Raw genomic sequence first — 207,180 nt, 5'->3', positions numbered from 1 at the left:
TCGGGTGTCGGTGGCGGGGTTCGCGATGCCGACGTCTTCGGTGTCGGCGGTGGGGGTCGCGGTGCTGATGTCTCCGGTGTCGGCGGCGGGGTTCGCGGTGCTCACGTCTCGGGTGTCGGTGGCGGGGTTCGCGATGCCGACGTCTTCGGTGTCGGCGGTGGGGGTCGCGGTGCTGATGTCTCCGGTGTCGGCGGCGGGGTTCGCAATGCTGACGCCTCCGGCATCGGCGGCAGAGGCCGTGGGCTCGATGTGTCTGGTATCGGCGGTGGGGGTCGCGGTGCTGACGTGTCCGGTGTCGGCGGCGGTCGCGGTGCCGATGTCGCCGGGATCGGTGGTAGGGGTTGCGGCGCCGATGTCTCCGCGGGCGGTGGTGGGGGTCGCAGTGCCGAGGTGGGCGCGGGTGGTGGGGCTCGGGGTGTTGGTGAGTTCGCGCTTGGTGGGGGTTGGGGTGTCGACCGGTGTGCGTACGGCGTGGGAAGGGGTGCCGTGCGGGTCGCTCATCGGGTCGAGCTTAGTGAGCGCAGGTGGGCTAGTCGGGCTGTCAGGGTGGCGGTGGCGGCGAGTGCGCAGGTCAGCAGGGCTATGGACAAGGGTGCGGGGAAGTAGGTGAGCTGGGCCCAGGTGACTGTTCTGCCGTTCATCAACACTGAGAGTGCCTGTGGATAACTTGCGAACAGCAGAATCGGGACCAGGGCGGGTACGCAGCGCAGCGCGGTCCACCACCATCGACTCGACGCGCGGCGTCCTGCCCAGCCGCGCGATCGGAGGACTCCGGTGATGCCGAGGCCGAGCGCGCCCAGCGTGATCACCGCGAGCACCCCTTCGGTCCACTGCCTGCCTCCGCCGGGCATCTCGGGGTTCTCGCCCCGGCCCAGCGCCACCAGTCCGGCGAGGATCTCGTAGGTGTCGTCGTAGAGCGCGGCGCTGTTGGCGAGCACGGCGAAGCCGTAGCCGGTGGCGGGGTCGAGGGCAGCCGCCGAGGTGTAGGTGAACAGGTTCCCCGAGTGGGTCACCAGCGGTGTGCTGGTCGTTTCCTCCAGACCCCAGCCCATGCCGTAGTCGCGCACCGGCGACGGCGTGTGCATGAGTGCCAGGCTCTCCCGGCTCACCAGTTGCGGACCGTCGCCGCTCTGGGTGATCAGCCAGCGACCCAGGTCGGCGGCGGTGGTGATCACCCCGCCGCTACCGCTCTCGTCGAGGAACCCGGCCAGTTCGTCCCGGGCGATCCACCGCCCGAACAGTGAGTTGAATCCATCGGCCGGAGAGACGATCTCGTCGCCGAGCACGCTCTCGGCCATGCCGAGCGGTTCGAAGATCCGCTCCCGCAGGTACTCACCGTACTCACGACCACTCACCACCTCGACCAGTCGCGCGGCGAGGTTGTAGTTGACATTGCTGTAGGCGTACCGGGTTCCGGGTTCGGCGGCCAGCCGCGCCGTGCGCAACGTCGCCGTGTACTGCTCCAGCGAGTTCGTCGACTCGGTCGCCGGAATGTCGACGGTCGAGTCGGCCAGGCCGGAGGTTTGATTCAACAAGTGCCGCACCGTGATCCGATCCGACCGCGAATCCTCGGTGCGAAATTCGGGCAGTTGTTCCACGACCGGCCGATCGAGGTCGATCATCCCGTCCTCGACCCCGATCATCACCGCCATCGCCGTGAACGCCTTGGTCAGCGAGGCGATCCGCATCGGCGTCCGCTCCGTCACCGCCGCCCCGGCCGAATCGTGCCCGTACCCCGCCGCGTGCACCACCTCACCCCGGTGGGTGATCACCGCCGACACCCCGGGCAATCCGGTGAACTCCACCGCCCGCCCGAGGAAGTCGTCGAAAACCGAGGCGGACAACGCCTCTGGCATCGGCGCGGCCTGCCCCGTCACGGCTGTTCCGAGCCCGACACCGACCCCGATCATCCCCGCCACCACCATCGCTCTGATTCGCATGAGCCCAAGCTATGGTCGCCGCGCCTCCACCGAATCCGCCGATCGCATGCCTCAACCCCTACGAAAGTCGATCCCGAATCACCCACCCCGTGTTGGACGTTCGATCACCAGGCAATGGCGCAAATATCGGCCGAGAGGCCATCGCCACCAGTGCCTGGTGATCGTCGGTCCAGTTCGATGTCGTCCGTCAGGAGACGACGGGGAGGTAGACCTGGCTGCCGTGGTCGGCGAATTCGGCGGACTTCTCGGCCATGCCCGCTTCGATGGCGGCCACGTCGGTGAGGCCTTGCTTCTCGGCGTATTCGCGGACGTCGGCGGAGATGCGCATGGAGCAGAACTTGGGGCCGCACATGGAGCAGAAGTGGGCGGTCTTGGCGGGTTCGGCGGGCAGGGTCTCGTCGTGGTATTCGCGGGCGGTGTCGGGGTCCAAGGACAGGGCGAACTGGTCGTGCCAGCGGAATTCGAAACGGGCCTTGGACAATTCGTTGTCACGGTCCTGGGCGCGCGGGTGGCCCTTGGCGAGGTCGGCGGCGTGGGCGGCGATCTTGTAGGTGATCACGCCGACCTTGACGTCATCGCGGTTGGGCAGGCCGAGGTGTTCCTTGGGGGTGACGTAACAGAGCATCGCGGTCCCGGCCTGCGCGATGATCGCGGCGCCGATGGCGGAGGTGATGTGGTCGTAGGCGGGCGCGATATCGGTGGCCAGCGGGCCGAGGGTGTAGAACGGCGCCTCCTCGCACAGTTCCTCCTCGAGCCGCACGTTCTCGACGATCTTGTGCATCGGTACGTGACCCGGGCCCTCGATCATCACCTGCACGCCATAGGATTTCGCGATCTTGGTGAGTTCTCCGAGGGTGCGCAGTTCGGCGAACTGAGCGGCGTCGTTGGCATCGGCGATCGAGCCGGGACGCAGGCCGTCACCGAGGGAGAAAGTGACGTCGTAGCGCGCCAGGATCTCGCACAGTTCTCGGAAGTGCGTGTACAGGAACGATTCCTGGTGATGAGCCAGACACCACGCGGCCATGATGGACCCGCCGCGCGAGACGATGCCGGTGACGCGCTTGGCCGTGAGCGGGATGTAGCGCAGCAGCACGCCGGCGTGCACGGTCATGTAGTCGACGCCCTGTTCGCACTGCTCGATCACGGTGTCGCGGTACATCTCCCAGGTGAGCTTGGTGGGATCGCCGTTCACCTTTTCGAGGGCCTGGTAGATCGGCACGGTGCCGATCGGGACGGGCGAGTTGCGCAGGATCCATTCGCGGGTCTCGTGGATGTTCTTGCCGGTCGACAGGTCCATGATGGTGTCGGCACCCCAGCGCGAGGCCCACACCATTTTCTCGACCTCCTCGGCGATCGAGGACGACACCGCCGAGTTGCCGATGTTGGCGTTGATCTTCACCAGGAACTTCTTGCCGATGATGGTCGGCTCGAGTTCCGGGTGCTTGTGGTTGGCCGGAATCACCGCGCGACCGGCGGCGACCTCTTCGCGCACCAGTTCCGCCGAGACTCCCTCGCGGGTGGCGATGAAGCGCATCTCATCGGTGACGATGCCCTGGCGAGCCCAGTGCAGCTGGGTGCGCGGGCCGTCGAGTTCGGGCTTGGTCCACCCGTCGCGCAGCTTCGGCAGACCGGCTTCGAGATCGATCACCGCGTTGTCATCGGTGTACGGGCCGGAGGTGTCGAAGACGTCGAAATGATCGCCATTGGTGAGATTGATCCGGCGCACGGGTATCCGCAGGCCGTCGACCTCTTCGTAGTGCTTGACGCTGCCCTGGATCGGCCCGGTGGTCACGGTGTCGACCGGCGTACCGGTCCCGTTCGACGACATGGCTGTGCCCATGGTTTCTTCCTCCCTACGCCGGCATTACCCGGTCAGGTTCATACGGTCGACGGCCCTGAACGCCCGAAAATGGGCTAGCCGTCCTCTCAGCCCGCTGGTGCGAGCCCCCGTTGGCGTGTGAAATTGTCCAGCCCGACCCTACCCGCCCGCCCGGACAGCGCCGGGCGGGCGGACGGTTACACCGACGCCTTGTCCAGCCGCGGCGTCTCGGCGGGCGCGGGCACGGGATCATCGGACTCGTGCAGGCCGAACCGGTTGTGCAGCGCGACAAGCGGTTTGGGCGCCCACCAGTTCCAGCGGCCCATCATGCGCATCAGCGCGGGTGCGAGCAGCCCGCGGATCACCGTCGCGTCGCTGATCACCGCCAGCGCGCAGCCGAGACCGAACAGCTTCATCATCGACACACCGGAGGTGGCGACCCCGAGGAACACCACGCTCATCAGCAGCGCGGCGGCGGTGAAGATGCGTCCGGTGCGGGCCACACCCATCGCGACCGCCTCGGTATTGCCCTCGGTGGTCTTGGGCCCGGCCAGCCATTCCTCGCGGATGCGCGAGAGCAGGAACACCTCGTAGTCCATGGAGGCGCCGAAGGCCAGGGCGAACATGAGAATGGGCATGGCGAGGTTGAGCGTGCCGGTGGCGGTGAAGCCGAGCAGGCCCGCCAGGTTGCCCTCCTGGAAGATCCACACCATCGCGCCGAAGGTCGCCGCCAGCGACAACATGTTGAGCGCCAGCGCCTTCACCGGCAGCACCACACTGCCGGTGAACAGGAACAGCAGGATCAGCGTGGCGATCGCGATCAGCGCACCGGCCAGCGGCAGCTTGCCGGTGATCGCGGTGACCGAGTCCTGGTTCAGCGCGGCCGGGCCGGTGACCAGCACATCCGAGGGAGCGGGCACGGCGCGCAGCGCTTCGAGCTGGGCGCGGCCCGCGTCGGAGTACGGATCGAGCCGGGTGCCGACGGAGAGATAGGCACCGGCCTGCGGGTCCGACATCTCGGGAACCCCGGCGGCCACCCGCAACCCACCGCTGTACACGGCCTCGCTGCTGAGTACGGCGGGTACCTCCGGCACCGTGGACAACTCGCGGGCGTAGGCGTCCAATTCGGCTGGTGTGCCGTCGAATTCGGGCAGCACGATGGTCGCGCTCGAGGCCAGGTCGGCGTCGAACTCGGTGCGCAGGATGTCGCCGACCGAGCGGCTGGCCACGTCGGTGGGCAGCGAGCGGTCGTCGGGGTAGCCGAACTGCACGCCGAGGAACGGCGAGCCGAGCAGCAGCAGGAACGCGGTGGTGGCCAGGGCGATCGACATCGGCCGCTTCATCACCGCGGTCACCAGCCGGTACCAGAACGTCTGCTGCGGCTGCTTCTCGAGCCGGGGCGGGCGCCGGAACAGCTTGCGCAGCGGGGCGCGCAGGTCGAGGGCGTTGATCCGGTCGCCGACCAGGATGAGTAGTGCGGGCAGCACGATCACCGCCGCGGCGGTGGCGGCCGCGACCACGGCGATGCCCGCGTAGGCGAAGGATTTGAAGAAGTACTGCGGGAACACCAGCAGCGCCGACAGCGACAGCGCCACCACCAGCGCCGAGTAGACCACCGTGCGGCCCGCGGTCTGGATCGAGCGGATCACCGCCGCGGTCGGGGTGGAACCACCCGCGAGTTCCTCCCGGTACCGGCTGACGATGAACAGGCTGTAGTCGATCGCCAGCGCGAGCCCGAGCGCGGTGGTCATGTTCAGCGCGAAGATCGACACATCGGTCACCGCGGTGAGTACCCGCAGAATGCCCAGCGCCGCCGCGATGGCGAACAGGCCGATCGCCACCGGCAGCGCGGCCGCCACGACGCTGCCGAACACCAGGGCGAGCAGCAGGGCGGTGATCGGGATGGCGATGGCCTCGGCCAGGATCAGATCCTTGCTGATCTGGGTGTTGATGTCGGAGAAGGCGGCGGCGAGACCACCGGCCTCGATCGTGACCGGACCGTCCTCGACCCGCAGTTCCTCGCTCAGCTTGCCCGCCCGGTCCGGCAGCTCGGCGTCATCGCCCTCGATGCTGGCCAGGATCAGCGCCCGCTGCCCGTCCTTGCTGCGCAGCGCCTGCTTCAGGTCCGCACGCGCGGTCCAATACGACTGCACCCCGCTGATCCAGGGATGATCGCTGAGCTCGGCCTCCACGGCCTCGGCGGCGGCGCGCGCGGCGGGGGAGTCGGGGCCGCCCTCGGCGGTGACCGCGAGGACGTAGTTCGGCTCGCTGCCGGGGAAGTGCTCGCTCAGATACAGACTGGCCTGGACCGACTCGAGATCGTCGGTGACGAACCCGCCCGACTTCATGTGCGAATGCACGGTGGCGCCGATCGCCCCGCACAGCACCATCAGCAACAGCGCGACCGCGACCACCAGGCGTGGGCGGCCCACGGCGGCGCGGGCGATTCTCGTCAACATCGTCGCGGACTCTCTCCTCGATGAAACCTCGGAGGTCACCGTAGCCCGTGGGCGAGGTGGGTGGACACCGCCTGTGGGTGGAGGCGGTGACCGGAGAATCTCCGCCTGCCGGTGGATTCGGTCGGCTGACTGTGTGCTGGATCACCATTTCGCGCTGATCCTGCCGGAAATTCTGGAAAGTGTCCGCGAAGTGGGGACGGGTGTGGTGGGTGAGATCAGCGGGCGGGCAGGATCGTCCCGCCGACCTCGCCGAGGCCGATGCGCCGGCCCGCCGTGCCGGGCGCCGTCGCGGTGATCGTGACCCGGTCGCCGTCGGCGAGGAAGGTCCGTGTCTCGGTGCCGACGGTGACGGGTTCCGTTCCACCCCAGGTCAATTCGATGAAGGACCCCCGTTGATCGGGATCGGGGCCCGAGATGGTGCCCGAGGCGTAGAGGTCGCCGGGGCGCACCGAGGCCCCGTTGGCGGTGAGATGGGCCAGCATCTGGGCCGGGGACCAGTACATCCGCCCGTACGGCGGATGCGCCACGACCTCGTCGTTCCAGCGCACGGTCAGGTCGATGTCGAGGCCGTGGTCGTCGGAGCCGCGCAGGTAGGGCAGTGGTTTCGGGGTCTGTGTCGGCAAGGGGACGCGGGCGTTGGCGAGCGCGTCCAGCGGAGTGATCCAGGCCGCGAGCGAGGTGGTGAACGACTTGCCGAGGAACGGGCCGAGCGGCTGGTACTCCCAGGCCTGGATGTCGCGGGCCGACCAGTCGTTGACCAGGCCGACGCCGAAGACGTGCTCGGAGAACTCGTCGACGGTGACCGGCACGCCCAGCGTCGAACCCTGGCCGACGACGAAGCCGAGTTCGGCCTCGATGTCGAGCCGTTGCGACGGACCGAAATCCGGTGCGTCGGAACCGGTTCGACGCTGGCCGTTCGGCCGGATCACCGGAGTGCCCGAGACGACGACGGTCCCTGCCCGGCCGTGATAGCCGACCGGCAGGTGCCGCCAATTCGGTAGCAGTGGTTCACTGTCGGGCCGGAACAGCCTGCCGAGGTTGGTCGCGTGGTCAACGCTGGCGTAGAAGTCGACGTAGTCGCCGATCCGCACCGGGAGCTTCATCCGCACGGTGGACAGGGGGAACTGCGCGTCGACCGGCAGTGCGGTCCCGGCGAGCTCGCGCACCTGGTCACGGACCTCGCGCCACCGGGTCGGACCCGCCGCGAGAAGAGCGTTGAGGTCTGCGCGAAGGAATATCGGATCATCCAGCAGTGCCGCGAGATCCAATACCGTGTCACTCAGCCGAACGCCGACCCGGGGCTCGCCCGCCGGTGGTGCGAAAACCCCGTACGGCAGGTTCTCGGGTCCGAACAGCGAGTCATCCGGCACCTCGACACAGATCAGTCCGGTGCGCGCCCCGCCCGTCATCGTCCGCACCCTGCGCTGCACCTGCGCCCGGCGTCGCGGCTGTTCATCCGAGCCCCGGCCCGCGACCCGACCATGTCCACGCGTACGCCGGATCCTCGCAGGCCAGCGCCCCCTCGCCCAGCTGCAACGGCCGGAAAGTATCCACCATCACCGCCAATTCGTCGAAGAACTCCGCACCGATACTGCGTTCGTAGGCGCCCGGTTGCGGACCGTGCGCGTAGCCGCCCGGATGCACCGAGACCGATCCCTGCGTGATCCCGGAACCCTTGCGCGCCTCGTAGTTTCCGCCGCAATAGAACATGATCTCGTCGGAATCCACATTGGAGTGGTAGTACGGCACCGGAATCGACTGCGGGTGATAGTCGACCTTGCGCGGAACGAAATTGCAGATCACGAAATTGGTGGCCTCGAACGCCTGATGCACCGGCGGCGGCTGATGCACGCGCCCGGTGATCGGTTCGAAATCGGCGATGTTGAACGTGAACGGATACAGGCAGCCATCCCAGCCGACGACATCGAAAGGGTGTGTCGCATAGGTCATCCTGGTGCCGATCACCTCGGTGCCCGCCCGGTGTTTGACCAGCACCTCCACATCTGAACCCTCGGCGATCAACGGTTCGGCCGGACCGTGCAGATCACGCTCGCAGTAGGGCGAATTCTCCAGTAGCTGACCGAATTTCGACAGATACCGCTTCGGCGGGGTGATGTGGCTCGACGCCTCGATGACGTAGGCCCGCACCGGTTCGTCCCCGGTGGGCAGCCAGCGATGGGTGGTCGCCCTCGGCATGAGCACCTGGTCGCCCTGACGCACCGGAAGCGCACCGAACACGCTCTCCGCCACGGCCGCACCGGATTCCACGTAGACCAGCTCGTCGCCGATCGCGTTGCGGTACAGCGGGGACGCGGCCTCGGCGACCACATACGAGATCCGCACATCGGCATTGGCCAGCAGCAGCCTGCGTCCGGTCACCGGGTCGGTGGCCGCCGGGGTGTCGCCGGGGAACAGCGCGGGCAGGCGCAGATGACGGTGGCGCAGTGGATGATTCGGAGTGGTCGACTGGTCGGGCAGCTCCCAGACCGTCGCGTCGACGATCGCCGGTGGCAGGGCGCGGTGATAGAGCAGCGAGGAGTCCCCGGAGAACCCCTCCTCGCCCATCAGCTCTTCGTAATAGAGGCCGCCGCGCTCGTCCCGATGCTGCGTATGCCGCTTCGGCGGCACCGCTCCCACCGTTCGATAGAAAGCCACGAACACACCTCCCGCTTCGTCGCAGGCCGGACAGGTCCTGCTCCCACGGTACCGCTCGGAGCAGGTCAGTCGGTGAATTCGGCGATCACGGGGGCGTGGTCGCTGGCGCCCTTGCCCTTGCGCTCCTCCCGGTCGACACCGGCATCGGTGACCTGGTCGGCGAGGGCGGGGGAGGCCAGGATGTAGTCGATGCGCATGCCCTCCTTGCGGGGGAAACGCAGCTGGGTGTAGTCCCAGTAGGTGTAGACGCCGGGGCCGGGGGCGAACGGGCGGATCACATCGCGGAAGCCGGTGTCGAGCATGGCCTGGAAGGCGGCGCGTTCGGGCGCGGAGGTGTGAGTCTTGCCCGCGAAGAACTCCGGCGACCAGACGTCGTCGTCGGTCGGGGCGATGTTCCAGTCGCCGACCAGCGCGATCTTGGCGTCGGGGTCGTCGGCGAGCCAGCCGGTCGCGTTGTCGCGCAGGGCCGAGAGCCAGTCGAGCTTGTAGGCGTAGTGCGGGTCGTCCAAGGCGCGCCCGTTGGGCACGTACAGGCTCCACACCCGCACGCCCCCGCAGGTCGCGCCGATGGCGCGGGCCTCGACCACCGGCGAATCGATCAGCGAGTCACCGGCGTTCTTGTCGAAACCGGGCTGACCGGCGAAGGCGGTCTCCACATCGGTGAGCCCCACCCGCGACACGATCGCGACACCGTTCCACTGGTTGAGCCCCACGTGCGCGACCTCGTAGCCCGCGGCGTCGAAGCGCTCGAACGGGAACTGGTCGTCGCGGCACTTGGTCTCCTGTAGCGCCAGCACGTCGATGTCGTGGCGGTCGAGGAAATCGATCGCCCGATCGACGCGGGACCGGATCGAGTTGATGTTCCAGGTGGCGAGACGCACGGTGTCCTTTCGAGGCCGCTCAACCCTGCGGGGCGGCGTAGCGGTAGGTGTGGTGGTCGACGAAGCCCAGGTCTCGGTAGAGGGCGAGGGCGGTGGCGTTGCCGACCTCCACCTGCACATAGGCGTGGGTCGCGCCCTGTTCGGCGCCCCAGCGGATGAGTTCGGCGCACACCAGCGCACCGAGGCCGTTGCGGCGGTGCGCCGCGGCGACCGCGACGCAGGTGAGGCCGACCCAGCGCCGGCCGTCGGGGGCGGTGGTCACCGCGCCGCGGCCGATCGCCAGTGGTTCGGGCAGGCCGAGCGAGGCGAAACCGAGCGTGCCGCCGAGTGTCGAGGTGAGGACGCCCAGGTCGGGTTTGCGCACCGCCGGGTCGACCGGGATCTCGCCGCGATAGCGGTGGGCGGTGAGCCATCCGGCGTCGGGCTGCGGCGCGACGCGCACCATCGACGGGCCCTGTGGCAGGACGAAATTCGCGATGTCGAGGCCGAGAACGACGGTCTCGCTCCAGGTGTTCCAGCCCGGCGGGACCGGGGCCAGCCGGTCGGGCAGTTGCAGCAGCAGCGGCAGGCCCTGATCGGTGTACCAGTCGGCGATCCGGCGCATCGATTCGATCGAGAGCACCGCGGGCACGCCCGATTCGCCCAGCGGCACCGCCGAATTCGCGCGCCCGGTGTAGCCGTTGCCCGCCCGGACCAGCCAACCGTCGATCCACAGGTGTGCCGTGCCGGGCCAGCCGAAGGCCGCCGCCGTTTCCAGCGACCGGATCTCCTTGGTCCGAATCGGCCTCGGGCCCAACGCTTTCAGCGCCACCACCCGATCCGCCGCGACTTCGACCAGCTCGCCCTCGGCGGTACGCACCGATGGCGGAGTCAGCGACACCAGCTCACCGATCACATCGGTGAGCGGCTGCGGATAACCCTCCGGCAGCTGATACCGCATCACCACGCGGCGGCCGAGTGGTATTTCAGTCGTCATGGCCGAAGGGGTCGGGGACGGTGCCGGGGATCCAGCTCAGACCCGGTGTGCCCCAGCCGTTGCGCTTGATCGCCTTCTTCGCGGCGCGGGCATTGCGCCCGATCAGCACGTCGACATAGAGGAAGCCGTCGAGGTGGCCCACCTCGTGCTGCAGCATCCTGGCGAAGAAGCCGGTGCCCTCGATGTCGACCGGTTCGCCGTGCTCGTCGGTCCCGGTGACCCTGGCCCAGTCCGCGCGCCCGGTCGGGAACTGCTCGCCCGGCACGGACAGGCAGCCCTCCTCGTCGTCATCGGGATCGGGCATGGTCTCGGGGATCGCCGAGGTCTCCAGAACCGGGTTGACCACGGTGCCCTTGCGCCGGATCGGATTGCCCGCGGCGTCGAAATCGGGGCAGTCGTAGACGAACAGCCGCTTGCCGACGCCGACCTGGTTGGCCGCCAGGCCGACACCCTTGGACTCGGCGAGGGTGTCGTACATGTCCGCGATCAGCTCGGCCAGCTCCGCGGGCGACTCCGTCACCGTGGCAGTGCGGTTGTGGAGGACGGGGTCACCGACGATCACGATCGGGAGAATTGCCATGACGGCCATTATCGCCGTATCCGCCATCGGCCGAGCGCCGACCCCTGTGGCCTGCGACACGCTACTGGCCCACAGTCAACACGCCGGGACATCGGTCGGACGATCCGCCCGCCGCATGGTTGAATGATCCGCGACGTGCAAGCGTCATTTTTCATCTCGTGATACTCGGCGAGGGAGCAAGATGGACGGCGCAGCGGCTCGGCACATCTCCGCGATCCAAGACGGTTCACCAGCGGGCGAGCAGGCCTCGGTCATCGACGAGACGACCGGCCTGAGTCGGCGTGAGCTCGACATCCTGGACTTCGAACGCAAATGGTGGAAATACGCGGGCGCCAAGGAAGACGCCATCCGCGAACTGTTCGCCATGTCGGCCACCCGCTACTACCAGGTGCTCAACGCGGTCGTCGACAAGGACGAAGCGCTCGCGGCCGACCCCATGCTGGTCAAGCGGCTGCGCAGGCTGCGGGCGAGCAGGCAGAAAGCGCGCGCCGCGCGCCGACTCGGTTTCCAGGTCTGACATGACAGTCACCGAACCGTCGATGCGACTAGGGTTGCGCGGGTGAGCAACCCGAATCCCACCCCCGGCGGCCCCCCGCTGCGCGCGCTGGCGATGGTGTTGATCGCCCTGGCCATCGTTTTCGCCGGGCTGGGTGCGATGTCGTTGTCGAACTCCGACGCCGATGCCTCGGACGCGGCCGAGCAGACCGAGACCACCACCAGCGCGGTCGCGCAGGCACCGGTCACCACGACCGCCGCGCCGACGACCACCGAGGTCGCCGAGCCCACGACCACCACCGTCGAGCCGACCACGACCACCCCGACCACCACACCCCAGACCGGCGCCGTCGATCAGGCGGTTCCGGTGCGCGTGCTGAACAACAGCCTGGTCGTCGGCCTGGCCGCCCGCACCGCGAGCGAACTGGGCGCGGCGGGCTGGAGCAATGTCAGCACCGGCAACTACAGCGGCGCGAACCTGACCACCACCACCGTGTTCTACGGCACCGGCGCGGGCGACCGGGCCGCGGCCACCGAGATCGCCCAGCAGGTCGGCGGGACGGTCGCGCCCAAGTCCGGTGACACCTCGCCGGGCGTCGTGGTGGTACTGACCGGTAGCTGAGTCGCGGTACTCGGTGCCGAGACCGTCGACCTCGCTGTGGCATCATCGTCACCGGTACAGCCCTGTCCACGAAGGAGAGTTCCCCGATGGCCACGTCGACCACTCGTCGTCCGTCCTGGCGCACTGTGACCCCGGTGCTCGCAGTCGCCGCGTTCGGGCTCGTCGCCTGCAGCAACAGCCAGGAATCGAGTGATGTCGCGGGGACCACGCCGCCGGTGTGGACCAGCTCGCCCGCGCCCGCGGGCCACGAGGGCGGCCACGGCTCGACCCCCGGCGGTCGCGAGGGCGACGATCACGGCGCCTCCGCGGACGGCCTGAAGGTCGAACTGAAAGACGGCTCGGGCGCCGATGTCGGCACCGCGACCATCGTCTCCGGCGGCAACCACCTGGTCGTCACCGTCGAGGCGCAGGGCCTGACCCCCGGCTTCCACGGTCTGCACTTCCACCAGAACGGCACCTGTGAGGGCGATTTCGCCTCCGCCGGTGGCCACCTGCAGGTCGGCCCCGCCGACGCGCATCCCTCGAGCGGTGACCTCACCTCGCTGCAGGTCATCGAAGACGGCACCGCCAAGCTGGTCACCTGGACTGACAAGGTCACCCTCGAGCAGATCGCGGGCAAGGCGCTGATCGTGCACTCCGGCGCCGACAACTTCGGCAACATCCCGCCGCGCTACACCCACGAGGGTGGCACCGGTCCGGACGCGGCCACCCTGTCCACCGGCGACGCCGGTTCGCGGGTGGCCTGCGGCGTGGTCGGTTAGCGAGACGCGCATGGCCGGGGCAGCACAGTCGGTACCTTTTCGCGGTTCGCCCCGGCCGACCATCGGCATCGAATGGGAGATCGCGCTCGTCGACAAGGTGACGCGCGATCTGTCCAACACCGCCTCGGCGGTGTTCGACGCGGTCGGTGACCGGCGGGCCCACGACGGCACCCCGCAGGTCTCCAAGGAGCTGCTGCGCAACACCGTCGAACTGGTGACCGGTGTGCACGACACGGTCGCCGGGGCGGTGGACGATCTGCGCGGCACCATGGACGCGGTGCGTCGCGCGGCCGATCCGCTCGGTGTCGACCTGTTCTGCGCGGGCACCCATCCGTTCGCACCGTGGTCGGCCCAACAGCTCACCCGCTCACCGCATTACGACGAGCTGATCGAGCGCACCCAGTGGTGGGGCCGCCAGATGCTGATCTGGGGCGTGCACGTGCACGTGGGAGTCTCGCACCGGGACAAGGTCTTTCCGATCCTGAACTCGCTGCTGCTGTCGTATCCGCATCTGCTCGCGCTGTCGGCGTCCTCGCCGATGTGGTCCGGCGACGACACCGGCTACGCCAGCAATCGCGCGCTGATGTTCCAGCAGCTGCCCACCGCCGGGCTGCCGTTCCAGTTCGAGAACTGGCGCCAGTTCGAGGGTTTCGTGCACGACCAGCTCAAAACCGGTGTGTTCGAACAACTCGGCGGCATGCACTGGGACATCCGGCCCGCGCCCAAGTGGGGCACCATCGAGATCCGGGTCTGCGACGGGCTGTCCAGCCGCGCCGAACTGGCCTCGGTGGCCGCGCTGATCCACTGTCTCGTGGTGGATCTGGAGCAGCGGCTCGACAACGGCGAGGACCTGCCGACGCTGCCGCCCTGGCACGTGCAGGAGAACAAATGGCGGGCCGCGCGCTACGGGCTCGACGCCATCGTGATCGTCGACGACGCCTCCAATGAGCGATTGGTCACAGACGATCTGATGGATCTGCTCACCCGATTGGAGCCGACGGCACGGCGACTCGGCTGCGCCGACGAATTGGCCGCGGTCGCCGAGATTCCCCGCCACGGTGCCTCCTACCAGCGGCAACGCCGAGTGGCCGCGCATTCGCAGGGTGATCTTGTCGCGGTCGTCGATTCCCTGGTGCGCGAGCTGGATCAGTAGCGTTCAGCCGCTCGGTGAGGTGCTGTTCACCGGCCGTTTACGATGTCTGGATGCTTGTCGAACACCCGCGCGGCGTTGCGGAGGGTGCCACCCGCCTGAATCGCCTCAGCCGCTTGCGCGAGCCACGCGTTCTCGCGGTCATCGCGGTGTCCGCGGTGCTCGCCCTGCTGATCGGATTACAGGTCGCGGCGTGGATCAGTGGGTTCGACGGACCGTTGGCCAGCCTGGCCCGGGACTACGTCGGGACGCCGAAATCGATGTCGGTGCCGTGGGCGGGGCTGGTGCTCGCGCTGGTCGGCGTCTCGGCGCGACGGCGGGTGATCGCGGCGGGCGCGGCGATCGGGATCGACGCGGTGTGGGCGGCGCTGCGGCTGCTCGACGGTCAGCCGTTCGCCGTCGGCAACGGGCCGACCATCGTGCTGACCGCGCTGGTGTTGATCGCGGTGCTGCGCTGGCGGGGCAGGGAACGCACCGACGCGCTGCGCGCGGCGGCGCTGGGCGCGCTGCTGGTGTTGGCCACCAAGGTCGGTGACGTGTGGTTGCACGTCACCTCGGCGGTGCATCCGACCGTGCTCGACGAGTATCTGCTGCTGGCCGATCACGCGCTGGGCGACCCGGCGTGGGTCATGGGCCGGGTGCTCGACGTGCTCGGGCCCGAGGTGTACGCGGTGCTGCACTGGGTCTACATCGAATTGCCGGTGGCGGCGATCGTCGTCGCGGTGTGGCAGTTGCGCCGGGTGGTGCCGACCGGGATCTGGCCCAGTCACTATCTGGTGCGCACCTTCCTGGTGCTCGGTCTGGTCGGGCCGCTGTTCTATGTGCTGTTCCCGGTGGTCGGGCCGATGTTCGCGTTCGGCCCCGACGGGCACGGCTTCCAGGTGGGCGATTTCTGGCCCACCGCGCTGCCGCCGCTCGATCACAGCCCGGCCGCGCTGTCCTTCGACGAGGTCACCCCGCGCAACTGCATGCCCTCGATGCACACCGCCTGGGCCCTGTCGCTGTTCCTGCACACCCGCCGCGACATCGACGGCTCCCGCGCCCCCGCCTGGCTGCGCTGGGGCGGCGCGTTCTGGCTGATCGCCACCGTGGCCGCCACTCTGGGCTTCGGCTACCACTACGGCGTCGACCTGGTGGCGGGCGCCATCCTCTGCCTGACCGTCGAATCCGCCCTGCGCTCACCCGAACGCGGCTGGGGCGCCTTCCGAATCCGCCTCGTCGCCTTCGGCACGGTCACCTTCGCCGGCCTCCTACTGTCCTACCGCTACCTGGCCGTCCCGATGGCCGAATACCCGATCACCGCGGGCGCCATCGTCCTCGGCCTGTTGGCGGCAGTCTCCATCGCCTTCCACACCACCTGGTTCGCCACCGCCCCGATCCCCACGGCCAAAACCGGCGTAACCCCTGAACCCGCTACCACGGCCTGACAACCACCGGCGCGCCGCGGCTGATCACCTCAGCGGCTGAGCCGCGTCAGTGAGGTTGCGAAGTCGGCTCGGCAGCAGCCCGGTCACCTAGACTTGGCACGACAGTTGCGAAGGAGGGTTCATTGAGCACCGCGATTCCGCAGTGGATGTATCCGCCGCGCGACAGCGGCTGGGAAGCCGATGACCTCGATTCGCTGCCCCCCGAAGCCCCCCGCCACACCGAGTTGCTCGATGGAGCGTTGATCTTCAACATGTCCCCGCAGCGGAGTTGGCACGATCGGGTGATCCGCAGGCTGACCGCCGCGTTGGAGTTGGTTGTCCCCGCCGAGCGGACTGTCGAGGCGCAGATGACCATCAAGTTGAACAACCGCAGCAGGCCGGAGCCGGACATCATCGCCGCGCGCGTCCCTTATTCTCCGGACCGGACACGCTTCCTGCCCGACGAAGTCGAGCTGGTGGTCGAGGTCGTGTCGGCGGAGTCCGAGGATCGGGATCGCCGCTACAAGCCGCGCCTCTACGCCGAGGCGGGTCTACGACACTTGTGGCGCATCGAGGACGAAGCCGGCTTGCCAGTGGTGCACACCTACGAACTCGATGACACGACGGGCTTCTACGTCGCGACGGGTGTACATCGCGGCCGCCTGACCGTGACGGTTCCGGTCGAACTCGACATCGCCCTGAGCGACCTCACCCGCTGAGAAACAAATCAGAACAGGCCGTCTCGGTGGCGTTGTTCGCGGTAGGCCGTGCGGCCGATGAGGTGGGCGATGACGGGGGCGGTGATTATCGTGAACAGGCCGGTGAGGACCAGCATCCAGACGTTGACGTCGTGGCGCAGGTCGATGCCGGTGCCCGCGAGGATCAGGACGATGCCGACGACCTGGGGTTTGGTGGCCGCGTGCATGCGGGTGAGGGTGTCGGGGAAGCGCACGATGCCGATGGCGGCGGTGAACGCCAGGGCGGCGCCGCTGATGATCAGGATGCCCGAGAGCCATTCCCACGCGCTCATCGGTCGTCCCTCACTCGGAAGCGTGACACCGCGGCGGAGCCGAGGAAGCCGACCAGCGCGAGCGCGACGATCGCGGGGATGACCGTGGTGTCGTTGCTGTAGGCGGCCCAGACCGCGAGTCCGGCGGCGGCGATGGCCATCAGCGAGTCGATGCCGACGACCCGGTCCAGGGTGCTCGGTCCGGCCAGCACCCGGTAGCTGGTGATCACCGCCGCGCTGATGAGCAGGGTGCCTGCGATGATGGCGACGACAGTCATGGGCGCACCTCCGTTTCGGGATCGCTGCGACGCCGTTCGCCCGGTCGTTCGAAGGCGTTGATCATCAGATGTTCCAGGCGGCGGGTGGTGCGGTAGAACTTCACCACCGCCTCCTCGCTGCCGACATCGAGCACGTGGACGTACACCACGCACCGGGCCCGATCCAGCTCGAGCACCATGGTGCCGGGGATCAGATTGAGCAGGTCGGTACACATCACCAGCACCAGATCGGACTGGATGCTCAGGTGCACCCGCAGCACGCCCGAGACCGGCGGCGGACCGGGCCGGATACCCAGCCAGGCCACCTGCAGGCTCGATTCGAGCGCGTAATAGGTACTGACGACGATCAGTTCTAGGAACGACAGCGGATGGAACCGTCCGGCAACGGGAACGTTGGGCAGCGGCAGCGCCAGGACCACGACCAGCGCGACGGCCAGGCCACCGAGCAGGTTGGCCCAGCTCGGATCGCCCCACAGCGCGATCCAGACGACGGTCAGCCAGATGATGACCGCGATCCGCAGGATGGTGTCGCGGTTGACGAGCAGGCGCAGGGTGTTCATCGCGGCTCCGGGGTGCCGAAGACGGCCTCGATGTAGACCGACGGATCGTGCAGGTCGGTGGCGGCGCGTTCGGCGAAGCCGAGGATCGGCCCGGCCAGCACGGTGAGTGACAGGCCCGCGGCGACGAGTCCGGTGGTCGCGAGCACCATCACCACCGGCATCTTGCCGGGATCGGTGCGGTCGTCGTAGTGCACGTCGGTCGAATCCTCCACCAGCGTCGGCGGTTTGGCCGCGGTGAGATGACCCTCGGGCGCCTCGGCACGCGGCCGCCAGAACGCCTTGCTCCACACTCGCGCCACCGCGTACAGGGTGAGCAGGCTGGTGATCACCGAACCGGCCACCAGCACCCAGGCCAGCACGCTGCCGTCCTCGGCACCGGCCTCGAGCAGCGCGACCTTGCCGATGAAGCCCGAGAACGGCGGGATGCCACCGAGATTCAACGCGGGCACGAGGAACAGCACACCGAGCAGCGGACTGGCCGCGGCCAGCCCGCCGATTCGTCGCAGTGACACCGACCCGGCTTGTCGCTCGATCAGGCCGACGGCGAGGAACAAGCCGGTCTGCACCAGGATGTGGTGGGCCACGTAGTACACCGCGCCGGTGAGTCCGGCCGTGCTGCCGAGCCCGATGCCGAAGATCATGTAGCCGATGTGGCTGATCAGGGTGAACGAGAGCAGTCGGCGGATGTCGGTCTGCGCGATCGCGCCGAGGATGCCGACGATCATCGTCGCCAGGCCGCAGATCAGCAGGATGTTGTCGAAGGCGCCGTCGGGGAACCACAGCGAGTGCGTGCGGATGATCGCGTACACACCGACCTTGGTCAGCAAGCCGGCGAAGACCGCGGTCACCGGCGCGGGCGCGGTCGGGTAGGAGTCGGGCAGCCAGCTCGACAGCGGGAAGACCGCCGCCTTGATCCCGAACGCCACCAGCAGCACCGCGTAGCAGGCGGTGCGCACCCCGCTCGGCGCGGCTTCCAGCCGCACGGCCAGCTGGGCGAGGTTGAGCGTGCCGGTCGCGCCGTAGGTGATGCCGATACCGATCAGGAAGATCAGCGACGACACCATCGAGACCATCACGTACGCGATGCCGGCGCGGATGCGTTCCTCGGTGGCGCCGACGGTGAGCAGCACGAAGGAGGCGGCGAGCAGGATCTCGAAGCTGACGAACAGGTTGAACAGGTCGCCGGTCAGGAAGGCCAGCGAGACACCGGTGGTCAGCACCAGGTAGGTGGGTCGATAGATCGAGGTCGGCTGGTGTTCGTCGCCGTCGGAGATGTTCTGGCCGGCACCGTAGATCGAGACCAGCAGCAGGACGAACGCCGAGATGACCAGCATGCTGGCCGAGAGCCGGTCGACGACCAGGGTGATCCCGATCGGGGTGTCCCAGCCGCCGACCTGGACGGCGGTGGTGCCGTCGCGGTCGACCAGGTAGAGCAGCAGCGCGCTGATCACCAGCACCGTGCTGAGCGCGGTCAGCGAGATCATCGCCTGCAGGCGCGGGCGACGGCCGAAGACCAGGGTGAGAGCGGCACCGAGAAGTGGAACGAGAACGGGCAGAGCGACGATGGCGGGCAGCAGGTCCGAGGACAGGGTCACTGTTCGGGGTCCTCCTGCTCGCGCCGGGTCGCGATGTGGGCGTCCTCGGGGTCGTTGATCACGTCTTCGGTGGTGGTCAGCATGTAGGCGCGGTAGGCCAGCGTGAGGACGAATGCCGCCAGGCCCATGGTGATGACGATCGCGGTGAGGATCATCGCCTGGGCCAGCGGATCGGCGTTGCCCTCGTGCGCGGTGTCGGTGGTACCGAGGATCGGCGGCTTACCGTCCGGCCCGCCCATGGTGAGGATCAGCAGGTTCACCGCGTTGCCGAGCAGGATCATGCCGAGCAACATCTTCGAGACGACGCGCTCGAGCAGCAGGTAGACCCCGCACGCGATGAGCGCGCCGATCACGATCAACAAAACCAAGTTCGCGCTCATGCCAGTTCCTTGTCCAGCCGGGCGCCGAGGCTGCGCAGTACGTCGAGGACGAGCCCGACGACGACCAGGTACACGCCGAGGTCGAAGAACAGCGCGGTGACCAGCTTGATGTCACCGAGCACCGGCAGCGTCACCTCGATGATCGCCGAGGACAGCGGCGGTGCGCCCAGCAGCAGCGAGGCGGTCGCGGTGCCCGCCGCGAGGGCGAGTCCGGCGCCGAGGAGGTGCCCGGCGTCGACCGGTAGTGCCTCGCCCAGTTCGTAGCGGCCACCGGCCAGGTAGCGCAGGGTCAGTGCCAGTCCGGCGACCAGGCCGCCCGCGAAGCCACCACCGGGCGCGTTGTGGCCGGAGAAGAAGAAGTACACCGACAGCACCATGATGGTCGGGAAGATCAACCGGGTGGTGATCTGCAGGACCATCGAACGGTCGCGCCGGTCGACCAGCCGGGCCGCGGGCAGCCAGCTGACCTTGTCCGGATCGTAGAGCGGCGACTCGGCGGCACGCGGCGCGGCGCCGAAGCGGCGGCTGCGGAACACCAGCGAGGCGACACCGGTCGCGGCCACGGTCAGCACCGAGATCTCGCCGAGGGTGTCCCAGGCGCGGATGTCGACGAGCAGCACGTTGACGGCGTTCTTACCGCCACCGAGCTCATAGGCGGCGCCGGGGATGGCGTGCCAGATCGGTTCGGCGCGCCGCGCGGTGGCGGCGAACGCCGCGAGCACCGGCACGGTGATGCCGACCGCGACGGCCAGCATCGCCCGGCGCACCTTGAACGCGGTGGCCTGGCCGTCGGCGATCTCGGCGGGGAACGCGCGCAACACGAGCACGAACACCACCAGCATCAGCGTCTCGACCAGGAACTGCGTCAGCGCCAGGTCGGGTGCGCCGTGCAGCGCGAAGATCACACCGCAGCCGTACCCGGTGACACCGACGACGAGCACGCTGGCCAAGCGGTTGCGCAGCACGGTCGCCGCGAGCGCCATCGCGATCATGATCGCGCCGATGCCCGCCTGCAGCGGCGAATCCCACAGCCGCAGCTCGATGCCGTCGCGGGTGCCGACGGCGAGCAGCACCGTCGGCAACACGATCAGCGTGCCGAGGATGACCGCCTGGCTGGCGGGCAGCGAACCGGACTGGGTGCTGCCGGTGATGCGCAGCGAGATCCGGTCCATCGCCCGCAGGGCCGCGTCGTAGTTGCGGTCGGCGTTGCCCAGGCGCGGATGTTCGGGTTCACCGATCCGGCCGCGGATCACGAACAGGGCGAAACCACCGGCGATGATGAACACCGTCAGCACCAGCGGCCCGTTGACGCCGTGCCACAGCGCGAGATGCTCGTCGAGCACGCCGGGCAGCGTCTTGGCGTAGGGGCTGAGCCACCGGTCGAGCAGCGGTGCGCCGAGTCCGGCGGCCAGGCTGGCCACCGCGAGCACGGCGGGCGGGCCGAGCAGCAGCGGGCCGGGCGCGTGCCAGCTCATGGTGGTCTCGGAATCGGTCTTGTCGGCGAAGGCGCCCCAGACGAAGCGGGCGCTGTAGGCGACGGTGAACGCCGAGCCGATCGCGGCCCCGGCGACCAGCGCCACCCGGGCCGGGGTGGCCAGGTTCTCGGCCGTCCACAGCGCGCCGAGCGCGGTCTCCTTGCCGATGAAGCCGAGCAGCGGCGGCAGCCCGGCCATGCTGAGCGCGGCGAGCGCCGCGATGCCGAACAGCACCGGTTCGCGTCGGCCCAGACCGGAGAGTCTGCGCAGGTCTCGGGTGCCCGCGCCGTGGTCGATGATGCCGACCACCATGAACAGGCAGGCCTTGAACAGGCTGTGCGCCACCAGCAGGGTGATGCCGGCCAGCGCCGCGTACGGCGTGCCGACGGCCATCATCGTGATCAGCAGGCCGAGCTGGCTGACGGTGCCGAAGGCCAGCACCAGTTTCAGGTCGGGCACCTGCATCGCGCGCCAGCCGGCCAGCAGCAGGGTGATGATGCCCAGCGGCAGCAGCACCACCTGCCAGATCGGTGTCTGCGCGAACGCGGGCGCGAGCCGGGCCACCAGGTAGATGCCCGCTTTCACCATCGCGGCGGCGTGCAGGTAGGCGCTGACCGGGGTGGGCGCGGCCATCGCGCCGGGCAGCCAGAAGTGCAGTGGCACGATCGCGGATTTGCTGATGGCGCCGATCAGGACCAGCACGATGCCGACCGAGACGGCGGTACCGCCGGGCACCGCGTCGGCCGCGAGGATGTCCGAGAGCAGGAAGCTCTGGTATTTCAGGCCGAGGATGATGATGCCGACCAGCATCGCCAGCCCGCCGGCACCGGTCACCAGCAGCGCCTGGATCGCCGCCCTGCGGCTGCTGGCGCGCTCGGCGTAGTGTCCGACGAGAAGGAACGACAGAACGGTGGTGATTTCCCAGAAGACGAACAGCAGCAACATGTTGTCGCTGATGACCAGGCCGAACATGGCGCCGGCGAAACCGGTGAGCTCGGCGGCGAACAGCCCGAGCTTGGCCTCGTCACGGTCGAAGTACCTACCGCAGTAGGCGAGTACGAGCGCGCCGACGCCGAGTACCAGCACCGACATCACGGCGGCAAGGGAATCGAAACGCAGGTCGAGGTTCATCGAGATCTGCGGTGCCCACTGGATGTGGGCGTTTACGGTCTGACCCCAGTGGGCAATCACCCAGCCGAGGCTGCCCAGTGGTACCAGGGCGAGCAGATAGAAAGCATTGCGGCCCAGCGCTCGTACACACAGCGGGGCCGCTAGTGCGGCCAGCGCGTGGCCGAGCAGTACGGAGAGCAACTCCTCCTCCGTCGGGGTAGGTGGCGGTCGAGTAGCGCGCTTTGATCTTACGGGCGCGTAAGGGGTGCTCTGTGCCCCCCCGGGTGTTGGGTGTGCCATGTCACGTCGGGCGTCACGATGACGACACCACCGTAGCGGATGCGGTCGGCCGGATTCGGTACAGCAGTGCCAATCCGGCCGCGGCGCCGATCGTGATGGCCAGTGCGGCACGGCCCGGCGTGGCCTCCGCTGCGGTCATTCCGCCAACCGGCCAGTTGCGCAACCGGGTCGGAATCGCCCACAGGATCGAGGGCAGATACAGCGCGCCGAGCCCGAGAACCGCGCTGGGCAGATAGCTGACCCGGATCGAAGCGAAGGTGTATCCGGCGACGCCGGCGAGCAGCCCGACCCCGATGGTCCAGACGAACGACCAGGAGATCTGCGTGGCGCCGATGGCGAACAGGCAGATCGCGGCGATGCCGAGCAGCGCGAGCCACGGTGTGGGCCATCGCACACCGGTCAGCATGCCCGCCGTCGCGAGTGTGAGGACGACCACGACGCTCCACCCGAGGTTCGGTGCGTCGCCGAGAGAGTCGGCCGCCGCGGCCAGGCTGACCGCGAGCAGCACCCCGGCGCCGTCGCGGCCGGGCAGCAGCAGGGCGGCCACGAACGCCGCGACCACCGAGACGACCACGGCGATCCCGACCTGCCAGCCCGAGGCCCGCCGACCGTCGAATTCGTGCGAGAGCCATTCGGTGGCCAGCAGCGCCGACAGCGCGAGCACCGTCGCGGCCACGATCGGGGTGATCGGCAGGTCGGCGGCGAGGCGGGTCTGGGCGGGCAGCATGACGCCGTGCCGGTGTCGCAGCGTGCTCGCCACCAGCAGGACGACGAACACGACGATCATCCCCGCCGGGGTGTGCATCGTGGTCTCGGTCATCGCCGAGTCCGTGGTGAACACCGCGACGACCTCGCCGTACACGAACACCACCACCGTGCCGAGCGCGAAACCGAGCGCCCCGAGCGCGGGCCAGCGCATTCGCAGCGCGCAGATGCCGAGCGCGCCGTAGACCACACCGCCGCTGAGCGAGTCGATGTAGTTCTGGGTGGTGAGCACATCGGCCGAGGTCATCGCTCCGGCGATGAAATAGTTGACGGCCAGCACCACCGCACCGCAGGTGGCGGTCAGCCAGACCAGGCCGGGCCGGTTGACCGGCCGCACCAGCACCGCGACGACGACGGCGACGATCAACCCGAGCGCGGCGGCGCGCGGAACACTGTTGACCAGACTGGTGACCCGATACGGCGAACCGACCGCGGACGCGGCGCTGAACGTGAACGGCAGGAACAGTGCCATCCCCGCGACCGCGGCCCCGGTGAAGGCCGTGACCGCGTCCAGGCCATCCCCGATCTTGGGCACGGCTCGACGATACCGGCGAAAACCCCGCCCACCTGGGAGGTAGGCGGCGCGTTCAGGCCCGGTTCTCGGCGTAGCGGCGCAGCGACTCGACCTGATCGGGGTCGAGCGATGGCCGCACGGCGCCACGGGCGACGGCGACGTCCTCGGCGGTGACATCGGCGGCGGCCATGTCGCGGCGCAGGGCCGAGAGCGCGGCCTCGCGCAGCAGCGCGGCGCAGTCGGCGGCGGAGTAGCCGTCGAGGTCATCGGCCAGCGCGGCCAGGTCGACGTCCTCGGCCAGCGGCACCGAGCGACCCGCGGTACGCAGGATCTCCAGCCGGGCCGGACCGTCCGGCGGCGGCACGAACACCAGCCGGTCGAGCCTGCCCGGCCGCAGCAGCGCCGGGTCGATCAGCTCGGGCCGGTTGGTCGCGCCGACCACCACCACATCGCGCAGCGGTTCGACGCCGTCGAGTTCGGTGAGCAGGGCCGCGACCACGCGGTCCGACACCCCGGAGTCGCTGCTCTGGCCGCGCCGCGGCGCCAGCGCGTCGACCTCGTCGAGGAAGATCAGCGAGGGTGCCGAGTCGCGGGCGCGCTGGAACAGCTCGCGCACCGCCCGCTCCGAGGAGCCGACCCACTTGTCCATCAGCTCGGCGCCTTTGACCGCGTGCACGCTCAGCTGACCGGTACCGGCCAGCGCGCGCACCAGGAACGTCTTGCCGCACCCCGGCGGGCCGTAGAGCAGTACGCCGCGGGGCGGGTCGATGCCGAGGCGGGCGAACGAGTCGGGGTGGCGCAGCGGCCACAGCACCGCCTCGGTGAGTGCCTGCTTGGTCTCGACCATGTCGCCGACGTCGTCGAGGTCGAGCGAACCGATCGCCAATTCCTCTGTCCCCGACCGTGACAGCGGCCGGATGACCTCGAGCGCGCCGACCAGGTCGGCCTGGACGAGCTCGGGTTCGGTCTGCTCACGACTGGCGCGCCCGGCCGCGCGCACGGCCGCCTCCCGGCACAGCGCGGCCAGGTCGGCGACGACGAAACCCGGTGTGCGCGCGGCGATCGCGTCGAAGTCGAGGTCGCCCGCGGGCACCCTGCGCAGCAGCTGTTCGAGCAGTGCGCGCCGGATCACCGCGGTCGGCAGCGGCAGCGCCAGTTCGCGATCGCACAGGTCGGGGGCCCGCAGCCGCGAATCCACCTGTCCCGGATGGGCGGTGGTGGCCAGCAGTGCCACGCACGGCGCCCGCATCGCGGCCCGCAGTTGATCGAGGACGAGGGTGGCGACCGGCTCGGCCTCGGCGGGCAGCAGGGCGTCGATGTCGGTGATCAGCAGGATGCCGCCCTGCCCGGCGGCGATGTCGGCGACGGCCTCGGCGACCGCGCGCAGCCGGGTGCCGCTCTCGGTGGCGCCGACGCTCGGCCCGTCCAGTTCGACGACGCGGCGCGGGGCCGCGACCGCCCTGGCCAGCGTCGCCTTGCCGACCCCGGCCGGTCCGGTGACCAGCACACCGAGATGGGCGGGGGCGCCGAGGGTTTTCAGCAGCTCCGGTTCGTCGAGGGCCAGGCTCAGCCACTCGGCCAGCTTCGCCGCCTGCGCCTGTACCCCGGCCAGATCCTCGATCTGCACCGGCGCGCTGCCGACGCTCACCGACACGGGGTTGGTGTCGAGGTCGGTCAGGTCCTGACCGTTGCCACGTTCGACCGCGTGCTGGACCGCCGCGGCGCCACTGCCCCAGCCGACGGCCGAATTGGGTTGCACGCTCACCGGTCCCGGCATCGGTTCGATCGCGGTGACGGTGAGCAGTTCGGTGGTCCAGGCGATGCCGAAGGCGCGCGAGAGCGCCTGGGTCGCCGCCGCGGAGCTGATGTCGGGACCGAGGTCGCGGGGCAGCAGCGAGACCGTGTCACCGACGGTGACCACCTTGCCCAGCAGTGCCTGGCGCAGCGTGGCCGCGGGAATGCTGGCGGTCGCGTGCGCTGAGCCGCTCAGCGAGATCTGCTTGGCGCCGTAGACCGTCACTGGGGCGACGGTCACCGCCGCGTTCTCCCGCAGTCCCGCGTTCGACAGGGTCACATCGTCGAGCAGGGCGACGCCGGGCGGACTGTCGGCGGGGGCCTTGGCCACCACGGCGGCGGTCCGGCGCGCGCCGATCAGGGCGATGCCGTCCCATTCGCGCAGGCCGAGCGCGGTCAGGGTCTCGGGGTGCAGCCGCACGACCCCGCGTCGTGCGTCGGCTGCCGACGGGTTGAGCCGGGCGGTGAGCGAAAGTTCTGCCACTGTGCCATTCTGCCGTGTCCGCGCGGATCCGACCGGACTCGGTAGGCTGCACCGAACGCGCCGGAGCTGCCGGCGCCGCGATCCACCGGGGAAAACAGCAGATGAACCGAATCTCCCTCGTCGTCCTGGCCACCGGGACGCTCACCCTGGCGCTGGCCGGATGCGGTTCCGGCGACGAGTCCGCCGAAGCGAGCGGGCTGCGCAAGGGCACACCGGCCTCGACCACGAGCGCACCCGCCTCGACGACCACCACGCCGCCGACCACCGCGGCCGCCGTCGGCTCAGCGCTCACCTGCACCGAGTTCCGGGCACTGGATTCCGACGGCGAGAAGCGGGCGATCGAACAGATCCTGGCCGACAATCCGGGCAGTCAGTTCGAGGGCAGCCCGAATGTGGCGCTCGGTACCGCCAAGCTGGTGTGCCTCGCGCCGGGCAACGCGGACAAGACCGTCGCCGAGGCGATCGGGATCGGCGCGTAGGTCAGTGGATGAGTGACTGCCAGTCGGCGGGCACCCGGTCGGCCGGGCCCGGCACGGCCTGATCGGTCGGGTGACTGGTCGGCGGCGCGAGTTCGGGTCCGCCGCTGTACATCTCGCTGGTGGCGAAGTTCCAGAACCACTCCTCGCCCGGTTCGTAGCTCTGCGTGAACGGGTGTCCGGTGCTGCCGAAATGCTTGGTCGCGTGCTGACTGGGGGAGCTGTCGCAGCACCCGATGTGCCCGCATTCGGCGCAGCGCCGCAGGTGTACCCACCAGCCGCCGCTCGCGTCGCACTCCACACATCCGGGGCCGCTGGGCGGCACGCCCGGTTCGATCCCCGCGATCTCCTCTGCCATCACTGACCTCCTGTGTCGGGTGTGCTGTCAGTGTCCACCGTCGGTTCCAACGGCAGGCGGACGATGAAACGTGTGTCGCCGGGTTCGGATTCGACCCGGATGTCGCCGTCGTGCTTGTTGACCACGATGCGGAACGAGATGTCGAGGCCGAGGCCGGTGCCGTCGCCCACCGGTTTGGTGGTGAAGAACGGTTCGAAGATCCGGCTCCTGACCTCGGGGGCGATGCCGGGGCCGGTGTCGCCGATCTCGACGACGGCGCAGTCGCTTTCCCGGTAGGTGCGCACGGTCAGCGTGCCCTCACCGCCCATCGCGTAGACGGCGTTGTCGATCAGATTGGTCCACACCTGGTTGAGTTCGGCGGCGAAGCAGGGGACCGGCGGCAGGGTCCGGTCGTAGTCCTTGACAAGGCGCACGCCGTCACCGAGCTTGCGGTTGAGCATCACCAGCGTCGAGTCGAGCAGTTCGTGCAGGTCGACCACCTGGTACGGGGCTCGGTCCATCTGCGAATACTGTTTGGCCGCACCGACCAGCGTGGAGATCCGCGTGGTCGAATCGGCGACCTCGTTCATCAGCAGCTCGGTCTCGATGGTGTAGTTCAGCCAGCGGATCGCGCCCTCGAAGACCTGGGCCTGGCAGGCTTCCAGCGTCGCGTGCACGCCTTCGAGCCAGTCGAGGTCCAGTCCGGCCTGCACGAAGGTCGGGGCCAGGTTCCAGCCGTCGGCGATGCCGTGATCGTCGAACCAGTCGGCGAGCGTGTCCTCGCGATCGGCGGCTTCGAGCGGGGTGAGCTCGGGTGCCTTGGCGACCTGCTCGGCGGCCTGTTCCTGCAGTTCGACCAGCTTCACCAGCACTTCCGGGGAGAACTTGCCCGCGGCCATCATCTTGAGTTTGTGCCGCATCCCCGCGACGCGTTCGCGCAGACCCGAAATGGCGCGCACCGCGGCGGCGGCCGGATTGTTGAGCTCGTGGGTGAGCCCGGCCGACAGCGAGCCGAGCGCGAGCAGCCGTTCCCGTTCGGCGATCCGCTGACTCGACCGCTGCCCACCGTAGAAGGCGCCCTCGAGCAGGTGCACGGCCATCGGGAACCACTCCTTGACCATGCGCCCGAAATCGGCGGCGGCGAGCACAAGGAATCGGGAGCGCCGCTGGACATACATCGAGCCGGGATACTCCTGGCTCACCTTGTCGCCCAGGTAGGCCATCCAGGCGCCCGCGTACACCCCGCGCTGATCGGTGCGGTTGATCTCGATCTCGGTGCCGCCGGACAGCTTCGTCAGCCGCACCTCGCCGTCGATCAGCACGTAGAAGCACGAGGCCGGGTCGCCTTCGCGGTACACCAGACCCGGCTCGATGAACTCGATGTGCCCCGCCGCGCACAGTTCGGCCAGCTGGGCGTCGTCGAGCTTCTCGAACAGGAACAGCGTGCGCAGTTCGTTCGGATCGCAGATCAGCGCGCTGTCGGTCATCGTCGCCTCCTAAGCTGAATCCATGGGCATGATCGGGCGGCCTGCGTGGTCACGCTCCGCTACCGCCTCCGGCCGCTGACCGCTCATGCCAGGTACCGGTGGACGAGCATCACGGCCATCGCGCCCTCGCCGACGGCCGAGGCGACCCGCTTGGCGGACTCGGCGTGCACGTCACCGGCGACGAACACCCCGGGCACGCTGGTCTCGAGGTGATGCGGCGGCCGGGGCAGCTCCCAGCCCGGCGGCCGGGCGCCGTCGACCATCAGGTCGGGTCCGGCCACCACGTAGCCCGCCGCGTCGCGGGTGACGACGCCGTCGAGCCAGCCGGTCTGCGGCGCCGCGCCGATGAACAGGAACAACCGCTGCGCCTCGACCTTGTCCTCGGTGCCGGTGCGGTTGTCGCGCAGGACGATTCGCTCGAGGTGATCGTCGCCGTCGACGCCGGCCACCTCCGTCTCGGTGTGCACGACGATGTTCGGGATCTGCGCGATCTGCTGGATCAGATAGTGCGACATGGACTTCTCCAGCGAATCCCCACGCACCACCAGATGCACGCGACGGGCATTGCGGGACAGGAACACCGCGGCCTGCCCGGCCGAGTTGGCGCCGCCGACGATGTAGACCTCCTGATCGGAGCATTCGGCCGCCTCGGTCATCGCCGAGCCGTAATACACACCGCGCCCGGTGAATTCGTCGACGCCCGGCGCATTGTGCCTGCGATAGTCGACCCCGGTCGCGATGAGCACCGTGTGCGCGCACAGCCGCCCGCCGTCGGCGAAGCGCACCGTGCGCGCCGACCCGTTGACCTCGAGCCCGACCACATCGCGGGTCGTGATGATCTCCGCGCCGAATTTCGTGGCCTGCCGCCGCGCCCGGTCGGCCAGCTGCGAACCCGAGAGCCCGTCGGGGAAACCGAGATAGTTCTCGATCCGCGAACTCTGCCCGGCCTGCCCGCCGGTCGCGGTGCGCTCCACCAGCACCGTGCGCAGGCCCTCGGACGCGCCGTACACCGCGGCACCGAGCCCGGCGGGTCCGCCACCGACCACGATCAGGTCATAGAAGTCGCCGCTCGGCTGCACGGTGAGGCCCACGTTCTCGGCCAGTTCGCTGTCGGAGGGCTGGATCAGCGCGGCGCCCTCGGCGGTGATCACCACCGGACAGGAGTGCGGATCGGCGCCGGCGGCTTCGAGCAGCCGGGTGCCCTCGGGTTCGTCGACCGGGTACCAGCGATACGGCAGCTGATTGCGGGCCAGGAATTCGCGCACCTGCGAGGAGCGCGGTGACCACCGGTCGCCGACGACCTTGGTCTCGTACACCGGCCGGTGTTCGGCGCTGCGCCAGGCATCGAGCAACCCGTCGAGCACCGGATACAGCTTCTCCTCCGGCGGATCCCACGGCTTGAGCAGGTAGTGGTCCAGATCGATGACATTGATCGCCTCGATCGCGGCATTGGTGTCGGCGTAGGCGGTCAGCAGCACGCGCCGCGCGTAGGGGTGCAGGTCCATCGCCTGCTCGAGGAATTCGATGCCGTCCATCCCCGGCATCCGGTAGTCGGCGATCAGCACCGCGACCGGCTGCCCGCGCAACTTCAGCTCCCGCAGTGCCTCCAGTGCCTGCTGGCCCGAATCGGCGCGCAGGATCCGGTAGTCGGCACCATAGCGGCGGCGCAGATCGCGCACCACCGCCCGGGAGACACCGGGATCGTCGTCAACGCTCAGAATGGCCGGTTTGGTTACCGCGGGAGTGCTCACGGAATCGAGTATCCCCCTGTTTTTGGCGGCTGGCGCCGCGGGGTTTTCGGCCCTGGAGGCCTCACACCCGAAGGGCGATACTGCGCCTTCGGCGTTCCGTCTCGCCCTTCGGGTGCGAGGCGGCCGAAAACCGTGGTGGTCGGGTCGGCGCGGGCGATCAGAGTTGGTGGTGCAGGACCAGATCGAGCTCGGTGGGGGTGAGCAGGCGTTCGAGGCGTTCGTCGCGTTTGAGTCTGGTGGTGCGCGGGATGAACGCGCTGCGCGGGAAGCTCTCGTCCGGCTCGATGGTGGGCAGCAGCGGGACCTCGTTGATGTGCCTGCGTGGCAGGAATGAGCGCAGTTTCACGGCCGATCACCTCGGGTTGACGACTGGTGGCTGAGCGTCTTCGGTCAGCAACGATAGCGAAGAGTTTGCCAGCAGCTAGCAGATGGTGCAAGCGGGACAAGGTGGACACGGCGAGCCCACCGTGGGTGGCCTGCTCCGTCGCAGGCCACCCCGGTCGAACGGGAGTTGCTGAGCTACTGCCAGGCAGGCAGGGTGACGACCTGCGCGGCATAGGACAGCCCGGCCCCGAAGGCGATCAGCAGCGCGGCGTCGCCCGGCTTGGACTCGCCCTTGCGCAGCAGCGCCTCCATGGCCAGCGGGACCGAGGCCGCCGAGGTGTTACCGGTCTCCTCGATGTCATTGGCCAGCGCGCAGTCCGCGGGCAGTTTCAGCACCCGGCTCATGATCTCGATGATCCGGCCGTTGGCCTGGTGCGGGATCATCGCGTTCAGGTCGTCGGTGGTGAGCCCGGCCCGGTCGATCGCCTCGCGGCAGACCTTCTCCAGCGAGTGCGCCGCCCAGCGGAACACCGCGGTGCCCTCCATCGTGAGGTAGGGCCGGACCGCGTCGGTGCCCTTCTCCTCGATCTCGGTGAAGAACTCCATCCAGTCCTTGGTCTGGCGGATGGCGTGGTGCTGGGTGCCGTCCGAACCCCACACCGTCGGGCCGATACCCTGCTCCTCGGCCGGGCCGACGATCACCGCGCCCGCGCCGTCACCGAACAGGAACGCCGTCGACCGGTCGGTGAAATCCAGTGTGTCGGTGAGTTTCTCGACCCCGATCACCAGCGCGTGGTGCGAGGTACCCGCCCGGACCAGGTCCGAGGCCATCGCCAGCGCGTGACAGAACCCGGCGCAACCCGCCGAGATGTCGAAGGCGGCGGCGCCGGTCATGTCGAGATCGGTGGCGATGCGCGGCCCGATCGCCGGGGTGAGCAGTAGGTGGGTCGAGGTCGCGACGATCACGCAGTCGACCTGGTCGGCGGCCACGCCCGCCGCGGTCATCGCGTCACGCGCCGCGGCCACGCTCATCGTCTGGACGGTTTCCTCGGCGCCGGCGAAGCGCCGGGTCTTGATGCCGGATCGGGTGCGTATCCACTCGTCGCTCGAGTCGATCGGGCCCGCGATCCCGTCGTTGGTGACCACCCGGGCCGGGCGGTAGACGCCCAATCCGAGGATCGCGGTGTGCTCCACCCCAGTCGTCTGGGCGATTCGAGCAGCCATGGTGCGTCTCCTATGTACCTGTCAACCTGCGGTCGCCCGCTGGGTGTACCTGAAGCGTCGAAATCTGTCCCTCATCGCCCATGGCTCCCGTGTGGACAACATGTGAACGGGCAGACATGAGGCTTCCTCATATTAGCGCCTGTCGCCGGGAAAATCGTGGCTATTGTCACAACCGGTCCTGGGTATACCTTGGTAGCAAGGCGATTGCTCGCCCCACCCATTCGAGGGATCGAGGACACCATGCTCGGACTCGGGATCATCAGTTGGATCATCATCGGCGGACTCGCCGGCTGGATTGCCAGCAAGTTCATGAAGACCGACGCGCAGCAGGGCATCCTGCTAAATATCGTCGTCGGCGTCGTCGGTGGTTTGCTCGGCGGTTTCCTGCTCAGTCTTTTCGGTGTGGATGTCGAAGGAGCGGGCTGGATATTCAGCTTCTTCACCTGTCTGGCGGGCGCCTGCGTGCTGCTGTTCTTGGTGAAGCTGTTCACCGGGCGCAGAGCCTCGCACTGAGCACCGGTGGAAGCGGCGGGGTTCCCGTAAGGTGTGATCGCTCGAGTTGTCGTCACACGAAAGAGGGAGCCAGTGGCACGCCGCCCCACCCCGCCCGGCACGCCCGAGACCACCGGCGTCGGCCATGTCGTCGACCTGGTGCGGGCCGCTGTACCTCCGCTACACCCCGCCGGCCTGCCGTTCGTCGCGGTGCCGTTGGCGGTGGCGGTCGTCGGTGGCCGAAACAAGTGGGTGCGCCGGGCCGGTCTGGCCGCGGCCGCCGCCTGCGCCACCTTCTTCCGGCACCCGCACCGGGTACCGCCGAACCGGCCCGGCATCGTCGTCGCGCCCGCCGACGGTGAGGTGGCCCTGGTCGACACCGCGGTGCCGCCCGCCGAACTCGGGCTCGGCGAGCAGCCGCTGCCGCGCGTCAGCATCTTCCTGACCGTGCTCGATGTGCACGTCCAGCGCGTGCCCGTGGCCGGAACCGTGCGCGAGGTGCTGCACCAGCCCGGCAAGTTCCTCTCCGCGGATCTGCCCGAGGCCAGCGATGCCAACGAGCGCGCCAGCATGGTCATCGACACCGCCGACGGCAAGCAGGTCGTCGTGGTGCAGATCGCGGGGCTGCTGGCCCGGCGCATCATCTGCGATGCCCGCGTCGGCGATCAGCTCACCATCGGTGACACCTACGGCCTGATCCGGTTCGGCTCGCGCGTGGACACCTACTTCCCGGCGGGCACCGAATTGCTGGTCGCCCCCGGCCAGCGCACGATCGGGGCCGAAACCGTGCTGGCTGTGCTGGGATGATCGACCAGGCGCACCCCGCCTCGCGCCGCAAGCGCCCCCGCTCGGTGCGACTGCTGCCGAGCGTCGTCACCATCCTGGCGCTGTGCGCCGGGCTGTCGGCGGTCAAGTTCGGCCTCGACGGTGAACTCGGCATCGCGCTGGCCATGGTCGGTGCCGCCGCCGTGCTCGACACCCTCGACGGCCGCCTGGCCAGAATGCTCGACGCCACCAGCAAGATGGGCGCCGAACTGGATTCGCTGTCGGACGCCATCTCCTTCGGCGTCGCGCCCGCGCTGATCATCTACGTGACCCTGCTCGACGGCAACAGCGCGGGCTGGATCGTGGCGCTGCTGTTCGCGGTGAGCCTGGTGCTGCGCCTGGCCCGCTTCAACACCCTGCTCGACGACGACTCCCGCCCGAACTGGGCGCGCGAGTACTTCGTCGGTGTGCCCGCGCCCGCCGGGGCGCTGATCGCCCTGGTGCCGATCGCGCTCAAGGTGCAGTTCGGTGACGGCTGGTGGGACGGCTTCACCTTCGTCGCCGCCTGGACCATCTTCGCCGCGCTGCTGTGCGTGAGCACCATCCCGACCCTGGCCATGAAGTCGGTCTCGGTGGCCCCGCAGGCGGCCGCCGGACTGCTGGTGCTGGTCGCGCTGGCTGCCGCCCTGCTGGTCACCTACCCGATCGTGCTGCTGCTGATCCTGGTCGGCCTGTACCTGGCGCACATCCCGTTCGCCTGGCGTTCGGCGCGCTGGGTCGCGGCCCGGCCGGAGACCTGGCAGGACAAGCCCGCCGAGCGGCGCGCGCAGCGGCGCGCGCAGAGCCGGATGCCGCAGATCCGCCGCCCGGCGATTCGCGGGTCGGCGCGGTTGCGGTTACGGCGTCCGCGCGAAGAGTAAATCGCGATCGGTGGGTGAAGCCGCTGTGGTTACGCTGGGTGCGGCGGCCTAGGCGAAGGGGTTGTGATGGAGTCCGGTGAGGTCGGGGAGTTCTTGCAGCATCGGCCGCGGCTGTTCGCGCTGGCGTATCGGATGTTCGGTGCGGCGGGGGAGGCCGAGGATGCCGTGCAGGAGGTGTACCTGCGGTGGGATGCCGCCGACCGGGCCGGGATCGACAATCCGGAAGCGTGGCTCACCACCGTCACGGTGAATCTGTGCCGCACCTGGCTCGTCTCCGCGCGGGCCCGCCGGGAGACCTACGTTGGCCCCTGGTTGCCCGAACCCGTGCCGACCGGCGGTGGCGCGCTCGGCCCGCTCGAGACGGTCGAAGCGCGCGAATCGGTGTCGCTGGCGCTGCTCGCCGCGTTGGAGCGGCTCAATCCGGTCGAACGCGCGGTGTTCGTGCTGCGCGAGGCCTTCGGGTACCCGCATGCCGAGATCGCGGCGATGCTCGATGTCAGCGAGGCCAACTCCCAGCAGATCCTGCACCGCGCGAGCGAGCGGGTGCGCGCGGGTAAGCGGCGGTTCGCGGTGCCGGCCGAGCAGGCGCGCACGCTGATCGAACAGTTCCTGGCGGCCGCGGCGACCGGCGATGTCGCCGGGCTGCGCACACTGCTCGCCGACGACGTGGTCTCCATGGCCGACGGTGGTGGCAAGGTCACCGCGGCCCGGCGCCCGGTCACCGGTGCCGAGCAGGTCGCGCGCTACCTCGTCGGCCTGGCCAAGTTCCTCACCCCGGCGAGCACCTTCGGCTTCGAGGAGATCAACGGCGAGCAGGCCCTGATCGTGCGCGAGGACGGCGAGGTGCCGAGCTCGGTGCTGTTCGTCGAGGTCGACGCCGAGGGCAAGGTGGCCGTCGTGCGCATCGTGGTGAACCCGGACAAGCTCGGGTTGGTGGTGGCCGCGCGGGTGTGAGACGCATCACCCCGCGCGGATGTCAGGAACCGCGGGCCCGTCCGGTCTGGTCTGTGTCGGCCTTTCGAGAGGAGCCACACCATGACCGAGCAGCATCGGATCGTCGTCCTCGGCGCGGGCTACGCGGGTCTCGCCGCGGCCCGCCGCCTGGCGAAGAAATCCCGCGACACCGCGATCACCGTGGTGGACACGCGCGCGGAGTTCGTCGAACGGGTGCGCTTGCACCAGGAGGTCGCCGGGCAGTCGATCAAGCACTGGGACCTGCGTGAACTGCTGGAGCGCAAGGGAATCGAGTTCGTCCAGGCCAGGGTGGTCGAGCTGGACCCGGTCGACAAGCGGGTGCGGTTGGCAGACGGCGGGCCGCTCGCCGAAAGCGCCACCCAGCCCGCGGTCGGCGGCTCGCGCAGCGACCACAGCCACGCGCACGACCGGGACCGCGCGCACGACCGCGATCAGCCGGTTCGCGATCTCCGTTACGACACTCTGGTCTACGCGCTCGGCAGTGCGGCTGACCGCTCCGGAGTGCCCGGCGTAGCCGAGTACGCTCGCCCGCTGGCTACGCCCGAGGAGGTCCGTGCGGTGCCGGCCGGGCCTGTGGTCGTGGTGGGTGCGGGTGCGACGGGGATCGAGCTGGCCGCGGAACTGGCCGAGGCGCAACAGGATTCGCCGGTCACGTTGATCAGCGCGAACGAGCCGGGCGCCTGGCTGTCCGAGCGGGCGGTCGACGGCATCCGTGGCACGCTGACCCGCCTCGGCGTGGACATCCGGGCCGACGCCAAGGTCGTCGAGGTGCTCCCCGATGGCGTCCGCCTCGCCGACGGCACCACCATCCCCGCCGTGACCACCGTGTGGACCGCCGGTTTCACCGTCCCCGACCTCGCCCGCCGCGCCGGTCTCGCGGTCGACGAGCGCGGCCGCATCCGCACCGACGAGACCCTTCGCTCGCTCTCCCACCCCGACATCTACGCCGCGGGCGACGCCGCGGTGATCGCGGGCCCCGGCGACCGCGAACTCCGAATGGCCTGCGCCACCGCCATTCCCACCGGCGGCTACGTCGCCACCGCGATCATCGCCCGAGCCCGCGGCCGCGAACCGGAACCGATGAAATTCCGCTACTACCTGCAATGCATCAGCCTCGGCCGCCGCGACGCCGTCATCCAATTCCTCCACCCCGACGACACCCCGGGAACCCGCGTCCTGACCGGCCGCACGGGAGCCTTGGTGAAGGAACTCATCGTGCGCGGCGCGGGCATCTCGGTCGGCATGCGCTGACGCGGCTCAGGGCCGGCGTCGCCGTATCAACGCGATGAGTGGGGGCGTCCATGGTGCGACGGCGAGTAAGCCGAGGCAGACGAGCCAGGGTAGGCGCCACCACCAGCGCAGGTCGGGCTCGATTGCCGCGGGGGTTCCGGTCAGGAGGTGGGCGGTCGAGGACCACACGACGAAAGCGTCGCCGATCGGCAGTGCTCCGAACGCGTAGCGCTTGGAGCCGGGCAGGTTGATCGGCAGGCCCAGCAGTTCGCCTTCGGCGCCGATCGCGGTGGCCAGCGCAGCGTCGCCGTTGACGCGTGCCGCGCCCAGACCGACCACGGTGGCGGACAGGCTGATTCCGGCGACGAGCGGTCCGGAGTCGACATCGCCCCGGCCGTCGACACCGTGCGGGTACTCGCGCACCGCGGGACCGAATCCGCCCGGGTGCGCGATGAACAGCTCGCGAAAGCGGGCGTACTGCGCGGCGGCGAACGACGGGTCGATCTCGGGAAGGAAGCGGTGGATCATCGTTTGCGAGGTCGCCCGCGCGCCGGTGTGCGGTGACCCGTCCAGCGGTGAAACCTGGTGGGGGATCAGGCCGGTCGCCGGATCCAGCCGCTCCTTGACCTGCACCACCCAGCTGTCGATGACCTGCGTGAACCGATCATCGAACAGGTGGTCGTGCAACCGCAGCGAGGCGATGGCCACCGTCGAGTCGACCGGCCACGCCTGACCTGGATACGCCTGCAGGAACGGACTTTCCGCCGTCGCGAACGCCTGCGCGATCTCTGCGCTGCGATCGGAAAACCGCTGTACCCCTGCGGAATCCGTCGCATCGAGCGAGAGGATCGCGCCGCGCAACCAGTTCGTCCACCCGGCCCAGAACACTCCATACGCGGGCTGGAGCTCGGCGCTGAACACCGCCCTGCCCTCCTCGGATTCCATTCTGTCCAGCGCCCAACGGGATTCGCGAAGTGCCTCGTCGCGCAACTGTGGATCGATGTGCGCGGCCTGGACCCAGGCGATCCCGTAGAGCGCGTTCAGGAACAGATGCCCCTCCGGAAACTGGCTTTGCGCAGTGGTATCGGCACCGTCGTCGAGCGCGCCACGTACGAAGGCCAGCTGTCGTTCGGTGGCGCCGGGCTGGGAATCGATCCCGGGCTGTGGCCACAGGAATCCGGCCGCCGCGAGCACGCACGCCAGCGTCACGACGATTCCGACGGCGCGCAGCGCCCATCGGCCCCCACGATGAAATCTCCCCATGGGGACACTGTGCCACCAAGAAATCGTCAACCAACGGTTGACGCGGACGAATCGTCAACCTACAGTTGACGCATGAGCCTCCCCAATGTCCGCCTCGACGATCTGATCGACGGCATCAAGAAAGCCCGCCCCGACAATGTCCTCGACCAACTCTCCGACGCCGTGGTCGTCGCCGGTCGCCTCGACGAGGTGGCCGACCACCTGATCGGCCACTTCGTCGACCAGGCTCGCCGCGCCGGCGCGTCCTGGACCGACATCGGCTCCAGCATGGGCGTCAGCAAGCAGGCCGCGCAGAAGCGCTTCGTCCCCAAGCAGCCGGGCGACGCGGCCGCCGCGATGGACCCGCAGGCCGGCTTCGCGCGCTTCACCGACCGCGCCCGGTCGGTGGTCGTCGCCGCGCAGGAGTCCGCCCGCTCGCTGGGCAATCCCGAGATCGCCCCCGCCCACCTGATCCTCGGTCTGCTGAGCGAGCCGGAGGGGCTGGCGGTGCAGGAGATCATCGGCCGCGGTGTCACCGTCGACGCGGTGCGCGAGGCCGCGAACGCCGCCATCCCGCCCGCCGGGGGCGAGCTGCCCGCGCTGATCCCCTTCGACGGCGAGGCCAAGAAGGCGCTCGAACTCACCTTCCGCGAGGCGGTTCGCCTCGGCCACAACTACATCGGCACCGAACACATCCTGTTGGCGCTGCTCGAACAGGAGAACGGCACCGGCATCCTCAGTGGGCTCGGTCTGACGAAGGAGGCCGTCGAGGCCGACATCGTCGAACTGCTCTCGGCGTTCCTGGCCGGGCAGCAGGCGGAGGGCGAAGCCTGAACCGGGTGGCGCCCGGTTCCGATCCCGGCCGGGCGCTACCTTGCACTCTCACCCGTCGAGTGCTAAAAATGGCTTTGGCACTCGTCACTGTTGAGTGCCAGGTCGGGACGGTGAGATCGGGTTCCATCGACACCCTCGGTCGTCCGTCGCGGGCACCGCACCTGGCCAGCGTACTTTGGGGCGATCCAACCTGTGGTCGTCTCGTGTGTCAGCCATAGACATGTGGAGGATCTCAACGCAATGGCCAAGACAATTGCGTACGACGAAGAGGCCCGTCGCGGCCTCGAGCGGGGTCTGAACGCCCTCGCCGACGCTGTCAAGGTGACGCTGGGCCCGAAGGGTCGCAACGTCGTGCTCGAGAAGAAGTGGGGCGCCCCCACGATCACCAACGATGGTGTGTCCATCGCCAAGGAGATCGACCTCGAGGACCCGTACGAGAAGATCGGCGCCGAGCTGGTCAAGGAAGTCGCCAAGAAGACGGATGACGTCGCCGGCGACGGTACGACCACCGCCACCGTGCTGGCCCAGGCGCTCGTTCGTGAAGGTCTGCGCAACGTCGCGGCCGGCGCGAACCCGCTCGGCCTGAAGCGCGGCATCGAGAAGGCCGTCGAGGCCGTCACCGCCAAGCTGCTCGACACTGCCAAGGAGATCGACACCAAGGAGCAGATCGCTGCTACCGCTGGTATCTCCGCGGGCGACCCGGCCATCGGCCAGCTCATCGCCGAGGCGATGGACAAGGTCGGCAAGGAAGGTGTCATCACCGTCGAGGAGAGCAACACCTTCGGGCTCCAGCTGGAGCTGACCGAGGGCATGCGCTTCGACAAGGGCTACATCTCCGGTTACTTCGTGACCGACCCCGAGCGTCAGGAAGCGGTCCTCGAGGATCCGTACATCCTGCTGGTGTCGTCGAAGATCTCGACCGTCAAGGACCTGCTGCCGCTGCTGGAGAAGGTCATCCAGGCCGGCAAGCCGCTGCTGATCATCGCCGAGGACGTCGAGGGCGAGGCCCTGTCGACCCTGGTCGTGAACAAGATCCGTGGCACCTTCAAGTCCGTCGCCGTCAAGGCGCCCGGCTTCGGTGACCGTCGCAAGGCCCAGCTGGCCGACATCGCCATCCTCACCGGTGGCGAGGTCATCAGCGAAGAGGTCGGCCTCTCCCTGGAGACCGCCGGTATCGAGCTGCTCGGCACCGCGCGCAAGGTCGTCATCACCAAGGACGAGACCACCATCGTCGAGGGCGCCGGCGACGCGGAGGCCATCAAGGGCCGCGTGGCGCAGATCCGCACCGAGATCGAGAACTCGGACTCGGATTACGACCGTGAGAAGCTGCAGGAGCGCCTGGCCAAGCTGGCCGGTGGCGTTGCGGTGATCAAGGCCGGTGCCGCGACCGAGGTCGAACTCAAGGAGCGCAAGCACCGCATCGAAGATGCCGTGCGCAACGCCAAGGCTGCCGTCGAAGAGGGCATCGTCGCCGGTGGCGGCGTGGCCCTGCTGCAGGCCGCCCCCGCGCTGGACGGCTTCGAGGGCCTGTCGGCCGACGAGGCGACCGGTGTCAACATCGTGCGCGTCGCGCTGTCGGCTCCGCTGAAGCAGATCGCCTTCAACGCCGGCCTCGAGCCCGGCGTGGTGGCCGAGAAGGTCTCCAACCTCCCCGAGGGCGAGGGCCTCAACGCCGATTCCGGCGTGTACGAGAACCTGCTGGCCGCCGGCGTTGCCGACCCGGTCAAGGTCACCCGTTCGGCCCTGCAGAACGCGGCCTCCATCGCGGCCCTGTTCCTCACCACCGAGGCCGTCGTCGCCGACAAGCCGGAGAAGGCCGCCCCCGCGGGCGACCCGACCGGTGGCATGGGCGGCATGGACTTCTGATCCCCCGGATCAGCTAGTTCCCGCAAGTCACGAAAGCCGACCTACCCCGGTAGGTCGGCTTTCGGCATTCCGCCGAACAACACGAACAACTGAACTAGTTTCGAACTAGGTGTAGCGTGGTGGTATGGCCACACGCACCTTCCCGTTCTCGACCCTGATCAACAAGCAGACGAGTGTCTTTCCCGCTCTCGCCGACGCCGAGGTCATCCTCGAGCGCCGGGATGCCGAGAACCTGGTGCTGATGCGGTCGGAGCGGTTCGACGCGATGGTCAAGGGTCTCGGCCTCGCCGCGCGCTCGCTCGCGATCATCGCGAAGGCCAATCGCCCGCTCGCCGAAGAAGTATTCGCCGAGGAACTCCCGTGGCTGACATGGCTTCCGGCGGAGGCCCGCCCCGAATGCATTCGTGAGCTCCTCGAACACCTCCTCGCAGGAGCCGAAACCGGTCTCCTACTACCCTTTTCCCGGGCATTGAAGGAGTGGCAGTCGACCGCGGAGATCTACTCCGACCCGGAGTTGGCTCGCCGCCTGCGCGGACCGTTCGACACCGAGGACTCGACAGTGTTGCCACGCCCCGGCGGTGCGGATGCCTGAGTCGCTGCGGCGAGGTGATGAGGTCCGCCGCCCGACCGGGTGGGTCGTTCGTGCCGTCGACCTGCGTGCAGCCAAAGGGTGGACGCAGCTGGTGAGCCAGGCGCAGGCCAACGCCGACCGCGCCTGGATCGCGATAACCACCGACCCGCGCTGTCGTGACGACCCAGCACGTCAGCATCCACTGAAATACGACTTGAGCCGAGTGAAGGTCGACGGATCCGATTGCGAGCAATGGCAGTTCGAGGTCACCGGCGGCGGTCGACTCTGGTACGCGATCGATGACGAGAACCGCACGTTGTGGATCACCCACGCCGGCACCGGTCACCCGAAACAGACCGACCGCCGAAGGTAGGGCGGAGGTCGCTAGCCCACTGGGGTGAGGCGGAGGCGTTCGGCGAGTTCGTTGAAGATGTAGAAGTTGGGGATGGTGCTCACGGGGGTGAGGGAGCGCCAGGTGCCTGCGGTTTTGATGCGGATGTGGCCGCTGCGGGCGTCGATGAGGTGGATGTTGTCCCAGGGGAAGGATTCGGCGCGGAAGGTGAGGGCGTCGAGGGAGAGGGACAGTTCGCCGAAGGTGACGGTGTCGCCGTTGTCGATGGCGGCGACGGCGGCGGGGAGCTGGGTCGCGGTGACGGCGGATTGGATGGCGCGGGCCCATTCGCGGGCGCGGGCGAAACCCTCTTCGTCGATGGTGGCCTCGACGCCGCCGGGGCCGCTCAGCTGCAGCAGGTAGGTGACCGCGACGGTGTCGTGGAAGGGAATGGTCTCCTGGCGCACTTCGGTGCTGTCCCAGCGGAATCCGGCGACCCGCTGACCGGAGCGATACACGGTGACACCGTGATCGAACAGGTCGATTCGCGCGGCCCGGTTCTGCCGGTTGATCATGCCGCGCCGGAACGCGAGCAGGACCGGCAGCGCGGCGATGGCGAGCAGCGAGACGCCGCCCTGCCAGGCGCCGACGGCGGTGCAGATCACGCCGATCACGGCGATACTGCCCGCGACGATGCCGCAGCCGCGCACGAAGGTGTCGTCGGCCGGGGTGGCGAGGAAGGTGTCACGGTGCGCGCCGAGGTGCTGATACTCCGCCATGAGGTGTATCAGTTGGGTCAGTGGCACGGTGTGCCGGGCTTCGGTCGCGTCCTCCGGCCTGTTCGGAGTGATCACTCGTCCCTCCATGAGGCGTCTTTCATTCGCGGCGAAGCGTATGCGAACCGGGGGGATATCGCCACTGCAATGCCGGGATTCGAGCGGGGAGATCCGGGCAACGACCGGCCGGAACGCCCTCCGTGCCCCGGCGCGACCGGCGACCGTCCTCGGCGAGCGCCACCTCCGGCACCCCTGCGCGGCATCGGCCCATGTCATCGCTCCCGGATAGGCTGGATCGCGTGCTGTTCGTGGATGAAGGTGTGCGCGAGGGCCCGGCGATCGTGTTCGTGCACGGTATCGCGGGCTCGCCCGACTGGTTCGCCGCTGTCGCCGAGCGGCTGTCCGGTGACTTCCGGGTGATCCGGGTGGACGTCCGCGACCAGCGCGACGATTTCGGCGTGTCGGCCAGGACCGCCCCGGTCGCGGAGCTGCTCGACGAACTCGCCGTGTCCGAGGTGACCGTGGTCGGCCATTCCTTCGGCGCCGAGATCGCGCTGGAGCTGGCCACGAGTTCGGACCGCGTGGCCCGCGCGGTGGTGGTCGGCCAGGGTCCGGACTACCGGCAGGCCCGGATTCCCGCGGCGGCGAAGTGGGTGGTGCGCCCGTCATCGGTGCGCCTGGCCCAGCGGTGGGCGCCGGCGCCGGTGGTCCGGTTGTGCCTGCGGAGTTCGTTCGCGCCGGGTTTCCGCTACGAATCCTCGCCCGGCCTCGCGGATTCGGTGGTGCGTGACTTTCGCGGCACGGTCCCGGCCGCCCTCGCCTACACCGCGGGCGCGCGGGCCGACGACCTCGCGGCCCATCCGCTCGACGCCCGCGTGGCCGAACTCGACCTTCCGGTACTTGTCGTGCACGGCCGCCGCGACCACCTCTACGATCACGTCTCGACGCTGGCCAGATACGCCGCGGCGGGCGCGCGCACGCACTTGGTCGAGCATGCGGGGCACGCGCCCCAGGTCGAGCAGCCCGATGAATTCGTCACCGTGCTGCGGGAGTTCCTGCGCGACTGAAGAAGCCCGCCGGAAGGATCCGGCGGGCTCGCGGGCGAAGTGTCCTAGCGTTCGGCGGCGGCCTTCACCCTGGCCAGCGTTTCCCGCATGCCCGAGACCAGGTTCGCCTCGAACTGCTGCTCACCACCGAGCGCGACATTGATCATGCCGCGCACCGGCGCGGGCACGCCCTTGGGCGCGACCACGCGGGATTCGGTGACGCGGGTGCCGGTGGCGGTGGGCTCGAGTTCGTAGCTCCACACGGTGCGGTTCTCGTTCATCTGGAACGCGAACACCTGGTTCGGCTCGAAGCGCACGATGCGCGAGGTGGTCGGCCAGATCTTCCAGCCGTCCTTGTTGATGTTGAGGGTGAACGTCCCGGTCCGGACGCCGCCGAGTGCGATCATCTTCCGCGTGGTCGGACTGAACTCGGAGATCCGCCCCAGATCGGTGAGCACCGACCACACCTGCGCCGGCGACGCGGCGATTTCGATACTGGCTTCGAGATTTTTCGGCAACGTTGCCTCCGGGAATGTGTGACGGTCGGTCACGCACAGCATATGCACTGGTGAGCGGGCCTTCCTCCGCCCCTGGTCGGATTTTTTCACCATGGTCGCAATTCTGGTCAAAATTATTGCGCCCGAATAGGTTTCGATGGACGGTCACGAGTTCCAGCATCGAGCCCCGGCTTGCTGGGCGGCAACCCTCCATTGGCGGCGGGGTGCTCCGGGTGACGACCGGATGGCGGGGACGATCCCGCCATAAGCGTCCTTTTCTGGAGGGTCTATCCATGTCTGTAGTCCAACTCGACGCCACCCGTGCCCCGGAAACGATCGCGACGACCTTCGTCGTGGTCGCCGACCGGTTCCTCGGGATTTCCAAGGATGATCGGGTGCATACCGTGTCGGGCCTGGTCGCGCTGCTACGCAGCGGACGGTTCCACGCGGCCGATGCGGAACTGGCCGTCCATCTGGGGCAGGGCATCACCCGCCACGATCTCGACTACCTCGAGCACGTGGCGGCCATTCACGCACCGCAGGCGCGGTTGCGGGTGGTCGGCGAGATCGCCGAACCGGCCCGCAGGCACCACGTGCACAAATATCAGGACTCCAATGTCCTGCTGGCGGGCCTGGTCAGGGAGGACGAGAACCTCTTCCGCGCCGACCTGCGCCTCGACGGCGACAACGAACTGCTGCTCGACCACCAGACCGGTGAGCACGTGCAGGGCATCGTGGTGATCGAGGCCGTGCGTCAGCTGTTCCTCGCCGCGTTCGAACTCGAGTACGGCGTCCGCAGGCCGCAGGAGCACTTCTACATCGTCTGGAACAACGTGGACCTGAAATTCGGTTCCTTCCTGTTCCCGCTGCCCGCGACCCTGCACGCCCAGCTCACGCCGGTCTCGGTGGACGATCCGGGCAAGTTGCAGTTCCTGATCGAGACCGAGGTCCGCCAGTTCGGCAAGCCGGTCGCGAGCTCGCGCATCGAGTTCGCCGCACTGCCCAACGAGCGGATCTCCCAGATCGAGCGGGCCAAGGCGGCCAAGGCGGTCGACGCGTACCTGGCGGCCTCGGCATGAGCGGAGCTGCGTTCTTCGATGTGGACGAGACCGTGATCACGGTCAAGTCCATGTTCACCTTCCTGCGCTTCTGGCTCGCCGAGAACGGTGACGACGGCAGCGAGTACGCGCGCATCACCGACGATCTCAAGGCGCGGGCGAGTGCGGGTGGCCCGCGCGAAGAGATCAACCGCGAGTACTACCGGGCCTATCGCGGCGTCGAGTACGCCGCGCTCGAGGCGGCCGGGCAGCGCTGGTTCGCCGAGTTCGTCGCCGAGGGGGCCGCGTTCTACGCCGAGGCCGTGCGGGCCTTGCGCGAGCACAAGGCCGCGGGGGTGCGCACGGTCCTGCTGTCGGGATCGTTCGCCCCGGCGATCGCGCCGGTCGCCGCGGCGGTCGGTGCCGACCACGTCATCGCCACCGAACCGCTGCTCGACGAGCACGGCGTGCTCACCGGTGAGGTGCGCAGGCCGATGATCGGCGCGGCCAAGGGCGAGGCGGTGGTGGCGTACCTGCGCGAGCACGGGATCAGCGCGAACGACACCTGGGGCTACGGCGACCACGGCACCGACCTGCCGTTCCTGTGGTTGGTCGCCCGGCCCGCCTATCGCGGCGAGGACCCGAAGCTGGTCGCGGCCGCGCGCAGCGGCACCTGGCGCCACCTCGGTGATCGGCTCGGCGATGCGCAGGGCAACGAGTTCTCCGATGACCGAAAGGTGGCGTCGGTATGGTGAAGCGTCGCTACGAGCTGACCCCGACCACCCAGGGTCCGCTGTATCCGCCGAGCGAGATCGTGGACGCGGCAGGGGATTTCATCGTCGTCGGGTTCCTGAACGAGGAAGCTCCCGATGGTTCGGTGACCCGGCGGTGGGGTAGTGCGATCGTCGCGGCCGACACCCCGCTGCCGCCGTTCGGCGAGAACCTGCCCTACCGGGTGGTCCGCGAACTGCCGGCGGAACTGTCTCCCGAAGACCGCGACCTCGTACTGCACACGCTGCCGCTTCCCTTGCCCGCCAACAACTATCCGATGGTCTTCGCGCCGGATCAGCTCCCCGGCGCGGCCGCCGTCACCCGCCCGAGCTATCCCTTCCACGAGGTCCCCATCCCGGACCTTCGCCCCGAGGACGGCCGCAAACTCACCGAACCGGTCACCCTCGGCAAGTGGCTGGAAGCCCGTGGCACGGCGGAGGTTTCGCTCAGCGACGACGAACGAGCAGCCCACTTCGTCTTCGAGTTCACCGGCCTGATCCCCGACTCCCTCTATACGATCATGTCCCTGCGGCAAGGCGACCTGAACCCCGAATCGCCCACCCGCCCAGGACCTCTCGGCGTCCCCAACGTCTTCATCACCGCCCCCGACGGCACCGCCACCTACCGGGCCACCCTCCCCAACCCCTTCCCCGACCCCGCCACCCCCGGCGCCAACCGCGTCATCAGCGTCGTCGTCCTCTGGCAGAGCTACCAGCAGAACTACGGCGGCGCCATCGGCCACTTCGGCCTCGGCGGCGACATCCACGCCCAACTCAAACTCCCCACCCCCACCTTCGAGGAGTTCACCACCCACCCCTGAGCCCAATGACGACCGAACCCCCGGCGCACCCAGGCGCCGGGGGTTCAAGGTCTGCTCAGTGAGATACCTAGAATGTCCTTCGGTCCGAATGGTCACCGATCTGCCGAGAACCTGACCGGCTGGTTGAAACTGGGCCGCCACGATATCGAGGCGGCCCAGCTCATCAGGTGCTGTGAACCCTCGTGGAGGCGAAGGCCAGGGCGGCCCCCGCGAATCCGAGGGTGGCGATGGCGAGGGCTACGGCGGTGAAACCGTTGTCGGCCACCAGGTTGGCCAACTGAGGGCCCGCGCTGGCGCCGAGGAAGAGGGCGAAGGTGTAGAGGGCGGTGGCGGTGGCGCGGGCTTGGCCTGCTTGGGCGGCGATGGCTTGGACGGCGGCCGGGGCGGCTACCGCTATCGCGGCGACGAAGACGAAAAGCCAGGTGGCGACCCAGATTCCGCCGAGGGGGATGGCGGTGACGGCGGCGGCGAGGCCGGCTGTCGACAGGGCGGTGATCAGGCGGAGTTCGGGGTTGATCGTGGACAGACGGGTGGCCAGGAGGGGGATGGCGATCATGGCGGGGATGGCGCTGGCGCGCAGGGCGAGCAGGGCGGTGCTACTGGTGCCGACGCCGTCGGGCGGCGCGAGCTGTACGCCGGTGTAGATCCCGACGAAGGACCCGAGCACGGCAAGGCAGCTGACGTAGAGCAGGGCCAGGCGTGGGGCGCGCAGCAGCGCGGCGAACGCGGTGAAGACCGCGCCCACCGAGCCGGTCGTGCCCGCGCGCTGTCCTGGTTCGAGTACCACGTGCAGCAGCAGTGCCGAGAGCGCGAAGCCCGCCGCGCCCGCCACGAACACCGCCTGCCAGCCGAACGCGTCGTCGACGAGCTGGGCCAGCACCTGCGCGAGCACGCCCGCGCCGAGGAACGAGCTGGTCAGGCAGGTGAGTGCGAAGACCCGCCGCTGCGGGGCGATGCGTTCGGCGAGATAGGCGAACGCGGCGGGCGCGAAGAACGAAGCCGTCAGGCCCTGGATCACCCGTGCGGCCAGGCCGGTGCCCAGGCTCGGCGCCGCGATCACCACAAGGGTGGACAAGGCCGTCGCCGCCAGGCCGCCCACGATCACCGGGCGGCGGCCCCACTGGTCCGACAGCGGGCCGGTCACCAGAAACCCGACGCCGTAGGCGAGCCCGAAGGCAGTGGTCGTCCAGGTCGCCGCGGCGCGGGAGGTGTCCCACACCTGGGCCAGGTCGCCGAGCACCGGCAGCACCACGTACAGCTGGCCGACGACGAGAATCCCTACGGCACAGATCGTCGCGACTGTTCTCCCCGTCGGCGCCCACCCCCGCACCGCCGCTTCAGTAGTCGGCGGCGAGCTCACGGGCCCGCTCCTGCGCCGCCGCGAACCCGACCTGCGGATCCTCGGTGAGCACGGTGGGCGCGAACCGGATCTCGGCGACGTCCTTCACGCCGACGAAGCGCAGCCAGTCCTGCACGAACGGGGTGGCGAAGTCGTTGCCGAACTGGATCGGCACGCCCGGCTGGTGCACGCCACTGGTGTAGACGGTGACCGCGCGCTTGCCCTCGAGCAGCCCGGAGTAGCCGACCTCGGGATCGAAGCCGAAGGCCCAGCCCGGCTGGGTGACGATGTCGACGTACTGCTTGAGGATGTAGGGCACGCCGTGGTTCCAGATCGGGATGTTGAACACGTAGAGGTCGGCGGCGGCGAAGCGGTCGAAGACGGTGCGTGCCTGCTCCCAGGCGGCCACCTGTTCTGGCGTCTGCTCCGAGCCGGTGAACACCGCCAGCTTGGCGGCCGCGGCGTCGGTGCCGAACTCGGGCAGCCCGGCTTCGAACAGATCGAGGGTGTCGACTTGCAGCCCGGAATCCTTCGCGGCGAGGGTTTCGATGAAAGTCTGTGCGATAGCGCGTGATTGGCTGAATTCGCCACGGGCGGACGCGTTGATGTGCAGCACGGTGGTCATAGCACTAGAGGTACCGACCTGGGCCGACGGCGACAATGATTTGTCGCAGGCTGCGCTGATCCCGCCCCGGGACCCGAACTTTTGTCTCGAGCTGATCTGAAGCTGGGCGCGTGTCCATTGCCGCAGCTAGCTCCGTATCCGCCTGTCCGGGAACCACATCGGGTACCCACTCGACCGGCCGGACATGCGTGCGAGTGCTGCTACATTTCGACCACGGTCACGAGTATCAGCACGTTCGAGCCCCGGCTCGCTGATCGGCAACCCTCGCTTGGCGGTGGGGTGCCCCGGGTGACGACCAGGCGATATCGATCAGATAGCGCAAGCGCTTGGATTCTCGCATTTGTCGTGCGCTGATTCATCATCTCTAAGGAAGAGCAATGAGCAAGTTTTCGGTCGGTTCGCGCCGCCGTTTCAAGATCATCGCCGGAGCCCTCGCGGCCGTGACCGTGGCGGCCGCGGTGGTCGGTTGCAGCGATGACAGCACCGAAGCGGGCGAGGGCACCGTGTACTTCGGCGTCTCCGGTCCGCGCACCGGCCCGTCGGCCGAGTACGGCAGGCTGTGGCAGCAGGGCTTCGACCTGGCGCTGGAGGAGATCAACGCGGCGGGCGGCATCGACGGCCGCAAGGTCGAGCTCAAGTGGGAGGACTCGCAGTCCGATCCCAAGCAGACCGTGCCGATCGCCACCAAGTTCGTCGACGACAAGTCCATCATCGCCGAGCTGGGCGATTTCTCCTCGCCCGCCTCGATCGCGGCCTCGCCGATCTACAACCGCGGCAAGCTCGTGCAGTACGGCTTCACCAACTCCGCGGTGGACTTCACCAAGGGCGGCGACTACTCGTGGAGCCCGTCGATCACCCTCGACGTGTTCCAGGAGCGCAATGCCGAGTGGGTGTCGAAGAAGGCCAAGAAGGTCTCGGTGGTCTACCTCGAAACCGACTGGGGTAAGCAGGCTTTCGGGTTCTTCGAGCGGTTCGCCAAGGAGAAGGGCGTCGAGATCGCCTACTCCTCGCCGATCCTGCCCGACTCCACCGACGTCAAGCCGATCCTGATCAAGGGCCGGGAGGCGAACCCGGACGCCTTCGTGCACCTGGGCTACGGTCCCGACGGCGCGCTGGTGGTCAAGCAGCTGCGTGACGTGGGCTTCGACGGCCAGTTCTTCGGCGGCCAGAACACCCCGCAGTTCATCGAGCTGGCAGGCAAGGCGGCCGAGGGCGACATCGTCAACGGCATCTTCAGCCCCGCCGATCCCGATCCGAAGACCCAGGAGTTCGTCACCAAGTTCCGGGCCAAGTTCAACACCGACCCGGGCGACTTCAACGTCTACGCCTACGACGCGCTCAACGTGCTGGTGCAGGCGGCCAAGAAGGGCGGCGCCACCCGCGAGGGCATCCTCGAGGGCTTGAAGACCGAAACCCAGTTCACCGGAATCGGTCTCGGCACCTTCGCTTTCGACCAGGAGACGCGTCGCCCGCAGGGTGTGGCTCCGCGTGAGCTGGTGCTGCAGGAAGGCAAGTTCGTGCCGACCGGCAATCGCTGATGTTCGACACCCTGATCGCCGGTGTGGTCCACGGCAACGCGTACGCGCTGCTCGCCGTGGGCATCACCCTCATCTTCGGCGTCACCAACGTCATCAATTTCGCGCACGGCGCGGTGTTCGCCCTCGGCTCCATCCTGGGCTGGTGGTTCATCGCCGAGCAGGGCTTCCCGTTCTGGCTGACCGTCATCCTGGTGGTCGCGATCACCGCGATCGTCGGCATCCTGATCGACCTGCTCGCGGTGCATCCGCTGCGCAAGGCACCGGCCATCGCGGCGCTGCTGGCCACGGTGGCGGCCGGTTTGATCATCGAGAACCTGACCCAGATCGTCTTCGGACCGGACACCCGTCCGTTCCCACAGGTATTGCCCACCAACAACTTCCAGCTCGGCGGCGTCCGTTTCGGCACCTCCGATCTGGTGATGTTCGCGATCACCATCGTGGTCATGCTCGGGCTGGCCGGGTTCCTCCGGTTCAGCCGCTACGGCCTGGCCATCCGCGCCACCGCGCAGGACCCGGATGCCGCCGCGCAGATGGGGATCGGGGTCTCGCGGATCAAGCTGCTCGCCTTCGCCATCGCCTCCGGGCTCGGTGGGCTCGCGGGCATCTTCGTCGGCATCTACAACTCGAACATCTCCCCGCACAGCGGCATGCTCGCCGGGCTCACCGGGTTCGTCGCGGCCACCATCGGCGGCCTCGGGTCGATCCCGGGCGCGGTGATCGGCGGCTTCGCCCTCGGCATCGTGGAGGCCTTCGGCATCTACACCTTCGGCGACGGCTACCGCGATCTGATCACCTTCGGCGTGCTGGTGGCGTTCCTGATCCTGCGGCCCGGCGGCCTGCTGGCCAAGGTGCCCGCGATCAGCGCCGAACCGCTCACCGGCACCTTCCTCGGCCTCGGGCGGCAACTCAGGGTCCGCTGGTGGCACGCGGTGCTGCTGTTCGCGGTGGCCGCGATCGTGGTGCCGCTGGTGGCCAACAACTACGCCATCGTGGTCGGCACCCAGATCCTGGCGTACGCGATCGTCGCGGTCTCGATGACGCTGGTGGCCGGGTCGGCCGGGCAGCTGGTGATCGGGCAGGCCGGGCCGATCGCGATCGGCGCCTACACCTCGGCCATCCTCACGGTGAACCACGACTGGCCGTTCCTGGCCGCCGCGCTCGCCGGTGGGGTGCTGGCGGCGGTGCTCTCCTCGATCCTGGCCGCGCCGCTGTGGAATCTCAACGGGCACTACGTCGCCATCGCGACCCTGGGCATCGGCATCGTGATCGTCGCGGTGATCCGCAACTGGGAATCGCTCACCCGCGGTTCCTACGGCATCTTCGGTATCCCGGTGCCGAGCATCCTCGGCCACGAGTTCACCGAGAACACCGAGGTGTATCTGCTGGATCTGCTGTTCCTGGCGATCACCCTCGCGGTGGTGGTCGGCATCCAGCGCTCGCGGCTCGGCACGGCGCTGCGCGCGGTCGGCGCCGACGAGGTGGCCGCGCGGTCCTCCGGCATCCCGGTGCGCGACTACAAGGCGCTGGCCTTCGCGATCAGCGCGCTGTTCTCCGGGATCGCGGGCGCGCTGCTGGCGCACCAGTACAGCTACATCGACCCGACGGTGTTCAACCTGCCCATGTCCCTGCTGATCATCACCATCCTCGTGCTCGGCGGCACCGGTTCGCCCTATGGCGCGGTGCTGGGCGCGGTGGTGCTGATCGGCGTTCCCGAGGCGCTGCGGCTGGCGCCGGAGGCCCGCATCCTGCTCTACGGCGTGGTGCTGCTGCTGATCATCCGGTTCCGTCCGCAAGGTGTGCTGGTGAGGAGTGAACGTGTCCGAGTCCCCGCGTGACCCCGTCCTTTCGGTGACCGGGCTGCGCAAGTCCTTCGGCGGTGTGCAGGCGGTCAACGGTGTCGAATTGCAGGTCGCGCCAGGTGAATTCGTGTCGATCATCGGACCCAACGGCTCCGGCAAGACGACCACCGTCAATCTCGTCTCGGGCGTGCTGCGCCCCGACGAGGGGCGGGTGGAGGTCGACGGTGTGCGGCTGCGGCCCGGCTCGCAGGAGGCGGCCGCGGGGGCGGGCATCGCCCGGACGTTCCAGAACGGCCGGGTGTTCGGCAGTCTGACGGTGCGCGAGAACATCGAGATCGGCCTGCACACCACGGTCACCGCCGCCCGGCCGCTGCAATCGCTGGCGCGCTTCCCGCTCCTGCGCTGGATACCGCTGCTGGCCGAGACCGCGCTGGCACTGGTGCCGACACCGGCGGTGCGGGCCGAGCGGCGCGCGACCGATGCCCTGGTCGACGCCCAGCTGGCCCGCTTCGCCGAGCGCCTCGCCCCACGCGCGGAGAACAATGCCTACACGCTGTCCTATGCCAATCGCCGCCGCACCGAGATCGCCAGGGCGCTGGCGTTGCAGCCACGGGTGCTGCTGCTCGACGAACCCGCGGCGGGCATGAACCAGACCGAGACCGCCGAGGTCGGCAGGCAGCTCGCCGAGCTGAAAGCGGCCGGGCAGACCATCGTGCTGGTCGAGCACAAACTGGATCTGGTCAACGCGCTGTCGGACCGGGTGCTCGTGCTCGACGAGGGCCGCGTCATCGCCGAGGGCACGCCCCAGCAGATCCAGAACGACGAGCGGGTCATCGAGGCCTATCTCGGGCGCCGCCGCCTGCGCGCGTCCGCCGCCGAGACCGCGACAGAGAAGGTGACCGCCGGTGCCGATTGACGAGAATGCCACGCCCATCCTGGAATTCGACGAGGTCACGGTGCACTACGGCCCCTCGCGTGCGCTCGACAAGGTGTCGCTGAGCGTGCGGCCCGGTGAGATCGTCTCGCTGCTCGGCGGCAATGCCTCGGGCAAGTCGACGACGATGAAGACCGCGCTCGGCCTGCTACGCCCGTCCTCTGGCGCGGTGCGCATCGACGGCGTCGATGTGAGCGCGAGTTCACCCGCCAAGCGGATCGAGGCCGGATTGGCCTCGGTGCCCGAGGCGCGGCGGGTGTTCCCGGCGATGACGGTGGAGGAGAACCTGCACGTCGGCGGGTACATCCGCAAGGAACGCCGCCGAGTGCTCCAGGCCAGGGCGGAGGAGCTCTACGAGCATTTCCCGCGGCTGAAGGAACGCCGAACTCAGCAGGCGGGCACTCTCTCCGGTGGCGAGCAGCAGATGCTGGCCTTCGCCAGAGCCCTGATGAGCAAGCCACGGCTGATCTGCATGGACGAGCCGACGATGGGCCTGTCACCGCTGTTCGTCGACCGCGTCCTCGACGAGATCGCCCGCCTCAATGCCGAACTGGGCCTGGCGATCCTGATCGTCGAACAGCAGGCCGAGCTGGCGCTCTCGATCGCGCACACCGGAAATGTGCTGCGCGGCGGCGAGATCGTATTGCACGGCACCGCCACCGAACTGCTCGACAACCCCGCCATTCGGGACGCCTACCTGGGCAAGGCGGCGGCATGAGTGGCCAGTCTTCGCCACCGCGGGGAGGGCACACGCCGATCACGGCCGCCCTCGACAACGAACTCTTCGCCACCGAGGTCGCGCCGCGACCGGGTTGGCCGGTCAGTGAAAGGAGTTCGGCATGAGCGCCGGATCCGATGTCATCGATGGTGTGCTCGGCAGCGAGACCGCGGCCCGGGTCGCCGCCGTACGCGCGAGCAGGCCCGTGGTGGTCGAGCAGACCCAGGCCGTGCACGACGCGCTGTTCGACGGACCCGCGGGCACCGCCTTCGGCCGCGAGCGTCTCGCCGCCATCGCCGCCCACGTCGCCACTCTCGCCGAGGCCGAGGGCTTGGCGGACCACTACGCCGCGCAAGCGGGAACCGCTGGTGCCGAGCTGGATTCGGCCGACGCGAAGCTGGCCGCCGCCCTCCTGCACGCCACCCGCCTCACCACCGCCCCCGCCACCAGCACTCGGGCCCACATCGAGGTCCTGCTGGCCGCCGGACTGACCGAGACCGACATCGTCACCGTGTCGCAGCTGGTTGGCTTCGTGAACTACCAGGTCCGGCTGCTGGCCGGTCTCGCCCTGATCGGAGAGCAGCGATGACCGAAGTGCGTGACGTCGAGATCAGCGCGCGTCCAACGGGTTTCACTCAGGAGCAGCTCGACTGGGTGCCGTGGGTGGAGCCGATCGCCCTGGCCGAGGCCGACGACGAGCAGCGCCCACTGCTGGAAGGTCAGCGTGGCGAGAGTCCGTACTTCCGGCTGCTGGCCCGCAACGCGCGGGTCCTCGCGCACCGCAGCGCCAACGACAAGGACATCTTCTACAGCCGTGCGGGTCTCACGCGCGCCGAGCGTGAGCTCGCCGCGACGGTGACTTCCCGATACAACGGTTGCGAGTACTGCGCGTCGGTACACTCGCGGTTCACCACTCAGCTGTCCAAGCGCGCCGAGGATGTCCAGCGGCTGCTGGACGAGGGCGTGACGGTGCGGATCGACCAACGGTGGGACGCCATCATCGATTTCACCGCCGCACTGGCCGCGCACCCGCCACGGCCCGCGCACGCGGAACTGCGACGGCTGCGTGAACTCGGCTTCGACGACGCCGACATTCACGATCTGGTGCTGTCGACGGCCTCGTTCTCGTGGGCCAACCGGCTCATGCTGAGCCTGGGCGAGCCGGAAAAGTTCTAGGGAATTCCTTTAAAACACTCCCTGTTCACATTGGCCTCGGTATCGTCCGAGACGGCAAATGGCCGGTGACAACGACGTCACAGAGCAGCAAAACTTGGAGTGGCACATGCTTTACAACATCACCGACAACGACAGCGACGGCAACATTCTCGCCCTGCTGCTGAGCTTGCTCACCAGCTCGCTGAGCACCGGTTCGGTGCAGGGCTCGGGCAACTGAGCAGACTGTAGCCAACTTTCGGCTAACGCGCGGTAAGCCGGAAGGGCGGCCGTTGGGCCCGATCCATGACGAGGGGATCGGGCCCTTCGGTATTGTCAGCGACAATGTCACAGGATGCGAATACGGGACGAATGTATGCCGGGCAGCCCGTAGAGGACCGGCAACGCCAGCGGCGTGCGCGTTTTCTGGAGTCAGGCCTGACGGTCTTCGCGCGCGACGGGTACGCCAACAGCTCGGTCGGCGCCATCTGTAAGGACGCCGGGCTTTCCTCTCGGCAGTTCTACGAGGAGTTCACCGGCCGCGAATCGCTGCTGCTGGAGCTGTACGAGCAGATCGACCGGCAGTCGCGCGAGGCGGTGACCGTCGCGCTCGAGGCCGATCCCGACGCCACCGTGCTCGAACAGATCAACACCGCCGTGCGCGCCTATGTCGAGGCGATCGGCTCCGATCCCCGCAAGGCGCGCGTCGCGCTGGTCGAGGTGGTCGGTGCCGGACCCAAGGTCGAGAAGTTCCGCCTCGAGCTGCGCCGCGTGTGGGGCTCGCTACTGGCCAGCGCCGCCGAGGACGCGGCCATGCAGGGTGAGATCCCCTCCGGTGACTACGAGTTGCGGGTGCTGGCGATCATCGGTGCGGTGAACTACGTCGTCGACGGCTGGAGCGGCACCGACCCCCGGCCCCCGCTCGACGATGTGATCCAGGTGCTGAGCCGGGTGATCCTGGGTGCGGTAGGGGCCTGATGGCCCGGGTCGAGATCGTCGAGATCCAGGTCCCCGACGGCAGTACCCTCCCGGTCCGCCTGCTCCCGGCCCGCGGCCCGCATCGTCATCCGGTGACCCCCGACGCCCCGCGTCCGGTGGTCGTGATCGTGCCCGGCCTCGCCGTGCCGGGCGAGTTCTACGAATACTTCGGCGGCCAACTGGCCGCCCGCGGCTTCGACGTCGCCATCGGTGAGCTGCGCGGCAACGGTGACAGCTCGCACCGCCCCGACGCCGACAGCACCTACGGCTACCACGAACTGGCCTCGGTCGACTTCCCGGCGATGTTGCAGGTGGTGCGCGACCGCTTCCCCGGCTCCACGCCGTACCTGCTCGGCCACAGCATGGGCGGCCAGCTCGCCACCATGTACGCGGCGCGGGTACGCGGCAGGCTCGGCGGGCTGATCCTGATCGCCTCCGGCACGCCCTACTTCCGCGGCTACCGCGGCGTCTTCGGGCCCGGCATGCTGGTCGGCACCGCGGCCGTCGCGGTCGCCGCGAACCTGGCCGGGTTCTGGCCGGGGGACCGGCTGGGCAAGCGGGCCTTCGGCCGCCAGTCCAAGGTGCTCATGTCGGACTGGGCACGGCTGGCGCGCACCGGCCGCTTCGTGCCCGTGGGCGCCGACATCGACTACGACGAGCGGATGTCGCGGCTGAAGTTCCCCGTCCTGTCGATCACCGTCGCCGACGACGACCTCGCGCCGCAGACCTCCGCCGACCATCTGCTGAGCAAACTTCCGGCCGCGCAGCTCACCCGGTGGTTCCAGCCGGAGCCGCTGGGACACAACGGCTGGATCACCAACCCGGACACCACCGTCGATCAGGTGGAGAAGTGGCTGCGCGACCGGTGAGCGCGGCTCAGGCCGAGCGGCGGCCCTCCATCAGCATCTGGATGAAGAACTCGTAGCCCAGCGCGCCGAGGTAGGCGGCCTGCTTGTTGTCGGCGGCGCCGCCGTGCCCGCCCTCGATGTTCTCGTAGTACCAGACGGTGCGGTCCTGGGATTCCAGCAGCGCGGCCATCTTTCGCGCGTGGCCGGGATGCACCCGGTCGTCGCGGGTGGAGGTGGCCAGCAGGATCGGCGGGTACTGCTTGTCGGGGTCGGTGTTCTGGTACGGCGAGTACTCGCTCAGGTAGGCCCATTCCTCCGGCTTGTCCGGGTCGCCGTACTCCGCGATCCAGGACGCGCCTGCCAGCAGCAGGTGGTAGCGCTTCATGTCCAGCAGCGGCACCTGGCACAGGATCGCGCCGAACAGCTCCGGGTAGCGGGTGAGCATCACGCCCATCAGCAGACCGCCGTTGCTGCCGCCGACCGCGCCGAGCCGATCGGGCGTGGTGATGCCGCGCGCCACCAGATCGCGGGCGATCGCGGCGAAGTCCTCGAAGGCGCGGTGGCGGTGCTCTTTCAGCGCGGCGGTGTGCCACTCGGGCCCGTACTCGCCGCCGCCGCGGATGTTGGTCATCACGTAGGTGCCGCCGCGCGCCAGCCACGCCGTGCCCGCGCCGCCGAGATAGCCCGGCGTGCGCGAGATCTCGAAGCCGCCGTAGCCGCTCATGATCGTCGGCGTCGGGGTGCCGCGCCGGTCGCGATGACGAATCACGAAGTAGGGCACCGAGGTTCCGTCATCGGAGGTGGCGAAGAACTGCTCGGTCTCGATGCCGTCGGCGTCGAAGTAGGCCGGTGCCTGCTTCAGGAGCACCGGGGTCTCGCCGACGGCGGTGCTCAGCAGCGTGGTCGGGGTGGTGAAACCCGTGGTGGTGAGCATGAATTCGTCGCCGCCCTCGAGCGGGTCGGAGTTCCCGACCGAGGTGGTCGACATGGCGGGGGAGTCGGGAAGCTCGGCCCTGGCCCAGCCGTCCGGTCCCGGGGTGAGCACATGGAGCCGGGTCTGCACGTCCTGCAGGGTGGTGAGGATCAGATGGTTCTCGGTCCAGCTGTAGGTGTGCAGCGAGGTGTGCGGGTCGGGGGCGAACAGCACCTCGAATTCCCGGCCACCGGCGAGGAATTCGGGCAGATCGGTGACGAGCAGCGTGCCGGGCTCGTAGGTCGTGCCGCCGGTTTCCCACGCGGTCTTGAGGCGGACCGTGAGCCAGTCGCGGTACCAGCCCACGTCGGCGTCGGTCGGGGTCTCCAGCAGGCGCCAGGAGCCGTCCTCGTCGAGCAGGTAGACCTCTTCGTTGAAGAAGTCGGTCGACCTGGCCAGGAAGTGGCGCTCGAAGCCGGGGTGACGGTCGTAGCCCGCGCTGATCGACACATCGCCCGCTTCGCCCTCGTACACGGTTTCGGCCGCGGCCAATTCGGTGCCGCGCGCCCAGCGCTTGGCGATGCGCGGGTAGCCGGAGTCGGTGAGCGAGCCCGGCCCGAAATCGGTACCGACGTAGACGGTGTCGGCATCGATCCAGCCGATCCGCGACTTCGCCTCCGGCAGGAAGAACCCGCCGTCCTCGGGGGCGATGAACTGCCTTGTCGTCAGGTCGAATTCGCGTTCGACGGTGGCGTCCGCACCGCCGCGCGAGAGATGGATGATCGCGCGTTCCTGGGCGGGACGCAGCACCGCCGCACCCGACCACACCCAGTTCTCGTCGTCGGCCTCGGCCAGGGCGTCGACATCGATCAGCACATCCCAGTCGGGCTCGTCGGTGGCATAGGACTCGAACGTGGTCCGGCGCCACAGCCCCCGCTTGTGCTCGGCGTCGCGCCAGAAGTTGTACAGCCACGGTCCGCGCCGCCCGGGGAAGGCGATCTTGGTGTCGTCGTCGAGCATCGCGAGCACCTCGTGCTCGATGTCGGCGAACCGGTCGGTCGACGCGAACCGCTGCGCCACCACCTCGTTGCGGGCGCGCGCCCAGTCCAGCGCGCCCTCGTCGGTCACGTCCTCGAGCCAGAGATAGGAATCGGTCACATTCTGCTCAACGCCGGTCATCCCCACATTGTTGCCGATGCGGTCGATCGCTTCAGCGGGCGCGGGTGGATCGGTGTTCGGCGGTGGATGCCAGCTACCGATTCACGGCGCCTGATTCGCTATAACCTGAGCTAGAGCCGATTCTGTACGAGTTGCCGGATTGTTGCGTGTTCGCTACGTCACATCCCGGGGGCTGTGTTCTCCTGATCGGGTGACCTCGCTACAGGCAGCGGTACGCACCGGGTCCCCGACCCGCAACCTCGTCCTGGCCACGTGGGTGTCGGCCATCAACTTCTGGGCGTGGAACCTGATCGGCCCGCTCTCGCCGTACTACGCCGACGACATGGCGCTGAGCAGCACGGCCGCCTCGATCATGGTCGCCATGCCGATCCTGGTCGGCTCGCTGGGCCGGATCGTCTCCGGCGCGCTCACCGACCGGTTCGGCGGCCGGACGATGTTCATCGGCGTCTCGCTGGCCTCGATCGTGCCGGTGGTCGCGGTCGGCATCGCGGGCAGCATCGAGTCGTATCCGCTGATGCTGGTCTTCGCGTTCCTGCTCGGCATTCCCGGCACCGTCTTCGCCGTCGGCATCCCGTTCGCGAACTCCTGGTACGAGCCGTCCCGGCGCGGGTTCGCGACCGGGGTGTTCGGCGCGGGCATGGTCGGCACCGCGGTCTCGGCCTTCTTCACCCCGCGCTTCGTCGACTGGTTCGGGTTGCTGCCCACCCACCTGATCGTCGCGGCGGCGCTCGCGGTGACCGCGGTGCTGTGCATCCTGTTCATGCGCAACTCCCCGGAGTTCACCCCCAACACCGATCCGGTGCTGCCCAAGCTGCGCGCGGCGATGAAACTCGGCGTCACCTGGGAGATGTCGTTCCTCTACGCCGTGGTCTTCGGCGGGTTCGTGGCGTTCAGCTCCTACCTGCCCACCTACATCAAGAACGTCTACGGCTTCTCCGCGGTCGACGCGGGCACCCGCACCGCCGCCTTCGCGCTCGCCGCGGTGATCGCCCGGCCGATCGGCGGTGCGCTCTCGGACCGGATCGCGCCGAAGTACGTCGTGGTCGCCTCGCTGGCGGGGACGGCGGTGATGGCGGTCGTCGCCTCGTTCAAGCCGCCGGCCGATGTCGGCTCGGCCATCACGTTCATCACGATGGCGCTGTTCCTCGGGGTCGGCACCGGTGGCGTGTTCGCCTGGGTGGCACGGCGCGCGCCCAGTTCCAATGTCGGCAGCGTCACCGGAATCGTCTCGGCCGCAGGCGGTCTCGGCGGCTATTTCCCGCCGCTGATCATGGGCGTCACCTACGACGAGCCGCACCACAGCTACACCGTCGGGCTGCTGTTGCTGGCCGCCACCGCGCTCGCCGCGCTCGTCTACACGGTCACCAAGCTGCACGCCAGGGAGTAGCCCGGCCGCCGATGTCCTCGGTCCGATTCGTTCGAAGGAGACGCTCGTGGCACGCGAAGATCACATCGGCGGACCGGTCGAGGACCTGCTGGTGCGCAGCGGCCGGTTCTTCACTCCCGGCAGCGAATCCGGCGACCGGCGCACCGTCACCCGCGACGGCGGCCGCGAGGGCGACATCTTCTACCGCAACCGCTGGAGCCACGACAAGGTGGTGCGCTCCACGCACGGGGTGAACTGCACGGGCTCGTGCTCGTGGAAGGTCTACGTCAAGGACGACATCATCACCTGGGAGACCCAGGACGTCGACTACCCCTCCGCGGGCCCCGACCGGCCCGACTACGAGCCGCGCGGCTGCCCCCGCGGCGCCGCCTTCTCCTGGTACACCTACTCGCCCACCCGCGTCCGCTACCCGTACGCGCGCGGCGTGCTGGTCGAGCTCTATCGCGAGGCCAAGGCCAGGCTGGGCGATCCGGTGCTCGCCTGGGCCGACCTCCAGGCCGACGCCGAGCGTCGCCGCACCTACCAGAGAGCCAGGGGCATGGGTGGTCTGGTGCGGGTGAGCTGGGACGAGGCGGTCGAGATGATCGCCGCCGCGCACGTGCACACCATCAACGAATACGGCCCCGATCGGATCGCGGGATTCTCGCCGATCCCGGCCATGTCGATGGTGTCGTTCGCGGCCGGTTCGCGGTTCGTCGAACTGCTCGGCGGCGTGATGACCTCCTTCTACGACTGGTACGCCGACCTGCCGGTGGCCTCCCCGCAGGTCTTCGGCGACCAGACCGACGTGCCCGAGTCCGGCGACTGGTGGGATGCCTCCTACCTGCTCATGTGGGGTTCCAACGTCCCGGTGACGCGGACACCGGACGCGCACTGGATGGCCGAGGTGCGCTATCGCGGCACCAAGGTCGTCACCGTCAGCCCCGACTACGCCGACAACACCAAGTTCGCCGACGAGTGGATGCCGTGCGCGGCGGGCACCGACGGCGCGATGGCGATGGCCATGGGGCACGTCATCCTCACCGAGTACTTCGTGCGCAGGCGCGAGCCGTTCTTCGTCGACTACGTCCGCCGGTTCACCGATCTGCCGTTCCTGATCAGCCTGGAGGAACGCGACGGGCGCCTGGTCCCCGGCAAGAACCTCACCGCCGCCGACCTCGGCGAGACTTCCGAGAACGCTGCGTTCAAACCGGTCCTGCTCGACAGCGTCACCGGTGCGCCCGCGGCACCGCACGGCTCGCTGGGGTTCCGGTTCGGCGAGGAGGGCGTGGGCAAGTGGAACCTCGACCTCGGTGATCTCCAGCCCGCGCTGACCGTGGCCGACGGGGAGAGTGCGGTGGTGACCCTGCCGCGGTTCGACACCGTGGACGGTCACGGCGAGACGATCGAGCGCGGCGTGCCGGTGCGCGTCGTCGCCGGTCGCCGGGTGTGCACCGTCTTCGACCTCATGCTGGCCCAGTACGGCGTCGCGCGAGCGGATCTGCCCGGCCACTGGCCCACCGGCTACGACGACCCCGACTCGCCCTACACCCCGGCCTGGCAGGAACCGATCACCGGAGTGTCCGGCGAGCAGGTCATCCGGATCGCCAAGGAGTTCGCCGACAACGCCATCGATTCCGGCGGACGCTCCATGATCATCATGGGCGCGGGCATCTGCCAGTGGTTCCACGGCGACGCCACCTACCGCGCGATCCTGGCGATGCTGCTGCTCACCGGCTCGATGGGCCGCAACGGCGGCGGCTGGGCGCACTACGTGGGCCAGGAGAAGTGCAGGCCGGTGACGGGCTGGTCGACCGTGGCGATGGGCACCGACTGGTCGCGGCCGCCGCGGCTGATGGCAGGCACCTCCTACTGGTACGCCCACACCGATCAGTGGCGCTACGACGGCTACCGCGCCGATGTGCTGGCCGCCCCGACCGGGCGCGGCCTGTTCCGCGACAAGCACACGATGGACGTGCTGAGCTCGGCCGTGGCGATGGGCTGGACGCCGTACTTCCCCCAGTTCGACCGGTCGTCGCTGGATCTCGCCGAACAGGCGAAGGCCGCCGGGCTCGATCCGGTCGCCTACACCGTCGACCAATTGCACAGCGGCGCACTGCGCTTCGCGGTGCAGGACCCCGACAACCCGAAGAACTGGCCGCGCGTGCTCAGCGTCTGGCGGTCGAATCTGCTCGGCTCCTCGTCCAAGGGCAACGAGTACTTCCTGAAGCATCTGCTCGGCACCGGTTCGAACGTGCGCAACGACCTGGCCGCGCCGGAACAGCGCCCGGTCGACGTGGTCTCGCCCGACGAGGTGCCCGAGGGCAAGCTCGACCTGCTGATGTCGATCGACTTCCGGATGACCTCGACCACCCTGTTCTCCGACATCGTGCTGCCCGCGGCCACCTGGTACGAGAAGGCCGACCTGTCCAGCACGGACATGCACCCCTTCATGAACGCCTTCACCCCGGCCATCGACCCGCCGTGGGAGACCAGGTCCGACTTCGACGCCTTCGCCGCCATCACTCGCGCGTTCTCGGCGATGGCCAGGGTGCACCTGGGGACTCGGACCGATGTCGTGCTCGGCACGCTGCAACACGACACCCCCGGCGCGATGGCCTATCCCCACGGCACTCAGTCGAATTGGCAGACAACGGGTGTGGCGCCGGTGCCCGGTAAGACGATGGGACCGCTGGTCGTCGTCGAACGCGACTACACCGCGATCGCCGAGAAATGGGCGGCGCTGGGTCCGCTGGTGGAACAGAAGGGGATGACCACCAAGGGCGTCACGGTGTTCCCCGATCAGGAGGTCGTCGAACTCGGGCACCTGCACGGGGTGATGGATTCCGGTGTGGCGGTGGGTCGTCCGGCGATGGAGACCGCGGAGAAGGCCGCCGAGACCATCCTCATGCTGTCGGGCACCTCCAACGGCAGGCTCGCGGTGGCCGGCTTCGAGGAACTGGACCGGCGCACGGGCCGCTACATGACCAAACTGGCCGAGGGCAGCGAGGAACGGCGAATCACGTTCGCGGAGACGCAGTCCCGCCCGGTGCCGGTGATCACCAGCCCCGAGTGGTCGGGCAGCGAGACCGGCGGCCGCCGCTACGCGCCGTTCACCCAGAACATCGAATACCTCAAACCGTTCCACACCCTCACCGGGCGCATGCACTTCTACGTCGACCACGACTGGCTCGAGGAACTGGGCGAGGCGCTGCCGATCTACCGTCCACCGCTGGACATGGGCAGGCTCTACGGCGAACCGGCCATCGGCGAGCGCACCGGGGTCGGGCTGACCCTGCGCTACCTGACCCCGCATTCGAAGTGGTCCATCCACTCCGAATACCAGGACAACCTGCTGATGCTGTCGCTCTCGCGCGGCGGCCCGACCATGTGGATGAGCCCGGCCGATGCCGAGAAGATCGGCGTGCGCGACAACGAGTGGGTCGAGGCGGTGAATCGCAACGGCGTGCTGGTGTGCCGGTCGGTGGTGTCACAGCGGATGCCGCAGGGCGTGGTCTACGTCTATCACGCGCAGGAACGCACCATCGATGTCCCGCTGAGCGAAACCACCGGAACCCGTGGCGGCATCCACAATTCGATCACCCAGCTGCTCATCAAACCCACCCATCTGGCGGGCGGGTACGCCCAGACCTCCTTCGCGTTCAACTATCTCGGCCCGACCGGAAACCAGCGCGACGAAGTGACCGTGGTCCGTCGCCGCAGCCAGGAGGTGACGTACTGATGAAAGTCATGGCGCAGTTGGCGATGGTGATGAACCTGGACAAGTGCATCGGCTGCCACACCTGTTCGGTGACCTGCAAACAGGCATGGACCAATCGAGCCGGCACCGAATACGTCTGGTTCAACAATGTGGAAACCCGTCCGGGACAGGGTTATCCGCGCCGCTACGAGGATCAGGAGAAATGGCGCGGCGGCTGGACGCTGAAACGCGGCCGGTTACGGCTGCGCGGTGGTGACCGTTTCGCCAAGATGGCCAACATCTTCGCCAATCCGAAGATGCCGTCGATGGACGACTACTACGAGCCGTGGACCTACGACTACGAGAACCTGATCAACGCGCCACTGAGCGACCAGATCCCGGTCGCCGCACCGCGATCGCTGCTCACCGGCGAGCGGATGAAGATCAACTGGTCGGCCAACTGGGACGACGATCTGGCAGGGTCGCCGGAGATCGTGCCAGGCGATCCGGTGCTGGCGCAGGTCAGCGAGAAGGTCAAGGGCGAGCTCGAGCAGACGTTCATGTTCTATCTGCCGCGCATCTGCGAGCACTGCCTGAATCCGGCCTGCGTCGCCTCGTGTCCGTCGGGGGCGATGTACAAGCGCACCGAGGACGGCATCGTGCTCGTCGACCAGGACAAGTGCCGCGGCTGGCGGATGTGCATCTCGGGCTGCCCGTACAAGAAGGTGTACTTCAATCACAAGACCGGCAAGGCCGAGAAGTGCACGTTCTGCTATCCGCGGGTGGAGGTGGGTCTGCCGACGGTGTGCGCGGAGACCTGCGTGGGCCGATTGCGCTATATCGGGCTGATCTTCTACGACGTGGACCGGGTGCTCGACGCGGCATCGGTCCCCGACGATCGCGATCTGTATCCGGCGCAGGTCGACGTGCTGCTCGATCCCGCCGACCCCGAAGTCGTCGCGGGCGCACGGGCCTCGGGGATCCCCGACAGCTGGATCGAGGCGGCCCAGCGTTCCCCGATTCACGCGCTGATCAAGGACTTCCGGGTCGCACTGCCCCTGCATCCGGAATACCGGACCATGCCGATGGTCTGGTACATCCCGCCGCTCTCGCCGGTCGTCGACGCGGTCAGCCGCGATGGTCACGACGGCGAGGACGTCGGCAATCTCTTCGGCGCGCTGGAATCACTGCGTATTCCGTTGGAATATCTGGCCGGGTTGTTCACCGCGGGCGATACCGAGGCGGTCGCGGTGGTCCTGCGCAAGCTCGCTGCCATGCGCTCCTACATGCGCGACATCAACCTCGGGCGCGAACCACAGGCGCACATCCCCGCCGCCGTCGGGATGACCGAGGAACAGATCTACCGGATGTATCGCCTGCTCGCGCTCGCGAAAATGGAAGACCGGTACGTGATTCCGTCGGCCTATGCCGATCAGGGCCATCAGTTGGAGGAATCGGTGGCCGACTGCGCGCTCGATTTCGATGGCGGACCGGGGATGTACGAGCAGGTCTCCGGGCCGTTCGGCGAGACCAGCGGCAAGCCGGTACCGGTCGCGGTGGAGACCTTCCACGCACTCAAACAGCGTCAGACCAGCGAAACGGTCGGCGCCTCGCGGGTCAATCTGCTCAATTGGGACGGCAAGGGCGCGCCGGAGGGCATGTTCCCGGGGAGCAGACGATGAAGTTCACCCGCACCGCCCGCCGCACCGCCGAGCACCGGGTGGTGTGGCAGGCGGCGTCACTGTTGCTGGCCTATCCCGACGCCGGACTGAACGCGCGGCTCGACCTCGTCGACGAACTGTGCGCGCACCTGCCGCCCGAGCAGGCCGCCCCACTGCTCGACACCGCCGCCGCGCTGCGCGGCCTGTCCGAACGTGTTGCCGCACAACAGTATGTGGACACTTTCGACCTGCGCAGGCGGGCGACGCTGCTGCTCACCTACTGGAGCGACGGCGACACCCGCAATCGCGGACTGGCCATGCTGGCGTTCACCGAGGCCTACCGCGCGGCCGGAGTGGGCCCACCCGTCGGCGAGGTTCCCGATCATCTGCCTGTCGTCCTGGAGTTCGCCGCCACCGTCGACCCGGTGTCGGGCGCGGCCCTGCTCGCCGCGCACCGGCGTGCCATCCACGCGATCGGCCTCGCCCTCCTCGACGAGCAATCCCGGTATGCCCCGGTACTTTCCGCGATCGGTGCGACCCTGCCGCCCGCGACCGAACAGGATCTCGGCTGGGCGCGTCGGTTGGTCGAAGCGGGTCCGCCCACCGAATCGGTCGGGCTCGCGCTGTTCACCCTGACCGTGCCGCCGCGTCGGGAACCCGCTGTCGCGAAAGGACCTCGCCTGACATGACCAGCCCGATCTTCTGGGACATCATCCCGTACGTGAGCCTGGCGATCCTGATCGTCGGCACCTGGTGGCGCTACCGCTACGACAAGTTCGGCTGGACCACCCGCTCCTCGCAGCTCTACGAGAGCAGGCTGCTGCGGATCGGCAGTCCGCTGTTCCACTACGGCATGCTGGTGGTGATCTTCGGCCACATCATCGGTCTGGTCATCCCGCAGTCCTGGACCGATGCCATCGGCATGAGCCAGCACGTCTATCACATCCAGGCCATCGTCCTGGGCAGCATCGCGGGCATCGCCACCCTCACCGGTATCGCGCTGCTGATCTATCGCCGCCGCCGCAACGGCCCGGTGTTCACCGCGACCACCCGCAACGACAAGATCATGTACCTGGTGCTGGTCGCGGCCCTGGTGACCGGCCTGGCGACCACGCTGATCGGGTCCGGCGCGGTCGGTCCCGAGCACAACTACCGGGAGACGGTCTCGCCGTGGTTCCGTTCGATCTGGATCCTGCAGCCGCGCGGTGACCTGATGGCGCAGGCGCCGCTGTCGTTCCACATCCACGTGCTGATCGCGCTCACCCTGTTCGCGCTCTGGCCGTTCACCCGCCTGGTGCACGCCTTCAGCGCGCCGCTGAGCTACTTCTACCGGCCCTACATCGTCTACCGGTCGCGTTCGGCCGCCAAGCCCGACGAACTGGTCGGTTCGCGGCCGAAGCGGCCCGGGTGGTGAGTCACCAGTGGTGGGCCACATCGATCACCACGCGTCCACCGGCGCCGGGGCCGTCGAGGGTCATGACCCGGAACGGGAGCCGGGCGCGGACACCGAGGCCGAGGCCGGACTGACCCTCGAACGAACCGGCCCAGGCGGCCTGCCGGAAGGTCTGGTACCCGGAGGTGTTGACCAGCTCGGTGCGGTTGGCGGGGTTGTAGGTGCTGTTTCCGTCCTCGTCGTAGGACGGCGCCTGGACCATCACGCGCAGGAAAGCGCCGCCGCGCAAGGGAACCGGGTCGCCGGAACCGTCCTGGGTGACCCGGTCGACGTAGGCCACCCAGTAGCCGCGGGCCGGGCCGGTCAGGTCGATGACGAGCCGGTCGAAGCAGTCGTGGCGGCCCGCGCGGACATTGCCGACAGTCGCCGGGGCGTAGCCCGAAGAGCTCTTGTCGAGCGAGCCCCAGGTGAGACCGCAGTAGGACGGGGTGGCCGCGGCGGGCAGGGCCGTCAGGCCAAGACAGGTCGCCAGGGAGGCCAGGAACACGAGGAAGCGACGCATGTCGCACCGCCTTTGGAGCAGGGGGTCGAAAGTTACTGATTAATCGGACCCATCGAACGGCTCGTTAGCGGCGCGGTGATGTCGGGAGTGTTGCGATCCGTAGGATCGCTGGTCAGGAAACGATAACGGAGGTGATCGGTGCCGCCCAGGCTCTGGGAACAGCATTGCTGTCTGCCACTGCGGCATACGGCGCGGATCGCCGAACTCGCCAGGTATCCGCTCGGGTCGTACCTGTCGGTGAATGTCGGTTATTCGGCCCAGCGCACCGCGGATTCGCTGGCCCTGCTGCACCAGTTCCGGGACGAGGCGGCGGCCGATCCACGGTTCCGGTTGGTGGCGACCCTCGCCGATGTCGGCCGCGATGATGTCATCGCCCTGGCTTTCGATCTGGAGGATTCCGCCCCGCTCGGCGGCGATCTCGACAATGTCGAAGTGTTCCACCGGCTCGGCGTCCGCTCGCTCCTGCCCACCTACAACCACGCGAACGCGGCGGGCTGCGGTTGCCTCGACGCGCACGACACCGGCCTCACCGGCTACGGAAAAGACCTGGTGCGCAAGCTCAACGAGGTCGGGGTCTTCGCCGACGGATCGCACTGCTCGCGGCGCACCGGACTCGACATCGCCACCCACACCGGCGTCCCGATGATCTACAGCCACTCCAATTTCACTGCCCTGTGGGAGCATCCGCGCAACATCACCGACGACCAGGCCCGTGCCTGCGCCGCGACCGGCGGCGTCATCGGCATCAACGGCGTGGGAATCTTCCTGGGCCACAACGACCCCGGTGACCACGCGGGTCGCCTCGCCGCCATGGCCGACCACATCCGCTACGGCGTCGACCTCGTCGGCATCGACCACATCGGCATCGGCTCCGACTACTCCTTCGACGGCGAGGAATTCAACGACGAGATCCGCGACAACCCCGCCGCCTTCTCCGACTCCTACACCAAATGGGGCCCACTCCAATGGGTCCCACCCGAGGAACTCCTCGGCACCCCCGGCCTCGACGACCTCCTCGCCACCCGGGGCTTCACCCCCACCGAACGCGCCGCCCTCTTCCACGGCAACTTCACCCGCGTCGCCGCCCAGGTCTGGCACACCCCGGAGCCGGCCGATTGATCACCAGGCTCTGGTGCGAGCATCGGCCGAGAGCCGAACGTCACCAGAGCCTGATGATCTTGATGCTCAGGTGAGGCGGACGAGCATCTTGCCGGTGTTGGCGCCGGTGAGGACGCCGAGGAAGGCGGCGGGGGCCTGGTCGAGGCCGGTGTAGACGGTTTCGGCGGTGTGCAGGGTGCCGTCGGCGAGCCAGGCGGCGGCCTTGGCGATGTAGTCGCCGAAGAGGGGGAAGTAGCTGGTCACGAGCATGCCGCGCAGGGTGGCTTCCTTGGTCGCGGCCAGGTAGAGGTCCGGTGTCTGCTGGGCGGTGGCGCCGTTGTAGCCGCTGATCGCGCCGACGAGGGCGATGCGGCCGTGCTGGTTCAGCGCCTCGATGGCGACTTTCAGGTGTTCGCCGCCGACGCTGTCGAGGTAGACGTCGACGCCGTCGGGGGCGGCGTTCGCGAGCTGACCGGCGAGATCGCCCGCGCGGTAGTCGATCGCCGCGTCGAAACCGAACTCGTCGAGCAGCTTGCGCGTCTTGGCCGGTCCGCCCGCCGAGCCGATCACCCGCTTCGCGCCGAGCGCCTTGGCGAGCCGGCCCGCGACGCTGCCCACCGCACCCGCGGCGGCCGAGACGAACACCGTGTCACCGGGGCGGACCGGGGCGACCTCGGTGAGCGCGGCGTAGGCGGTGAGGCCGGTGGTGCCGAGCACGCCGAGGAAGTGCTGTGGGGCAGCCAGTTCCGGATCGATCGGGGTGGCGGTGGCAGCGTCGACGACCGCGTGTTCGCGCCAGCCCGCGAAGTGCGAGACGGTCGTGCCCACCGCGATGTCGGCCGACCGGGAGTCGATCACCTCGCCGACCGCCGAACCATCCAGTGCCGCACCGAGTTCGAACGGCGGGATGTAGGACTGCTTGTCGTCCATCCGGCCGCGCATGTACGGGTCGACCGACATCCAGGTGTTGCGCACCAGGATCTGTCCGTCGGCGAGCTCCGGCAGCTCCCGCTCGACGAGGGCGAAATCGGTGGCGACCGGTGCGCCGTTCGGCCGCGCGGCCAGGTGGATCTCCCGGGTGCGGGTGGGGATGGTGGTGTGCGCCATGATCGAGCCTTCTTTCGAGGTCAGCCGGTGTTTCCCGCCGGTGCCGACAACGCTATGGCGGGCGCGCGCACCCGCCCAGGTCCGCACACGCCACCGCCCGGTCCGTTCACGACAGACCGGGCGGCGGCGGTTCGGGCTACTCGGCGACGGGCAGCGGTTGAGCGGCGCGCTTTCGTGCCACGAACTTCTCGTACAGGAAGAAGTACCCCTTCACGTACTGCCCGACGAGGATCGCGTTGACGATCGTGCCCTCCCGGATGAAGTGCGGCGCACCGAGGAACAGCAGGCCGATGGCCGCCGACAAGGCCAGCAGCGTGCAATCGAACACCGTCTTGATGTTGCCCCACTTCCGGCCGGTCATCTGCTGGATGGTGTTCACGAACAGGTCGATCGGCATCAGGATCAGGTTCGCGCGGATCATCATGAACAGGCCGAGGGCCAGCAGCGCGTCCGCGAAGACCAGCAACACGAAGTTGGCCGCGTACGGCTCGAGGTGGATCCACTCGGTGAGCCAGAGGTTGACATCGAGCAGCACGGCCAGGACCAGCGCCGGGATCATCGAGAGAAAGTAGCTGGCCTTGAAGGCTTTCGGCCGGATCAGGAAGGTCAGCGCCAGCATGATGACTTCGAGGATGAGGTTGTAGTTGCCCTGGCTCAGCGGCGTGAACACCAGCGTCATCGTGCGGGTGAGGCTGCTCTGCGGGGAGATGCCGATCGCGGCCCTGATGGCGAGGCTGAGTCCGAGGGTGAGAATGTAGATTCCGGCGACGTAGACGATCCAGCGGCGCACCTTGTTTCCGTTGTCGACGATGGCCGCTTCTTTGTCGTGCTGCATGGCGATGGTCCCTTGCTCTGGTGGCCGCGGCTATTTCATGAAGCCGAAGCGATCGAGCGAGATGAACAGCGTCAGTAGCTTGTTGACGACCGGTTCGCCTTCGTTGTGGTTGCCCAGCTTCGCCAGGGCGTCGTCGATCGAGCGGGTCGCTTCGACGAGTTCGGCGAGGTCCATGTCGGCCATCACTCCGTAGAAGTTCAGCGGCAGAACGGCTTTCACCTCGGCGGCTTCGGTCACGACACAGCCGCCGACCAGGCCGTCCAGGTGCTGGAGATTGTCGCGCATCTCGGTGCTGTCATTGCCGACGACCACGAAATAGGCGGACGGGGCGGGCCAGAAGGTCGAGACGGCGCCGCGGTCGATCGCGACGCCCTTGAACAGTGCGTTGACGATGTGCCGCTGCCCATCGGCGTAGCGCTGCACGACCGAGATCCGGTTGAGCCGCACGCCTTCGTATTCGGGGATCACCGAGCCGTCGCGCCACGGCACCCAGACCTCCTGGGCGAACTTGAGATGCCCGCGCCCGTAGACGTCGAACAGCAGCACCTTCGCCTGCGTGCCGTCCGCAGAGATCTCGAGCGGGGTGAGATCGAGCTGCTCGGACCGCAGGTCGGCGAGGCCGGGCCGGGGCTCCTTGGCCAGAACCGAGTAGTCGATGCCGACCGGCTCGAGCAGGCGACGGTCCTTGGCGACGAGCTTGCCGCCCTTGAAGACATAGCGGGGATTGATCTTGGCGAGGCTGTCGGTCAGCACGATGTCGGCGAATCGGCCCGGGCTCAGCGAGCCGAGATCGCGGTCCTTGTGGAAGGACCGCGCGGCGTACAGCGTGCCCATCTTGATCGCCTGGATCGGCGGCATGCCCATCTCGACGGCCAGCGAGATCACCCAGTCGATATGGCCCTGCCGCAGGACCCGGTCCACCGAGATGTTGTCGGCGCACAGCTGGAAATTCTCGGCCGGCCAGCGACGTTTCACGATGGCGCGCAACATCGTTCGAATCACCTCGGGACTGCCGACCCCGAATTTGATCTGGGTGTTCAGGCCGTAGCGAATGCTCTTCTCGATGTCGTCCTCGTTCCAGACATCGTGGTTGTTGTCGACGCCGATCGCGGGCATGTAGTTGAGCAGCGTGTCCGACAGCGAGGTGACGCCCCAGTGACAGTTCACGAATCCCGCGTTCGCGCGCCCGAGCGCGGACTTGCGGAAATCGTCGGCATTGCCGGTCATATACGACAGGTGGGCCAGTTCGCCGAGGCCGATCACCGGGTCCATTTCCAGCATCGCCTCGGTGATTTCGGGAGCGGACTTCTTTCCGGGCGCGAAGGCGTAGAGCCGGTAGGGGAGCTTCTCGTGCTCGGCGAACAGTGCCCGCGCGGCCTCGACGGCTTCGGCTCCGGCCGCGCTGGCGAAATCGAGCGTTTCCCCGAACACGGTGGTCGTTCCGCTCGGCACGATCGCCTCACCGAAGGCCGCCGGATGGGCGAGCTGGGATTCGAAGTGCAGATGCACGTCGATCAGGCCCGGAATGGCGTAAAGACCGTTGCCGTCGAAGGATTCGCGAAATCGCACGATCGATTCGTCGGGGTTCAGCGCGATGATGCGTTCGCCGTGGACCAGCAGCGAGCCCGGGTAAACGGTTTCGCTGTGCACATCGAGGATGTGCAGATTGCGCAGCAGCAGGTCGGCTTCCCGCTCGCCTTCCAGGATGCCGAAGATGGTCCGTACGTGGTCGTCCTGAGCGGCGACCTCGGTGCGGGTGGCGGTCGTCGAATTCTGCTGGGTCATGGCGGTCCTCACGTCGATATTCACTGCCTGTATTGATTGGACGCGACGAGCACCGTTGCCCACAAGCATTCGTTTTCGCACGAGGTGTACTAACATTTCGCACAGTTTCGGTGAGGAGGTGCGTGGTGCTCCATTCGCGATTGCTGCAGTACATCGACGAGGTGGCGCGGCTGGGGTCCATTCGCGCGGCCGGTGCCCGGCTGCACGTCGCCCCCTCGGCGATCAACCGCCAGATCCTGCTGCTCGAGGCCGAACTCGACCAGCCACTGTTCGAGCGCCTGCCCCGCGGCATGCGCCTCACCCCGGCGGGCGAGGCGCTGGTGGCCCACATCAGGCAGACGCTGCAGCAGTACCGCGAGACGGTGGCCGACATCCGCGATCTGCGCGCCCTCGGCAGCGGCGAGGTGGTGATCGCCACGATGACCGGCCTGGCCAGCGGCGTCGTCGCCACCGCGGCGGCGACGTTCCACGCGCGTCATCCGCAGGTCAGGATCTCGATCCGCACCATGTCGACCCTCGACATCGTGCAGGCGGTCGAGAACAGCGAGGCCGACCTCGGCCTCGGCTTCAACATCCCGACCTCGACGCAGCTCGAGACCTGCTGGCGGATCAACACCCGGCTCGGCGTGGTGGTCGGCCCGCATCATCCGCTCGCCGCCATGGACACCGTTCCGCTCGCTCAGTGCACCCCGTTTCCGCTGATCTTCGCCGACCGCTCCATGGTCATCCACGGCATCGTCGCCGAGGCGTTCGCGAAGGCCGCGCTCGACATCCACCCCGCGTTCCACACCAATTCGATCGAGACCATGAAACGGCTCGCGACCTCCGGCGAGGCCATCGCGTTTCTCAGCGAGTTCGACATCGCCGAGGAACTGCGCGACGGCCGCCTGGCCTACCGGCCGGTGCGCGACGCCTTCAGCGACAACGTCATCTCCCTCGTGCGCCGGGAAAAACACGGCCACGGCCTGGCTGGCATCCTGCTCGCCGAGGAGATCGTGGGCGCGCTGCGGTCTGGCGAGCGCGACTAGCCGGAGCGGGCGGCGCCGGGCGAGGCGCCGGTCCAGCGGTGGAACGCTTTTCGGAGGGCACGGTCGTCGGTGAAGGCGAGGCGACCGGCGATCGTCGAGGTGCTGTGGCCCTGGTCGAGCAGGGCTTTCGCGCGTTCGTAGCGGATCAGGTCGAGCTCGGCGCGCCAGGAGGTGCCGTGCTCGGCGAGGTGACGTTGCAGTGAACGTTCGCTCATGGCAAGGGCTTTCGCCACTCGGGACAGGGTGGGTTCGCCCGCGTCGAGGGCGGTGGCCAGGGCGGCGCGGAAAGGGGCGAGGGGGTCGGCGACGGGGCGGGCCGAGGACAGGACCAGGTCGGCGTGGCTGCGCAGGAGGTCGGCGAGCATCGGGTCGGCGCGGGGGAGCGGGGCGTTCGCGTCGTCGGGGTGGAAGGTGATCGAGTCGGCGGCGGCGTCGAATTCGATGTTGCCGGTGCCGAAGGCGGTGATCAGGGCGGAGCGGTCGGCCGGTGCGCGATGGCCGAAGGTGATCCGGGCCGGGACGATCCGCCGGGCGGTGGCCTCGCGGGCCCGCCGGCCACCACCGCCGCACCGGCGCCGGCGCCCGGCCGCGCGTTGGCGATCAACTCCCACAGCCGCACCAGCGAACTCATCGGGATCCGGTTGAGTTCGTCGCGCAGGAGTGCGTCGTCGGTGCCGGGTGTCCGCGCGATCTGCGCCTCGTCCGCGCCCGCGCGCCGGGCGGCGTCGACCAGCAGTCGAACCAGATGCGTCGAGACCGTCCCGTCGAGCCGGCTGGTGCCCCCGCCTGCCACGCCGCTCACCATCTCGACAGTAGGCCAGGCGCATCTCACCTATGTGGGGGACGGGTGGGTGAAGTGTTCGAAACAGAGTTAGGCTCGGTGACGTGACTTCCCACTACGATGTCGTCGTTCTCGGCGCTGGTCCCGGCGGATATGTCGCCGCGATCCGTGCCGCTCAACTCGGCCTGCGAACAGCGATTGTCGAGCAGAAATACTGGGGTGGCGTGTGCCTGAACGTGGGCTGCATCCCGTCCAAGGCACTGCTGCGCAACGCCGAGCTGGCCCACATTTTCCACAAGGAAGCCAAGACCTTCGGCATCTCCGGTGAGGTCAGCTTCGACTTCGGTGCCGCTTTCGACCGCAGCCGCAAGGTCGCGGACGGGCGCGTCAAGGGCGTGCACTTCCTGATGAAGAAGAACAAGATCGACGAGTTCGACGGTCTCGGCACCTTCACCGGCCCGAACTCCCTCGACGTGGCCCTGACCAAGGGCGGCGTGGAGACCATCACGTTCGACAACGCCATCATCGCCACCGGCACCACCACCAAGCTGCTACCGGGCACCCAGCTCTCCGACAATGTGGTGACCTACGAGGAGCAGATCCTCACTCGTGAGCTGCCCGGTTCGATCCTGATCGTGGGTGCGGGCGCGATCGGCATGGAGTTCGCCTACGTCCTCAAGAACTACGGTGTGGACGTGCGGATCGTGGAGTTCCTCGACCGGGCCCTGCCCAACGAGGACATCGACGTGTCCAAGGAGATCACCAAGCAGTACAAGAAGCTCGGCATCACCATCACCACCGGTGCGGCCGTGCAGTCGATCGAGGACGACGGCTCCAAGGTCACCGTCCAGATCAAGGACAACGCCTCCGGCGCGATCGAGACCGTCACCGTGGACAAGGTGCTGCAGGCCGTCGGCTTCGCGCCCCGCGTCGAGGGCTACGGCCTCGAGGCCACCGGTGTCGCGCTGACCAACCGTGGCGCGATCGAGATCGACGAGTACATGCGCACCACCGTGCCGCACATCTACGCGATCGGTGACGTCACCGCCAAGCTGCAGCTGGCCCACGTGGCCGAGGCGCAGGGCGTGGTCGCGGCCGAGACCATCGCGGGCGCGGAGACCCTGACCCTGGGTGATTACCGGATGATGCCGCGCGCGACGTTCTGTCAGCCGCAGGTCGCCAGCTTCGGCCTCACCGAGGAGCAGGCTCGCGACGAGGGCTACGACGTGAAGGTCGCGACCTTCCCGTTCACCGCCAACGGCAAGGCGCACGGTCTGGCCGATCCGACCGGTTTCGTGAAGCTGATCGCGGACAAGACCCATGGTGAGCTCATCGGCGGGCACCTGATCGGGCCCGATGTCTCCGAACTGCTGCCGGAGTTGACGCTGGCGCAGAAGTGGGATCTGACGGTGAACGAGCTGGCACGGAATGTGCATACGCACCCGACGTTGAGCGAGGCGCTGCAGGAGGCCATTCATGGTCTCGCGGGGCACATGATCAACTTCTGAATTGGGTTTGACGGGCCGGGTCATCGTTCGCGATGGCCCGGTTTGTTGTTGGTTGGGACTTGGGGTTTTGGTGACACGGGAAGGTGTACGGGCTGTGTTTGTTGGAGCGCTGGCGCGCTCGAGTCGCGGCCCTGAGGGGCCACCGGTCAGGCACCGCGGCTTGCTCCTTCGTCGCCTACGCCGCGGCGCCTGACCGGCGGCCCGGCCGCGACCGGCCGCTTCGCGGCCGCCGCTCCTCGGGGTCGCGGGTGCGGGGCTGGGAGTGCAGTCATGGCGGTCTCCGCACGGTTTGAGGTGTGGCTGGGAGTATGGGAGGTGGGATTTCTTCTATTTCTTTTCGGTCAAATTGCCGGGAAGTGATTTGGCGAATCGCGTTCCATGGCAGATGATCGACGGACCTCCAGGTTGTTTGTTCCACGCTCGTGTTCGAACTGTTCTTGTTTCATGAGATGGTCCCCTCGCCCGGGGTTGGCCCGTGGTGGTGGGCACGGTTGAGAGGCAACTACTCGATGGTGCGTAACAGCGTTCTCGGTTGGACGGCACGATGTGCGGCGGTGCTGGCGGTGGCCGGTTTCGCCACGGTGGTACCGGCGGCGGCCGAACCGCTCTTCCCTGGCGGGCCCGATGTTCCCGGTGTTCCCTCCATCATCGCGACGCCGTCACCGTGCCCGGTGGTCGAGGCCAAGGCCTGCATGCGGCTGTCGACGAACGAGGCGTGGCTGGTCGACAACGGGCGGGTGGTGTTCGGCCCGACGCCGATCTCGCACGGGAAGGGCGGATTCGAGACGCCGCCCGCGGTGACCCGGATTTCCTTCAAGCGGGAATTCCACTGGAGCACCATGCACAACGCGCCGATGCGCTGGGCCACCTTCTTCAACGGGGACATGGCATTCCATGTGGGCCCGATCCAGGCACAGTCGCACGGTTGCGTGCGGATGACCGAGGAAGGCGCGCACCGGTTCTTCGACTACCTGAACCCGGGCGACATCACCCAGGTCATCGTCTGAGTTAGCGCGTACTCGCGGCGCACCCCCGGTTCGGGTATACAGCTGGGGTGCGTCGCAAGTGGTTGATCGGTGGAGTCGTCGGCATCGTCGTCGTGCTGGCGGTGGTCGCCGGTCTGTACGTGTTGATGAACTCCCGCACCTATCAGCTGGCCGGTCGACTGGTGGACCGGGTCGAGACCGACGAGAAGCTGATCGCGCTGACCTTCGACGACGGCCCGAGCGAGCGCACCCCCGAGATCCTGCGCACGCTCGCCGAGCTCGACGTGCCCGCGACCTTCTACCTCAACGGCAAGGACCTGGCCGAGCACCCCGAACACGGCGCCGCCATCGCGGCCGCGGGCCACGAGCTCGGCAACCACACCTACTCCCATCGCCGGATGGTGCTCGTCTCCGGCGACACCGTGCGCGGCGAGATCGAACGCACCGACGACGAGATCCGCCGCACCGGCTACCAGGGCGAGATCACCTTCCGCCCGCCCTACGGCAAGAAACTCTGGGGCCTGCCCAAATACCTCGCCGACCACGACCGCACCACGGTCACCTGGGACGTCGAACCCGACTCCCGCGGCGGCGAGACCCGCGAGCAGATCGTCGCCGACACCCTCGCCCAGACCCGCCCCGGCTCGATCATCCTGCTCCACGTCATGTTCCGCCAGCCCTCGGCCGACGCCGTCCCCGACATCGTGCAGGGCCTGCGCGAACAGGGCTACACCTTCACCACGGTCTCGGACCTGCTGCGGCGCGGGCAAGGCTGAGTCCGCTCGCCCGGGTCCTAGCCGGTGCCGGAAGGCTCCGGGTGGCGAGCGCCCATTCTCGGCTTGTAGGCAAGCTGGGCCTGCTGGATGGCGTCGAGGTTGGTCTCCAGGACCTCGATCAGCGAATCCAGGCGGTCGGCCACCTGCGCGCCCAGGTCGGTCAGGGTGTACTCCACGCGCGGCGGGATCGCCTCGAGTACTTCGCGGTGGACCATGCCGTCGCGTTCGAGGGCCTGCAGGGTCTGCGAGAGCATGCGTTCGCTCACGCCGTCGACGCGGCGGCGTAGCGCGCTGAAGCGGTAGGGGCCCTCGCGCAAGGCCACCAGGGCGAGGACGCCCCAGCGGCTGGCGACATTCTGCAGGACCGGGCGGGACGCGCAGTTGCGGGCGAAGACGTCGGCTTCCAGCGTCGGATCGTCCTCGGTCGACGGGGGACGCGGCGTGCTCATGGTCACGATCGTACCGGGCTTGACCAGAGCGACTGCTGAATGCATAGTGCTTACTAATAGTTAGTACATGTCGAACAGTATGGAGGAATTCATGACGATCGCGGTGACCGGAGCGAGCGGACAACTGGGCAGGCTCGTCGTCGAGGCCCTGCTGAGCGAGGGGCAGCGGCCCGTCGCCATCGTGCGTGACCCGGCCAAGGTCGCCGACCTGGCCGAGCGCGGTGTCGAGGTCCGGCAGGCGTCCTACGACGACCCGGCTGCCCTCGACACGGCGCTGGCCGGGGTCGAGCGGCTGCTGCTGATCTCCGGGAGCGAGTTCGGGCAGCGGGTTGCCCAGCACACCAACGTCATTCGTGCCGCGGAACGGGCGGGCGTACGCCTGCTCGCCTACACGAGCATCGCCAACGCCTCCGAGAACTCGATGATCCTCGCCCAGGAGCATCGGGCCACCGAGGACGTGCTCGCCACCGCCACGGTGCCCACCGTGCTGCTGCGCAACGGCTGGTACTGGGAGAACTTCGCCGCCGGGCTCGCGCACGCCGCGCAGACCGGCGTCCTCGTCGGTGCCTCCGGCGACGGCCGGATCTCCGGCGCGACCCGCGCCGACTACGCCACCGCGGCCGCCAAGGTGCTCACCACCGACGGGCACGAGGGTCGCGTCTACGAACTCGGCGGCGACGACGCGCTCACCGGCGCCGATCTCGCCGCGCTGGTCACCCGGGTCGCGGACCGTCCGGTGCGCTACGAGAACCTCGCCGAAGCCGACTACGCGGCGGTGCTGCGCGGCGCCGGGCTCCCCGACGCCTTCGCCGCCACCCTGGCCGATGCCGACACCGGGATGGCGGCGGGCCTGCTCGAGGTGCGCAGCGGCGACCTGCGCAAGCTGCTCGACGCGGCCCCGACCCCGCCGCTCGACGCGGTGCGCGCGCTGCTGAGCTGAGGGTGCTCGGCAGGACCGAACGCGAGCTCGGGCACGGCACACGCTGCTCGAGCCGAGGGTGGGCCTGGCGGCAGCGGTGTGGCAGAGTGCGAAGGGTGGCTTCTGATACTCCCCGTCGCACGCACATCTGGTTGAGCGCACCGCTGTTCTTCATGGGTGTCCTGCATTTCGTCGCGCCCAAGCCGTTCGACGGCATCGTGCCACCGAAGCTGCCCGGCAACGCGCGGACCTACACCTACGCGTCCGGCGTCGCCGAGCTCGGCGTGGCGATGGCACTGGCCGTGCCGCGCACCCGCCGGCTCGGCGGCTGGCTGGCCGCGGCCCTGTTCGTCGGCGTCTTCCCCGCCAATGTGCAGATGGCCGTCGACGTGGTCGGCAACCCGAAGGCCTCGCCTGTCTTCAAGGCCGGGGTGCTGGCCCGCCTGCCGTTGCAGATCCCGATGATCGTCGCGGCGCTGCGGGTCGCGCGCCGCTGATCACACCCACTGCACGAGCTGGATGACGATCCCGTTGGGGTCGGTCATCTGGAAGTAGCGCTCGCCCCACTCCTCGGTCTCGATGGGCGTCTCGATCGGGACGCCCTCGGCGCGCAGGCGCTCGTACTCGCCGTCGATGTCGTCGACGACGAACGCCACCAGCAGGCCCTCACCCGCGCTGCCCGCGATCCGGGCCGGTTTGAACGTGGCGAGACCGGTGCGCAGGTAGACGACGTTCACTCCCGCGTCGGGCCGGGTCAGTGAGACGAATCCGTCGGCGGCCATCTGCTCGGTGAAGCCGAGGTGGTCGATGAGGAACCGCGCCGAGGCCCGCGGGTCGGCGACATTGAGCGAGATGACGGAAGCGGTGATCTGCATGGGCTCTCCTCGACGGCGATGAACTCTGTACTTTGTACGCCTTTACTGTGGGGAGAGTTCCGCCCGGCCGCTCTATGAACTGGATCACACCCTAGAAGGCGTCGCGCTCGATCCGCAGCGTCGTGATGGTCGAGGCCAGGCCCTCGTACTGGTTGATCAGCAGCACGATCTCGATCAGCAGCCGCTCGTCGTAGTGCGCGGCCAGCTCGGCCCAGGCCGGGTCCTCGATGTTCCGTGTGGTCACCAGCTGGTCGACGGCGGTGAGCAGGGCCCGCTGCCGCGGTGTCCATCCCTCGGCCTCCGGACCGGCGCCGACGCGATCGATCTCGACGGCGGTCAGTCCCGCCTTGCGGCCGAGGCGGCGATGATGGTCGGTCTCGTAGTCGCAGTCGCGCAGGTGGGCCACGCGCAGGATGACCAGCTCGGCCTCGGCGCGGGGCAGCCGGCCGCCGGGCATGAGCTTGCCGGAGAAGTGCAGCCAGCCACGGAACAGTCCACGGGTGCGGCCCAGTGTGCTGAACAGATGCGCGTCCTCGGTGCCGGCGGCTCGGGAAAGCGCCTGCCAGACAACCCAGTTGATCGGTCCGAGTTCGGCGAACCGTCCCGGCGAAACGCGTGGTAGGGGCGCTGAATCCATGTCGTGTCCACCTGTCGTCTAGACGTCGCCCGGCCGAGCAGAAAGCGTACCCGGCGGTAGGTGGATCGCGTGGCGAGTGCGGGAGTACTCCTGTTTTTCTTTGCTTTCCAGTGGTTTTCGGAACAGTTGCGCGTCATTATCGGTGGGTACCGCAGCGCGCGGCGGCGGTGCGAGGTCGCAGCATGGTAGGGGATACATCGGAATGCTGGTTCGGATCAGGCCGGGTGCGGAGCTCACCGGCGCCGAGCGGGAGTTCGTCGAATGCCTGCGCGCCTTTTCGAGTACGGGGCTCGCGCTGGTCGATTGCCGGGTGGGTGATCGTCGGCTCGGGGCGGTGGTGATCACGCCACGGGGGATCACCGTGATCGAGGTGAAGGGCTTCCGGCGACGGCAGAGCGGATTGCTCGCACTCTCGGCCGGGGGCGAGTGGACGATCAGTGACAGCCCGCTCGACCTGGACGTGGAGACCCCCAACGGACTCACCGACCGGGTCGAGCACGGGGTGCACGCGGTGCGGGTGGCGCTGGAACACGCGCTACAGGACAGCAGGCACGTCTGCGGCGGGGTGGTGCTCATCCCGTATCGGGGCGTGGTCGTCCGGCCCGCGCGCACGGCGCTGCGGCCCGGTCTCGACGTGCTGGTCGCCAATACCGTCGACGCCCACGAGTTGCAGATCTACCTGGAGGGCTTCTCCGCGGGACCACGCGACTGGACCATCGACCGGGTGCGCAACACCTGCACCGCGCTCGGCCTGGCCGAGCTGGCGCCGAGCCGGGCCGAACTCGCCGAGGACGGCTTCGCCGAGAACCGCCCACCACCCACCCCGCTCCCGCAGCAGGCGCGCAAACCGGTCGAACCGACGCCGCCGCCGGTCGCGGCGGGTTCGCGCGGCAAGCTCGCCTCGGTGGTCGTGCTCGCCGTCGCGCTGATCGGTGTGCTGGTGGTCTTCGTCGTGATCGGCGCGGCCCTCGTCCGCGATTCCTCGCGACCGCGACCGATGTCGGAAACCACCGAAACCACCACCCGGGTGCCGACCCCGGTCAGTCAGGTCCAGTGCTGGCCGTTCCAGCCCGACTGCTGACCAGTCAATCCCGTACGGCGCGACCGAGTTTGGTGAACGCGATCGCCTGCTCCGCGCGGACCCGCACGTGGGCGCGGGAGGAATTGATGTGCGCGGTGAGGGTGCGCAGCGCGCGTTCGTCGTCACCGGCGAGCACCTGCTCGGCGATGACGATGTGATCGGCGGTCATCGCCGCCACCCGCTCGGCATTGGGCACGTCCAAGGTGCGGACCGGGCGGACCCGCTCGTAGACCGCGGTCAGCGCCTCGGCGAGCGCGGAATTGCCCGCTGCCCTGAGTAATTCGGTGTGGAATCGCTCGTCGGCGGCGACCAGGTCGGGACCGGGTTCGGGTGGATCGTCGCGGAACTCGCGCCAGCGGGCGAGCTCGGCGCGCACGGCGGGCAGATCGTGCGCGGACGCGCCGCGCGGATACGCCGGACCGGTGACGGCGATGCGCTGGAAACCACGGGACTCCAACACGATTCGCAGTTCGTACAGTTCGTCGAGTTCGTCGAGCCGCGGTCGGTAGAGGTAGAGGCCGTCGGCGTGGCGCTGGACGAGTCCGTCGGCCTGCAGCCGGGCCAGCGCCTCGCGCACCGGAGTGCGCGAGACGCCGTACCGCTGGGCCAGCCGTTCGGCCCGCAACCGTTCGGTCGGCTGGAGCGTTCCGGTGGCGAGGTCGTGGCGAAGCTCGGCATAGACTCGCTCGGCCAGTGACACCCGCCCCCTGTGTGCCATTGCGCGTGCCTGCGTTCAGATGGCCATCGCCGCGCGGACCGCGGATTCCGCGCCGGCACCGCCCGCGCCGCTCGAACCCAGATGCCCCGAATGCAGGACGTAGTACTGCTGGGCGGCCTGCAGCGCGAAGCCGATGTGCTGCTCGACCAGCAGCACGCTCAGCCCGCCGCGCTGGGTCAATTCGATGATGGTGCGCTCGATCTCGGCGACCACCGAGGGCTGGATGCCTTCGGTGGGCTCGTCGAGGATGAGCAGCTTGGGCTCGGTGATCAGCGCTCGCGCGATGGCGAGCTGCTGACGCTGACCGCCCGAGAGCAGACCGGCCTTGCGGGGCAGCAGCTCACGCAGCGCGGGGAACAGGTCGAGCGACTCGTCGATCAGCGCTTTGCCGCGCTTGCGCCCGTCCGCCACCACCTGCAGGTTCTCGGCGGTGCTCAGCTGGGGGAAGCTCTGCTGGCCCTGCGGCACATAGGCGATGCCGCGCTTGACCCGTTGCGAGGGCGAGAGTTTGGTGATCTTCTCGCCGTCGAAGGTGATGGTGCCCGACTTCGTGCCGAGCAGGCCCACCGCGGTGCGCAGCAGGGTGGTCTTGCCCGCGCCGTTGTGGCCCATGATGGCGACCACGCTGTCGTCGGGGACGGTGAGGCTGACACCGTGGATGACTTCGGTGCGACCGTAACCGGAATGGATCTCGTGTAGTTCAAGCATCCGCCGACTCCTTGTCGATCGTTGGCACGTCGTCCTCGCTCAGCGCCGCGGTGCCGAGGTAGACCTCCTGCACCTTCGGGTCGGCCTGCACCTGTTCGACACTGCCCTCGCTGAGCACCTTGCCGCCCGCCAGCACGGTGACCGAGGTGGCGAAGGAGCGCATGAAGTCCATGTCGTGCTCGACGACGATGACCACGCGGTCACCGCCGATGCGGCGCAACAGGTTTCCGGTCTCCTCGCGCTCCTCGGCGCTCATGCCGGCGACGGGCTCGTCGAGCAGCAGCACCGAGGCGTTCTGCACCAGCAGCATGCCGATCTCGAGCCACTGCTTCTGCCCGTGCGCGAGCACACCGGCGGGCTTGTCGCGCAGTGCGGTGAGACCTGTTGTCTCCAAAGCCTCTTCGATGCTGGGCAGCACCGACTTGCGGGTGCGCAGCAGCGACAGTGCCGAGCGGCCGGCGCCCGCCGCGATGTCGAGGTTCTGCAGCACGGTGAGCTGTTCGAACACGCTCGCCGTCTGGAAGGTGCGCCCGATGCCGAGGCGGGCGATCTGGTGCACCTTCTTGCCGAGCAGTTCGACGCCGGCCTTCTGCGCCGAGCCGGTGGCCGGGACCAGGCCGGTGATGGCGTCGATCAGGGTGGTCTTGCCCGCGCCGTTGGGGCCGATGAGGAATCGCAGGTCGCCCTGTAGCACGGTCAGGTCGACATCGGTGACCGCCTTGAAACCGTCGAAACTCACCGAGAGACCACGGATTTCGAGGTAGTCGCTGTCCATTCCGGCATTGCCACCGGCTTTGGGTTCGTGGGTCGCGGTCATCGTGCTTCCACCTTCTCCTCGGTGCCGACGGTATCCTCCGCCGGTGGCGTGGGCGGGGGTGTGGTGCTCGCGCGCCTGCTGTCGAGCCAGCCGCGCAGCAGCGGCCACAGCCCGGCGAGCCCGGCGGGGATGAAGCCGACCACCACGATGAACAAGATGCCCTGCATGTAGGTCCAGCCCGAGGGGAACGACTCCGACAGCGAGGTCTGCGCCCAGGCCACACCGATGGCGCCGAGGACCGGTCCGAGCAGCGTGGTGCGGCCACCGATCGCGACGCCGATCAGGAACGCGATCGACGGGATGACGCCGATGTCGGCGGGGGAGATGATGCCGACGATCGGGGTGAACAGCGCACCGGCGATACCGGCCAGGAAGGCCGCGACCACGTAGGCCACGATCTTGATGTTGGCCGGGTCGTAGCCGAGGAAGCGCACCCGCTCCTCCGCGTCACGCACCGCGACGAGCAGTTCGCCGTAGCGGCTGCGGTTGAGCTGGCGGATCGCCGCGACCACCACGAGCAGCGTGCCCGCGGCGATGAAGAACAGCATCTGCCGGTTGGCCGGATCGGAGAGCCGGAAGCCGAAGAAGGAGCGGAAGTCCGACAGCCCGGTGAAGCCGCCGATGGCCTGCTGACCGGTGAGCAGGATGGCCAGCGCCGCCGCGAGCGCCTGGCTCAGGATGGCGAAGTAGGCGCCACGCACCCGGCGCTTGAACACGCCGTAGCCGAGCACCGCGGCCACCAGCGCGGGCAGCACCAGGATGGCGATGATCGTGACCGGCGCCGAACTGAACGGCTGCCAGAAGCCCGGCAGCTCACTGATGCCCGAGATCTGCATGAACTCGGGAACGTCCTCGCCGAGGCGGGCGGCGTCGGCGAGCTGCATGTGCATGGCCATGATGTAGGCGCCGATGCCGAAGAACACGCCCTGACCGAGGGTGAGCATGCCGCCACGGCCCCAGGCCAGGCCGATGCCGGCGGCCACGATGGCGAAGCACAGGAACTTGGCGAGCAGGTTCAGCCGGAAATCGCTGAGTACGGCGGGCGCCACGGCGAACAACAGGATCGCGGCGACGCCGAAACCGATCAGCGGTGTCGCGCGAGGATATTCGCGGAGACGTTCGGTGAGTGCGGTCATGCCAGGCTCCTTGTCCGCACGGTGAACAGGCCCTGCGGGCGCACCTGCAGGAAGATGACGATGAGCACGAACACGATCACCTTCGCGATGGACGCGGTGGTGGAGTATTCGATGAACGAGTTGAGCAGGCCGAGCGCGAACGCCGCGATCACCGTGCCCTTGATCTGGCCCAGGCCACCCATCACGACGACGAGGAACGCGTCGATCAGATAGCTCTGGCCGATGGTGGGACTCGTCGAACCGATCAGGGTGAGCGCCACACCGGCGACACCGGCCAGGCCGGAACCGATGAAGAACGTGCTGATATCGGTGAAACGCGAAGAGATACCGCTGGTTTCGGCCAACCCGCGGTTCTGCACGACCGCGCGGATGCGCCGACCCATCGGGGTGGTCTTGAGCACGGCGGCCAACGCGGTCACCGCGACGATCGCCAGCACCAGGATGAAGATGCGGGTCTTGGGGACCACCGCGCCCATGATGGTGATGCCGCCGCTGAGCCACTCGGGCACCAGCACGTTCTTGGCGGGCGCGCCGAAGATGTCACGCGCGGCCTGTTGCAGTACCAGGCCGACACCGAAGGTGACCAGCAGCGTGTCCAGCGGCCGGTCGTACATCCAGCGGATCAACCCCATTTCCAGGGCGGCGCCGAGCAGGCCACCGACGAGGAAGCCCATCAGCAACGAGACGATCAGCGACACACCCGCCGATGAGAACACTTGCTGCACAACATAAGTCGTGTAGCAACCGGCCATGATGAACTCGCCGTGCGCCATGTTGATGACGCCCATCTGACCGAAGGTCAGCGACAGGCCGAGTGCGGCGAGCAGAAGAATTGATCCCAGGCTCAACCCCGTGAAGAGCTGGCCGATCAGTACGTCCATTGCAGCGGACTCCTTGGAAATGGGGCGGTGCGGGACGCGCGGTGCGCGCGTCCCACACCTGTCGGGCTACTTACTTGAGGCCCTTGGCCCAGTCGTAGGACTTCAGGTACGGGTCCGGCTCGATCGCGTCGCCGGAATCCCAGGTGGTGTAGATCAGGCCGTCGGGGCGGATCTCACCGATGCGGGCGGTCTTGGAGATGTGGTGGTTGGAGCCGTCGATGGTGACCAGGCCCTCGGGGGCTTCGAAGCTGACACCGTCGGCCGCGGCCTGGATGTCGGCGACGCCGAAGGAGTTGGCCTTCTCGACGGTGTTCTTCCACAGGAAGACCGAGGCGTAGGCGGCTTCCATCGGGTCCGAGGTGGGCTTGTCGGCGCCGAAGGCGGCCTTGTAGTCGGCGACGAACTTGGCGTTGGCCGGGGAATCGACGGTCTGGTAGTAGTTCCAGGCGGTCAGCTGGCCCGCGATGTTCTGCGCGCCGATGCCACCGACCTCTTCCTCGGCGATCGAGACCGAGACGACCGGCATCTCGGCGGCCTTGAGGCCCGCGTTGGTGTACTCGCGGAAGAAGGCGACGTTGGAGTCACCGTTGAGGGTGTTGAACACCGCGTCGGCCTTGGCCGAGCGCACCTTGTTGACGATGGTGGAGAAGTCGGTCGAGCCGAGCGGGGTGTAGTCCTCGCCCTTGATCTCGATGCCGTTGGCCTCGGCGTAGGCCTTGATCACGCGGTTGGCGGTCTGCGGGAAGACGTAGTCCGAACCCACCAGGTACAGGGACTTGACGCCCTTTTCCTTGAGGTAGTCCAGCGCGGGGACGATCTGCTGGTTGGTGGTGGCGCCGGTGTAGAAGATGTTCTTGCTGTCTTCCAGGCCCTCGTACTGCACGGGGTAGTAGAGCAGCGAGTTCAGGCTCTCGAACTTGGGCTTCATCGCCTTGCGGCTCGACGAGGTCCAGCCGCCGAACACCGCGGCCACACAGTCGGAGCTGATCAGCTTCTCGGCCTTCTCGGCGAAGGTCTTCGGGTCCGAGGCGCCGTCCTCGAGGACGATCTCGATCTTCTTGCCGAGCACACCGCCCGCGGCGTTGATCTGGTCGATCGCCAGCTTGGTCGAGTTGGCCACGGTGACCTCGGAAATGGCCATGGTGCCCGACAGCGAGTGCAGCGAGCCCACCTTGATGGTGTCCTTGCTGGTGTCGACGCAGGAAGTGGCCGTCGCTTCGTCGGCGTCGTCACGCGCACCGCAACCGGTGAGCAACAAGCCGGCGATGGCCACCGCGGCAGGCACGGCGAGTGCCTTGACCAAACGGGAATCAGACATGGGGCGGTTCTCCTCATCAAGGTGTAACGGCGGCGCCATCCGCGCCACAACGAACACCGCCGCGCCCCCGGCGACTGGATGTACACCGGGTTGTATACAGCGGCTGTATTCGTGATTCGAGACAGTAGGCGGCTCATGTTGCACCGGAATATCTGTTGATCACGGCCCGGTTTCGTCTGTTTCCGACGTGTGAATTGTTCATCTCGAGCCGATTCGGACACCGGTGCGCCTACGGTTGCGTAGCCCGCCGCCGGTGCGGCACGCTTGCCATTCGTACGACGTCGAACGCGTGGCGACGGGTCGCGCGTAGGTCAGTCGAGGAGGACCCCAGTGGGGCACTACAAGGCAAACGTGCGCGACATCGAATTCAATCTCTTCGAGGTGCTCGGGCTCGACAAGCTCCTCGACGTCGGCGCCTACGGCGATCTCGATTCCGAGACGGTCCGCCAGATCCTCGACGAGGTGCAGCGGCTGGCCGAGGGGCCGATCGCGGAGTCCTTCGCCGACGCCGACCGGCACCCGGCGGTCTACGACCCCGCCACCTTCGACATCACCGTGCCCGAGCCGCTGCGCAAGACGGTGGCCGCCGTGCACGAGGCGGGCTGGTACCGCCTCGGCATGCCGGAGGGCATGGACGGCACGCCCGCGCCGAATGTGCTGATGTGGGCGATCAACGAGCTCATCATCTGCGCCAATCCCTCGGCCAGCTTCTTCAACATGGGTCCGCTGATGGGGTCGGTGCTCTACGAAGTGGGCAACGACGAGCAGAAACGCTGGGCGCGTGGTGGTTTCGAGCGCGGCTGGCAGGGGACCATGGTGCTCACCGAGCCCGATGCCGGGTCCGATGTGGGGGCGGGGCGGACCAAGGCGGTGCCGCAGCCCGACGGGTCGTGGCACATCGAAGGGGTGAAGCGGTTCATCTCCGGCGGTGATGTGGGCGAGGTGGCCGAGAACATCTTCCATCTGGTGCTCGCGCGGCCCGAGGGGGCCGGTCCGGGGACCAAGGGGCTCTCGCTGTTCTACGTGCCGAAGTTCCTGTTCGATTCGGAGACACTGGAACTCGGCGATCGCAACGGGGTGTACGTGACCGGGGTCGAGCACAAGATGGGTATCAAGTCCTCGCCCACCTGTGAGCTGACCTTCGGCGGTACGGCGGTGCCGGCCAAGGGGTGGTTGGTCGGTGATGTGCACAACGGGATCGCGCAGATGTTCAAGGTGATCGAGAACGCGCGGATGACGGTGGGGGTGAAATCGTCCGGCACATTGTCGACCGGGTATCTGAATGCGCTGGAATACGCCAAGACTCGGGTGCAGGGTGCTGATCTGACGCAGATGGCCGACAAGGCCGCACCGCGCGTCACCATCACCCATCACCCGGATGTGCGCCGCTCGCTGGCGATGCAGAAGGCGTACGCGGAGGGGCTGCGGGCGGTGTATCTGTATACCGCCGCGCATCAGAACCACGATGTGGCGCAGCTCGTTTCGGGCGCCGATCCGGAGCTGGCGCATCGCGTGGACGACCTGCTGCTGCCGATCGTCAAGGGTGTCGGTTCCGAACGCGCCTACCAGCTGCTCACCGAGTCACTGCAAACCTTCGGCGGCTCCGGCTATCTGCAGGACTACCCCATCGAGCAGTACATTCGCGACGCCAAGATCGACTCCCTCTACGAGGGCACCACCGCCATCCAGGCCCAGGACTTCTTCTTCCGCAAGATCATTCGCGACGGCGGCACCGCCCTGGCCCACGTCAACGCCCAGATCACCGCGTTCCTGGACAACGACACCGGCCGCTTCAAGACCGAACGCGACCTGCTGCGCACCGCCCAGTCCGACATCACCGCCATGGCCACCACCCTCACCGGCTACGCCATGGCAGGCCAATCCGACCCCACCGAGCTCTACAAGGTGGGCCTCGGCTCGGTCCGCTTCCTCCTGTCCGTCGGCGACTACCTCATCGCCTGGCGCCTCCTCACCCAAGCCGAAGTAGCCACCGCCGCCCTGGCAGGCGAATCCACCCCCAAGGACCGCCCCTTCTACGAAGGCAAAATCGCCGCAGCCACCTTCTTCACCAAGAACGTCCTCCCCGAACTCACCGCAACCAAGAACATCCTCGCCACCCTCGACAACGACATCATGTCCCTCCCAGAAGAAGCCTTCTGATCCGAATCTCCGGTTCTCACTTGATCAGGTAGGGGGAGACGGAGCTGCGGTGTTCGCTGATGTCGAGGGATTTGCCCAGGGGTGGGAAGGCGCGTTGGGGGCAGTTGGCTCGGACGCAGACTCGGCAGCCGGCGCCGATGGGGGTGGCGGTGGCTTCGCCTAGGTCGATGCCGTCGGCGTAGACGACGCGGCCCGCGTGGCGTAGTTCGCAGCCGAGGCCGATGGCGAAGGTCTTGGAGGGCTGGCCGTAGCGGGTGGCGCGGCGTTCCACGGTGCGGGCGACCCAGAGGTACTTGCGGCCGTCGGGCATCTGGGCGATCTGGGTCATGATCTTGCCGGGGTAGGCGAAGGTCTCGTAGACGTTCCACAGCGGGCAGGTGCCGCCGCTGGCCGAGAAGTGGAAACCGGTGGCGGACTGGCGTTTGGACATGTTGCCCGCGCGATCGACCCGGACGAAGGAGAAAGGGACGCCGCGCAGGGTCGGGCGCTGCAGCGTCGAGAGGCGGTGGCACACGGTCTCGAAGCTCTGCGAGAAGAAGGCCGACAGGCGCTCGATGTCGTAGCGGAAATCCTCGGCCACCTCGTGGAAGTGGGTGTAGGGCAGCACCGTCGCGGCGGCGAAGTAGTTGGCGAGACCGAGCATGGCCAGCTTGCGGGAGGCGTCGGAGGCGAAATTGCCCTCGTCGACCAGCTTTTCCAGCAGCGACCCGCATTCGAGATAGGCCAGCTCGGCGGCGAGCTTGAAGGTGCGCTGCCCGCCGGACAGGTGCGGGGAGATCTCGAGCTGCTTGGTCTCGGGATCGAAGGTGTGCAGCACGCCCTCGCCGAGGTCGATCCGTTCGCTGATCCGTACGCCGTGCGCGCGCAGCAGCCGGACGATCTCGGTGCTCACCTCGCCGCCGTGGAACCGGATGCGGGTGGTGAGATCCTCGGCGGCGGTGTCGAGTTCGTGGATGTAGTTCTGGCGCTGATAGAAGTAGTCGCGCACTTCCTCGTGCGGCTTGCTGATCGCGGCACTGCCCGAGCCGTCGGCGAACCGGTCCTCGGTGGCGGCGGCGAGCTGGGCGCTGGTGTTGCGGTACCGGTTGTGCATGGCCACCAGCGCGCGCGCCATCGACGGATGCGCCGAGACCATGTCGGCGATCTCCTTGGTGTCGGCCTCGATGCCCAGCTCGGCGTCCATCACGACTTCCTGCAGCTCGGCGATCAGCCGGGTGTCGTCGTGGGCGGAGAAGAAGGTGGGATCGACCCCGAAGACCTCGTTGATTCGCGTCAGTACCGGCACGGTGAGCGGCCGCACATCGTGCTCGATCTGATTGAGGTAGCTGGCCGAGATCTCCAGTTTCTGGGCGAGTGAGACCTGGCTCAGTCCCCGCTCGGTGCGCAGCTGGCGCAGCCGCGCACCGACATAGGTCTTGGCCATATGTCCAGTTTATGGCCGGTTTCGCAACCTTGCCAACGGATTCTTAACAGCGCTGCCTGAGCGATGGCTCACAGGCCCGGCGTGGCCGCGCTCGGCAGCAGCCGGTGCAGCAGGTCGGTGATGGTGACGAGCCCGAGGAACTCCCCGGTCTCGGCCACGGTGACCACCGCGAGATGGTTGCGCCCTTCCCGCATGATCCGCAGCGCCTCGTACACCGGCAGGCTCGTCGGCACGCTCAGCACCGGCCGCATCAGCGTGCGCGCGGTGGCGCCCGGCTCGGTGATGCTGTCGCGCACGTGCACGACGCCGTGGATGCCCGTGTCGTCGCGCACCAGCAGGCGCAGGTGCCCGCTCAGGCGCGAGGTCTCCTGGATGGCCTCGGCGTTCGCACCGGGCGCGACCGTGCTCGGCGCGGGGTCGGGCCGGACGATGTCGCCGATGGTGAGGCGTTCGAGCTCGAGCGCGCTGGTGAGGTTGCCGTGGTAGCGCTCGTCGAGGGTGCCGACGGTGGCCGAGTGCTCCACCAGGTGGCGCAGCGCGGCCGGGTTCTGGCCCGCGTCGACCTCGTCGACCGGGGTCACCCCCACCTTGCGCAGGCAGGCGTTGGCCAGCCGGTTCAGCGCGGTCAGCAGCGGCCTGGTCAGCCACATGAAGGCGCGCATCGGCAGGGCAAGCAGGATGGCCGACTTCTCCGGATGCGCGATCGCCCAGGACTTGGGCGCCATCTCGCCGACCACCAGGTGCAGGAAGGTCACCACGATCAGCGCCAGCACGAACCCGACGACGTCGGCGACCCACAGCGGCGCGCCGATCCGTTCGATCAGCGGGGTCAGCCAGTGGTGCACCGCGGGCTTGGTGACCGCGCCGAGCGCCAGGGTGCACACGGTGATGCCGAGCTGGGAGCCCGCGAGCAGCACCGAGAGCTCGGTCGAGCTGCGCAGTGCCGCGCGGGCGGCGCGACTGTCTCGGGCGGCGTCTTCGAGCCGGTGCCTGCGGGCCGCGATGAGGGCGAACTCGACCGCGACGAAGAAGGCGCTGGCCGCGATCAGCGCGATCGTGACCGCCGCGATCGTCCACGGATTACTCATCGTCGGACTCCTGATCGCGGCGCACGGTGAGCGCGACCGTGGCGGGTACGTGATGGTCGACCGTGCGGACCTCGGCGACGACGATCCTCGCCGCGGGCGGGTGCGCGCTCGCGTAGTCGGCGCCCTCGGGCAGCGCGGTGATCTCGACGACCGTCCCCGCCGGCGGCAGGCCGGCGAAGGTATCGATGACGAGTCCGGCGACGGTGTCGTAGTCGCCGCTGGGCAGGTGCAGATCGAGCAGGCGTTCGGCCTCGTCGATCCGCAGCTCGCCGGGGACCAGCCAGCCGCCTGCCTCGGCGACCACGATCTGCGATCCGGAGTCCGGATCGTGCTCGTCGGCGATCTCGCCCACGAGTTCCTCGGCGATGTCCTCCACGGTGACGATTCCGGCGAAGCCGCCGTATTCGTCGACCACCAGCGCCATCTCGTCTTCGGCGGCGTCGAGCTGGGCGACGACCTCGGGCAGCGGCAGCGAGCCGGGCACCATGACCGCGGGCCGCAACCGGCTCGCGACGGTGCCGGTGGGCGGGCCGCCGAGCAGGTCGTGCAGGTCGATGACGCCGAGCAGGTCGTCGCTGGTCTCACCGATCACGGGGTAGCGGGTGTGGCCGGTGCCCATCTTGCGCAGCACCTCGGCGACGGAGTCGTCGATGCCGACGGTGTCGACCCTGGCCCGCGGGATCATGGCGTGCTCGGCGGTGCTGGTCGGGAAGTCCAGGATGCGGTCGAGCAGGGTCGACAGCTCCGGCGGCAGCTCACCGGCGTCGCGGGAGGCGGCGACGATGTGCTCGAGATCGCGCGGGGTGGCCGAATGCTCCACATCGTGCACCGGTTCGATCCGCAGCGTGCGCAGCAGCACGTTCGAGGACTGGTCGAACAGCCAGATCAGCCAGCCGAACAGCTTCAGGTACAGCGTGGTCGAGGTGGCCAGCCAGCGCGCCACCGGCTCGGGGCGGGCGATGGCCAGGTTCTTCGGGAACAGCTCACCGAAGAGCATCTGGACCAGGGTGGAGAACGCGATGGCCAGCACGGTGCCGACCGCGACGCCGACCGCGGTCGGAATGCCGACGCCACCGAGCAGTTCGCCCAGTCCGCGCCCGATCAGCGGTTCGGCGACGTAGCCGACCAGCAGACCGGTGACAGTGATGCCCAGCTGGGCACCCGAGAGCATGAACGAGGTGCGCCGGGTGACGGTCAGCGCGCGGGCCGCGCGGGAGTCACCGGCCTCGGCGGCCGCGGCCAGCCGCGACCGGTCCACGGCCATGTAGGCGAATTCCTGCGCGACGAAATAGCCGGTCAGCGCGGTGATGAGCAGGACGACGACGATGCCGAGCAGGATGCTCAGTACGGTCAGCACGTGGCGACCTCCGGGCCGGCCGGCCGGTCAGGGTCGGGGTCTGAGTCGGGGTCGTTCACGAACCGACGCGCTCGGTTTCGACGCCGGTGGACTCGGTGCGCTTCTTGCCGAAGAGGCGCTTGCCCACCTCGATGACGATCGGCAGCACCGAGACCGCGACGATCAGCAGGAAGATGTAGTCGATGTTGTCGCGCACGAAGGTGATCTGGCCGAGCAGGTAGCCGAGGAGGGTGACGCCCGAACCCCAGGCGATGCCGCCGATGACGTTGTAGGTCACGAAGATGCGGTACTTCATGTTCGCCGCGCCGGCGACGACCGGGGCGAAGGTGCGCACGATCGGCACGAAGCGGGCCAGCACGATGGTGATCGGGCCGTGCTTGACGAAGAACTCGTGCGACTCGTCGATGTACTTCTTCTTGAAGAACTTCGAGTCTTCCTTGAACAGCGCGGTACCGCCGCGGGCGCCGATCACATAACCCACCTGGTCACCGGCGATGGCCGCGATCGGGATGAGGATCATGAGCAGCCAGATCGGGGCGAACGGCTCGATCTCGGTGGACTTCGAGGCGGCGATCAGGCCGGCGGTGAACAGCAGCGAGTCGCCGGGCAGCAGCGGGAACAGCAGCCCGGACTCGATGAACACCACCAGCAGCAGCCCGACGAGCATCCAGGTGCCGAACGAGTTGAGCAGGTTCACCGGGTCGAGAAAGCCGGGGAGCAAAGCCAGGTTCGTCGTCGAGCTGGACACGGCGTACACCGTCATCTACTGCCTACCTCGCGTTCGTGGGTCGTCGACAGGGGATCGCCGATGGGCGACCAGTCGAGTATGCCCGGGTGGGTGTCGATCTCGCAGCGATGGCTGCGCCTCACCCGGACATGTCAGACGGTAGCACGCGGCACTGTATGGTTTACCTGCGCTCGTAATGGTTCTGCTGCGCACGCGGAGGAGGTTCTGATGGTCGAGCATCTGCTCAGGATCGGTGAACTGGCCACCCGTGCCGAGGTCAGCGCCCGGACGATCGACTACTACACGAGCCTCGGCCTGCTCGTGCCCGCGCAGCGCAGTGCGGGCAACTACCGGCTCTACAGCCCCGCCGATGTCGAGCGCGTGGCCCTGGTCCAGCGCCTGGAGGCGCAGGGGATCCCGCTGGAGGAGATCGCGGCCGCCCTCGCCGCCGGGCCCGACGACACCGCCGAGGTGCTGGCCCGGATCAATCACGATCTGCGGTACCTGCAGGCGGCCACCGAGACCGCGCCCGCCGAGATCCACGGGCTGCTCGCCATGATCGCCACCCGGGTGCACTCGCTGGTCACCGTCGCGGTGCAGATTCCGCCGCATCTGCCGGTCCTGTGACGGTGATCTGTCACCCGGGCGCGCTACCGTCGTGAGGTGCTGTTCAGCGATGTCGTCACGGTGTCGGCGGCGGTGCGGGCGACCAGGTCACGCAAGGCCAAGATCGCCGCGCTGGCCGAACTGTTTGTTGTCGCGGGTCCGGCCGAGATCGGGACCGTGGTCGCCTGGCTCTCCGGTGAGCTGACCCAGGGCCGCATCGGCGCGGGGTGGCGCACGGTGGCCGGTCTGGAGACACCGCCGAGTGCCGAGGCGAGCCTGTCCGTCGATGCGGTGGACGCGGTCTTCACCCAGCTGACCGGCCTGAGCGGTGCCGGTTCCACGATCAGGCGGCGTGAACTGCTGACCGAGCTGTTCACCGCCGCCACCGCCGACGAGCAGTCGTTCCTGATCCGGCTGCTCACCGGCGAACTGCGCCAGGGCGCCCTGGCCGCGGTGGTCGTCGAGGCGCTGGCCGCGGCCACCGGCATCCCGGTCGAGGTGGTGCGGCGCGCCCACATGCTCTCGGGTCAGCTGCCCGCGACCGCCGAGGCCGCGCTCACCGGTGGTGCGGCGGCGCTGGCGGAGTTCCGCCTCGAGGTCGGGCGGCCCGTGGCGCCCATGTTGGCCTCACCGGGTGGCGCGCTGGACGAGGCGCTGGCCGAGCTCGGCCCGCAGGTGAGCGTCGAACACAAACTCGACGGCGCCCGCATCCAGGTGCACCGCCGCGGCGAGCGGGTGTGGGTCTTCACCCGGACCCTGCGCGAGATCACCGCGGGCGTCCCCGAACTCGTCGCACTGGTCGCCGGACTGGACTGCACCAGCGTCGTCCTCGACGGCGAGACCCTCGCGCTCACCGACGCGGGCCGTCCCCGCCCGTTCCAGGAGACGATGAGCCGCTTCGCCACCGTCGCCGACGCGCAGGAGCTCCTGCTGCACCCCTATTTCTTCGACTGCCTGCACCTCGACGGCGTCGACCTGCTCGACGAACCGCTGCGCGTGCGCCGCACCGCGCTCGAACAGGTGGCCGGGGCGCACAGCATCCCCGCGCTCATCGCCCCCGATGTCGAGGCGGCCGCCGAGTACTACGACGACGCGCTCGCGGTCGGCAACGAGGGCGTGATGATCAAGGCGCTCGACGCGCCCTACGCCGCCGGCCGCCGCGGCAAGTCCTGGCAGAAGATCAAACCGGCGCACACCCTCGACCTGCTGGTGATCGGCGCGGAATGGGGCTATGGCAGGCGCACCGGATTCCTGTCGAACCTGCACCTGGCCGCCCGCGATCCCGACACCGGTGAGCCGGTGATGGTCGGCAAGACGTTCAAGGGCCTCACCGACGAACTGCTGCGCTGGCAGACCGAGGAGTTCCCGCGTCACGAGACCCACCGCGACGGTCAGGCGGTCTACCTGCACCCCGAACTGGTGGTCGAGATCGCGCTCGACGGCGTGCAGACCAGCACCCGGTACCCCGGCGGCGTGGCCCTGCGCTTCGCCCGCGTGCTGCGCTATCGGCCGGACAAGGAACCCGCCCAGGCCGACACGATCGCGGCCGTGCGGGCACTCGGGGGCCCGACCGGCTGAGTATCGCCGGTGCTCAGGAGACTTGCCCGCAACGATTTGGCAATCCGGCGGCAGCATGCGACACACTGTTCGGGTGAGCGCCGAACTACTGGTCCTGTTGATCGTCATCGTCACAGCTCTCGTCTTCGATTTCACCAACGGATTCCACGACACGGCCAATGCCATGGCGACCTCGATCGCCACCGGCGCGCTGAAGCCGAAGGTGGCGGTGGCGCTGTCGGCGGTGCTCAACCTGATCGGTGCGTTCCTGTCGGTGGCGGTCGCGGCGACGGTGGCCAAGGGCATCGTCTCGTTGAACAACGTGAGCGGGCACGACCTGCTGGTGATCGTGTTCGCGGGTCTGGTCGGCGGCATCCTGTGGAACCTGCTGACCTGGCTGCTGGGCCTGCCGTCGAGTTCCTCGCACGCGCTGTTCGGTGGCCTGATCGGCTCGACGATCGCCGCGCTCGGCTGGAGCGGGGTGATCTGGGTGTCGGGCTCGGAGGGTGTGCTGATCAAGATCGTGATGCCCGCGCTGCTCGCGCCGGTGATCGCGGCGATGGTCGCGGCGCTCGGCACCTTCCTGGTGTATCGGATCACCCGCGGGATCGACAAGACCAAGACCGAGGAGGGCTTCCGCTGGGGCCAGATCGGGTCGGCCTCGCTGGTCTCGCTCGCGCACGGCACCAATGACGCGCAGAAGACGATGGGCGTCATCTTCCTGGCGCTGGTGGCCTACGGCTCCCTCGACTCGAACGACCACATGCCGCTGTGGGTGATGGCCTCCTGTGCGGTCGCGATCGCGCTGGGCACCTACCTCGGCGGCTGGCGGATCATCCGGACCCTGGGCAAGGGCCTGGTCGAGATCGAGTCGCCGCAGGGCCTGGCGGCCGAGTCGACGGCGGCGGCGATCATCCTCACCTCCGCGCACTTCGGGCTGCCGCTGTCGACCACCCAGACCGCGACCGGCTCGATCCTCGGTACCGGCATCGGCAAAGGCGCCGAGGTGCGCTGGAGCGTGATGGGCCGGATGGCGGTGGCCTGGCTGCTCACCCTGCCCGCGGCGGGCATCGTCGGCGCCGTGTGCTGGGCGCTGGCGCACGGGATCGGTGGGCTGCCCGGTGTGCTTGTGGTCTTCGGCGTGCTGATCTTCGGTGCGCTGGCGATCTACCTGCGGTCGCGGCGCAACCCGGTCGACCACCACAATGTCAACGAATGGCCCGAGGGCCGGTCGGCGTCGCAGGCGTCGATCGAACAGAACCACGCCGGATAGGAGGCAGCGATCGTGCATTCCGTGATGACCAATCTGAGTTCACTGTGGGAAGTGGTGCTGGCCGCGTTGCTCTTCGGCGCCGGCGTGCCCGCGGTCTTCGCCTTCGCGGTGCGCTGGTGGGCCACGGCCGAGACGGTCGACGATCAGGGCCGGGTCCAGCGCAATCACGCCGCGCTGGCCGGTGCGGTGGCCTGCCTGGTGCTGCTGCTGGTCGTGGTGATCTGCGGGGTCCTGTTCACCGCCAAGGCCTTCATCGCCCATCAGTTCGGCATCCACCTGTTCGGGCAAGCATGAGCGAGGATCCGATGACCGAGCCAAACCCCACCCCCGCGGTCCGCGGCAACCTGCTCTCGCGGGTGCTCGGCTGGCTGCGCGCCGGGTATCCGCAGGGCGTGCCGCGCTCGGATTATGTCGCGCTGTTCGCGGTGCTGCATCGTCATCTCACCGATTACGAGGTGGTGGTGATCGTCGAGAAACTGATCGAGGCCAACCCGAATCGCGAATCCATCGCCACCGCCGAAATCGAAGCGGCCATCGCCGATTACGCCAAAGAGGAACCGGCACCCGATGACGTCGCCCGCGTCGCCGAGCAGCTGGCGGCCGGTGGCTGGCCGTTGACCGAAACACTCGACGAGACCGAGCCGACGCCGGAATCGGAGTAGTCGCGCGGCGACAATTTCGATGTGCCAGTGGAATTGGGGGCACGGTGGTTGGCGAATCGCTCGGATGCCGGACGGCTGCGCGCTAGCATTCATCCGTGGTTCGGCGTGCGGATGAATCCGACAGTGGTCGCAGTTATGGCGGATTGTCGCGCCAACAGCGAGTTGCCTTGCGACGCAGTCGGTTGACCGACGCCGCGCTGGAACTATTCGGCACCCAGGGTTATTCCTCGACGTCCATCGAGCGCCTGTGCGCGACGGCGAATGTGTCGACCCGCAGTTTCTACGAGGACATCGGCAGCCGCGAGGCCCTGCTGATCGCCCTCGTCGACCGGTTGAACAGCGCCGCGCTCCAGCGTCTCGACGAATCGCTCGCGCGGACCGGCGATCAGCCGCTGGTGGTGCGCGTGGTGGAGAGTTTCCGCGCGTTCCTCTCGGTGACCTGCCGGGATCGCAAGGCGGCGCGGGTGTTCTTCGTCGAGGTCGTCGGGGTGAGCCCGGCCGTCGAGGAGTGGCGGCGCGGGCAGCGGCGCTCGATCTCGGCGCTGCTCACCCGGGAGGCGCAGCGTGCCGCCGAGCGCGGTGAGGCCGAATCGCGCAGTTTCCATCTGTTCACGCTCGCGCTGATCGGCGCGGTGACCTCGCTGGCCCAGGAGATGGTGCACGCCACCGTGCCGGGCGACGCGATCTCGGTCGACGAGATCTGCGACGAGATCGGCTATTTCATCCACTCCGGACTCTCGGTGCGCCCGGCGGTCCAGCCGACCTGAGCGTACGAAAAAGGGAGGCATCCGAATCGGATGCCTCCCTTTCTCATGTTCGGGGTGTCAGATGCCCATGCCCTCGGCGAGCATCGGCCACGACTCGTGCAGCGCCTCTTCCCAGTACGGCCAGTAGTGGGTGCCGACCGGGTTGAACTTGTAGGTCGCCGGGATGTTCAGCGAGTCCAGCTTGTTCTTCAGGTTCTTGGTGCACTCGTTGGTCGCGGCTTCGATGGCCACGCCCAGTCCGAGGTTGACCACACCCATCGGGCCGTTGCCCTCGGTGTAGTAGCGCACGTCCTCCATCACCGGCATGCCGCTGCCGCTGGAGATGTAGAGGTTGGTGCCGCGCAGCTTCTCGGCATTGATGACCGGGTCGTTCTCGACCCAGGCCGGATCGTTGTCCGGGCCGTACATGTTCGCGGTGTTGCCACCGGACCAGGTCTCGACCGAGAACTTCACGAACTGCTTGCCCATCGGGTCGGCGATCTGCGCGCAGCCACTGTAGGCGGCCACGGACTTGAACAGACCCGGCTTGGCCTCGGCCAGCTGCAGCACCGAGGTGCCGGAGGTGGACAGACCGGCCAGCGAGTTCAGGCCGGTCGAGTTGAGGGTCTTGTCCAGCAGGGGCGGCAGCTCCTGGGTGAAGAAGGTGTTCCACTTGTTCAGACCCAGCTTCGGGTCTTCGCGCTGCCAGTCCGCGTAGTAGCTGCCGCGGCCGCCGATCGGCTGGATCACGTTGACGTGCTTCTCGGCCAGGAAGCCGAGCGCGTCGGTCTGGGCGGCCCAGCTGGCGGTGCCCTCACCGGCGTCGAGGCCGTTGAGCATGTACAGGTTGGGGGCCGGGGTCGACTCGTCGGCCGGGCGCTGCACGTCGACGGTGATGTCGCGCTTCATCGACGCCGAGTACACCTTCAGGTGCCAGGTGCGCCCGTCCTTGACGATCGAGCTCACCGACGAGGGCTTCTCGGGTTCGGCGGAGGCGGCGCCACCGGCGAGCACGGCCACCGACAACGCGGTGGTGAGTGCCACGGCGGTCGTGCGCAGCGCGGCGGTCTTACGTAGTGCGGAGAGCTTCATCGAAACAGTCGGTTCCCAGTCCACGGGCCCTGTCGGCCCCGTCGTCGCAGTGTGTCCCCGTCGCGGTCGAGCTGTGTGCCCGGCGCCGACGAGGCTGTCAGATCCTGTCGACACTCTATGTCCTCTTCGGCTCCCGAATTGTTACCGGTCCGAATCTCGTGACGTTAACGACGCCGCAATACTGCTCCGGATTCGGAAATACCGGCGCAATCGGGCGCTCTTATGGTGGCGCCATGGGTAGCGGGATCGAGATCAGCGGGTTGTCGAAGTCGTTTCGGGTGGGCCGCGACACAGTGAATGCGCTGGACTCGGTGGATCTGCACACCGGGACGGGGGCTTTCCTTTCGTTGCTCGGCCCCTCGGGCTGCGGCAAGTCGACGGTGCTGCGCATTCTGGCCGGGCTGGAGGAGCCCAGCGCGGGCAGCGCGCGGATCAACGGGCTCACCCCGACCCAGCTGCGCGGCGGACATCAGCTCGGCATCGCCTTCCAGGACTCGGCGCTGCTGCCGTGGCGCAGTGTGGAATCCAACATCCGGCTGCCGCTGCAGGTGGCCGGGCTGCCCGCCGAACCGGAGCGGATCGCCGAACTGATCGCGCTGGTGGGGCTGGAGGGTTTCGAGAAGGCCAAGCCCGCGCAGCTGTCCGGCGGTATGCGCCAACGGGTTTCGATCGCGCGGGCGCTGGTGGTGCAGCCCTCGGTCCTGCTGCTCGACGAGCCCTTCGGCGCACTCGACGACATGACGCGCCAGCGGCTGAACCTGGAACTGCTGCGCATCTGGACCGAGAAGCCGGCGACCACGCTGATGGTGACCCACGGCATCGGCGAGGCGGTGTTCCTTTCCGATGTGGTGGCGGTGATGAGTCCGCGGCCGGGGCGGGTGCTCGAGCTGGTCGAGATCGATCTGCCGCGCCCGCGCACGCCCGAGATGATGCGCACGCCGGAATTCCACAAGCTCTGCGACTACCTGTCCGAGCTGCTGTTCGGGCGGGGTGGGGTGGCATGAGCAGTCAGCAGGTGGCGGCGCCGCGGGTGCGCGGCGTGTGGTCGGTGGCGGTGCGGGTGCCCGGTCGGGTCGGTGCGCAGCGCTTCGCCGGGGTGTTCGGGGTCGCGGGGCTGATCGCGCTGTGGTGGGCGCTGGCGGCCGCCGGGGTGGCGGGCGGCACGGTGCCGACACCGTGGCGGGTGCTGTCGACCATGTGGTCGGATGGCTGGGCGCTCTACGGGCCGAACTTCCAGGTCACGGCGGTGGGTGCGCTGCAGGGGTTCCTGTGGGGCAATGCCCTCGCCATCGGGATCGCGGCGCTGATCATGCTGGTGCCACGGATCGAACCGCTGGCCACCCAGCTGGCCATTCTGAGTTACTGCACGCCGCTGCTGGCGCTGGGCCCGATCATCCTGGTGGTGTTCGGCGGGCGCACGCCGACGGTGTTCCTCGCCGCGATGTACTGCTTCTTCACCACGATGGTCGGCGCGGTCAGCGGGCTGCGCTCGGCCGATCCGGCCAGCCTCGACCTGGTGCGCGCCTACGGCGGTGGCCGCTGGCAGCAGCTCTACCGGGTGCAGGCCATCGCGGCGCTGCCGAATACGTTCGCCGCCTTGAAGATCGCGGCGCCCTCGGCGGTGCTGGGGGCGATCATCGGCGAGTACCTGGGCGGGGTCGACAGCGGGATCGGTGTCGCGCTGACCGCCGCGCAGAACGCGTACAACGTGCCGCGCACCTGGGGCATGGCGCTGGCCGCCGCGGCGTTGGCCGGCCTCGGCTTCGCCGTGGTCGCCGTGGCGGCGCGCCTGATCACGCCGTGGACGGCGGAGGAGAAGCGATGACGACGACCGTGCTACGCCGGCTCGGCCGGTTCCTGCTGCCCCTGGTGACCTCGCTGATCCTGCTGCTGGTCATCTGGACGCTGTTCCTTCGCCTGTTCCCGCAGATCGGGCCGCGCGTCGGCAAGACGCCCGCCGACATCTGGACCTACCTGGTTACCGCGCCCGGTGCCCCCGCGGCGCGGCAGGCGATCTTCGACGACCTGTGGATCACCCTGACCGACGCGGCGTCCGGCTTCGTGGTCGGGATGCTCGGCGCACTCGGTGTCGCGGCGCTGTTCGTGCTGTATTCCGCTGTGCAGCAGACGTTCATGCCGGTGGCCATGCTGTTGCGCTCGGTGCCGCTGGTGGCGCTGAGCCCGATCGTGGTGCTGGTCTTCGGCCGCGGCACGGTCGGGGTGACGGTGCTGACGGCGATCGTCGTGTTCTTCCCCGCACTGGTGATGATCATGACCGGGCTACGTGAAGCGCCCAGGCAAGCAATGGAATTGGTGGCCGCCTACGGTGGCTCCCGGTGGACCAGGCTGCGGATGGTCGCGGTGCCCGCCGCGCTGCCCTCGGTGTTCGCGGCGGCGCGGATCTCGGTGCCCGGTGCGCTGATCGGCGCACTGCTGGGCGAATGGCTCGGCAGCGGAACGGGTTTGGGTGCGAGCCTGGTGCGGGCCATTCCGATGTTCCAGTACAGCCGCCTGTGGGCCTCGATCGCGGTGGTCACGGTGGTGTCGGTGCTGCTGTACGCGATCGTCGGGGTGATCGAGAATCTGGTGCTCGCCCGATTCGGGCCGAGTGCGGGCCGGGTCGCGAATTAGCAGCGGAACGTCGACGCAAAGTGGACGAAACGCGCCGAATCTACATTCGGCGTATGAACAGTATCGACCGTCGTTCCTTTCTTCGTTATTCCGCGCTGACCGGCGTCGCGCTCGGTGGCGCGGGCCTGCTCGCCGCCTGCGGAGGTAGCTCGGGCACGTCCCCGAACGGCTCGACCGATGACGGATCGAAATACGGCAAGGTCGCGGTGCAGTTGTCGTGGATCAAGAACATCGAATTCGCGGGTGAGTATTTCGCCGATTCCCGCGGATATTTCAAGGAAGCGGGATTCGGCGGGGTCGATCTCATCGCCGGTGGCGCGGCGAGCACCTCGGTGGAGGCCGGGCTCGACACCGGAAAGGTGTGGATCGGGCTGTCCGCGCCGCAGACCACCGCGCCCGCGATCCTCGAAGGGCTGCCCGCCAAGATCGTCGGCGCGACCTTCCAGAAGAACCCCTTCGCGATCGTGAGTTCGGCGGCCAACCCGATCAAGTCGCCTGCCGACATGAAGGGCCGCAAGATCGGTGTGCAGGACACCAATCAGCTCATCTTCGGCGCCCTGCTGGCCGCCAACGGCATCGAGGCCGACGAGGTGACCATCGTGCCCGCCCAGTTCGACCCCACACCGCTGGCCAACGGCGAGGTCGACGGCTGGGTCAGCTATGTGACCAACGAGCCGATCGTGCTGGCCGCCAAGGGCTTCGCCAACGACCACTTCCTGTTCGCCGATTTCGGCCTGCCGCTGGTCGCCGAGACGTTGACCGTCACCCAGGACACGATCGACAACGAGCGCGACAAGCTCAAGGCCTTCCTGATCGCCGAGATCAAGGGCTGGCGCGACGCCGTCGCCGACCCGCGCGAATCCGCCCGTCTCGCCGTCGAGATCTACGGCAAGGACCAGGGCCTCGACCTGGAGGAACAGGTCCTGGAAGCCATCGCCCAGAACGACCTCGTCGTCTCCCCCGAAACCGAGGCCAACGGCCTGTTCACCATGAGCGATGCCCTCATCGAACAGAACATCTCGGCCCTGCGCACCGCCAAAATCGACATCACCGCCGAGCAGCTGTTCGACCTGTCCATCCTGGACGAGATCTACGCCGAGAACCCCGACCTCAAATAACATCCGGGTGGTTGGTCAGTAGCTGCAGAGTTTGACCCACTCGTTGCCGGCGTGGCGGTTGTCCTGGACGAAGAGGCCCGCGCCGGCGATGTAGGGGACGGCGAGGTCGTAATCGCCTGCGCGGTAGATGGTCCACTGGTTGTCTCGGCCCCCGATCAAGACGGCCTCTTCGGCGCCATCGAGGAAGCCGGAGAAGCTGAAGCTGTGGCTCTCGCTCTCGATCTGATTGTCGTAGATGTAGACGTACTGGTAGGTGTAGGCGTAGAAATCGCCCCAGGGATTGGCGGTGCCGGAGCAGCTTCCCGAATGTGAGTTGGAGAAGGAGTCCGCCTGCGCCGGCGCCGTCCCGACTCCGAGCGCGATCGTCATCGCGGCCAGCACCGTCAGTGCTCGTTTCATCATCGATCCCACCGATCTGATCCGGGCCCGTTGCCCTGATCGAACGAGGGAAACGTAGGTCGACCCGGCGGTGGGTCCGCTTAACGATGGCTGAAATCGCAGGTGGTGGGTTTGTCAGATCGCCATGCCGACGGTGGAGGAGCCGAAGTCGCGGTGGGCGGCCAGGCGCATCCCGGCGCGGGAGGCGAGGAAGTCGGCGGTGATGAAGACGGCGGTTTCGGCGGGGGTGCGGGGGCCGGATTCGAGGCCGGCGGGGACGTGCAGGCGGGCCAGGGTCGGCTCGTCGAAGCCGCCTGCGCGCAGGTCGTCGAGGCGACGGGCCTGGTCGGCGGGGGAGCCGAGGGCGGCCAGGTAGCCGAGTTCGGGCAGGCGCAGGGCGACGGTGAGCAGGGGGATCTCGAAGCGGGGCTCGTTGGCCAGGACCACGATGCCGGTGCTGGAGTCGATCTCGCCCGCGGCCGCGAGGGTGTTGAGGTAGCGATGCGGCCAGTCGACGACCACCTCGACGCCGGGGAAGGAGGCCGGGTCGGCGAACTCGGGGCGCGAATCGCAGATGCTCACCTGGTAGCCGATCATCCGCGCCTGCGCGGCGAGGGTGGCGGCGTAGGCGTTGGCGCCGAAGATCAGCAGCCGCGGCGGCGGGCAGTAGGAGGCGACGAACAGATCCGATTCGGGCAGCGCGACGAGTTCGGTGGCGTGCTTGCGATCGGTGACCAGATGCTGGCCGATCACATCGGGGTCCTGATTCCACACCACGGTGAACACGGTGACCCGGCGATGGGCCTGGATATCGGCGGCGATGGTGGGGAACTCGGGGAAGTCGCGGCAGGAGAACGGCTCGACGAAGATGTCGACGAGGGTGCCGTCATCGGAGCTCGACTCCATGCCGGTGATCATGCTGTAGCGGCGTAGTTGCCGGATACCGGTACGCCCGGCTTCCTGCGCTGCCTCATACACCGTCTCTTCCAACCGGCCCGAGGCGATGGACCCGAAGACCCCGCCGTTGGGGGTGACGAGCATCGAGGATCCGATGGGCAGCGCGTTGGTGCCGATGGTGCGGACCACGGTGGCGAGGCCACCCGTACGGCCCGAATGCCACACTCGCAGAAGGTCATCGACGATATCGCGCATATCTCAAACTCCGATCACTGTGCGCCGACTTCCGGGAAATCGCGATCGGTCCCTGTCGCCAAGTCGTCGCACGTGACGCACACCATATCCTGTCGGGTGCCCAAATAGGAACCGGCCCCTGTATCACCTACCGCTGCGACCGAAATCGCTTCCCAGTGGCTGTTCTTCATCACAGCTGGGTGCCCAGGTGTGTTGTGAAACACAGCACGGGCCAGTCCGCTGTCACCGGCGCGGGCCGCGGCGAGCACCCTGGCGACGACATCGGCGCCGATATCGGGGATGTCGACGGGCAGGAACGCCACGTACTCGGTGCCGGCCTCGGTTGCCGCGCGCAACCCGGCCCGCACGGTCGCGCTCAGTCCGGTCGCCCAGTCGGCGACCCAGCGCCACTCGGTGCCCGCGGGGAGATCGACGGCCGCCGGATCGGGTCCGGTGGCGCCGAGCATCACGATCACCGGCGCGCAGCCGCCGTCGCGCAGGGCGGTGACGGCCGCGCGTAACCAGGCGCCGTCCTCGGCGAGTGCCTTGGGTTTGCCGTAGCGGGTGCCCGCGCCCGCCGCGAGCACGATGCCCGCGCACGACAGGTGCGCGGACGGCTCGATCGGGGGCATGTGAGCAAAGGTAATGAGCCAATGTTGCCGGTCGATTACGCCCACGCAGCTCCCCGGCGACGACACGCCGACGTGACCGACTGCACATCGGTGGCAGCCCGGCGGGGATGGGGAGATGCTGGACCGATGACAAGCGAAGCGATCGGCCTCGCGGGTTTCAACGACCTTCCCGTGGCGGCCGCCGAAGCGGCATTGCTTGCCTGTTGCTCCGCGCCACGCTGGGCACGGGCGGTCGTCGCCGCGCGGCCCTACGGCACCGCGGACTCGCTGTTCGACGCCGCCGACGCCGCGCTGGAAGCACTCGACGAGGCCGATATCGATGATGCGCTGGCCGGTCACCCGCGCATCGGTGACCGCCCGACCTCGGCGGCCTCGACCCGCGAGCAGGCGGGGGTCGCCGGTGACGACGTGCGCGCGGCGCTGGCCGAGGGCAACCGCGCCTACGAGGCGAAGTTCGGCCACATCTACCTGGTGTGCGCGGCGGGACGCGGCGGCGAGGAGTTGCTGGCCGTGCTGCGCGCCCGCCTCGACAACGACGCTCCGACCGAAAGGCAGGTCATGCGAACCGAATTGGCCAAGATCAACCGGCTGCGCCTGGCCCGGCTGGTGGCCGCCTCGTGACCGGGCTGAGCACGCATGTGCTCGACGCGGTGCGCGGAGTGCCCGCCGCCGGGGTCGCGGTGTGGCTGACGCGCGGCGAGCAGCGGCTCACCGAGGCGCTCACCGATGCCGACGGCCGGGTGAAAGAGCTTGCCGCCGGGCTGAATCCGGGCGACTACCGGCTGTTCTTCGACACCGGAGCCTATTTCGCGGCGCAGGGCACCGAAACCTTCTATCCGGAGGTCTGTGTCGCGTTCACGGTGGGTTCGCAGCCACATCTGCATGTGCCGCTGCTGCTGTCGCCGTTCGCCTATTCCACCTATCGAGGGAGCTGACCGATGGCATTGACCGGTCCGATCACGCTGACCGACCACCGCTACGGCAAGGCCGAGAACCGGGTCGTGCGCTTCTACAAGGAGAACGCGCGCCACGAGATCCGCGACGTGAACGTCTCCACCGCCCTGCGCGGTGATTTCGAGGCGGCCTACACCGAGGGTGACCAGGGTCACGTCCTGCCCACCGACACCCAGAAGCACACCGCCTTCATCTATTCGAAGAAGCCGGGCCTGGACACCATCGAGGACTACGCGATCGCGCTGGCACAACACTTCGTGGACACGGTCGAGCCGGTGTCGAGCGCGCGGATCGACGTGGATTCCTATGGCTGGCAGCGTGTCTCGGTCGACGGCGCCGAGCATGATCACACCTGGGTGCGCCAGGGTCCCGAGGTGCGGACCGCGGCGGTGACGGTGGCCGGCACCGGTGCCGAGCAGCGGACCTGGGTGATCGGCGGGATCAAGGATCTGGTGCTGCTCAAGTCGACCGGCTCGGAGTTCGCCGACTTCCTCACCGACGAGTACACGACCCTGGCCCCGACCCACGATCGCGTGCTCGCCACCTCGCTGATCGTGCAGTGGCGTTTCGCCGAGACCAGCGGTTTCGACTGGGACGAGGTCTACGACGGCATCCGCGCCACCCTGCTCGAACTGTTCGCGACCACCTACTCCAAGGCGCTGCAGCAGACGCTGTACGCGATGGGCACCGCCGCGCTGGAACGGTTCCCGGTGCTCGCCGAGATCCGGCTGTCGGCGCCGAACAAACACCACTTCGACTACGACCTCGGGCAGTTCGGGATCGACAACGCCAACGAGGTGTTCTGGGCGGCGGACCGGCCCTACGGCTCGATCCACGCCACCCTGGCCCGCGCCGACGCACCAGAGGCGGGCATCGCATGGCAGCCGTGAGCACGCCGGATCTGCTGATCGACGGTTGCGCGGTGGTGACCGTCGACGCGGCGGGCACCGAATACCGGCAGGGCTGGGTCACGGTGCGCGGCAACCGGATCGACGCCGTCGGGGCGGGCAAGGCGCCGGACCTCGGGCCCGAGGTGGCGCGGATCGACGGCCGCGGGTGTGTGCTCACGCCCGGTCTGGTCAACACCCACCACCACCTCTACCAGTGGATCACCCGCGGCCTGGCCGCCGACAACACCCTGTTCGAGTGGCTGACCACGCTGTATCCGGTGTGGGCGCGGATCGACGAGAAGTCGGTGCGCACGGCGGCGACCGGTGCGCTGGTCTCGCTGGCCCGCAGCGGCTGCACCACCACCTCGGATCATCACTATGTGTTCCCGCGTGGTGGGGGTGATCTGCTCGGCGCCGAGATCGGGGCGGCGGCGACGGTGGGGCTGCGGTTCCATCCGGCGCGCGGGTCGATGGATCTGGGGCAGAGCCAGGGCGGGCTGCCGCCGGACGAGGTGGTCGAGTCGATCGACGACATCCTCACCGCGAGTGCCAGGGCCATCGCCGAGTGGCACGACCCGTCCTTCGACGCCATGGTGCGGATCGCGCTCGCGCCGTGCTCGCCGTTCTCGGTGACCGCCGAGCTGATGCGCGAGTCCGCGACCCTGGCCAGGGCGGCCGGGGTACGGCTGCACACCCACCTCGCCGAGACCCTCGACGAGCAGGACTTCTGCCTGAGCACCTTCGGTTGCACGCCCGCGCAGTACATGGAACAGCTGGGCTGGCTCGGTGACGACGTCTGGTACGCCCACGCCGTGCACCTCGACGATCCGGCGATCGCGGCGATGGCGCGTACCGGCACGGGGGTGGCGCACTGCCCGACCTCCAACGGCAGGCTCGGCGCGGGGATCGCGCGGACCGCCGATCTGGTGGCCGCTGGGGTACCGGTGGGGCTCGGGGTCGACGGTGCGGCGAGCAACGAGTCGAGTTCGCTGATCGAGGAACCGCGCAACGCGCTGTTGTACGCGCGGGCGGTCGGCGGGCCGCGGGCGATGACCGTGCGGACCGCGCTGGAACTGGCGACCATGGGCGGCGCGCGGGTGCTCGGGCGTGCGTCCGAGATCGGGTCGATCGAGCCGGGCAAGCTGGCCGATCTGGCGCTGTGGCGGCTCGATACGCCCGCGCACGCCGGAATCGAGGACCCGGTCGTGGCCCTCGTCCTCGGGTCGGCGCCGCCGCTTGCCGCGCTGTTGGTGAACGGGCGCGAGGTGGTGCGCGACGGTGTCGTGACGACGGTGGACGAGGCGGCGGTCGGGGCCGAGGTGGCCCAGGCGCAGGCGACTCTGCTGGCCGGTGCGTGATCGTCGCCGTGCGTGCTGAGCTGCGGTTATGTCCGAACCGGTGCACACTGGAGTGGTATACCGGATTAACCGCAGCGCAATCTGACGCCGGTGTCGCGCAACATCGCGGCAACTCCCGGCCCCTACTGTGGCCGGTGAGGTAAGCGAGGTGCAACGTGGATCTGGACACTGTTCGGCAGGTGGTTCTCGCCCGCGAACGCGCCGATCTGGCCCTGCTCGGGCCGGGCAGCGCGGTACTGGCCGGTGGCACCTTCCTGTACTCCGAGCCGCACGATCATCTCGACCGGCTCGTCGACATCACCACGCTCGGCTGGCCGTCGCTGACGATCACTCCGGCCGGGTTGGAGATCGCCGCGACCTGCACGCTGGCCGAGTTCGCCGGTGCACGTCCCGGCCGGGAACTCGGCATGGCGACGCTGCGACCGGACTGGCCCGGCACCGCGTTGTTCGCGCAGGCGTGCCGGGCGTTGCTGGCCTCGCACAAGATCTGGCGCTCGGCGACGGTCGGCGGGAACGTCTGTCTTTCGCTGCCCGCGGGCGCGGTGCTCGGGGCGCTGGTCGCGCTCGACGCGGTCGCGGTGGTCTGGCCGCGCGGCGGTGGCGAGCGGCGGATTCCGCTGCGCGAGTTCGTGACCGGGCCGGGGGAGAACGTGCTGGCGCCCGGCGCGGTGGTGCGCTCCTTCGTGGTGCCGATGTCGAACTTGGTGGCGCGCACCAGTTTTCGCAAGATCGCGCTGGCGCCGCTCGGCCGCTCCGGCGCGGTGGTGATGGGCAGGCGGACGGCCGACGGTCGCTGCGCGATCACCGTCACCGCTGCCACCGCGCGCCCGGTGGTGCTCGACTTCGACTCCGCACCAGGGGAATTCGCGCTTACCGAAGCGCTGACCGAGATCGAGCCGTCGCTGTGGTTCGACGATCCGCACGGCGCGCCGGACTGGCGCAGGCACGTGACCGGGCTGCTGGCCGCCGAAGTGGCGGCCGACCTGCGGGAGGTGCGGTCGTGAACTCAGTCCCCTCGCGCGTCGTAGGCGGCGCGCGCCGTGAGCACCTGGTCCATGTGCTGTTCGGCCCAGCCCTTGATGGTGCGCATGACCGGCAGCAGTTCCTCGCCGAGCGGGGTCAGCCGGTACTCGACGTGCACCGGGACCTCGGGCAGCACGGTGCGGGTGAGCAGGCCATCGCGTTCGAGATTGCGCAGGGTCTGGGTGAGCATCTTCTGGCTCACGCCGGCCAGGCGCTGATTCAGTTGGCTGTAGCGGAGCGGGCCGTCGGCGAGCGCGTTGATCGCCAGGCTCACCCATTTGTCGCCGATCCGGTCCAGCAGTTGCCGGGCCGGGCATTCGGCCAGGTAGGCGTTGTAGGCCGCGCTCGCTTCGGCGCGGCGCTGGGCGGCGGTCCGGGTACTCATCGCTCTCCCTCGCGTGCGGTACGCACTTCGCGGTGCGTACTTCCCGATAGAGAGTAGCTCTCCCTAGGTTCGCGAGTACCTACGGAAGAGAGAGACCATCATGCGCGCAATTGTCGTCCACACCTTCGGCGGACCGGAAGCACTCGAACTCGTCGAGGTGCCGGTGCCGGCGCCGGGTCATGGACAGGTCAGGATTCGGGTGTCGGCCGCCGGGGTGAATCCCGTCGACGCGGTGACCAGGGCCGGAGTGCTGGTCGAGGCCGGATTGATGGCGCCGCGCGCGGTGACCGGGATCGGCTGGGATGTGGCCGGGGAGGTCGATGCGGTGGGTGCCGGGGTGGATGGGTTCTCGGTGGGCCAGCACGTGATCGGACTGCGTGATCTGCTCGACCGGTCGCTGGGCAGCTATGCCGACTACCTGGTGCTCGATGCCTCGGCGGTCGCGCCCGCACCGGCGGGACGGTCCTCGGTCGAGGCGGCCACGCTGCCGTTGAACGGGCTCACCGCGCTACAGGCCCTGGACCTGCTCGAGCTCACCGAGGGCGACACCCTGCTGGTGACCGGCGCCGCGGGTGCCGTCGGCGGGTTCGCGGTGGAGATCGCGGCGCGGTGGCGGGGGCTGCGGGTGCTGGCCCAGGTGGCCGAGTCCGATGCCGCGTTCGTGCGCGGACTCGGGGCGGAATTCGTGATCCCGCGCGACGGTGTGCCCGCCCCTGGCGGAGTCGACTCGGTACCCGGCACCGTTGATCGTGCCGGGGCGGTGTCCGCGCACGCGCCGGTCGGGGCCGACTCGGTGCATGACACTGTCGACCTGGCCGAGGTCGTGCGGGAGCTCGTGCCGGGTGGGGTGGACGCGGTGCTCGACACTGCTGGGTTGGGCGCGCGGGCGTTGGCCGCGGTGCGCAATCGCGGGTCGTTCGTCACGGTTGTCGGTGGGGCCGATCCGCTTCCGTTGCGCGGCATTCGCGTGCACCACGCCTGGATCACCGCCGACGGACCCGCCCTGGCCACCCTCGCCGGTTACGACCTGTCCCTGCGCGTGGCCGACACGATTCCCCTCGAACAGGCCGTCGCCGCGCACACCCGCCTCGCCGAAGGCGGCCTGCGCGGCCGGATCGTTCTCACCACGGCATCGGGAGGTGGCTCATGAGACTGGAAGTCGACGGACGCGCGGTCGAGGCGACCGCCCGCCCCGGCCAGTGCCTGCGCACCCTGCTGCGCGAACAGGGTCAACTCGCCGTCAAGAAGGGCTGCGACTCGGGCGACTGCGGTGCCTGCTCGGTCCTGCTCGACGGCCAACCGGTCCACTCCTGTCTGATCCCCGCCCACCGCGCCGCCGACCGTACCGTGACGACAGCGGCGGGCCTCGCGGGTGCCGATGGCCCGAATCCGGTGCAGCGCGGCTTTGTCGAGCAGGCCGGGTTCCAGTGCGGGTTCTGCACCGCCGGAATGGTGGTCACCGCAACAGGTCTGGCGGCAGCCCGCTCGGCTCCCGTCGACGCGCCGAGTCCAGAGACGGTCGATGGCGCCGAACCCTCGGAGATCGCCGCCGAACCCCTGAGCGCGGAGGCCGTCACCGACGCCGAGCGCGCCGAATTGCTGAAAGGAAACCTCTGCCGCTGCACGGGCTACCGCGCCATCGCCGACGCCCTCACCACCCCCTGTGCATCCCTGTGCACAACTCCCGGACCCGCCGAATCGACCACCCGCCCACCTGCCGGGCAGATCGGGGACGGGGTGGGGGCGCCTGCGGGGGAGCGGATCGTGCGGGGGGCGGAGGCGTTCACGTTCGATGTGGTGGCGGGGTCGGGGGAGCGGAATCCGCCGGTGGCGCCGTGGCATCTCGCGGTGCTGGCCAGTCCGCATCCGCACGCGCGGATCGTCGCCATCGATGTGGCCGCGGCAGAAGCTGTTCCGGGAGTGCGGGCCGTGTTGACGCATGTGGACGCACCGGCGACAGCGTTCTCGACGGCGCGGCACGAGCTGCGCGAGGACGATCCGGACGACACCTTCGTGCTCGACCGCACCGTGCGGTTCGCGGGGCAGCGGGTGGCCGCGGTCGTCGGCGAGACACTCGATGCCGCGCGAGCGGGGGTGCGGGCGTTGCGGGTGGAGTACGAGGTGCTGCCCGCGGTGTTCGAGCCCGAGGACGCGCTCGCCGAGGGGGCGCCGAAACTGCATGCCGACAAACCGGAGTCGGCCCGCATCGCGGATGCGGGGCGCAACCTGATCGCCGAAATCCACGGTGAAGTAGGCAATTTCGATGCGGGGATCGATGGTGCCGCGAAAGTGGTTCGCGGCGTGTGGCATTCGCCGCGTGTGCAGCACGTGCACCTCGAGACGCACGGCGGGATCGGCTGGCTCGACGACGCGGGCAGGCTCGTGGTCCGGTCGAGCACCCAGGTGCCGTTCCTGGTGCGTGACGAGCTGAGTCACGTGTTCGGGCTCGGCCGGGATCGGGTGCGGGTCTTCGCCACCCGGGTCGGCGGCGGGTTCGGGGCCAAGCAGGAGATGCTGGCCGAGGACCTGATCGCGCTGGCCGTGCTGCGGACCGGGCATCCCGTGCAGTACGAATTCACCCGCACCGACCAATTCACCTCCGCCACCTGCCGTCATCCGATGCGCGTCGCGGTGACCGCGGCGGCCGACGCGAACGGCCTGCTCACCGCGCTGGCCGTCGACGTCCTCTCCGACGCGGGCGCCTACGGCAATCACAGCGCGGGCGTGATGTTCCACTCCGTCGGCGAATCCGTGGCCGTCTACCGCTGCCCGAACAAGCGCGTCGACGCACAGACGGTGTACACCAACAACATTCCCTCCGGCGCCTTCCGCGGCTACGGCCTGGGGCAGGTGATCTTCGGCGTGGAATCGGCCATCGACGAACTCGCCCGCGAACTCGGCATCGACCCCTTCGAATTCCGCAGGCGCAATGTGGTGATCCCCGGCGACCAGTTCACCGGCGCCGAGGTCGACGAGAGCGACCTGACCTTCGGCAGCTACGGCCTCGACCAGTGCCTCGACACCGCCCAGCAGGCCCTGCGTCGCGGCAACGGCACCGCCGCGCCCGGCCCGGACTGGCAGGTGGGCGAGGGCATGGCCGTCGCCATGATCGCCACCGTGCCGCCGCGCGGCCACCACGCCGATGCCACCGCCCGCGTCCTCGTCGACGGTCGCTACGAGATCGGTGTCGGCACAGCCGAATTCGGCAACGGCACCACCACCGTGCACGCCCAGCTGGCCGCGACCGCACTGGCCACCACCGCCGATCGCATCGTCATCCGCCAGTCCGACACCGACGTGGTCGGCCACGACACCGGCGCCTTCGGTTCGACCGGCACCATGGTCGCGGGCAAGGCCTCCTACGCGGCGGCCCTCGAACTGCACGCGATGCTGCTGGCCAGGGCGGCCAAGGTGAGCGGCCATCCCGAACGCGAGTGCGTGCTCGAGGCGGGCGGGGTGCGCTGCGGCGACGACCTGCTCACCGCCGCCCAGCTGCTCGCCGACGGTCCGCTCGTCGCGCACGGCACCCACGCGGGCACGCCGCGCTCGGTGAGTTTCAACGTGCACGCGTTCCGGGTGGCGGTGCGGCCCTCCACCGGCACGGTGCGGATCCTGCAATCGATCCAGGTCGCCGACGCGGGCACCGTGGTCAATCCGGTGCAGCTGCGTGGGCAGGTCGAGGGCGGGGTGGCCCAGGCGATCGGCACCGCGCTCTACGAGGACATGCGGACCGACCAGGGCATCGTCACCACGCGGACCCTGCGCCACTATCACATTCCGCAGTTCGCGGATCTGCCCCGCACCGAGGTCTATTTCGCCGAAACCAGTGACGAACTGGGACCGCTGGGTGCCAAATCGATGAGTGAGTCCCCCTACAACCCGGTGGCACCGGCACTGGCGAACGCGATCCGCGACGCCGTCGGCACCCGACCGGACCGACTACCGATGACCGCCGACCGTGTGTGGCGGGCCGTCAAGGAAGGAATCGCCGGGTGAACACCCATCTTCCCGAGCACATCCGCGCCCGCGTCGACGCGGTCCTCGACTCGGTCGACGCCGAGCTGCGGGCGCGGTATCCCGGCGCGGGCGACCGGGTCCAGCCGGTGCACACCGCCTACGTGGCCGCCGACCGCGCCACCCCCGACACCCCCGCCGAATGGGGTGCGGACGCGCTCGAACTCCTGCACCGGCACGCGGACTTCCTGGTCGGCCTCGACGCCACCGGTTCGCTGCCCGCGGTCCGGCACAGGCTGACCGACCAGCCGATCCAGGACCTGCGGATCGACTTCGAGGACGGCTACGGCTTCCGCGCGGACGACGAGGAGGACGCGGCCGCGATCGCCGCGGGCAAGGCGTTGGCGAGCTGGGCGGATCAGCCCGGTGCCCCCGCCTCGTTCGGTGTGCGCACCAAGGGTCTGGCCGCGGGCGAGCGCAGGCGCGCGCTGCGCACGCTGGAGCTGGTGCTCGACGGTGCGGGTGGCGTGCTGCCCGGCTTCGTGTTCACGGTGCCGAAGATCCGTGCGGCCGAACAGGTCTCGGCGCTCGTCGACCTGTGCTCGGGTCTGGAACGCGGCCACGGACTGCCCGATCACACCCTGCGCTTCGAACTCCAGATCGAGAGCCCCCAGGCGATCATCGCCCCCGACGGCACCGCGCCGATCGCCCGGATGATCTCGCTGGCCGCCGGACGGTGCAGCGCACTGCATTTCGGCACCTACGACTACACCGCCGCCTGCGGCATCGCCGCCACCGACCAGGCGCTCGACCACCCGGCCGCCGACCACGCCAAGGCCGTCATGCAGGTCGCGGCCGCGCAGACCGGGGTGTGGGTCTGCGACGGCTCCACCCAGATCGTGCCCGACGCCGATCCCGAGGCCGCCTTCACCAACCACCATCGCCTGGTCGAACGCGCGCTGCGCCGGGGCTACTACCAGGGCTGGGACATGCATCCCGGTCACCTGATCACCCGCTGGCTGGCCACTTACGACTTCTTCCGCACGGCAACCGACGTGGCCGTGCCCCGGTTGCAGGCGTATCTGGACCGGCGCTCCGGAGGCGTCGTCGACGAACCGGCCACGGCCGAGGCACTGTCGACCACTGTGCTGCGCGGACTGCACTGCGCGGCGACCTCGGAGTCCGAATTGCTCGATCGCGCACCGGAACTCACGACCGATGTGCTGGCCGCGCTCGCCGCTCGCCGCACCCCGAAGACCATCCACGACGAGGAGACACGGTGAGCGAACACCACGGCAGCGAAGACTTCACGCTCCTACCGGATCTGGCGGTCCGCCCGCTCGGCGGTTCGGTGATCTGGGCGAACGACGAGTTCTTCGCGGAGAAAGAGAACCTGATCAATCCGGGCCCGGCCGAATATCAGCCGTCGACCTTCGGGCACAAGGGGCAGGTGTACGACGGGTGGGAAACCCGGCGGCACCGCGGCAAGCCCGGTGACGACACCGCGATCGTGCGGCTCGGCGTGCCCGGGGTGATCCGTGGTGTCGTGGTGGACACGGCGTGGTTCAAGGGCAACTATCCGCCGGAGGTGTCGCTGTCGGCGCTGGCCGTCGAGGGATACCCGCCCGCCGGGGAGATCGCCGCGCGGACCGACTGGGTCACGCTGCTCGATCGCGCCAAAGTCGGTGGTGACAGCCGCAATCCGTTCACCATCGACAGCGACGAGCGCTGGACGCACGTGAAACTCACCATGCACCCCGACGGCGGAGTGGCGCGGCTGCGCGTGCACGGCGAGGGGCGCCCCGACCCGACCCTGCTCGGCCTCGGCCCGCTCGACCTGGCCGCACTGGAGAACGGCGCCCTCGTGCTCGACTGCTCCAACCGCTTCTACAGCTCACCCAACCAGCTGCTCTACCCCGGCCAGGCGCGGGTGATGGGCGACGGCTGGGAGACCGCGCGCCGCCGCGACGACGGAAACGACTGGGTGCGAATCAGATTGGCCGGTCCCGGCGCGATCCGCCTCGCCGAGATCGACACCTCCTGCTTCCTCGGCAACAGTCCCGGCGCGGCCTCGCTCACCGGAATCACCAACGACGGCACCGAAGTCGAACTGCTGCCGCGCACCGACCTGCTCCCCGACACCCGGCACCGCTTCGCCCTCGCCCCGGCCGCCGCCTCGGTCGAGGAAGTGCGCCTCGACATCTATCCCGACGGCGGGCTCGCCCGGCTGCGGCTGTTCGGGGAGCTGGGCGCGTGAGCGATATTCGCGACTTCGTCGGCTACGGACCCACTCCGCCCGACCCGCAGTGGCCCGACGAGGCGCAGATCGCCGTGCAGTTCGTGCTGAATTACGAAGAGGGCGGGGAGAACAACGTTCTCGACGGGTCACCGCATTCGGAGACGTTCCTGTCCGAGATGACGCCCGCCGAGGCGTTTCCCAACCGGCACATGAGCATGGAATCGCTCTACGAATACGGTTCGCGCGCCGGGCTGTGGCGGGTGCTTCGCGCCTTCGAACGGCGCGGACTCCCGCTCACCATCTTCGCGGTGGCGCGGGCCATGCAGCGCAATCCCGAAGCGGTGGCGGCCTTTTCCGAACTCGGGCACGAGATCGCCAGTCACGGACTGCAATGGAAGTCCTATCAGCTCATCGACCGCGACATCGAACGCGCCGACATGGCCGAGGCCGTCCGCATTCTCACCGAGCTCACCGGTTCGGCCCCGCTCGGCTGGTACACCGGCCGCGATTCACCGAACACCCGCGAATTGGTCGTCGAACACGGCGGTTTCGTCTACGACTCCGATTCCTACGCCGACGACCTGCCGTACTGGACCGAGGTGAACGGCCACGACCACCTCGTCGTCCCCTACACCCTCGACACCAACGACATGCGCTTCGCCTCCCCCGCCGGTTTCGCCACCGGCGAGGAGTTCTACGCCCACCTCCGCGACGCCTTCGACGTCCTCTACCGCGAAGGCGCCGAAGGCCACCCGAAAATGCTCTCCATCGGCCTGCACTGCCGCCTCGCCGGCCGCCCCGCCCGCACCGCCGCCCTCGAACGCTTCCTCGACCACATCCAAACCCACGACCGAGTCTGGATCACCCGCCGAATCGACATCGCCGAACACTGGCGCAAAATCCACCCGGTCCGCGCCTGAGCACCCATCGCCCCACCGACCCGGCGCCGCAGCGGCACCGGGTCGGTCCGGTCAGGCCAGGCCGCAGCGTTCGATGTTGGCCAGGGTGATCTGGCGGTCGGATTCCTTGGCCTGGGGGACGCGGGCGTAGGCGCCCAGGGAGTCCATGTAGTTGACGAAGGCGTCGGCGATCTCTTCCGGCGTCGCGTCCGGTTTCGCGGCACGGATGTTGTTCACCAGGTCGCGGGTGGTGTCGCACTGCTCTTCCGGGGTGAAGATCGGCGGCGGCGGGTCGGCGTGTGCGAACGCCGGGGCGAACGCCAACACGGAAACAGCAAGAACAATGGATCGAATTCCCCTCATGCGCCCGACCCTACCGGGCTGATCTGGTTGGGGCGCATGGCATTCAGCGTGCACGGGTGTTCGCCGGGTTGGCGGCGGTCGGGATTTGGGGCGGCGCACTCCATGGAGCGGGGAGTGCGCCGCGGGGGTCAGGCGAACAGGTTGGTGACGAAGGGGAGGGAGTCGGGGAGGGAGGCGTTGACGGTGTCGTTGTGGTCGGTGGGGTAGGTGCGGAGGGTGACCGGTTGGTTGTTGGCCTGGAGGACGGCGGCGAAGCGGAGGGTTTCGGGGGTTACGACGTCGGTGTCCTGGAGGCCCTGGCCGAGGAAGAGGGGGCGGTCGTAGCCGGATTCGGGGAGGCCCATGTAGTTCGAGAGCAGGGCGTGGAGGTTGGGGATCGAGGTCAGGGGGCGGGCGAACATGCTGCCGATGGACGGCTTGGCCTCGGCCAGTTCGTCGCCGAGGGGGCCGATGCAGGTGGTCTGGGCGCGGTCGAGCCAGGTGCGGCCGGAATCGGTGAGCAGGCCCTCGATGTCGAGGTCGGGGAAGGTGGTGCGCAGGCCGTTGAGGATGTAGAGCACGTAGGCCGACAGGTGCGAGCTCAGGGCGATCGGGGGCATGCCGGGGCCGATCAGCTGCAGGACGTCTTCGATGTAGGCGGGGACGCCGGTGCCGACCGCGCCGCGGTAGTCGAGATCGGGGCCGAACTCGGTGGCGTAGCGAGCGGTGAACACCGCGGCGCCGCCGCCCTGGGACTGGCCGACCACGGCCCACTTGTTGGACAGGTCGGCGTGGCGGTCGGTGGCGGCGCGCACGGCGTCGACCACGTTGTGGGCTTCGACGATGCCGTTCAGGTACGGGTGCTCGCCGGGTCCGCCGAGGCCCGCGTAGTCGGCGGCGACGATCGCGTAGCCCTGCTTCAGCCAGGTGCCCAGGTAGGCCCAGTCGCGTTCGACGGCGCCGGGACCGGCCACGCTGTAGGCGCAGTCGTCACCGAGGCCGACGGTGCCGTGCGCCCACGCGATCACCGGCCAGCCGCCCTCGGGTGCCTCGCCGGGCGGGAAGTACACGGCGGCGCTGGTGGTGGTCGGCTGATCGCCCACGGTCGTCGACCGGTAGAGCAGTCGCTCGGCGCGGACCGAGCCGGGCAGTGTCGCCGCGGCCGAGAGCGGCTCGACCCCGACGACGCTGCCGGGCAGGCCTGCGGGCTGTGCGTGCGCTACCGCGGCGGGCAGCACGCCCATCGTGACCGTTGCCGCGAGCGCCGTCATGGCGAGCTTCGACGTCGCCGCCATCCTGGAAATCCTCATGCGGTCACTTTCTCCTTCGCGTGCGCACAGTGTCCAGCTCTATGTCGCCGCGCGAGTACGCGGCGTGCCCCCGCGCGGTGACGACACGCACACCATTGCTCCCCGGCGTGGTGTGTGAAACGACTCACAGAGTGGAAGGGTTGGGCGTGTCGATGTCCGCCCGGCCGGTGATCGCTAACAGTACGAGCGTTATGCTGAAACTCCTGGTCAGCACTACCCGTCGGTAGGCTCGATGCTTGCAATTAGCCCGCAAATTTCGCAAAGTTAGCAAACGCGGCGGCAAACCTAGCTGAGATTCACACAAGCAACAGGTAGACGGCTATTTCCTGGTGTGCCATCGTGTGGAAGTACACCCCTTGGGCCCTAGCTAGTCCTAGCAAGCCTGCAAATTGCTCCAGCAGTACGAGCCGTGCAACCGAAGGCGTTCAGGCGCCGGATGTTTCACCGGCCGCGCGGCGCGGAGCACCGACCACACCGAGGAAGTGGAGTCAGAGATGTCGATCCCCGGCACCCCGAAGACCGCTGCGGAAATCCAGCAGGATTGGGACACCAACCCGCGTTGGAAGGGTATTACCCGCAACTACACCGCCGAGCAGGTCACCAAGCTGCAGGGCAACGTTGTCGAGGAGCACACCCTCGCGCGCCGTGGTGCCGAGATCCTGTGGGACCTCGTCAACAACGAGGACTACATCAACTCCCTCGGTGCCCTCACCGGCAACCAGGCCGTGCAGCAGGTCCGCGCCGGCCTGAAGGCCATCTACCTGTCGGGCTGGCAGGTCGCCGGTGACGCGAACCTGTCCGGCCACACCTACCCCGACCAGTCGCTGTACCCGGCGAACTCGGTCCCGTCGGTGGTCCGTCGCATCAACAACGCGCTGCTGCGCGCCGACGAGATCTCCAAGGTCGAGGGCGACGACTCCGTCAAGAACTGGCTGGCCCCGATCGTGGCCGACGCCGAGGCCGGCTTCGGTGGCGCGCTGAACGCCTACGAGCTGCAGAAGGCGATGATCGCCGCGGGTGCCGCCGGTGTCCACTGGGAGGACCAGCTGGCCTCGGAGAAGAAGTGCGGCCACCTCGGTGGCAAGGTGCTGATCCCCACCCAGCAGCACATCCGCACCCTGACCTCCGCGCGTCTGGCCGCCGACGTCGCCGACGTGCCGTCGGTGATCATCGCCCGCACCGACGCCGAGGCCGCCACCCTGCTCACCACCGATGTGGACGAGCGCGACCGTGAGTTCCTGGACGGCACCCGTACCGCCGAGGGCTTCTTCGGTGTGAAGAACGGCATCGAGCCCTGCATCGCGCGTGCCAAGGCCTACGCCCCCTACGCCGACCTCATCTGGATGGAGACCGGCGTGCCGGATCTCGAGGTCGCGCGCAAGTTCGCCGAGTCGGTCCGCAGCGAGTTCCCGGACCAGCTGCTGGCCTACAACTGCTCGCCTTCGTTCAACTGGAAGGCGCACCTGGACGACGCGACCATCGCGAAGTTCCAGCGTGAGCTCGGCGCGATGGGCTTCAAGTTCCAGTTCATCACCCTGGCCGGCTTCCACTCGCTCAACTACGGCATGTTCGACCTGGCGCACGGCTACGCTCGCGAGGGCATGACCGCGTTCGTCGACCTGCAGGAGCGCGAGTTCAAGGCTGCCGCCGAGCGTGGCTTCACCGCCATCAAGCACCAGCGTGAGGTCGGTGCCGGCTACTTCGACACCATCGCCACCACCGTGGACCCGAACACCTCGACGGCGGCCCTGAAGGGCTCCACCGAAGAGGGCCAGTTCCACTGAGTTGCTATGACTAGCAACGCCTTTCCTCTACTCCGGTAGGGGTGTACGCCCTCCCTCGCCGATCAGCCCCGGCGAGGGAGGGCATCCCTATACTTTGGTCGCTATGACCTCCCCAGCCACCCCACAGCCAGACACACAGCAGGAGCGGGACGTGAGCAGCAGCGAGAAGATTCAGCGCGTCGGAATCATCGGCGCGGGACAGATGGGCGCTGGCATCGCCGAGGTGTGCGCACGCGCGCACGTCGACGTCCTCGTCTACGAGACCACCCGTGAACTCGCCGCCGCCGGCCGCGCGCGCATCCTGCGTTCGCTGGATCGTGGCGTGAGCAGTGGCAAGATCACCGAGCGCGAGCGCGAGCAGGCCGCCTGGCGGCTGCGCTTCACCTCCGACCTCAGCGACTTCGCCGATCGTCAGCTGGTCGTGGAGGCCGTGGTCGAGAACGAAGAGGTCAAGACGGCCATCTTCAGCGAGCTGGACAAGGTCGTCACCGACCCCGACGCCGTGCTCGCCTCCAACACCTCCTCCATCCCGATCATGAAGATCGCGGTCGCCACCGCCAATCCCGAGCGCGTGGTGGGCCTGCACTTCTTCAACCCGGTGCCGGTGCTGCCGCTGGTCGAGCTGGTCACCACCCTCAAGACCAGCGAGCCGGTCGCCAAGCGCGCCGAGCAGTTCGCCGCCGACATCCTGGGCAAGCAGGTCGTTCGCTCGGCCGACCGCTCCGGTTTCGTGGTCAACGCGCTGCTGGTGCCGTACCTGCTCTCGGCCATCCGGATGGTCGAGTCGGGCTTCGCCACCAAGGAAGACGTCGACAAGGCGATGGTGCTCGGCTGTGCCCACCCGATGGGCCCGCTGGCACTGACCGATCTGGTCGGCCTGGACACCGTGAAGTCGATCGCGGACTCGATGTACTCGGAGTTCAAGGAGCCGCTGTACTCGGCGCCGCCGCTGCTGATGCGCATGGTCGAGGCTGGCCTGCTGGGCAAGAAGACTGGAGCCGGTTTCTACCAGTACGGCAAATAGGTTTGCTCACCCGAGGCCACCGTCATCACCTACCACGCGATGACGGTGGCCTCCGGCCTTTTCGGGGGTGTTTGCAGGGGGAACGGCGAAGGGCCGCGTTCGCGGCCTAAGCTGCTGTAGCCGGACGCGCTCGCGCGGCCCGGCGTTATGTCGAGCGCAGCAATGCGCGGGGAGCCGAGTCCGGGCCGCCCGCGCAGGTGATCGAAAGGGAGTATCCCGGTCATGGTCAACGTCACCGATGGATTCGGGTCGAGCGTTCTCGGATACCCGAGGATCGGTCCGCACCGCGAGCTCAAGCGTGCGCTCGAGGCGTATTGGCGCGGATCGCTCGAGCGCGAGGAGCTGCTCGCGGTCGGCCGCGACATCCAGGAGCGCCAGTTCAACGAGCTGGCCGCGACCGGACTCACCCAGGTTCCCGGCAACACCTTCTCCTTCTACGACCACGTGCTCGACAACGCGCTGCTCTTCGGCGCGGTGCCGTCGCGCTTCGAGGAGCACCGCGCGGGCCTGGACCCGCTGGACTTCTACTTCCTGATGGCGCGCGGCAACCCGGACGTGCCGCCGCTGGAACTGGTGCGCTTCTTCGGCACCAACTACCACTACCGGCAGCCCGAACTCGACGCCGACACCACCTTCTCGCTGCACCCCGAGGCCCTGCTCGACGAGTGGGACCGGGCGATGGAGCGCGGGATCGAGCTGCGACCGGTCGTGCTCGGACCGGTGTCGCTGCTGCTGCTGTCGAAGGCGGGGCACGTGCCCGGCGAGGCCGAGTTCGACACGCTGAGCCTGCTCGACCAGCTGCTGCCGTTCTACGAGGAACTGTTCGAGCTGCTCGCCAAGCGCGGCTCGACCTGCGTGCAGCTCGACGAGCCCTGCTTCACCGGTGAGCGCTCGCCCGCCGAGCTGGCCGCGTTCGAGAAGGCCTACCAGACCCTGTCGAAGGCGCCGCTGCGCCCGCGCATCCTGGTCACCGGGCAGTACGGCGATTTCGGTGAGGCGCTGCGGATCCTGGCGGCGAGCAATGTCGAGGCGATCGGGCTGGATCTGTCCGCCTACCGGATGACGCCGGAGGAGCTGGCCGCGATCCCCGGGATCAAGCGCAAGCGGATCTACGCCGGTGTCATCAGCGGCACCAATGTCTGGCGCGCGGATCGTTACGTGACGCTGAACTACCTGAACGCGATCGCCGAGGTGTGCCCCGACCTGGTCGTGTCCACCGGCACCACGCTGCTGCACGTGCCCTACGACGTGCTCGCCGAGTACGACATCGAGGGCAATGTCGCCGACCGGCTCGCCTTCGCCAAGCAGAAGGTGGGCGAGGTGGTCTCGCTGGCCAAGGCGCTGACCGAGGGCCCCTCGGAGAACTGGCGCAAGCGGCCTACCGAGGTGCACTTCAAGCAGAAGCACGCGGTGCGCCAGCGGGTGTACGCGGTGACCCCGGACATGCGCGAGCGCGAACCGTACGTGGTGCGTCGCGCCGCGCAGCAGGAACGGCTGAATCTGCCGGTGGTGCCCGCGACCACGCTTGGCTCGTTCCCGCAGAGCGGCAAGCTGCGCCAGGCTCGTCACGAGGTGGCCTCGGGGCGGCTGTCCGAGCAGGACTACCGCAAGCAGGTCGAGGCCGAGATCGAGGCGACGATCCGGCTCCAGGAGGACATCGGCCTCGATGTGTTCGTGCACGGTGAGCACGAGCGCAACGACATGATCCAGTACTTCGCCGAGCAGCTCGACGGCTTCGCCACGACCCGCTTCGGCTGGGTGCAGGTGTACGGGTCGCGCTGTGTGCGGCCGCCGATCGTCTACGGCGATGTGGCACGTCCGGCGCCGATGTCGGTGGAGTGGACCACCTACGCGCAGTCGCTGACCGACCGTCCGGTGAAGGGCATGGTCACCGGACCGGTCACCATGCTGGCCCGCTCGTTCGTGCGCCAGGACCAGCCGCTCTACGAGACCGCCGACCAGGTGGCGCTGGCCATCCGCGACGAGGTGGTGGACCTGGAGAAGGCGGGCATCGCGATCATCCAGGTCGACGAACCCGCCATCCGCGAGCTGCTGCCGCCGCGTCCGCGCGGGCGCGAGGAGTACCTGCGCTGGGCGGTCGCCGCGTTCAAGCTGGCCACCTCCGGCGTGCGCGCCGACACCCAGATCCACACCCACATCGGCTATTCCGGCCGCACCGAGGTGGTCGACGCGATCGACCAGCTCGACGCCGACGTCACCGCGATCGTGGCGACCCGCTCGATCGAATGGGTCATCGAGGCGCTCACCGAGGACGTCGCCAGCGGTCATGGCCTCAGCCACGGTGTCGGGCCCGGCGTCTACGAGAGCCGCTCGGCCCGCATCCCCGACATCGACGAGTTCGACGAACTCCTCACCCAGGCCGCGAACGCCGTGACGCCGCAACGGCTGTGGGCCAACCCGGACGGCGGCCTCAAGACCCGCCACTACTGGCAGCTCGAGCCGTCACTGCGCAACATGGTCGCCGCCGCGCGGCGCGTGCGTCGGCGGGCGCTGGCAGCCGAGGCGGAAGCCGCGGCCACCGAGTAGGACTCATGACCACGACAGCGGGCGCACCGGAATCCGGTGCGCCCGCTGCTGTGTCCGGACGTCGAAAGCGGCGGCTCGGGGCCGAAAGTGCCTATTCGTCGGCGGGTTCCGGCTTGGGTTGCTTGCGCTTCTTCCTGGTCGGGGGCGGGGTGTCCTCGGTGACCTCGTAGCGGCGGATGTAGGCGCCGGCGAAGCCCTGGAGGGTGGCGGTGACGGGGATGGCCAGGAGGGCGCCGGTGGGGCCGAGCAGGGCGGCGCCTGCGATGACGGCGCCGAAGGCCACCGCGGGGTGCATGTCGAGGGTGGTGGCGGTGATGCGTGGCTGCAGGACGTAGTTCTCGAACTGCTGGTAGGCCACGATGAACAGCAGGATCCACAGGGCGGTGATCGGGTCGTGGACCAGGGCGACCAGCACCGGGAGCGCGCCGGCCAGGTAGGTGCCGACGGTGGGGATGAACTGGGAGACCACGCCGACCCACAGCGCCAGCGCGAACGCCGACGGCACGTCGAGCACCCGCAGGGCCACGTAGTGGGCGATCGCCGAGCACAGGGCCAGCAGGGCGCGCGAGTAGATGTAGCCGCCGGTCTTCTCCACCGCGATGTCCCACGCCCGCAGCACGTGCTTCTGCTGCCGCGGCGGCAGCAGCGAGCACACCCAGGTGCGGAAGCGCGGTCCGTCGGCGGCGAAATAGAAGGTGAACAGCAGTACGCCGAGCATCTGGAACAGTGCGCCGATCGCGACCGTGCCGATGCCCCAGACGTTTCCGGCCAGCCCGACCAGGTAGCCCTCGATCGTGGAACTCCACTCGGTGGCGTAATTGGTCAGGTCGTCGCCGGAGAGATCCTGGTTGAAGGTGGCATTGATCCAGTCGACCAGGTCCTGGATGTAGTCGGGCGCGTTGGTCACCAACATGGTCACCTGGTTGACCAGCAGCGCGCCCAGCGTCCACACGAACGCCACGACGACCACCAGGAGCCCGACGAACACCACCCCGGTGCCGGCACCTCGCCGAACACCGCGCGCGGCAAGCCAGTTCACCGCGGGCTCGATCGCGAAAGCCAGGAACAGCGAGACCATCAGCACGGTCAGCAGACCCTGCACCTTGCCGAGCACCCAGAACGCCGCGATCAGCCCGGCGATGGCCAGCGCGGTGTAGAGCAACGCCCGCGGCAACCACCGCGGCGGTTGGCGCACCGACCAGCTCGGCGGGAGCAGCCCCGCCGCGCCGACCGGTGCCGGCGCGGCGGTGCCGGAGGGTTTTTCGTCGTCGGCAGCCACGTCGTCACGGTACCGAGCACCGTGGGTTTTCGTCGTGCTGGCGCGCGGAGCCTCAGATGGTGGCGGTATCGATCACGAAGCGGTACTGGACGTCGCTGGCCACGACGCGTTCGTAGGCCGAGTCGATCTCGTCGGCGGAGATGAGTTCGATCTCGGCGCCGATGCCGTGGGAGGCGCAGAAGTTCAGCATCTCCTGGGTCTGGGCGATGCCACCGATCATCGAACCGGCCAGCGAGCGGCGGTAGCCGGCGAGGTTGCGACCGGTGACGCTCATCGGGTTCTCCGGCAGGCCGAGGATGACCAGGGTGCCGTCGAGGGCGAGCAGGCGCAGGTAGTGGTCGATCGGCAGGTCGGCGGAGACGGTGTTGATGATCAGGTCGAACTTGCCGCGCAGCTGCCGGAAGGTCTCCCGGTCGCTGGTGGCGTAGTAGTGGTCGGCGCCCATGCGCAGGCCGTCGTCGCGCTTGCGCAGCGACTGGCTGAGCACGGTGACCTCCGCACCCAGCGCCGAGGCGATCTTCACCCCGACGTGGCCGAGCCCGCCCATGCCGATGATGGCGACCTTCTTGCCCGGCCCGGCGTTCCAGTGCCGCAGCGGCGAGTACAGCGTGATACCCGCGCACAGCAGCGGCGCGGCGACATCGAGACCGATGCCCTCGGGAATGGCGACGACGAAGTGCTCGCCCACCACGATCTGGGTGGAGTACCCGCCGATGGTGTACCCGCCGGGCTGCACCGCCTCCGCGACGGGGGAGTTGTAGGTCCAGGTGGCGCCGTTGGCGCAGTACTGCTCCTCGCCCGCCAGACACGGCTCGCACTTGCCGCAGGAGTTCACCAGGCAGCCGACGCCCACCCGGTCGCCGACCTGGTACTTGCGGACCTCCGGACCGACGGCCGCGACGATGCCGGCGATCTCGTGACCGGGCACGCACGGGTACTGCGCACCACCCCATTCGTCGCGGGCGGTGTGGATGTCGGAGTGGCAGATGCCGGCGTACTTGATGTCGATGAGGACATCGTCGGGCCCGAGTTCGCGGCGCTCGACCGTGACCTTCTCGAAGGACCCGTCCGAGGCGGGCATGGCGTAGGCGGCTGCGGTGCTCATGGCTACATGCCTACAGCCGCATGCGAGGTTTGCCAACCCACTGGTTCCGGATCGAGACCGGCGGGCCGGGAAAACGAGTGACAATGGAAACATCGGCTCGGGAGAGAGGGTGTGCGGGTGCATCGTGTCGGTCGGGTGCTGGTGACGCTGGTCGTCGCGGTGCTCGGCGTGTGCGCCTTCCTCGGTTACCGCGGTGAGGTGGGGTTTTTCGGGTCGGGTCCCGCGGGGGAGTTCGTCGCGACCGCGGAGCAACCGGCGCCGGTGCCGTTGGATCCGGTGCTGGTGGCCGAGCAGGTGCAGCCCGCGCTGGTCAACATCGAGGTCGAGTCGTCACCGTTCGGGATCGGCGCGGCCGGCTCGGGGATCGTGCTCACCGAGGACGGGCAGGTCCTGACCAGTCATCACGTGATCAAGGGCGCCGAGGTGCTGACGGTGACCGACATCGGCAACGGACTGGCCTACGACGCGACGGTCCTCGGGTACGACTCGACCGCCGACATCGCGCTGCTGGCACTGACCGGCGCCTCGGGTCTGGCGACGGCCCGGCTCGGCACCTCCGCCGACCTGCGGATCCGGCAGGAGGTGCTCGCCATCGGCGACGCGGGCGGCGACGGTGGCGCGCCCGACTCGGTCGCCGGGCCGATCACGGGTCTGAACGCGACCATCGTCGCGACGAACTCCGCCGATCTGACCCGCAAGGCGCTGCACGGCATGGTGGAGATCGCCGCGCCGGTGGTCGCCGGGCAGTCCGGTGGCGCGCTGGTCGACGGCACCGGCGCGGTCGTCGGGGTGATCGCGGCCGCGTCGGGGGAGCGCGGCCGGACCGAGTACCAGACGAAAACGGCCAACGGCTACGCGGTGCCGATCGACACCGCCATGCGGATCGTCGAGCAGATCCGGTCGGGGACGCCGACCGAGAGCGTGCACATCGGCCCGACCGCCACCCTCGGTGTGCAGATCGTCGACGCCGAACCGGCGGGTGCCCAGGTGAACTGGGCCTTCTACGGTCAGCCCGCGCGCGCCGCCGGGATCGGCACCGGTGACGTCATCACCGCCGTCGACGGGCGCGCGATCAGTACCGCCAAGGCGTTGAGCTCGGCGATCAATGTCCGCAAACCCGCCGATGTCGTCGTGCTCGACGTCATCGCGCCCGACGGCGCCGCGCGCACCGTCGAAGTGGTGCTCGGCTGGGGAACACCCAGCTAGACCAGGCTCAGCCAGTAGTCCTGGAACTTCAGGAACACCAGCAGCAGGACCACCGCGTAGAACACCACGACCAGGGTCCAGCGCCATTCGGCGAGAATCCCCATCGCGCCCCGCGCCCGGCCCCAGGTCTCCTGCGTGGTCACCGCGAACAGCACCGGCACCGCCACCCACACCACCATGCAGTACGGACACAGGGCGTTGATCCGGTACAGGCTCTGGAAGACCAGCCAGCCGATCGCGGCGACGCCGAGCACGGTGCCCAGCCACAGGCTGCCCCAGATCCAGCGCGGGAAACCGACGCCGACCACCGAGAGCACGCCGAGGGTGACGACCACCGAGAAGCCGACGATGCCGATCAGCGGATTGGGGAAGCCGAACACCGCGGCCTGGTCGGTGGTCATGATCGACCCGCACGAGAGCACCGAGTTGATGCTGCACGAGGTGACGTAGGTGGGATCGACGAACAGCTTGAACCGTTCGACGGTGAGGGTGAACGACGCCAGCCAACCCGCCAGCCCGGCGATCAACAGCAGCCAGGCCGAGCGGGCGGAGGCGGTGATCACTTGGCCGCGTCAGCGATCACGGACGCCAAGCCGTTCGGGGTGAAGAGCGCGTTGGACTTGTTCGCCTCGCCGTTGATGAACACCGACGGGGTCGATTCGACGCCGCTTGCCAGGGTCTCCTGGGTGACCTGCATGACGTAGTCGTGGTACGGCCGGTCGACGATGCAGGTGGCCACCGAGGGATCGGTGTACCCGGCGTCGTTCGCGATCCGGACCAGCTCCTCGTTGGACAGCCCGGCGCCGCCCTCGCCGGACTGGCGCTCGAACATGGTCTGCAACCAGTCCTGGTAGTTGTCCGGACCGGCCTGCGCCACGCAGAAGGAGGCGTTGGCCGCCCGCGAGGAGTACTGGTTGGTCGAGGCCCGATCGAGGAACGAGATGATCTGGTACTCGACCACCGCGGTCCCGTTGGCGGTCGCCTCGGCGAGCGCGGCGCCGTTGGCGGTCTCGAAATCCTTGCAGGCCGGGCACTGCAGATCGGCGACGACGCGGACCTTGACCGGCGCGTCCGGGTTGCCGACCCGCACGGTGCCGGTCTCGGTGACCGCGCCGCCGACCGGCGACAGCTGCGTCTCGACGGGGGGCGTGATCTCCGCGGAGACCTCGGGCTCGGACGACCTGTTCATCGCGATGCCGATGCCGATCGCGGCGACCAGTGCCACCAGTACCGCGGTGACACCGACCTGGATCGCGATCTTGCGCTTCTTGTCGGCCGCCTCGGCTTTGGCCAGCGGGTTCTTCCCGGTGCTCACCGTCGTCTCACGCCTTTCGTTCGTCGTCTCCCCACCGGTGACATCATGCGGGCCGAACCTGAGAGTTTCCGAAAGATCTGGGTCAGGCCTCGTCGAGCCTGCGCAGCTGCTCGTCGACATCGAAATCGGCGGGCGGCCAGTCCAGATCCAGCCTGGTCAGCGCGTCGATCAGCAGTTCGGTGACCGCGAGGCGCGAGTACCACTTGTTGTCGGCGGGCAGGACGTACCAGGGTGCGTAATCGGTGTTGGTGCGGTCGAGCAGCGTCTCGTAGGCCTTCTGGTATTCGGGCCAGTAGGCGCGTTCGGAGATGTCGGAGGGGTTGAACTTCCAGTACTTGTCGGGACGTTCGAGGCGTTCGCGCAGCCTGCGCTTCTGCTCCTCGAGCGAGACGAACATGGCGACCTTGACGATCGTCGTGCCGTTTTCGCTGACCTCGCGTTCGAAGTCGTTGATCAGGTCGTAGCGCTGCTCCCACTCCTGCTGGGGAACCAGTTCGTGCACCCGCACGACCAGGACGTCCTCGTAGTGCGAGCGGTCGAACACCCCGATCTGGCCGTGCGCGGGCAGCCGCTTGCGGATGCGCCACAGGAAATCGTGCTGCAGTTCCTCCGGGGTCGGCACGCCGAAGGACGCGTGGTCGACACCCTGCGGGTCGACCGAACCGATGACGTGGCGCACGATGCCGCCCTTGCCCGCGGTGTCCATGCCCTGCAGCACCAGCAGCACGCTGCGGGTGCCACCGGTGCGCCCGTGGGCGAACAGCTTCTCCTGCAGGTCCGAGAGCACCGTGGCGCGTTCGGCGAGCAGTTCCTTGCCCTTGCGCTTGCCGCCGGTGAAACCGGGTGTGCTGGAGGTGTCGAGATCGGCCACCCGCTGACCGTCCGCGCGCAGCGCGGTGACAGCGGGCTCGGCCCAGTGTTTCGCCATTTCCCATGCCTACCACTACTGCGGTCGATCGACCGGCAAGCTCGACGCAATCGTTGCCTGCCAGCAGGCCACCCCGGCGGGGTCGGCGATCTCGCGACGGTGCACGTACACCGGATCGAGGCCGGCCTTGCGCTGCGCCCGATAGTCGGCCAGCAGCTTGAACGCGATGACGCCGAGCGGGATGATCGCGGTCAGGTTGACCAGCGCCATCACGCCCATGAACACATCGGCCAGGTTCCAGATCAGGCTCACCGAGCCGAGCGCGCCGCCGAAGACGGCCAGCAGCACCAGGACTCGGAACGCCGTGAGCACCTGCGGCTTGTCGGTGATGAACTCGATATTGGCCCGGCCGTAGTAGAAATTGCCGATCATCGAGCTGAAGGCGAGCATGAACACGACCGCGGTGAGCACATGGCCCGACCAGCTGCCGAGGCTCGATTGCAGCGCGCTCTGGGTGAGGTCGGCGCTGCGCCGCTGGGACAGGTCGGGATCGCTGGTCAAGATGATGAACGCGGTGATCGAACAGATCAGCAGGGTGTCGAAGTAGACGCCGAGCGACTGCACCAGCCCCTGCTTCACCGGATGCGAGACATCGGCGGCCGCGGCGGCGTTGGGCGAGGAGCCGAGCCCGGCCTCGTTGGAGAACATGCCGCGCCGGATGCCCTGCGCGATGGCGACGCCGATCCCGCCGCCGACCACCTCGCGCAGCCCGAACGCCCCGCCGACGATATCGGCCACCACCCGGGGCAGATCGGCGATGTTCAGCGCCACCACCGCGATGCCGAGCAGCAGATACACCATCGCCATCACCGGGACGAGCACCTCGGTGATGTGGCTGATCCGGCGGACGCCACCGAAGATCACCAGCCCGAGCAGCACGATCAGGCCGAGCCCCACCAGCGGGGCGAACCAGTCGCCGTCCAGCGACGACAGCGAGGCCCGCCCGGTCGCCACGATGGTGTTCGACTGCACCGCGTTGAACACGAAACCGAAGGTCACCGTGATGACGACCGCGAAGATCATGCCCTGCCAGCGCCGCCGCAGGCCGTGTTGCATGTAGTAGGCGGGTCCGCCACGGAAGGTGCCCGGCTCGCGCTCGGGGCGCTTGTACAGCTGGGCGAGGGTGGATTCCACGAAGGCCGAGGCCGCGCCAAGGGTGGCCATCGCCCACATCCAGAACACCGCACCCGGCCCGCCGACGCTGATCGCGGTGGCGACGCCGGCGATGTTGCCGGTGCCGACCCGCGCCGCCGCGGAGATGCTGAACGCGCCGAACGCCGAGACCGACTTCTTCCCGTCCTCGGCCACCTGTCCTTTCTCGGCGACCGCCCGGAACATCTCCGGCAGCATCCGCAACTGCACGACCCCGGAGCGCACCGTGAAATACAGTCCGGCGCCGATCACCAGCGGGATCAGCAACCAGTTCCAGAACACGTCGTTGATGTCGACGACCACCGAGTTCACCGCGTCCATGCCGCGCAGGCTACCGCCGGGCAACGCCACCACCCGGCAGGCCGCGCCCTGATCTTGGTTCAGGTCTTGGTGGCGTCGATGTACTGCATGAAACGGTGTACGCGCTGGGTGATTTCGGTGAGGCCTTCCTCGGCGAAGAGGGCCGGGAAGGTGTCGCGGTCGAACAGGCGGAGGCCGCTCAGGCTCGCGGCGGCGGTGGTGGCGCGGCCGAAGAGGTTGTTGTCGCGGTAGCTGGTGGTGATGGCGATGCGGCCGCCGGGGGCGAGGACGCGGATCATCTCGCGGGTGGCGGTGAGCGGGTCGGGGATCAGGTAGAGGGCGCCGAAACAGCAGACGGCGTCGAAGGTTCCGTCGGCGAAGGGGAGGGTGCGGGCGTCGCCGCGGACGTAGCCGACGCGGGGGCCGGAGTTGTCGGCGGCGGCCTTGGCCAGCATGGGTTCGGAGTAGTCGAGGCCGGTGACGTAGCCGTCGCCGGTGAGGTGCTCGCTGAGGTGGCGGGTGAAATTGCCGGGGCCGCAGGCGAGGTCGAGGACCTTCTGTTCGCCGCCGAGGCGCAGGGTGTCGACCGCGTCGCGGCGGTCGTCCCCGGTGGTGCGCCCGCTGGCGAGGTAGAACAGCGTCGGCCGCCAGGCGTGTTCGTACACGGCGGCCAACGCGGGGGCGTTCATGGTCTTGCGGGCGAGATTCACTGCCGGGTGACCTCGATGGTCATGCCCGCGTCGCGCAGCCGTGCGGTGAGCGCCTCGCCCATCGCGGTCGCGGGGGTGAGAATGCCCGCGAGCTGGGGGAGTTCGTCGAAGGCCAGCGACAGCCCGCTCTGGCCGAGCAGCACCGCGGTGGCCTGGTAGCCGGGGTCGCCGGTGCCCGAGAAGGTGGCCTGGTACTTGGCGCCGGAGCTGGTGCGGGCGAAGGTCCGCATGGTGAACCAGCCACTGCGCCGGGCCTTCTCGCTGGGGCCGGTGCCGGGCTTGGGCAGGATCCGGTCGAGCAGCTTGCGTCCGAGCGAGACCCGCGAGAGCACCGCGCCCGAGGCCATGCCCGCCACGATGCCGCCCGCGATCCCCGCCGCGACCAGCGGTGCGGCGGTCGAGCGGCCCGCGTTCATCACCTCGCGGTAGCGGAACTGCTTGCCGTAGGCCCAGCCGAGCAGGCCGTTGGACCGGCGCACGACCTTGGTGTTGTGCGAGGCCATGATGAAGGTGGTGACCCAGCCGTCGAGGCTGGGATCGATGTTCTCGGCCCGCGAGAGCGCCTGATCGGACTGGCGGCCCACATCGGGTTCCATCGAGCGGTCCGGGCTCAGCGAGTACGGGTGGGCCAGGATCTTGCCGCGCGAGGAATCGCCGGCGACGTCCTCCATCATGGCCCGCCCGGAATCGATGGTGCCGCCGCTCATGCCGCCCTTGAGGTAGGCGACGAGGGTGGTGTCCTCGAGCTCGCCGGTGTTGTCGGCGACGGTGGCGCGGTAGATCTCGTAGACGCTCAGGTCCGACGGAATCGAGTCGTAGCCACAGGAATTCACGATCTTGGCGCCGGAACCGACCGCGGTCTGCTCGAACTGCTCGATCGCGTCGTGGATGAACAGCGGCTCACCGGTGAGATCGGCGTAGTGGGTGCCCGCGGCGGCGCAGGCGCCCAGCAGCGGCAGGCCGTAGCGCAGATACGGGCCGACCGTGGTGACCACGACCTTCGTCCGCTCGGCCAGTGCGACCAGGGAGGCCTGGTCGGTCGAATCGGCCACCACCAGTTCCCAGTTCGCCGCGGCCGGGCCCAGCTCGGCGCGCACGGCGGCGAGCTTGTCGGCCGAGCGACCGGCCAGCGCGATCCGCGCGCCCTCGGGGGCGGCGGTCAGCAGGTACTCGGCGGTGAGTTTGCCGACGAAACCCGTGGCGCCGAACAGGGTCAGGTCGAACTCGCGGTGTTGCGGCATTGCGCGCCTTTCATCGGTGCTCACTTGCGGGAACGGGTCTTCTTCGCCGGTTTCGGTGGATGGGTGCGCAGCCACTCGTGGTGGGCGAGGCCGAGTTCGGTGACCGGCGGCTCGTCGTAGAGCCATTCCCGGGCGACCAGATGCCAGTTGGCGGTGCACTCGAGCTGGCCGAGCATGCCGAAGGTGAGGAAGTCGGCGCGGCGGGAGAACAGGTGCTCGGGCGGCAGATTCTGCTGCTTCATGCCGGTGAACTCGCTGGCGCGCGGGTCGACCGCGAGCAGGAACGCGCCGCTGGCCAGCTCCGGGGTGATGGTGAGTTCCTCGTCGACCAGACACCACTCCGAGGCCGCGAGCACGTACTCGAGACACTCCTCGGCGCCGATCTCCTCCGGCGAATCGATCACGCCGCGCTCGATCATCAGCTGCCGCAGGTCCTCGGCGCGATCCTCGGCGGCCGCGCGCAGGCACAGCGTCTCGAAATGCACCAGCTTCGGGTCCATCCGGTTGAACAGGCCGAAGTCGAGGAAGGCCACCCGGCCGTCGCGGGCCAGCAGCACATTGCCCGGATGCGGGTCGCCGCAGAACTCGTTGAAGGTGAACAGTGAGCCGACGTAGAAGCGGTAGATGATCTCGCCGATCCGGTTGCGCTGCGCGTCGGGCAGGTGCCGGATCTCTTCGAAGCCGGTGCCTTCGACGAACTCACTGACCAGCACGCGCGTGGTCGACAGCTCCGGCACCGCGTTCGGCACCACGATGAACGGGTGCTCGCGGTAGAGGTGCGCGATCTCGGTCTGGGTGGCGGCCTCGGCCTGGTAGTCGAGCTCGGCCTCCATGTTGAGTTTCAGCTCGTCGAGCACCGCCGGGGTGATCCACGGCATCGCCGAGGCCAGGACCCGGCGGAACATGGTGAGGTTCTTCAGGTCCGCGCGCACGGCGGCGTCGACGCCGGGGTACTGCACCTTCACCGCGACGGCGCGACCGTCGGGCAGGGTGGCCCGGTACACCTGGCCGATCGAGGCCGCGGCGATGGGTTCGGGGTCGAACTCGGCGAACACCTCGGTCAGCGGGCAGCCGAAGTCCTGCTCGATCACCGCGCGCATGGACTCGAACGACACCGTCGGCGCCGCGTTGCGCAGCACGGCGAGGCGCTGCTGGAAGCGTTCGCGATGGTCGTCGGGCACCAGGTCCAGGTCGAGGACCGACATCATCTGGCCCAGCTTCATCGCCACGCCCTTCATGGTGCCCAGCACCATGACCACCTGTTCGGTGGTGCGGATCATCGACTCCTCGGCCATCCGCGCGCGCACGGCCTCCGACCGTCCACGCATCGAGAGTCTGGTCTTCTTCGAGCGGATCACCGAACTCGCCGCGACCGCCCCCAGTTTCGTCCCACGGGCAAGCCGGGATGTCGGCACGTTCTTCGCCATCGAGGTACCTCCGTTGGTGCCGACGCGCATGGCGGCACGCGGCCACCGGCGGTGACGCAAGCCACAGCGCCCCGCTCGGTTCAGCGTAACCAACGGCGCCACGATGTCGAGTCCGGCTCCCGCCGAACCCCGATGAGCGCAGGTCAGGAGGGTTGTGCGGGGATCTCGGGGAGGGGATGGGCCTCGGCGTTGAACAGCTCGGGTGAGCCGCCCGCCCTGGCGACGCCCTCGATCGCGCTCCACGCCATCATCGTGAGGTAGTCGATGACGTCCTGGCGCGGCATCGCCTTGTCGGTGGTCGTCCACCAGTGCGTGGCCAGCTGGATGCCGCCGACCAGCACATACGACCACAGCATCGCGCCGTCGGTGCGCACGCCCTTGCTGCCCGCGCGGTCGATCAGCACCGTGGTGACGACCTCGGCGAAGAGGCGCTCGAACTCGGCCAGCGAGGACTTGTCGCCCGCGCTGTTGCTCATGATGAACCGGTAGACCTCGGGGTCGTCGTCGACGGTGCCAACGTATTCGGTCATCGCGGCGCGGACCAGCTGGTATTCGTCGGCGTCGAGGCTGATCGCGCCGTACACGCGCGGCAGCAGGGTGGTTTCGATGAAGCGCTGCATGGTGGCGTGCACCAGGTCGTTCTTGTCCGCGAAGTAGCGGTACAGGACGGTTTTGGACACGCCGATCTCGGTGGCGATCTCGTCCATGCCCGCCTGACTGCCGCGGGCCCGGATGGCATTGAGGGTGCCGTCGACGAGCTCTTCGCGCCGGTCGATCTTGTGCTGGCGCCACCGCCGTTTGCGGCCGTCGACCGGGCCGCCGCCGCGGACGGCGGGACCTCGGCCGGTCTTCTCGCCGATCTCGACAAGGTCTTCGGTGGACAGAACAGCCCCCTTGTGATCGATGTTGGCGTCTCCTATTGACACAGCTTAGGCCGCCTGCTGTGGGGCGTCGCTCGTTTGGGCGACGTTGCGGCATTTACCACACTCCGGGGCCTACTCGCCTGTTTCGCAGACCAGCCGGTTTGCGTGTTGGCGCGTGCGGTGGCGGCGTTGTCGCGCCGGGCACAGCAGAATGGTGGGCATGGAGAAAGCTCCCGGCACCACGGCGGTTCTCGCACCGCGCTCCGCGCCCGCGGCGCAGCCCGCGGGATTCGCGGATCTGACCGACGAGGCGGGCAAGAAGCGCGACCTGTTCAAGATGAAGGCACTGGCCACCGGCTTCCTGGTGTTCGCCTCGGTGGTCTACCTGCTGTGCCGCTGGCTCGAATCGCGCGGCGGCGGTGGCGCGTGGGTCGGCTATGTGCGCGCCGCGTCCGAGGCGGGCATGGTCGGCGCGCTGGCCGACTGGTTCGCGGTGACGGCGCTGTTCAAGCACCCGCTCGGCCTGCCCATCCCGCACACCGCGATCATCCGCAAGAAGAAGGATCAGCTCGGCGAGAGTCTCGGTGCCTTCGTCGGCACCAACTTCCTCGCCCCCGATGTGGTCTCCGCGCGCCTGGAATCGGCGCAGATCTCGCTGCGGGTGGGCCGGTGGATGGCCGATCCGGGCAATGCCGCGCGGGTGGCGCAGGAGAGTTCGACCATCCTGACCGCGGTGGTCGGCGTGCTGCGCGACGAGGACGTCGAGCAGATCATCGACAACACCATCGTCAAGCGGATCGCCGAGCCGCTGTGGGGTCCGCCGCTGGGGCGGGTGCTCTCGGAGCTGATCGCCGACAACCGGCAGCTGCCGCTGATCGATCTGCTGGCCGAGCGCGCGCATCAGTGGGCGCTGGGTTCGCAGGAGACGATCGACCGGATCGTGCTGCGCGACGCGCCGCAGTGGGCGCCGAAGTTCGTCAACACCTTGCTCTCGGAGCGGATCTACCGGGAGCTGGTCGAGTTCACCTGGAAGGTGCGCTCGAATCCCGATCACGAATTGCGCAAGGCCGCCGATCGCTTCCTGCAGGACTTCGCCGACGATCTCCAGCACGACGAGGCGATGATCGCCAAGGCGGAGAAGGTCAAGGCCGAGATCATGGGCCGCGAGCAGATCACCGGCATGGCCGAGGCCACGTGGCGCGCGGCCAAGCGGCTGATCCTGGAGTCGGCCGACGACCCCGACTCCACGCTGCGCCGCAAGGTGGCCGAGAATGTGCAGCAGCTGGGTGAACGACTGCGCGACGACCCGGCCACCCGCGGCAAGGTGGACGGCTGGATCGACCGCGGCGCCCGCTACCTGGTCGGCAACTACTCGGCCGAGATCTCGACCCTGGTGACCGATACGGTCGCGCGCTGGGACGCCGACGAGGCGAGCCGGAAGATCGAATTGCAGGTCGGCCGGGATCTGCAGTTCATCAGGATCAACGGCACGGTGGTCGGCTCGCTGGCCGGACTCACCATCTACACCCTCTCGGAGCTGCTGTTCCACTGAGTTCGCCAGTGTCTGTGACCACGTGCTAACAGTAGTGCTTGCAATAGCTAGCACCCTGATTTATCATTGACCGTACAACCGCCAGAAGGTGAGTGATGGCAGACCAGCCCGAGGGCCGTGTAGCGCACGCGGCTCAAGATATCGGAGGGTTCATCAGGTCCCAGCGCGAAGCCGCGCAGGTGTCCTTACGTCAGCTCGCCGCCCTGGCGGGGGTGAGCAATCCGTACCTGAGCCAGATCGAACGCGGATTGCGCAACCCCTCCGCCGAAGTACTCGCGCAGATCGCCAAGGCACTGCGAGTGTCCTCGGAGGTGTTGTATGTGCGGGCCGGTTATTTGGAACAGCGTCCGCACAGCCCGGTCAGGGACGCCCTGCTCGCCGACACTTCGGTGACCGAGCGGCAGAAACAGGTGTTGCTGGAAATCTATGAGTCGTTTCGCCGGGAAAACGGGGAAGAAACCGGCTCAGGGGGGATCGAACGGGACAGCGACGTTTCGTTCACGACAACTGACACTCCGCCACGCCAGGAGAACGAAGACTGATGACCGAAAAGACTGCCACCGTGACCAAGCCGCTGTTCGCCACCGTCGGCGCGGGTGATGCCATCTACGCCGCCGTGAACGATGTCGTCGCCGATGTCCGCGAGCGCGTCGCCACCACCGATGCCAAGGCCCGCGTCGAAGAGGCCCGTGAGCGTTTCGCGAACGTGCCCGCCGATGTGCAGGCCCAGTTCGACACCCTACGTGAGCGCCTGTCCGGCCTGCCCTCGGAGCTGCCGGAGGACCTCGCCGAGCTGCGCGAGAAGTTCACCGCGGAGGAGCTGCGCAAGATCGCCGAGCAGTACTACCGCCAGGCGCTCGACATCTACGCCGACCTCGCCGTCCGCGGTGAGGAGACCGTCGACCGGCTGCGTGCCAACGAGGCCGTCGACGAGCAGATCACCCGGGTCGAGTCCCTGTACAAGGACGCGTCCGCTCGCGCCGAGGATGCCCTGGCCAAGGTCAACGACCTGATCGGCCGTGGCAAGGCCGAGGCCGAGGCCGCCGCCGAGAAGGTCGAGGCCGTCGTCGAGGCCGAGGTCGTCGCGGTGACCACCGAGCCGGCTCCGGCCAAGGCGCCCGCCGCCAAGAAGGCCCCCGCCAAGAAGGCTCCGGCCAAGAAGGCCGCGCCGAAGAAGGCGTAAGCGCCACAGCTCGAGCAAGCGGCCCCGGACACGACTCGTGTCCGGGGCCGCTGTTCGTATCATGGGGGTGTGAACCTTGTGGGTGGAGTGACATCGCTGATCATGCTGGTCCTGTGGCTGGCTGCCTTCGGCGCGACGGTGTTCGCGTTGATCCATGCCGTGCGGCAGCGCCCGGATGCCTTCACCGCGGTGGACAAGATGACCAAGCCGATCTGGCTGGGCATCCTGGGCGGCGCGCTGCTGTGTCTGCTGCTCGCGGCGGGTGGATTCCTGCTGCTGGCGATCATCGCGATCGTGGCGACCGGCGTCTACCTGGCCGATGTGCGCCCCAAGGTCGACGAGGTGCAGCGCGGTCCACGCTGGTAGCCGGCCCCGGAAAATTCCGCTCGGCAACACTCGCGGTCACTGATACGCGGTGTTACTGTATCTAGCAGTAACACAAAGGAGTGTGTCGATGCGTGCAATGCTGCCGACGGCCGTGGTGAACCTGGTCGACACGGCATCCGCCGTGGTCAAGTCCACCCTGGCGGCCCACCGGGCCGACCTGCGGACCCGGTCCCACGGGATCGCGGCCTTCGATCCGCCGACCGTTCCGCACGAGGTGATCCCGGTGGTCACCGCGGACGGCGCCCGGTTGCGCGTGCACGCCTACGGGCCCGTCGACGCGCCGGTCATCGTGTTCGCCCACGGCTGGACCTGCTCGATCGAATACTGGAACGCCCAGATCAACGCCTTCGCCGGTGAGTACCGCGTCATCGCCTACGACCAGCGCGGCCACGGCGAGAGCACCAACGGCTACGCCAAGCCCAGCACCAACCTCCTCGCCGACGACCTGTGCGATGTCCTGGACGCGGCGCTGCTGCCGGGTCAGCGCGCGGTGCTCGTCGGCCACAGCATGGGCGGGATGACGCTCATCGCCTGGGCCGGTCGCTACCCCGAGCGGGTCGCCGAGCAGGCCGCCGCCGTCGTGCTCACCAATACCGGCGCGCACTCGCTGGTCGAGGTCTCGACCATGGTGCCCGGTCTCAACAAGCCGCTGCGCCTGCTGCGCGGCCGCCACCTGCCGACGCCGGACTGGCTCGGCAAGCTCATCCTCGGCACCCCGGTGGTCATGCCGCCGGTCGCGCCGGTGCGCTGGATCTTCGCGCGTCAGGTGATGACGCTGGACACCTCGCGGCAGAAGCTGGACTACGCGCTGTCGGTGGTGCGCGGCTGTCCGATGATGACCCGCTCGCGCTACGGCCTGCTGCTGGCCGCGCTGCACCTCGGCGACGCCGCCACCAATTTCACCGTGCCGACCACCGTGCTGGCCGGTGACCGCGACGACATGACCCCGGCCATCCACGCCGAGCGCCTGGCCGAGCTGCTGCGCCGGGCGGGCACGCTGGCGACGTTCAAGGTGCTGCCCACCGGTCACCTCGGCAATGTCGAGCGCTTCGACCTGTTCAATGCCGAGCTGTCCAGGGTGCTCACCGCCGCCACCGAGCCCGTGCGAGCCATGGCCTGACCACCCTGCGAGGATGGTCGGATGAGTTCTGCCCCTGTGACCTCGGATGACCGCCGGTATGTGCTGACCCTCGGGTGCCTGGACCGGCCGGGCGTGATCGCCCGGATCTCCTCGTTCATCGCCGATTTCGGCGGCTCGATCGTGGAGGCCGGCTACCACTCCGACAGTGACATCGGCTGGTTCTTCACCCGCCAGGCCGTGCAGGCCTCGACAGTGCCCTTCGGCATCGAGGAACTGCGCACCCGCTTCGCCGAGGTCGCCGCCGAGTTCGGTCCCGAGACCGACTGGCAGCTGCACGACACGGGCGCGCCGCGCCGCGCGGTGCTGCTGGTGAGCAAGGACGGGCACTGCCTGCACGACCTGCTTGGGCGCGCCGCGGTCGGTGAGCTGCCCGCCACCATCGAGGCCGTCATCGGCAATCACCCCGATCTGGCCGGGATGACCGAGGCGCACGGGGTGAAGTTCCACTACGTGCCGTTCCCGAAGGACCCGGCCGAGCGCGGTCCCGCCTTCGAGCAGGTGCGCGACCTCGTCGACGCGCACGACCCGCACGCCGTGGTGCTGGCCCGCTTCATGCAGGTGCTGCCCGCGTCACTGTGCGAGCACTGGGCGGGCCGGGCGATCAACATCCACCACAGCTTCCTGCCCTCGTTCGTCGGCGCGCGGCCCTATCACCAGGCGTACGCGCGCGGGGTGAAGCTGATCGGCGCGACCTGCCACTACGTCACCGCCGAGCTGGACGCGGGCCCGATCATCGAGCAGGACGTGATCCGGGTCGACCACGCCGACGACGTGCGCGACATGGTCCGGCAGGGGCGCGACATCGAACGCGTGGTGCTGGCGCGCGGCCTGCGCTGGCATCTCGAGGGCCGGGTGCTCGTGCACGGGCGGCGCACGGTCGTGTTCGAGTGATCAGAGCTCGTAGAACGGCGCCGGGTAGCGGAACTCGCCGGTGACGGCCGGGTCGTAGGCGGTGAGCGCGCGGACCTGGAAGTGCGAGGCCCAGTCGGGCTCGTCGGGCACGATGCCGAGCCGGGCGCCGGGGACGAAGCCGAAGCGCGCGTAGTAGTCGGGGTCGCCGAGCAGGCCGACGACCGATTCGTCGAGCGCGTCGGCCGCGCCGAGGGCCGCGTGCGTCAGCGCCGAGCCGACGCCGGACTTCTGCCGGTCGGGTCGCACGCCCAGCGGGCCCAGCGCGAGGACCGGGAACGGGCCGATGCCTGCCCTGGTGAGGCAGATGTGCCCGACCACGGTGTCGTATTCGAGGGCGACCAGCGACAGGGTCGGCATCCAGGATTCGTCGGTGCGTAGCGCCTCGACGAGGGCGGGTTCGGGTGGTTCGGTGACGGCCGGGTCCTCGGCGTAGTGCGCGGCGAACGCGGCACGGTGGATCGCGGCGATCGCCGCGGCGTCCGCTGGGGTCTCGCGACGGATCAGCACAGGCATAAGTCTGTCGGATATGGGTAGGCGGGCGCAATGATGTTCCGGCACCGATGTGGCCGAGCGGGTGTGTGCCAGACTCGGACCCATGACCGTTTCGACGCCGCTGACCCGGGCCGACGTGGCCGACATGATCGATCACACCCTGCTCGCACCGGACGCGACACCGGCGCAGGTCGACGCGCTGGTCGCCGAGGCGCGCGAACTCGGGGTGTACGCGATCTGCGTGTCGCCGTCGATGCTGCCGGTGCGCGCGCCCGGTCTCGCGGTGGCGACCGTCGCGGGATTTCCCTCCGGCAAACATCATTCGCTGGTGAAGGGCGCCGAGGCGCGCCTCGCGGTCGACCAGGGTGCCGCCGAGGTCGACATGGTGATCGACGTCGGTGCCGCGCTGGCCGGTGATTTCAACGCCGTCCTCGCCGATGTGATCACGGTGCGGGAGGCGACGGTGGATCGCGCGGTGCTCAAGGTGATCATCGAATCGGCCGCGCTCACCGACGAGGCGATCGTCGGGGCGTGCCGGGCGGCCGAGCAGGGCGGCGCCGATTTCGTGAAGACCTCCACCGGTTTTCATCCCGCGGGCGGGGCGAGCGTGCACGCGGTGCGGCTGATGGCCGAGACGGTGGGCGGGCGGCTCGGGGTGAAGGCCAGCGGTGGCATTCGCACCGCCGAGGACGCCGCGGCGCTGATCGCCGCGGGCGCCACCCGGCTCGGGCTGTCGAAATCGGCCGCGGTGCTCGCCGGTTTCGCCGACTAGCAGGCGATCTCGGCCTGGCGCTGGGTATTCGGGTCGACGGTCTCGAGCGGGGTCTCGCCGCCGGCCAGCCGCACGATCAGGCCGTCGTCGGTGACGGTCACCTCCTCGGCGCGCAGGCCCAGCGGGTAGCTCTGCAGGCTCTCGGTGAAGACGTCGACGATGCCCTGCACCAGATCGGTGGGCAGGCCGATGCCGAGCAGCTGGGCCGACTTCGTCTCCACCACGACATTGCCGTCGCGGACGGTGGGCTGCACCTGCAGCTGGGCCAGGCCGCCGAGTACGTCGAGGGTGAGCGTGTGCTCGCTCGCCGAGGACCGCACGCCGCTGACCATGGTGCCCAGCGTCTGGCGGATGCCGTCGTTGTCCCAGCGCACCTCGGCCTCGGAGCTGCCGATCGTGCCGCCGCCGCGACCGCGGTCGACGAGTTCGATGTCGCTGAACTTCGCGTGCACGGCCATGCCGATCGCGGGGCCGAATTTGTTGTCCTCGCTGTCGATGCTCACCGAGCCGACCTTGCCGTCGAGGTAGGTGATCAGCATGGGCTTCGGCCCGAAACTCACGTCGATGCTCGAGCCCATCTCCTGCTCGAACTGGCCTGCGATGCAGCGCGAGATCTGGTGGCGGGCATAGGCTTCGGCCGCCACCAGCATGGTGACGATCAGAGCGGCGACCACGACCACCGCGATCACCAGCGTGCGCCGACCGATCCTGGGCCGTTGGGGTGTCTGCGTGCTCATGCCATCGGATTCTTCCCGACGTTTCTGTGTCTGCTCTGAGGACCCGGTGAAAGCCTTCGCAGGCAAAGTGTGACCTGACACACGTCCGGCGGCGTACCCTGGGTCCATGACTGGCGAGGCGGAGCGCCGGGTGGCGGGAACAGCGGACCATCGGTGGCGGGTGCTGCGGCGCCTCGCGGGTCGGCATGCGGGGTTCTTCACCACCAGGCAGGTGCTGCGCACCGGCTGCGAATCGCAGGTGCGTGCCGCGCTGGGTGACGGCTCGGTGACCAGGGCCGGAGTCGGGATGATGCGGCTGGCGCAGTGGCGGGTGGGGCCACTCGACGAGTACGCGATGTGGGCGGCCTGGTTCGACGGTGCCGCAGCGGTGTCGTATCAGAGCGCGGCCGAACTGCACGGGATCGGCCGGTTGCGGCCGCGGTTCCTGCACCTGTCGGTGTCGGCCGGGCGGCCACCGGTGACGCCGCGGCTGGTGCTCACCCGGCGCAGGCTCGGCGGTCCCGACATCGAATCGGCCGGTCCCTTTCTGGTGACCACGCCGGTGCGCACCGTGCTGGATCTGGCCGAGACCGAGATCTCGCAGTCCGCGCTCGACGAGGTGGTGGCCGACGCGGTCGCGATCCATCGCTGTGATGTCGACGAGATCTGGTGGGGTGGGCAGCAATTGGCGCCGCGGGCGGCCACCCGGGTGCGGCGGGCGCTGAACGCGGTCTGATCAGGGGTTGGGGGCGACGACGTCCCACGGCACCGACAGCACGTTGTCGCGCATCCGACGGCGATAGGCGCGAACCGGGAAACCGTTGGCGCGCAGCAACTCCGCTGTGCCACGCCAGCGCACGCGCGGGCCGTACGGTGCCAGCGCCGCGGATCTGTCCCAGGCGCGGTCGGCCGCGGTGAGCAGGGCGTGGATCGGTTCGCCGGGAATGTTGCGGTGGATCAACGCTTTCGGGAGGCGCTCGGCGATGTCGGAGGGGCGCTCGACGGTGAACGGGTCCCAGGCCAGGGTGAGCGAGAGCGGGTGGTGCTCGTCGAGCAGGACCCAGGCGCAGCGGCGGCCGAGTTCATCGCAGGTGCCGTCGACGAGCAGGCCGCCGGGGGCCAGGTTCGACTGGATGCGGGCCCACGCGTCGGCGACGGCGTCCTCGGGGTATTGGCGCAGCACGTTGAACGCGCGGACCAGGACGGGGCGCAATCCCGCCAGTTCGAAGCCGCCGCGGGCGAAGCGCACGCCCTCGCGGCCCTCGACGACGCGGGCCGGGTCGATCTCGAGACCGACCACGCGCAGGTCGGGGCGGACCGTGCGCAGGCGGGCGGCCAGTTCGAAGGTCGTCCAGGGCGCTGCGCCGTAGCCGAGGTCGACCACCAGCGGGTCGGGTGCGGTTCGCAGGCGGTCGGTGACCAGGTCGTCGTTGACGAGCCAGCGGTCGCTGCGGCGCAACCGGTTGACGCCGGTCGTGCCGCGGGTGATCGTGCCGACCGGGGTCGTCCGGCCGGGAAGTGCCTGCGCCACGGGTGTGCGTCTGTCAGGCCGTCTTCTCGGCCTTTTCCAGCCAGCGCGCGGTCTCCTCCTGCTCGGCGCGGAACAGGTCCACCAGGTTCACCAGCATCAGCTGTTCCAGGCGCGGGCCGACCATCGGGATGAAGACCTTGGCGGTGGGGGAGAAGCGCATGGTGGCGCCGGTCTCGGTGGGGAAAAGGCGGATGGTGCCGTTGAGGCTGCCGGGACCGGCCGGGATCGAGGCGGAGAACCGGCCCTCGGTCTCGTCGTGAGCGAAGCGGCCCCAGCTCTCCTTGCGGGTGATCACCATGTCCTTGCGCATCACGGTCTGGGCGATCTCGGGCAGCATCTCGCGCGGCAGGGTGTGGGCCAGCACCACGTCGATGCCGTCAGCGCTCACCTCGTGGCTGACCACCTCGTTGTGCGGCGCGTACTTGCGCATCTCCGCGACGCGCGCTTCCCAGTAATCCCTGCTCTGCAGCGCCGCGTACAACTCTTCGGTCGTGTGCAGCGGGTAGCGGGCGGAGTAGTCCAGTCGACGTGCCATGTGCGAACACGTTACCGGGACGCTCGATCCGAGCGTCCCGGACTCGGTCCTATCGGGTCAGTGCTTGGCCAGCCACTGCTCGGTGAACTCGGCTTCGTTGGCGAGGAGTTCGACGAGGTGTTCGGAGATGGCGGCTTCGATCTTGCTGCCGAAGAGGGGGATCTTGACCTCGATGGTGCCGGTGATGGTGCCGACCGAGACGTTGCCCTCGGCGGTGAGGGTGACGGTGCCGCGGACGATGGCGGGGGCGCCTTCGACGTGGGCCTCGAAGCTGCCGGTGGTGCCGGTGTAGGTCTCGGTGCGGGGGATCACGAGATCGCCGGGGCGCACGGCGGTGATGGCGGGCGGGAGCTGGTCGGCGGGGATGGCCTGGACCATCTGGACGCGGACCTGGTCGCCGTCGAGGGTGAAGGAGTCGAGCCGGGCGCCGGGCCCGCCGACCTCGGCGATGCGCGCCTTCCAGTACTGCTCATCGGAGAACGCCGCGCGCACGGCCTCGACCGAATAGGTATAGCGAGCCGTGAACGCCAGAGGTGTAGCCATGCGCGACACGCTACCGTCTTGAACCGTGCGAACAACACGGGTGGTGTCCTCCGAACAGCTGCGTGACCTCCTCGCCGACACCGGTGCGGTGGTGCGGGAATCGGTGCGTTTGTCCGAACTGACGACCCTGCGGGTCGGCGGGCCCGCACTGGTCGCCGAATGCGGCGGTACCGAGGCGCTCGTCGCCACGGTGACGGCGCTGGACGCGGCCGGGGTGCGGGTGCTGCTGCTCGCGGGCGGCTCGAACCTGCTCATCGACGACGCGGGGTTCGACGGGGTCGTCGTGCGGGTGGGCAATACCGGCGTCGAGCTGGGCGCCGACAGCGTGCTCGCCGAGGCGGGGGCGAACTGGGACGAGGTCGTGGCGACGACGGTTTCTGCGGGTTTCGGCGGGCTGGAATGCCTGTCGGGGATTCCCGGATCGGCCGGCGCTACACCGGTGCAGAACGTCGGCGCCTACGGCGTCGAGGTGGCCTCGCTGCTGCGGCGGGTGCGGTTGCTCGACCGCAAGACCGGCGCGGTGCGCTGGGTCGAGCCCGCCGAGCTCGGCTTCGGCTACCGGACCAGTGTCCTCAAGCACCGCGACGACGCGGTGGTCCTCGCGGTGGAGTTCGCGCTCGACCCGACCGGTGCCAGCGCGCCACTGCGCTACGGCGAACTCGCCAAGGTGCTCGGCGCGGGCGAAGGCGAGACCAGACCCGCCGCGGACGTACGTGCCGAGGTGCTGCGGCTGCGGGCGGGCAAGGGCATGGTCCTCGACGCCACCGACCACGACACGTGGAGCGCGGGCTCGTTCTTCACCAACCCGGTCGTGCCCGCGGATCGCCTACCGCAGGTGCTCGCCGCGATCACCACACATCTGGGCGACGATGTGAAGGTGCCCACCTATCCGGCACCCGACGGCACGAAGCTCTCGGCGGGCTGGCTGATCGAGCGCGCCGGTTTCGCGAAGGGCTTCCCCGACGCCGACGCGGCGGCCCGCCTGTCGACCAAGCACACCTTGGCCCTGACCAACCGGGGCGCTGCGACCGCGGCCGACATCGTCGCGTTGGCCAGAACCGTGCGCGCGGGCGTCGAGGAGCGCTTCGGCGTCACGCTGGAGCCGGAGCCGGTCACGGTCGGCCTGGTTCTATGAGTGCCGCGGCTGAGTGATCGGAGCGGGTGCCGTGCTCGTCAGTGCACTCCGAATGCGGACATCGCGGTCGCCATCTTCATGACCAGCCGGCTTTCGGTGTTGCGCACCCGCGTGAATCCGAACCGTGCGTAGAACGCTGCTGCGGACTCGTCGATGGCATCGACGACGATGAGGCGGCCGCCCGTGGTCTGCGCTGCCCCCATGATCTTGGTGACCGCGTCGACGAGCAATTGCTCGCCCAGACCCTGTCGGTGCAGCCGACGGTCGACCGCGAACTTCGCCAGCAGGAACGCGGGCACGATTTTCAGCCCCGACGACAGCGACTGCGACAGGCCGTCCACATCGCGTTCCAGTTGGGTGGGTGCGATTGCGTAGTACGCACGCACTGTCGGATCATCGGCGGTGACCCAGACATAGGTCCGGCTCGTCCAGCGCTGTTCGGCCGGCAAGGCCATACGCTGTAGCCACTCGTTGAGAACGGGCTTGCCGCAGTCGAACTCGCTGAGCTTGTGGTCGACGGAGATCGCCGTCGAGATCCAGGTCACCGGCGAACGAAGACTCGGGGCTTGGCTGCTGCCTTTGCCAGTGCCGGGGCCTCGTCGGGCTCGTCCAGTGAAGACATCATCGCGTCGAACTGTTCGGCGGGCATCAACGTCCGACTCGACAGCGCCAAGATCCGGTCCGCACGATCGAAGGCTGCTGCACGGATGAACTCGCTCAGCGTTTCGTTGACCGCGTCCGCAGCGGCCTGGATCTGGGTCTGTCGTTGTTTGTCGAGCCGCACTTCGACTCGTTGGGTCTTCGGCGTCATGGCGGTGCTCTCGGCTAGTTGCGGAAGTAGTTCTCCTGGGCGCGTTCCTCCAACGTACGGACAATGTACGGAAATTTCCACTGCCTATTCGCAGGTGTGTCTGTTGCTGTGACCGCGAACCTGGTGTTCCGCAGCACGGTCGACCAGTCAAGATCATTAGCGCGGCGTACATTCGATGCGTGAGCAAACTTTCGGTAACCGGACCGTTGCGTGCGCGCGGGACGGCAGGAGGGCGTGCGCGGCGGGATTCCGTCGCGCACGGTCGTGAAGTGGGTTTTCGTGGTCGCCGGTCCGCGGTTGCGGTGATCTTGCTGGCGGTGCTGGTGGTGCTGGCCGGCTGCACGGCCGACCGGACGGGCGAGGATTCCGCTGCCCCGGCGGGGCCGGTCGCGCAGGTCACTGTGGCGCCGACACCCGGCGCGACCGAGGTCGACCCGGTGTCGTTGATCTCGGTGACGGTCGCCGACGGGCGGATCGACCAGATCGCGCTCACCAATGCCAACGGCAAGCAGGTCAGCGGTGAGCTGAGCGCCGATCGCGCCACCTACCAGGTCACCGAACCGCTCGGCTACGGCTCGTCCTACACCTGGACCGGCACGGCCATCGGAACCGACGGTGCGTCGGTGCCGATCGAGGGCAGCTTCACCACGGTCGCGCCGAAGTCGACCACGCCCGCCACGATCAATATCGGCGACGGCCAGGAGGTCGGCATCGCGGCGCCGATCATCCTGAAGTTCACCGGGCCGGTCACCGACAAGGCCGCGGTGGAGAAGGCGCTCACCGTCACTACCGAACCGGCCACCGAGGGTTCGTGGGCGTGGCTGCCCGACGACGGCGGTTCGCGCGTGCACTGGCGGCCCAAGGAGTACTGGACCCCCGGCACCACCGTGCACGTCGCGGCGAACCTCTACGGGGTCGACTTCGGCGGCGGCGCCTATGGCGATGCCGACCTGACCTCCGATTTCACCATCGGCCGCAGCCAGGTGGTGATCGCGAACGCGCCCAGTCACCGCATGCAGGTGGTCCGCGACGGCGCCACCGTCTTCGACTTCGCCGTCTCCTACGGCGAGGGCAACGAACCGCGCAACGTCACCCGCTCGGGCACCCACGTGGTCACCGAGAAGTACGAGGACTTCCTGATGTCGAATCCCCCGTACTACGAGAACGTTCGCGAACGCTGGGCCGTGCGCATCTCCAACAACGGCGAATTCATCCACGCCAACCCCGAATCCCTGTCCGCCCAGGGCTCCTCGAACGTCACCAACGGCTGCATCAACCTCTCCCCGTCCGACGCCGAGGCCTACTTCCCGACCGCCCTCTACGGCGACCCGGTGGAGGTCACCGGCACCTCCATCGACCTCTCCGCCGCCGACGGCGACATCTACGACTGGGCCATCGACTGGCCCACCTGGCAGTCCATGTCGGCCCGATCCGCCGACTCACCGACTCCCGGCGTCGCCGCTCCGCGCTAGACGCGACGTTGGACGGTTGATCACCAGGCGCTCCGGTGAGCATCGGCCGAGAAGCCGACGCCACCAGCGCCTGGTGATCAACCGTCCAGGTCAGGCCGTGGCCGGGGTGGGCCAGCGGGGGTGGTTGCGGTCGATGACGTACGCGTGGGTGTGCTGGAAGTGGCGGGGGCCGATCTGGATGGCGTCGGTGAGGATGGCGGGGTCGACGGTGCCCAGTTCGTGGGTGTGGGTGATCTCGGTCGGGTCGTTGCTGGGCCACAGGCGCAGGGCCGCGAGGGCGCCGAGGGTGGCGATGACGGCCAGGACCAGCCAGGTGGTGGTGAAGCCGGTGGTGGTGGCCAGCCAGCCGGTGATCGGGTAGGTGAGCAGCCAGGCGACGTGGGAGAGGGAGAACTGGGCGGCGAAGAGGGCGGGGCGGTCTTCGGGGCGCGCCGAGCGGCGCAGGACGCGGCCGGTGGGGGTGAGGACGAGGCCGGTGCCCGCGCCGATCAGGGCCCAGACGGTGAGCGCGGCGGCCCAGCGCCAGTCGCCGGTGGCGGCGGTCGACAGGGCGATGGCGGCGGCCAGTCCGGCGGCGAGGATGCCCGCGCCGGTGAGCATCACCGGACGTTCACCACGCCGGTCCAGGATTCGGGGCAGGGTCAGCGCCACGAACATCGTGCCGAGACCGTTGGCGGCCAGCAGGATCGCCACCCCGGATTGGGTGCCGCCCAGCATGTCTCGCGCGTAGTTCACGGTGTTCACCATGACCACCGAGCCCGCCGCCGCGACCACCAGGTTCAACCCGAGTAGTCCACGCAACCGCGGGGTGGCCGCGAACAGGCGCAGTCCGGCGACGAGGCGTTCGGTGATCGCGCCCTCGCCTGTCGCCGCGTTCGGGATGTGGGCGGCGAGTACCAGGCCCACCGAGACGGCGAAGCCGATGCCGGTGCCGACGAACAGCCAGTGGAAGCTGAGGACGCTCAGCGCCAGCGCGGCCAGCATCGGGCTGAGCAGCGTCTCCATGGTCGCGGCGAGCTGGGCGGCCGAGAGCGCCCTGGTGTAGTCGCGTTCGTCGGGCAGGATGTCGGGCAGCACGGCCTGGTAGGTGGGGGTGTAGGCGGCCGAGGCGATCTGCAGCAGGGTGATCAGCACGTAGATCTGCCAGATCTGGTCGACGAACGGCAGCGCGAGCACGATCGCGCCGCGAATGGCGTTGAGCGCCACCAGGAACTGCCTGCGCGGTAACCGGCCCGCGTAGGCACCCGCGATCGGCGCGACGGTCACGTAGGCGACCATCTTGAGTGTCAACGCGGTACCGAGCACGATGGCCGCGTTGCCGCCGGCGAGTTCGTAGGCGAGCAGGCCGAGGGCGACGGTGGTGAGGCCGGTACCGAACAGTGCCGCCACCTGCGCGGTGAACAGCAACCGGTAGTCCCGGTGGGCGAACAGTGATGCGGACATGGTCCCCGGCCTCCTGCATTGTCGCTTATCTGCGTATGAATGCAATAAGCAGTATGGCGGCCGGTTTATTCCGCCGACTTGACCTGAAGAGAGGTTGAGGTACGACCGTGGAGCGCAGCGGCGGTCGCGGGGCCGCCACCGAGCAAGAGGAACTGTGATGAGCGAGCACGCCCAGACCGCACTGCGGGTCGCTGTCGTCGTCGGAAGCACCAGGGAGGGCCGGTTCGGTCCGACGGTCGCCGACTGGTTCGTGCGCCAGGCCGAGCTCAGGGACGCGATGGTGGTCGACGTCGTCGACACCGGCCAGGTGGAACTGCCACACGCCTTCGGCGCGGCCACCGAACACCCGTCCGTGGCCGATGCCACCGAAAAGCTCGCCCGCGCCGACGCTTTCGTCGTGGTCACGCCCGAGTACAACCACAGCTACCCGGGCTCGCTGAAGAACCTGATCGACATCCACCACAGCGAATGGCAGGCCAAACCGGTCGGCTTCGTCTCCTACGGCGGCATCTCCGGCGGCCTGCGCGCGGTGGAGCACCTGCGTCCGGTCTTCGCCGAACTGCACGCGGTCACCGTGCGCGATTCGGTCGCCTTCCCCAACCCGTGGGGCCGGTTCGACGCCGACGGTGCGCTGAGTGCGCCGGACGAGGCCGAGGCCGCCGCCGCGGTGATGCTCGATCAGCTGAGCTGGTGGGGCGAGGCCCTGCGCACCGCCCGCGCCATCCGCCCGTACGGGAAGTGACGGCTGTGCTGATCGAACCGAAGGCGGCGCCGGTCGCCGTCCGCAACCCGATGCGCATCGCGCTGGTGCTGGTGGTCGGCATGATCATGGCCACGCTCGATCAGACGATCGTGAACGTGGCCATCAACCGGCTCTCGGCCGAATTCGACACCGGACTGAGCACCATCCAGTGGGTGGCCACCGGCTACTCGCTGGCCCTCGGCGCGGTGGTGCCGACCTCGGCGTGGCTGGTCGGGCGCTTCGGCGCCAAGCGGCTGTATCTGACGGCGGTCGTCGCGTTCGCGATCGGTTCGCTGCTGGCCGGGTCGGCCTGGAACATCGAGTCGCTCATCGCTTTCCGGGTGGTGCAGGGGGCCAGCGGCGGGCTGTTGATGCCGGTCGCGATGACGATCCTGCTGCGCGCGGCGGGCCCGGAACGGCTCGGTCAGTTGATGAGCACACTGGGGCTGGCGATCCTGGTCGGCCCGCTGCTGGGGCCGGTGATCGGCGGGTATCTCATCGACGAGGTGTCGTGGCGGTGGATGTTCTTCATCAACCTGCCGCTGGGCGCGCTGGTTCTGGTGCTGGCCGCCCGGGTGGTCCCCAATGACGCGCCCGAGCCGCCGCGGGCGCTGGATGTGCGCGGCCTGCTGCTCATGTCGCCAGGGCTGGCGCTGGTGATCTACGGCGTGACGGCCGCGGGTGAGCACGCGGACTTCACCTCGCCCGCCGTGCTGGTGCCGCTGCTGGTCGGTGCCGGGCTGATCGCCGCGTTCGTGCGGCGGTCGCTGCGGGTCCCGGTGCCGCTGCTCGACCTGCGGGTCTTCAACAACCGGACCTCGGGTGCCTCGGCCGCCCTGCTGGCACTGTTCGCGACCGGCTATTTCGGGACGATGTTGTTGCTGCCGTTGTACTTCCAGGTGGTGCGTGGTGAATCCGCGCTGATGGCAGGCGCTTTGGGCATCCCGATGGCGCTGGCCTCCGGCATCAGCATGCAGGTGGCGGGCAGGCTGATCGACCGGATCCCGCCCGGCCGCTACCTGCCCGCCTCGATCACGGTGGCGCTCACCGGTTTCGTGCTGTTCCTGATCCAGCTCGACGCGGACGCGCCGTACTGGGCCCTCGGCGCATCCTTGCTGCTGATGGGCGCCGGTGGTGGCGGCACGATGATGCCGGTGATGACCACCGCCACCAGGTCGCTGAGCCGGGAGCAACAGCCGGCCGGGTCGACGGTGCTGAACATGATCAGCACCACCGCCATGGCCATCGGCATCGCGGTGACCTCGGTGACCCTGAGCGCGCTGCTCCCGGTGACCGGCGGCCTGCAAGCCCTGCACGGCATGGACCCCGGCGCCCGCGCCGAGCTGGCTCCGGCTCTGGCCGAAGCCTTCCAGCACACCTATCTGATCGCGCCGATCATGATCGCGCTGGCGCTGATCCCGGCGCTGCTGCTGCCGCGCCGGATGCCGAAGGACATGCCGAAGGGCTAGGCCGACTCGCTGGCGCGTTCGCGGCTGAGTTCCTCGGACGCGTCGGCGGACAGGCCCTGCTGCTTGGCCAGCAGGTCGCGGATCTCGATGAGCAGTTCGGTCTCGGTGGGCTCGGCGGCCTTGGTGGTGCCGAACTTGTTCTTGAAGGTCTTCATCGGCAGCATCAGCACGAAGTACAGGACGGCGGCGACGACGAAGAAGTTGATGAACGCGGTGACGATCGGGCCGATGGCGATGAAGGTGGCGGGCTTGTCCGCCATCAGCTGGACGCCGAGGCCCAGCTCGCCGCTCGAGCCGAACACCGCGAGCAGCGGGTCGACGAGACCCTTGGTGAACGAGGTGACCACGGCGGTGAACGCGGTGCCCATCACCACGGCAACCGCGAGGTCGATCACGTTTCCGCGCATGAGGAAATCTTTGAATCCGTCGAGTGCGGACTTCATGCTGCGCATATCTGGGTACTCCGATCCGACTGTCAGCAAAACTCGGGCGATGCTATCGGCCGTACCGGGGCGATAGCGAACTCGCAGCAACGCTGCTGCACCCCCCGGTGGCAGTATCGGCGACCTGCCGCGGGCTCGCCAATCGAGCGCGGATCATCGTGGAATGTCTTGGGCCGGTGTGTAATCGATGCGAAACGACCAGCTCGAAGGAAGCATTCGAGCTGGTCGCGGGCGCGATCGGGTGGTGGTGAGGTTCACTGCCCCGAGCGCGGGACGGTTCAGGAACGACGGGCGAAACGTCCGGGTTCGGCCTGGTCACGGGGCTTGACGACGATGGTGTCGAGGTTGACGTGCGCGGGGCGGCTGGCCACGAAGCCGACGATCTCGGCGATGTCGGCGGCGTAGAGCGGGTCGATGCCCTCGTAGACCTTGGCCGCGCGCTCGGCGTCGCCGTCGAAGCGGACCAGCGAGAACTCCGTCTCCACCGCGCCGGGGGCGATCTCGGTGAGTCGGACCGGCTTGCCCAGCAGTTCGCCGCGCAGGGTGCGGTGCAGTACGCCCTGGGCGTGCTTGGCCGAGGTGTAGCCCGAGCCGTTGTCGTAGGTGAGCAGGGCGGCGATGGAGGTGATGGTGACGATCAGGCCGTCGCCGGAGTCGATCAGTTTCGGCAGCAGGGCCTTGGTGACGCGCAGGGTGCCGAGCACGTTGGTCTCCCACATCCAGCGCCAGTCGTCGAGGTCGGCCTCGGCGACGGTGGACAGGCCCTTCGCGCCGCCCGCGTTGTTGACCAGCACGTCGGCGCGTTCAATCGCGTCGGCGAACGCGCGCACGGAGTCCTCGTCGGTGACGTCGAGCTCGAGCGCGGTGCCGCCGATCTCGGTGGCCAGCTTCTGCACCCGATCGAACCGGCGGGCGCCCACGTAGACGTGGTAACCCTGCTTGGCGAGTTCGCGGGCGGTGGCTTCCCCGATGCCGGAGCTGGCTCCGGTGACGACGGCGGTACGAGTGCTCATGTCTGTCGATCCTATTCGCCGCGGATTCGCCCTCGCCATGGCTCCGATCATCGTGAGGCGTACCTCTACCCTGGCGGCATGGCTATTCGTGACGCTGTCGGTGCCGAGGGCACGAGGATCGTCTACCGGGTCACCGGCCCGGAGACCGGGCGGCCGCTGGTGCTGCTGCACGGCTGGGCGGGGAACCTGCGCTGCTGGGGTGGCGCGGCCGACGATCTCGCCGAGCGCTACCGGGTGATCGCCGTGGATTTGCGCGGACACGGTTACTCCGACGATCCGGGTACCGGCTACGACGATCCGAAGGCGTGGGCGGGTGATGTGGCGGCCGTGCTCGCGGCCGAGGGAATCGAATCCGGCGCGGTGCTGCTGGGCTGGTCCTACGGCGGGATCGTCGCCACCGACTACCTGGCCACCTACGGCACGGGCGCGGTCGCGGCGGCGATCTACAGCGGCGCGCCCGCGAGCATCGGCCCTGATGTGCCCGGTGGGGCTCCCGGACCGGCCATGGTCAAGGCGATTCCGGGCGTCTTCGATGCGGCGGCGGGCCGGGCGGTGCGCGCGTTCGCGGTGTTCGGCAATGCCAATACCGGGCCGGGCGAGGACAAGGGCCCCGATGCTCAGCGCCTGTTCGGCGGCAGCCTGGCGACCGCGCCGTCGGTGCGCAAGGCGCTGTTCTACCGCACGATCGACAACACCGAGACCCTGCGCGCGCTCGACATCCCGGTGCTGGTGCTGCACGGCACCGAGGACCCGGTGGTGCCGGTCGAGAACGGCCGCTACATCGTCGAGACCGCGCCCGATGCCCGCGGTTCGTACTGGGAGGGTGCCCAGCACGGGCTGTTCATCGAGGATCGCGCGCGTTTCGTCGCCGAGGTGAGCGCGTTCGTCGACGCGCTGGACTGACCCGACGCGCCCACTCTGAATCGCAAATGTTTCAGAAATGTGTCCGAGTGGGCTGATCGCGGCCTACCCTCTGTCGCACGGTCTCGTCTTCGGCCGGACATGGAGGTGGCGCATGGGCGTCGTGACGCGATACGCGCTGCTGCTCGCGCTGACCGCCGGGATCGCCTGCGTGCCCGCGGCGGTCTCGGCGCAGCCGCCACCGGAACCGGCACGTGCCGTCGACGCCGCCCGGCTGGTCTCCGCGACACCGGGGCCGGGCCGGGTGGTCGACCTGGTCGTGCACTCGGCGGCCATGGGCAAACCGGTACACGTCGCGGTGCTGCCCGCGCCCGACCGCGCGGCGGCCGCACCGGTGCTGTACCTGCTCAACGGGGTCGACGGCGGCAGCCCGACCGACGACTGGCGCGACGGCCACAACTGGCTCACCCGCACCGACGCCGAGCGGTTCCTCGCCGACCAGCAGGTGACGGTGGTCGTGCCGATCGGCGGGGCGGGCAGCTACTACACCGACTGGATCTCCGATGATCCCGTGCTCGGCCGCCAGCGCTGGACGACCTTCCTCACCCAGGAACTCCCGCGCGTGATCGACGCCGAGTTCCGCGGCAGCGGCGCCAACGCGATCGCGGGTGTCTCGATGGCGGGCACCGCCGCCTTCCACCTCGCCCTCGCCGCGCCCCGGCTCTACCGCGCGGTCGGCTCCTACAGCGGTTGCGTCTCCACCAGCGGACCGCAGGGTCACGCGATCGTCAACACGGTCGTCTCCGGCCAGAACGGCGACCCCGTGAACATGTGGGGCCTGCCCGGCAACCCCCTCTGGGCCGCCAACGACCCCCTCCTGCACGCCGACCGCCTCCGCGGCCTCGCCATCTACGCCTCCTCGGGCACCGGCCTCCCCGGCCCCCTCGACCATCCCGACGGCCCCGGCATCGCGGGCGACACCAGAAAACTCCTCGACCAGCTCCTCATCGGCGGCATCCTCGACGCCGTCACCGACCTGTGCACCCGCCAGCTGGCCACCCGCCTCACCGACCTGAACATCCCCGCCACCATCGACCTCCGCCCCACCGGCACCCACTCCTGGGGCTACTGGCAAACCGACCTCCACACCTCCTGGCCCCTGTTCGCCGAGGCCCTGCAGGTGCGCTGAGCCGGTCAGACCGTCACCACTTCGACGAGACCGTCGAGGCCGACGAAATCGGCGGGGTTGCGGGTGTAGAGCCGTGCGGAGTGCGCGTGGGCCGTCGCGGCGATGATGAGGTCCATGGTCCGGGCGCGTGGTTGTCGGCCCGCCGCGACGACCGCGGCCGCGATCATGCCGTAACTCGCCGCCACGGCGTCGTCGACCGGAAGCGCGTCGAATCGCCGCTGCAAGGTCGTGAGCCGCCGCAGTCGTTCGGCGCGAATGCTGTCGGTCTTGGCCACGAGGACGCCGAAATGCAGTTCCGCGACGGTGGCGGCGCTGATGGTGAGCAGGCCGGGGATCGGTGTGATGTCCTGCGCGATCACCACGCTGGTGTCGAGGACTGCCCGGTTCTCGGTGGTCAGGTCGTCCACGGATCGCGCAGGCTCTGGTCGGTGAGGTCGCGGTCGCGTTCCCAATCCGGATCGGCCGGACCGGACCACAGATCGGCGATCTCGTCGAAGCGCCGCCATCGGGCCGGGGCCACCGGAACCAGGCGCACGCTCGGCCTGCCCGCCACGGTGATGGTGACGTCCTCGCCGTTCTCCGCTTTGCGGACGAGTTCGGAGGCCTGCTGCCTCAGCTCCCGTAGACCGAAAGTGCCCATGTCATGCATGGTAGCACTTGTGCTACACCCGTGAAAGTCGGGTCGATCAGGGCTCGGCGGTCGAGCGCATGATCGAGCGCAGGGTGGTGATGTAGCGGGTGACCGAGTGGTGGGCGGTGGGGGTGTCGGGGTAGATGGCGCTGAGGGCGGTGGCGGTGGGGAGGCGGTTGATCCAGAGCAGGACCTGTTCGGTGGCGGCACGGTTGGCGTAGATGCCGGTGCCGGGGGTGTCGAAGTATTCGTTGCCGGTGAAGTCGCGGGCGTCGACGTAGGAGAGCATCGGGGCCGACCAGCCGGGGCGGACGGTGATGTCGGGGTCGTCGGCGGCCAGTTGCAGGACGCGGTGCGGGGAGACGGGGGTGAGGGTGAGGCCGGTGTCGTAGGCGCGCTGGGCGGCGGTGAGGGTGCGGGTGAAGGTGGCGGTGGCGCCGATCGGGAAGGCGACGGGGATCAGGGTGACATACCAGCCGACGGAGACGAGTTCGGCGATGGTGGAGCGGGTGCTGATGGGGGAGAGGGTGAAGTAGTAGTCGCTGTCGAGCAGTTCCCGTTCGGCCAGCGCGGCCGCGGCGAAGATGCCGCCGGTGAATTCGGCGCCGTGATCGCGGCAGATCTTCTCGAAACGCAGTGCGGCCGCCTCGTCGAAGAGGGGGAAGGTGCGGTGGGCGCTGCGCGGGTAGGAGCCGGGGCTCTTGCCTAGATCCAGAGGGAAGGAAGGGAGTTCGCCGCCGTTGCCGCGGAGCAGTTCGAGCCAGCGGCGCACACCGGGGGAGGTGCGCGTCAACGCGGCGGAGGCGGTGCGTTCGCGGGCGCAGTAGTCGAGGAAACTGGCGGGCGCGCTGAGCTGACCCGCGTCCTCGCCGACTTCCCGCAGGTACAGATGCGCGAGCTCGAAGCACGAGATGTACTGGGCCACACCGTCGGTGTGAAGGTGGTCGACCGCGAGGTAGAGGGTGGTCGAGTCGCCGTGCTCGATCGCGCCGAAGGTGAAGCAGTTCCAGTGGAACGGTCCGGGCGTGCTCTCCTGCACATGCGCCCTGATCTGCGCGCCGGTGACGAGTCCGCGCTCGTGCTCGGCGAACTCGACCACCTCCGGCGCGACAAGATGACGGTGCACCGCACCGTCGGTACCGATCGCGAACCAGGTGCGAAAAGTGTCGTGACGCAACAGGAACGCGTTGATCGCCCGCGTCATGGCGCCGCGATCGAGCAGGCCGGGCACCGCGGCGGTGACCACGCACAGCCCGGAGAACCGGAACGTCGCCTCGATGTTGCGGTGCGCCAGTCGCAGATACTCCTCCTGCTGATGCGACGGCGGCACCGGGTGTCTGGGTGCCCGGTCCGCGGCGGCCACCGCGGCCGGGGTCGCGTGCCAGCTCACCAGGTGGCCCGGCGCGGGCTGCCATTCCTCGATGAGGCCGAAACTCACCACGGGTCAACTCCGTTCGTTGCTGGGCAGGGCGAGGGTGAGCGCGCCCATCGCCAGGGCGACGACCGCGACGGCGGCGAACATGCTCAGTGCGCCGCCGAGGGTGTGCGCGCGGAAGAAGACCGCGCTGAGCAGGGCGAGGCCGAGTCCGTTGCCGATCTGCTCGATGGTGGGCAGCAGGCCGGAGGCGTCGTCCATGCGCTGCTGGGTCAGTCCGGCCAGCATCATCGGCTGCAACTGGACGCCGAACACGCCGACCCCGATACCGGACACGAAGATCGGGAGCAGCGCGATCCGCAGGTCGACGGTGCCGTCGGTGTACCAGAGATAGCAGGCGCCGATGGCCACACAGCAGCCGAACCAGGCGATGCCGACCGCGAGCGCGCGGGCGCCCCAGCGTGCGACCAGCCACGGTGAGAGCACCGCGCCCAGCCCGGCGCCGAGCGCGAACGGGGTCATCGCGACGCCGGTGCGCAGCGGGGAGAAGCCGACGATGTCCTGGAGGGTGATCGAGATGGCGAAGACGAAGGCGGTGAACACGCCGAAGAACGTCGTCACCAGGATGGCGCCGAGGGCGAAGCCGCGATCGTCGAACAGCTTCAGCTGAACCAGCGGAGCTTGGGACGAACGATATTGCTGGACGAGGAATCCGGCGCCCAGCACCAGCGCGGCGAGGATGACCGCGGGAGTGCCCAGTCGCCAACCGTGTTCCTGCACATCGGCCAGCGCCGACAGCAGCGCGAACAGACTCACGGTCGACAGCGCCGCCCCGGCGAGATCGAGCCGCCCCGGCTCGGCCGCACGGCCGAGATGCAGCCAGCGGAACGCGAGGACGAAGGCGAGCGCGCCGAGCGGGACATTGATCAGGAAGATCGAATGCCAGCCGGTGCCGGCGATGTTCGCGGTGATCAGCGCGCCGCCGAGAATCGGCCCGAGCATCCCCGCGAAACCGGCTGTGCCGCCGTAGACGGCGAACACCAGCGGAAGCTTGGCGCGGGGAAAGCTCGCGGTGAGGATGGCGATGGTCTGCGCGGCCATCCCACCGCCCGCGACACCCTGGGCGACACGGGCAACGATGAGCTCGGTCGCCGAATCCGACATGCCGCACCAGACCGAGGCTGCGGTGAACGCCACCATCGACCACAGGAACAGCGTCCGCCTGCCGAACATCGCGCCGAGGCGCGCGGCCGGGAGCAGGGTGCAGGCGAAGGCCAGCGAGTACCCGGTCACCACCAGCAGCTGTGCCGAGGACGAGGCGCGCAGGTCGGCGGTGATGCTGGGCAGTGCGGTGTTCACGATCGTCACGTCGATCATCTGCATGAACACCGCGATCAGGCACCCGGCAAAGGCGGGCCAGGCGCCGTGGCGCGCACCCGTCTCTGTCGGAGCGCTGGTTCGCACGTCGGTCATCGGGCTGCTCCCTCGGGAGTCATCGCTGACCGCCCACCAATGCGGGTTCCTCGGTCTCGACGCCGTCGCCTGAATCCTCCTGTGCCGCCGCGAGATCCGGCAGCGAGACGCGCGTGGTGTCGGCGGCCAGGATCAACTCGGCGACCTTCGGGCCCGCCTGTTCCAGGCTGAACGAGCGACCCATCTGTAGTGACATGAGCTCGATGCCGAGCGATTTGCCCACGCGCGCACCGAATTCCACCGCCATCAGCGAGTCGAGGCCCAGTTCGGGGACGGGGACGGTGAGGTCGATCGAGTCGGGGGCGACGCCCATCACGACCGCGAGCTGATCGGCCAGCATCCGGGCGACGGCGTGCCCGCGTTTGCCCTCGTCGAGCGCGGTGAGTTCGGCTTGCAGGCGGGCCAGCGCCGAATTGTCCTCGACGGAGGCCGCGATCAGCGCGGTGAGGCGGCCGGTGCGGGTCATCTGCGGGAACGAGGCGGCCAGCCGGGACCAGTCGGTGGGGATGATCGAAGCCCTGGTGACGCCGAGGCGAAGGGCCTGTTCGAGATAGGCGGTGCCGTCGGCCATGTCGATGGGCGCGAAACCGGCCACCTCGAGATACTTGGCGACCTTCTCGTCGGCCGCCATGCCGCCGGTCGCGCCGGACATGTGGCCCCAGCCCACGCACAGCACCCGCTCACCGGCGCGCGCCCACTGCTCGGCCAGTGCCTCCACCGCGAGATTGGCCGCGCTGTAGTTGTACTGGCCGAAGATGCCGAACATCGAACCGCCCGAGGAGTACAGCACGAACATGTCCAGCTCGATGCCCGCGTTGGCGACAGCGCGGTGCAAGACCTTGGCGCCGTGCACCTTCGGGCGGTACACGCGGGTGAGTTCGTCCAGGTCCATCAGGCCGATCCGGTTGTCGGCCACCGCGCCTGCCGCGTGATAGACCCCGCGCAGCGGATAGCCGTCGGTGTGCGCCCGCCCGACCACGCCGGTGACCGCGACCAGGTCGGCGATGTCGGCGAGTTCCTCGACCACCTCGACGCCCTTGGCCCGCCACGCCTCCAGCTGCTGGTGCGCCTCGTCGGTTCGCGCGCCACCGCGCCCGACCAGCACCAGCCTGCGCGCGCCCTTGCTCACCAGCCAGCGGCCGGTGGCCAGGCCGAAGCCGCCGAAGCCGCCGCTGATCAGGTAGGTGGCCGCGCCGTGGATGGTGACCTCGGGCAGCTGCGGACGCACCGGTGGCGCGGTGTCGTCCATGCTCAGTGCCACCCGGCCGATCCGGGACGAGCGGATCACCTCGTCGAAAGCCCGTGCCACCTCGTGGGTTTCGAACAGTTCGTACGGGAGTGCCTGGTAGACGCCCGCTTCGATCTTCTCGTAGACCCGGCGCAGCAGGTCGGCCAGCTGCATGGGGCGGACCGCGCACATGCGGTCGAGGTCGACGGAGAAGTACGAGAGGTTCTTGTCGAAGTTGGCCAGTTCGAGCAGGCCGCCGGTGTACACGTCGGCCTTGCCGACCTCGACGATCCGGCCGAATTCGGTGACGGCGCGGAAGTTCTGGCGCAGGATCTCGCCCGGCGCCGTACTGAGCACCACGTCGACGCCGACACCGTCGGTGAGGGTGAGGACGTCGTCGGCGAAGTTGAGCGAGCGCGAGTGCAGGGCGTGGTCGACGCCGAGACTGCGGATGTGGGCGCGCCGTTCAGGGGTGCTCGCGGTGCCGATTATGCGGGCACCGCGCGACTTGGCCACCTGGATCGCGGCCGAACCCACACCGCCCGCGGCGCCGTGGATGAGCACCGTCTCGCCCGGCAACAGGCGGGCCAGGTCGAGCAGGGCGTATTCGGCGGTGCCGAAAGCGGTGGTGCTGGTGCACAATCCGGGCTCGGCGCCCGCGGGCAGGCGGATCGCGGCGTGCTGGTCGACCAGGTGGTAGCGGCGCATCATGTCCTTGGCGGCGATGGCGACCAGGTTGCCCTCGGCCAGCGCGGTGACGCCCGCACCGCGCCGCACGACCGTGCCGACGCCCTCCATGCCGGGTGCCGTGCCGAAGAACGTGCCCGCCAGCTCCCGCTCACCGAGCAGGCCCATCACCTTCAACGGGTCCTTGTAGTTGAGGCCGATGACCCGCATCCGCACCTCCACCTCGCCCGGTCCCGGGTCGCGCCGGGTGCTCGCGCGCCACGAGAGTGCCGACAGCAGCCGCGATTTCGGTACTTCGATGGCGAAGTCGGCGGCCGGGTCGGCGAGTGGGTGCGCGGTGTCGAGTTCGTCGATGCGCGCCTGCAGCGGCTTGGTGACCATGGGTGCCCAGCGCCGGCCCGCACGCAGCAGGATCTCGTCGGTGTTGTCGTGGGTGAAGGCGCCGGGTACCGACAGCTCGGTGCCGAGCAGATCGAGGGAGACGTCGGGGTCGACGTCGATCAGCCGCCAGCGCAGGGCGGCCTGTTCGTTGAGCAGGACCCGGCGGGCACCGGCGAGCGCACGGTGGCGGTACTGGGGTTCGGACTTGTCGTCGGGGAGTGCGAAGGCCTCCTCGGTGACCAGAGTGATGTCGATCAGGCCTTCGCCGAGAGTGGGGAGCACATCGCCGTGCTCGATGAGGGAGTCCGCGAATTCGCCGAGCGTGACGGCGATCTGCTTCAGCGTCCACAGCGCGGCGAGGTCGTCGTGGACGGCACCGGCGACGAGGCAGACGTGCAGGCGCCGGTTGGTCGCGGCGGACGAGCCGGACTGAGGTATCGACGGGTCGGTGTCGTCCCGGCCGGAATTGCCGCCGAGGAAGTCCAGTGCGTGTGCGGCCGCGTGTAGGTGCTGGGTGAGTTCCTCGGTGAGATAGGCGGTTTCGGTGGGGTCGGTCGACGGCTCGGTGATCTGGAGGACCGCGCCGGGCAGGCTGGATGCCAGGGCGCGGGCGCGGTGGCTCGCGCCGAGTGCGACGACGACGGTCGCTGTCTCGGACGTGGGCAGGGCGGCCGGGTCGATCGGGTCGCGGGGCTCGAGTTCGTCGGTGTAGTAGAACTCGGCCATGCGGTGCAGGGGGTCGGCGCCGGGGTTGAGGGCGCCGACCTGGACGCCGACCAGGTGCAGGCAGCGGTTGCCGGCTTCGTCGAGCAGTTCGATGTCGGCGCGCAGGCGGGTGCGCGGGTCGCGCCGGGCCAGCACGGTGAGCTGTTCGGGGAGGGCGCCGTAGAGGCGGACCGCGTCGACGGCGACCGGGACCAGTGCGCCCTCGCCGATGGCGTCGTCGGCGAAGAGCAGCGCCGCGACCTGCATGGCCGCGTCGACCACCGCCGGGTGGGCGAGGTGCCCGGACCCGGTGGCGATGCTCGCGTCGACCGTGGCGAGGACGGTGTCGCTGCTCGCCCGGACCGAGGTGACCCGGCGGAAGGTCGGGCCGTACTGCAGGCCGTGCGTGCGCAGGGCGGAGTAGAACAGCTCCGGGTCGAACTCCACGGCCGAGTCCAGTTCGGGGATCGGCACTTTCGTGGTCTCGTAGGCGCCGGTGAGCAGGCGGCCGATCGCGTTGACCGTCCACACCGAGCCGGTGGCGCTGCGCGAGCGGATCAGGAAGCGGCCGCTGGCCTCCTCGACGCTGAGTTCGAGCAGCGGCACATCGGGGGCGCCCATGATCACCGGCGCCACGAAGCGCACGTTCTCCAGCGCGACCCGGGGCTCACCCATCCGCTGGGCCGCCGCGCTCAGCGCCGCGTCCAGATAGGCCGCGCCGGGCAGGATGCGCACCCCGCCGACGACGTGATCCACCAGCCACGGCAGCTTCTCGGTGCCGATCTGCAGCAGCCAACCGGGCCTGCCCTCCAGATCGGGATCGCCGAGCATGGCGTAGCCACCGGGCGAACCGTTGCGCAGCTGCTCGAACAGCGGCAGCGCCGAGTACAGCCGGGTGCGCTGCCACGGGTAGCGGGGCAGCGGCAGGTGCGGGGTCGCGGGCCGGTCGGCGGGGAACAGGACCTCGGGGTCGAGCGCGCCCGCGCTGTAGAGCCCGGCCACGGTCCGGCGCACGCTGATCGAGTCGGACTGCTGGCGATCCAGCGTCGAGACGGTGACACCGTTGTCGCCCGTCTCGAGCAGCAGCTCGCGAATGTTGCCCGACAGCACCGGGTGCGGCCCGACCTCGACGAAGACCCGGTGGCCCGCCTCGATCAGCGCGCTCATCGCGTCGGCGAACCGCACCGATCGGCGCACGTTCGCACACCAGTAGTCCGCATCCCACACACCTTCGGTGACCTGCTGTCCTGTGACGGTGGAGTACAGCGGGAGCGTCGGTGCCTGCGGGGTGAGATCGGCCAGGACCGTGCGCAATTCGTCGAGGATGGGGTCCATCAGGCGGCTGTGATACGGCACCTCGACCCGCAGCCGACGGGCGAAAACACCCTGCTCGGTGAGGGTTTCGGCGAGCTGGTCGAGGCGGTCGGGATCACCGGCGAGGGTGAGGCTGTTGGGGCTGTTCACCGCGGCGATGTCGATGGCGTCGTCGGGTCCGATCAGCTCGGTGGCCCGCTCGACGCTGATCCCGGCGGCCAGCATCCCGCCCGTGCCCGCGGTGCTCGCCTGCAGCCGCGCGCGGTGATACGCCACGGTCACCGCGTCGTGCAGCGAGAGCGCGCCCGAGACGTAGGCCGCGGCCACCTCGCCGACGCTGTGCCCCACGATCACACCGGGGGTGATCCCGTATTCGGCCAGTTCGCTCACCAGCGCGACCTGCACCAGGAAGTTGGCGGGCTGGGCCACCATGGTCGCGGTGACCCGCGATTCCTGCTCCGGCCGCAGCAGTTCGCTGATGATCGACCACCCGGCCACTTCCCGGAAGACCGCGTCGACCTCCTGCGCGGTGGCGGCGAAAGCCCCTTCGGCGCACAGCAGTTCGCGCGCCATGCCCCACCACTGCGGACCCATCCCGGAGAACACGAAGACCGGCGCTCCACCACGGGTGAGTGTCCTGGTGGCGTCGCGACCCGCACCGTCGGCGTATTCGCGCAGTTCACGAATGAGTTCGGTGGTGCCGTCGACGAGGAAGCCGGTGCGGAACGGGTGGTGCGCGAGCCGGGTCCAGGCCGCCTCGGCCAGCCGGTCGGGGTCGGCGCCCGCGGCGAGCAGGTCGGCGAAACGGCCTGCCATGGCCCGGGTCGCGGTCGCGCTGCGGGCCGAAACCGGCAGGATTCCATAGTGTTTCGGCGGCTCGACCGGTGCGGGCTCGGAGTGGAACTCCTGCACGATCACGTGGGCGTTGGTGCCGCCGTAGCCGAAACCGTTGACCGCGATGGTCATCGGAAGATCGGACTCGACCGGCTGCGGCTCGAGCTGCACGTGCAGGCCCAGCTCGTCGAACGCGATGTCGGGATTGGGGGTGTCGAACCAGCCCTGCGGCGGAATCGTCCGATGGGCAACGGCCAGCACGGATTTGATCACGCTCGCGACACCGGCGGCGGCCTCGGTGTGCCCGAGGGTGGCCTTGAGCGAACCGACACCGAGGGAACCGGAGCGCCCGGACGCGGCACCGTAGACGCGGCCCAGCGCGCGCAACTCGATCGGGTCGCCGACCAGCGTGCCGGTGCCGTGCGCCTCCACATAGGTCACGTCCGCGGGCGCGGTGCCCGAGCGCTCGCACACCGCCCGGGCCAGCGCCTCCTGGGAGACGTCGTTGGGCACGGTGATCGCAGTGGTGCGGCCGTCCTGATTGGCGCCGGTGCCCTTGAGCACCGCGTAGACCCGGTCACCGTCGCGCACCGCGTCGTCGAGCCGCTTGAGCACGATCATGCCCGCGCCCTCGCCGCGGCCGTAGCCGTCACCGGCGGCGTCGAAGGACTTGCAGCGACCGTCGGTGGCGAGGAAGCCGCCCTTGCACATCATCACGAACGTCTCCGGCTGCAGCATGACGTTCACGCCACCGGCCAGCGCCACCGTGCAGTCGCCGTTGTCGAGCGCCTGGCAGGCCAGATGGATGGCGACCAGCGAGGACGAGCACGCGGTGTCGACGGTCAGCGCCGGGCCGGTCAGGTCGAGCGCGTAGGCGATGCGGTTGGACAGCATCGTGTACGAGGCCGAGGCCGCGGTGTGCATGTCGACGTGCGCCAGTGCCGGGCCGACCACACCGATCACCGACTGGTCCACGACGAACCCGCCCACATACACACCCACCGAGCTGCCTGCGGCCTTGCCCGCGACCCCGGCGTCGTCGAGCGCCTCCCAGGTCACCTCGAGCAGCACCCGCTGCTGCGGGTCGAGGCCGGTCGCCTCGCGGTGCGAGATACCGAAGAAATCGGGGTCGAACTCCCACGGGTCGCCGGTCATGAACGCGCCGCGACGGGTGTAGCTGCGACCGGGTGTCCGTTTGTCCGGATCGTAATAGCGACGATAATCCCAGCGGCTCGCCGGAATATCCACCACCGCATCGCGCTTTTCGACAACGAACTCCCAGAACGATTCCGGTGAGTCTATTCCACCGGCGAATCGGCAGCCGATTCCGACAACAGCGATGTCCGACATGATTCCTCCGCATCAGGGCCCTCGATGTCAACATGTGCCCGGTCTGCGCAGCGTAGGACCCCTCACAGCGAAAACGAGCCTGGAGTAACGTGGTTCGTCGATGGCACCAACGTGATAGGTCTGTGATTGTGATCTCGACTCGAGGCGAAGGTTTCCTGCCTGCTCGCACAGGGTGCCGGAAAATCTTCTGGTAATCGTCACAATGTTTTTCCGAAACCGTGTGTAGCGTTCGGGAATACCGTTGGATCGCGAACAGAGAGCAGGATTCGGCGTAGAGATCGGAGTTCGATGATGTCTGGTCGAGCAGTGTGCGCTCGCATCGTCGCCGCCGTCGCCCTGGCGGTGGCCGCGCTGGGATCGGCCCCCGCCGCGACCGCGGCACCGGCCACCGCCCGGATCGACGACCTGCGTCACGAGCCCGATCGCACCATCGATGTCGGCGTGTACTCACCCGCCATGGACATCGTCACCCGGGTGCGGGTGCTGCGCGCCGCGGACCCGAAAGCGCCCGCGCCGACGCTGTATCTGCTGAACGGGGTCGGCGGCGGCAGCGATGGGAACTGGCTCGACCGCACCGATGTGGTCGAGTTCTTCAAGGACAAACAGGTCAACGTGGTGATCCCGTTCGGCGGCGCGGGCAGTTACTTCGCCGACTGGCGGGCCGATGATCCGGTGCTGGGCAAACAGCGCTGGACCACCTTCCTCACCAAGGAACTGCCGCCGGTGATCGATGCCGAATTCGGCGGCAGCGGTGCCAATGCCATCGCGGGACTGTCGATGGCCGGCACCTCGGTGTTCCAGCTCGCGCTCGCCGAACCGGGGCTGTACCGCGCGATCGGCTCCTATTCCGGGTGCGTGCGGACCAGTGATCCGCGCGGGCAGGCCATCGTGCGCACGGTGGTCGGCAGCAGGCTCGGCAACGCGGCCAACATGTGGGGACCGCCGACCGACCCGGCCTGGTCGGCCAACGATCCCTACCTGCACGCGGAAGCGTTGCGCGGCACCGAGGTCTACATCTCCTCCGGCACCGGCATCCCCGGTCCGTTCGAAACCGTCGGCACCCAGGGCGACCCGATCCAGCAGACCTTCCAGCTGCTGTTCGGCGCCTCGCTCGAGGCCGTCACCAATCTGTGCACGCACCAGCTGCGGGATCGATTGCAGTCGTTGGGGATTCCCGCGACCGTCGACCTGCGGCCCACCGGCACCCACTCGTGGGGGTACTGGGAGCGGGATCTGCACAAGTCGTGGCCGGTGTTCGAGGCAGCGTTGACGCGGTGAGCCGGTGGGCGGAATTCGTCGTCCTCCGGCGATACACCGTCCTCGGCGCGGTGGTCGCCGCGCTGCTCGCGCTCGGCGGTTACGGGCTCGGGCTCGGTGACCGGCTCAGCGCCGACGGGTGGGACGATCCCGGCTCGGACTCGGTGCGCGCCGGGCAGATTCGGACCGAGGCGTTCGGGCGTGATCACTCCGCAGACGTGCTGCTGCTCTTTCACGCCCCCGATGGCCGAACCGTCGACGATCTCGCCTTCGCCGAAGCCGTTGTCGCGCATCTGAACCTGTTACCCCGCGTGCATCCCGCCGAGATCGACCGCGTGAACGGGGCCTACTGGCCGACCGAAACCGGTGTGGCCCAACCGTCACTGTTCGGCACCGACGACCGCAAGCACGCCTTCGCGGCACTCTCCTTGCGCGGCGAGGACAACACAACGCTGCTGCGCAACTACCGCGCGGTCCGCGACGACCTCGCTGCCCCCGGCCTGACGATGGAGGTGGCCGGCGGTCAGGTGGTGGCGGGCACCCTCACCGACACCATGGCCACCGACCAGCGGCGCATGGAACTCATCGCGCTGCCGGTGGTGGCGGTGCTGCTGCTGTTCGTGTTCGGCGGGGTGATCGCGGCCGCGCTGCCGTTGCTCGCCGGTGGGCTCACCGTGCTCGGCGCGTGGGGGATCATCCGATCGATCACCCATCTCACCGAGGTGAATTCCTTCGTCGCGCCGGTGGTCTCGATGATCGGGCTCGGATTGGCCATCGACTACGGGCTCTTCGTGGTCAGCCGATTCCGCGAGGAACTCGACGCCGGTCGCGAAGTGCCCGAGGCGGTGCGCCGCACGATCGTCACCGCCGGACACACCGTGCTCGCCTCGGCGACCATCGTCATCGCGGCCGCCGCCACCATCCTCCTGTTCCCGCACGGCTTCCTGCGCTCCTTCGCCTACGGCACCATCGTCACCATCACCCTCGCCGCGCTCACGGCACTCACCGTCCTCCCCGCCCTGCTGGCGATCCTCGGACACCGGGTCGACGCGCTGGGTTGGCGCCGGTTCGTGGGGCGGGCGCGCGGCGCGGCGGGGGGTCGAGCGGTGCGGGTGCGCGGTGCGGCCGGGGACCGAGCGGCGCGGGTGCGCGAGACGACGGGGCCGCGCGGCAGGGCAGGGGAGCGAGCGGCGCAGGCGCCCAGCACGGCGGGGTCGCGCAACATGACGGGGGATCGAGCGGTGCGGGTGCGCGGTGCGGCGGCGGCGCGGGGCACGACGGGGGATCGACACGCGTCGGCGGTCGGGGAGGCTGGTCTCGCAGAGCTTGGTGATGGCGGGACGACCGGTCGGAGTGGCGCGGGCGCGGTGACGGGATCCGGGGCGCAGGGGGCCTGGGAGCTCGACGGGTCGCGGGCGGGCGGCGGGTGGTGGCGGCTGGCCGGGTTCGTGCGGCGACATCCGCGCGGCGTCGCGTTGACGGTGTGCGCGGGGTTGCTGGTGCTCGCTGCGCCGATCGGGGGATTGGCGTTCGGGAGTGTGAGTGAGCGGTATCTGCCGCCGGACAATCCGACCCGGCTGGCCCAGCAGCACTTCGACGAACTGTTCCCGCTGCGGCGGGCCGATCCGGTCCAGCTGGTGTTCGTCTCCGACGAGCCCCTCGACGTGGGTGCGGTGTGGGCGGCGGCCAACGACGCGCCGGGACTGGCCGGGCCGTTCGGCGTACCCACGCGCGGTACGCAGCGCACCGACGTGTTCGCCACCGAGGCCGCCCTCGCCGACCCCGCCGACGCGCGCGCCACCGTCGACTACCTGCGCGAACTCGAGGTCCCACCGGGAACCACTCTGCTCGTCGGCGGCGAACCGGTGGTCGGCCAGGACAGCGTCGACGCGCTGGTGCACCGACTGCCCCTGATGATCCTCGCGGTCCTGCTCGTCACGACAGCCCTGCTGATGTGGGCCTTCGGCTCCTGGGTGCTGCCGATCAAGGCCGCGCTGTGCAATGCGCTCGGACTGGGCGCCACCCTGGGCATCCTCACCTGGGTCTTCGTCGACGGGCACGGCGCGGAACTGCTGAAATTCACCCCGCAGCCGATCATGGCCCTGCTGCTGGTGGTGATCGTCGCGGTCATCTACGGGCTGTCCACCGACTACGAGGTGTTCCTGCTCTCCCGGATCGTGGAGGCCCGCGCCGAGGGGGCGAGCACCGCCGACGCCGTGCGCGAGGGGACCGTGCGCACCGGCCGCATCATCACCGCCGCCGCCCTGGTGCTGCTGGTGGTGACCGGCGCGTTCGCGTTCTCCGAGCTGCTGATGATGCAGTACATCGCCTACGGCATGGTGGCCGCGCTGCTCATCGACGCCACGGTGCTGCGCCTGCTGCTGGTCCCCGCGCTGATGACCTGGCTGGGCGAGCGCTGCTGGTGGCGACCGTCATGGCCGAAAAGCGCTCGCGGCGAGGCCGCCGATCGGGCAGGCTCGGTGTCGAGCCACGCGTGAACTCACTCACGAAGACGCTGTGACAGCCGTCACCGATCCCGGTAGGGGTATGGTCGGCGGCGTCGCGGCGTGCACACTGGAGGGTGTGAGTGAGCGTCGTTCGGAACTTTTGCCACACCGCATCGCGGTGCTCTCGGTGCATACCTCACCCCTGGCCCAGCCCGGTACCGGCGATGCGGGCGGCATGAACGTCTACGTGCTCAATACCGCCGTCGAGCTGGCCCGACGCGGCACCGAGGTGGAGATCTTCACCCGTGCCACCTCCTCCGACCTGCCCCCGGTCGCCGAAGCCGCGCCCGGCGTGCTCGTTCGCCACGTGGTCGCCGGCCCCTTCGAGGGCCTGGACAAGCACGAACTGCCCACCCAGCTGTGCCCGTTCACCGCCGAAGTGCTGCGTCAGGAGGCCAGGCACCTGCCCGGCCACTACGACCTCGTGCACTCGCACTACTGGCTCTCCGGCCAGGTGGGCTGGCTCTCGCGCGACCGCTGGCGGGTGCCGCTGGTGCACACCGCGCACACCCTGGCCGCGGTCAAGAACGCCGCGCTCGCCGAGGGCGACACCCCCGAACCCGAGACCAGGGTGATCGGCGAGAAGCAGGTGATCGCCGAAGCCGACCGCCTCGTCGCCAACACCGGTGACGAAGCCCGTCAGCTCGTCGACCTCTACGGCGCCGACGCCGACCGCATCGACGTGGTGCCCCCCGGCGCCGACCTGACCCGCTACCGCCCCGGCGACAAGCTCGCCGCCCGCGCCGCGATGGGCCTGCGCGCCGACGAGCAGATCGTCGCGTTCGTCGGCCGGATCCAGCCGCTCAAGGCCCCCGACGTGCTCGTACGGGCCGCCGCCGAACTGCTGCGCCGCGACCCGAGCCGGCAGCTGCGCGTGCTCATCGTCGGCGGACCCTCCGGCACCGGGCTGGCCCGGCCCGACGCGCTCATCGAACTGGCCGCCGACCTCGGCATCGCCGACCGGGTCACCTTCCTGCCGCCGCAGCCGGCCGACCGGCTCGTGCAGGTCTATCGCGCCGCCGACGTGGTCGCGGTGCCCAGCTACAACGAATCCTTCGGCCTGGTCGCCATCGAGGCACAGGCCAGCGGCACCCCGGTGCTCGCCGCCGACGTCGGCGGCCTCGGCACCGCGGTCCGCCACGGCGAATCCGGACTGCTCGTCCGCGGCCACCGCACCCCCGACTGGGCCGACGCGCTGGCCGCCCTGCTCGACGACCCGGCCCGGCTGGCCCGCATGGGCGCCACCGCCGTCGAACACGCCGAACGCTTCTCCTGGGCGCACACCGCCGAGGGACTGCTCGACAGCTACGCTGCCGCGATGGCCGGTTTCCGGGCCGAACGCGGACCGATCGCCCTGCTCGCGGGCGACACCGGCCAGGCCAGATCACAGGCGCTGTGGCGGCGCCGGACAGGAGCACGCCGGTGAGCGCCGTATCGCAGGTGATCGACGAGACGCTGCGCGACCGCGAGATCGAATACACCCGCCACGACGAGGGCACCTTCATCGTCGTGCTGCCGGGTGAGCGCAAGCTCAAGACCACGGTGATGCTGACCGTCGGCAAGCACGGCGTGCGCATCGAATCGTTCGTCTGCCGCAAGCCCGACGAGAACTTCGAAGGCGTCTACAAGTACCTGCTGCGCCGCAACCGGCGCCTCTACGGCGTGGCCTACACCCTCGACAACGTGGGCGACATCTACCTCGTCGGCCGCATGTCCGCCGAATCGGTCACCCCCGACGAACTCGACCGCGTCTTCGGCCAGACCCTCGAAGCCGTCGACAACGACTTCAACACCCTGCTCGAACTCGGCTTCGCCGAATCCATCCGCAAGGAATGGAAATGGCGCGTCTCGCGCGGCGAATCGCTGAAGAACCTGCGCGCCTTCGAGCACATGATCGACGACGCCGACAAGGTCTGAACACGGCCGGTGCCGGGCGGAATCACCCGCCCGGCACCGGTTTCCGGCTCAGCAGTTCGTCGGGACCGGTTCGTTGCGGAAGCGGGATTCGACGTAGTTCCAGGCGTCGATGAAGCCCGCGGCGGCGGCCGTCATGTGCTCGGAGATCTCCACGGTGACCATGTTGACCGGGGCGCCCTTCGAGCAGAAGTGGGCGACCGACTCGGCGACCGGCTCCCACGGGGTGAGCGTGTCGTAGCGGCCCTGCCAGATGTAGGTCGGCGCGGTGGGGGCGCCGGTGAAGTGCACCAGGCTGTTCTCCCGCAGCACGCCACGGGCGACCTGGCTGGTCATCAGGTCCTTGGACGCCGCCATCTGCTCGGCGTTGCGCGCGAGGCCGTGGAACAGCAGGAAGCGGCGGCACGCGTCCTTGGTGAACTCACGGAACCACAGGCCGTCCTCGTTGAGCGAATCCGAGACCGGCACCTGCTCGGGGTACTCGCGCTCGATGCCCATCGCGGCGGCGAAGGCCAGGCCGAAACCGGGGTGCGGGGCGAAACCGAGCGCGTCGGCCATCAGTTCGAGATCGGCGGGGATGCCACCGGCCACCACGGCCGCGAGCTTCAGCTCCGGCGCGTAGGTCGGCTGCAGCGCACCCGCCCACGCGGTGGCCATGCCGCCACCGGAGTACCCGGCGAGCGCCACCGGCGAGTCGCTCACGCCCAGCTCGGCGACCTTCTGCACCGCCCGCACACTGTCGAGGGTGATCATGCCGCTGAGCTTGGCCGCGCCATAGGCGACCGTCGGCCCGAGGTAGTCCGGCACCGAGATCGCCCAGCCGCGCTGCAGGGGCAGCATGGCGCCGGGCGCGTCCTGCAGTTCGCCGTTGAACAGCGACTGCGAGGGGTTGCAGCGGGTGCCGATGGAGTTGATCAGCGCCTGGTAGGAGACCAGCGGCGGATTCTGCACGCCGATCGGCAGCAGCACGGTGGTGACACCCAGGATCGCGTTGCCCGCCGAGTTGGTCGAGCGGAACGCCACCTGCCAGCCCTCGGTACCGGGGTAGAGGAAGGTATCGATCCGGCGCTTGCGCACGACATCACCGGGCGCCAGGGCGCCGATGTCACTCGGCGCCGTGAAGAACGGATCCGGATCGGGCGTGGGGTACAACGGGTTCGCACTCGCGGGTGCGGCGAGCAAGCCGAGCGTCAGCAGGCTCACCACCAGAACAACGATTTTCGACACAGCTTTCCTTCATCAAGTAGTGCTGCCCAACTGATACTTACGACCCGACCCGCGTGAAGTATCCAACGAAAACCGGCCATCCGTACCAATCAGTAGTCAAAGTGTCGGGGGACACATCTTGTGAGCATTCACACCCGCGACCCGGCGTGCAGGTATTTCGTGGCAACGGCCGGGTGGACAGGAGGCGCGATGACCGTGCTGGCGCTCGACATCGGAGCGACCAAATTCGCTGTGGGAGTGGTGGATCCGGGCTTCCGGCTGCGCGATGTGCGCCGGGCCGCGGTCACCGCCGACGACCCATGGCCGGGGTGCCGTTCACTGCTGCTCGCTGTGGCGGGCGACAAACGGGTAACCGCGGTCGGGATCGGCTCGGCCGGGCCGATCGACGCGCCCGCGGGGGTCACCAAACCGTTGAACATCGCGGGCTGGCGCGCGGGCTTCGCGATCGTCGAGCACGTGCGAGCGCTGTTCCCGGACGCCGTGGTGCGCCTGGCCGGTGACGGTGCCTGCCTCGCGCTGGCCGAGCATCGGATCGGTGGGCTGCGCGGTGTCGGCAACGGGCTGGCGCTGACGGTGTCGTCCGGGGTCGGCGGCGGGGTCGTCGCCGACGGGCGCGTGCTGCTCGGGCGCACCGGGAACGCGGGACACTTCGGGCACATCGTCGTCCCCGGTGACGATTCGCCCTGTGCCTGTGGCGGATTCGGTTGTGTGGAGGCGGTGGCAGGCGGGATGTCGTCGGCGCGGTGGGCGCGTGCGCGGGGCTGGGACGGCGCGACCGGGATCGAGCTGGCCGAGTCGGCCCGGCTCGGTGACCCGATCGCGCTCGCCGCGCTGGACCGCGCGGGAACCGCACTGGGACAGGCGATCTCCTCGGCCGCCGCGCTGCTGGACGTGGAGCGGGTGGTGATCGGTGGTGGGTTCGCGCAATCGGGTGCGTCGCTGTGGGAGCCGCTGCGGGCCGCCGTCGACCGGTACGCGCGGCTCGATTTCGTTCGCGGGCTCACGGTGGAGTTGTCGACGCTGAGCGAGGGCGCGACGCTCGTCGGTGCCGGAGTGCTCGCGGTCGAGGCGGCTTCGGCCTGATCAGGGGCGCTGTGCGACCGATCGGTCCGATCCTCGGCGCCGTCGGCGAGTTGGCCGTGACCCGGGCGGGGCGCGCGTAGCCTCGATGACGTGGCTGCCGACTACGTGCCGGGCGATGTCGTCCATATTCCGGAGGGTCCGTTCCAAGGAGTGTGCGCCGTGGTGCGCGAGGTCGACTCGGCGGCGTCGCGACTACGGGTCGACGCGCTCGTCGCCGGTGGGCCACACGGGCTGAGCATCGGGTTCGACGAGGTGGAGTGGGCCTGAGCGTCGCCGCAATGCCAGAATGAGGCCATGACCTACACCCTCGTGCTGCTGCGCCACGGCGAGAGCGAATGGAATGCCCTCAATCTGTTCACCGGCTGGGTGGACGTCCACCTGACCGACAAGGGCATCGCCGAGGGCAAGCGCGCGGGCGAGCTGCTCAAAGAGCACGACATCCTGCCCGATCTCGTCTACACCTCGCTGCTGCGCCGGGCGATCAGCACCGCCAACAACGCGCTCGACGCCGCCGACCGGCACTGGATCCCGGTCATCCGCGACTGGCGCCTCAACGAGCGCCACTACGGCGATCTGCAGGGCAAGAACAAGGAGCAGGTCCGCGAGCAGTACGGCCAGGACCAGTTCATGCTGTGGCGGCGCAGCTACGACACCCCGCCGCCGCCGATCGCCGACGACAACGAGTACAGCCAGGAAGGCGACCCGCGCTACGCGGGCATCGAGGTCCCCAAGACCGAGTGCCTGAAGGACGTCGTCGCCCGGATGATCCCGTACTGGGAGAACACCATCTCCAAGGAACTGCTCACCGGCAAGACCGTCCTGGTCGCCGCGCACGGCAACTCCCTGCGCGCGCTGGTCAAGCACCTCGACGGCATCTCCGACGAGGACATCTCCGGCCTGAACATCCCCACCGGCATCCCGCTGCGCTACGAACTCGACGAGAACCTGCGCCCGGTCAAGCCGGCCGAATACCTCGACCCCGAGGCCGCCGCGGCCGGTGCCGCCGCCGTCGCCAATCAGGGCGGCAAGTAGTCGTTGCGCTCGAACGGCCCCGCACCTCAGCCGGTGCGGGGCCGTTTCGCGTTGTGCACGTGGGCAGATACGGCCATGTTCGGCTAAGTGGCGACGGTGATCACGATCTTCGCCCTGGCATGTTCGGACTCCATGTAGTCGATGGCCGCGGGGGTCTCGGCCAGTGGAAAGGTCCGGTCGATGGCCGGGCGGACGTCGCCTGACTCGATGAGTTCGCGGAGCTCTTTCAGGGACGCTGCACTCTGCTCGGCCAGCGGAACACGGATCGACGGTTTCACGAACGGCCGGGCCAGCTGGCCGCGCGCGAACAAACCGATCGGTCCGAAAAGGCTGCCGCCGTCGAAGTTGCCGCCACCGGACAGGACCAGGGTGCCGGTGGGTTCGGTCAGGCTGAGGAGCTCGCGCAGGCTCCGTGCGCCCGCCAGGTCGACAACGGTGTCGTAGCGGCCCGTCACGGTCTCGCGGGTGTAGTCGAACACGTGCCCTGCGCCGAGCGTGCGGGCCGCCTCGACATTGCGGGTACTGCACACCGCGGTGACCTCGGCACCTCTGGCCCGGGCGATCTGGACCGCGAACGTGCCGACCCCGCCGGAGGCACCGATGATCAGCACCCGCTCCCCGGCGTTGACATGACGCAGGCAGGTCAGTGCGGTGTTGGCGGCCAGTGGCACGGCCGCCGCTTCCGCGAAACTCAGATTCTCCGGCTTTCGGTCGAGGAGCGCGCGCGGCACCGCGAGGTACTCCGCGAACGCGCCGCTGATCGCCTCCCCGAACACCTCCTCGCCCACCGCGACATCGGTGACCTCGTCGCCCACCGCCTCGACCGTGCCCGCGAAGTCCCCGCCCTGCACCAGGTTCGCCGGCCCCTTGCGACGGAACACCGACCGATCCATCCACCGCGCGATCTTCGGATCGCCCCGCATCACATGCCAATCCCGCGCGTTCACCGACGCCGCATGTACCCGGACCAGCACTTCCCCGGCCCCCGCTTCCGGGCGCTCGACATCGGACACCGCCAACATCGCCGATGACCCATAGACCCGCTGCACGATCGCCTTCACCCCGACAACGCTAGGCGTCGTGACCACGCCCACACATCAGGGAATTCCCCGAATTCAGGTCACCGTCCGATCGCCCACGTCACCGCGGGATTCCGGCGGCGACGAGACGTTTTGTCGTGGCACGCTCCCGTCCAGCGGGAAAGTGCGGGTGCGGGGTCATTCGGGTGTTGTTCACTCGGTGCGAGGTGGGCCGCGCCGGATGGGTGGTCGACCGACGGCGGATGGAGTCCACAGTGGGTTTGAGTTCTGATCGGGTGGTCGTGGTCACCGGGGCCAGCCGGGGTGCGGGTAAGGGCATCGCGCTGGCGCTGGGTGAGACCGGGGCGAAGGTGTATGTCACGGGACGTACTCGGGCAGAGGGGGATTCGCCGCTGCCGGGCACCGTGTTCGCGACGGCCGAGGAGATCACCCGCCGAGGCGGTGTCGGTGTTCCCGTGGTGGTCGACCACAGCGACGACGCGCAGGTGCGGGCACTGTTCGAACAGGTACGCGAGGAGAACGGACGCCTCGACATCCTGGTCAACAACGCGCTCGCCGTACCGGACGCGCTCGTCCTGCGCGGCCCGTTCTGGGAGAAGCCGCTCTCGCTGCTCGACCTGTTCGACGTCGGCCTGCGATCGACCTACATCTCCAGCTACTACGCCGCACCGCTGCTCGCCGCGAACGGCACCGGGCTGGTGGTGAACACGTCGTCGTTCGGCGGCACCTGCTACATGCACGGCCCCGCCTACGGCGCGGGCAAGGCCGCGGTCGACAAGATGGCCCACGACATGGCCGTCGACTTCCGCCCCTTCGACGTCGCGGTCGTCTCGATCTGGATGGGCCTGCTCAAAACCGAACGCACCCTGGCCGCCTTCGCCGAGAATCCCGGCGCCTACGAAGGCTTGGCCGCAACCGCCGAATCCCCCGAATTCACCGGCCGCGTGATCGACGCCCTCGCCCGCGACCCCCAACGGATGCACCGCACCGGCCAGATCCTCATCGGCGCCGAACTCGCCGCCGAACTCGGCGTCCGCGACACCGAAGGCCAACAGCCTCCGTCACACCGCCCGTTCCTCGGCAATCCGCCGACGTTCAGCGACGCCGTCATCGAGTGATGTCGGACCGCGCCAGTTCGAGCCATCAGGTCCCCGTGCGGTCCCGGTGAACGGCTTCCGCGGGTCCCTCGCAGTCGAAGACGAGAAGTTCGAGAAGGTCCGCAACATCACAGCGAACCGGGGTGGGGTGATCGGTGAGGTCGGGTGGTGCGCGTGCTTGCGAGTTCTGCGCGGTGGAGCGCGGGTGACCCTTCTGTGCAGGCAGCCTTGGCGGGAAACTGCCCCGTGGCTCGCGGGTGAATGTCGCGAAACGAGTGTTGTATCGGGGGCATCCGGTCATGCGGTCGGTGCATGGGTGTGGTGCGGAGTAGGTGGCGAAACGCCGGATTGACACGCCCGGCGATGCGCCAAGTGCCTGCCGGGTGAACGGCAAGAGAACGCCATGCCAAGTGCCTGTGACCTGCGCGAAACTTCGTCGACCCGGCGCCGGTGGCCGGGTTCGCACTCGTACGATCAAAGCGTGAGTGTTCCGCAGGCCGTGCTGTTGGCAGTCCTCGCGGCTGTCGTCGGGCTGGCAGTCGGGGGCCTGCTGATCCCGTTCGTCAACGCCAGACACGCGGCCCGCACCCAGGAGGACACCGGGCTGACCATGTCGCAGGTGCTCGATCTGATCGTGCTCGCCTCCGAGAGCGGCATCGCCGTGGTCGACGAATACCGCGACGTGGTCCTGGTGAACCCGCGCGCCGAGGAACTCGGCCTGGTCCGCAACCGGCTGCTCGACGAACGCGCCTGGGCCGCGGTGGAGAAGGTGATCGCCACCGGCGAATCCGCCGAATACGACCTGTCGGCGAAGAATCCGCTGCCTGGTCGCGGCCGGATCGCCGTGCGCGGCGTCGCCCGCAGGCTCTCCCGCGAGGAGACGAGTTTCGTCGTGCTGTTCGCCGACGACGACTCCGAACAGGCCCGCATGGAAGCCACCCGGCGCGATTTCGTCGCCAACGTCAGCCACGAACTCAAGACGCCCGTCGGCGCGATGAGCCTGCTGGCCGAGGCCATGCTGGAATCGGCCGACGATCCCGAGGCCGTGCGCCACTTCGGTTCCCGCGTGCTCGCCGAATCGCGCCGTCTCGGCAAGATGGTCACCGAGCTGATCGCGCTCTCGCGCCTGCAGGGCGCCGAGAAGCTGCCGGATCTGGCTGTGGTCGACGTCGACACCGTGGTGCAGCAGGCCGTCGACCGCTCGCGCACCGCCGCCGAGGCCGCGGGCATCACCGTCAGCACCGACCGGCCCAGCGGGCTGGAAGTGCTCGGCGACGAGACCCTGCTGGTCACCGCGCTGTCGAACCTGGTGGAGAACGCCATCGCGTACTCGCCGCAGGGCTCACACGTGTCGGTGAGCCGGTCGCTGCGTGGCGATCACGTCGCGATGGCGGTCACCGACCGCGGTATCGGGATCGCCAAGGAAGACCAGGAGCGGGTGTTCGAGCGGTTCTTCCGCTCCGACAAGGCCCGCTCGCGGTCGACCGGCGGTACCGGACTCGGTCTGGCCATCGTCAAGCACGTGGCGGCCAACCACAATGGTGAGATCACCCTGTGGAGCAAGCTGGGCACCGGCTCGACGTTCACGCTGCGCATCCCGGCCCATCTGGAAACCGATGGGGACGAGGACGCGGAGCAGGCGCCGGAGCTCGCCACGAGAGAAACCATCGTCCAGCGCACCCCTGCTGGCCGAACGAACGGTGTGGAGGCACGCAGATGACGAGTGTGTTGATCGTCGAAGACGAGGAGTCGCTGGCTGATCCGCTGGCGTTCCTGTTGCGCAAGGAAGGCTTCGACGTCACCGTCGTCGGCGACGGACCATCGGCACTGGCCGAGTTCGACCGCTCCGGCGCCGACATCGTCCTGCTCGACCTCATGCTGCCCGGCATGAGCGGCACCGACGTCTGCAAGCAGCTGCGCACCCGCAGCGGCGTGCCGGTGATCATGGTGACCGCGCGCGACAGCGAGATCGACAAGGTCGTCGGGCTGGAACTGGGCGCCGACGACTACGTCACCAAGCCCTACTCGGCGCGCGAGCTGATCGCCCGCATCCGCGCGGTCCTGCGCCGCGGCGCGGGCGACGAGCTCGACTCCGGCAGTGAGAACGGCGTGCTCGAGGCGGGGCCGGTGCGGATGGACGTCGACCGGCACACGGTGCACGTCAACGGCGGCCAGGTCACCCTCCCGCTCAAGGAGTTCGACCTGCTCGAATACCTGCTGCGCAACTCCGGCCGGGTGCTGACCCGCGGCCAGCTGATCGACCGAGTCTGGGGCGCCGACTACGTGGGCGACACCAAGACCCTCGACGTGCACGTCAAGCGTCTGCGTTCGAAGATCGAGGCCGACCCGGCGAAACCGGAGCACCTGGTCACCGTCCGCGGCCTGGGCTACAAACTCGAAGCCTGATATCGACCGAGAACCCGGCACCACTTCGCGGTGATGCCGGGTTCTGTCGTCAACGCCCCCGCGCGAACTCGAGCCGACTCAGATGGCGCTCCACGCCGCGCCGATCGGGGTGTCGATCTTGCGCAGCGGGAACCAGCCGAACTCGTCTTCCTGCATGCAGTCGTAGATCTCCACGTCCGCGCCGTTGCCACGGCAGGCGATGGTGGTCGTGGTGCCCTTCGTGCTGACGATGATGTACTTGCCGTTCGCGGCCGCGTCGAGGGCCGCCGGATCGGTGTAGTCGACGAAGCTGGCGGTGAAATCGGCGTACTTCGCCGGATCGCCGTTGGGTTCGGCGTTGGCCAGGCCGGTCATGGTGAGGGTGGCGCCGAGCACGAGGGTCGCCACCGAGAGCGCTTTCTTGGACATGGTCCGCAATCCAACCCGATCCCGATGACGCCCGCATGGCCTGCAGATGAACCGATTTATCGCGAGGAATTCACGCGGACTGATCCGAAATGCGATCCTGCGCGCCGATCCGTTCGGCCTCCACGGTGGCCGGATGCACCGCGATCAGTCCGAGGCCCTCGCGGCGGCGGCACAGCCGCGACAGTTCCTCGTAGGCGGGCGCGCCGAGCAGTTCGCGCAGTTCCGGTCCGTAGGACTGCCAGACCGGTCGCGTGCCGACGTGCGCGTCGGGGGAGCCGGTGCAGTACCAGTCCAGATCGAGTCCGCCCGGACCCCAGCCGCGCCGGTCGTATTCGGTGACGACGGTGCGCAGGATCTGTTCCCCGTCAGGGCGTTCCACCCAGTCCTGGGTGCGCCGGATCGGCAGCTGCCAGCACACGTCCGGCTTCACCTCCAGCGGTTCGATGCCCTTGCGCACGGCCATGATGTGCAGCGCGCAGCCGGGGCCAGCGGCGAAGCCGGGGCGGTTGAGGAAGATGCAGGCGCCGTCGAAGCGGCGGGTGCGCAGGGCCGGTTCGTCCTCGAGCTCGTCGAGTTCGAGGTAACCCTTCTTGACCACTTTGCCCTTGTCGGTGGCCTCGCCCATCAGCTGCCAGTCCAGCGGTGTGAGCATCTTCACAGCACTCGCCAGGCGCTTGCGGTCGTCCTTGTCGGACAGGAAAGCGCCGTGCGAGCAGCAGCCGTCGTCGGGACGCTCGGCGATGATGCCCTGACAGGCGGGTGTACCGAACACACACGACCAGCGCGACAGCAGCCAGGTCATGTCGGCCACGATCTGGTGCTCGTCGTTTGCTGGGTCGGTGAACTCGATCCATTCGCGCGGGAAGTCGAGCTCGACCTCGGGGCTCGGATCGATCTTTCGCCCAGGTCGGAGCCCGGTCTCCGCGGTGCCAGATGCGCCTTCGGTCACAACTGCTGACGCTAACAGTTCAGTCGCCTGGCCTGTAGTACCGGATCACCAAGTACCGTATTCCTGTGCGGCTTGGTGTTCTCGATGTCGGAAGCAATACCGTTCACCTGCTCGTGGTGGACGCGCATCGTGGTGGACACCCGATGCCGATGAGTTCGTCGAAGTCGGCCTTACGGCTGTCGGAGAACATGGACGGCGACGGCCGGATCACCGAGGCGGGCGAGGCCAGGCTGATCGCCACGATCGACGAATTCGCCGATCTCGCGCGCACGTCCAAGTGTGTGGAACTGATGCCGTTCGCCACCTCCGCCCTGCGTGAGGCGACCAATTCCGAGGAAGTGCTCGCGCGCGTGCGCGCCACCACCGGGGTCGACCTGCAGGTGCTCTCCGGTGACGACGAGGCCCGGCTGACCTTCCTCGCGGTGCGCCGCTGGTTCGGCTGGAGCGCCGGGCGCATCATCAACCTCGACATCGGCGGCGGCTCGCTGGAGATGTCCAACGGCGGCGACGAGGAGCCCGATGTGGCGCTGTCGCTGCAGCTGGGCGCGGGCAGGCTCACCAGGGAATGGCTGCGCGACGATCCGCCGGGCAAGCGCAAGATCGCGGTCCTGCGCGACTGGCTCGACGCCGAACTGGTCGTGCCGACCAAGACCATGATCGAAGCGGGCAAACCCGATCTCGCCGTCGGCACCTCGAAGACCTTCCGCTCGCTGGCCAGGCTGACCGGTGCGGCACCCTCGGCCGCCGGTCCCCGGGTGCGACGTACACTGACCAGCTCCGGTCTGCGTCAGCTGATCGCGTTCATCTCCCGGATGACCGCCTCGGATCGCGCGGAACTGGAAGGCGTGAGTTCGGACCGGTCCCAGCAATTGGTGGCCGGGGCACTGGTCGCGGAGGCGAGTATGCGGGCGTTGTCGCTCGACAGCATCGAGATCTGCCCATGGGCGCTGCGGGAAGGACTCATCTTGCGCAAACTCGACACCGAGCCCAACGGAGGTCCGGTCATCGTGCCGCCGGTAGCGCCGGTGGCGAGAGCGGAGTCGGCGTGAGCGGTGAGGATTCGAAACAACTATCGGTAGCCGAGCTGCTGGCGCGCAATGCCGCCCAGGGCGCGGCCCCGCCGAGCGGCGGTGGCGGCGGTCGCCGTCGACGCAGCGGACGTGGCCTCTCGGTCACCGATCTGACCGGCGAGAACGCGACCGTCCGCTCGGGCCCGAGCTCGCACGCGGCGCCCACGCCGGAACCGGCGGCGGCGCCCGAACCCGCGCCGACCTACGCGCCGGAACCGGCGAGCTACGAACCGCCCGCGAGCTATCAGCCCGCGCCGTATCCGCCGCCGGGCCCGGCCGAGCCGGTGTTCTCCCCGGTCTCTGGCCCGATCACCCGCTTCGATCCGAACTCGCGATTCTCCGCGCCCGATCCGCTCGCGCCCGCGTCGTCCGATCCGTTCGGTCCGTACCGGGCCGAGGCGCGCGATTCCGGCACGCGCGCCAATGGTCGCGGTCCGGACCGGCTCGGGGCACCCGGTACCGGGGCGCAGCCGGTCGATCCCGGCATCGCCGAGCTGTTCGGTTCCGGTGCGATCCCGGCCGTGCCCGGTTCGGGTGGTGGGCGTCGTCGTAAGCCCGATCCCGAGGAAGAGCAGACCCCGTTCCCCGAACCGCCGCCCGCCACCGGTGGCCGGGCCGCGCGTCGGCGAGCCGCCGAGGCGGCCGAGGACGCGGCCGAACCGTGGTCACCGGCGCCGGGATACGGGCCGAACGGGTACGACGCGTTCGGGCCCGCGGATGCGCCGCAGGCGTTCAACGGGACGGGGACCGCCGACCCGCTGTCGAGCTTCAACGGCCGTGGCGTCGATCCGGGCCAGGGACGCAATGGAGCGCCAGGTCGCAATGGTGGTCCGGCCGCCGATCGCGCGACGGGGTTCAACGGCTTTCCCGGGGCCGAGCCCGCCGCGGGCTTCAACGGGTTTCCCGGTGCCGAGCCTGCTTCGGGTTTCAACGGGTTCCCTGGCACCGAGTCTTCGGGACTCAACGGCTTCGAGCCCGGCGGGGGACTCAACGGTTTTCCGGGCGGCGAGCCCGCCGCCGGCTTCAACGGCTATCCCGGTGCCGACCGGGCCCCGGGTTTCAACGGGTTCCCCGCACCTGCCTCTGACGCCACTCAGGCTTTCAACCGCGCCCCGGGCGCCGATGCCCCGGCGCCGGACGATCAGCGCCCCTCGCTGGAGCGCAGGCGATCGTCGGGCAAGTCCGGCGGGCTGCCCTCGTGGTCGGCGCGCAGGCATCGCCCCGAGTCGAAGGCGCCTGCTCCGGAGAGCGGTGGTTTCGCGACGGCCGCGTGGTCGCCGGTCAGCCAGGAACAGCCGCTGGTGGCCGGGCAGTCGGTGGCCGGTGATCTGCTCCGGCGACAGGCCGACCAGGGCGCCGACGCCCGCACCGAGGTCTACCGCGTAGGCGACAAGCGCGGCGGCGACCCCGACACCGACGACTACGCCGAGTCCGACTACGTCGATCGCGATTACGCCGACAACGACTACTCCGACGCGGACTACGCCGACGGCGAGTACGACGACACCGAATACGACGATTACGACGACGACTACGAGACCGAGCCGAAGCCGACCCGGGCGAGCAGGCGCGCCGCGACCAAGGCCGCCGCGTCCAAGGTGGCCCGCCGAGCCAAGTCGCGGGCCGCCCGCGGCATGGCGGGCGGCATGGCGCTCTCACGGCTCAAGCGCGGCGGCGACACCGACGAGTCTCCTCGCCGGGAGTCGGGCAGCCGGTCGCTCGGTCGTGTGTCCCGCTTGACAGGCGGCGGCTCCGCCGAATCCGACAACCGCCGCCAGTGGCTGATCCTGGCCGGGCAGAGCGCGGGTGCCGCGGTCGCCGGAATGTTGCTGTTCAAGGGTTTCGAGACCCTGTGGGAGACGATGCACTGGGTGGCGCTGGCCCTGGCGATGGTCGTGATCCTCGGCCTGGTCGCGCTGGTCCGGGTGCTGCGCCGCACCGACGACATCTTCAGCACTGTGATCGCCGTCGTCGTGGGCGTCTTCGTGACGCTGGGACCGCTAGCCTTTCTCCTCAGTACCAGCTGAATGCAGGGAGTGGGCTGTGGGGAACGTTCGGGCTGACATCGGGATCGGTCTGTCGACGGCGTCGGTGTATCCGGAGAACACCCAGGCGGCGTTTCGCTACGCGGCCGAATTGGGTTATGACGGTGTGGAATTGATGGTGTGGGCTGAACCGGCCAGCCAGGACATCGCGACGGTGCAGTCCTATGCCAAGCGCTACGGGGTGCCGGTGCTGGCCGTGCACGCGCCGTGTCTGCTGATCTCCCAACGGGTTTGGGGCGCCGATCCGGTGGCCAAGCTGGAACGCAGCGTGCGCACCGCCGAGGCGCTGGGCGCCGACACCGTGGTGGTGCATCCGCCGTTCCGCTGGCAACGCCGCTACGCCAAGGGTTTCGCCGAGCAGGTCGGCGAGCTCGAGGCGCATCATCCGGTGAAGGTCGCGGTGGAGAACATGTTCCCGATGCGCGCCGACACGCTGTTCCGCGAGGGCGCGGTGCGCAGGCTGGAGCGCCGTTCCGGACCGGGTCCGGCGGTGAGCGCGTTCAGTCCCTCCTACGACCCGACCGACATCGGCTTCGACCACTACACCCTCGACCTCTCCCACACCGCGACCGCGGGCACCGACGCGCTCGAGCTGGCCCGGCGGATGGGGGAGGGACTGGTGCACCTGCACCTGGCCGACGGCCGCGGCGCCGCCCACGACGAGCACCTGGTCCCCGGCGAGGGCACTCAGCCCTGCGCGCAGCTGTGCGAGCACCTGGTGCACACCGGTTTCACCGGGCACGCGGTGGCCGAGATCAACACCCAGACCGCGCGCACCACCACCGAGCGAGCCGCCCAGCTGGCCCGCACGCTCGACTTCGCCCGGCTGCATCTGACCGGCGCCACCCCCGATCCCGAGCCCTCGCACGCCGATCTGACCTGACCGCGATCCCCGGGCGCGGAATAGTCGGTGCGGCAGGGTGCTTGTACGCTGTACGAACTGCCGGGAAACTCGACCAGGAGTGACGATGACGCGAGAACTCGCGACCCACGCGCCGTTCAGTCAGGTCTGCGACCTGACCGAGCTCACCACCACCGATGCCGAGACCGGCCGCTACGTCGGCGTCATCGACGCCGCCTGGACCATCGGCCCCAAGGTGCACGGCGGCACCATGGTCGCCGCCAGCGCCGCCGCGGCCACCCGCTGGCTCACCGAGGCCGACGAGTCGCTCGCCCAGATGGCGCCCATCGCGGCCAGCTCCGACTTCCTCGGCGCCCCCGAGCCCGGCGAGGTCGAATACGCGGTGCACATCCGCAAGAAGGGCCGCCAGATCTGCCTGGCCGACGCCGAGCTGATCCAGGGCGGACGCACCCTCGTGCGCACCGCCTTCACCTTCGGTCACCTCGACGCCACGGCCACCCGCTGGAGCGACACCGAGACCGACATGCCCGCCGAACCCGACGCCACCGCGCTCGAGTACACCCCGGACACCCCGATGGGCAAGATCGTGCATGTCGGCCAGGTGGCTCGGGTCTACCTCGACGCGAACTGGGCCGACTTCGCCCGCGGCGAGACCGGCCCGCCCCGGGCGCGCCTGTGGATCCGCCCGCTCGACGGCGACGAGGCCGATCCGCGCGTGCGCGCCGCCTTCGCCATGATGGCCGCCGACATGAGCCCGCCGGTGCCGATCAACCTCGGCCACTTCGGCTGGTCGCCGACCGTGCAGATGACCACGTACCTGCGCCGCGTGCCCGCCCCCGGCTGGCTGCGCGTCATCGCGACCGCCCGTGAGGTCGGCGAGCGCATGTTCGACGAGGATCAGCTGGTCATCGACTCCACCGGTGCCGTCGTCGCGCAGAGCCGCCAGCTGGCGCTGATCCCGGCGGCACGCTGAGCTTCCCGGCACCACTAATCTTGTCCCCATGACGAGAATTGCGGTGGTCGGTGGCGGTCGGATCGGTGAGGCGCTGGTCGCCGGATTGCTGGAATCCGGCCGGGCGACGAAGGATCTGGTCGTCGTCGAGCCGTCGGCGCCGCGGGCCGCCCAGCTCGCCGAGCGCTTCAAGGTGCGGGTGAGCGGATCGGTCGCCGAGGCGGTTGTCGGCGCCGACGTCGTCGTCCTCGCGGTCAAGCCCGGCGTGGTCGACGCGGTGCTCACCGATCTGTCCAAGGCCGATCTGGACAGCGGCAGCGACCAGGTGCTGGTCTCGCTGGCGGCCGGCGTCACCACCGCCTGGCTCGAGTCCAAACTGCCCGCCGGATTCGCCGTGGTACGGGTCATGCCCAACACCCCGATGCTGGTCGGACAGGGGATGAGCGCGATCGCGCCCGGTCGCTACGCCGATGCCGAGCAGCTCGAGCAGGTCGGCGAGATGCTCGAAGCCGTGGGTAAGGTGGTGACGGTGGCCGAATCGCAGATGGACGCGGTCACCGCGGTGTCGGGTTCGGGACCGGCGTATTTCTTCCTCGTCGTCGAGGCGATGATCGATGCCGGTGTCGGCCTGGGGCTGACGCGCGATGTGGCCAGCGAACTGGTCGTGCAGACCATGATCGGTTCGGCCGCGCTGCTGGACGAATCCGGGCAGAGCGCGGTCGATCTGCGGGCCGCGGTCACCTCGCCCGGTGGGACGACGGCGGCGGCCCTGCGTGAGCTCGAGCGCGGCGCGCTGCGCTCGACGTTCATCGAGGCGTTGCAGGCCGCCAAGCATCGTTCCGCCGAACATGGCGCGTCGAACGAATGACGATCGGGTACCCGGGATGAAAACCGATTTCTCACACCCGTCGCAGTAATCCCACTGGTCCCGCTAAGCTCGTAGAAGCACGTGCGTGTCTGTTCCGCCGGTGGGGAAGCCGGTGGCGCGGACGTGCCGGAGGTCAATGGTGCCATGATGTCTGCGAACAGAATGTCTGCAAGTAATCCATCGGCGTCGGGCGGTGGTTCGGGATCACCCGGACCGCGGGCCACGCAGGGACAACCCGTGATCGGCGGTGGCACACATTTTCTCACCGTCGCCGAAGTCGCCGATCTCATGCGGGTGTCGAAGATGACGGTGTATCGGCTCGTGCACTCGGGTGAACTGCCCGCGGTGCGAGTCGGCCGCTCGTTCCGGGTGCACGCGAAGGCGGTGCACGACTACCTGGAGACGTCGTACTTCGACGCCGGATGAGCCGGCCGGGCCGCCACAAGGGCGGTTTCGTCGCTGCTCCGGTGTCCCGGTAGCATGAACTCTCGGTTCGTGTCCGCCTGCCGGTGGCACCGCTTTGTGGTGTCCGGTGCGCCCCGGCGGCGCGGACACCAGACGACGCACGCGAACCGCGTGTGGATGCCGAGTAGAGAGAACGCGAGGAAACCCTATGGGTTCTGTGATCAAGAAGCGCCGCAAGCGTATGTCGAAGAAGAAGCACCGCAAGCTGCTTCGCCGCACACGTGTTCAGCGGCGCAAACTCGGCAAGTAAGCCTGCGTGCCCTACGAGAGCCCGCCACCTTCGAGGTGGCGGGCTCTCGTTTTGAAAAGATCAGGTTTGTGAATCTCACCATGCGATGACGGGTCGTCATCGTTAAAAGCTTGTTGATCGTGGCGGCGGGTGGCGTGAATGCGGCTACTCTGGTACGCGAAACATGAGAAGCAGGGGGCTTTGAGTGGGGTCAGGTTCAAGTTCGGACACGCGAGAACGACACTCGCCGAAGGTAGTGCTGGTCACCGGTGCCAGCCGGTTCTTCGGCGGTAATGTCGCGGCTCGGCTCGCCGCCGAGCCCGGCGTCGAACGCGTCATCGCGGTCGACACCATGACCCCGAGCCGCGAGCTGCGGCGGCGGATGGGCAGCGCCGAGTTCGTGCGGGCCGACATCAGGAATCCGCTGATCCGCAAGGTCGTCGAGGGCAACGACGTCGACACCGTGGTGCACGCGGCCGTGCTCACCCGGCCACCGGCGGGCGGCGGGCGCGCGGTGATGAAGGACCTCAACGTCCTCGGCGCGATGCAATTGCTCGCGGTCTGTCAGAAGGCGCCGTCGGTGCGGCGCGTGGTCGTGCGGTCCTCCTCGGCGGTCTACGGCTGCAGCGCCAAGGATCCGGCGAAATTCACCGAGGAAATGGGTGCGCGCACCCCACCGGCCGGTTGGTTCGCGCGCGACATGATCGATATCGAGGCGCTGGTGCGCGGAATGGCGCGGCGCAGGCCCGATATTTCGGCGTCGATTCTGCGTTTCGCGCCGATCGTCGGTCCGCGAATGGCCGATCGCGGTGTGCAATATCTGCGGTCGCCGATCACCCCCACGGTGCTCGGGCGCGAGGCCCGGCTGCAATTGCTGCACGAGGAGGACGCGGTCGCGGTGCTCGTGCACGCGGCTCTTCGTGCCGGCGGTGGCACGGTCAATGTCGCCGGTGACGGCGCGCTGGCCATGTCGCAGGCCATCCGGCGGGCCGGGCGCATCGCCGCGCCCGTGCCGCTGTTCGTCTTCCGGTCGGTCGGGCGCACGCTGATGGGCCCGGTCATGCGCGGTTTCAGTGGCGAACAACCCGACTACTTCTACTTCGGCTGCGGGCTCGACACCACCCGCATGCGCACCGAACTCGGCTTCACCCCGCGCTGGACCACGGTCCAGGCATTCGACGACTTCATCGCGGGCGCAGCGTTGCGGCCCGTCTTCGATCCGGCTTGGATCGACGCCGCGGAAAACAAACTGCTCGGCCTCATCGGGGCCAATTCAGGAGCGCGTACATGAACGAGGGAGCGAAAGTCATTCGTCTCGACGTGAACGTCGAGACCCGACAACGACCACCGGCCCGGCGCTGGCCGGATCAGCCGATGCAGCCCACCCCGGTCACCTCGCTGAGTGACCACCGGCCCGGTATGCCGGCCGCACCCCCCAAGACGCTCACCGACATCCTGCGCGACGCCGTCGGCGACCAGATCGAACGCACCGCGGAGTTCGCGCGCCGCCGCCTGACCGGTGACTACCAGGTCGACGAGTTCGGCTACGACAAGCATCTGCTCGAATCGGTCATCCTGCCCGCGCTGCGCCCGCTGTCGGACTACTGGTTCCGCGTCGAGGTCGCCGGGATCGAGAACATCCCCACCACCGGTGGCGCGCTCATCGTCGCCAACCACGCGGGCACCATCCCGATCGACGGGCTGATGCTGCAGCTGGCCATCCACGACAACCACCCGGCCCAGCGGGCGCTGCGACTACTGGCCGCCGACCTCATCTTCGAGCTGCCGATGCTCGGCGCGCTGGCCCGCAAGGCCGGGCACACACTGGCCTGCCATCCCGACGCCGAGCGGCTGCTGCGCTCCGGTCAGATCGCCGGGGTGTTCCCCGAGGGTTTCAAGGGCGTCGGCAAGAACTACGCCGACCGCTACAAGCTGCAGCGCTTCGGTCGCGGTGGGTTCGTCTCCGCGGCCGTGCGCACCGGCGTGCCGATCATCCCGTGCTCGATCGTCGGCTCGGAGGAGATCTACCCGAAGCTGGCCGACATCAAGCCGCTGGCCCGCCTGCTCGGCCTGCCGTACTTCCCGGTCACCCCGCTGTTCCCGCACCTGGGCCCGCTCGGCGCCATCCCGCTGCCCTCGAAGTGGTACATCGAGTTCGGCGAGCCGATCGTCACCACGGCCTTCGAGCCGGAAGAGGCCGACGACCCGATGACGATGTTCGAGGTCACCGACCAGGTCCGCGAAACCATCCAGCAGACCCTCTACAAGCTCCTGGCCAAGCGCCGCAATCCCGTACTCGGCTGAGCGCTGGGGGCCCGCGGACCGCCGCGTCGGGTCGTGCGGGCTCGGAGCCGCGGTAGGTGGCCGTCAGTGCTCGCGGTGGCGGGCGACGGCGGCGGCGACCGCACCGCCGGCCGCGCCCAAGGCGAGCGCCGTCGGGACGCCGATCTTGGCGGCCTTGCGGCCGGTGCGGAAGTCGCGGATCTCCCAGCCTCGGTTCTTGGCGACCTCGCGCAGATCCGAATCGGGGTTGATCGCGACCGCGGTGCCGACCAGTGACAGCATCGGCACGTCGTTGTGGCTGTCGGAGTAGGCGGTGCAGCGCTTGAGATTGAGACCCTCGCGGATGGCGAGAGTGCGGACCGCGTGCGCCTTGCCCAGACCGTGCAGGATGTCGCCCACCAGGCGGCCGGTGAACTTCCCGTCGACGCTCTCGGCGACCGTGCCCAGCGCGCCGGTCAGCCCGAGCCGCTTGGCGATCACATTGGCCAGCTCCACCGGGGTCGCGGTCACCAGCCAGACCTGCTGGCCCGCGTCCAGGTGCATCTGGGCGAGCGCGCGGGTGCCGGGCCAGATCTTGTCGGCGATGATCTCGTCGTAGATCTCCTCGCCGAGCGCGGCCAGTTCGGCGGTGGGGCGGCCCGCGATGAAGCTGAGCGCCTTCTCCCGGCCCGAGGCCATGTCGGAGGAGTTCTCCTTGCCGGTGACCCGGAACTTCACCTGCTTCCAGGCGACATCGACCAGGTCGGAGGTCTTGAAGTACTTGCGCGCGGCCAGACCGCGGGCGAAGTGCACGATCGAGGCACCCTGCACCAGCGTGTTGTCGACGTCGAAGAACGCCGCGGCGGTGAGATCACGCGGGACCTCCGCGCCCGCGTCGGCGCCCTGCTCGGCCAACTCGGCATCGTGGAGGGTGAGCGCGGCGTCGGCACTGGCCTCACCGGCCAGATTGGCGCGCAGCTCCTCCTCGCTCGGCCCGAACGGGCTGCGAGGCAGCCGTGCGAACTGCTCCTGCAATTCCTGACCGAGGCGGCTGGGTTGCCACCGTGCAGGGAACTCACCGAATCGCCCTGCGACGAATCCGGCCCTAGTCACCTTCGAACGTTCCGGCACCAGTACCCTCCGCTAGTCGCGCGAACCATGTCCACAGTAACCGGATTCACCGACAACCCGCGGCGGGCTCGAGGATTAAATAATGGTCATGACGAATCCCACACCCACAGTCACCCTGCTGACCCGCGCCGGTTGCGGAATGTGCACCACCGCACTGGCGCAATTGCAGACGATCTGTGGTGATTTCGGTCTCCCGGTCGCCACGGTGGACGTCGATGCCGCCGCGGCCACCGATTCCAGCCTGCGCGCCGAGTACGGCGATCGGCTGCCGGTGGTCCTGTTGAACGGCCGCGAACACAGCTATTTCGACGTCGACGAGCCACGTTTGCGAGCAGACCTGAGCCGTTTCGCTGGTCGCGACGGAAAATGAGGCCAATTTCACCGACTTTGTGAACGCCTGCACAAGCGGTTACGGTGGTGGCACGCAATCCGCACCGCCGCCCTCAGCAGCGGCGGTGACCGGGTTTGTACAGCCCCCCATGGCACCGGTCGCTCTCTCGCAACGCAGCGACCCACACCGGTGAACCAACGACAGGAACCGGACCGCGATCAGGCCCGGAACGAGGAGCCGACGACGTGACAGAGCAGCACGAGGCGCCAGCTGGCGCCTCCGGCAAGGCTCTCGCGCGGGACATCCCGCAAGCCACGGTGACTCGTCTGGCTACCTATCTCCGGGTTCTCGACGGGTTGGCCGACTCCGGTGTTGCCATCGTATCGAGTGAGGAACTTGCTGTCGCGGCGGGTGTCAATTCGGCCAAGCTGCGCAAGGACCTTTCCTTCCTCGGACCCAACGGTGTGCGGGGTGTCGGCTATGACGTAGCCAAGTTACGCACCAGGATCGAAGACGTGCTCGGTTTGTCGCAGGGACATCGGGTGGTGCTGATCGGTGCGGGCAACCTCGGCCGTGCCCTGGTCGGCTATGGCGGTTTCGGGGTACGCGGCTTCACCGTGGTCGGGATCTTCGACAACGACGCGGCGGTGATCGGTCAGTCGTACGCCGGTCTCGTCGTGCGCGATGTCGGCCAGCTCAGCGAGCAGATTCCGGCGCTGGCGCCCACCATCGCCGTGGTCGCCGTCCCCGACGAGGCCGCCCAGGACGTGTGCGATCGCCTCGTCGCCGCCGGGTTGCCGTCGATTCTGAGCTTCGCCCCGTGTGAACTGCGCGCTCCCGCCCACGTGGAGGTCCGTCGCGTCGACCTGGCGATGGAACTGCAGATGCTGTCCTTCGATGCCGCCCGCAACGACGCGCCCGCCCTCCCGGAGGCCGCAGGCGCCGGGTCGGGCCGGATCGCGCGCCGAGTGCCGCCGCAGAACCACCTCACGCACCCCGCGCCGGTCGAACCGGCGCGCGGCAGGCCGCAGCGACGCTCCGCGCCGCATTCGGCCAACCCCCACTCGGCAACGGAGCCAAGCACCAAGGGATCGGTGATCACGCCATGAGCGTTTTGTTGGTCGGGATTTCGCATCGAAGCGCCCCGGTCTCGGTGTTGGAGAAGGTCGCGATCAGTGAGGCCGACCGGCCGAAGCTGGTCGACCGGCTGCTCGAATCCAGTCATGTGTCCGAGGCGATGATCGTCTCCACCTGCAACCGGGTCGAGGTCTACGCCGTCGTCGACGCCTTCCACGGTGGTCTCGGCGAGGTGGGCGAGCTGCTCACCAAGCATTCCGGGCTGCCCCTGCCGGATCTGACCAAGCACGCCTACGTGCGCTACAGCGAAGCCGCCGCCGAGCACCTGTTCGCGGTCGCCAGCGGCCTCGACTCGATGGTCGTCGGCGAGCAGCAGGTGCTCAGCCAGATCCGCAGCGCCTATGCCAGCGCCGATGGTCAGCAGGCGGTCGGGCGCACCCTGCACGAGCTGGCCCAGCACGGGTTGCGGGTCGGCAAGCGGGTGCACTCCGAGACCGGCATCGACCGGGCCGGTGCGTCGGTGGTGTCGGTGGCGCTGGACCGGGCGCGTGGCGTCGTCGGTGATCTCGCGGGTCTGACCGCGGTGGTGCTCGGTGCGGGCGCGATGGGTGGCCTGGCCGTCGCGCACCTGGCGCGGGCGGGCATCGGCCGGATCATGGTCGTCAACCGCACCCTTGACCGCGCGCGGCGCCTCGCCGAGACCGGTCGCGTCATGCACGGTGTCGACGCCGAGGCGATCGAGATGTCGCGGCTCACCGAAGCCATGGCCACCGCCGATGTGGTGATCACCTGTACCGGCGCGGTGGGCGCCGTGGTGACCCTGGCCGACACCCACCGCGCGCTCGCCGGTCGCCCGCGCACCGAACTCGCCGAGCGGCCGCTGGTCTTCTGCGACCTCGGCCTGCCGCGCGACGTGGAGCACGCCGTGGCCGGTCTGCCCGGCGTCGCCGTCATCGACATCGAATCGCTGCAGCGCGATCCGGCCGCGGGCGCCGCGGCCGACGACACCGCCGCCGCGCGACTCATCGTCGCGGAGGAACTCGCCAAATATCTTGCCGGGCAACGCATGGCGGAGGTCACCCCCACGGTGGCCGCGCTGCGTCAGCGTGCCGCCGATGTGGTGGAGGCCGAACTGCTCCGCCTCGACTCGCGGCTGCCCGACCTGGCCGATCCGGCTCGCGACGAGGTGGCGCGCACCGTGCGCCGCGTCGTCGACAAGCTGCTGCACGCGCCGACGGTGCGGGTCAAGCAGCTGGCTTCCACGCCGGGCGGCGACAGCTACGCCGAGGCGCTGCGTGAGCTGTTCGAACTGAAACCCGGTGCGGTGCAAGCGGTTGCCGCGCCCATGGAGGTCGCAGCGGCCGAATCCGCACTGGCCGACGACTTCACCGTAGGACACCTCGGCGATGGGCAGGACTCATGACCACGACAGTGCAGGAAGAGGACACCGTGACCGCAGGCAGCATTCGTGCGCCCTGGCGGATCGGCACGCGCGGCAGTTTGCTCGCGCTGACACAGGCGGGGACCATCCGTGATGCGCTGATCGCGGCAGGCCAGCCCGCCGAGTTGGTCGTGATCAAGACACCCGGCGACCTGTCTCCGACGGCTCCGGTGCAGACGATCGGCGTCGGCGTGTTCACCTCCGCGCTGCGCGACGAGCTGGCCCTCGGTGGCATCGACATCGCGGTGCACTCCTACAAGGACCTCCCCACCGCGCAGGACCCGCGCTTCACCATCGCCGCCATCCCGCCCCGCGAGGACCCGCGCGACGCGCTGGTCGCCCGCGACGGTCTGGTTCTCGGCGAACTGCCCGCCGGCGCCAAGGTCGGCACCTCGGCGCCGCGCCGCGCCGCGCAGCTGCGTGCCCTCGGCCTCGGTCTCGACATCGTCCCGCTGCGCGGCAACATCGACTCCCGCCTGCGCAAGGTGAGCGAGGGCGAACTCGACGCCATCGTCATCGCGCGCGCCGGGCTGGCCCGGATCGGGCGCACCGCCGAGATCACCGAATCGCTCGAGCCGGTGCAGATGCTGCCCGCCCCCTCGCAGGGTGCCCTCGCGGTGGAGTGCCGCAGCGACGACCCGCAGCTGATCGAGGTGCTCTCCGGCCTGGACGACGCGCCGACCAGGGCCGCAGTCCTGGCCGAGCGTTCGCTGCTCGGCGAACTCGAGGCCGGCTGCACCGCCCCGATCGGCGCGATCGCCGAGGTGGTCGAGTCGATCGACGAGGACGGCCGGATCTTCGAGGAGCTGTCGCTGCGCGCCTGTGCCGCGGCGATCGACGGCTCCGACACTCTGCGCGCCTCGATCGTCGGCGCGCCCGAGAACGCGGCGGAGCTCGGACGCACGCTGGCGCGCGAATTGCTGGATCTGGGTGCTCGCGCCTTGCTGAGCACCGCGGACGAGCCGGAATCGGAGGACGGTTCCCCCACACAGGCGGTGAACGCTCCCGCCACAGACTTCACCAATACCAGCCCGATGGAGAACAACCGATGAGCAGCCGAGCCACCAAGAAGCAACCAGGGCGGATCCTTTTCGTCGGATCCGGCCCCGGCGACCCGGCCCTGCTGACCGTGCGTGCCCGTGAGGTGCTCGAGCGCGCGACGCTGGCGTTCACCGACCCCGATGTCGACAAGGGCGTGCTCGCCCTGATCGGCGTGGCCGTCGAGCCGGGCGAGGACGGCGAGCGTCCGGTCGACGTGCGGCCTGCGCTCGGCGAGCCCGCCGAGGTCGCCAAGACGCTGATCGCCGAGGCCCGCAACGGCCACGACGTGGTCCGCATCGTCACCGGCGATCCGTTGACCACCGATTCGGTGATCAACGAGGTCAACTCGGTGACCCGCTCGCACATGGTGTTCGAGGTGCTGCCCGGCCTGCCCAACGGCTCCGCGGTGCCCAGCTACGCCGGCATCGCGCTCGGCTCCGGGCACACCGAGGCCGATGTGCGCGGCGAGGTCGACTGGTCGGCGCTGGCCGCCGCGCCCGGCCCGCTGGTGCTGCACGCCACCTCCGGGCACCTGGCCGAGACGGCGAGCGCACTGGTCGAGCACGGGCTGGCACCGCAGACCCCGGTCGCGGTGACCGTGCGTGGCACGACCCGGCAGCAGCGCACCATCGAGGCCACCCTGGCCTCGCTGAACAACGCCGCCTCCGAGCTGGTCGGCCCGCTGGTCGTGACGGTCGGTAAAGAGGTCGACAAGCGGTCGAAGATGTCGTGGTGGGAATCGCGTGCCCTCTACGGCTGGACCGTGCTGGTGCCGCGCACCAAGGATCAGGCGGGGGAGATGAGCGAGCGGCTCGTCACCCACGGCGCGATCCCGATGGAGGTGCCGACCATCGCGGTCGAGCCGCCGCGCAGCCCCGCCCAGATGGAGCGGGCGGTGAAGGGCCTGGTCGACGGCCGCTACCAGTGGGTGGTGTTCACCTCCACCAACGCGGTGCGTGCCGTGTGGGAGAAGTTCGCCGAGTTCGGCCTCGACGCCCGCGCGTTCTCGGGCGTGAAGATCGCCTGTGTCGGCGAGGCCACCGCGGAGAAGGTGCGCTCCTTCGGCATCAATCCCGAACTGGTGCCCAGCGGCGAACAGTCCTCCGAGGGCCTGCTCGCCGACTTCCCGCCCTACGACGACGTGTTCGACCCGGTCAACCGGGTGCTGCTGCCGCGCGCCGACATCGCCACCGAGACCCTCGCCGAGGGCCTGCGCGAGCGCGGCTGGGAGATCGACGACGTCACCGCCTACCGCACCGTGCGTGCGTCCCCGCCGCCGGCGGAGACCCGCGAGATGATCAAGACCGGCGGCTTCGACGCGGTCCTGTTCACCTCGTCCTCCACGGTCCGCAACCTGGTCGGGATCGCGGGCAAGCCGCATGCGCGTACCATCGTGGCCTGCATCGGTCCGAAGACCGCGGAGACCGCGATCGAGTTCGGCCTGCGCGTGGACGTGCAGCCCGAGACCGCGCAGGTCGGTCCACTGGTCGAGGCGCTGGCCGAGCACGCGTCGCGCCTGCGCGCGGAGGGCCTGCTGCCGCCGCCGCGGAAGAAGAGCCGCCGCAGCAGCAGCCGCTAGGCCGCTGAGATACCCCGAAAGCCCGCCCGCGACGGCGGGCTTTCGGCGTTGTGAGCTCATCGGCTGTAGCGCAGCAGGGTGCGCACGAGCCGACAGGTGGCATCCGAGGGCGGGCGCAGTTCGATCTGTTCGGCGGTGCGCCGGATCGTCTCGTTGGTGGCCTGATTCGGTAGGTACACACCGGAATCCAGCAGTGCGATGGTCAATCGCATGGCCTTGAGGCGCCGGTTGTGCGCCACATACCAGCGGCGTGGCCTGCCCGCGGGCAGCCGCTTCTTCTCCAGCGGTACATAGGGCCCCGTGATGAGCCTGGACTTCGGTGTTGCGGCAATGGCGTTCATTCGTCGTCCTCCCGTCGCGAACGGGTTCCGCCCCCACCGGCGGAACCATCGAACACGCTTTCGATTGTAGCGAGGGGTACCGACAAGTTTCGTGAACATCTCGCGGAAGCCATTGGGCTCCAGTGGGATTCGATGTTATCCACAGGCTCGCGGCGACACGCCGCAGGGGCATTGTCGGACCGCTGTGGTGTAGTGATCCACAACACAACGGGAGGAGTGGAGATGACGGTGGACGGGATCGGCGAACGGCTCGGCGCGCACGTCGCGGCCGACGAGCTCCTTGGCCTGGCCTGGCTCGTCGCGATCGGCGATCAGGTGCACACCGGTGCCGTCGGCCATCACGACGAGTCGCGAACCGCTCCGGTGCGCGCCGACAACCTCTTCCGGATCTCCTCGATGACCAAGCCGCTCACCGCGGTCGCCGCATCGATCCTCATCGACGAGGGCCTGCTCGACCCCGCTGCCCCGGTCGACGAGTTGCTGCCCGAACTGGCCGACCGCCAGGTGCTGGTCCACCCGGGCGCCGCCGTCACCGACACCGTCGCCGCGCACCGCCCGATCACCGTCGAGGACCTGCTCACGTTCCGGCTCGGCTGGGGCATGGACTTCGCCGACTTCACGCCCAAGCCGTTCGACGACGCGTGGAGCGAGCTCGAACTCGGTTGGGGCCCACCGACACCGGCGCGGATGTTGCCCCCGGATCTCTGGCTGGCGCGGCTGGGGCAACTGCCACTGCAATTCCAGCCCGGCGAGCGCTGGCTCTACCACGTCGGCGCACAGATTCTCGGCTTCCTCGTGGCCAGGGCCGCGGGCATCTCGCTGTCGCAATTCCTGGCCGATCGCGTCCTCGGCCCACTCGGCATGGTCGACACCGGGTTCGCCGTGCCCGCCGACAAGCTGGCCCGCTTCGGCCCGCAGTACACCGAGCGCGATGGCGTGCGCGTCGTCTACGACCCGGTCGACGGTCAATGGGCCAGTCCACCGGTGTTCGAGGGCGGTGGCGACGGCCTGGTCTCCACGCTCGCCGATTACCACCGGTTCGCCCGGATGTTGCGCGACGGCGGCGTGCTGGACGGCGCCCGGATCCTGTCCGAACGCGCCGTCACCGCCATGACCACCAACCACCTCGCCGCCGAACAACTCGCCCGCGGCGGACCGGGCCCCGGCGACAGCGCGGGCTGGGGGTACGGCGTCGCCGTCCAGCTCCGCGACGATCCCGCCGGTGCGCCCGCGGGTGCCTACGGCTGGGCCGGCGGCCTCGGTTCGACCTGGTCCAACGCGGGCGAGGTCATCGCGATCCTGCTCAGCAACCAGTCCTGGGGCGAGGCCGGGCCGTTGCCGGTGTTCGCCACCTTCGAGGCGATTCTGGGTGAGCTGGCCCGCGAGTCCGACGCTGTGTAGTCGCCGTGGTGACGAATCGGGCACAGGCGTATTCTGCGGGCTATGACCGCTTTCGACCGCCCACGGCGGTTGCGCAGGACACCCGCATTGCGTCGGCTCGTCGCCGAGACCACGCTCGAACCGCGTCAGCTGGTGCTGCCGATGTTCGTCGCCGACGGCATCGACGAACCGCGCGCGATCAGCTCGATGCCGGGGGTGTATCAGCACTCGCTGGACTCGCTGCGCAAGGCGGCCGTCGAAGCGACCGCCGCGGGTGTCGGTGGGCTGATGCTGTTCGGTGTGCCGCTGCCCGAGGACAAGGACGCCACCGGCAGCCAGGCCAGTGACCCGGACGGCATCCTCAACCGCGGCCTGCGCGCGCTCGCCGAGGAGGTCGGTGACGCGACGGTCGTCATGGCCGACACCTGTCTCGACGAATTCACCGACCACGGCCACTGCGGCGTGCTCACCGCCGACGGCGCGGTCGACAACGACGCCACCCTGCACCGCTACGTCGAAATGGCACTTGCCCAGGCGGAAGCGGGTGCCGATCTGCTCGGTACCAGCGGGATGATGGACGGCCAGGTCGGCGCGATCCGGCGTGGCCTGGACGCGGTCGGGCGCACCGACACCGCCATCCTCGCCTACGCCGCCAAGTACGCCTCGGCCTTCTACGGCCCGTTCCGCGAGGCCGTCGGCTCGTCGCTGGAAGGCGATCGCCGGACCTACCAGCAGGACCCGGCGAACCGCCGGGAGTCGCTGCGCGAACTCGACCTCGACCTGGCCGAGGGCGCCGACATCGTCATGGTGAAGCCCGCGATGTCCTACCTCGACATCCTGCGTGATGTCGCCGACCGCTCGACGGTCCCGGTCGCGGCCTACCAGATCTCCGGCGAGTACGCGATGATCACCGCCGCCGCCGAACGCGGCTGGATCGACCGCAAGGGCGCGGTGCTCGAATCGCTGATCGGCATCCGCCGCGCTGGCGCGGACATCGTGCTCACCTACTGGGCGACGGAGGCGGCACACTGGCTGTCGTGATCGTTCCACCGAACAAACCTGAACCCCTCCCGATGCCGGAGGATGTCGGCACCGCACGGCAGCTGTGGTGGGCGATCGCCGGACTCGGTGTCGTCTACACCGTGGCCGGGATCGCCACCATGTCGGGGCAGCGTGAGGAACTGAGCAAGCAGTTCCTCGACGAGATGCACAAGACCGACCCGAACATCTCCGCCTCCACCGTCGACCTGATGGTCTTGGCCGCCTACGGGCTGACCGGCGTGGTCGGCGTGCTGCTCGCGGGGCTCACGGTGCTGATCGCGCACCAGCTCGGGCGCGGCAAGCGGTGGGCGCGCACGGTGCTGACGATCGTCTCGGTCTGGCTGGTGCTCGGCGCGATCACGACGATGTTCACCTTCTCCGCTGTGTCCGGTGTCTCCACGATGGTGGCGGGCGGGACGGCGATCGTGCAGGGCGTGCTGGCGGCCGGTGCGGCGTATCTGAGTTACCGGCCCGAATCCACGAAGTACTTCGAGCTGAATCGTCGGTGAACAGCCGGTGGCGGCGGGGTGTCTTTGGTCACCGACCTGCCACCGTGTATGGTGAGGATGGTCACAGCGGGTAGGTAATCGCGGTGACGCGACCGGTCATGAGCCGGGAGATCGGAGGCAATGATGCGCGTGGTGATCCAGCAGCCACACAGCCTGCGACGCGATCTGTTGGTCATCGGCCTGATGGTTCTGCTCGGGCTCCTCACCATCGCCCTCATTCTGCTGCCGAGCCTGGTCGGTTGACCGGCGGCGCCGCGGCGCCCCACGGTATTCACATGGTGCTGTTCTCCGAACCCGGTGCCCGCTGGCGCGCGGTCGCCTACGGCCCGGCCCTGTGCGGCGCCATCCTGCTCGTGGAATGGCTGACCGGCAGCACCCTGCACGGGTTCGCGCTCGGATTCTGCGCCCTCGCGCTGGGCGGATTCACCGCACTGCAGGTGTTCGCCGGACGCACGCACGCCGGAGTCGAACTGACCGCCGACGCCCTGCGGCAGGGCACCGAGACGCTGTTGCTGTCCCAGGTCGCCGAGGTCCTGCCCGCCGATGACGCCGAAGCCGGCGACGGCCGCGCGCTCGGTGACCTCAGCGGCGTGCCGCGTCGCCGTCGTGGCATCGCCCTTCGCCTGCTCGACGGGCAGATCGTGCGGGCCTGGGCGATCGACCACACCGGCCTGCGCGCCGCGCTGACCTCGGCCCTGGCAGGATCGCAGAGATGAAACGCTGGATCGTGACGGCGCTGTCCGAGCTCGGCCTCGCCGTGATCTGCCTGGCCGGCGCGGTGGCCAGTTGGGGGAATGCCAGGCGCACGACCGAGTTCGGCACCGGCGACGACCACCCCGGATTCGTCGCGGTGCGGTACGTGCCGCCGCTGCTGATGCTCGCCACCGCGCTGGTGATCATCGCCGGGCTCCTGGTGATCGATGCCGTCGCCAGGATCTGGACGGCGCGCGCTGTAGCGCCGGGACCGGTCGAACCGATGCACTGAGTGAACTCGAATTCCGATGTGCGCGTTGGGGTTCGCCGATCACATCGACAGCTCGTCCACTGCGGGCTCATCGAGGAGGAACCGATGACCAGGCTCATTGCCGGATTCTGTACCGCTGCCGCCGCCGCGGCGACGATCGCCTTCGCCGCGCCCGCCCAGGCCGCCCCCGGTCTGCCGCTCGTCGCCGCACCGGCCGCCGAGTTCGCCCCGGAGACCGGTTCCAGCGCGATCTACAACCTGTTCATGTGCCACCTGCACACGATCTCGGCCGAAGTGCCCTGCCGGTATACCTAGTCCGACCACTGCTGATAGATGTCGAGAACGCGGCCGCCGCGCGTGCCCGGCGCGTTGAAGTAGACGGTGACGGTGCCGTCGGGATGACTCGCGGCCTCCGTCACCACCTGCCGCAGGGTGGCGCGGACGCCGCCGTCGGCATCGCGACGCAGGGCCGTGTCGCTGTGCAGTCCGGCGCCGATCCGGTTGGCGGGCACGAACATCGACGTGATCGCCGGAATCGGGCCCGCGCCGAGCGCGATGGTCTCCTCGTGACTGAGCTGGGCGCCGATCCGATCCGGCTGCGCCAGCGGCACGAAGGCGGCGGCCGGGCCCGCGCCGAGCGCTAGCCCCGCCGCGGTGAACCCCGTGCACAGGGCAGTACTGGTGACGCCGAAACGCATGAAAACCCTCCCGCAGATTGCCGATGCCGAACCGCTCAGGGTCTGAGCCGCCCGCAGCGTAGCCGCAGGCCAATCGGCCCAGATCGAATTCGTCGGCGGATCAGGGCGGCGTGTCGGGCGTGTCGTCGGTGGGTCGCTGCGGTCTGGGTCACTGTGCTCCACCCTGTTGTCCGGCGCGCCGAGGCGAGCTGAGAGACTGGAATCCGTGAGTTCTTCTCCGCGCGCGATCCCGACCGGCCCAACGCAGGTGCCGGTTTCGGCCCAGCTCTTCGAGCGGGCTGCTTCGGTGATCCCGGGAGGTGTCAATTCCCCGGTCCGTGCGTTCAATTCGGTCGGCGGTACCCCGCGGTTCATCGCCTCTGCCAAGGGCTACACCCTCGTCGACGCCGACGGCAACGAGTACGTCGACCTGGTGTGCTCGTGGGGTCCGATGATCCTCGGCCACGCCCACCCCGCCGTGGTGGAAGCCGTGCAGAAAGCCGCCACGGGCGGACTGTCCTTCGGCGCGCCCACCGAGGCCGAGATCGAGCTGGCCGAGGCGATCGCCGCGCGCGTCGACCCGGTCGAGCGGGTGCGCCTGGTGAACTCCGGCACCGAGGCCACGATGAGCGCGGTGCGCCTGGCCCGCGGCTTCACCGGCCGGTCCAAGATCATCAAGTTCTCCGGTTGCTACCACGGTCACGTCGACGCCCTGCTGGCCGACGCGGGCTCGGGCGTGGCGACGCTCGGCCTGCCGACCTCGCCCGGTGTCACCGGCGCGCAGGCCGCCGACACCATCGTGCTGCCCTACAACGATCTCGTCGCCGTCGCCGCCGCGTTCGAGGCCCATCCCGGCCAGATCGCGTGCGTCATCACCGAGGCCGCCGCGGGCAACATGGGCGCGGTCGCGCCGCTGCCCGGTTTCAACGAAGGACTGCGCACGCTCGCGCACGACAACGGCGCGCTGCTGATCATGGACGAGGTGATGACCGGATTCCGGGTCAGCGCCTCGGGTTGGTACGGCCGCGAGGGCGTCGCCGGTGACCTCTACACCTTCGGCAAGGTGATGAGCGGTGGCCTGCCCGCCGCCGCCTTCGGTGGCCGCGCCGAGATCATGAACAACCTCGCCCCGCTCGGGCCGGTCTATCAGGCGGGCACCCTGTCCGGGAACCCGGTGGCCGTCGCGGCCGGGCTGGCGACCCTGCGCGCCGCCGACGCCGAGGTGTACGCCGCACTGGACCGAAATGCCGATCGCCTCGGCTCACTGCTGGCAAAAGCCCTGACAGAGGCCGGTGTCGAGCATCAAGTGCAGTTCGCAGGCAATATGGTGAGCGTGTTCTTCGCCGAGCGCCCGGTGACCGACTATGCCGCCGCCAAGGCGAGCCAGACCTGGCGCTACCCCGCCTTCTTCCACGCCCTGCTCGACGCGGGCGTGTACGCGCCGCCGAGCGCGTACGAGGCATGGTTCGTCTCCGCGGCACTCGACGAGGACGCGTTCGACCGTATCGCCGCCGCTCTGCCCGCCGCCGCCCTCGCGGCCGCGGCCGCAACCCCAGAAGGATCCCCAGCGTGAGCTCCGACCAGCCCGACGCAGAATTCGTCCCCGTCCCGCCCGCGGACGGTGACGAGGCGCCGCACCCCGCGCCCGCCGCCGCGCCCCCCGCGCTCGACGACGACCCGGCCTCGGTGGAAACCATCGTGCACGTGCTGCGCCACGGCGAGGTCCACAACCCGAACGGCATCCTCTACGGCCGCCTGCCCGGGTTCAGCCTGTCGGTGGCCGGGCGCGCGCAGGCCGGTGCCGTCGCGCGGTCGCTGGCCGATCACGACATCTCGATGGTGATCGCCTCCCCGCTGCAGCGTGCCCAGGAGACCGCCGCCCCGATCGCGGGCGCCCACGACCTGGTCGTGCGCACCGACGAGAATCTCATCGAAGCGGGCAACACCTTCGAGGGCCTGCGGGTCTCGGTCGGTGACGGCGCGCTGCGCAAGCCGCGGCACTGGTGGAAGCTGCGCGATCCGTTCACCCCGTCGTGGGGCGAGCCGTACCTGCAGATCGCCCATCGCATGCTCGCCGCGGTCAACAAGGCGCGCGTCGAAGGCGCCGGTCACGAGGTGGTGCTGGTCTCGCATCAGCTGCCCGTGTGGACCCTGCGCCGGTTCCTGCAGGGCCAGCGGCTGTGGCACGATCCGCGCAATCGTCAGTGCTCGCTGGCGTCGTTGACCTCGCTGGTCTACCACGGCGATACCCTGGTGGACATCGTGTACTCCGAGCCCGCGGGCGCGTCGGATCCGTCGGTTCACGGCGCATGACCGCTCTGTCCGCATCGGGATCCGCCCGTGGCCATCGGCTGCGGGCGGTGAGCGCCGTTGTGTCCGCGCTGCTGGTGATCGTCGCCGCGGCCGGATGCGCGACCGGCACCGACGCGGTGGCCACCGGCGGCGGGACCTTCGAATTCGTCTCGCCCGGTGGCAAGACCGACATCTTCTACGATCCGCCCGCCTCACGCGGCACGATCGGCACGCTGTCGGGGCCCGACCTGATGAACGAGGGAAAGACCATCTCGGTCGACGATTTCCCGGATCAGATCGTGGTCATCAATTTGTGGGGGCAGTGGTGCGGTCCGTGCCGCGCCGAGGCTCCCGCATTGGAAAAGGTCTACGCGGCGACCCGAGACAAGGGCGTCGCGTTCCTGGGCATCAACGTCCGCGACCACCAGCGGGACAAAGCCCAGGACTTCGTCGTGGACAACAACATCGAATTCCCGTCCGTCTACGACCCGTCGATGCGAACTCTGCTCGCGCTCGGCGGAAACTTTCCCACAAGTGTCATTCCGACCACGTTGATCCTGGATCGTCAGCACCGGGTCGCCGCGGTCTTCCTTCGCTCGCTATTGGCAGAAGATCTGCAGCCTGTGGTCGAGCGCATCGCCGCCGAGGAGAAGCAGTGAGCCGTCGTCGTCCCGGAAATCTGACCGCGTGCCGCCCCCGCCAGGGCGCCCGCCGCCATGGCGCGGGCTGGACCGTCGACGATCGTTGGGCGGGCATCGCGACCGTCCCGCGCAGCGTCGCCGGTGCCGGTCTGTTCGACTTCGGTCCGGCCGAGCCGGCCGAGTCCGAGCGCACCCTGTCGTTGCCCCGCGACGAGCAGCGTGACGAGGACAGCACCGAGTGATCGTGCTCGCCGCAGTCGGGGATTCCTTCCAGCAGACCGCGGCATCGGGACCGTTGCTGTTGGCGCTGGGTGCCTGCCTGCTCGCGGGCCTGGTGTCGTTCGCTTCACCGTGTGTCGTGCCGTTGGTGCCTGGCTACCTGTCGTATCTGGCCGGACTGGTCGGCGCCGAGGCGCCCCCGGCCACCACCGCGCAGGCCGGGGTGCTCACCGCGCAACGCCGTAGCGCCAAGCTGCGGGTGGCCGGTGCCGCCGGACTGTTCGTCGCCGGGTTCACGGTGGTGTTCGTGCTGGCCACGGCCACCGTGTTCGGCCTGATCCAGACCCTCAATGTGAACCGGGAACTGCTGCAGCGCGTCGGCGGTGTGGTGACCATTCTGATGGGCCTGGTGTTCATCGGCCTCGTGCCCGCCCTGCAGCGCGACACCAGGATGGAGCCGCGCCGGATCACCAGCATCGCCGGTGCGCCCCTGCTCGGCGGCGTGTTCGCGCTGGGCTGGACGCCGTGCCTCGGCCCGACGTTGTCGGGCGTGATGGCCGTGTCGGCCGGCACCGAGGGCACCACCGCCGCGCGCGGAGTCGTGCTGATCGTGGCCTACTGCCTCGGGCTCGGCCTGCCGTTCGTCGTGCTGGCGTTCGGCTCGGCGGGCGCGCTGCGCGGAGTGGGCTGGCTGCGGCGCAATTCGCGCACCATTCAGGTAATCGGGGGAATCATGCTCGTCGCCGTCGGCGTCGCGCTGGTCACGGGGGCGTGGGACCAGTTCGTCAGCTGGGTGCGTGACGCGTTCGTCTCCGGAGTGACTCTGCCGATCTGATGACTGACACACTGACCCCCCCGATGTCCCCCGCACCGCCGCGCCGACAGTCGCCGCTCGGGCGCATGCTCGCCTTCGTCCGCAACACCTGGCGCGGCCTCACGAGCATGCGCACCGCGCTGGTGCTGCTGTTCCTGCTCGCCCTGGCCGCCATCCCCGGCGCCCTGCTGCCGCAACGCAGCCTCAACACCCAGAAGGTCGAGCAGTACATCCGCGACCGGCCGACGCTGGGCCCGTGGATGGACCGGTTCGAACTGTTCGACGTGTTCGGCAGCTTCTGGTTCACCGCCATCTACGTGCTGCTGTTCATCTCGCTGGTCGGCTGCATCCTGCCGCGCTGCCTGGACCACTACAAGGCCCTGCGCACGCCGCCGGTGGCCGCGCCGCGCAACCTCGGCCGGTTGCCGCACCACTTCGACGAGACCGTCGACCGCGGCGCCGACGAGGTGATCGAGCAGGCCCGCGGTCAGCTGCGCGGCTGGCGCACCGAGGTGCGGCCGGGTCAGCGCGAGGGCGAGATGACCCTCTCGGCCGAGAAGGGCTACCTGCGCGAGTTCGGCAACCTGGTGTTCCACCTGTCGCTGGTGGGGCTGCTGGTCGCGATCGCGCTGGGCAAGCTGTTCGGGTACGAGGGCAATGTCATCGTGATCGCCAACAACGGGCCCGGTTTCTGCACCACCTCGCCCGCGGTGTTCGACTCGTTCCGCGCGGGCAATGTCAACGACGGCACCGGGATGACGCCGCTGTGCGTCAAGGTCAAGGACTTCAAGGCCGACTACCTGGACACCGGCCAGGCCGAGATGTTCACCTCCAACATCGACTACCAGGCCGGCGACGACCTGAGCACCGACACCTGGCGCAGCACCGAGCTCCGGGTGAACCACCCGCTGCGCGTCGCCGGTGACCGCGTCTACCTGCAGGGTCACGGTTTCGCGCCGACCTTCACCGTCACCTTCCCGAACGGGCAGACCCGCACCGAGACCATCCAGTGGCGGCCCGACGACGCGCAGACCTTCCTGTCCAGCGGCGTGCTGCGGATCGACCCGCCCGGCGGCATGTACGCCACCGAGGAGGAGCGTCAGCAGAACCAGATCGCGATCGAGGGGCTGTTCGCGCCGACCGCGATGTTCCACGGCAGCCTGCTCACCTCGTCGTTCCCCCGGATGGACGATCCGGCTGTCGCGGTCGATGTCTACCGGGGTAACACCGGTCTCGACACCGGACGTTCGCAGTCGCTGTTCGCGCTGGACCCGGAGATGATCAAGCAGGGCCGGCTGACCAAGGAAGCCCGGGTCAACCTGCGGCCCGGCGAGACGACCACGCTGCCCAGCGGGGTGGAGGTGCGGTTCGACGGCGCGCAGGAGTTCGTGAATCTGCAGGTCTCGCACGACCCCGCCCAGCAGTGGGTACTGGTGAGTTCGCTGACCATGATGGCCGGACTGCTGGTGTCGCTGTTGGTGAAACGCCGACGGATCTGGATCCGGGCGTACCCTGCCGAGCCCGCGCCAGGTACCGTAAGTCAACGACGTACCGTAGTAGAGATGGGTGGCCTCGCCCGCAGCGATCAAGCGGGCTGGGGCGGCGAATTCGATCGACTGCGGGCACGCCTGCTGACTGCGGGAACGGAGAACTGATGCCGATCGACGAGACGCTGGCTCGCTACAGCGATTTCGCCTTCATGTCCGCCATGGCGATCTACGCCCTGGCCACGATTCTGCTGATCGTGCAGTACGCCTCGGCGCGCGCCAAGCAGGTGTCCGAGCGCGAGCTCGTCACCGCGGGCGCGCCCGCCGACCCCTCGCTACCCGGCCGGATCGAGCCGCCCGCGGCCAAGTCCACCGGCGAGCGGTTCGGCAACATGGCGTTCGCGGTGCTGCTGGTCGGCACGGTGCTGCACGTGGCATCGATCGTGCTGCGCGGGTTCGCCACCAGCCGCTTCCCGCTGGGCAACATGTACGAGTTCACCACCATGGCCACCGCGGCCGCCGTGGTGATCGGCCTGTACTTCCTGCGCGCGCAGCGCTACCGGGAGATGTGGGTCTTCCTGCTGATCCCCGTGCTGATCCTGATGTTCCTGGCGGGCACGGTGCTCTACGCCGACGCCGCGCCCGTTGTCCCCGCGCTACGCTCGTTCTGGTTGCCGATCCACGTCACCATCGTCAGCATCGGCAGCGGCGTGTTCCTGGTCTCCGGCGTGGCCAGCATGCTCTACCTGTTCCGCATGCGCCAGCCCGCGGGCGAAGAGTCCACCAACATCTTCGGCACCATCGCCCGCCGCCTCCCCGACGCCCGCACCCTCGACCAGCTCGCCTACAAAACCACCATCATCGGCTTCCCCCTCTTCGGCGCCGGCGTCATCCTCGGCGCCATCTGGGCCGAAGCCGCCTGGGGCCGCTTCTGGGGCTGGGACCCCAAGGAAACCTGCTCCTTCATCGCCTGGGTCCTCTACGCCGCCTACCTCCACGCCCGAGCCACCTCCGGCTGGCGCGACACCAAGGCCGCCTGGATCAACATCGCCGGCTTCACCGCCATGCTCTTCAACTTGTTCATCATCAACATGGTGATCTCGGGTCTGCACAGCTACGCGGGGTTGACGTAAACGGCCTCTACCAGCGTGTTCGGGTCGGTATCGTCGTCGGCCAGGTCCGGCTGATCGGCTTCGGTACGCAGTGAGTACGCAGCGGAACCGGGCCAATCCTGGATCGCAGCACCGACAGCGGTACGAGTTGTCTCGTCAGCATCGGGCCACAGGTGCGCGTAGTAGCGCAGGGTGGTGATCGCGCTGCCGTGGCGTAGGCGCGCCTGAACCGCCTTGATATCGGCACCTCGGCGGATCAACAGCGAGGTGTAGTAGTGCTGGAACCCTGGAGTCCGAACGGCGCAAGCCTGCCACGGGCCAAGCGGCACGATGACAAGACCGTCGCAGTCATTCGCTTCTGGCCTC

At 68.9% G+C, this 207,180-nt stretch carries 204 protein-coding genes, 1 pseudogene and 3 riboswitches; of the genes and pseudogenes, 118 read left to right on the top strand and 87 right to left on the bottom strand.

Annotated elements, in window-relative coordinates; translation table 11 throughout:
* The 9 genes and pseudogenes from ACFVVM_RS15750 to ACFVVM_RS15710 all read right to left on the bottom strand — a co-directional run.
* A pseudogene (locus ACFVVM_RS15750) lies at window positions 1–501 on the bottom strand (hypothetical protein); the annotation flags it as partial.
* Window positions 498–1,940, bottom strand: coding sequence for a serine hydrolase domain-containing protein (locus ACFVVM_RS15745; RefSeq protein ID WP_387618016.1), 1,443 nt, complete (start codon window positions 1,938–1,940; stop codon window positions 498–500). The gene ACFVVM_RS15745 and the pseudogene ACFVVM_RS15750, both read right to left, overlap by 4 nt.
* Window positions 1,941–2,127: 187 nt before the next feature.
* Window positions 2,128–3,768, bottom strand: coding sequence for a phosphomethylpyrimidine synthase ThiC (thiC, locus tag ACFVVM_RS15740; protein WP_387619232.1), 1,641 nt, complete (start codon window positions 3,766–3,768; stop codon window positions 2,128–2,130).
* Between the two features lie 5 nt (window positions 3,769–3,773).
* Window positions 3,774–3,901: riboswitch (TPP riboswitch) on the bottom strand.
* Between the two features lie 55 nt (window positions 3,902–3,956).
* The gene (locus ACFVVM_RS15735; protein WP_387618014.1) at window positions 3,957–6,218 is read right to left on the bottom strand and encodes an MMPL family transporter; all 2,262 of its coding nucleotides are present in this window, start codon (window positions 6,216–6,218) and stop codon (window positions 3,957–3,959) included.
* Between the two features lie 215 nt (window positions 6,219–6,433).
* A complete protein-coding gene (gene fahA, locus ACFVVM_RS15730; RefSeq protein WP_387618012.1) occupies window positions 6,434–7,627 on the bottom strand; it encodes a fumarylacetoacetase in 1,194 nt (397 codons plus the stop codon).
* Window positions 7,628–7,670: 43 nt separating this feature from the next.
* Window positions 7,671–8,873 carry a homogentisate 1,2-dioxygenase gene (locus ACFVVM_RS15725; protein ID WP_387618011.1) on the bottom strand — a complete coding sequence of 401 codons (1,203 nt, stop codon included), beginning with the start codon at window positions 8,871–8,873 and terminating at the stop codon, window positions 7,671–7,673.
* A 65-nt stretch (window positions 8,874–8,938) separates the two neighbouring features.
* Window positions 8,939–9,754, bottom strand: a complete 816-nt coding sequence (locus tag ACFVVM_RS15720) for an exodeoxyribonuclease III (protein ID WP_387618009.1) — start codon at window positions 9,752–9,754, stop codon at window positions 8,939–8,941.
* Window positions 9,755–9,773: 19 nt separating this feature from the next.
* Window positions 9,774–10,730 carry a GNAT family N-acetyltransferase gene (locus ACFVVM_RS15715; protein WP_387618007.1) on the bottom strand — a complete coding sequence of 319 codons (957 nt, stop codon included), beginning with the start codon at window positions 10,728–10,730 and terminating at the stop codon, window positions 9,774–9,776.
* Complete coding sequence (locus tag ACFVVM_RS15710; RefSeq protein ID WP_387618005.1) at window positions 10,720–11,310, bottom strand: peptide deformylase; 591 nt, start codon at window positions 11,308–11,310, stop codon at window positions 10,720–10,722. Before ACFVVM_RS15710 ends, ACFVVM_RS15715 begins: the two co-directional genes overlap by 11 nt.
* Window positions 11,311–11,491: 181 nt before the next feature.
* On the opposite strand from ACFVVM_RS15710, the gene ACFVVM_RS15705 reads away from it, so the two are divergent.
* The 6 genes from ACFVVM_RS15705 (at window position 11,492) to ACFVVM_RS15680 (ending at window position 16,463) form a co-directional block, all read left to right on the top strand.
* Window positions 11,492–11,827, top strand: a complete 336-nt coding sequence (locus ACFVVM_RS15705; protein ID WP_071930688.1) for a DUF3263 domain-containing protein — start codon at window positions 11,492–11,494, stop codon at window positions 11,825–11,827.
* A gap of 42 nt (window positions 11,828–11,869) precedes the next feature.
* Window positions 11,870–12,427 carry a LytR C-terminal domain-containing protein gene (locus ACFVVM_RS15700; RefSeq protein WP_387618003.1) on the top strand — a complete coding sequence of 186 codons (558 nt, stop codon included), beginning with the start codon at window positions 11,870–11,872 and terminating at the stop codon, window positions 12,425–12,427.
* Between the two features lie 86 nt (window positions 12,428–12,513).
* Window positions 12,514–13,188: a superoxide dismutase family protein gene (locus tag ACFVVM_RS15695; RefSeq protein WP_387618001.1), complete on the top strand. Its 675-nt coding sequence runs from the start codon at window positions 12,514–12,516 to the stop codon at window positions 13,186–13,188.
* Window positions 13,189–13,198: 10 nt separating this feature from the next.
* Window positions 13,199–14,341: a glutamate--cysteine ligase gene (locus ACFVVM_RS15690; RefSeq protein WP_387617999.1), complete on the top strand. Its 1,143-nt coding sequence runs from the start codon at window positions 13,199–13,201 to the stop codon at window positions 14,339–14,341.
* Window positions 14,342–14,391: 50 nt separating this feature from the next.
* Window positions 14,392–15,765, top strand: coding sequence for a DUF5933 domain-containing protein (locus ACFVVM_RS15685; protein WP_387617997.1), 1,374 nt, complete (start codon window positions 14,392–14,394; stop codon window positions 15,763–15,765).
* A gap of 146 nt (window positions 15,766–15,911) precedes the next feature.
* Complete coding sequence (locus ACFVVM_RS15680; RefSeq protein WP_387617995.1) at window positions 15,912–16,463, top strand: Uma2 family endonuclease; 552 nt, start codon at window positions 15,912–15,914, stop codon at window positions 16,461–16,463.
* Between the two features lie 8 nt (window positions 16,464–16,471).
* On the opposite strand, the gene mnhG is transcribed toward ACFVVM_RS15680, so the two are convergent.
* The 8 genes from mnhG to ACFVVM_RS15640 all read right to left on the bottom strand — a co-directional run bounded on the left by mnhG (window position 16,472) and on the right by ACFVVM_RS15640 (window position 26,008).
* Complete coding sequence (gene mnhG, locus ACFVVM_RS15675; protein ID WP_387617993.1) at window positions 16,472–16,774, bottom strand: monovalent cation/H(+) antiporter subunit G; 303 nt, start codon at window positions 16,772–16,774, stop codon at window positions 16,472–16,474.
* On the bottom strand, window positions 16,771–17,031 hold the full coding sequence (locus ACFVVM_RS15670; RefSeq protein WP_387617991.1) for a monovalent cation/H+ antiporter complex subunit F: 261 nt from the start codon (window positions 17,029–17,031) through the stop codon (window positions 16,771–16,773). The genes mnhG and ACFVVM_RS15670 overlap by 4 nt, the downstream gene beginning before the upstream one ends.
* Window positions 17,028–17,591 carry a Na+/H+ antiporter subunit E gene (locus tag ACFVVM_RS15665; RefSeq protein ID WP_387617989.1) on the bottom strand — a complete coding sequence of 188 codons (564 nt, stop codon included), beginning with the start codon at window positions 17,589–17,591 and terminating at the stop codon, window positions 17,028–17,030. The genes ACFVVM_RS15670 and ACFVVM_RS15665 overlap by 4 nt, the downstream gene beginning before the upstream one ends.
* Window positions 17,588–19,186, bottom strand: coding sequence for a Na+/H+ antiporter subunit D (locus tag ACFVVM_RS15660; RefSeq protein ID WP_387617987.1), 1,599 nt, complete (start codon window positions 19,184–19,186; stop codon window positions 17,588–17,590). The genes ACFVVM_RS15665 and ACFVVM_RS15660 overlap by 4 nt, the downstream gene beginning before the upstream one ends.
* Window positions 19,183–19,566: a Na(+)/H(+) antiporter subunit C gene (locus ACFVVM_RS15655; protein WP_387617985.1), complete on the bottom strand. Its 384-nt coding sequence runs from the start codon at window positions 19,564–19,566 to the stop codon at window positions 19,183–19,185. Before ACFVVM_RS15655 ends, ACFVVM_RS15660 begins: the two co-directional genes overlap by 4 nt.
* Window positions 19,563–22,352, bottom strand: coding sequence for a Na+/H+ antiporter subunit A (locus tag ACFVVM_RS15650; protein WP_387617983.1), 2,790 nt, complete (start codon window positions 22,350–22,352; stop codon window positions 19,563–19,565). The genes ACFVVM_RS15655 and ACFVVM_RS15650 overlap by 4 nt, the downstream gene beginning before the upstream one ends.
* A gap of 112 nt (window positions 22,353–22,464) precedes the next feature.
* Window positions 22,465–23,751, bottom strand: coding sequence for a hypothetical protein (locus ACFVVM_RS15645; RefSeq protein WP_387617981.1), 1,287 nt, complete (start codon window positions 23,749–23,751; stop codon window positions 22,465–22,467).
* 52 nt (window positions 23,752–23,803) lie between these two features.
* A complete protein-coding gene (locus tag ACFVVM_RS15640) occupies window positions 23,804–26,008 on the bottom strand; it encodes an AAA family ATPase (RefSeq protein ID WP_387617979.1) in 2,205 nt (734 codons plus the stop codon).
* A gap of 101 nt (window positions 26,009–26,109) precedes the next feature.
* Here ACFVVM_RS15640 and ACFVVM_RS15635 point away from each other — a divergent pair, with 101 nt between their 5' ends.
* On the top strand, window positions 26,110–26,487 hold the full coding sequence (locus ACFVVM_RS15635) for a hypothetical protein (protein WP_387617977.1): 378 nt from the start codon (window positions 26,110–26,112) through the stop codon (window positions 26,485–26,487).
* A 1-nt stretch (window position 26,488) separates the two neighbouring features.
* On the opposite strand, the gene ACFVVM_RS15630 is transcribed toward ACFVVM_RS15635, so the two are convergent.
* The 5 genes from ACFVVM_RS15630 to ACFVVM_RS15610 all read right to left on the bottom strand — a co-directional run bounded on the left by ACFVVM_RS15630 (window position 26,489) and on the right by ACFVVM_RS15610 (window position 31,607).
* Window positions 26,489–26,842 carry a UBP-type zinc finger domain-containing protein gene (locus tag ACFVVM_RS15630; RefSeq protein ID WP_387617975.1) on the bottom strand — a complete coding sequence of 118 codons (354 nt, stop codon included), beginning with the start codon at window positions 26,840–26,842 and terminating at the stop codon, window positions 26,489–26,491.
* Window positions 26,842–28,308, bottom strand: coding sequence for an ATP-binding protein (locus ACFVVM_RS15625; RefSeq protein ID WP_387617973.1), 1,467 nt, complete (start codon window positions 28,306–28,308; stop codon window positions 26,842–26,844). Before ACFVVM_RS15625 ends, ACFVVM_RS15630 begins: the two co-directional genes overlap by 1 nt.
* 83 nt (window positions 28,309–28,391) lie before the next feature.
* Entirely contained in the window at window positions 28,392–30,059 is a 1,668-nt protein-coding gene (locus tag ACFVVM_RS15620; RefSeq protein WP_387617971.1) for an FAD-dependent oxidoreductase, read from the bottom strand.
* Window positions 30,060–30,216: 157 nt separating this feature from the next.
* Window positions 30,217–30,405: a hypothetical protein gene (locus ACFVVM_RS15615; protein WP_387617969.1), complete on the bottom strand. Its 189-nt coding sequence runs from the start codon at window positions 30,403–30,405 to the stop codon at window positions 30,217–30,219.
* Between the two features lie 173 nt (window positions 30,406–30,578).
* Entirely contained in the window at window positions 30,579–31,607 is a 1,029-nt protein-coding gene (locus tag ACFVVM_RS15610) for a beta-ketoacyl-ACP synthase III (protein ID WP_387617967.1), read from the bottom strand.
* Between the two features lie 240 nt (window positions 31,608–31,847).
* On the opposite strand from ACFVVM_RS15610, the gene ACFVVM_RS15605 reads away from it, so the two are divergent.
* The 5 genes from ACFVVM_RS15605 (at window position 31,848) to ACFVVM_RS15585 (ending at window position 36,010) form a co-directional block, all read left to right on the top strand.
* A complete protein-coding gene (locus tag ACFVVM_RS15605; RefSeq protein ID WP_387617965.1) occupies window positions 31,848–32,120 on the top strand; it encodes a GlsB/YeaQ/YmgE family stress response membrane protein in 273 nt (90 codons plus the stop codon).
* A 72-nt stretch (window positions 32,121–32,192) separates the two neighbouring features.
* Entirely contained in the window at window positions 32,193–32,906 is a 714-nt protein-coding gene (locus ACFVVM_RS15600) for a phosphatidylserine decarboxylase (protein WP_387617963.1), read from the top strand.
* Window positions 32,903–33,784: a CDP-alcohol phosphatidyltransferase family protein gene (locus tag ACFVVM_RS15595; protein WP_387617961.1), complete on the top strand. Its 882-nt coding sequence runs from the start codon at window positions 32,903–32,905 to the stop codon at window positions 33,782–33,784. The genes ACFVVM_RS15600 and ACFVVM_RS15595 overlap by 4 nt, the downstream gene beginning before the upstream one ends.
* Window positions 33,785–33,850: 66 nt before the next feature.
* Window positions 33,851–34,738 carry an RNA polymerase sigma-70 factor gene (locus tag ACFVVM_RS15590; RefSeq protein ID WP_387617959.1) on the top strand — a complete coding sequence of 296 codons (888 nt, stop codon included), beginning with the start codon at window positions 33,851–33,853 and terminating at the stop codon, window positions 34,736–34,738.
* An 81-nt stretch (window positions 34,739–34,819) separates the two neighbouring features.
* A complete protein-coding gene (locus ACFVVM_RS15585) occupies window positions 34,820–36,010 on the top strand; it encodes an NAD(P)/FAD-dependent oxidoreductase (protein WP_387617957.1) in 1,191 nt (396 codons plus the stop codon).
* A gap of 6 nt (window positions 36,011–36,016) precedes the next feature.
* Here ACFVVM_RS15585 and ACFVVM_RS15580 read toward each other — a convergent pair whose 3' ends face one another.
* A complete protein-coding gene (locus tag ACFVVM_RS15580) occupies window positions 36,017–37,252 on the bottom strand; it encodes a hypothetical protein (RefSeq protein ID WP_387617955.1) in 1,236 nt (411 codons plus the stop codon).
* Between the two features lie 72 nt (window positions 37,253–37,324).
* Between ACFVVM_RS15580 and ACFVVM_RS15575 the strand changes: the two genes are divergently transcribed.
* From ACFVVM_RS15575 to ACFVVM_RS15560, 4 genes are all read left to right on the top strand, one after another.
* Window positions 37,325–38,065 (top strand): Clp protease N-terminal domain-containing protein, encoded by a 741-nt coding sequence (locus tag ACFVVM_RS15575; protein ID WP_387617953.1) that lies wholly within the window; start codon window positions 37,325–37,327, stop codon window positions 38,063–38,065.
* A 240-nt stretch (window positions 38,066–38,305) separates the two neighbouring features.
* Window positions 38,306–39,931, top strand: a complete 1,626-nt coding sequence (gene groL / locus ACFVVM_RS15570) for a chaperonin GroEL (RefSeq protein WP_387617951.1) — start codon at window positions 38,306–38,308, stop codon at window positions 39,929–39,931.
* A gap of 124 nt (window positions 39,932–40,055) precedes the next feature.
* Window positions 40,056–40,523: a hypothetical protein gene (locus ACFVVM_RS15565; protein WP_387617949.1), complete on the top strand. Its 468-nt coding sequence runs from the start codon at window positions 40,056–40,058 to the stop codon at window positions 40,521–40,523.
* Window positions 40,516–40,875, top strand: coding sequence for a hypothetical protein (locus tag ACFVVM_RS15560; protein WP_387617947.1), 360 nt, complete (start codon window positions 40,516–40,518; stop codon window positions 40,873–40,875). Before ACFVVM_RS15565 ends, ACFVVM_RS15560 begins: the two co-directional genes overlap by 8 nt.
* Before the next feature lie 11 nt (window positions 40,876–40,886).
* Here ACFVVM_RS15560 and ACFVVM_RS15555 read toward each other — a convergent pair whose 3' ends face one another.
* Entirely contained in the window at window positions 40,887–41,687 is an 801-nt protein-coding gene (locus tag ACFVVM_RS15555) for a DUF6585 family protein (RefSeq protein WP_387617945.1), read from the bottom strand.
* Between the two features lie 221 nt (window positions 41,688–41,908).
* Here ACFVVM_RS15555 and ACFVVM_RS15550 point away from each other — a divergent pair, with 221 nt between their 5' ends.
* The gene (locus ACFVVM_RS15550; protein ID WP_387617943.1) at window positions 41,909–42,676 is read left to right on the top strand and encodes an alpha/beta fold hydrolase; all 768 of its coding nucleotides are present in this window, start codon (window positions 41,909–41,911) and stop codon (window positions 42,674–42,676) included.
* Window positions 42,677–42,720: 44 nt separating this feature from the next.
* Here ACFVVM_RS15550 and ACFVVM_RS15545 read toward each other — a convergent pair whose 3' ends face one another.
* Window positions 42,721–43,173, bottom strand: a complete 453-nt coding sequence (locus tag ACFVVM_RS15545; protein WP_387617941.1) for an SRPBCC family protein — start codon at window positions 43,171–43,173, stop codon at window positions 42,721–42,723.
* Between the two features lie 142 nt (window positions 43,174–43,315).
* Window positions 43,316–43,429: riboswitch (SAM riboswitch) on the top strand.
* Window positions 43,430–43,445: 16 nt separating this feature from the next.
* Here ACFVVM_RS15545 and ACFVVM_RS15540 point away from each other — a divergent pair.
* From ACFVVM_RS15540 to ACFVVM_RS15530, 3 genes are read left to right on the top strand one after another with little or no spacing between them, the layout of a single operon-like run.
* On the top strand, window positions 43,446–44,231 hold the full coding sequence (locus ACFVVM_RS15540) for an AfsA-related hotdog domain-containing protein (RefSeq protein ID WP_387617939.1): 786 nt from the start codon (window positions 43,446–43,448) through the stop codon (window positions 44,229–44,231).
* Window positions 44,228–44,944 carry an HAD family hydrolase gene (locus tag ACFVVM_RS15535; RefSeq protein WP_387617937.1) on the top strand — a complete coding sequence of 239 codons (717 nt, stop codon included), beginning with the start codon at window positions 44,228–44,230 and terminating at the stop codon, window positions 44,942–44,944. The genes ACFVVM_RS15540 and ACFVVM_RS15535 overlap by 4 nt, the downstream gene beginning before the upstream one ends.
* Complete coding sequence (locus tag ACFVVM_RS15530; protein WP_387617935.1) at window positions 44,938–45,780, top strand: hypothetical protein; 843 nt, start codon at window positions 44,938–44,940, stop codon at window positions 45,778–45,780. The genes ACFVVM_RS15535 and ACFVVM_RS15530 overlap by 7 nt, the downstream gene beginning before the upstream one ends.
* A gap of 163 nt (window positions 45,781–45,943) precedes the next feature.
* Here the strand turns inward: ACFVVM_RS15530 and ACFVVM_RS15525 are convergent, their stop codons facing one another.
* Entirely contained in the window at window positions 45,944–47,140 is a 1,197-nt protein-coding gene (locus ACFVVM_RS15525) for an MFS transporter (RefSeq protein ID WP_387617933.1), read from the bottom strand.
* On the bottom strand, window positions 47,118–47,744 hold the full coding sequence (locus tag ACFVVM_RS15520) for an FMN-dependent NADH-azoreductase (protein WP_387617931.1): 627 nt from the start codon (window positions 47,742–47,744) through the stop codon (window positions 47,118–47,120). Before ACFVVM_RS15520 ends, ACFVVM_RS15525 begins: the two co-directional genes overlap by 23 nt.
* A 215-nt stretch (window positions 47,745–47,959) precedes the next feature.
* Window positions 47,960–48,075: riboswitch (SAM riboswitch) on the top strand.
* Window positions 48,076–48,121: 46 nt separating this feature from the next.
* Here ACFVVM_RS15520 and ACFVVM_RS15515 point away from each other — a divergent pair.
* From ACFVVM_RS15515 to ACFVVM_RS15480, 8 genes are all read left to right on the top strand, one after another.
* Window positions 48,122–49,282: an ABC transporter substrate-binding protein gene (locus ACFVVM_RS15515; RefSeq protein ID WP_387617929.1), complete on the top strand. Its 1,161-nt coding sequence runs from the start codon at window positions 48,122–48,124 to the stop codon at window positions 49,280–49,282.
* Entirely contained in the window at window positions 49,282–51,117 is a 1,836-nt protein-coding gene (locus ACFVVM_RS15510) for an ABC transporter permease (protein WP_387617927.1), read from the top strand. Before ACFVVM_RS15515 ends, ACFVVM_RS15510 begins: the two co-directional genes overlap by 1 nt.
* Entirely contained in the window at window positions 51,098–51,997 is a 900-nt protein-coding gene (locus tag ACFVVM_RS15505; protein ID WP_387617925.1) for an ABC transporter ATP-binding protein, read from the top strand. The genes ACFVVM_RS15510 and ACFVVM_RS15505 overlap by 20 nt, the downstream gene beginning before the upstream one ends.
* A complete protein-coding gene (locus ACFVVM_RS15500; protein ID WP_387617923.1) occupies window positions 51,987–52,733 on the top strand; it encodes an ABC transporter ATP-binding protein in 747 nt (248 codons plus the stop codon). The genes ACFVVM_RS15505 and ACFVVM_RS15500 overlap by 11 nt, the downstream gene beginning before the upstream one ends.
* Before the next feature lie 121 nt (window positions 52,734–52,854).
* A complete protein-coding gene (locus ACFVVM_RS15495; RefSeq protein WP_387617921.1) occupies window positions 52,855–53,322 on the top strand; it encodes a hypothetical protein in 468 nt (155 codons plus the stop codon).
* On the top strand, window positions 53,319–53,909 hold the full coding sequence (locus tag ACFVVM_RS15490) for an alkylhydroperoxidase domain protein (protein ID WP_387617919.1): 591 nt from the start codon (window positions 53,319–53,321) through the stop codon (window positions 53,907–53,909). The genes ACFVVM_RS15495 and ACFVVM_RS15490 overlap by 4 nt, the downstream gene beginning before the upstream one ends.
* 321 nt (window positions 53,910–54,230) lie before the next feature.
* A complete protein-coding gene (locus tag ACFVVM_RS15485) occupies window positions 54,231–54,863 on the top strand; it encodes a TetR/AcrR family transcriptional regulator (RefSeq protein WP_387617917.1) in 633 nt (210 codons plus the stop codon).
* A complete protein-coding gene (locus ACFVVM_RS15480; protein WP_387617915.1) occupies window positions 54,863–55,732 on the top strand; it encodes an alpha/beta fold hydrolase in 870 nt (289 codons plus the stop codon). Before ACFVVM_RS15485 ends, ACFVVM_RS15480 begins: the two co-directional genes overlap by 1 nt.
* A 7-nt stretch (window positions 55,733–55,739) precedes the next feature.
* Here ACFVVM_RS15480 and ACFVVM_RS15475 read toward each other — a convergent pair whose 3' ends face one another.
* Window positions 55,740–57,803 (bottom strand): prolyl oligopeptidase family protein, encoded by a 2,064-nt coding sequence (locus ACFVVM_RS15475; RefSeq protein WP_387617913.1) that lies wholly within the window; start codon window positions 57,801–57,803, stop codon window positions 55,740–55,742.
* Window positions 57,804–57,993: 190 nt separating this feature from the next.
* On the opposite strand from ACFVVM_RS15475, the gene ACFVVM_RS15470 reads away from it, so the two are divergent.
* The 5 genes from ACFVVM_RS15470 to narI are packed head-to-tail and all read left to right on the top strand — an operon-like array spanning window position 57,994 to window position 65,944.
* Complete coding sequence (locus ACFVVM_RS15470; RefSeq protein ID WP_387617911.1) at window positions 57,994–59,190, top strand: nitrate/nitrite transporter; 1,197 nt, start codon at window positions 57,994–57,996, stop codon at window positions 59,188–59,190.
* Between the two features lie 46 nt (window positions 59,191–59,236).
* Window positions 59,237–62,911, top strand: coding sequence for a nitrate reductase subunit alpha (locus ACFVVM_RS15465; protein ID WP_387617909.1), 3,675 nt, complete (start codon window positions 59,237–59,239; stop codon window positions 62,909–62,911).
* On the top strand, window positions 62,911–64,551 hold the full coding sequence (gene narH, locus ACFVVM_RS15460) for a nitrate reductase subunit beta (RefSeq protein ID WP_387617907.1): 1,641 nt from the start codon (window positions 62,911–62,913) through the stop codon (window positions 64,549–64,551). The genes ACFVVM_RS15465 and narH overlap by 1 nt, the downstream gene beginning before the upstream one ends.
* Complete coding sequence (narJ, locus tag ACFVVM_RS15455) at window positions 64,548–65,219, top strand: nitrate reductase molybdenum cofactor assembly chaperone (RefSeq protein WP_387617905.1); 672 nt, start codon at window positions 64,548–64,550, stop codon at window positions 65,217–65,219. The genes narH and narJ overlap by 4 nt, the downstream gene beginning before the upstream one ends.
* On the top strand, window positions 65,216–65,944 hold the full coding sequence (narI, locus tag ACFVVM_RS15450) for a respiratory nitrate reductase subunit gamma (RefSeq protein ID WP_387617903.1): 729 nt from the start codon (window positions 65,216–65,218) through the stop codon (window positions 65,942–65,944). Before narJ ends, narI begins: the two co-directional genes overlap by 4 nt.
* 1 nt (window position 65,945) lies before the next feature.
* Here narI and ACFVVM_RS15445 read toward each other — a convergent pair whose 3' ends face one another.
* A complete protein-coding gene (locus ACFVVM_RS15445; RefSeq protein WP_387617901.1) occupies window positions 65,946–66,485 on the bottom strand; it encodes a hypothetical protein in 540 nt (179 codons plus the stop codon).
* A gap of 138 nt (window positions 66,486–66,623) precedes the next feature.
* Here ACFVVM_RS15445 and ACFVVM_RS15440 point away from each other — a divergent pair, with 138 nt between their 5' ends.
* Complete coding sequence (locus ACFVVM_RS15440) at window positions 66,624–67,604, top strand: dipeptidase (protein WP_387617899.1); 981 nt, start codon at window positions 66,624–66,626, stop codon at window positions 67,602–67,604.
* Window positions 67,605–67,670: 66 nt separating this feature from the next.
* Here ACFVVM_RS15440 and ACFVVM_RS15435 read toward each other — a convergent pair whose 3' ends face one another.
* The 3 genes from ACFVVM_RS15435 to ACFVVM_RS15425 all read right to left on the bottom strand — a co-directional run bounded on the left by ACFVVM_RS15435 (window position 67,671) and on the right by ACFVVM_RS15425 (window position 71,310).
* Window positions 67,671–68,690, bottom strand: coding sequence for an NADP-dependent oxidoreductase (locus ACFVVM_RS15435; RefSeq protein ID WP_387617897.1), 1,020 nt, complete (start codon window positions 68,688–68,690; stop codon window positions 67,671–67,673).
* 136 nt (window positions 68,691–68,826) lie between these two features.
* Window positions 68,827–69,525: a YitT family protein gene (locus ACFVVM_RS15430; protein ID WP_387617895.1), complete on the bottom strand. Its 699-nt coding sequence runs from the start codon at window positions 69,523–69,525 to the stop codon at window positions 68,827–68,829.
* 30 nt (window positions 69,526–69,555) lie between these two features.
* On the bottom strand, window positions 69,556–71,310 hold the full coding sequence (locus tag ACFVVM_RS15425; protein WP_387617893.1) for an adenine deaminase C-terminal domain-containing protein: 1,755 nt from the start codon (window positions 71,308–71,310) through the stop codon (window positions 69,556–69,558).
* A 125-nt stretch (window positions 71,311–71,435) separates the two neighbouring features.
* On the opposite strand from ACFVVM_RS15425, the gene ACFVVM_RS15420 reads away from it, so the two are divergent.
* On the top strand, window positions 71,436–72,338 hold the full coding sequence (locus ACFVVM_RS15420) for a LysR family transcriptional regulator (protein ID WP_387617892.1): 903 nt from the start codon (window positions 71,436–71,438) through the stop codon (window positions 72,336–72,338).
* On the opposite strand, the gene ACFVVM_RS15415 is transcribed toward ACFVVM_RS15420, so the two are convergent.
* On the bottom strand, window positions 72,335–72,553 hold the full coding sequence (locus ACFVVM_RS15415) for a helix-turn-helix domain-containing protein (RefSeq protein ID WP_387619229.1): 219 nt from the start codon (window positions 72,551–72,553) through the stop codon (window positions 72,335–72,337). The two genes, ACFVVM_RS15420 and ACFVVM_RS15415, sit on opposite strands and share 4 nt — an antisense overlap.
* A gap of 251 nt (window positions 72,554–72,804) precedes the next feature.
* A complete protein-coding gene (locus ACFVVM_RS15410; RefSeq protein ID WP_387617890.1) occupies window positions 72,805–73,140 on the bottom strand; it encodes a hypothetical protein in 336 nt (111 codons plus the stop codon).
* Between the two features lie 83 nt (window positions 73,141–73,223).
* Here ACFVVM_RS15410 and lpdA point away from each other — a divergent pair, with 83 nt between their 5' ends.
* The 3 genes from lpdA to ACFVVM_RS15395 all read left to right on the top strand — a co-directional run bounded on the left by lpdA (window position 73,224) and on the right by ACFVVM_RS15395 (window position 76,389).
* Window positions 73,224–74,627, top strand: coding sequence for a dihydrolipoyl dehydrogenase (gene lpdA, locus ACFVVM_RS15405; RefSeq protein ID WP_387617888.1), 1,404 nt, complete (start codon window positions 73,224–73,226; stop codon window positions 74,625–74,627).
* 491 nt (window positions 74,628–75,118) lie between these two features.
* Window positions 75,119–75,634 carry a L,D-transpeptidase gene (locus tag ACFVVM_RS15400; protein ID WP_387617886.1) on the top strand — a complete coding sequence of 172 codons (516 nt, stop codon included), beginning with the start codon at window positions 75,119–75,121 and terminating at the stop codon, window positions 75,632–75,634.
* Window positions 75,635–75,681: 47 nt separating this feature from the next.
* Window positions 75,682–76,389 (top strand): polysaccharide deacetylase family protein, encoded by a 708-nt coding sequence (locus ACFVVM_RS15395; RefSeq protein ID WP_387617884.1) that lies wholly within the window; start codon window positions 75,682–75,684, stop codon window positions 76,387–76,389.
* Window positions 76,390–76,406: 17 nt separating this feature from the next.
* Here the strand turns inward: ACFVVM_RS15395 and ACFVVM_RS15390 are convergent, their stop codons facing one another.
* Entirely contained in the window at window positions 76,407–76,838 is a 432-nt protein-coding gene (locus ACFVVM_RS15390; protein WP_387617882.1) for a winged helix-turn-helix transcriptional regulator, read from the bottom strand.
* Between the two features lie 91 nt (window positions 76,839–76,929).
* Between ACFVVM_RS15390 and ACFVVM_RS15385 the strand changes: the two genes are divergently transcribed.
* Both ACFVVM_RS15385 and ACFVVM_RS15380 read left to right on the top strand, forming a co-directional pair.
* Complete coding sequence (locus ACFVVM_RS15385; protein ID WP_387619226.1) at window positions 76,930–77,778, top strand: SDR family oxidoreductase; 849 nt, start codon at window positions 76,930–76,932, stop codon at window positions 77,776–77,778.
* Window positions 77,779–77,930: 152 nt separating this feature from the next.
* Entirely contained in the window at window positions 77,931–78,254 is a 324-nt protein-coding gene (locus ACFVVM_RS15380; protein WP_387619223.1) for a hypothetical protein, read from the top strand.
* Here the strand turns inward: ACFVVM_RS15380 and ACFVVM_RS15375 are convergent, their stop codons facing one another.
* Entirely contained in the window at window positions 78,255–78,632 is a 378-nt protein-coding gene (locus ACFVVM_RS15375) for a VOC family protein (RefSeq protein WP_387617880.1), read from the bottom strand.
* A gap of 91 nt (window positions 78,633–78,723) precedes the next feature.
* Window positions 78,724–79,269 carry a carboxymuconolactone decarboxylase family protein gene (locus tag ACFVVM_RS15370; RefSeq protein WP_387617878.1) on the bottom strand — a complete coding sequence of 182 codons (546 nt, stop codon included), beginning with the start codon at window positions 79,267–79,269 and terminating at the stop codon, window positions 78,724–78,726.
* 202 nt (window positions 79,270–79,471) lie between these two features.
* On the opposite strand from ACFVVM_RS15370, the gene ACFVVM_RS15365 reads away from it, so the two are divergent.
* Complete coding sequence (locus ACFVVM_RS15365) at window positions 79,472–80,350, top strand: NERD domain-containing protein (protein WP_387617876.1); 879 nt, start codon at window positions 79,472–79,474, stop codon at window positions 80,348–80,350.
* Window positions 80,351–80,354: 4 nt separating this feature from the next.
* Here the strand turns inward: ACFVVM_RS15365 and ACFVVM_RS15360 are convergent, their stop codons facing one another.
* From ACFVVM_RS15360 to urtA, 6 genes are all read right to left on the bottom strand, one after another.
* Complete coding sequence (locus tag ACFVVM_RS15360) at window positions 80,355–81,068, bottom strand: GntR family transcriptional regulator (RefSeq protein WP_387617874.1); 714 nt, start codon at window positions 81,066–81,068, stop codon at window positions 80,355–80,357.
* Window positions 81,069–81,083: 15 nt separating this feature from the next.
* Window positions 81,084–81,776 (bottom strand): urea ABC transporter ATP-binding subunit UrtE, encoded by a 693-nt coding sequence (gene urtE / locus ACFVVM_RS15355; RefSeq protein ID WP_387617872.1) that lies wholly within the window; start codon window positions 81,774–81,776, stop codon window positions 81,084–81,086.
* Window positions 81,769–82,593, bottom strand: coding sequence for an urea ABC transporter ATP-binding protein UrtD (gene urtD / locus ACFVVM_RS15350; RefSeq protein ID WP_387617870.1), 825 nt, complete (start codon window positions 82,591–82,593; stop codon window positions 81,769–81,771). The genes urtE and urtD overlap by 8 nt, the downstream gene beginning before the upstream one ends.
* Complete coding sequence (gene urtC / locus ACFVVM_RS15345) at window positions 82,590–83,729, bottom strand: urea ABC transporter permease subunit UrtC (RefSeq protein ID WP_387617868.1); 1,140 nt, start codon at window positions 83,727–83,729, stop codon at window positions 82,590–82,592. The genes urtD and urtC overlap by 4 nt, the downstream gene beginning before the upstream one ends.
* Window positions 83,726–84,610 (bottom strand): urea ABC transporter permease subunit UrtB, encoded by an 885-nt coding sequence (gene urtB / locus ACFVVM_RS15340; protein WP_387617866.1) that lies wholly within the window; start codon window positions 84,608–84,610, stop codon window positions 83,726–83,728. Before urtB ends, urtC begins: the two co-directional genes overlap by 4 nt.
* 70 nt (window positions 84,611–84,680) lie before the next feature.
* Complete coding sequence (gene urtA / locus ACFVVM_RS15335) at window positions 84,681–85,928, bottom strand: urea ABC transporter substrate-binding protein (RefSeq protein ID WP_387617864.1); 1,248 nt, start codon at window positions 85,926–85,928, stop codon at window positions 84,681–84,683.
* Between the two features lie 330 nt (window positions 85,929–86,258).
* Here urtA and ACFVVM_RS15330 point away from each other — a divergent pair, with 330 nt between their 5' ends.
* Window positions 86,259–88,088 (top strand): acyl-CoA dehydrogenase, encoded by a 1,830-nt coding sequence (locus tag ACFVVM_RS15330; protein ID WP_387617862.1) that lies wholly within the window; start codon window positions 86,259–86,261, stop codon window positions 88,086–88,088.
* Window positions 88,089–88,104: 16 nt separating this feature from the next.
* Here ACFVVM_RS15330 and ramB read toward each other — a convergent pair whose 3' ends face one another.
* From ramB to ACFVVM_RS15310, 4 genes are all read right to left on the bottom strand, one after another.
* Window positions 88,105–89,511, bottom strand: coding sequence for an acetate metabolism transcriptional regulator RamB (gene ramB, locus ACFVVM_RS15325; RefSeq protein WP_387617860.1), 1,407 nt, complete (start codon window positions 89,509–89,511; stop codon window positions 88,105–88,107).
* A 68-nt stretch (window positions 89,512–89,579) separates the two neighbouring features.
* Complete coding sequence (locus tag ACFVVM_RS15320; protein WP_387617858.1) at window positions 89,580–90,599, bottom strand: hemolysin family protein; 1,020 nt, start codon at window positions 90,597–90,599, stop codon at window positions 89,580–89,582.
* Complete coding sequence (locus tag ACFVVM_RS15315; protein WP_387617856.1) at window positions 90,592–91,956, bottom strand: hemolysin family protein; 1,365 nt, start codon at window positions 91,954–91,956, stop codon at window positions 90,592–90,594. Before ACFVVM_RS15315 ends, ACFVVM_RS15320 begins: the two co-directional genes overlap by 8 nt.
* 55 nt (window positions 91,957–92,011) lie before the next feature.
* Entirely contained in the window at window positions 92,012–92,719 is a 708-nt protein-coding gene (locus ACFVVM_RS15310; RefSeq protein ID WP_387617854.1) for a VTT domain-containing protein, read from the bottom strand.
* A 192-nt stretch (window positions 92,720–92,911) separates the two neighbouring features.
* Here ACFVVM_RS15310 and ACFVVM_RS15305 point away from each other — a divergent pair, with 192 nt between their 5' ends.
* The 6 genes from ACFVVM_RS15305 (at window position 92,912) to ACFVVM_RS15280 (ending at window position 97,548) form a co-directional block, all read left to right on the top strand.
* A complete protein-coding gene (locus ACFVVM_RS15305; protein WP_387617852.1) occupies window positions 92,912–93,310 on the top strand; it encodes a MerR family transcriptional regulator in 399 nt (132 codons plus the stop codon).
* 36 nt (window positions 93,311–93,346) lie between these two features.
* Window positions 93,347–94,867, top strand: coding sequence for an ATP-dependent DNA ligase (locus tag ACFVVM_RS15300; protein ID WP_387617850.1), 1,521 nt, complete (start codon window positions 93,347–93,349; stop codon window positions 94,865–94,867).
* A gap of 73 nt (window positions 94,868–94,940) precedes the next feature.
* On the top strand, window positions 94,941–96,119 hold the full coding sequence (locus ACFVVM_RS15295) for an anion permease (RefSeq protein ID WP_387617848.1): 1,179 nt from the start codon (window positions 94,941–94,943) through the stop codon (window positions 96,117–96,119).
* Window positions 96,120–96,131: 12 nt separating this feature from the next.
* Window positions 96,132–96,413: a hypothetical protein gene (locus ACFVVM_RS15290; RefSeq protein WP_387617846.1), complete on the top strand. Its 282-nt coding sequence runs from the start codon at window positions 96,132–96,134 to the stop codon at window positions 96,411–96,413.
* 11 nt (window positions 96,414–96,424) lie between these two features.
* Window positions 96,425–96,781: a DUF3349 domain-containing protein gene (locus tag ACFVVM_RS15285; protein ID WP_387617844.1), complete on the top strand. Its 357-nt coding sequence runs from the start codon at window positions 96,425–96,427 to the stop codon at window positions 96,779–96,781.
* Between the two features lie 167 nt (window positions 96,782–96,948).
* Window positions 96,949–97,548: a TetR/AcrR family transcriptional regulator gene (locus ACFVVM_RS15280; RefSeq protein ID WP_387617842.1), complete on the top strand. Its 600-nt coding sequence runs from the start codon at window positions 96,949–96,951 to the stop codon at window positions 97,546–97,548.
* A 57-nt stretch (window positions 97,549–97,605) separates the two neighbouring features.
* On the opposite strand, the gene ACFVVM_RS15275 is transcribed toward ACFVVM_RS15280, so the two are convergent.
* The gene (locus ACFVVM_RS15275; protein ID WP_387617840.1) at window positions 97,606–98,619 is read right to left on the bottom strand and encodes an alpha/beta hydrolase; all 1,014 of its coding nucleotides are present in this window, start codon (window positions 98,617–98,619) and stop codon (window positions 97,606–97,608) included.
* 233 nt (window positions 98,620–98,852) lie between these two features.
* Here ACFVVM_RS15275 and ACFVVM_RS15270 point away from each other — a divergent pair, with 233 nt between their 5' ends.
* The 4 genes from ACFVVM_RS15270 to ACFVVM_RS15255 are packed head-to-tail and all read left to right on the top strand — an operon-like array spanning window position 98,853 to window position 102,368.
* The gene (locus ACFVVM_RS15270) at window positions 98,853–99,623 is read left to right on the top strand and encodes an ABC transporter ATP-binding protein (RefSeq protein WP_387617838.1); all 771 of its coding nucleotides are present in this window, start codon (window positions 98,853–98,855) and stop codon (window positions 99,621–99,623) included.
* Window positions 99,620–100,444, top strand: a complete 825-nt coding sequence (locus tag ACFVVM_RS15265) for an ABC transporter permease (protein WP_387617836.1) — start codon at window positions 99,620–99,622, stop codon at window positions 100,442–100,444. Before ACFVVM_RS15270 ends, ACFVVM_RS15265 begins: the two co-directional genes overlap by 4 nt.
* Window positions 100,441–101,250 (top strand): ABC transporter permease, encoded by an 810-nt coding sequence (locus ACFVVM_RS15260; protein ID WP_387617834.1) that lies wholly within the window; start codon window positions 100,441–100,443, stop codon window positions 101,248–101,250. Before ACFVVM_RS15265 ends, ACFVVM_RS15260 begins: the two co-directional genes overlap by 4 nt.
* 53 nt (window positions 101,251–101,303) lie before the next feature.
* A complete protein-coding gene (locus ACFVVM_RS15255) occupies window positions 101,304–102,368 on the top strand; it encodes an ABC transporter substrate-binding protein (protein ID WP_387617832.1) in 1,065 nt (354 codons plus the stop codon).
* Between the two features lie 15 nt (window positions 102,369–102,383).
* On the opposite strand, the gene ACFVVM_RS15250 is transcribed toward ACFVVM_RS15255, so the two are convergent.
* From ACFVVM_RS15250 to ACFVVM_RS15240, 3 genes are all read right to left on the bottom strand, one after another.
* Complete coding sequence (locus ACFVVM_RS15250; protein WP_387617830.1) at window positions 102,384–102,767, bottom strand: hypothetical protein; 384 nt, start codon at window positions 102,765–102,767, stop codon at window positions 102,384–102,386.
* Between the two features lie 114 nt (window positions 102,768–102,881).
* Window positions 102,882–103,898 carry an XdhC family protein gene (locus ACFVVM_RS15245; RefSeq protein WP_387617828.1) on the bottom strand — a complete coding sequence of 339 codons (1,017 nt, stop codon included), beginning with the start codon at window positions 103,896–103,898 and terminating at the stop codon, window positions 102,882–102,884.
* 14 nt (window positions 103,899–103,912) lie between these two features.
* Window positions 103,913–104,509: an NTP transferase domain-containing protein gene (locus ACFVVM_RS15240; protein WP_387617826.1), complete on the bottom strand. Its 597-nt coding sequence runs from the start codon at window positions 104,507–104,509 to the stop codon at window positions 103,913–103,915.
* Window positions 104,510–104,635: 126 nt separating this feature from the next.
* On the opposite strand from ACFVVM_RS15240, the gene uraD reads away from it, so the two are divergent.
* The 5 genes from uraD (at window position 104,636) to ACFVVM_RS15215 (ending at window position 108,715) form a co-directional block, all read left to right on the top strand.
* Window positions 104,636–105,130 carry a 2-oxo-4-hydroxy-4-carboxy-5-ureidoimidazoline decarboxylase gene (gene uraD / locus ACFVVM_RS15235; RefSeq protein ID WP_387617824.1) on the top strand — a complete coding sequence of 165 codons (495 nt, stop codon included), beginning with the start codon at window positions 104,636–104,638 and terminating at the stop codon, window positions 105,128–105,130.
* A complete protein-coding gene (gene uraH, locus ACFVVM_RS15230; protein WP_387617822.1) occupies window positions 105,127–105,444 on the top strand; it encodes a hydroxyisourate hydrolase in 318 nt (105 codons plus the stop codon). Before uraD ends, uraH begins: the two co-directional genes overlap by 4 nt.
* Before the next feature lie 3 nt (window positions 105,445–105,447).
* Entirely contained in the window at window positions 105,448–106,353 is a 906-nt protein-coding gene (pucL, locus tag ACFVVM_RS15225) for a factor-independent urate hydroxylase (protein ID WP_387617820.1), read from the top strand.
* Window positions 106,341–107,711, top strand: a complete 1,371-nt coding sequence (locus tag ACFVVM_RS15220; protein WP_387617818.1) for an 8-oxoguanine deaminase — start codon at window positions 106,341–106,343, stop codon at window positions 107,709–107,711. Before pucL ends, ACFVVM_RS15220 begins: the two co-directional genes overlap by 13 nt.
* 155 nt (window positions 107,712–107,866) lie before the next feature.
* A complete protein-coding gene (locus tag ACFVVM_RS15215; protein WP_387617816.1) occupies window positions 107,867–108,715 on the top strand; it encodes an FAD binding domain-containing protein in 849 nt (282 codons plus the stop codon).
* A gap of 2 nt (window positions 108,716–108,717) precedes the next feature.
* Here ACFVVM_RS15215 and ACFVVM_RS15210 read toward each other — a convergent pair whose 3' ends face one another.
* A complete protein-coding gene (locus ACFVVM_RS15210; protein ID WP_387617814.1) occupies window positions 108,718–109,119 on the bottom strand; it encodes a winged helix-turn-helix transcriptional regulator in 402 nt (133 codons plus the stop codon).
* A gap of 100 nt (window positions 109,120–109,219) precedes the next feature.
* Between ACFVVM_RS15210 and ACFVVM_RS15205 the strand changes: the two genes are divergently transcribed.
* From ACFVVM_RS15205 to puuE, 5 genes are read left to right on the top strand one after another with little or no spacing between them, the layout of a single operon-like run.
* Window positions 109,220–110,269 carry an NADP-dependent oxidoreductase gene (locus ACFVVM_RS15205; protein WP_387617812.1) on the top strand — a complete coding sequence of 350 codons (1,050 nt, stop codon included), beginning with the start codon at window positions 109,220–109,222 and terminating at the stop codon, window positions 110,267–110,269.
* Entirely contained in the window at window positions 110,266–113,115 is a 2,850-nt protein-coding gene (locus tag ACFVVM_RS15200) for a molybdopterin-dependent oxidoreductase (protein ID WP_387617810.1), read from the top strand. Before ACFVVM_RS15205 ends, ACFVVM_RS15200 begins: the two co-directional genes overlap by 4 nt.
* Window positions 113,112–114,356, top strand: a complete 1,245-nt coding sequence (locus ACFVVM_RS15195) for a DUF6986 family protein (RefSeq protein ID WP_387617808.1) — start codon at window positions 113,112–113,114, stop codon at window positions 114,354–114,356. The genes ACFVVM_RS15200 and ACFVVM_RS15195 overlap by 4 nt, the downstream gene beginning before the upstream one ends.
* Window positions 114,353–115,330 (top strand): allantoicase, encoded by a 978-nt coding sequence (gene alc, locus ACFVVM_RS15190; protein ID WP_387617806.1) that lies wholly within the window; start codon window positions 114,353–114,355, stop codon window positions 115,328–115,330. Before ACFVVM_RS15195 ends, alc begins: the two co-directional genes overlap by 4 nt.
* Window positions 115,327–116,232 carry an allantoinase PuuE gene (puuE, locus tag ACFVVM_RS15185; protein ID WP_387617804.1) on the top strand — a complete coding sequence of 302 codons (906 nt, stop codon included), beginning with the start codon at window positions 115,327–115,329 and terminating at the stop codon, window positions 116,230–116,232. Before alc ends, puuE begins: the two co-directional genes overlap by 4 nt.
* Window positions 116,233–116,283: 51 nt before the next feature.
* Here puuE and ACFVVM_RS15180 read toward each other — a convergent pair whose 3' ends face one another.
* On the bottom strand, window positions 116,284–116,574 hold the full coding sequence (locus tag ACFVVM_RS15180) for a hypothetical protein (protein ID WP_387617802.1): 291 nt from the start codon (window positions 116,572–116,574) through the stop codon (window positions 116,284–116,286).
* Window positions 116,575–116,702: 128 nt separating this feature from the next.
* Window positions 116,703–117,863, bottom strand: coding sequence for a lipase family protein (locus ACFVVM_RS15175; protein ID WP_387617800.1), 1,161 nt, complete (start codon window positions 117,861–117,863; stop codon window positions 116,703–116,705).
* Between the two features lie 494 nt (window positions 117,864–118,357).
* Here ACFVVM_RS15175 and aceA point away from each other — a divergent pair, with 494 nt between their 5' ends.
* The 3 genes from aceA to metE all read left to right on the top strand — a co-directional run bounded on the left by aceA (window position 118,358) and on the right by metE (window position 123,218).
* Window positions 118,358–119,647 carry an isocitrate lyase gene (gene aceA / locus ACFVVM_RS15170; protein ID WP_071930617.1) on the top strand — a complete coding sequence of 430 codons (1,290 nt, stop codon included), beginning with the start codon at window positions 118,358–118,360 and terminating at the stop codon, window positions 119,645–119,647.
* A gap of 151 nt (window positions 119,648–119,798) precedes the next feature.
* Window positions 119,799–120,671 (top strand): 3-hydroxybutyryl-CoA dehydrogenase, encoded by an 873-nt coding sequence (locus tag ACFVVM_RS15165; RefSeq protein ID WP_387617798.1) that lies wholly within the window; start codon window positions 119,799–119,801, stop codon window positions 120,669–120,671.
* 222 nt (window positions 120,672–120,893) lie between these two features.
* Window positions 120,894–123,218 carry a 5-methyltetrahydropteroyltriglutamate--homocysteine S-methyltransferase gene (gene metE / locus ACFVVM_RS15160; RefSeq protein ID WP_387617796.1) on the top strand — a complete coding sequence of 775 codons (2,325 nt, stop codon included), beginning with the start codon at window positions 120,894–120,896 and terminating at the stop codon, window positions 123,216–123,218.
* Window positions 123,219–123,309: 91 nt separating this feature from the next.
* Here metE and ACFVVM_RS15155 read toward each other — a convergent pair whose 3' ends face one another.
* Both ACFVVM_RS15155 and ACFVVM_RS15150 read right to left on the bottom strand, forming a co-directional pair.
* Window positions 123,310–124,497: an AI-2E family transporter gene (locus tag ACFVVM_RS15155; RefSeq protein ID WP_387617794.1), complete on the bottom strand. Its 1,188-nt coding sequence runs from the start codon at window positions 124,495–124,497 to the stop codon at window positions 123,310–123,312.
* Between the two features lie 52 nt (window positions 124,498–124,549).
* Window positions 124,550–125,602 carry an NAD(P)-dependent alcohol dehydrogenase gene (locus ACFVVM_RS15150; protein ID WP_387617792.1) on the bottom strand — a complete coding sequence of 351 codons (1,053 nt, stop codon included), beginning with the start codon at window positions 125,600–125,602 and terminating at the stop codon, window positions 124,550–124,552.
* A 117-nt stretch (window positions 125,603–125,719) separates the two neighbouring features.
* Here ACFVVM_RS15150 and ACFVVM_RS15145 point away from each other — a divergent pair, with 117 nt between their 5' ends.
* Window positions 125,720–126,808 carry a S1C family serine protease gene (locus ACFVVM_RS15145; protein ID WP_387617790.1) on the top strand — a complete coding sequence of 363 codons (1,089 nt, stop codon included), beginning with the start codon at window positions 125,720–125,722 and terminating at the stop codon, window positions 126,806–126,808.
* On the opposite strand, the gene ACFVVM_RS15140 is transcribed toward ACFVVM_RS15145, so the two are convergent.
* The 7 genes from ACFVVM_RS15140 to ACFVVM_RS15110 all read right to left on the bottom strand — a co-directional run bounded on the left by ACFVVM_RS15140 (window position 126,805) and on the right by ACFVVM_RS15110 (window position 133,734).
* A complete protein-coding gene (locus ACFVVM_RS15140) occupies window positions 126,805–127,368 on the bottom strand; it encodes a vitamin K epoxide reductase family protein (RefSeq protein ID WP_387619220.1) in 564 nt (187 codons plus the stop codon). The genes ACFVVM_RS15145 and ACFVVM_RS15140 overlap by 4 nt on opposite strands.
* On the bottom strand, window positions 127,368–128,123 hold the full coding sequence (locus ACFVVM_RS15135; protein ID WP_387617788.1) for a DsbA family protein: 756 nt from the start codon (window positions 128,121–128,123) through the stop codon (window positions 127,368–127,370). The genes ACFVVM_RS15140 and ACFVVM_RS15135 overlap by 1 nt, the downstream gene beginning before the upstream one ends.
* A gap of 82 nt (window positions 128,124–128,205) precedes the next feature.
* Window positions 128,206–129,051: a polyphosphate kinase 2 family protein gene (locus ACFVVM_RS15130; protein WP_387617786.1), complete on the bottom strand. Its 846-nt coding sequence runs from the start codon at window positions 129,049–129,051 to the stop codon at window positions 128,206–128,208.
* A 15-nt stretch (window positions 129,052–129,066) separates the two neighbouring features.
* Window positions 129,067–130,524 (bottom strand): alanine/glycine:cation symporter family protein, encoded by a 1,458-nt coding sequence (locus ACFVVM_RS15125; protein ID WP_387617784.1) that lies wholly within the window; start codon window positions 130,522–130,524, stop codon window positions 129,067–129,069.
* Window positions 130,525–130,583: 59 nt separating this feature from the next.
* A complete protein-coding gene (locus tag ACFVVM_RS15120) occupies window positions 130,584–131,213 on the bottom strand; it encodes a class I SAM-dependent methyltransferase (RefSeq protein ID WP_387617782.1) in 630 nt (209 codons plus the stop codon).
* Window positions 131,210–132,454 (bottom strand): saccharopine dehydrogenase family protein, encoded by a 1,245-nt coding sequence (locus tag ACFVVM_RS15115; protein WP_387617780.1) that lies wholly within the window; start codon window positions 132,452–132,454, stop codon window positions 131,210–131,212. The genes ACFVVM_RS15120 and ACFVVM_RS15115 overlap by 4 nt, the downstream gene beginning before the upstream one ends.
* A 20-nt stretch (window positions 132,455–132,474) precedes the next feature.
* Entirely contained in the window at window positions 132,475–133,734 is a 1,260-nt protein-coding gene (locus ACFVVM_RS15110; protein WP_387617778.1) for an ABC1 kinase family protein, read from the bottom strand.
* Between ACFVVM_RS15110 and ACFVVM_RS15105 the strand changes: the two genes are divergently transcribed.
* Window positions 133,706–133,936, top strand: a complete 231-nt coding sequence (locus tag ACFVVM_RS15105; protein WP_387617776.1) for a hypothetical protein — start codon at window positions 133,706–133,708, stop codon at window positions 133,934–133,936. The genes ACFVVM_RS15110 and ACFVVM_RS15105 overlap by 29 nt on opposite strands.
* Window positions 133,937–134,024: 88 nt before the next feature.
* Here the strand turns inward: ACFVVM_RS15105 and ACFVVM_RS15100 are convergent, their stop codons facing one another.
* A complete protein-coding gene (locus tag ACFVVM_RS15100; protein WP_387619218.1) occupies window positions 134,025–134,741 on the bottom strand; it encodes a TetR/AcrR family transcriptional regulator in 717 nt (238 codons plus the stop codon).
* Window positions 134,742–134,964: 223 nt separating this feature from the next.
* Between ACFVVM_RS15100 and ACFVVM_RS15095 the strand changes: the two genes are divergently transcribed.
* The 6 genes from ACFVVM_RS15095 to purU all read left to right on the top strand — a co-directional run bounded on the left by ACFVVM_RS15095 (window position 134,965) and on the right by purU (window position 139,898).
* Window positions 134,965–136,296, top strand: coding sequence for a DUF445 domain-containing protein (locus tag ACFVVM_RS15095; RefSeq protein ID WP_387617774.1), 1,332 nt, complete (start codon window positions 134,965–134,967; stop codon window positions 136,294–136,296).
* Between the two features lie 95 nt (window positions 136,297–136,391).
* Entirely contained in the window at window positions 136,392–136,838 is a 447-nt protein-coding gene (locus tag ACFVVM_RS15090) for a helix-turn-helix domain-containing protein (RefSeq protein ID WP_071932013.1), read from the top strand.
* On the top strand, window positions 136,838–137,479 hold the full coding sequence (locus ACFVVM_RS15085; protein ID WP_387617772.1) for a heparin-binding hemagglutinin: 642 nt from the start codon (window positions 136,838–136,840) through the stop codon (window positions 137,477–137,479). Before ACFVVM_RS15090 ends, ACFVVM_RS15085 begins: the two co-directional genes overlap by 1 nt.
* 78 nt (window positions 137,480–137,557) lie before the next feature.
* Window positions 137,558–137,845 carry a DUF2516 family protein gene (locus ACFVVM_RS15080; RefSeq protein WP_387619215.1) on the top strand — a complete coding sequence of 96 codons (288 nt, stop codon included), beginning with the start codon at window positions 137,558–137,560 and terminating at the stop codon, window positions 137,843–137,845.
* Window positions 137,846–137,933: 88 nt separating this feature from the next.
* A complete protein-coding gene (locus ACFVVM_RS15075; protein WP_387617770.1) occupies window positions 137,934–138,986 on the top strand; it encodes an alpha/beta fold hydrolase in 1,053 nt (350 codons plus the stop codon).
* Window positions 138,987–139,007: 21 nt separating this feature from the next.
* Complete coding sequence (gene purU, locus ACFVVM_RS15070) at window positions 139,008–139,898, top strand: formyltetrahydrofolate deformylase (protein ID WP_387617768.1); 891 nt, start codon at window positions 139,008–139,010, stop codon at window positions 139,896–139,898.
* Here purU and ACFVVM_RS15065 read toward each other — a convergent pair whose 3' ends face one another.
* Window positions 139,899–140,426, bottom strand: coding sequence for a GNAT family N-acetyltransferase (locus ACFVVM_RS15065; protein ID WP_387617767.1), 528 nt, complete (start codon window positions 140,424–140,426; stop codon window positions 139,899–139,901). It lies immediately after the preceding gene.
* 88 nt (window positions 140,427–140,514) lie between these two features.
* On the opposite strand from ACFVVM_RS15065, the gene deoC reads away from it, so the two are divergent.
* Window positions 140,515–141,183: a deoxyribose-phosphate aldolase gene (deoC, locus tag ACFVVM_RS15060; RefSeq protein ID WP_387617765.1), complete on the top strand. Its 669-nt coding sequence runs from the start codon at window positions 140,515–140,517 to the stop codon at window positions 141,181–141,183.
* On the opposite strand, the gene ACFVVM_RS15055 is transcribed toward deoC, so the two are convergent.
* Complete coding sequence (locus ACFVVM_RS15055) at window positions 141,180–141,920, bottom strand: DUF2993 domain-containing protein (RefSeq protein WP_387617763.1); 741 nt, start codon at window positions 141,918–141,920, stop codon at window positions 141,180–141,182. The two genes, deoC and ACFVVM_RS15055, sit on opposite strands and share 4 nt — an antisense overlap.
* 106 nt (window positions 141,921–142,026) lie before the next feature.
* On the opposite strand from ACFVVM_RS15055, the gene ACFVVM_RS15050 reads away from it, so the two are divergent.
* A complete protein-coding gene (locus tag ACFVVM_RS15050) occupies window positions 142,027–142,635 on the top strand; it encodes a hypothetical protein (protein ID WP_387617761.1) in 609 nt (202 codons plus the stop codon).
* Here the strand turns inward: ACFVVM_RS15050 and ACFVVM_RS15045 are convergent, their stop codons facing one another.
* From ACFVVM_RS15045 to ACFVVM_RS15035, 3 genes are read right to left on the bottom strand one after another with little or no spacing between them, the layout of a single operon-like run.
* The gene (locus ACFVVM_RS15045) at window positions 142,636–143,430 is read right to left on the bottom strand and encodes a class I SAM-dependent methyltransferase (RefSeq protein ID WP_387617759.1); all 795 of its coding nucleotides are present in this window, start codon (window positions 143,428–143,430) and stop codon (window positions 142,636–142,638) included.
* Between the two features lie 13 nt (window positions 143,431–143,443).
* Complete coding sequence (locus ACFVVM_RS15040) at window positions 143,444–143,965, bottom strand: DUF2505 domain-containing protein (protein WP_387617757.1); 522 nt, start codon at window positions 143,963–143,965, stop codon at window positions 143,444–143,446.
* A 57-nt stretch (window positions 143,966–144,022) separates the two neighbouring features.
* Entirely contained in the window at window positions 144,023–144,508 is a 486-nt protein-coding gene (locus ACFVVM_RS15035; RefSeq protein WP_387617755.1) for a DUF2505 domain-containing protein, read from the bottom strand.
* A gap of 40 nt (window positions 144,509–144,548) precedes the next feature.
* Here ACFVVM_RS15035 and ACFVVM_RS15030 point away from each other — a divergent pair, with 40 nt between their 5' ends.
* On the top strand, window positions 144,549–145,643 hold the full coding sequence (locus ACFVVM_RS15030) for a UDP-N-acetylmuramate dehydrogenase (protein ID WP_387619212.1): 1,095 nt from the start codon (window positions 144,549–144,551) through the stop codon (window positions 145,641–145,643).
* Window positions 145,644–145,681: 38 nt separating this feature from the next.
* Here the strand turns inward: ACFVVM_RS15030 and ACFVVM_RS15025 are convergent, their stop codons facing one another.
* Both ACFVVM_RS15025 and ACFVVM_RS15020 read right to left on the bottom strand, forming a co-directional pair.
* On the bottom strand, window positions 145,682–146,188 hold the full coding sequence (locus ACFVVM_RS15025) for a GNAT family N-acetyltransferase (RefSeq protein WP_387617753.1): 507 nt from the start codon (window positions 146,186–146,188) through the stop codon (window positions 145,682–145,684).
* A complete protein-coding gene (locus ACFVVM_RS15020; protein ID WP_387617751.1) occupies window positions 146,185–146,454 on the bottom strand; it encodes a DUF1778 domain-containing protein in 270 nt (89 codons plus the stop codon). The genes ACFVVM_RS15025 and ACFVVM_RS15020 overlap by 4 nt, the downstream gene beginning before the upstream one ends.
* 269 nt (window positions 146,455–146,723) lie before the next feature.
* Here ACFVVM_RS15020 and ACFVVM_RS15015 point away from each other — a divergent pair, with 269 nt between their 5' ends.
* On the top strand, window positions 146,724–147,926 hold the full coding sequence (locus tag ACFVVM_RS15015) for an Ig-like domain-containing protein (RefSeq protein ID WP_387617749.1): 1,203 nt from the start codon (window positions 146,724–146,726) through the stop codon (window positions 147,924–147,926).
* A 90-nt stretch (window positions 147,927–148,016) separates the two neighbouring features.
* On the opposite strand, the gene ACFVVM_RS15010 is transcribed toward ACFVVM_RS15015, so the two are convergent.
* Complete coding sequence (locus ACFVVM_RS15010; protein ID WP_387617747.1) at window positions 148,017–149,369, bottom strand: MFS transporter; 1,353 nt, start codon at window positions 149,367–149,369, stop codon at window positions 148,017–148,019.
* Between the two features lie 157 nt (window positions 149,370–149,526).
* On the opposite strand from ACFVVM_RS15010, the gene ACFVVM_RS15005 reads away from it, so the two are divergent.
* Complete coding sequence (locus tag ACFVVM_RS15005) at window positions 149,527–150,111, top strand: NADPH-dependent FMN reductase (protein ID WP_387617745.1); 585 nt, start codon at window positions 149,527–149,529, stop codon at window positions 150,109–150,111.
* Window positions 150,112–150,116: 5 nt separating this feature from the next.
* On the top strand, window positions 150,117–151,580 hold the full coding sequence (locus ACFVVM_RS15000; protein WP_387617743.1) for a DHA2 family efflux MFS transporter permease subunit: 1,464 nt from the start codon (window positions 150,117–150,119) through the stop codon (window positions 151,578–151,580).
* Here ACFVVM_RS15000 and mscL read toward each other — a convergent pair.
* Together mscL and ACFVVM_RS14990 are read right to left on the bottom strand one after the other, a co-directional pair.
* On the bottom strand, window positions 151,577–152,032 hold the full coding sequence (gene mscL / locus ACFVVM_RS14995; protein ID WP_387617741.1) for a large conductance mechanosensitive channel protein MscL: 456 nt from the start codon (window positions 152,030–152,032) through the stop codon (window positions 151,577–151,579). The two genes, ACFVVM_RS15000 and mscL, sit on opposite strands and share 4 nt — an antisense overlap.
* A gap of 269 nt (window positions 152,033–152,301) precedes the next feature.
* Complete coding sequence (locus ACFVVM_RS14990; protein ID WP_387617739.1) at window positions 152,302–153,036, bottom strand: SDR family NAD(P)-dependent oxidoreductase; 735 nt, start codon at window positions 153,034–153,036, stop codon at window positions 152,302–152,304.
* Window positions 153,037–153,114: 78 nt separating this feature from the next.
* On the opposite strand from ACFVVM_RS14990, the gene ACFVVM_RS14985 reads away from it, so the two are divergent.
* Together ACFVVM_RS14985 and ACFVVM_RS14980 are read left to right on the top strand one after the other, a co-directional pair.
* On the top strand, window positions 153,115–153,939 hold the full coding sequence (locus ACFVVM_RS14985) for an alpha/beta fold hydrolase (protein WP_387617737.1): 825 nt from the start codon (window positions 153,115–153,117) through the stop codon (window positions 153,937–153,939).
* Window positions 153,940–154,051: 112 nt separating this feature from the next.
* Window positions 154,052–155,086 carry an alpha/beta hydrolase gene (locus ACFVVM_RS14980; RefSeq protein ID WP_387617735.1) on the top strand — a complete coding sequence of 345 codons (1,035 nt, stop codon included), beginning with the start codon at window positions 154,052–154,054 and terminating at the stop codon, window positions 155,084–155,086.
* Window positions 155,087–155,091: 5 nt separating this feature from the next.
* On the opposite strand, the gene ACFVVM_RS14975 is transcribed toward ACFVVM_RS14980, so the two are convergent.
* The 5 genes from ACFVVM_RS14975 to ACFVVM_RS14955 are packed head-to-tail and all read right to left on the bottom strand — an operon-like array spanning window position 155,092 to window position 165,064.
* On the bottom strand, window positions 155,092–155,493 hold the full coding sequence (locus ACFVVM_RS14975; protein ID WP_387617733.1) for a type II toxin-antitoxin system VapC family toxin: 402 nt from the start codon (window positions 155,491–155,493) through the stop codon (window positions 155,092–155,094).
* Window positions 155,481–155,726 carry a type II toxin-antitoxin system Phd/YefM family antitoxin gene (locus tag ACFVVM_RS14970; RefSeq protein WP_387617731.1) on the bottom strand — a complete coding sequence of 82 codons (246 nt, stop codon included), beginning with the start codon at window positions 155,724–155,726 and terminating at the stop codon, window positions 155,481–155,483. The genes ACFVVM_RS14975 and ACFVVM_RS14970 overlap by 13 nt, the downstream gene beginning before the upstream one ends.
* A 46-nt stretch (window positions 155,727–155,772) precedes the next feature.
* On the bottom strand, window positions 155,773–157,158 hold the full coding sequence (locus ACFVVM_RS14965) for a condensation domain-containing protein (protein ID WP_387617729.1): 1,386 nt from the start codon (window positions 157,156–157,158) through the stop codon (window positions 155,773–155,775).
* A 3-nt stretch (window positions 157,159–157,161) separates the two neighbouring features.
* Window positions 157,162–158,565: an MFS transporter gene (locus ACFVVM_RS14960; RefSeq protein WP_387617727.1), complete on the bottom strand. Its 1,404-nt coding sequence runs from the start codon at window positions 158,563–158,565 to the stop codon at window positions 157,162–157,164.
* Window positions 158,566–158,584: 19 nt separating this feature from the next.
* Entirely contained in the window at window positions 158,585–165,064 is a 6,480-nt protein-coding gene (locus ACFVVM_RS14955; protein WP_387617725.1) for a type I polyketide synthase, read from the bottom strand.
* A gap of 291 nt (window positions 165,065–165,355) precedes the next feature.
* On the opposite strand from ACFVVM_RS14955, the gene ACFVVM_RS14950 reads away from it, so the two are divergent.
* From ACFVVM_RS14950 to ACFVVM_RS14935, 4 genes are all read left to right on the top strand, one after another.
* Window positions 165,356–166,342 (top strand): alpha/beta hydrolase, encoded by a 987-nt coding sequence (locus tag ACFVVM_RS14950; protein WP_387617723.1) that lies wholly within the window; start codon window positions 165,356–165,358, stop codon window positions 166,340–166,342.
* Window positions 166,339–168,819, top strand: coding sequence for an MMPL family transporter (locus tag ACFVVM_RS14945; protein WP_387617721.1), 2,481 nt, complete (start codon window positions 166,339–166,341; stop codon window positions 168,817–168,819). The genes ACFVVM_RS14950 and ACFVVM_RS14945 overlap by 4 nt, the downstream gene beginning before the upstream one ends.
* 76 nt (window positions 168,820–168,895) lie before the next feature.
* Window positions 168,896–170,254, top strand: a complete 1,359-nt coding sequence (mshA, locus tag ACFVVM_RS14940; RefSeq protein WP_387619209.1) for a D-inositol-3-phosphate glycosyltransferase — start codon at window positions 168,896–168,898, stop codon at window positions 170,252–170,254.
* Entirely contained in the window at window positions 170,251–170,745 is a 495-nt protein-coding gene (locus ACFVVM_RS14935; protein ID WP_387617719.1) for a YbjN domain-containing protein, read from the top strand. The genes mshA and ACFVVM_RS14935 overlap by 4 nt, the downstream gene beginning before the upstream one ends.
* Window positions 170,746–170,793: 48 nt before the next feature.
* Here the strand turns inward: ACFVVM_RS14935 and ACFVVM_RS14930 are convergent, their stop codons facing one another.
* The gene (locus ACFVVM_RS14930) at window positions 170,794–171,969 is read right to left on the bottom strand and encodes a lipase family protein (protein WP_387617717.1); all 1,176 of its coding nucleotides are present in this window, start codon (window positions 171,967–171,969) and stop codon (window positions 170,794–170,796) included.
* Window positions 171,970–172,158: 189 nt separating this feature from the next.
* On the opposite strand from ACFVVM_RS14930, the gene ACFVVM_RS14925 reads away from it, so the two are divergent.
* From ACFVVM_RS14925 to ACFVVM_RS14915, 3 genes are all read left to right on the top strand, one after another.
* Window positions 172,159–173,052 (top strand): ROK family protein, encoded by an 894-nt coding sequence (locus ACFVVM_RS14925; RefSeq protein ID WP_387617715.1) that lies wholly within the window; start codon window positions 172,159–172,161, stop codon window positions 173,050–173,052.
* A 90-nt stretch (window positions 173,053–173,142) separates the two neighbouring features.
* Window positions 173,143–173,319 carry a hypothetical protein gene (locus ACFVVM_RS14920; RefSeq protein ID WP_387617713.1) on the top strand — a complete coding sequence of 59 codons (177 nt, stop codon included), beginning with the start codon at window positions 173,143–173,145 and terminating at the stop codon, window positions 173,317–173,319.
* Window positions 173,320–173,346: 27 nt separating this feature from the next.
* Window positions 173,347–174,084 (top strand): phosphoglyceromutase, encoded by a 738-nt coding sequence (locus tag ACFVVM_RS14915; protein WP_387617711.1) that lies wholly within the window; start codon window positions 173,347–173,349, stop codon window positions 174,082–174,084.
* Between the two features lie 83 nt (window positions 174,085–174,167).
* On the opposite strand, the gene ACFVVM_RS14910 is transcribed toward ACFVVM_RS14915, so the two are convergent.
* Window positions 174,168–175,172 carry an NAD(P)-dependent alcohol dehydrogenase gene (locus ACFVVM_RS14910; protein WP_387617709.1) on the bottom strand — a complete coding sequence of 335 codons (1,005 nt, stop codon included), beginning with the start codon at window positions 175,170–175,172 and terminating at the stop codon, window positions 174,168–174,170.
* Window positions 175,173–175,366: 194 nt separating this feature from the next.
* On the opposite strand from ACFVVM_RS14910, the gene ACFVVM_RS14905 reads away from it, so the two are divergent.
* The 3 genes from ACFVVM_RS14905 (at window position 175,367) to ACFVVM_RS14895 (ending at window position 178,627) form a co-directional block, all read left to right on the top strand.
* Complete coding sequence (locus ACFVVM_RS14905) at window positions 175,367–176,242, top strand: SDR family NAD(P)-dependent oxidoreductase (protein ID WP_387617707.1); 876 nt, start codon at window positions 175,367–175,369, stop codon at window positions 176,240–176,242.
* Window positions 176,243–176,702: 460 nt separating this feature from the next.
* Window positions 176,703–177,941: a sensor histidine kinase gene (locus tag ACFVVM_RS14900; RefSeq protein ID WP_387617705.1), complete on the top strand. Its 1,239-nt coding sequence runs from the start codon at window positions 176,703–176,705 to the stop codon at window positions 177,939–177,941.
* Window positions 177,938–178,627: a response regulator transcription factor gene (locus tag ACFVVM_RS14895; protein ID WP_019049472.1), complete on the top strand. Its 690-nt coding sequence runs from the start codon at window positions 177,938–177,940 to the stop codon at window positions 178,625–178,627. Before ACFVVM_RS14900 ends, ACFVVM_RS14895 begins: the two co-directional genes overlap by 4 nt.
* A 78-nt stretch (window positions 178,628–178,705) precedes the next feature.
* On the opposite strand, the gene ACFVVM_RS14890 is transcribed toward ACFVVM_RS14895, so the two are convergent.
* Window positions 178,706–179,035, bottom strand: coding sequence for a hypothetical protein (locus ACFVVM_RS14890; RefSeq protein WP_387617703.1), 330 nt, complete (start codon window positions 179,033–179,035; stop codon window positions 178,706–178,708).
* A gap of 70 nt (window positions 179,036–179,105) precedes the next feature.
* Complete coding sequence (locus tag ACFVVM_RS14885; protein WP_387617701.1) at window positions 179,106–179,984, bottom strand: hypothetical protein; 879 nt, start codon at window positions 179,982–179,984, stop codon at window positions 179,106–179,108.
* A gap of 65 nt (window positions 179,985–180,049) precedes the next feature.
* Here ACFVVM_RS14885 and ACFVVM_RS14880 point away from each other — a divergent pair, with 65 nt between their 5' ends.
* The 9 genes from ACFVVM_RS14880 (at window position 180,050) to ACFVVM_RS14840 (ending at window position 188,779) form a co-directional block, all read left to right on the top strand.
* On the top strand, window positions 180,050–181,033 hold the full coding sequence (locus tag ACFVVM_RS14880; RefSeq protein WP_387617699.1) for a hypothetical protein: 984 nt from the start codon (window positions 180,050–180,052) through the stop codon (window positions 181,031–181,033).
* The gene (locus tag ACFVVM_RS14875; RefSeq protein ID WP_387617697.1) at window positions 181,030–183,081 is read left to right on the top strand and encodes a hypothetical protein; all 2,052 of its coding nucleotides are present in this window, start codon (window positions 181,030–181,032) and stop codon (window positions 183,079–183,081) included. The genes ACFVVM_RS14880 and ACFVVM_RS14875 overlap by 4 nt, the downstream gene beginning before the upstream one ends.
* 16 nt (window positions 183,082–183,097) lie before the next feature.
* Window positions 183,098–183,982, top strand: a complete 885-nt coding sequence (locus tag ACFVVM_RS14870) for a sugar phosphate isomerase/epimerase family protein (RefSeq protein ID WP_387617695.1) — start codon at window positions 183,098–183,100, stop codon at window positions 183,980–183,982.
* An 85-nt stretch (window positions 183,983–184,067) separates the two neighbouring features.
* Entirely contained in the window at window positions 184,068–184,934 is an 867-nt protein-coding gene (locus tag ACFVVM_RS14865) for a thioesterase family protein (protein WP_387617693.1), read from the top strand.
* A 28-nt stretch (window positions 184,935–184,962) separates the two neighbouring features.
* A complete protein-coding gene (gene proC / locus ACFVVM_RS14860) occupies window positions 184,963–185,781 on the top strand; it encodes a pyrroline-5-carboxylate reductase (RefSeq protein ID WP_387617691.1) in 819 nt (272 codons plus the stop codon).
* Between the two features lie 162 nt (window positions 185,782–185,943).
* Window positions 185,944–186,207, top strand: coding sequence for a helix-turn-helix domain-containing protein (locus ACFVVM_RS14855; protein WP_387617689.1), 264 nt, complete (start codon window positions 185,944–185,946; stop codon window positions 186,205–186,207).
* A 187-nt stretch (window positions 186,208–186,394) separates the two neighbouring features.
* Window positions 186,395–186,496 carry a 30S ribosomal protein bS22 gene (locus ACFVVM_RS14850; protein ID WP_003402602.1) on the top strand — a complete coding sequence of 34 codons (102 nt, stop codon included), beginning with the start codon at window positions 186,395–186,397 and terminating at the stop codon, window positions 186,494–186,496.
* Window positions 186,497–186,731: 235 nt separating this feature from the next.
* Window positions 186,732–187,766, top strand: a complete 1,035-nt coding sequence (locus tag ACFVVM_RS14845; protein ID WP_387617687.1) for an NAD-dependent epimerase/dehydratase family protein — start codon at window positions 186,732–186,734, stop codon at window positions 187,764–187,766.
* Window positions 187,763–188,779, top strand: coding sequence for a lysophospholipid acyltransferase family protein (locus ACFVVM_RS14840; protein ID WP_387617685.1), 1,017 nt, complete (start codon window positions 187,763–187,765; stop codon window positions 188,777–188,779). The genes ACFVVM_RS14845 and ACFVVM_RS14840 overlap by 4 nt, the downstream gene beginning before the upstream one ends.
* A 63-nt stretch (window positions 188,780–188,842) precedes the next feature.
* Here the strand turns inward: ACFVVM_RS14840 and ACFVVM_RS14835 are convergent, their stop codons facing one another.
* Window positions 188,843–189,868, bottom strand: a complete 1,026-nt coding sequence (locus tag ACFVVM_RS14835; RefSeq protein WP_387617683.1) for an HAD family hydrolase — start codon at window positions 189,866–189,868, stop codon at window positions 188,843–188,845.
* A gap of 88 nt (window positions 189,869–189,956) precedes the next feature.
* Here ACFVVM_RS14835 and ACFVVM_RS14830 point away from each other — a divergent pair, with 88 nt between their 5' ends.
* The 5 genes from ACFVVM_RS14830 to ACFVVM_RS14810 all read left to right on the top strand — a co-directional run bounded on the left by ACFVVM_RS14830 (window position 189,957) and on the right by ACFVVM_RS14810 (window position 195,337).
* A complete protein-coding gene (locus tag ACFVVM_RS14830; RefSeq protein ID WP_387617678.1) occupies window positions 189,957–190,238 on the top strand; it encodes a glutaredoxin family protein in 282 nt (93 codons plus the stop codon).
* Between the two features lie 206 nt (window positions 190,239–190,444).
* Window positions 190,445–191,308: a redox-sensing transcriptional repressor Rex gene (locus tag ACFVVM_RS14825; protein WP_387617676.1), complete on the top strand. Its 864-nt coding sequence runs from the start codon at window positions 190,445–190,447 to the stop codon at window positions 191,306–191,308.
* Window positions 191,305–192,699 carry a glutamyl-tRNA reductase gene (locus ACFVVM_RS14820; RefSeq protein WP_387617674.1) on the top strand — a complete coding sequence of 465 codons (1,395 nt, stop codon included), beginning with the start codon at window positions 191,305–191,307 and terminating at the stop codon, window positions 192,697–192,699. Before ACFVVM_RS14825 ends, ACFVVM_RS14820 begins: the two co-directional genes overlap by 4 nt.
* Complete coding sequence (gene hemC, locus ACFVVM_RS14815; protein WP_387617672.1) at window positions 192,696–193,769, top strand: hydroxymethylbilane synthase; 1,074 nt, start codon at window positions 192,696–192,698, stop codon at window positions 193,767–193,769. Before ACFVVM_RS14820 ends, hemC begins: the two co-directional genes overlap by 4 nt.
* On the top strand, window positions 193,766–195,337 hold the full coding sequence (locus ACFVVM_RS14810) for a uroporphyrinogen-III synthase (protein ID WP_387617670.1): 1,572 nt from the start codon (window positions 193,766–193,768) through the stop codon (window positions 195,335–195,337). The genes hemC and ACFVVM_RS14810 overlap by 4 nt, the downstream gene beginning before the upstream one ends.
* 56 nt (window positions 195,338–195,393) lie before the next feature.
* On the opposite strand, the gene ACFVVM_RS14805 is transcribed toward ACFVVM_RS14810, so the two are convergent.
* Window positions 195,394–195,678, bottom strand: coding sequence for a hypothetical protein (locus ACFVVM_RS14805; protein WP_387617668.1), 285 nt, complete (start codon window positions 195,676–195,678; stop codon window positions 195,394–195,396).
* Window positions 195,679–195,900: 222 nt separating this feature from the next.
* On the opposite strand from ACFVVM_RS14805, the gene ACFVVM_RS14800 reads away from it, so the two are divergent.
* The 6 genes from ACFVVM_RS14800 to ACFVVM_RS14775 all read left to right on the top strand — a co-directional run bounded on the left by ACFVVM_RS14800 (window position 195,901) and on the right by ACFVVM_RS14775 (window position 199,887).
* Window positions 195,901–197,079 carry a serine hydrolase domain-containing protein gene (locus ACFVVM_RS14800; protein ID WP_387617666.1) on the top strand — a complete coding sequence of 393 codons (1,179 nt, stop codon included), beginning with the start codon at window positions 195,901–195,903 and terminating at the stop codon, window positions 197,077–197,079.
* A gap of 42 nt (window positions 197,080–197,121) precedes the next feature.
* The gene (gene hemB, locus ACFVVM_RS14795; protein WP_387617664.1) at window positions 197,122–198,099 is read left to right on the top strand and encodes a porphobilinogen synthase; all 978 of its coding nucleotides are present in this window, start codon (window positions 197,122–197,124) and stop codon (window positions 198,097–198,099) included.
* Entirely contained in the window at window positions 198,096–198,608 is a 513-nt protein-coding gene (locus ACFVVM_RS14790) for a hypothetical protein (protein ID WP_387617662.1), read from the top strand. The genes hemB and ACFVVM_RS14790 overlap by 4 nt, the downstream gene beginning before the upstream one ends.
* Window positions 198,609–198,883: 275 nt before the next feature.
* Window positions 198,884–199,324: a hypothetical protein gene (locus ACFVVM_RS14785; RefSeq protein ID WP_387617660.1), complete on the top strand. Its 441-nt coding sequence runs from the start codon at window positions 198,884–198,886 to the stop codon at window positions 199,322–199,324.
* A complete protein-coding gene (locus ACFVVM_RS14780; protein WP_387617658.1) occupies window positions 199,321–199,593 on the top strand; it encodes a hypothetical protein in 273 nt (90 codons plus the stop codon). Before ACFVVM_RS14785 ends, ACFVVM_RS14780 begins: the two co-directional genes overlap by 4 nt.
* Before the next feature lie 84 nt (window positions 199,594–199,677).
* The gene (locus ACFVVM_RS14775; protein ID WP_387617656.1) at window positions 199,678–199,887 is read left to right on the top strand and encodes a hypothetical protein; all 210 of its coding nucleotides are present in this window, start codon (window positions 199,678–199,680) and stop codon (window positions 199,885–199,887) included.
* Here the strand turns inward: ACFVVM_RS14775 and ACFVVM_RS14770 are convergent.
* Entirely contained in the window at window positions 199,884–200,270 is a 387-nt protein-coding gene (locus tag ACFVVM_RS14770) for a hypothetical protein (RefSeq protein ID WP_387617654.1), read from the bottom strand. The two genes, ACFVVM_RS14775 and ACFVVM_RS14770, sit on opposite strands and share 4 nt — an antisense overlap.
* Before the next feature lie 205 nt (window positions 200,271–200,475).
* On the opposite strand from ACFVVM_RS14770, the gene hemL reads away from it, so the two are divergent.
* From hemL to ccsB, 7 genes are all read left to right on the top strand, one after another.
* Window positions 200,476–201,822 (top strand): glutamate-1-semialdehyde 2,1-aminomutase, encoded by a 1,347-nt coding sequence (gene hemL / locus ACFVVM_RS14765; protein WP_387617652.1) that lies wholly within the window; start codon window positions 200,476–200,478, stop codon window positions 201,820–201,822.
* A 113-nt stretch (window positions 201,823–201,935) separates the two neighbouring features.
* Window positions 201,936–202,562: a histidine phosphatase family protein gene (locus tag ACFVVM_RS14760; protein ID WP_387619206.1), complete on the top strand. Its 627-nt coding sequence runs from the start codon at window positions 201,936–201,938 to the stop codon at window positions 202,560–202,562.
* Window positions 202,559–203,200 (top strand): TlpA disulfide reductase family protein, encoded by a 642-nt coding sequence (locus ACFVVM_RS14755; protein ID WP_387617649.1) that lies wholly within the window; start codon window positions 202,559–202,561, stop codon window positions 203,198–203,200. Before ACFVVM_RS14760 ends, ACFVVM_RS14755 begins: the two co-directional genes overlap by 4 nt.
* Complete coding sequence (locus tag ACFVVM_RS14750) at window positions 203,197–203,424, top strand: hypothetical protein (protein ID WP_387617647.1); 228 nt, start codon at window positions 203,197–203,199, stop codon at window positions 203,422–203,424. Before ACFVVM_RS14755 ends, ACFVVM_RS14750 begins: the two co-directional genes overlap by 4 nt.
* A complete protein-coding gene (locus ACFVVM_RS14745) occupies window positions 203,421–204,236 on the top strand; it encodes a cytochrome c biogenesis CcdA family protein (RefSeq protein WP_387617645.1) in 816 nt (271 codons plus the stop codon). Before ACFVVM_RS14750 ends, ACFVVM_RS14745 begins: the two co-directional genes overlap by 4 nt.
* On the top strand, window positions 204,236–205,870 hold the full coding sequence (locus ACFVVM_RS14740) for a cytochrome c biogenesis protein ResB (protein WP_387617643.1): 1,635 nt from the start codon (window positions 204,236–204,238) through the stop codon (window positions 205,868–205,870). The genes ACFVVM_RS14745 and ACFVVM_RS14740 overlap by 1 nt, the downstream gene beginning before the upstream one ends.
* On the top strand, window positions 205,870–206,835 hold the full coding sequence (gene ccsB, locus ACFVVM_RS14735) for a c-type cytochrome biogenesis protein CcsB (protein ID WP_387617641.1): 966 nt from the start codon (window positions 205,870–205,872) through the stop codon (window positions 206,833–206,835). The genes ACFVVM_RS14740 and ccsB overlap by 1 nt, the downstream gene beginning before the upstream one ends.
* Here ccsB and ACFVVM_RS14730 read toward each other — a convergent pair.
* Entirely contained in the window at window positions 206,817–207,143 is a 327-nt protein-coding gene (locus ACFVVM_RS14730; RefSeq protein ID WP_387617639.1) for a hypothetical protein, read from the bottom strand. The genes ccsB and ACFVVM_RS14730 overlap by 19 nt on opposite strands.
* Between the last annotated feature and the right edge of the window lie 37 nt (window positions 207,144–207,180).

Origin of the sequence: Nocardia sp. NPDC058176, from assembly GCF_042883805.1 — a bacterium.
In the GTDB taxonomy this organism is placed as follows: Bacteria; Actinomycetota; Actinomycetes; order Mycobacteriales; family Mycobacteriaceae; genus Nocardia.
Note: the sequence above shows the minus strand (reverse complement) of the source record. Positions and strands in the feature narration are given on the sequence as shown.

Bases quoted from the DNA above. Each gene is read 5' to 3' on its own strand.
- ACFVVM_RS15745 (WP_387618016.1), bottom strand. From the start codon at position 1,940: ATGCGAATCAGAGCGATGGTGGTGGCGGGGATGATCGGGGTCGGTGTC.
- thiC (WP_387619232.1), bottom strand. From the start codon at position 3,768: ATGTCGTCGAACGGGACCGGTACGCCGGTCGACACCGTGACCACCGGG.
- ACFVVM_RS15735 (WP_387618014.1), bottom strand. From the start codon at position 6,218: ATGTTGACGAGAATCGCCCGCGCCGCCGTGGGCCGCCCACGCCTGGTG.
- fahA (WP_387618012.1), bottom strand. From the start codon at position 7,627: ATGACGGGCGGGGCGCGCACCGGACTGATCTGTGTCGAGGTGCCGGAT.
- ACFVVM_RS15715 (WP_387618007.1), bottom strand. From the start codon at position 10,730: ATGACGACTGAAATACCACTCGGCCGCCGCGTGGTGATGCGGTATCAG.
- ACFVVM_RS15710 (WP_387618005.1), bottom strand. From the start codon at position 11,310: ATGGCAATTCTCCCGATCGTGATCGTCGGTGACCCCGTCCTCCACAAC.
- ACFVVM_RS15705 (WP_071930688.1), top strand. From the start codon at position 11,492: ATGGACGGCGCAGCGGCTCGGCACATCTCCGCGATCCAAGACGGTTCA.
- ACFVVM_RS15695 (WP_387618001.1), top strand. From the start codon at position 12,514: ATGGCCACGTCGACCACTCGTCGTCCGTCCTGGCGCACTGTGACCCCG.
- ACFVVM_RS15690 (WP_387617999.1), top strand. From the start codon at position 13,199: ATGGCCGGGGCAGCACAGTCGGTACCTTTTCGCGGTTCGCCCCGGCCG.
- ACFVVM_RS15685 (WP_387617997.1), top strand. From the start codon at position 14,392: ATGCTTGTCGAACACCCGCGCGGCGTTGCGGAGGGTGCCACCCGCCTG.
- ACFVVM_RS15680 (WP_387617995.1), top strand. From the start codon at position 15,912: ATGTATCCGCCGCGCGACAGCGGCTGGGAAGCCGATGACCTCGATTCG.
- mnhG (WP_387617993.1), bottom strand. From the start codon at position 16,774: ATGAGCGCGTGGGAATGGCTCTCGGGCATCCTGATCATCAGCGGCGCC.
- ACFVVM_RS15670 (WP_387617991.1), bottom strand. From the start codon at position 17,031: ATGACTGTCGTCGCCATCATCGCAGGCACCCTGCTCATCAGCGCGGCG.
- ACFVVM_RS15665 (WP_387617989.1), bottom strand. From the start codon at position 17,591: ATGAACACCCTGCGCCTGCTCGTCAACCGCGACACCATCCTGCGGATC.
- ACFVVM_RS15655 (WP_387617985.1), bottom strand. From the start codon at position 19,566: ATGAGCGCGAACTTGGTTTTGTTGATCGTGATCGGCGCGCTCATCGCG.
- ACFVVM_RS15635 (WP_387617977.1), top strand. From the start codon at position 26,110: ATGAACCGAATCTCCCTCGTCGTCCTGGCCACCGGGACGCTCACCCTG.
- ACFVVM_RS15630 (WP_387617975.1), bottom strand. From the start codon at position 26,842: ATGGCAGAGGAGATCGCGGGGATCGAACCGGGCGTGCCGCCCAGCGGC.
- ACFVVM_RS15625 (WP_387617973.1), bottom strand. From the start codon at position 28,308: ATGACCGACAGCGCGCTGATCTGCGATCCGAACGAACTGCGCACGCTG.
- ACFVVM_RS15610 (WP_387617967.1), bottom strand. From the start codon at position 31,607: ATGGCTGCTCGAATCGCCCAGACGACTGGGGTGGAGCACACCGCGATC.
- ACFVVM_RS15605 (WP_387617965.1), top strand. From the start codon at position 31,848: ATGCTCGGACTCGGGATCATCAGTTGGATCATCATCGGCGGACTCGCC.
- ACFVVM_RS15595 (WP_387617961.1), top strand. From the start codon at position 32,903: ATGATCGACCAGGCGCACCCCGCCTCGCGCCGCAAGCGCCCCCGCTCG.
- ACFVVM_RS15590 (WP_387617959.1), top strand. From the start codon at position 33,851: ATGGAGTCCGGTGAGGTCGGGGAGTTCTTGCAGCATCGGCCGCGGCTG.
- ACFVVM_RS15585 (WP_387617957.1), top strand. From the start codon at position 34,820: ATGACCGAGCAGCATCGGATCGTCGTCCTCGGCGCGGGCTACGCGGGT.
- ACFVVM_RS15580 (WP_387617955.1), bottom strand. From the start codon at position 37,252: ATGGGGAGATTTCATCGTGGGGGCCGATGGGCGCTGCGCGCCGTCGGA.
- ACFVVM_RS15575 (WP_387617953.1), top strand. From the start codon at position 37,325: ATGAGCCTCCCCAATGTCCGCCTCGACGATCTGATCGACGGCATCAAG.
- groL (WP_387617951.1), top strand. From the start codon at position 38,306: ATGGCCAAGACAATTGCGTACGACGAAGAGGCCCGTCGCGGCCTCGAG.
- ACFVVM_RS15565 (WP_387617949.1), top strand. From the start codon at position 40,056: ATGGCCACACGCACCTTCCCGTTCTCGACCCTGATCAACAAGCAGACG.
- ACFVVM_RS15560 (WP_387617947.1), top strand. From the start codon at position 40,516: ATGCCTGAGTCGCTGCGGCGAGGTGATGAGGTCCGCCGCCCGACCGGG.
- ACFVVM_RS15540 (WP_387617939.1), top strand. From the start codon at position 43,446: ATGTCTGTAGTCCAACTCGACGCCACCCGTGCCCCGGAAACGATCGCG.
- ACFVVM_RS15535 (WP_387617937.1), top strand. From the start codon at position 44,228: ATGAGCGGAGCTGCGTTCTTCGATGTGGACGAGACCGTGATCACGGTC.
- ACFVVM_RS15530 (WP_387617935.1), top strand. From the start codon at position 44,938: ATGGTGAAGCGTCGCTACGAGCTGACCCCGACCACCCAGGGTCCGCTG.
- ACFVVM_RS15520 (WP_387617931.1), bottom strand. From the start codon at position 47,744: ATGACCACCGTGCTGCACATCAACGCGTCCGCCCGTGGCGAATTCAGC.
- ACFVVM_RS15515 (WP_387617929.1), top strand. From the start codon at position 48,122: ATGAGCAAGTTTTCGGTCGGTTCGCGCCGCCGTTTCAAGATCATCGCC.
- ACFVVM_RS15510 (WP_387617927.1), top strand. From the start codon at position 49,282: ATGTTCGACACCCTGATCGCCGGTGTGGTCCACGGCAACGCGTACGCG.
- ACFVVM_RS15495 (WP_387617921.1), top strand. From the start codon at position 52,855: ATGAGCGCCGGATCCGATGTCATCGATGGTGTGCTCGGCAGCGAGACC.
- ACFVVM_RS15490 (WP_387617919.1), top strand. From the start codon at position 53,319: ATGACCGAAGTGCGTGACGTCGAGATCAGCGCGCGTCCAACGGGTTTC.
- ACFVVM_RS15485 (WP_387617917.1), top strand. From the start codon at position 54,231: ATGTCACAGGATGCGAATACGGGACGAATGTATGCCGGGCAGCCCGTA.
- ACFVVM_RS15480 (WP_387617915.1), top strand. From the start codon at position 54,863: ATGGCCCGGGTCGAGATCGTCGAGATCCAGGTCCCCGACGGCAGTACC.
- ACFVVM_RS15475 (WP_387617913.1), bottom strand. From the start codon at position 57,803: ATGACCGGCGTTGAGCAGAATGTGACCGATTCCTATCTCTGGCTCGAG.
- narH (WP_387617907.1), top strand. From the start codon at position 62,911: ATGAAAGTCATGGCGCAGTTGGCGATGGTGATGAACCTGGACAAGTGC.
- narJ (WP_387617905.1), top strand. From the start codon at position 64,548: ATGAAGTTCACCCGCACCGCCCGCCGCACCGCCGAGCACCGGGTGGTG.
- narI (WP_387617903.1), top strand. From the start codon at position 65,216: ATGACCAGCCCGATCTTCTGGGACATCATCCCGTACGTGAGCCTGGCG.
- ACFVVM_RS15445 (WP_387617901.1), bottom strand. From the start codon at position 66,485: ATGCGTCGCTTCCTCGTGTTCCTGGCCTCCCTGGCGACCTGTCTTGGC.
- ACFVVM_RS15435 (WP_387617897.1), bottom strand. From the start codon at position 68,690: ATGGCGCACACCACCATCCCCACCCGCACCCGGGAGATCCACCTGGCC.
- ACFVVM_RS15430 (WP_387617895.1), bottom strand. From the start codon at position 69,525: ATGCAGCACGACAAAGAAGCGGCCATCGTCGACAACGGAAACAAGGTG.
- ACFVVM_RS15425 (WP_387617893.1), bottom strand. From the start codon at position 71,310: ATGACCCAGCAGAATTCGACGACCGCCACCCGCACCGAGGTCGCCGCT.
- ACFVVM_RS15415 (WP_387619229.1), bottom strand. From the start codon at position 72,553: ATGAGCGAACGTTCACTGCAACGTCACCTCGCCGAGCACGGCACCTCC.
- ACFVVM_RS15390 (WP_387617882.1), bottom strand. From the start codon at position 76,838: ATGAGCACGCCGCGTCCCCCGTCGACCGAGGACGATCCGACGCTGGAA.
- ACFVVM_RS15385 (WP_387619226.1), top strand. From the start codon at position 76,930: ATGACGATCGCGGTGACCGGAGCGAGCGGACAACTGGGCAGGCTCGTC.
- ACFVVM_RS15380 (WP_387619223.1), top strand. From the start codon at position 77,931: ATGGGTGTCCTGCATTTCGTCGCGCCCAAGCCGTTCGACGGCATCGTG.
- ACFVVM_RS15375 (WP_387617880.1), bottom strand. From the start codon at position 78,632: ATGCAGATCACCGCTTCCGTCATCTCGCTCAATGTCGCCGACCCGCGG.
- ACFVVM_RS15370 (WP_387617878.1), bottom strand. From the start codon at position 79,269: ATGGATTCAGCGCCCCTACCACGCGTTTCGCCGGGACGGTTCGCCGAA.
- ACFVVM_RS15365 (WP_387617876.1), top strand. From the start codon at position 79,472: ATGCTGGTTCGGATCAGGCCGGGTGCGGAGCTCACCGGCGCCGAGCGG.
- ACFVVM_RS15360 (WP_387617874.1), bottom strand. From the start codon at position 81,068: ATGGCACACAGGGGGCGGGTGTCACTGGCCGAGCGAGTCTATGCCGAG.
- urtE (WP_387617872.1), bottom strand. From the start codon at position 81,776: ATGCTTGAACTACACGAGATCCATTCCGGTTACGGTCGCACCGAAGTC.
- urtD (WP_387617870.1), bottom strand. From the start codon at position 82,593: ATGACCGCGACCCACGAACCCAAAGCCGGTGGCAATGCCGGAATGGAC.
- urtC (WP_387617868.1), bottom strand. From the start codon at position 83,729: ATGACCGCACTCACCGAACGTCTCCGCGAATATCCTCGCGCGACACCG.
- urtB (WP_387617866.1), bottom strand. From the start codon at position 84,610: ATGGACGTACTGATCGGCCAGCTCTTCACGGGGTTGAGCCTGGGATCA.
- urtA (WP_387617864.1), bottom strand. From the start codon at position 85,928: ATGTCTGATTCCCGTTTGGTCAAGGCACTCGCCGTGCCTGCCGCGGTG.
- ramB (WP_387617860.1), bottom strand. From the start codon at position 89,511: ATGGCCAAGACCTATGTCGGTGCGCGGCTGCGCCAGCTGCGCACCGAG.
- ACFVVM_RS15320 (WP_387617858.1), bottom strand. From the start codon at position 90,599: ATGAGTAATCCGTGGACGATCGCGGCGGTCACGATCGCGCTGATCGCG.
- ACFVVM_RS15310 (WP_387617854.1), bottom strand. From the start codon at position 92,719: ATGACGGTGTACGCCGTGTCCAGCTCGACGACGAACCTGGCTTTGCTC.
- ACFVVM_RS15305 (WP_387617852.1), top strand. From the start codon at position 92,912: ATGGTCGAGCATCTGCTCAGGATCGGTGAACTGGCCACCCGTGCCGAG.
- ACFVVM_RS15285 (WP_387617844.1), top strand. From the start codon at position 96,425: ATGACCGAGCCAAACCCCACCCCCGCGGTCCGCGGCAACCTGCTCTCG.
- ACFVVM_RS15275 (WP_387617840.1), bottom strand. From the start codon at position 98,619: ATGAAGCTCTCCGCACTACGTAAGACCGCCGCGCTGCGCACGACCGCC.
- ACFVVM_RS15270 (WP_387617838.1), top strand. From the start codon at position 98,853: ATGGGTAGCGGGATCGAGATCAGCGGGTTGTCGAAGTCGTTTCGGGTG.
- ACFVVM_RS15265 (WP_387617836.1), top strand. From the start codon at position 99,620: ATGAGCAGTCAGCAGGTGGCGGCGCCGCGGGTGCGCGGCGTGTGGTCG.
- ACFVVM_RS15260 (WP_387617834.1), top strand. From the start codon at position 100,441: ATGACGACGACCGTGCTACGCCGGCTCGGCCGGTTCCTGCTGCCCCTG.
- ACFVVM_RS15255 (WP_387617832.1), top strand. From the start codon at position 101,304: ATGAACAGTATCGACCGTCGTTCCTTTCTTCGTTATTCCGCGCTGACC.
- ACFVVM_RS15250 (WP_387617830.1), bottom strand. From the start codon at position 102,767: ATGAAACGAGCACTGACGGTGCTGGCCGCGATGACGATCGCGCTCGGA.
- ACFVVM_RS15245 (WP_387617828.1), bottom strand. From the start codon at position 103,898: ATGCGCGATATCGTCGATGACCTTCTGCGAGTGTGGCATTCGGGCCGT.
- ACFVVM_RS15240 (WP_387617826.1), bottom strand. From the start codon at position 104,509: ATGCCCCCGATCGAGCCGTCCGCGCACCTGTCGTGCGCGGGCATCGTG.
- uraD (WP_387617824.1), top strand. From the start codon at position 104,636: ATGACAAGCGAAGCGATCGGCCTCGCGGGTTTCAACGACCTTCCCGTG.
- pucL (WP_387617820.1), top strand. From the start codon at position 105,448: ATGGCATTGACCGGTCCGATCACGCTGACCGACCACCGCTACGGCAAG.
- ACFVVM_RS15220 (WP_387617818.1), top strand. From the start codon at position 106,341: ATGGCAGCCGTGAGCACGCCGGATCTGCTGATCGACGGTTGCGCGGTG.
- ACFVVM_RS15210 (WP_387617814.1), bottom strand. From the start codon at position 109,119: ATGAGTACCCGGACCGCCGCCCAGCGCCGCGCCGAAGCGAGCGCGGCC.
- ACFVVM_RS15205 (WP_387617812.1), top strand. From the start codon at position 109,220: ATGCGCGCAATTGTCGTCCACACCTTCGGCGGACCGGAAGCACTCGAA.
- ACFVVM_RS15200 (WP_387617810.1), top strand. From the start codon at position 110,266: ATGAGACTGGAAGTCGACGGACGCGCGGTCGAGGCGACCGCCCGCCCC.
- ACFVVM_RS15180 (WP_387617802.1), bottom strand. From the start codon at position 116,574: ATGAGGGGAATTCGATCCATTGTTCTTGCTGTTTCCGTGTTGGCGTTC.
- ACFVVM_RS15175 (WP_387617800.1), bottom strand. From the start codon at position 117,863: ATGAGGATTTCCAGGATGGCGGCGACGTCGAAGCTCGCCATGACGGCG.
- aceA (WP_071930617.1), top strand. From the start codon at position 118,358: ATGTCGATCCCCGGCACCCCGAAGACCGCTGCGGAAATCCAGCAGGAT.
- metE (WP_387617796.1), top strand. From the start codon at position 120,894: ATGGTCAACGTCACCGATGGATTCGGGTCGAGCGTTCTCGGATACCCG.
- ACFVVM_RS15150 (WP_387617792.1), bottom strand. From the start codon at position 125,602: ATGAGCACCGCAGCCGCCTACGCCATGCCCGCCTCGGACGGGTCCTTC.
- ACFVVM_RS15130 (WP_387617786.1), bottom strand. From the start codon at position 129,051: ATGGCGAAACACTGGGCCGAGCCCGCTGTCACCGCGCTGCGCGCGGAC.
- ACFVVM_RS15125 (WP_387617784.1), bottom strand. From the start codon at position 130,524: ATGGACGCGGTGAACTCGGTGGTCGTCGACATCAACGACGTGTTCTGG.
- ACFVVM_RS15115 (WP_387617780.1), bottom strand. From the start codon at position 132,454: ATGCCGCAACACCGCGAGTTCGACCTGACCCTGTTCGGCGCCACGGGT.
- ACFVVM_RS15105 (WP_387617776.1), top strand. From the start codon at position 133,706: ATGACCACCTGTTCGGTGGTGCGGATCATCGACTCCTCGGCCATCCGC.
- ACFVVM_RS15110 (WP_387617778.1), bottom strand. From the start codon at position 133,734: ATGATCCGCACCACCGAACAGGTGGTCATGGTGCTGGGCACCATGAAG.
- ACFVVM_RS15095 (WP_387617774.1), top strand. From the start codon at position 134,965: ATGGAGAAAGCTCCCGGCACCACGGCGGTTCTCGCACCGCGCTCCGCG.
- ACFVVM_RS15090 (WP_071932013.1), top strand. From the start codon at position 136,392: ATGGCAGACCAGCCCGAGGGCCGTGTAGCGCACGCGGCTCAAGATATC.
- ACFVVM_RS15085 (WP_387617772.1), top strand. From the start codon at position 136,838: ATGACCGAAAAGACTGCCACCGTGACCAAGCCGCTGTTCGCCACCGTC.
- ACFVVM_RS15075 (WP_387617770.1), top strand. From the start codon at position 137,934: ATGCGTGCAATGCTGCCGACGGCCGTGGTGAACCTGGTCGACACGGCA.
- purU (WP_387617768.1), top strand. From the start codon at position 139,008: ATGAGTTCTGCCCCTGTGACCTCGGATGACCGCCGGTATGTGCTGACC.
- deoC (WP_387617765.1), top strand. From the start codon at position 140,515: ATGACCGTTTCGACGCCGCTGACCCGGGCCGACGTGGCCGACATGATC.
- ACFVVM_RS15055 (WP_387617763.1), bottom strand. From the start codon at position 141,920: ATGAGCACGCAGACACCCCAACGGCCCAGGATCGGTCGGCGCACGCTG.
- ACFVVM_RS15050 (WP_387617761.1), top strand. From the start codon at position 142,027: ATGACTGGCGAGGCGGAGCGCCGGGTGGCGGGAACAGCGGACCATCGG.
- ACFVVM_RS15040 (WP_387617757.1), bottom strand. From the start codon at position 143,965: ATGGCACGTCGACTGGACTACTCCGCCCGCTACCCGCTGCACACGACC.
- ACFVVM_RS15035 (WP_387617755.1), bottom strand. From the start codon at position 144,508: ATGGCTACACCTCTGGCGTTCACGGCTCGCTATACCTATTCGGTCGAG.
- ACFVVM_RS15020 (WP_387617751.1), bottom strand. From the start codon at position 146,454: ATGACGCCGAAGACCCAACGAGTCGAAGTGCGGCTCGACAAACAACGA.
- ACFVVM_RS15010 (WP_387617747.1), bottom strand. From the start codon at position 149,369: ATGTCCGCATCACTGTTCGCCCACCGGGACTACCGGTTGCTGTTCACC.
- ACFVVM_RS15005 (WP_387617745.1), top strand. From the start codon at position 149,527: ATGAGCGAGCACGCCCAGACCGCACTGCGGGTCGCTGTCGTCGTCGGA.
- mscL (WP_387617741.1), bottom strand. From the start codon at position 152,032: ATGCGCAGCATGAAGTCCGCACTCGACGGATTCAAAGATTTCCTCATG.
- ACFVVM_RS14990 (WP_387617739.1), bottom strand. From the start codon at position 153,036: ATGAGCACTCGTACCGCCGTCGTCACCGGAGCCAGCTCCGGCATCGGG.
- ACFVVM_RS14985 (WP_387617737.1), top strand. From the start codon at position 153,115: ATGGCTATTCGTGACGCTGTCGGTGCCGAGGGCACGAGGATCGTCTAC.
- ACFVVM_RS14980 (WP_387617735.1), top strand. From the start codon at position 154,052: ATGGGCGTCGTGACGCGATACGCGCTGCTGCTCGCGCTGACCGCCGGG.
- ACFVVM_RS14970 (WP_387617731.1), bottom strand. From the start codon at position 155,726: ATGGGCACTTTCGGTCTACGGGAGCTGAGGCAGCAGGCCTCCGAACTC.
- ACFVVM_RS14960 (WP_387617727.1), bottom strand. From the start codon at position 158,565: ATGACCGACGTGCGAACCAGCGCTCCGACAGAGACGGGTGCGCGCCAC.
- ACFVVM_RS14955 (WP_387617725.1), bottom strand. From the start codon at position 165,064: ATGTCGGACATCGCTGTTGTCGGAATCGGCTGCCGATTCGCCGGTGGA.
- ACFVVM_RS14950 (WP_387617723.1), top strand. From the start codon at position 165,356: ATGTCTGGTCGAGCAGTGTGCGCTCGCATCGTCGCCGCCGTCGCCCTG.
- ACFVVM_RS14925 (WP_387617715.1), top strand. From the start codon at position 172,159: ATGACCGTGCTGGCGCTCGACATCGGAGCGACCAAATTCGCTGTGGGA.
- ACFVVM_RS14915 (WP_387617711.1), top strand. From the start codon at position 173,347: ATGACCTACACCCTCGTGCTGCTGCGCCACGGCGAGAGCGAATGGAAT.
- ACFVVM_RS14905 (WP_387617707.1), top strand. From the start codon at position 175,367: ATGGAGTCCACAGTGGGTTTGAGTTCTGATCGGGTGGTCGTGGTCACC.
- ACFVVM_RS14895 (WP_019049472.1), top strand. From the start codon at position 177,938: ATGACGAGTGTGTTGATCGTCGAAGACGAGGAGTCGCTGGCTGATCCG.
- ACFVVM_RS14890 (WP_387617703.1), bottom strand. From the start codon at position 179,035: ATGTCCAAGAAAGCGCTCTCGGTGGCGACCCTCGTGCTCGGCGCCACC.
- ACFVVM_RS14865 (WP_387617693.1), top strand. From the start codon at position 184,068: ATGACGCGAGAACTCGCGACCCACGCGCCGTTCAGTCAGGTCTGCGAC.
- proC (WP_387617691.1), top strand. From the start codon at position 184,963: ATGACGAGAATTGCGGTGGTCGGTGGCGGTCGGATCGGTGAGGCGCTG.
- ACFVVM_RS14855 (WP_387617689.1), top strand. From the start codon at position 185,944: ATGTCTGCAAGTAATCCATCGGCGTCGGGCGGTGGTTCGGGATCACCC.
- ACFVVM_RS14850 (WP_003402602.1), top strand. From the start codon at position 186,395: ATGGGTTCTGTGATCAAGAAGCGCCGCAAGCGTATGTCGAAGAAGAAG.
- ACFVVM_RS14840 (WP_387617685.1), top strand. From the start codon at position 187,763: ATGAACGAGGGAGCGAAAGTCATTCGTCTCGACGTGAACGTCGAGACC.
- ACFVVM_RS14830 (WP_387617678.1), top strand. From the start codon at position 189,957: ATGACGAATCCCACACCCACAGTCACCCTGCTGACCCGCGCCGGTTGC.
- ACFVVM_RS14820 (WP_387617674.1), top strand. From the start codon at position 191,305: ATGAGCGTTTTGTTGGTCGGGATTTCGCATCGAAGCGCCCCGGTCTCG.
- hemC (WP_387617672.1), top strand. From the start codon at position 192,696: ATGACCACGACAGTGCAGGAAGAGGACACCGTGACCGCAGGCAGCATT.
- ACFVVM_RS14810 (WP_387617670.1), top strand. From the start codon at position 193,766: ATGAGCAGCCGAGCCACCAAGAAGCAACCAGGGCGGATCCTTTTCGTC.
- ACFVVM_RS14805 (WP_387617668.1), bottom strand. From the start codon at position 195,678: ATGAACGCCATTGCCGCAACACCGAAGTCCAGGCTCATCACGGGGCCC.
- ACFVVM_RS14800 (WP_387617666.1), top strand. From the start codon at position 195,901: ATGACGGTGGACGGGATCGGCGAACGGCTCGGCGCGCACGTCGCGGCC.
- hemB (WP_387617664.1), top strand. From the start codon at position 197,122: ATGACCGCTTTCGACCGCCCACGGCGGTTGCGCAGGACACCCGCATTG.
- ACFVVM_RS14785 (WP_387617660.1), top strand. From the start codon at position 198,884: ATGGTGCTGTTCTCCGAACCCGGTGCCCGCTGGCGCGCGGTCGCCTAC.
- ACFVVM_RS14780 (WP_387617658.1), top strand. From the start codon at position 199,321: ATGAAACGCTGGATCGTGACGGCGCTGTCCGAGCTCGGCCTCGCCGTG.
- ACFVVM_RS14775 (WP_387617656.1), top strand. From the start codon at position 199,678: ATGACCAGGCTCATTGCCGGATTCTGTACCGCTGCCGCCGCCGCGGCG.
- ACFVVM_RS14770 (WP_387617654.1), bottom strand. From the start codon at position 200,270: ATGCGTTTCGGCGTCACCAGTACTGCCCTGTGCACGGGGTTCACCGCG.
- ACFVVM_RS14755 (WP_387617649.1), top strand. From the start codon at position 202,559: ATGACCGCTCTGTCCGCATCGGGATCCGCCCGTGGCCATCGGCTGCGG.
- ACFVVM_RS14740 (WP_387617643.1), top strand. From the start codon at position 204,236: ATGACTGACACACTGACCCCCCCGATGTCCCCCGCACCGCCGCGCCGA.
- ccsB (WP_387617641.1), top strand. From the start codon at position 205,870: ATGCCGATCGACGAGACGCTGGCTCGCTACAGCGATTTCGCCTTCATG.